Annotated in this window: 254 protein-coding genes, 1 tRNA gene and 1 pseudogene (2 of these 256 running past the window's edge); 155 read left to right on the top strand and 101 right to left on the bottom strand. The window is 45.9% G+C overall.

Annotated elements, in window-relative coordinates; all coding sequences use genetic code 11:
• The 5 genes from N186_RS01860 to N186_RS01840 all read left to right on the top strand — a co-directional run.
• On the top strand, nt 1-1,226 hold the 3' portion of the coding sequence (locus N186_RS01860) for a ribosome biogenesis/translation initiation ATPase RLI (protein ID WP_020962077.1). It extends 586 nt beyond the left edge of the window; the window shows 1,226 of its 1,812 coding nt (coding positions 587-1,812); the start codon falls outside the window, past its left edge; its stop codon occupies nt 1,224-1,226.
• A gap of 91 nt (nt 1,227-1,317) precedes the next feature.
• A complete protein-coding gene (albA, locus tag N186_RS01855) occupies nt 1,318-1,593 on the top strand; it encodes a DNA-binding protein Alba (protein WP_052885617.1) in 276 nt (91 codons plus the stop codon).
• Between the two features lie 59 nt (nt 1,594-1,652).
• Entirely contained in the window at nt 1,653-3,464 is a 1,812-nt protein-coding gene (locus N186_RS01850) for a glycoside hydrolase family 57 protein (RefSeq protein WP_020962075.1), read from the top strand.
• Nucleotides 3,465-3,504: 40 nt separating this feature from the next.
• Nucleotides 3,505-4,074, top strand: a complete 570-nt coding sequence (locus tag N186_RS01845; protein WP_020962074.1) for a stage II sporulation protein M — start codon at nt 3,505-3,507, stop codon at nt 4,072-4,074.
• A 61-nt stretch (nt 4,075-4,135) separates the two neighbouring features.
• Nucleotides 4,136-5,497 carry a glycerate kinase type-2 family protein gene (locus N186_RS01840; protein ID WP_020962073.1) on the top strand — a complete coding sequence of 454 codons (1,362 nt, stop codon included), beginning with the start codon at nt 4,136-4,138 and terminating at the stop codon, nt 5,495-5,497.
• Nucleotides 5,498-5,549: 52 nt separating this feature from the next.
• Here N186_RS01840 and N186_RS01835 read toward each other — a convergent pair whose 3' ends face one another.
• The 3 genes from N186_RS01835 to N186_RS01825 all read right to left on the bottom strand — a co-directional run bounded on the left by N186_RS01835 (nt 5,550) and on the right by N186_RS01825 (nt 8,437).
• Nucleotides 5,550-5,993, bottom strand: coding sequence for a single stranded DNA-binding domain-containing protein (locus tag N186_RS01835; RefSeq protein WP_020962072.1), 444 nt, complete (start codon nt 5,991-5,993; stop codon nt 5,550-5,552).
• A 98-nt stretch (nt 5,994-6,091) separates the two neighbouring features.
• On the bottom strand, nt 6,092-7,120 hold the full coding sequence (locus N186_RS01830) for a glycosyltransferase family 2 protein (RefSeq protein WP_020962071.1): 1,029 nt from the start codon (nt 7,118-7,120) through the stop codon (nt 6,092-6,094).
• Between the two features lie 6 nt (nt 7,121-7,126).
• Complete coding sequence (locus tag N186_RS01825) at nt 7,127-8,437, bottom strand: protoporphyrinogen/coproporphyrinogen oxidase (RefSeq protein ID WP_020962070.1); 1,311 nt, start codon at nt 8,435-8,437, stop codon at nt 7,127-7,129.
• A 69-nt stretch (nt 8,438-8,506) separates the two neighbouring features.
• On the opposite strand from N186_RS01825, the gene N186_RS01820 reads away from it, so the two are divergent.
• A complete protein-coding gene (locus N186_RS01820) occupies nt 8,507-9,592 on the top strand; it encodes a lysylphosphatidylglycerol synthase transmembrane domain-containing protein (RefSeq protein ID WP_020962069.1) in 1,086 nt (361 codons plus the stop codon).
• A 6-nt stretch (nt 9,593-9,598) separates the two neighbouring features.
• Here the strand turns inward: N186_RS01820 and N186_RS01815 are convergent, their stop codons facing one another.
• Entirely contained in the window at nt 9,599-9,949 is a 351-nt protein-coding gene (locus N186_RS01815; RefSeq protein ID WP_020962068.1) for an SWIM zinc finger family protein, read from the bottom strand.
• Nucleotides 9,950-9,987: 38 nt separating this feature from the next.
• Between N186_RS01815 and N186_RS01810 the strand changes: the two genes are divergently transcribed.
• From N186_RS01810 to fbp, 6 genes are all read left to right on the top strand, one after another.
• A complete protein-coding gene (locus tag N186_RS01810; RefSeq protein WP_187147040.1) occupies nt 9,988-10,503 on the top strand; it encodes a metallophosphoesterase in 516 nt (171 codons plus the stop codon).
• Nucleotides 10,504-10,527: 24 nt separating this feature from the next.
• Nucleotides 10,528-11,388: an inositol monophosphatase family protein gene (locus tag N186_RS01805; protein WP_020962066.1), complete on the top strand. Its 861-nt coding sequence runs from the start codon at nt 10,528-10,530 to the stop codon at nt 11,386-11,388.
• Nucleotide 11,389: 1 nt separating this feature from the next.
• Nucleotides 11,390-12,130 carry a TatD family hydrolase gene (locus N186_RS01800; protein WP_020962065.1) on the top strand — a complete coding sequence of 247 codons (741 nt, stop codon included), beginning with the start codon at nt 11,390-11,392 and terminating at the stop codon, nt 12,128-12,130.
• Nucleotides 12,131-12,330: 200 nt separating this feature from the next.
• Nucleotides 12,331-13,101 carry a PAC2 family protein gene (locus N186_RS01795; protein WP_020962064.1) on the top strand — a complete coding sequence of 257 codons (771 nt, stop codon included), beginning with the start codon at nt 12,331-12,333 and terminating at the stop codon, nt 13,099-13,101.
• A gap of 73 nt (nt 13,102-13,174) precedes the next feature.
• Nucleotides 13,175-15,847 carry a cation-translocating P-type ATPase gene (locus tag N186_RS01790; protein WP_020962063.1) on the top strand — a complete coding sequence of 891 codons (2,673 nt, stop codon included), beginning with the start codon at nt 13,175-13,177 and terminating at the stop codon, nt 15,845-15,847.
• 148 nt (nt 15,848-15,995) lie between these two features.
• Nucleotides 15,996-17,102: a fructose-1,6-bisphosphate aldolase/phosphatase gene (gene fbp / locus N186_RS01785; protein ID WP_020962062.1), complete on the top strand. Its 1,107-nt coding sequence runs from the start codon at nt 15,996-15,998 to the stop codon at nt 17,100-17,102.
• Nucleotides 17,103-17,125: 23 nt separating this feature from the next.
• Here the strand turns inward: fbp and N186_RS01780 are convergent, their stop codons facing one another.
• Entirely contained in the window at nt 17,126-18,403 is a 1,278-nt protein-coding gene (locus N186_RS01780) for a Clp1/GlmU family protein (protein ID WP_148681969.1), read from the bottom strand.
• Nucleotides 18,404-18,448: 45 nt separating this feature from the next.
• On the opposite strand from N186_RS01780, the gene N186_RS01775 reads away from it, so the two are divergent.
• Nucleotides 18,449-19,018 (top strand): ADP-ribose-binding protein, encoded by a 570-nt coding sequence (locus N186_RS01775; protein ID WP_020962060.1) that lies wholly within the window; start codon nt 18,449-18,451, stop codon nt 19,016-19,018.
• Here N186_RS01775 and N186_RS01770 read toward each other — a convergent pair.
• Complete coding sequence (locus N186_RS01770; RefSeq protein WP_187147039.1) at nt 18,997-19,422, bottom strand: phosphate-starvation-inducible PsiE family protein; 426 nt, start codon at nt 19,420-19,422, stop codon at nt 18,997-18,999. The two genes, N186_RS01775 and N186_RS01770, sit on opposite strands and share 22 nt — an antisense overlap.
• Before the next feature lie 74 nt (nt 19,423-19,496).
• On the opposite strand from N186_RS01770, the gene mobA reads away from it, so the two are divergent.
• The gene (gene mobA, locus N186_RS01765) at nt 19,497-20,135 is read left to right on the top strand and encodes a molybdenum cofactor guanylyltransferase (RefSeq protein ID WP_020962058.1); all 639 of its coding nucleotides are present in this window, start codon (nt 19,497-19,499) and stop codon (nt 20,133-20,135) included.
• A 6-nt stretch (nt 20,136-20,141) separates the two neighbouring features.
• Here mobA and N186_RS01760 read toward each other — a convergent pair whose 3' ends face one another.
• Nucleotides 20,142-21,161, bottom strand: coding sequence for a M42 family metallopeptidase (locus N186_RS01760; RefSeq protein WP_020962057.1), 1,020 nt, complete (start codon nt 21,159-21,161; stop codon nt 20,142-20,144).
• A gap of 116 nt (nt 21,162-21,277) precedes the next feature.
• Here N186_RS01760 and N186_RS01755 point away from each other — a divergent pair, with 116 nt between their 5' ends.
• From N186_RS01755 to N186_RS01730, 6 genes are all read left to right on the top strand, one after another.
• The gene (locus N186_RS01755; protein ID WP_020962056.1) at nt 21,278-23,128 is read left to right on the top strand and encodes an aldehyde ferredoxin oxidoreductase family protein; all 1,851 of its coding nucleotides are present in this window, start codon (nt 21,278-21,280) and stop codon (nt 23,126-23,128) included.
• A 79-nt stretch (nt 23,129-23,207) separates the two neighbouring features.
• Nucleotides 23,208-23,480, top strand: coding sequence for a MoaD family protein (locus tag N186_RS01750; RefSeq protein WP_020962055.1), 273 nt, complete (start codon nt 23,208-23,210; stop codon nt 23,478-23,480).
• Between the two features lie 41 nt (nt 23,481-23,521).
• Complete coding sequence (locus N186_RS01745) at nt 23,522-23,818, top strand: winged helix-turn-helix domain-containing protein (RefSeq protein WP_020962054.1); 297 nt, start codon at nt 23,522-23,524, stop codon at nt 23,816-23,818.
• Between the two features lie 127 nt (nt 23,819-23,945).
• Entirely contained in the window at nt 23,946-24,872 is a 927-nt protein-coding gene (gene arcC, locus N186_RS01740; RefSeq protein ID WP_020962053.1) for a carbamate kinase, read from the top strand.
• Nucleotides 24,873-24,934: 62 nt separating this feature from the next.
• Complete coding sequence (locus N186_RS01735; RefSeq protein WP_020962052.1) at nt 24,935-25,918, top strand: transglutaminase-like domain-containing protein; 984 nt, start codon at nt 24,935-24,937, stop codon at nt 25,916-25,918.
• Between the two features lies 1 nt (nt 25,919).
• Nucleotides 25,920-26,978 carry a hypothetical protein gene (locus N186_RS01730; protein ID WP_020962051.1) on the top strand — a complete coding sequence of 353 codons (1,059 nt, stop codon included), beginning with the start codon at nt 25,920-25,922 and terminating at the stop codon, nt 26,976-26,978.
• Here N186_RS01730 and N186_RS01725 read toward each other — a convergent pair whose 3' ends face one another.
• On the bottom strand, nt 26,979-28,319 hold the full coding sequence (locus N186_RS01725; RefSeq protein ID WP_020962050.1) for a TldD/PmbA family protein: 1,341 nt from the start codon (nt 28,317-28,319) through the stop codon (nt 26,979-26,981).
• A complete protein-coding gene (locus N186_RS01720; protein ID WP_020962049.1) occupies nt 28,316-29,761 on the bottom strand; it encodes a TldD/PmbA family protein in 1,446 nt (481 codons plus the stop codon). The genes N186_RS01725 and N186_RS01720 overlap by 4 nt, the downstream gene beginning before the upstream one ends.
• Nucleotides 29,762-29,896: 135 nt before the next feature.
• On the opposite strand from N186_RS01720, the gene N186_RS01715 reads away from it, so the two are divergent.
• The gene (locus tag N186_RS01715; protein ID WP_020962048.1) at nt 29,897-30,538 is read left to right on the top strand and encodes an adenylate kinase; all 642 of its coding nucleotides are present in this window, start codon (nt 29,897-29,899) and stop codon (nt 30,536-30,538) included.
• Here the strand turns inward: N186_RS01715 and N186_RS01710 are convergent.
• From N186_RS01710 to N186_RS01675, 8 genes are all read right to left on the bottom strand, one after another.
• Nucleotides 30,535-31,017 carry a hypothetical protein gene (locus tag N186_RS01710; protein WP_148681967.1) on the bottom strand — a complete coding sequence of 161 codons (483 nt, stop codon included), beginning with the start codon at nt 31,015-31,017 and terminating at the stop codon, nt 30,535-30,537. The two genes, N186_RS01715 and N186_RS01710, sit on opposite strands and share 4 nt — an antisense overlap.
• Nucleotides 31,004-32,266, bottom strand: coding sequence for a DUF58 domain-containing protein (locus N186_RS01705; protein ID WP_020962046.1), 1,263 nt, complete (start codon nt 32,264-32,266; stop codon nt 31,004-31,006). The genes N186_RS01710 and N186_RS01705 overlap by 14 nt, the downstream gene beginning before the upstream one ends.
• Nucleotides 32,263-33,222 carry an AAA family ATPase gene (locus N186_RS01700; RefSeq protein WP_020962045.1) on the bottom strand — a complete coding sequence of 320 codons (960 nt, stop codon included), beginning with the start codon at nt 33,220-33,222 and terminating at the stop codon, nt 32,263-32,265. The genes N186_RS01705 and N186_RS01700 overlap by 4 nt, the downstream gene beginning before the upstream one ends.
• A 16-nt stretch (nt 33,223-33,238) precedes the next feature.
• Nucleotides 33,239-33,526, bottom strand: coding sequence for a hypothetical protein (locus N186_RS01695; protein ID WP_020962044.1), 288 nt, complete (start codon nt 33,524-33,526; stop codon nt 33,239-33,241).
• Nucleotides 33,526-34,428 (bottom strand): DUF4129 domain-containing protein, encoded by a 903-nt coding sequence (locus N186_RS01690; RefSeq protein WP_020962043.1) that lies wholly within the window; start codon nt 34,426-34,428, stop codon nt 33,526-33,528. The genes N186_RS01695 and N186_RS01690 overlap by 1 nt, the downstream gene beginning before the upstream one ends.
• 82 nt (nt 34,429-34,510) lie before the next feature.
• Nucleotides 34,511-35,401 carry an ArsA family ATPase gene (locus tag N186_RS01685; protein ID WP_020962042.1) on the bottom strand — a complete coding sequence of 297 codons (891 nt, stop codon included), beginning with the start codon at nt 35,399-35,401 and terminating at the stop codon, nt 34,511-34,513.
• Nucleotides 35,391-35,861 carry a methylated-DNA--[protein]-cysteine S-methyltransferase gene (locus N186_RS01680; protein WP_020962041.1) on the bottom strand — a complete coding sequence of 157 codons (471 nt, stop codon included), beginning with the start codon at nt 35,859-35,861 and terminating at the stop codon, nt 35,391-35,393. Before N186_RS01680 ends, N186_RS01685 begins: the two co-directional genes overlap by 11 nt.
• On the bottom strand, nt 35,861-36,079 hold the full coding sequence (locus tag N186_RS01675; protein ID WP_020962040.1) for a hypothetical protein: 219 nt from the start codon (nt 36,077-36,079) through the stop codon (nt 35,861-35,863). The genes N186_RS01680 and N186_RS01675 overlap by 1 nt, the downstream gene beginning before the upstream one ends.
• 63 nt (nt 36,080-36,142) lie before the next feature.
• Here N186_RS01675 and N186_RS01670 point away from each other — a divergent pair, with 63 nt between their 5' ends.
• From N186_RS01670 to N186_RS01600, 16 genes are all read left to right on the top strand, one after another.
• Nucleotides 36,143-37,294: a glycosyltransferase family 2 protein gene (locus N186_RS01670; protein WP_020962039.1), complete on the top strand. Its 1,152-nt coding sequence runs from the start codon at nt 36,143-36,145 to the stop codon at nt 37,292-37,294.
• 93 nt (nt 37,295-37,387) lie between these two features.
• Nucleotides 37,388-37,954, top strand: a complete 567-nt coding sequence (locus N186_RS01665) for a 5-oxoprolinase subunit C family protein (RefSeq protein ID WP_020962038.1) — start codon at nt 37,388-37,390, stop codon at nt 37,952-37,954.
• A 19-nt stretch (nt 37,955-37,973) separates the two neighbouring features.
• Nucleotides 37,974-39,515, top strand: a complete 1,542-nt coding sequence (locus N186_RS01660; protein WP_020962037.1) for an acyl-CoA carboxylase subunit beta — start codon at nt 37,974-37,976, stop codon at nt 39,513-39,515.
• An 8-nt stretch (nt 39,516-39,523) separates the two neighbouring features.
• Nucleotides 39,524-39,691: a hypothetical protein gene (locus N186_RS09650; RefSeq protein ID WP_187147038.1), complete on the top strand. Its 168-nt coding sequence runs from the start codon at nt 39,524-39,526 to the stop codon at nt 39,689-39,691.
• Between the two features lie 56 nt (nt 39,692-39,747).
• The gene (locus N186_RS01655) at nt 39,748-40,059 is read left to right on the top strand and encodes an acyl-CoA carboxylase biotin carboxyl carrier protein subunit (RefSeq protein ID WP_020962035.1); all 312 of its coding nucleotides are present in this window, start codon (nt 39,748-39,750) and stop codon (nt 40,057-40,059) included.
• Nucleotides 40,060-40,099: 40 nt separating this feature from the next.
• Nucleotides 40,100-40,744: an MBL fold metallo-hydrolase gene (locus tag N186_RS01650; RefSeq protein ID WP_020962034.1), complete on the top strand. Its 645-nt coding sequence runs from the start codon at nt 40,100-40,102 to the stop codon at nt 40,742-40,744.
• A 21-nt stretch (nt 40,745-40,765) separates the two neighbouring features.
• Nucleotides 40,766-41,827 carry a phosphoadenosine phosphosulfate reductase family protein gene (locus N186_RS01645; RefSeq protein WP_020962033.1) on the top strand — a complete coding sequence of 354 codons (1,062 nt, stop codon included), beginning with the start codon at nt 40,766-40,768 and terminating at the stop codon, nt 41,825-41,827.
• Nucleotides 41,820-42,434 (top strand): restriction endonuclease, encoded by a 615-nt coding sequence (locus N186_RS01640; protein WP_020962032.1) that lies wholly within the window; start codon nt 41,820-41,822, stop codon nt 42,432-42,434. The genes N186_RS01645 and N186_RS01640 overlap by 8 nt, the downstream gene beginning before the upstream one ends.
• A gap of 38 nt (nt 42,435-42,472) precedes the next feature.
• Nucleotides 42,473-43,903 carry a delta-60 repeat domain-containing protein gene (locus N186_RS01635; protein ID WP_020962031.1) on the top strand — a complete coding sequence of 477 codons (1,431 nt, stop codon included), beginning with the start codon at nt 42,473-42,475 and terminating at the stop codon, nt 43,901-43,903.
• A gap of 133 nt (nt 43,904-44,036) precedes the next feature.
• A complete protein-coding gene (locus tag N186_RS01630; RefSeq protein ID WP_020962030.1) occupies nt 44,037-44,456 on the top strand; it encodes an Lrp/AsnC family transcriptional regulator in 420 nt (139 codons plus the stop codon).
• 172 nt (nt 44,457-44,628) lie between these two features.
• Nucleotides 44,629-47,322, top strand: a complete 2,694-nt coding sequence (locus N186_RS01625; RefSeq protein ID WP_020962029.1) for an ABC transporter substrate-binding protein — start codon at nt 44,629-44,631, stop codon at nt 47,320-47,322.
• A 112-nt stretch (nt 47,323-47,434) separates the two neighbouring features.
• Nucleotides 47,435-48,499, top strand: coding sequence for an ABC transporter permease (locus N186_RS01620; protein WP_020962028.1), 1,065 nt, complete (start codon nt 47,435-47,437; stop codon nt 48,497-48,499).
• Nucleotides 48,500-48,511: 12 nt separating this feature from the next.
• Complete coding sequence (locus N186_RS01615; protein ID WP_240366746.1) at nt 48,512-49,939, top strand: ABC transporter permease; 1,428 nt, start codon at nt 48,512-48,514, stop codon at nt 49,937-49,939.
• An 11-nt stretch (nt 49,940-49,950) separates the two neighbouring features.
• On the top strand, nt 49,951-50,919 hold the full coding sequence (locus N186_RS01610; RefSeq protein WP_052885615.1) for an ABC transporter ATP-binding protein: 969 nt from the start codon (nt 49,951-49,953) through the stop codon (nt 50,917-50,919).
• A 5-nt stretch (nt 50,920-50,924) separates the two neighbouring features.
• On the top strand, nt 50,925-51,917 hold the full coding sequence (locus N186_RS01605) for an oligopeptide/dipeptide ABC transporter ATP-binding protein (RefSeq protein WP_020962025.1): 993 nt from the start codon (nt 50,925-50,927) through the stop codon (nt 51,915-51,917).
• 25 nt (nt 51,918-51,942) lie between these two features.
• The gene (locus N186_RS01600; protein ID WP_020962024.1) at nt 51,943-52,497 is read left to right on the top strand and encodes a hypothetical protein; all 555 of its coding nucleotides are present in this window, start codon (nt 51,943-51,945) and stop codon (nt 52,495-52,497) included.
• A 10-nt stretch (nt 52,498-52,507) separates the two neighbouring features.
• On the opposite strand, the gene N186_RS01595 is transcribed toward N186_RS01600, so the two are convergent.
• Nucleotides 52,508-53,851, bottom strand: a complete 1,344-nt coding sequence (locus N186_RS01595) for an FAD-dependent oxidoreductase (protein ID WP_020962023.1) — start codon at nt 53,849-53,851, stop codon at nt 52,508-52,510.
• A gap of 13 nt (nt 53,852-53,864) precedes the next feature.
• A complete protein-coding gene (surE, locus tag N186_RS01590) occupies nt 53,865-54,644 on the bottom strand; it encodes a 5'/3'-nucleotidase SurE (RefSeq protein WP_148681963.1) in 780 nt (259 codons plus the stop codon).
• Nucleotides 54,645-54,729: 85 nt separating this feature from the next.
• On the opposite strand from surE, the gene N186_RS01585 reads away from it, so the two are divergent.
• The 3 genes from N186_RS01585 (at nt 54,730) to N186_RS01575 (ending at nt 56,609) form a co-directional block, all read left to right on the top strand.
• Nucleotides 54,730-55,383: an endonuclease III domain-containing protein gene (locus N186_RS01585; protein ID WP_020962021.1), complete on the top strand. Its 654-nt coding sequence runs from the start codon at nt 54,730-54,732 to the stop codon at nt 55,381-55,383.
• A 76-nt stretch (nt 55,384-55,459) separates the two neighbouring features.
• Nucleotides 55,460-55,975 carry a dCTP deaminase gene (dcd, locus tag N186_RS01580; protein WP_020962020.1) on the top strand — a complete coding sequence of 172 codons (516 nt, stop codon included), beginning with the start codon at nt 55,460-55,462 and terminating at the stop codon, nt 55,973-55,975.
• A 43-nt stretch (nt 55,976-56,018) separates the two neighbouring features.
• Nucleotides 56,019-56,609, top strand: coding sequence for a DUF429 domain-containing protein (locus N186_RS01575; RefSeq protein WP_020962019.1), 591 nt, complete (start codon nt 56,019-56,021; stop codon nt 56,607-56,609).
• Here N186_RS01575 and N186_RS01570 read toward each other — a convergent pair.
• Nucleotides 56,606-57,763, bottom strand: a complete 1,158-nt coding sequence (locus tag N186_RS01570) for a DUF72 domain-containing protein (protein ID WP_020962018.1) — start codon at nt 57,761-57,763, stop codon at nt 56,606-56,608. The genes N186_RS01575 and N186_RS01570 overlap by 4 nt on opposite strands.
• A 110-nt stretch (nt 57,764-57,873) precedes the next feature.
• Between N186_RS01570 and N186_RS01565 the strand changes: the two genes are divergently transcribed.
• The 4 genes from N186_RS01565 (at nt 57,874) to N186_RS01550 (ending at nt 61,935) form a co-directional block, all read left to right on the top strand.
• Nucleotides 57,874-59,448: a GTPBP1 family GTP-binding protein gene (locus tag N186_RS01565; protein WP_020962017.1), complete on the top strand. Its 1,575-nt coding sequence runs from the start codon at nt 57,874-57,876 to the stop codon at nt 59,446-59,448.
• Between the two features lie 69 nt (nt 59,449-59,517).
• Complete coding sequence (gene ppa / locus N186_RS01560) at nt 59,518-60,048, top strand: inorganic diphosphatase (RefSeq protein WP_020962016.1); 531 nt, start codon at nt 59,518-59,520, stop codon at nt 60,046-60,048.
• A gap of 74 nt (nt 60,049-60,122) precedes the next feature.
• On the top strand, nt 60,123-61,661 hold the full coding sequence (locus N186_RS01555; protein ID WP_020962015.1) for a glycoside hydrolase family 57 protein: 1,539 nt from the start codon (nt 60,123-60,125) through the stop codon (nt 61,659-61,661).
• Nucleotides 61,654-61,935, top strand: coding sequence for a hypothetical protein (locus N186_RS01550; RefSeq protein WP_020962014.1), 282 nt, complete (start codon nt 61,654-61,656; stop codon nt 61,933-61,935). Before N186_RS01555 ends, N186_RS01550 begins: the two co-directional genes overlap by 8 nt.
• On the opposite strand, the gene N186_RS01545 is transcribed toward N186_RS01550, so the two are convergent.
• Both N186_RS01545 and N186_RS01540 read right to left on the bottom strand, forming a co-directional pair.
• The gene (locus N186_RS01545; protein ID WP_020962013.1) at nt 61,918-63,141 is read right to left on the bottom strand and encodes an urease accessory protein UreH domain-containing protein; all 1,224 of its coding nucleotides are present in this window, start codon (nt 63,139-63,141) and stop codon (nt 61,918-61,920) included. The genes N186_RS01550 and N186_RS01545 overlap by 18 nt on opposite strands.
• A gap of 40 nt (nt 63,142-63,181) precedes the next feature.
• Complete coding sequence (locus tag N186_RS01540; protein ID WP_020962012.1) at nt 63,182-64,912, bottom strand: carboxypeptidase regulatory-like domain-containing protein; 1,731 nt, start codon at nt 64,910-64,912, stop codon at nt 63,182-63,184.
• A 50-nt stretch (nt 64,913-64,962) separates the two neighbouring features.
• On the opposite strand from N186_RS01540, the gene N186_RS01535 reads away from it, so the two are divergent.
• Nucleotides 64,963-65,673 (top strand): DUF72 domain-containing protein, encoded by a 711-nt coding sequence (locus N186_RS01535; RefSeq protein ID WP_020962011.1) that lies wholly within the window; start codon nt 64,963-64,965, stop codon nt 65,671-65,673.
• Here N186_RS01535 and ileS read toward each other — a convergent pair.
• On the bottom strand, nt 65,670-68,855 hold the full coding sequence (gene ileS, locus N186_RS01530) for an isoleucine--tRNA ligase (RefSeq protein ID WP_020962010.1): 3,186 nt from the start codon (nt 68,853-68,855) through the stop codon (nt 65,670-65,672). The genes N186_RS01535 and ileS overlap by 4 nt on opposite strands.
• Nucleotides 68,856-69,076: 221 nt before the next feature.
• Here ileS and N186_RS01525 point away from each other — a divergent pair, with 221 nt between their 5' ends.
• Entirely contained in the window at nt 69,077-69,316 is a 240-nt protein-coding gene (locus tag N186_RS01525; RefSeq protein WP_020962009.1) for a ferredoxin, read from the top strand.
• A 24-nt stretch (nt 69,317-69,340) separates the two neighbouring features.
• On the opposite strand, the gene N186_RS01520 is transcribed toward N186_RS01525, so the two are convergent.
• Nucleotides 69,341-70,294: a M1 family metallopeptidase gene (locus N186_RS01520; RefSeq protein WP_148681960.1), complete on the bottom strand. Its 954-nt coding sequence runs from the start codon at nt 70,292-70,294 to the stop codon at nt 69,341-69,343.
• A complete protein-coding gene (locus tag N186_RS01515) occupies nt 70,182-70,835 on the bottom strand; it encodes a hypothetical protein (protein ID WP_020962007.1) in 654 nt (217 codons plus the stop codon). The genes N186_RS01520 and N186_RS01515 overlap by 113 nt, the downstream gene beginning before the upstream one ends.
• A gap of 69 nt (nt 70,836-70,904) precedes the next feature.
• Here N186_RS01515 and N186_RS01510 point away from each other — a divergent pair, with 69 nt between their 5' ends.
• From N186_RS01510 to N186_RS01500, 3 genes are read left to right on the top strand one after another with little or no spacing between them, the layout of a single operon-like run.
• The gene (locus N186_RS01510) at nt 70,905-71,597 is read left to right on the top strand and encodes a metallophosphoesterase family protein (protein ID WP_187147037.1); all 693 of its coding nucleotides are present in this window, start codon (nt 70,905-70,907) and stop codon (nt 71,595-71,597) included.
• Complete coding sequence (locus N186_RS01505; protein ID WP_148681959.1) at nt 71,594-72,325, top strand: purine-nucleoside phosphorylase; 732 nt, start codon at nt 71,594-71,596, stop codon at nt 72,323-72,325. The genes N186_RS01510 and N186_RS01505 overlap by 4 nt, the downstream gene beginning before the upstream one ends.
• Nucleotides 72,322-72,915 (top strand): tRNA(Phe) 7-((3-amino-3-carboxypropyl)-4-demethylwyosine(37)-N(4))-methyltransferase, encoded by a 594-nt coding sequence (locus N186_RS01500; RefSeq protein WP_148681958.1) that lies wholly within the window; start codon nt 72,322-72,324, stop codon nt 72,913-72,915. The genes N186_RS01505 and N186_RS01500 overlap by 4 nt, the downstream gene beginning before the upstream one ends.
• Nucleotides 72,916-72,918: 3 nt before the next feature.
• Here the strand turns inward: N186_RS01500 and N186_RS01495 are convergent, their stop codons facing one another.
• The 3 genes from N186_RS01495 to N186_RS01485 are packed head-to-tail and all read right to left on the bottom strand — an operon-like array spanning nt 72,919 to nt 74,877.
• Nucleotides 72,919-73,308, bottom strand: a complete 390-nt coding sequence (locus N186_RS01495) for a CopG family ribbon-helix-helix protein (RefSeq protein WP_020962003.1) — start codon at nt 73,306-73,308, stop codon at nt 72,919-72,921.
• Nucleotides 73,305-74,129: a metal ABC transporter permease gene (locus N186_RS01490; protein ID WP_020962002.1), complete on the bottom strand. Its 825-nt coding sequence runs from the start codon at nt 74,127-74,129 to the stop codon at nt 73,305-73,307. The genes N186_RS01495 and N186_RS01490 overlap by 4 nt, the downstream gene beginning before the upstream one ends.
• Nucleotides 74,116-74,877, bottom strand: coding sequence for a metal ABC transporter ATP-binding protein (locus N186_RS01485; RefSeq protein WP_020962001.1), 762 nt, complete (start codon nt 74,875-74,877; stop codon nt 74,116-74,118). The genes N186_RS01490 and N186_RS01485 overlap by 14 nt, the downstream gene beginning before the upstream one ends.
• A gap of 100 nt (nt 74,878-74,977) precedes the next feature.
• On the opposite strand from N186_RS01485, the gene N186_RS01480 reads away from it, so the two are divergent.
• Together N186_RS01480 and speE are read left to right on the top strand one after the other, a co-directional pair.
• Nucleotides 74,978-75,895 carry a metal ABC transporter substrate-binding protein gene (locus tag N186_RS01480; RefSeq protein ID WP_020962000.1) on the top strand — a complete coding sequence of 306 codons (918 nt, stop codon included), beginning with the start codon at nt 74,978-74,980 and terminating at the stop codon, nt 75,893-75,895.
• Between the two features lie 141 nt (nt 75,896-76,036).
• A complete protein-coding gene (gene speE / locus N186_RS01475; RefSeq protein ID WP_020961999.1) occupies nt 76,037-76,951 on the top strand; it encodes a polyamine aminopropyltransferase in 915 nt (304 codons plus the stop codon).
• On the opposite strand, the gene N186_RS01470 is transcribed toward speE, so the two are convergent.
• Nucleotides 76,952-78,463, bottom strand: a complete 1,512-nt coding sequence (locus N186_RS01470) for an acetyl-CoA carboxylase biotin carboxylase subunit (protein ID WP_020961998.1) — start codon at nt 78,461-78,463, stop codon at nt 76,952-76,954.
• A gap of 38 nt (nt 78,464-78,501) precedes the next feature.
• The gene (locus N186_RS01465; RefSeq protein WP_020961997.1) at nt 78,502-79,296 is read right to left on the bottom strand and encodes a TatD family hydrolase; all 795 of its coding nucleotides are present in this window, start codon (nt 79,294-79,296) and stop codon (nt 78,502-78,504) included.
• Nucleotides 79,297-79,357: 61 nt separating this feature from the next.
• Here N186_RS01465 and N186_RS01460 point away from each other — a divergent pair, with 61 nt between their 5' ends.
• The 4 genes from N186_RS01460 (at nt 79,358) to N186_RS01445 (ending at nt 82,511) form a co-directional block, all read left to right on the top strand.
• A complete protein-coding gene (locus N186_RS01460; RefSeq protein ID WP_020961996.1) occupies nt 79,358-80,236 on the top strand; it encodes a polyprenyl synthetase family protein in 879 nt (292 codons plus the stop codon).
• On the top strand, nt 80,233-80,889 hold the full coding sequence (locus tag N186_RS01455) for a class I SAM-dependent methyltransferase (protein ID WP_148681956.1): 657 nt from the start codon (nt 80,233-80,235) through the stop codon (nt 80,887-80,889). The genes N186_RS01460 and N186_RS01455 overlap by 4 nt, the downstream gene beginning before the upstream one ends.
• Nucleotides 80,890-80,950: 61 nt before the next feature.
• Nucleotides 80,951-81,316, top strand: a complete 366-nt coding sequence (locus N186_RS01450; RefSeq protein WP_020961994.1) for a PadR family transcriptional regulator — start codon at nt 80,951-80,953, stop codon at nt 81,314-81,316.
• A 28-nt stretch (nt 81,317-81,344) separates the two neighbouring features.
• Nucleotides 81,345-82,511 (top strand): NAD(P)/FAD-dependent oxidoreductase, encoded by a 1,167-nt coding sequence (locus tag N186_RS01445; protein ID WP_052885496.1) that lies wholly within the window; start codon nt 81,345-81,347, stop codon nt 82,509-82,511.
• Here N186_RS01445 and N186_RS01440 read toward each other — a convergent pair.
• The gene (locus N186_RS01440; RefSeq protein ID WP_020961992.1) at nt 82,465-83,229 is read right to left on the bottom strand and encodes a nucleotidyltransferase family protein; all 765 of its coding nucleotides are present in this window, start codon (nt 83,227-83,229) and stop codon (nt 82,465-82,467) included. The two genes, N186_RS01445 and N186_RS01440, sit on opposite strands and share 47 nt — an antisense overlap.
• Before the next feature lie 141 nt (nt 83,230-83,370).
• On the opposite strand from N186_RS01440, the gene eno reads away from it, so the two are divergent.
• The 7 genes from eno (at nt 83,371) to xerA (ending at nt 89,841) form a co-directional block, all read left to right on the top strand.
• Complete coding sequence (eno, locus tag N186_RS01435) at nt 83,371-84,663, top strand: phosphopyruvate hydratase (protein WP_052885614.1); 1,293 nt, start codon at nt 83,371-83,373, stop codon at nt 84,661-84,663.
• 61 nt (nt 84,664-84,724) lie between these two features.
• Complete coding sequence (locus N186_RS01430) at nt 84,725-85,525, top strand: HD domain-containing protein (protein WP_020961990.1); 801 nt, start codon at nt 84,725-84,727, stop codon at nt 85,523-85,525.
• 89 nt (nt 85,526-85,614) lie between these two features.
• Nucleotides 85,615-86,856 carry a DegT/DnrJ/EryC1/StrS family aminotransferase gene (locus N186_RS01425; protein ID WP_240366745.1) on the top strand — a complete coding sequence of 414 codons (1,242 nt, stop codon included), beginning with the start codon at nt 85,615-85,617 and terminating at the stop codon, nt 86,854-86,856.
• Between the two features lie 5 nt (nt 86,857-86,861).
• Nucleotides 86,862-87,554 carry an acetate--CoA ligase family protein gene (locus N186_RS01420; protein WP_148681955.1) on the top strand — a complete coding sequence of 231 codons (693 nt, stop codon included), beginning with the start codon at nt 86,862-86,864 and terminating at the stop codon, nt 87,552-87,554.
• A 271-nt stretch (nt 87,555-87,825) separates the two neighbouring features.
• Nucleotides 87,826-88,485, top strand: a complete 660-nt coding sequence (locus tag N186_RS01415) for a hypothetical protein (protein WP_020961987.1) — start codon at nt 87,826-87,828, stop codon at nt 88,483-88,485.
• Complete coding sequence (locus N186_RS01410; protein WP_020961986.1) at nt 88,482-88,952, top strand: bifunctional nuclease family protein; 471 nt, start codon at nt 88,482-88,484, stop codon at nt 88,950-88,952. The genes N186_RS01415 and N186_RS01410 overlap by 4 nt, the downstream gene beginning before the upstream one ends.
• A 1-nt stretch (nt 88,953) precedes the next feature.
• Nucleotides 88,954-89,841, top strand: coding sequence for a site-specific tyrosine recombinase/integron integrase (gene xerA, locus N186_RS01405; RefSeq protein ID WP_020961985.1), 888 nt, complete (start codon nt 88,954-88,956; stop codon nt 89,839-89,841).
• A gap of 36 nt (nt 89,842-89,877) precedes the next feature.
• Here the strand turns inward: xerA and N186_RS01400 are convergent, their stop codons facing one another.
• On the bottom strand, nt 89,878-90,453 hold the full coding sequence (locus N186_RS01400) for a cysteine hydrolase family protein (protein WP_020961984.1): 576 nt from the start codon (nt 90,451-90,453) through the stop codon (nt 89,878-89,880).
• A gap of 38 nt (nt 90,454-90,491) precedes the next feature.
• Nucleotides 90,492-90,800: a winged helix DNA-binding protein gene (locus tag N186_RS01395; RefSeq protein ID WP_187147036.1), complete on the bottom strand. Its 309-nt coding sequence runs from the start codon at nt 90,798-90,800 to the stop codon at nt 90,492-90,494.
• 69 nt (nt 90,801-90,869) lie between these two features.
• Here N186_RS01395 and metG point away from each other — a divergent pair, with 69 nt between their 5' ends.
• Nucleotides 90,870-91,196: a methionine--tRNA ligase subunit beta gene (metG, locus tag N186_RS01390; RefSeq protein ID WP_020961982.1), complete on the top strand. Its 327-nt coding sequence runs from the start codon at nt 90,870-90,872 to the stop codon at nt 91,194-91,196.
• Nucleotides 91,197-91,229: 33 nt separating this feature from the next.
• Here metG and N186_RS01385 read toward each other — a convergent pair whose 3' ends face one another.
• Nucleotides 91,230-91,478, bottom strand: coding sequence for a ribbon-helix-helix domain-containing protein (locus N186_RS01385; RefSeq protein ID WP_052887056.1), 249 nt, complete (start codon nt 91,476-91,478; stop codon nt 91,230-91,232).
• 127 nt (nt 91,479-91,605) lie between these two features.
• Here N186_RS01385 and N186_RS01380 point away from each other — a divergent pair, with 127 nt between their 5' ends.
• Entirely contained in the window at nt 91,606-92,343 is a 738-nt protein-coding gene (locus N186_RS01380) for a 5-formyltetrahydrofolate cyclo-ligase (protein ID WP_020961980.1), read from the top strand.
• Between the two features lie 8 nt (nt 92,344-92,351).
• Here N186_RS01380 and N186_RS01375 read toward each other — a convergent pair whose 3' ends face one another.
• On the bottom strand, nt 92,352-92,918 hold the full coding sequence (locus N186_RS01375; protein ID WP_052885494.1) for an archaemetzincin family Zn-dependent metalloprotease: 567 nt from the start codon (nt 92,916-92,918) through the stop codon (nt 92,352-92,354).
• A gap of 88 nt (nt 92,919-93,006) precedes the next feature.
• Here N186_RS01375 and N186_RS01370 point away from each other — a divergent pair, with 88 nt between their 5' ends.
• Both N186_RS01370 and N186_RS01365 read left to right on the top strand, forming a co-directional pair.
• A complete protein-coding gene (locus N186_RS01370) occupies nt 93,007-93,411 on the top strand; it encodes a hypothetical protein (RefSeq protein WP_020961978.1) in 405 nt (134 codons plus the stop codon).
• Between the two features lie 55 nt (nt 93,412-93,466).
• Entirely contained in the window at nt 93,467-94,147 is a 681-nt protein-coding gene (locus tag N186_RS01365) for a DUF120 domain-containing protein (protein WP_020961977.1), read from the top strand.
• Here N186_RS01365 and N186_RS09900 read toward each other — a convergent pair.
• The 4 genes from N186_RS09900 to N186_RS01345 form a co-directional block, all read right to left on the bottom strand.
• Nucleotides 94,134-94,457, bottom strand: a complete 324-nt coding sequence (locus tag N186_RS09900; RefSeq protein WP_020961976.1) for a YkgJ family cysteine cluster protein — start codon at nt 94,455-94,457, stop codon at nt 94,134-94,136. The two genes, N186_RS01365 and N186_RS09900, sit on opposite strands and share 14 nt — an antisense overlap.
• Nucleotides 94,458-94,533: 76 nt before the next feature.
• Nucleotides 94,534-94,944 carry a hypothetical protein gene (locus N186_RS01355; protein ID WP_020961975.1) on the bottom strand — a complete coding sequence of 137 codons (411 nt, stop codon included), beginning with the start codon at nt 94,942-94,944 and terminating at the stop codon, nt 94,534-94,536.
• 37 nt (nt 94,945-94,981) lie between these two features.
• On the bottom strand, nt 94,982-95,218 hold the full coding sequence (locus N186_RS01350) for a MoaD/ThiS family protein (RefSeq protein ID WP_020961974.1): 237 nt from the start codon (nt 95,216-95,218) through the stop codon (nt 94,982-94,984).
• Nucleotides 95,219-95,223: 5 nt separating this feature from the next.
• The gene (locus tag N186_RS01345) at nt 95,224-97,068 is read right to left on the bottom strand and encodes an aldehyde ferredoxin oxidoreductase family protein (protein ID WP_020961973.1); all 1,845 of its coding nucleotides are present in this window, start codon (nt 97,066-97,068) and stop codon (nt 95,224-95,226) included.
• A 103-nt stretch (nt 97,069-97,171) separates the two neighbouring features.
• Between N186_RS01345 and N186_RS01340 the strand changes: the two genes are divergently transcribed.
• The 3 genes from N186_RS01340 to N186_RS01330 are packed head-to-tail and all read left to right on the top strand — an operon-like array spanning nt 97,172 to nt 100,616.
• Nucleotides 97,172-98,707, top strand: coding sequence for an AMP phosphorylase (locus tag N186_RS01340; RefSeq protein ID WP_020961972.1), 1,536 nt, complete (start codon nt 97,172-97,174; stop codon nt 98,705-98,707).
• A gap of 45 nt (nt 98,708-98,752) precedes the next feature.
• Nucleotides 98,753-99,166 (top strand): DUF2153 domain-containing protein, encoded by a 414-nt coding sequence (locus tag N186_RS01335; RefSeq protein WP_240366744.1) that lies wholly within the window; start codon nt 98,753-98,755, stop codon nt 99,164-99,166.
• Between the two features lie 16 nt (nt 99,167-99,182).
• Entirely contained in the window at nt 99,183-100,616 is a 1,434-nt protein-coding gene (locus N186_RS01330; RefSeq protein WP_148681953.1) for a UbiD family decarboxylase, read from the top strand.
• On the opposite strand, the gene N186_RS01325 is transcribed toward N186_RS01330, so the two are convergent.
• Nucleotides 100,600-100,911: a transcriptional regulator gene (locus N186_RS01325; RefSeq protein ID WP_020961969.1), complete on the bottom strand. Its 312-nt coding sequence runs from the start codon at nt 100,909-100,911 to the stop codon at nt 100,600-100,602. The two genes, N186_RS01330 and N186_RS01325, sit on opposite strands and share 17 nt — an antisense overlap.
• Before the next feature lie 255 nt (nt 100,912-101,166).
• Between N186_RS01325 and N186_RS09645 the strand changes: the two genes are divergently transcribed.
• Nucleotides 101,167-101,328, top strand: a complete 162-nt coding sequence (locus tag N186_RS09645) for a DUF5679 domain-containing protein (RefSeq protein WP_020961967.1) — start codon at nt 101,167-101,169, stop codon at nt 101,326-101,328.
• 122 nt (nt 101,329-101,450) lie between these two features.
• Nucleotides 101,451-101,957 (top strand): hypothetical protein, encoded by a 507-nt coding sequence (locus N186_RS01320; protein WP_020961966.1) that lies wholly within the window; start codon nt 101,451-101,453, stop codon nt 101,955-101,957.
• A 71-nt stretch (nt 101,958-102,028) separates the two neighbouring features.
• On the opposite strand, the gene N186_RS01315 is transcribed toward N186_RS01320, so the two are convergent.
• Genes N186_RS01315 through glmS form a run of 3 tightly spaced genes read right to left on the bottom strand, consistent with a single transcriptional unit; the run spans nt 102,029 to nt 106,169 of the window.
• On the bottom strand, nt 102,029-103,153 hold the full coding sequence (locus N186_RS01315) for a glycosyltransferase family 2 protein (RefSeq protein ID WP_148681951.1): 1,125 nt from the start codon (nt 103,151-103,153) through the stop codon (nt 102,029-102,031).
• Nucleotides 103,154-103,162: 9 nt separating this feature from the next.
• The gene (locus N186_RS01310) at nt 103,163-104,350 is read right to left on the bottom strand and encodes a nucleotidyltransferase family protein (protein WP_187147035.1); all 1,188 of its coding nucleotides are present in this window, start codon (nt 104,348-104,350) and stop codon (nt 103,163-103,165) included.
• A 1-nt stretch (nt 104,351) separates the two neighbouring features.
• The gene (gene glmS / locus N186_RS01305; RefSeq protein WP_020961963.1) at nt 104,352-106,169 is read right to left on the bottom strand and encodes a glutamine--fructose-6-phosphate transaminase (isomerizing); all 1,818 of its coding nucleotides are present in this window, start codon (nt 106,167-106,169) and stop codon (nt 104,352-104,354) included.
• Between the two features lie 163 nt (nt 106,170-106,332).
• On the opposite strand from glmS, the gene N186_RS09855 reads away from it, so the two are divergent.
• Nucleotides 106,333-106,467, top strand: coding sequence for a hypothetical protein (locus N186_RS09855; RefSeq protein ID WP_020961962.1), 135 nt, complete (start codon nt 106,333-106,335; stop codon nt 106,465-106,467).
• 36 nt (nt 106,468-106,503) lie between these two features.
• Nucleotides 106,504-106,863, top strand: a complete 360-nt coding sequence (locus tag N186_RS01300) for a hypothetical protein (protein ID WP_148681949.1) — start codon at nt 106,504-106,506, stop codon at nt 106,861-106,863.
• Here N186_RS01300 and N186_RS01295 read toward each other — a convergent pair.
• Nucleotides 106,806-107,288, bottom strand: coding sequence for a hypothetical protein (locus tag N186_RS01295; RefSeq protein WP_020961960.1), 483 nt, complete (start codon nt 107,286-107,288; stop codon nt 106,806-106,808). The two genes, N186_RS01300 and N186_RS01295, sit on opposite strands and share 58 nt — an antisense overlap.
• A gap of 145 nt (nt 107,289-107,433) precedes the next feature.
• Between N186_RS01295 and N186_RS01290 the strand changes: the two genes are divergently transcribed.
• From N186_RS01290 to N186_RS01270, 5 genes are all read left to right on the top strand, one after another.
• On the top strand, nt 107,434-108,627 hold the full coding sequence (locus N186_RS01290) for a pyridoxal phosphate-dependent aminotransferase (RefSeq protein ID WP_020961959.1): 1,194 nt from the start codon (nt 107,434-107,436) through the stop codon (nt 108,625-108,627).
• 121 nt (nt 108,628-108,748) lie between these two features.
• Nucleotides 108,749-109,222 (top strand): Rab family GTPase, encoded by a 474-nt coding sequence (locus N186_RS01285; RefSeq protein WP_187147034.1) that lies wholly within the window; start codon nt 108,749-108,751, stop codon nt 109,220-109,222.
• A gap of 62 nt (nt 109,223-109,284) precedes the next feature.
• A complete protein-coding gene (locus N186_RS01280) occupies nt 109,285-110,025 on the top strand; it encodes a hypothetical protein (RefSeq protein ID WP_020961957.1) in 741 nt (246 codons plus the stop codon).
• On the top strand, nt 110,025-110,858 hold the full coding sequence (locus N186_RS01275) for a hypothetical protein (protein WP_020961956.1): 834 nt from the start codon (nt 110,025-110,027) through the stop codon (nt 110,856-110,858). The genes N186_RS01280 and N186_RS01275 overlap by 1 nt, the downstream gene beginning before the upstream one ends.
• A 9-nt stretch (nt 110,859-110,867) precedes the next feature.
• A complete protein-coding gene (locus N186_RS01270; RefSeq protein WP_020961955.1) occupies nt 110,868-111,935 on the top strand; it encodes a hypothetical protein in 1,068 nt (355 codons plus the stop codon).
• Between the two features lies 1 nt (nt 111,936).
• Here the strand turns inward: N186_RS01270 and N186_RS01265 are convergent, their stop codons facing one another.
• Complete coding sequence (locus N186_RS01265; RefSeq protein ID WP_020961954.1) at nt 111,937-112,788, bottom strand: NAD(P)-dependent oxidoreductase; 852 nt, start codon at nt 112,786-112,788, stop codon at nt 111,937-111,939.
• A gap of 65 nt (nt 112,789-112,853) precedes the next feature.
• On the opposite strand from N186_RS01265, the gene N186_RS01260 reads away from it, so the two are divergent.
• The 3 genes from N186_RS01260 to N186_RS01250 all read left to right on the top strand — a co-directional run bounded on the left by N186_RS01260 (nt 112,854) and on the right by N186_RS01250 (nt 116,034).
• Complete coding sequence (locus N186_RS01260; RefSeq protein ID WP_020961953.1) at nt 112,854-113,117, top strand: hypothetical protein; 264 nt, start codon at nt 112,854-112,856, stop codon at nt 113,115-113,117.
• Between the two features lie 112 nt (nt 113,118-113,229).
• The gene (locus N186_RS01255) at nt 113,230-114,300 is read left to right on the top strand and encodes a TIGR04084 family radical SAM/SPASM domain-containing protein (protein WP_052885493.1); all 1,071 of its coding nucleotides are present in this window, start codon (nt 113,230-113,232) and stop codon (nt 114,298-114,300) included.
• 78 nt (nt 114,301-114,378) lie between these two features.
• A complete protein-coding gene (locus N186_RS01250; RefSeq protein ID WP_020961951.1) occupies nt 114,379-116,034 on the top strand; it encodes a TIGR04190 family B12-binding domain/radical SAM domain protein in 1,656 nt (551 codons plus the stop codon).
• Here the strand turns inward: N186_RS01250 and N186_RS01245 are convergent.
• Both N186_RS01245 and N186_RS01240 read right to left on the bottom strand, forming a co-directional pair.
• Nucleotides 116,024-117,094, bottom strand: coding sequence for a TrmB family transcriptional regulator sugar-binding domain-containing protein (locus tag N186_RS01245; RefSeq protein ID WP_020961950.1), 1,071 nt, complete (start codon nt 117,092-117,094; stop codon nt 116,024-116,026). The two genes, N186_RS01250 and N186_RS01245, sit on opposite strands and share 11 nt — an antisense overlap.
• Before the next feature lie 82 nt (nt 117,095-117,176).
• Nucleotides 117,177-118,130, bottom strand: a complete 954-nt coding sequence (locus N186_RS01240; RefSeq protein ID WP_240366761.1) for a thiamine-phosphate synthase family protein — start codon at nt 118,128-118,130, stop codon at nt 117,177-117,179.
• Nucleotides 118,131-118,320: 190 nt separating this feature from the next.
• Between N186_RS01240 and N186_RS01235 the strand changes: the two genes are divergently transcribed.
• The 3 genes from N186_RS01235 to N186_RS01225 are packed head-to-tail and all read left to right on the top strand — an operon-like array spanning nt 118,321 to nt 121,195.
• Complete coding sequence (locus N186_RS01235; protein ID WP_148681948.1) at nt 118,321-118,905, top strand: ECF transporter S component; 585 nt, start codon at nt 118,321-118,323, stop codon at nt 118,903-118,905.
• A complete protein-coding gene (locus N186_RS01230) occupies nt 118,902-120,491 on the top strand; it encodes an ABC transporter ATP-binding protein (protein WP_148681947.1) in 1,590 nt (529 codons plus the stop codon). Before N186_RS01235 ends, N186_RS01230 begins: the two co-directional genes overlap by 4 nt.
• Nucleotides 120,488-121,195: an energy-coupling factor transporter transmembrane component T family protein gene (locus N186_RS01225; protein WP_020961946.1), complete on the top strand. Its 708-nt coding sequence runs from the start codon at nt 120,488-120,490 to the stop codon at nt 121,193-121,195. Before N186_RS01230 ends, N186_RS01225 begins: the two co-directional genes overlap by 4 nt.
• On the opposite strand, the gene N186_RS01220 is transcribed toward N186_RS01225, so the two are convergent.
• The 9 genes from N186_RS01220 to N186_RS01180 all read right to left on the bottom strand — a co-directional run bounded on the left by N186_RS01220 (nt 121,192) and on the right by N186_RS01180 (nt 128,004).
• Nucleotides 121,192-121,956 (bottom strand): PH domain-containing protein, encoded by a 765-nt coding sequence (locus tag N186_RS01220; RefSeq protein ID WP_020961945.1) that lies wholly within the window; start codon nt 121,954-121,956, stop codon nt 121,192-121,194. The genes N186_RS01225 and N186_RS01220 overlap by 4 nt on opposite strands.
• A 36-nt stretch (nt 121,957-121,992) precedes the next feature.
• Nucleotides 121,993-122,514 (bottom strand): ECF transporter S component, encoded by a 522-nt coding sequence (locus tag N186_RS01215; protein WP_020961944.1) that lies wholly within the window; start codon nt 122,512-122,514, stop codon nt 121,993-121,995.
• A gap of 26 nt (nt 122,515-122,540) precedes the next feature.
• The gene (locus N186_RS01210; protein ID WP_020961943.1) at nt 122,541-122,969 is read right to left on the bottom strand and encodes a hypothetical protein; all 429 of its coding nucleotides are present in this window, start codon (nt 122,967-122,969) and stop codon (nt 122,541-122,543) included.
• A gap of 10 nt (nt 122,970-122,979) precedes the next feature.
• On the bottom strand, nt 122,980-123,687 hold the full coding sequence (locus N186_RS01205) for a purine-nucleoside phosphorylase (RefSeq protein WP_020961942.1): 708 nt from the start codon (nt 123,685-123,687) through the stop codon (nt 122,980-122,982).
• Between the two features lie 31 nt (nt 123,688-123,718).
• Nucleotides 123,719-124,501: an FkbM family methyltransferase gene (locus N186_RS01200; protein ID WP_020961941.1), complete on the bottom strand. Its 783-nt coding sequence runs from the start codon at nt 124,499-124,501 to the stop codon at nt 123,719-123,721.
• The gene (locus N186_RS01195; RefSeq protein ID WP_020961940.1) at nt 124,501-125,220 is read right to left on the bottom strand and encodes a purine-nucleoside phosphorylase; all 720 of its coding nucleotides are present in this window, start codon (nt 125,218-125,220) and stop codon (nt 124,501-124,503) included. The genes N186_RS01200 and N186_RS01195 overlap by 1 nt, the downstream gene beginning before the upstream one ends.
• 21 nt (nt 125,221-125,241) lie before the next feature.
• A complete protein-coding gene (locus N186_RS01190) occupies nt 125,242-126,588 on the bottom strand; it encodes an amidohydrolase family protein (protein ID WP_020961939.1) in 1,347 nt (448 codons plus the stop codon).
• A 101-nt stretch (nt 126,589-126,689) separates the two neighbouring features.
• Nucleotides 126,690-127,220, bottom strand: a complete 531-nt coding sequence (locus tag N186_RS01185; protein ID WP_020961938.1) for a hypothetical protein — start codon at nt 127,218-127,220, stop codon at nt 126,690-126,692.
• Between the two features lie 352 nt (nt 127,221-127,572).
• Nucleotides 127,573-128,004 carry a hypothetical protein gene (locus N186_RS01180; protein ID WP_020961937.1) on the bottom strand — a complete coding sequence of 144 codons (432 nt, stop codon included), beginning with the start codon at nt 128,002-128,004 and terminating at the stop codon, nt 127,573-127,575.
• A gap of 832 nt (nt 128,005-128,836) precedes the next feature.
• On the opposite strand from N186_RS01180, the gene N186_RS01175 reads away from it, so the two are divergent.
• Entirely contained in the window at nt 128,837-129,580 is a 744-nt protein-coding gene (locus N186_RS01175; protein ID WP_020961936.1) for a hypothetical protein, read from the top strand.
• Here N186_RS01175 and N186_RS01170 read toward each other — a convergent pair.
• Together N186_RS01170 and N186_RS01165 are read right to left on the bottom strand one after the other, a co-directional pair.
• Nucleotides 129,577-130,485, bottom strand: coding sequence for a type II restriction endonuclease (locus tag N186_RS01170; RefSeq protein WP_020961935.1), 909 nt, complete (start codon nt 130,483-130,485; stop codon nt 129,577-129,579). The two genes, N186_RS01175 and N186_RS01170, sit on opposite strands and share 4 nt — an antisense overlap.
• Nucleotides 130,482-131,474, bottom strand: coding sequence for a DNA methyltransferase (locus tag N186_RS01165; protein ID WP_020961934.1), 993 nt, complete (start codon nt 131,472-131,474; stop codon nt 130,482-130,484). Before N186_RS01165 ends, N186_RS01170 begins: the two co-directional genes overlap by 4 nt.
• A gap of 517 nt (nt 131,475-131,991) precedes the next feature.
• Between N186_RS01165 and N186_RS01155 the strand changes: the two genes are divergently transcribed.
• From N186_RS01155 to N186_RS01135, 5 genes are all read left to right on the top strand, one after another.
• A complete protein-coding gene (locus tag N186_RS01155) occupies nt 131,992-132,534 on the top strand; it encodes a hypothetical protein (RefSeq protein ID WP_148684665.1) in 543 nt (180 codons plus the stop codon).
• Nucleotides 132,535-132,634: 100 nt separating this feature from the next.
• Complete coding sequence (locus tag N186_RS01150; RefSeq protein ID WP_020961931.1) at nt 132,635-133,219, top strand: protoglobin domain-containing protein; 585 nt, start codon at nt 132,635-132,637, stop codon at nt 133,217-133,219.
• Nucleotides 133,220-133,426: 207 nt separating this feature from the next.
• On the top strand, nt 133,427-133,981 hold the full coding sequence (locus tag N186_RS01145; RefSeq protein WP_020961930.1) for a protoglobin domain-containing protein: 555 nt from the start codon (nt 133,427-133,429) through the stop codon (nt 133,979-133,981).
• Between the two features lie 12 nt (nt 133,982-133,993).
• Entirely contained in the window at nt 133,994-134,356 is a 363-nt protein-coding gene (locus N186_RS01140) for a roadblock/LC7 domain-containing protein (protein WP_020961929.1), read from the top strand.
• 189 nt (nt 134,357-134,545) lie between these two features.
• Nucleotides 134,546-134,908, top strand: coding sequence for a hypothetical protein (locus tag N186_RS01135; RefSeq protein WP_020961928.1), 363 nt, complete (start codon nt 134,546-134,548; stop codon nt 134,906-134,908).
• A gap of 51 nt (nt 134,909-134,959) precedes the next feature.
• Here the strand turns inward: N186_RS01135 and N186_RS01130 are convergent.
• Nucleotides 134,960-135,036: transfer RNA gene (locus tag N186_RS01130), tRNA-Gln, on the bottom strand.
• Nucleotides 135,037-135,220: 184 nt separating this feature from the next.
• Nucleotides 135,221-135,361, bottom strand: a complete 141-nt coding sequence (locus N186_RS09640; RefSeq protein WP_020961927.1) for a hypothetical protein — start codon at nt 135,359-135,361, stop codon at nt 135,221-135,223.
• Nucleotides 135,362-135,613: 252 nt separating this feature from the next.
• On the opposite strand from N186_RS09640, the gene N186_RS01125 reads away from it, so the two are divergent.
• The 4 genes from N186_RS01125 to N186_RS01100 all read left to right on the top strand — a co-directional run bounded on the left by N186_RS01125 (nt 135,614) and on the right by N186_RS01100 (nt 139,339).
• Complete coding sequence (locus N186_RS01125; protein WP_020961926.1) at nt 135,614-136,087, top strand: archaellin/type IV pilin N-terminal domain-containing protein; 474 nt, start codon at nt 135,614-135,616, stop codon at nt 136,085-136,087.
• Between the two features lie 1,056 nt (nt 136,088-137,143).
• A complete protein-coding gene (locus N186_RS01110; protein ID WP_020961923.1) occupies nt 137,144-137,557 on the top strand; it encodes a hypothetical protein in 414 nt (137 codons plus the stop codon).
• Nucleotides 137,558-137,632: 75 nt separating this feature from the next.
• Nucleotides 137,633-137,947, top strand: a complete 315-nt coding sequence (locus N186_RS01105; RefSeq protein ID WP_020961922.1) for a hypothetical protein — start codon at nt 137,633-137,635, stop codon at nt 137,945-137,947.
• Between the two features lie 39 nt (nt 137,948-137,986).
• Complete coding sequence (locus tag N186_RS01100; protein ID WP_020961921.1) at nt 137,987-139,339, top strand: APC family permease; 1,353 nt, start codon at nt 137,987-137,989, stop codon at nt 139,337-139,339.
• A gap of 170 nt (nt 139,340-139,509) precedes the next feature.
• On the opposite strand, the gene N186_RS01095 is transcribed toward N186_RS01100, so the two are convergent.
• On the bottom strand, nt 139,510-139,743 hold the full coding sequence (locus tag N186_RS01095; RefSeq protein WP_020961920.1) for a hypothetical protein: 234 nt from the start codon (nt 139,741-139,743) through the stop codon (nt 139,510-139,512).
• A 167-nt stretch (nt 139,744-139,910) separates the two neighbouring features.
• The gene (locus N186_RS01090) at nt 139,911-140,135 is read right to left on the bottom strand and encodes an antitoxin VapB family protein (RefSeq protein ID WP_020961919.1); all 225 of its coding nucleotides are present in this window, start codon (nt 140,133-140,135) and stop codon (nt 139,911-139,913) included.
• 297 nt (nt 140,136-140,432) lie between these two features.
• Between N186_RS01090 and N186_RS01085 the strand changes: the two genes are divergently transcribed.
• Both N186_RS01085 and N186_RS01080 read left to right on the top strand, forming a co-directional pair.
• Nucleotides 140,433-140,768 carry a hypothetical protein gene (locus tag N186_RS01085; protein WP_148681941.1) on the top strand — a complete coding sequence of 112 codons (336 nt, stop codon included), beginning with the start codon at nt 140,433-140,435 and terminating at the stop codon, nt 140,766-140,768.
• A 4-nt stretch (nt 140,769-140,772) separates the two neighbouring features.
• On the top strand, nt 140,773-141,306 hold the full coding sequence (locus N186_RS01080; RefSeq protein WP_020961917.1) for an SLOG cluster 4 domain-containing protein: 534 nt from the start codon (nt 140,773-140,775) through the stop codon (nt 141,304-141,306).
• Between the two features lie 22 nt (nt 141,307-141,328).
• On the opposite strand, the gene N186_RS01075 is transcribed toward N186_RS01080, so the two are convergent.
• The 5 genes and pseudogenes from N186_RS01075 to hepT all read right to left on the bottom strand — a co-directional run bounded on the left by N186_RS01075 (nt 141,329) and on the right by hepT (nt 143,567).
• Nucleotides 141,329-141,793, bottom strand: a complete 465-nt coding sequence (locus N186_RS01075; RefSeq protein ID WP_020961916.1) for a PaREP1 family protein — start codon at nt 141,791-141,793, stop codon at nt 141,329-141,331.
• A 34-nt stretch (nt 141,794-141,827) separates the two neighbouring features.
• Complete coding sequence (locus tag N186_RS01070; protein ID WP_020961915.1) at nt 141,828-142,178, bottom strand: hypothetical protein; 351 nt, start codon at nt 142,176-142,178, stop codon at nt 141,828-141,830.
• A pseudogene (locus tag N186_RS09890) lies at nt 142,163-142,540 on the bottom strand (ATP-binding protein). The gene N186_RS01070 and the pseudogene N186_RS09890 overlap by 16 nt, the downstream one beginning before the upstream one ends.
• Before the next feature lie 189 nt (nt 142,541-142,729).
• Nucleotides 142,730-143,146, bottom strand: coding sequence for a nucleotidyltransferase family protein (locus tag N186_RS01065; protein WP_020961914.1), 417 nt, complete (start codon nt 143,144-143,146; stop codon nt 142,730-142,732).
• Nucleotides 143,127-143,567, bottom strand: coding sequence for a type VII toxin-antitoxin system HepT family RNase toxin (hepT, locus tag N186_RS01060; protein WP_020961913.1), 441 nt, complete (start codon nt 143,565-143,567; stop codon nt 143,127-143,129). Before hepT ends, N186_RS01065 begins: the two co-directional genes overlap by 20 nt.
• A gap of 309 nt (nt 143,568-143,876) precedes the next feature.
• Here hepT and N186_RS01055 point away from each other — a divergent pair, with 309 nt between their 5' ends.
• Entirely contained in the window at nt 143,877-144,698 is an 822-nt protein-coding gene (locus tag N186_RS01055; RefSeq protein ID WP_020961912.1) for a damage-control phosphatase ARMT1 family protein, read from the top strand.
• 77 nt (nt 144,699-144,775) lie between these two features.
• Nucleotides 144,776-145,606 carry a formate dehydrogenase accessory protein FdhE gene (locus N186_RS01050; protein ID WP_020961911.1) on the top strand — a complete coding sequence of 277 codons (831 nt, stop codon included), beginning with the start codon at nt 144,776-144,778 and terminating at the stop codon, nt 145,604-145,606.
• Between the two features lie 8 nt (nt 145,607-145,614).
• On the opposite strand, the gene N186_RS01045 is transcribed toward N186_RS01050, so the two are convergent.
• Nucleotides 145,615-146,943 (bottom strand): TldD/PmbA family protein, encoded by a 1,329-nt coding sequence (locus tag N186_RS01045; RefSeq protein ID WP_020961910.1) that lies wholly within the window; start codon nt 146,941-146,943, stop codon nt 145,615-145,617.
• Entirely contained in the window at nt 146,940-148,331 is a 1,392-nt protein-coding gene (locus N186_RS01040; protein WP_020961909.1) for a TldD/PmbA family protein, read from the bottom strand. Before N186_RS01040 ends, N186_RS01045 begins: the two co-directional genes overlap by 4 nt.
• An 80-nt stretch (nt 148,332-148,411) precedes the next feature.
• Here N186_RS01040 and N186_RS01035 point away from each other — a divergent pair, with 80 nt between their 5' ends.
• A complete protein-coding gene (locus N186_RS01035) occupies nt 148,412-149,422 on the top strand; it encodes a phosphatase domain-containing putative toxin (RefSeq protein WP_020961908.1) in 1,011 nt (336 codons plus the stop codon).
• Between the two features lie 40 nt (nt 149,423-149,462).
• A complete protein-coding gene (gene amrS, locus N186_RS01030; protein ID WP_052885608.1) occupies nt 149,463-150,551 on the top strand; it encodes an AmmeMemoRadiSam system radical SAM enzyme in 1,089 nt (362 codons plus the stop codon).
• Here the strand turns inward: amrS and N186_RS01025 are convergent.
• Nucleotides 150,548-151,555: an NAD(P)/FAD-dependent oxidoreductase gene (locus tag N186_RS01025; protein ID WP_020961906.1), complete on the bottom strand. Its 1,008-nt coding sequence runs from the start codon at nt 151,553-151,555 to the stop codon at nt 150,548-150,550. The genes amrS and N186_RS01025 overlap by 4 nt on opposite strands.
• Nucleotides 151,556-151,627: 72 nt before the next feature.
• Between N186_RS01025 and N186_RS01020 the strand changes: the two genes are divergently transcribed.
• Complete coding sequence (locus N186_RS01020; protein WP_020961905.1) at nt 151,628-152,065, top strand: hypothetical protein; 438 nt, start codon at nt 151,628-151,630, stop codon at nt 152,063-152,065.
• Here the strand turns inward: N186_RS01020 and cyaB are convergent.
• From cyaB to N186_RS01005, 3 genes are read right to left on the bottom strand one after another with little or no spacing between them, the layout of a single operon-like run.
• On the bottom strand, nt 152,055-152,582 hold the full coding sequence (cyaB, locus tag N186_RS01015; protein ID WP_020961904.1) for a class IV adenylate cyclase: 528 nt from the start codon (nt 152,580-152,582) through the stop codon (nt 152,055-152,057). The two genes, N186_RS01020 and cyaB, sit on opposite strands and share 11 nt — an antisense overlap.
• On the bottom strand, nt 152,582-153,010 hold the full coding sequence (locus N186_RS01010; protein WP_020961903.1) for a hypothetical protein: 429 nt from the start codon (nt 153,008-153,010) through the stop codon (nt 152,582-152,584). Before N186_RS01010 ends, cyaB begins: the two co-directional genes overlap by 1 nt.
• On the bottom strand, nt 153,001-153,279 hold the full coding sequence (locus N186_RS01005) for a hypothetical protein (RefSeq protein WP_020961902.1): 279 nt from the start codon (nt 153,277-153,279) through the stop codon (nt 153,001-153,003). Before N186_RS01005 ends, N186_RS01010 begins: the two co-directional genes overlap by 10 nt.
• 125 nt (nt 153,280-153,404) lie before the next feature.
• Between N186_RS01005 and N186_RS01000 the strand changes: the two genes are divergently transcribed.
• Entirely contained in the window at nt 153,405-154,487 is a 1,083-nt protein-coding gene (locus N186_RS01000; RefSeq protein WP_148681939.1) for a hypothetical protein, read from the top strand.
• 40 nt (nt 154,488-154,527) lie between these two features.
• On the top strand, nt 154,528-154,965 hold the full coding sequence (locus tag N186_RS00995) for a hypothetical protein (RefSeq protein ID WP_020961900.1): 438 nt from the start codon (nt 154,528-154,530) through the stop codon (nt 154,963-154,965).
• Here the strand turns inward: N186_RS00995 and N186_RS00990 are convergent.
• The 3 genes from N186_RS00990 to N186_RS00980 all read right to left on the bottom strand — a co-directional run bounded on the left by N186_RS00990 (nt 154,962) and on the right by N186_RS00980 (nt 156,525).
• A complete protein-coding gene (locus N186_RS00990) occupies nt 154,962-155,438 on the bottom strand; it encodes a ferritin family protein (RefSeq protein ID WP_020961899.1) in 477 nt (158 codons plus the stop codon). The genes N186_RS00995 and N186_RS00990 overlap by 4 nt on opposite strands.
• An 84-nt stretch (nt 155,439-155,522) precedes the next feature.
• Nucleotides 155,523-155,915 carry a putative metallopeptidase gene (locus tag N186_RS00985; RefSeq protein WP_020961898.1) on the bottom strand — a complete coding sequence of 131 codons (393 nt, stop codon included), beginning with the start codon at nt 155,913-155,915 and terminating at the stop codon, nt 155,523-155,525.
• A gap of 271 nt (nt 155,916-156,186) precedes the next feature.
• Entirely contained in the window at nt 156,187-156,525 is a 339-nt protein-coding gene (locus tag N186_RS00980; protein ID WP_020961897.1) for a hypothetical protein, read from the bottom strand.
• A 110-nt stretch (nt 156,526-156,635) separates the two neighbouring features.
• Between N186_RS00980 and N186_RS00975 the strand changes: the two genes are divergently transcribed.
• Both N186_RS00975 and N186_RS00970 read left to right on the top strand, forming a co-directional pair.
• On the top strand, nt 156,636-156,890 hold the full coding sequence (locus tag N186_RS00975; protein WP_020961896.1) for a hypothetical protein: 255 nt from the start codon (nt 156,636-156,638) through the stop codon (nt 156,888-156,890).
• Nucleotides 156,878-157,297, top strand: a complete 420-nt coding sequence (locus N186_RS00970) for a PIN domain-containing protein (protein ID WP_020961895.1) — start codon at nt 156,878-156,880, stop codon at nt 157,295-157,297. Before N186_RS00975 ends, N186_RS00970 begins: the two co-directional genes overlap by 13 nt.
• On the opposite strand, the gene N186_RS00965 is transcribed toward N186_RS00970, so the two are convergent.
• Nucleotides 157,294-158,493, bottom strand: a complete 1,200-nt coding sequence (locus N186_RS00965; RefSeq protein WP_020961894.1) for an aminotransferase class I/II-fold pyridoxal phosphate-dependent enzyme — start codon at nt 158,491-158,493, stop codon at nt 157,294-157,296. The two genes, N186_RS00970 and N186_RS00965, sit on opposite strands and share 4 nt — an antisense overlap.
• Before the next feature lie 119 nt (nt 158,494-158,612).
• On the opposite strand from N186_RS00965, the gene N186_RS00960 reads away from it, so the two are divergent.
• From N186_RS00960 to N186_RS00940, 5 genes are read left to right on the top strand one after another with little or no spacing between them, the layout of a single operon-like run.
• Nucleotides 158,613-159,920 (top strand): DsbA family protein, encoded by a 1,308-nt coding sequence (locus N186_RS00960; protein ID WP_020961893.1) that lies wholly within the window; start codon nt 158,613-158,615, stop codon nt 159,918-159,920.
• 2 nt (nt 159,921-159,922) lie between these two features.
• Complete coding sequence (locus N186_RS00955; RefSeq protein ID WP_052885491.1) at nt 159,923-160,186, top strand: hypothetical protein; 264 nt, start codon at nt 159,923-159,925, stop codon at nt 160,184-160,186.
• Nucleotides 160,183-160,725, top strand: a complete 543-nt coding sequence (locus N186_RS00950; RefSeq protein WP_020961891.1) for an ECF transporter S component — start codon at nt 160,183-160,185, stop codon at nt 160,723-160,725. Before N186_RS00955 ends, N186_RS00950 begins: the two co-directional genes overlap by 4 nt.
• Nucleotides 160,726-160,739: 14 nt before the next feature.
• Complete coding sequence (locus tag N186_RS00945) at nt 160,740-161,228, top strand: DUF4430 domain-containing protein (protein ID WP_020961890.1); 489 nt, start codon at nt 160,740-160,742, stop codon at nt 161,226-161,228.
• Nucleotides 161,229-161,259: 31 nt separating this feature from the next.
• Nucleotides 161,260-161,820 carry a DUF4443 domain-containing protein gene (locus N186_RS00940; RefSeq protein WP_052885490.1) on the top strand — a complete coding sequence of 187 codons (561 nt, stop codon included), beginning with the start codon at nt 161,260-161,262 and terminating at the stop codon, nt 161,818-161,820.
• On the opposite strand, the gene N186_RS00935 is transcribed toward N186_RS00940, so the two are convergent.
• Together N186_RS00935 and N186_RS00930 are read right to left on the bottom strand one after the other, a co-directional pair.
• Nucleotides 161,765-162,478 carry an HAD family hydrolase gene (locus N186_RS00935; RefSeq protein ID WP_020961888.1) on the bottom strand — a complete coding sequence of 238 codons (714 nt, stop codon included), beginning with the start codon at nt 162,476-162,478 and terminating at the stop codon, nt 161,765-161,767. The genes N186_RS00940 and N186_RS00935 overlap by 56 nt on opposite strands.
• A complete protein-coding gene (locus tag N186_RS00930; RefSeq protein ID WP_020961887.1) occupies nt 162,479-162,712 on the bottom strand; it encodes a hypothetical protein in 234 nt (77 codons plus the stop codon). It abuts the gene before it with no gap.
• A gap of 149 nt (nt 162,713-162,861) precedes the next feature.
• Here N186_RS00930 and N186_RS00925 point away from each other — a divergent pair, with 149 nt between their 5' ends.
• From N186_RS00925 to N186_RS00905, 5 genes are read left to right on the top strand one after another with little or no spacing between them, the layout of a single operon-like run.
• Complete coding sequence (locus N186_RS00925) at nt 162,862-163,545, top strand: hypothetical protein (RefSeq protein WP_020961886.1); 684 nt, start codon at nt 162,862-162,864, stop codon at nt 163,543-163,545.
• 43 nt (nt 163,546-163,588) lie between these two features.
• Nucleotides 163,589-164,065 carry an Lrp/AsnC family transcriptional regulator gene (locus N186_RS00920; protein ID WP_020961885.1) on the top strand — a complete coding sequence of 159 codons (477 nt, stop codon included), beginning with the start codon at nt 163,589-163,591 and terminating at the stop codon, nt 164,063-164,065.
• Entirely contained in the window at nt 164,065-164,481 is a 417-nt protein-coding gene (locus N186_RS00915) for a nucleoside 2-deoxyribosyltransferase (protein ID WP_020961884.1), read from the top strand. Before N186_RS00920 ends, N186_RS00915 begins: the two co-directional genes overlap by 1 nt.
• A gap of 10 nt (nt 164,482-164,491) precedes the next feature.
• Nucleotides 164,492-165,262: a hypothetical protein gene (locus tag N186_RS00910; protein ID WP_020961883.1), complete on the top strand. Its 771-nt coding sequence runs from the start codon at nt 164,492-164,494 to the stop codon at nt 165,260-165,262.
• Nucleotides 165,263-165,291: 29 nt separating this feature from the next.
• The gene (locus tag N186_RS00905) at nt 165,292-165,645 is read left to right on the top strand and encodes a hypothetical protein (protein ID WP_020961882.1); all 354 of its coding nucleotides are present in this window, start codon (nt 165,292-165,294) and stop codon (nt 165,643-165,645) included.
• A 118-nt stretch (nt 165,646-165,763) separates the two neighbouring features.
• Here the strand turns inward: N186_RS00905 and N186_RS00900 are convergent, their stop codons facing one another.
• Together N186_RS00900 and N186_RS00895 are read right to left on the bottom strand one after the other, a co-directional pair.
• A complete protein-coding gene (locus N186_RS00900; protein ID WP_020961881.1) occupies nt 165,764-166,501 on the bottom strand; it encodes an ABC transporter ATP-binding protein in 738 nt (245 codons plus the stop codon).
• A gap of 2 nt (nt 166,502-166,503) precedes the next feature.
• Complete coding sequence (locus tag N186_RS00895) at nt 166,504-168,003, bottom strand: ABC transporter permease subunit (RefSeq protein WP_020961880.1); 1,500 nt, start codon at nt 168,001-168,003, stop codon at nt 166,504-166,506.
• Between the two features lie 94 nt (nt 168,004-168,097).
• Here N186_RS00895 and N186_RS00890 point away from each other — a divergent pair, with 94 nt between their 5' ends.
• A complete protein-coding gene (locus N186_RS00890) occupies nt 168,098-168,580 on the top strand; it encodes an AAA-associated domain-containing protein (RefSeq protein WP_020961879.1) in 483 nt (160 codons plus the stop codon).
• Nucleotides 168,581-168,634: 54 nt separating this feature from the next.
• Here the strand turns inward: N186_RS00890 and N186_RS00885 are convergent, their stop codons facing one another.
• Nucleotides 168,635-169,168 carry a hypothetical protein gene (locus N186_RS00885; protein WP_020961878.1) on the bottom strand — a complete coding sequence of 178 codons (534 nt, stop codon included), beginning with the start codon at nt 169,166-169,168 and terminating at the stop codon, nt 168,635-168,637.
• A 32-nt stretch (nt 169,169-169,200) separates the two neighbouring features.
• Nucleotides 169,201-169,866: an adenylate kinase family protein gene (locus N186_RS00880; protein WP_020961877.1), complete on the bottom strand. Its 666-nt coding sequence runs from the start codon at nt 169,864-169,866 to the stop codon at nt 169,201-169,203.
• A gap of 142 nt (nt 169,867-170,008) precedes the next feature.
• On the opposite strand from N186_RS00880, the gene N186_RS00875 reads away from it, so the two are divergent.
• The 5 genes from N186_RS00875 to N186_RS00855 all read left to right on the top strand — a co-directional run bounded on the left by N186_RS00875 (nt 170,009) and on the right by N186_RS00855 (nt 174,808).
• Complete coding sequence (locus tag N186_RS00875) at nt 170,009-171,424, top strand: transglutaminase-like domain-containing protein (RefSeq protein ID WP_148681936.1); 1,416 nt, start codon at nt 170,009-170,011, stop codon at nt 171,422-171,424.
• Between the two features lie 83 nt (nt 171,425-171,507).
• Complete coding sequence (locus N186_RS00870) at nt 171,508-172,362, top strand: QueT transporter family protein (RefSeq protein WP_020961875.1); 855 nt, start codon at nt 171,508-171,510, stop codon at nt 172,360-172,362.
• A 57-nt stretch (nt 172,363-172,419) separates the two neighbouring features.
• Entirely contained in the window at nt 172,420-173,187 is a 768-nt protein-coding gene (locus tag N186_RS00865) for an energy-coupling factor transporter transmembrane component T family protein (protein WP_020961874.1), read from the top strand.
• Nucleotides 173,172-174,011: an energy-coupling factor ABC transporter ATP-binding protein gene (locus N186_RS00860; protein WP_020961873.1), complete on the top strand. Its 840-nt coding sequence runs from the start codon at nt 173,172-173,174 to the stop codon at nt 174,009-174,011. The genes N186_RS00865 and N186_RS00860 overlap by 16 nt, the downstream gene beginning before the upstream one ends.
• Nucleotides 174,008-174,808: an energy-coupling factor ABC transporter ATP-binding protein gene (locus N186_RS00855; protein ID WP_020961872.1), complete on the top strand. Its 801-nt coding sequence runs from the start codon at nt 174,008-174,010 to the stop codon at nt 174,806-174,808. Before N186_RS00860 ends, N186_RS00855 begins: the two co-directional genes overlap by 4 nt.
• Nucleotides 174,809-174,819: 11 nt before the next feature.
• Here the strand turns inward: N186_RS00855 and N186_RS00850 are convergent, their stop codons facing one another.
• Nucleotides 174,820-176,103 carry an MFS transporter gene (locus N186_RS00850; RefSeq protein WP_020961871.1) on the bottom strand — a complete coding sequence of 428 codons (1,284 nt, stop codon included), beginning with the start codon at nt 176,101-176,103 and terminating at the stop codon, nt 174,820-174,822.
• Nucleotides 176,103-177,005: an alpha/beta hydrolase gene (locus tag N186_RS00845; protein WP_020961870.1), complete on the bottom strand. Its 903-nt coding sequence runs from the start codon at nt 177,003-177,005 to the stop codon at nt 176,103-176,105. Before N186_RS00845 ends, N186_RS00850 begins: the two co-directional genes overlap by 1 nt.
• Before the next feature lie 204 nt (nt 177,006-177,209).
• Between N186_RS00845 and N186_RS00835 the strand changes: the two genes are divergently transcribed.
• Both N186_RS00835 and N186_RS00830 read left to right on the top strand, forming a co-directional pair.
• Nucleotides 177,210-177,446 (top strand): AbrB/MazE/SpoVT family DNA-binding domain-containing protein, encoded by a 237-nt coding sequence (locus N186_RS00835; RefSeq protein WP_020961868.1) that lies wholly within the window; start codon nt 177,210-177,212, stop codon nt 177,444-177,446.
• Nucleotides 177,427-177,876 (top strand): type II toxin-antitoxin system VapC family toxin, encoded by a 450-nt coding sequence (locus N186_RS00830; RefSeq protein WP_020961867.1) that lies wholly within the window; start codon nt 177,427-177,429, stop codon nt 177,874-177,876. The genes N186_RS00835 and N186_RS00830 overlap by 20 nt, the downstream gene beginning before the upstream one ends.
• Nucleotides 177,877-177,980: 104 nt before the next feature.
• On the opposite strand, the gene N186_RS09630 is transcribed toward N186_RS00830, so the two are convergent.
• Complete coding sequence (locus N186_RS09630) at nt 177,981-178,139, bottom strand: hypothetical protein (protein WP_020961866.1); 159 nt, start codon at nt 178,137-178,139, stop codon at nt 177,981-177,983.
• A gap of 133 nt (nt 178,140-178,272) precedes the next feature.
• On the opposite strand from N186_RS09630, the gene N186_RS00825 reads away from it, so the two are divergent.
• From N186_RS00825 to N186_RS00815, 3 genes are all read left to right on the top strand, one after another.
• Nucleotides 178,273-178,854 carry a winged helix-turn-helix transcriptional regulator gene (locus N186_RS00825; RefSeq protein WP_020961865.1) on the top strand — a complete coding sequence of 194 codons (582 nt, stop codon included), beginning with the start codon at nt 178,273-178,275 and terminating at the stop codon, nt 178,852-178,854.
• Between the two features lie 111 nt (nt 178,855-178,965).
• Complete coding sequence (locus N186_RS00820; protein ID WP_020961864.1) at nt 178,966-179,517, top strand: rubrerythrin family protein; 552 nt, start codon at nt 178,966-178,968, stop codon at nt 179,515-179,517.
• Between the two features lie 39 nt (nt 179,518-179,556).
• Nucleotides 179,557-180,654 carry a M42 family metallopeptidase gene (locus N186_RS00815; protein ID WP_020961863.1) on the top strand — a complete coding sequence of 366 codons (1,098 nt, stop codon included), beginning with the start codon at nt 179,557-179,559 and terminating at the stop codon, nt 180,652-180,654.
• 12 nt (nt 180,655-180,666) lie between these two features.
• Here the strand turns inward: N186_RS00815 and N186_RS00810 are convergent, their stop codons facing one another.
• Nucleotides 180,667-181,518, bottom strand: a complete 852-nt coding sequence (locus N186_RS00810; RefSeq protein ID WP_020961862.1) for a phosphatase PAP2 family protein — start codon at nt 181,516-181,518, stop codon at nt 180,667-180,669.
• A gap of 143 nt (nt 181,519-181,661) precedes the next feature.
• Between N186_RS00810 and N186_RS00805 the strand changes: the two genes are divergently transcribed.
• Entirely contained in the window at nt 181,662-181,946 is a 285-nt protein-coding gene (locus N186_RS00805) for a hypothetical protein (protein ID WP_020961861.1), read from the top strand.
• Nucleotides 181,943-182,278, top strand: coding sequence for a type II toxin-antitoxin system VapC family toxin (locus N186_RS00800; protein WP_240366742.1), 336 nt, complete (start codon nt 181,943-181,945; stop codon nt 182,276-182,278). Before N186_RS00805 ends, N186_RS00800 begins: the two co-directional genes overlap by 4 nt.
• Before the next feature lie 20 nt (nt 182,279-182,298).
• Here N186_RS00800 and proC read toward each other — a convergent pair whose 3' ends face one another.
• From proC to N186_RS00785, 3 genes are all read right to left on the bottom strand, one after another.
• On the bottom strand, nt 182,299-183,138 hold the full coding sequence (proC, locus tag N186_RS00795; protein ID WP_020961859.1) for a pyrroline-5-carboxylate reductase: 840 nt from the start codon (nt 183,136-183,138) through the stop codon (nt 182,299-182,301).
• 76 nt (nt 183,139-183,214) lie between these two features.
• A complete protein-coding gene (locus tag N186_RS00790; RefSeq protein ID WP_020961858.1) occupies nt 183,215-183,694 on the bottom strand; it encodes a hypothetical protein in 480 nt (159 codons plus the stop codon).
• 53 nt (nt 183,695-183,747) lie between these two features.
• Nucleotides 183,748-184,827: a dipeptide epimerase gene (locus N186_RS00785; RefSeq protein WP_020961857.1), complete on the bottom strand. Its 1,080-nt coding sequence runs from the start codon at nt 184,825-184,827 to the stop codon at nt 183,748-183,750.
• A gap of 154 nt (nt 184,828-184,981) precedes the next feature.
• Here N186_RS00785 and N186_RS00780 point away from each other — a divergent pair, with 154 nt between their 5' ends.
• Nucleotides 184,982-185,968, top strand: a complete 987-nt coding sequence (locus tag N186_RS00780; RefSeq protein WP_020961856.1) for a hypothetical protein — start codon at nt 184,982-184,984, stop codon at nt 185,966-185,968.
• A gap of 23 nt (nt 185,969-185,991) precedes the next feature.
• Here the strand turns inward: N186_RS00780 and N186_RS00775 are convergent, their stop codons facing one another.
• Complete coding sequence (locus tag N186_RS00775; RefSeq protein WP_020961855.1) at nt 185,992-186,480, bottom strand: ferritin; 489 nt, start codon at nt 186,478-186,480, stop codon at nt 185,992-185,994.
• Between the two features lie 193 nt (nt 186,481-186,673).
• On the opposite strand from N186_RS00775, the gene N186_RS00770 reads away from it, so the two are divergent.
• The 4 genes from N186_RS00770 (at nt 186,674) to N186_RS00755 (ending at nt 189,253) form a co-directional block, all read left to right on the top strand.
• Nucleotides 186,674-187,417 carry a cyclophilin-like fold protein gene (locus N186_RS00770; RefSeq protein ID WP_020961854.1) on the top strand — a complete coding sequence of 248 codons (744 nt, stop codon included), beginning with the start codon at nt 186,674-186,676 and terminating at the stop codon, nt 187,415-187,417.
• Nucleotides 187,418-187,419: 2 nt separating this feature from the next.
• Nucleotides 187,420-187,833, top strand: a complete 414-nt coding sequence (locus tag N186_RS00765; protein WP_020961853.1) for a hypothetical protein — start codon at nt 187,420-187,422, stop codon at nt 187,831-187,833.
• A 118-nt stretch (nt 187,834-187,951) separates the two neighbouring features.
• Nucleotides 187,952-188,938, top strand: coding sequence for an asparagine synthetase A (locus tag N186_RS00760; RefSeq protein WP_020961852.1), 987 nt, complete (start codon nt 187,952-187,954; stop codon nt 188,936-188,938).
• A gap of 30 nt (nt 188,939-188,968) precedes the next feature.
• Nucleotides 188,969-189,253: a hypothetical protein gene (locus N186_RS00755; RefSeq protein ID WP_020961851.1), complete on the top strand. Its 285-nt coding sequence runs from the start codon at nt 188,969-188,971 to the stop codon at nt 189,251-189,253.
• A 1-nt stretch (nt 189,254) separates the two neighbouring features.
• Here N186_RS00755 and N186_RS00750 read toward each other — a convergent pair whose 3' ends face one another.
• From N186_RS00750 to N186_RS00740, 3 genes are read right to left on the bottom strand one after another with little or no spacing between them, the layout of a single operon-like run.
• The gene (locus tag N186_RS00750; protein WP_020961850.1) at nt 189,255-190,106 is read right to left on the bottom strand and encodes a DMT family transporter; all 852 of its coding nucleotides are present in this window, start codon (nt 190,104-190,106) and stop codon (nt 189,255-189,257) included.
• A 33-nt stretch (nt 190,107-190,139) separates the two neighbouring features.
• A complete protein-coding gene (locus tag N186_RS00745) occupies nt 190,140-191,429 on the bottom strand; it encodes an MFS transporter (protein ID WP_020961849.1) in 1,290 nt (429 codons plus the stop codon).
• A gap of 39 nt (nt 191,430-191,468) precedes the next feature.
• Nucleotides 191,469-191,846: a class II SORL domain-containing protein gene (locus N186_RS00740; RefSeq protein WP_020961848.1), complete on the bottom strand. Its 378-nt coding sequence runs from the start codon at nt 191,844-191,846 to the stop codon at nt 191,469-191,471.
• Nucleotides 191,847-191,966: 120 nt separating this feature from the next.
• On the opposite strand from N186_RS00740, the gene N186_RS00735 reads away from it, so the two are divergent.
• From N186_RS00735 to N186_RS00720, 4 genes are read left to right on the top strand one after another with little or no spacing between them, the layout of a single operon-like run.
• Complete coding sequence (locus N186_RS00735; RefSeq protein WP_020961847.1) at nt 191,967-192,848, top strand: UTP--glucose-1-phosphate uridylyltransferase; 882 nt, start codon at nt 191,967-191,969, stop codon at nt 192,846-192,848.
• Nucleotides 192,849-192,895: 47 nt separating this feature from the next.
• Nucleotides 192,896-194,227, top strand: a complete 1,332-nt coding sequence (locus tag N186_RS00730; RefSeq protein ID WP_020961846.1) for a hypothetical protein — start codon at nt 192,896-192,898, stop codon at nt 194,225-194,227.
• A gap of 1 nt (nt 194,228) precedes the next feature.
• A complete protein-coding gene (locus N186_RS00725; protein WP_052885489.1) occupies nt 194,229-194,891 on the top strand; it encodes a hypothetical protein in 663 nt (220 codons plus the stop codon).
• 26 nt (nt 194,892-194,917) lie between these two features.
• Entirely contained in the window at nt 194,918-196,330 is a 1,413-nt protein-coding gene (locus N186_RS00720) for a glycosyltransferase family 2 protein (RefSeq protein WP_020961844.1), read from the top strand.
• 16 nt (nt 196,331-196,346) lie between these two features.
• On the opposite strand, the gene sppA is transcribed toward N186_RS00720, so the two are convergent.
• A complete protein-coding gene (gene sppA, locus N186_RS00715; protein WP_020961843.1) occupies nt 196,347-197,267 on the bottom strand; it encodes a signal peptide peptidase SppA in 921 nt (306 codons plus the stop codon).
• 57 nt (nt 197,268-197,324) lie between these two features.
• Between sppA and N186_RS00710 the strand changes: the two genes are divergently transcribed.
• Together N186_RS00710 and N186_RS00705 are read left to right on the top strand one after the other, a co-directional pair.
• Nucleotides 197,325-198,734 carry a dihydrolipoyl dehydrogenase gene (locus N186_RS00710; RefSeq protein ID WP_020961842.1) on the top strand — a complete coding sequence of 470 codons (1,410 nt, stop codon included), beginning with the start codon at nt 197,325-197,327 and terminating at the stop codon, nt 198,732-198,734.
• Nucleotides 198,735-198,798: 64 nt separating this feature from the next.
• Nucleotides 198,799-199,998, top strand: a complete 1,200-nt coding sequence (locus tag N186_RS00705) for an MFS transporter (RefSeq protein WP_020961841.1) — start codon at nt 198,799-198,801, stop codon at nt 199,996-199,998.
• A gap of 17 nt (nt 199,999-200,015) precedes the next feature.
• Here the strand turns inward: N186_RS00705 and N186_RS00700 are convergent, their stop codons facing one another.
• Nucleotides 200,016-200,633, bottom strand: a complete 618-nt coding sequence (locus N186_RS00700) for a DUF981 family protein (protein WP_020961840.1) — start codon at nt 200,631-200,633, stop codon at nt 200,016-200,018.
• A 233-nt stretch (nt 200,634-200,866) separates the two neighbouring features.
• On the opposite strand from N186_RS00700, the gene N186_RS00695 reads away from it, so the two are divergent.
• From N186_RS00695 to N186_RS00670, 5 genes are all read left to right on the top strand, one after another.
• Nucleotides 200,867-201,118, top strand: coding sequence for a hypothetical protein (locus N186_RS00695; RefSeq protein ID WP_020961839.1), 252 nt, complete (start codon nt 200,867-200,869; stop codon nt 201,116-201,118).
• Nucleotides 201,119-201,323: 205 nt separating this feature from the next.
• Nucleotides 201,324-201,764 (top strand): ParB N-terminal domain-containing protein, encoded by a 441-nt coding sequence (locus N186_RS09895; RefSeq protein ID WP_020961838.1) that lies wholly within the window; start codon nt 201,324-201,326, stop codon nt 201,762-201,764.
• Between the two features lie 184 nt (nt 201,765-201,948).
• On the top strand, nt 201,949-203,100 hold the full coding sequence (locus N186_RS00680) for a PLP-dependent cysteine synthase family protein (RefSeq protein WP_020961836.1): 1,152 nt from the start codon (nt 201,949-201,951) through the stop codon (nt 203,098-203,100).
• A 43-nt stretch (nt 203,101-203,143) separates the two neighbouring features.
• Nucleotides 203,144-205,690 carry a heavy metal translocating P-type ATPase gene (locus N186_RS00675; RefSeq protein WP_020961835.1) on the top strand — a complete coding sequence of 849 codons (2,547 nt, stop codon included), beginning with the start codon at nt 203,144-203,146 and terminating at the stop codon, nt 205,688-205,690.
• Between the two features lie 67 nt (nt 205,691-205,757).
• Nucleotides 205,758-206,288 (top strand): HD domain-containing protein, encoded by a 531-nt coding sequence (locus tag N186_RS00670; protein WP_148681932.1) that lies wholly within the window; start codon nt 205,758-205,760, stop codon nt 206,286-206,288.
• Nucleotides 206,289-206,301: 13 nt separating this feature from the next.
• Here the strand turns inward: N186_RS00670 and N186_RS00665 are convergent, their stop codons facing one another.
• Nucleotides 206,302-207,060 (bottom strand): HesA/MoeB/ThiF family protein, encoded by a 759-nt coding sequence (locus N186_RS00665; protein ID WP_020961833.1) that lies wholly within the window; start codon nt 207,058-207,060, stop codon nt 206,302-206,304.
• 26 nt (nt 207,061-207,086) lie between these two features.
• Complete coding sequence (locus tag N186_RS00660) at nt 207,087-207,881, bottom strand: SDR family oxidoreductase (RefSeq protein ID WP_020961832.1); 795 nt, start codon at nt 207,879-207,881, stop codon at nt 207,087-207,089.
• A 101-nt stretch (nt 207,882-207,982) separates the two neighbouring features.
• Between N186_RS00660 and mobB the strand changes: the two genes are divergently transcribed.
• From mobB to sfsA, 3 genes are read left to right on the top strand one after another with little or no spacing between them, the layout of a single operon-like run.
• Entirely contained in the window at nt 207,983-208,723 is a 741-nt protein-coding gene (gene mobB / locus N186_RS00655) for a molybdopterin-guanine dinucleotide biosynthesis protein B (RefSeq protein ID WP_020961831.1), read from the top strand.
• Between the two features lie 5 nt (nt 208,724-208,728).
• Entirely contained in the window at nt 208,729-209,691 is a 963-nt protein-coding gene (locus tag N186_RS00650) for a uroporphyrinogen decarboxylase/cobalamine-independent methonine synthase family protein (protein WP_020961830.1), read from the top strand.
• Nucleotides 209,688-210,392 carry a DNA/RNA nuclease SfsA gene (gene sfsA / locus N186_RS00645; protein WP_020961829.1) on the top strand — a complete coding sequence of 235 codons (705 nt, stop codon included), beginning with the start codon at nt 209,688-209,690 and terminating at the stop codon, nt 210,390-210,392. The genes N186_RS00650 and sfsA overlap by 4 nt, the downstream gene beginning before the upstream one ends.
• Here the strand turns inward: sfsA and N186_RS00640 are convergent.
• The gene (locus tag N186_RS00640) at nt 210,379-212,145 is read right to left on the bottom strand and encodes an aldehyde ferredoxin oxidoreductase family protein (protein ID WP_020961828.1); all 1,767 of its coding nucleotides are present in this window, start codon (nt 212,143-212,145) and stop codon (nt 210,379-210,381) included. The genes sfsA and N186_RS00640 overlap by 14 nt on opposite strands.
• 6 nt (nt 212,146-212,151) lie before the next feature.
• Entirely contained in the window at nt 212,152-212,547 is a 396-nt protein-coding gene (locus N186_RS09415) for a 4Fe-4S dicluster domain-containing protein (protein ID WP_148681931.1), read from the bottom strand.
• 102 nt (nt 212,548-212,649) lie between these two features.
• Here N186_RS09415 and N186_RS00635 point away from each other — a divergent pair, with 102 nt between their 5' ends.
• From N186_RS00635 to N186_RS00625, 3 genes are all read left to right on the top strand, one after another.
• Nucleotides 212,650-213,894, top strand: coding sequence for an MFS transporter (locus N186_RS00635; RefSeq protein ID WP_020961827.1), 1,245 nt, complete (start codon nt 212,650-212,652; stop codon nt 213,892-213,894).
• Nucleotides 213,895-213,955: 61 nt separating this feature from the next.
• Nucleotides 213,956-215,083: a CBS domain-containing protein gene (locus tag N186_RS00630; protein ID WP_020961826.1), complete on the top strand. Its 1,128-nt coding sequence runs from the start codon at nt 213,956-213,958 to the stop codon at nt 215,081-215,083.
• A gap of 189 nt (nt 215,084-215,272) precedes the next feature.
• Nucleotides 215,273-215,905 (top strand): phosphoribosyltransferase, encoded by a 633-nt coding sequence (locus N186_RS00625; RefSeq protein WP_020961825.1) that lies wholly within the window; start codon nt 215,273-215,275, stop codon nt 215,903-215,905.
• Here N186_RS00625 and N186_RS00620 read toward each other — a convergent pair.
• Nucleotides 215,902-217,017, bottom strand: coding sequence for an L-threonylcarbamoyladenylate synthase (locus N186_RS00620; protein WP_052885487.1), 1,116 nt, complete (start codon nt 217,015-217,017; stop codon nt 215,902-215,904). The two genes, N186_RS00625 and N186_RS00620, sit on opposite strands and share 4 nt — an antisense overlap.
• A gap of 79 nt (nt 217,018-217,096) precedes the next feature.
• Here N186_RS00620 and N186_RS00615 point away from each other — a divergent pair, with 79 nt between their 5' ends.
• The 5 genes from N186_RS00615 to N186_RS00595 form a co-directional block, all read left to right on the top strand.
• Entirely contained in the window at nt 217,097-218,947 is a 1,851-nt protein-coding gene (locus tag N186_RS00615) for an ATP-dependent DNA helicase (protein WP_020961823.1), read from the top strand.
• Nucleotides 218,948-219,027: 80 nt separating this feature from the next.
• Nucleotides 219,028-219,657, top strand: coding sequence for a hypothetical protein (locus N186_RS00610; RefSeq protein WP_020961822.1), 630 nt, complete (start codon nt 219,028-219,030; stop codon nt 219,655-219,657).
• A gap of 184 nt (nt 219,658-219,841) precedes the next feature.
• Nucleotides 219,842-221,989: a metallophosphoesterase family protein gene (locus N186_RS00605; protein WP_148681930.1), complete on the top strand. Its 2,148-nt coding sequence runs from the start codon at nt 219,842-219,844 to the stop codon at nt 221,987-221,989.
• Between the two features lie 51 nt (nt 221,990-222,040).
• Nucleotides 222,041-223,237 (top strand): hypothetical protein, encoded by a 1,197-nt coding sequence (locus N186_RS00600; protein WP_020961820.1) that lies wholly within the window; start codon nt 222,041-222,043, stop codon nt 223,235-223,237.
• Nucleotides 223,238-223,330: 93 nt separating this feature from the next.
• Nucleotides 223,331-223,565, top strand: partial view of an ABC transporter substrate-binding protein gene (locus N186_RS00595; RefSeq protein ID WP_020961819.1) — the beginning only. It continues 1,328 nt past the right edge of the window; 235 of the gene's 1,563 nt are visible here — the first part of the coding sequence; the start codon lies at nt 223,331-223,333; its stop codon lies beyond the right edge, outside the window.

Here is a 223,565-nt window from a genome sequence, read left to right as displayed (position 1 = left end):
AGAGGCTTGGACTGCTACACCTATGGGACAGGCCCGTAAAGGCCCTCAGCGGGGGAGAAATGCAGAAGGTAGCCATAGCCGCCACCATTGTCAAGGACGCTCAGGTCTACCTGATAGACGAGCCCGCAAGCTACCTCGACGTCAGGGAGAGGCTTAGAGTGTCAGGCGTGATTAGGGAGCTCGCCAGGCCTGGGACATACCTAATAGTCGTAGAGCACGACCTCGCAGTCCTAGACTATATTTCTGACCTTGTAGCGATTATCTACGGCGAGCCAGGCGTCTACGGCATAGTTGGCACCGTTAAGGGAGTCAGGGCCGGCATAAACACTTATATCGATGGATACCTCCGGGAAGAAAACATAAGGTTCAGAGACTACAGGCTAGAGTTCTACGAGAAGCCCCCCGAGGCCTCATACCTGCCAGAGACAGTCCTCCTTAGATGGAGCCAGCTATCAAAGACGCTGGGAGACTTCAAGCTAGAAGTGGAAGAGGGAGAAATACACAGGGGCGAGGTGGTAGGAATCCTTGGGCCGAACGGCATAGGCAAAACCACCTTCGTGAGGATGCTTGCAGGAGAGCTCGAGCCAGACAACGGGTGGATACAGAGAATAGGGACTCTCACCCTCAGCTACAAGCCACAGTTCCTGGGCGAAGTCAAGGCATATGGGACAGTTAGGGAGTTCCTCAGGGAGCATGGCGTAGACACTTCGTCGTCGCTCGTACAGTCTGAGCTCATAAAGCCGCTACGGGTACACTCACTCTTTGACAGCTACGTTGAGGAGCTGAGCGGAGGCGAGCTTCAGAGGGTAATGATTGTCGCCGCTCTAGGCAAAGAGGCAGACCTCTACCTGCTCGACGAGCCCATGGCCTACCTAGACGTGGAGCAGAGATACGCCGTCGCCCGGGTGGTCAAGAGGCTCACAGCCGAGAAGGGGGTAGCAACCTTCGTCGTTGAGCACGACGTTGTGGCAATAGACTTCCTAGCAAACACAATAATGGTCTTCGAGGGCGAGCCGGGGAGGCACGGCACCGCGACCAGGCCCATGAACATGCGTGACGGGATGAACCTCTTCCTCAGAAACGTCGGCATAACCTTTAGGAGGGACCCGGACACGAAGAGGCCGAGGATAAACAAGCCAGGCTCGTGGCTCGACAGATACCAAAAAGAAGTGCTCAAAGAGTACTACTACGTCGTCATGGAGGAAAAAGAGTCCAGCCAAGAATAGTACTTTGTCAAAGCACTACTATGCGAAAGATTTATTAAAAGATGCCTCATAACAATACCGCACTAAACCAAACAACAAAAAGGTGGAAAACATGGCAGAAGCTGGAACAGTATTCGTAGGGAACAAACCTGTAAGCAGCTACGTCTTAGCAGCAGTAACACAGTTCACAAGCGGAAGCAAAAGAGTCGTCCTAAAGGCAAGAGGCAGAGCCATCAGCAGAGCCGTTGACACCGCCGAACTCATTAGGAGGTTCCTCGGCGGAAAAGTCAACTATGGCAGCATAAAGATCGGAAGCGAGAAGGTAGGCGAGCCAGGCAAGGAAAGGACAGTCTCAACAATCGAAATCGAACTCGTCAAGACAGAATAAGCGACACGGCACAAAGCAATTAACCTAACCGTTTCTTTCTCTTTTTCTGGGAGTTTTAAATGACAAAAATACAGCCCGGCAGTCTCAGCGCTGTCTATATAAAAGGCTCAAAACACAAATTCAGCTTTACAGTGGAAAACGACAAAGACCAGCCCGCCAAGGGGACGCCCTTCTTCCACATAAAGACACACACAAAGCAACAAGTCTACGTCGTCTACGACCCCATCACCCTGGCGCCCCACGAAAAAAGGACATTCGAGTTCGAGGTAAAACTCGACCTACCGGTGGGGGAGGCCACCGCGTCTTTCTGCTTCGAGGAAGAGACAACTAACTGTGTTGAGAAGCCAATCTACATCGCTAGCGAGGGCCCACCAATCTACGTTTCGTTTGTATGGCACCACCACCAGGCGCCACAGTTTTATCCAGACGGCAAGCTCAAAGACGAATGGGCCTTCATACATGTAGCTAAGGGGGACTTCTACTCCTACGAGGGCGGCCCATACAAGGTCCACATGCTTCTCCACAAGAAACAGCCTGGATTCATAGACGTAGACCACTTCTCCCCATCACTGCTTGAACAGTGGCAACTATTCCTCGAGGGCAAGCTGGATTCAAAGGCCGCCTCCAGGGAGGATATCAAGGCACTTCTCGACTCCATAAGGGAGGGTGTCTCCCAGGGAAAAATCGAGCCCCTAGGCAGCGTATATGCCCACACTGTGCAGGGCCTCTTGTTCAGGAAGGCTAAACAGTACGGCCTAGAGGACTTCCTGAGGAAGCTATTGTCCTGGGAGATAACAGTCGGACTCGGCATAGTTGAGGAGGTTCTCGGCACTCGGCCCCGTGGCATGTGGACACCCGAAATGTTCTGGCACATGGAGCTTGTCGGCCTCTACAGCTCGCTAGGCATAGACTACACTGTTCTCTGTGAGCAACACTTCATAAAGTCGGGCGGAGACAAGGAGGACATCTACCAGCCATACCTTGTCCGGGACTCCTACACTGGAAGCCAGATAGTAGTGTTCTTCAGGGACCTGGCGCTAAGCAACTGGGTAAGCTTCCACGTAGACTTTAGGGACCCCGAGGACGCCGACAACGCTGCTAGGCGCTTCGTAATCGAGCTCGCGAAGAGACGCGAACAGCACCCAGGCGGCATAGTAGTCATCGCGCTCGACGGCGAAAACTGGATGATAATGCCGAACTACAGGAAATATGCACCATCCTTCCTAGAGAGAATCGTTGAATACATGGACCAGAGCAACATCCTCGTCCCCACGACCCTGTCAGGCTACCTAGCGAAAAACCCCCCGAAAAGGACACTGAACTATCTTCCCACTGGCTCCTGGATAGAGCTAACAGACAGGCAGTGGACTGGGGGCGTGAAGGACGAGCTATGGAAAGAAGCAATGGAAACGATGCTCTTGGCCGAGGCGGCCTACCAGCTACTCGGAAAAGACTCAGAAAAAATGCTGAAAGACCCGTCTTCACCGCTATACAGCCTCTTCAAGGCCCTCGCAATAGGCCTCGACAGCGACTTTTACTGGTACGGAGACGACAAGCGGGAACAAGAATTCATAAAGGCCTGGCTCGCGGAGGCTAGAAAAATAGCAAAAAGCATCCTGGAAACAGTCGAGGTAAAGATCTCTGAGCGGACAAACAGCCACGTCTTCCTAGAGCTGACAAACAGGAACCAGGCAACAGCTACTCTCAGCGTAGCAGTACAGGCAGAGGGATACTCAAGCCAGATCCACGTCTCTGTTGCCCCAAACGCTTCGTCCAGGATACCTGTCTACGTCTCCAGCGACTCTGCCACCATCAGGGTTTCAGCTGGCAAAGTCACGATTACAGAGCTTAAACTCGCAAAAACAAAATAGATATTTGTGTCCCCTGTCTAAATAGAAACAGGTAGCGTATATGAGGTACTGGAAGGCATTCTCCATCATGGCCCTCGGCTTCCTGCTCGGGCTCATAGCAGGACTACTTATACCCCCATCCCTCACCCAGTTAATACTTGACTATATGCGGGACGTTTTAAGGCGTAGCGGGCTCAATATTTCCTTGTCCCCCTTGCTACTAATGATGCTGATCTTTACCAACAATCTACGCGTGTCCCTCCTAATCATTGTCTCTGGAATCCTCATAGCGGGGCCCCTCATCATACTATTCATCAATGGGGCAGTCGTCTCAGCGGCATATCTATATGCTTCCAGCAAAACATCCCCAATAACCGCCTTCCTCGCTATTTTCCCGCATGGCGTCGTAGAGATACCGGCAATAATAAACATCGCGGCCGCCTCGACAATTTTCTGGCTAAACCTCTGGAGAAAAATAATGAATAAAGCAGACATCGACATCAGCGGCGAGGTTATAACCCTATTGAAGCAACTCGCCTTGACGGCCGCGCTCCTATTTGTAGCAGCCATAATAGAAGCCTTCGTCACGCCAGTAATCGCAAATATACCCATCTACAATGGTCTTCCCTAGCCCGCGCAGTTTGGCAGGCCTCAGATTTAGTTTTTAAACATGTTTTCTGTCTATAATGCATATGAGTGAAGCGTCTGAGCACGCCCGGATGATAGCTGTCACACTGATTCTCGAGGGGATTTCTGCGGCTGACCCAGTAAAGGCGGTAAAGAATTTCCTCAAACTGGACGGCGACACCCTCGTTCTCGGGGACTGGACAAGGATACCTCTCAAGGGCAAGGTAATCGTCGTTGGAAGTGGGAAAGCGTCTGGCGGCATGGCCCTGGCGGTAGAAGAGATGCTGGGAAACAGGATTACTGGGGGAGTAGTCTCTATACCAGAGGAGCTCGTAGAAAAGTATTCTGGCTCGCTTTCAAGGGTAAAAGTAGTTGGCGCTACGCATCCAAGGGCATCCCAGAAAAGTGTCGAAGCTGGCCAAAGGATAGTTGAAAGCGTTAGGGGCTTAAGCGGCGAGGACGTAGTTATCGCGCTTTTCTCGGGGGGAGGAAGCGCCCTAGCAGAGTTGCCAGTAGAGGGTGTAGGCATAGACGAGATAGGGGAACTCAGCATCAAGCTAATGAAGGCAGGAGCAAACATAGTCGAGCTCAACACGGTCAGGAAACACCTTTCAAGGCTTAAGGGCGGCTGGCTCGCCAAGCACGCCTACCCAGCCACACTTGTAGCCCTCATGATAAGCGACGTCGTCGGCGACAGGATGGACATAATTGCCTCTGGCCCAACAGTCCCAGACCCCACGACCTACCACGACGCGGTCAACATAGTGAAAAAGTACGGCCTATGGGAAGAGGTCCCCCAATCAATCAAGAAGATCCTGGAAGACGGCATAGCAGGCAAAATTCCAGAAACACCCAAGCCGGGAGACCCAGTATTCGAAAAAGTACATAACAGGATAATCGCAAGCAACATAATTTCACTCAACGCGATGGCCAGCAAGGCACGGGAAATGGGCTACAACACAGTCATCCTCACCTCGATGCTCGAGGGAGAAGCCAGAGAAGCCGGAAAAATACTTGCAGCCATAGCAAAAGAAGTCCTCAAAACCGGGAACCCAGTCCCCCCACCAGCAGTCATACTCGCCGGGGGAGAAACCACCGTAACCGTCAGAGGCCGGGGCACAGGCGGGAGAAACCAAGAGCTAGCCCTCTCAGCCGCGATAGCCCTGAAGGGAGAACAAAGGATAGCAATAGCCTCGGCCGGCAGCGATGGCCGGGACGGGCCCACAGACGTCGCGGGAGCAGTAGTAGACGGCTATACCTATGAAAAAGCACAAAAACTCGGCCTCTCGCCAGAAGCATACCTAGAAAACAATGACAGCTACAGCTTCTTCCAGAAAGCCGGAGGACACATAAAGACAGGCTATACTGGTACAAATGTAAACGACCTAGTAGTAATCGTTGTCGAAAAGGAAAACCCATGGGAATAGAAATATCCAAGGTAAAAATAAAGCTAAAATGTTGAGTCTTTTTCTTTACTCTTTAATAGTATCTACGGGATCTTTGGTAAGAGCCGCGTCCTCTCCTTCTCGAGGAAAAATCTTCTTCGAACTCTTTCTCTGAAATGTTGTTTTCCTGGTTTACTTCTTCGATTTTGTTTTCTGCGGCCTTTATGGATCCAAATCTTCCGAGGCCGAGCCTGAGCTTTCCCTGGTAGAGTGAAACGTAGCCGTTGACAAGTGAGACTGTGTCTCCAACTACGCTTTTGAACTGGTCTATCTGGTCGTCCCAGGCGGTGAGGACTGCTACGCCTGTCTCGTCTCCTACGAGGACGTCTGCTACTCTGTGAGAGGTGCCGTCCCTCCTAGAGGTTATTTCTTTTTCTTCTCCAACGTCTAGTACTTTAAAGGTTACAGAGAATTTGCGTGTGTTTGGAGTTATATCTGCTATTTTTACTTCTTTTGTCTCTATATTCGAGTTATACATTTTCTTTTCGCTCGTGGGTTCACCACGTCAAGCACTTAGCGTAGACCGGTGCTTATAAATGTGTTGTTGCAAGGGAATTTTTCCCACAAAGCCTCAGACTACTTTTTTGTTTTGAGTGCGCGTATAAGGAGGGCCCTACTCATCGTTATTGCCCCGAAGAGGTTTCGCTGCATGAAACCCTTTTGCAAGAAAGCCCTGTCTGGGACCCTTCTCAGCATGTAAACTCTTCTTCTCTTAGCAATGTTTCTCGGGAGGCTCGTCAGTACTCTCCAGGCCGCGAGCATGTAGGCTGCGGACTCTTTCCTTCCAGACAACGCGAGCACAACTGACGACAAGTACCCCAGGTAGAGTGTTACAAGGAATGTTGGCAACATGTTTTCTGGCTCCATGTTTTTTACCACGTTTTGTATCCTGTTCCGGTAGCCGAAGTACAGCTTGTCAAACCGTAGCCTGCTCGAGATCTTGTCTTCGTGGTGGACGACCGCCCGCGGCTCTAGGACAGTATTGTAGCCGGCGAGCCTCACACGCCAAGTATAGTCGGTGTCGTCGTCATATATGAAGTAGCTACTGTCGAAGCCCCCAAGCCTAAAGTATAGTTCGCGTGGGGTTAGCAGGGCCGCTGAGGAAGCCACGAAGAGGGCTATTGGCTGTCTAAAGATCTGCTCGTCGAAGCCGTATGTGGAGACCCACGTCGCCGTCAAGTCTATCGCGAGGCCCGCGTGGTCCATTCTGCCCTGGTTGCTCTGGGACACGACTTTTGCCTGTACACAGCCAACGTTGGGCAGTTCTTCGGCTGTCTTTACCAAGTGTTTCAGCCAGTCTTTTTCTACTTCGACGTCGTTGTCGAGGAAGACTAGGTACTTGCTCTGGGGCGAGCTAGCCATCGCGCCAATGTTGTGTGAGCCAGCAGCCCCTATGTCCCTGTCGAAATGTATAATTTTGACCCTGTCTGTGGGCCCTATTTCTTCCCGTATCTTTTCCTCAATGTTCTCTGTTAGAGAGTCGACGACTATAACCTCGTAGTCCGGGTAGTCGGTCTGGAGCACGCTCCTTAGACACTTCACCAGAGAAGCAGTGCCCTTAAAGTTGACTATTATTATGCTTACTTTTGGATAGTTCTCTGGCACACTTACTCACCTCAGGGCGCGTGCAGCCTCGAAGGAGCTGAAGACCACGTCGTCCATGTTTAGGTAGCTCCACAGCCCAAACCTGCCGATGGTCATTATACCCGCGTCTCGTAGCTCCCGCCTTGCACGTTTAACGTTCTTAGAATAGTTCCTGTCGTAGACAACGTAGCCATACTTCCAGAACCACGCCTTGGCAACCTCTACCCTGTCCCCCCTTATCAAGCCCACAGCCTCTAGGCCCTCGATTGTTTTCTGCACCGATTTTTCGGGGTCGAGCCTCTCGCTGGGTGGAACAGTTATTTCTGCAATAATGTTTGCGCCGTTACGGGGCGCCATGAATGGGCTATAGTTGCTTAGGAACGCTATCCTGTGAAAAATTGTCTCCTCGTCTGGGAAATATACCCAGTGGTAGCGTGGAAGCCTCGTGTCCCGGAGGCCTATGCCGACGACTATGAGGGAATTGTAGTCGAGGTGTGGGAAGCCCCTTAGCCCAGCTATCCTCGCCACCTCGGGGAGAGGCAGGCTTGAAACCACCCTGTCGTATTGCAGGGTCTCGCCGTTGCTCAGCACTATACTCTTGGCTCTAGGGTCTATGGCATCTACTCTTTGCCCGAGCCTTAACTCGACATTACCGTTTTTTCTCAGCCTTGACTCAAACGCATTGACGAGTTCCTGTATTCCCCCCACGCGTGGATAGACAAAGTTGAGCTGGTGAAGGTAGCCCTCCGTGTTTATGCCTACGGCTGTCTTCAAGAGGTCGTCGAGCGGGGGGTTCGGAACACGGTTGCCGACCCATTCAAGCGAGATTTGTTTTAGGTCGCGTTTCCATAGTTTGCGGTTGTAGGGTATAAGATAGCTGTCGGCAATCGTCTCCCCAAAGGTTGCGTATATCCACTCCTCAAAGTTCGAGACATTTTCCGCTTCGCCACATCTATGCTTGATATACTTGTTTAGCAAGTCTCGCAGAGCCCTATAGCGGAAATCAGGGGAAAGCATGTATAGCCCGTTCTCGAAAGGATACTTTACATACTTCCCCTCAAAGTATACCCGGGCGTCCCTTCTATGCCTCACAACGTTGTTACCAAGCAACCCCAAAAAGAACCTCATCCTCCGCTGGTCACGCGAAAAAAGTATATGTGAGCCCCCAGCGTCGAAAACATATCCATCGATGTTTTCGCTCCTAAGAAGGCCCCCCAGCCTTTCCTCCTTTTCTACCAGTGTAACGCTAAAGCCGCGTCTCGACGCCTCGTAGGCAAAAGCGGTTCCCGCCAGTCCACCTCCGAGTACAGCTATCTTCACGTCAAATGCTATCTTCATGGTTAGTAATATTTTTTTAGACCCACACGGTAACCTAAGTAAGGTAAATATTCCCGAAGTGACCCTGCTATGCCCATAGCAAAGAAGAGGCTTGTACTCGTCCTGGAGCTCCTAATCGTTCTAGTCATCTTTGCATATACACTGTACAATTTCAACGTCGAAAACTTCCTAGAAGCCCTCTCAAACATCGAGCCACTAGACCTGTTGCCCATCTTTGTCTTTGAGGCGACCTACTACCTTGCACACGCCGCGGCCTTCTGGTTGCTCTGCAAGAAAAGCTTCAATCTTTCCTTCTGGGACGCGCTAGGTGGCTCGATGCTTGCATGGCTCGTAGACATATTGTTGCCCGGGGCCTTCATAGAGGGTGACGTCGCGAGGGCTATATTTCTAAGGACAAAGGGGGACTGGCCGAGAGCAGTCAGCTATACGGTCTTCTATAGGTTCCTCATAAACATAACAATGGTTATCTTCATTGTCTTCACGTCTCTCTTGGCCATAAACCTCCTTAAATTCTATGAGCAATACTTTCTCCTATACATGGGCATCGTGGTAGCGACCCTCCTTGCGTCTGCACTGCTATACCTCTTTCTCTGGAAGCCTCAAATAATAAAGAAGGCTGTTTTAGGCATAGCTGTAAGGCTGAAGGCAAAGTCTCTAGACAAATTTGAGAAAGACCTAGACACCTTTCTAGCATACGTGGCGCAGTCTTCTCGAGACTTTAATCCTAGGAACATCTACCTATGGGGCGCAATAATATTCCTCCTGGTACAGTGGGTAGCGGGCATCATGACTCCCTACTTTTCTCTCAAGGCCATCGGTGTAGAGGTTAACCCATTTCTCATAGGTCCAGGATACACGATACTCACAATATATTCGCTTGCGTCCATAGGCATCCCATTCATGGTTGGAAGCATAGACGCGGCACTCATAACCCTCTATATTCTACTTGGCGTCCCCAAGGAAAAGGCCCTAGTGGCAACACTATTAGGCAGGAGCATAACGATAATCTTCTCGATCTCCTTTATCTACCCAATAGGAATACACTTCGCGAGGAAAGTCTTCAGCTCTACGAGCTTCTCCTCGATAAAGGAAACAATCGACAAAGCAATAAAAGAATATGGTTTTTCCTATGGCTCCCAGCGCCAAGACAAATAAGGAAAACTATTTCCTGTAGAGTTGCCTCAGTTCTCTGCTTATTCTCTCCCTTATCCTTTCGTCTAGAAACGCGTCTGCGTCCTTCAGCTCGCTAAGCGTAACAACTGCTATGACATGAGAGCATACACCCTTTTCCTGGAACCCTTTACATGTACAAATGAACTTGCCGTTCTCGTATCTAACCAGGTGCTTGCTGTTTTTCCCGATAACGTAGTAGAGATAGGGGCTAATCTTGACAACTCTGCCCTCGCTTAGTAGCCAAGCCGCCTTGTTTATCATCTTGGTAGTTACACTGCTAGCTTGGCCGCCACCCCCGCTCTCAACATGATGAACCTGATTAGTGTTATTGCTGGTCATTACGGAAAGATTAAAACACTTCAAGTATTAATATCTTGGTGTCGAACGTGAAGAGAATAGCAGTTGTGTCGGATTCCCACGACAATCTAGAGGCGATAAGCCTCTTCATCGAGCATGTAAAAAAGGAAAACATTGAAGCCATAATACATGCGGGAGACATCGTATCCCCATTTGCCCTACGAATGTTTAAGGGCCTGAAGCTCTACGCAGTTTTCGGGAACAATGACGGCGAGAAACTGCTTCTAAAAAAGGCGGCAGACGAGCTAGGAATAACACTTGAGGAGCAGCCCCTCTTCGTAACGATTGAGCCTTACAGCATAGCCGTGATCCACGGCGTCGGTAGCCTAGAAAAAACACAGAAATTTGCGAAGGCCCTGGCCAAGAGCGGGGACTTTAGGCTCGTAGTGTATGGCCACACCCATCAGATAGACGTCCAACAAGTAGGCGAAGCCCTTGTCTTGAACCCGGGCACCCTGTCCGGATACCTGGCAGGAAAACGAACATACGCAATAGTAAACCTGGACACGCTCCAGGCAGACATAGTTGAACTCTAGCCGCTACAGGAGAGATGAAGCTTCATGGACGATGCAGAGATACTCGAGACAATTAGGACAGCCGCAAGAAGGGCGGCAGCCGAGGCCCTCAAAGTACTAGAAGAGGGAACTGGGGCCAAAGAACAGGGCAGGGGGAGCGGCGGAGATATCTCACTTCTCGGAGACCTAGTAGCCGAACAGACGGCGATTAGCTACCTCCAGGAAAAAATTGGAAGCTTTAGGGTAGTTTCAGAGGAAATTGGGGAAAAAACCTTTGGGGACGGAGGAAGCTACACTTTTATTATAGACCCACTTGACGGGAGCAGAAATTACAAGCGCGGAGCCCCCTTATTTGCCGTTTCCATAGCTGTTGCAAGGGGAGAGACCCTCGAAAACGTTTTTGGCGGCGTTGTATATGCCCCTCTCCTAAGCCTGGAATTCTATGCCCTGAGGGATAGAGGAGCCTACCTAAACGGCAAAAAGATTGAAGCAAAAACCAGTAGTGACGGCCTCGAAAGCAAAGTAATAGCTGTCAGTTCTCCCCCCAAGGCAAGCTTTCTCCCATCAATCTTCGTGTCGAGGCTTGCGACACACGGGGTAGCCCTAAGGATGCTAGGCTCAGCCAGCCTAGAGCTCGCGATGCTCGCCTCTGGAAGCATAGACGCATACATAGATGCATGGGGAACAATGAGAATCGTAGACATGGCGGCCGCCCAACTCATAGCACGGGAGGCTGGAGCATATACACTCATAGGGGGCAAAGACGGGAACCCACCCCTTCTATCTCTCAAAGAGAGAGTCTACATACTTGTTGCCGCAAGTAGAGACCTAGCCGAGAGTATTGCGTCCCTCTATAGGGAAAGCTTCGGCTATGACATCCAAGACGTTTTCAAGGTGATGAAATAAAGTGAGGATAATAGATGCACATGTACACCTCTCAGACTTCAAAAAAGAGGAAATAGAAGACTTCATCCACGAAGGATACATCCTAGTAGCAGTGGCAGAGGACTACGAATCTTCTCTTAGAACACTCGAACTAAGAGACCTCTTCCCAGAAAACATTAAGGCGTGCGTAGGTATTCATCCATGGAAGATAAAAGAACAAGCGAATCTTGAGGGCGAAGCAGAAAAAGTCTTGGACCTAGTTAGGGACGCCGACTGCATAGGAGAAGTCGGGCTCGACAAGAAATTCGTGCCAGAAAACACGCTACAGGACCAGCTACGAATCTTCAACCAATTCGTCGACGCGGCCACAAAGTCCGGCAAGCCTCTCAACATTCACTCCGCGGGGGCGTGGGGAGAAGTCCTAGACGTTCTACGCGAGAAAAAAGCAGAGAGAGTCGTGTTACACTGGTGGACGGGGCCAATCAATCTCCTAAAAGAAATCATCCAGTCAGGCTACTACGTAACAATCAATGCCTCGATCAAGATCCAGGAAAAATCCAGAAAGATAGCAGAACAACTGCCGCTAAACCTCATTTTGACAGAGAGTGACGGGCCATACAACTATAGGGGCCTCTACCTAAACCCCAAACTCGTGCCGGAAACACTGCAAATACTCTCGCAAATAAAGAATGTGCCAGTCCAAGACATAAAGAACAAGGTATGGCAAAACTTCTTAAACCTATTTAACGCTAATAAAGCCTAGATGATGAGTACTCTCGGCGACGAGCCCCCGCCGTGAAGACAACTTACCCGTCTGACTTTTTCAGCCGGTTTGGTACACATCACTAGTCAGCTTCGCAAGCGGTCATCACTGTCTCAAATTACACACATGTGTTTAAAAACAGTTTCCCCGATAGTCGCAGTCTTTTTATTTTAGACATCTATAAAACCACTCAGGTACAAATGAAGATCCAAAAACTAGACGGGTACACGCTTATAACATACAAGGACATCAAGCTCAGAGACGGCGTCCTAGTCCAGGGACTGCCCGGCATAGGGCTCGTCGGCAAAATAGCCGTTGACTACATCGTCTCAAGACTCGACCTAGAAAAAGTAGCCGAACTCATAGGGCCCGGGATCCTCTTGCCGGCCGGCAACGTCGGCGTCTTCGTGACAAACCAGGGAGAACTCCAGCTACCCTCCTACAAGTTCTACTACTACAGCGGCACAGAGCGGGACTTCCTCTTCTTGACAAGCGAGGTACAGCCCACCGTATGGGCCCAGTATGAGGTAGCAGAAAAAGTCCTCGATCTCTTCGTATCCCTCGGTGGAAGGGAAGTAGTCGGCCTATGCGGGACAGCAATAGAAGAAGCAGAGACAGGCGTATACTACGCGTTGGCCACCCAAAGACTAGGAGAAAAACTTGAATCCATCGGCGCAAAGAGGAGCAGTGGAGGAACAATCACAGGCGCATGCGGCCTCCTACCAGCACTAGCCTCCCTAAGGGGACTAGACGCCTTCGTCCTCATGGGTAGCACACAGACCTCCGAGCCAAACTTCGCCGCCGCCAAAGAGGTAATAATCGCCTTCTCCAAGCTCTACGGCATATCAATAAGCCTAGAAGAAATAGAAAAGGTCATCAACCAGATAAGGGAAAAAGAGGAAGAGGCCAAAAAAATACTAGAAGAGGCCAAACCCAAAGAAGGCGAACAGCTACCAAGCTGGTACGTCTAGCCTAGACTATTGTTACTTCTCTAAAATAAGTTAACTTTAAACCGTGCCTTTTCAACAGTGCTATGTGCAGACCATGAGCCATAAACAGCCTCCCTGGCACGCCCTCGACATAGACGAAGTCTTCCAGACGCTAGAGAGCTCCCCAGGGGGTTTAACAAGCGTAGAGGCAGGGGAACGTCTCAGAACATATGGATACAATGTTGTCGTGGAGGAAAAGAGGACTCACCCCTTGATAATCTTCTTGAACCAGTTTAAAAATCCCCTTGTGTTACTCTTGATCTTCGCTTCTATCCTCTCATTCTCTATAGGCGAAGCCTTCGACTCAATCATAATAATAGTCTTAGTGATCCTGAGCGCTATCATCGGTTTCTACCAAGAATACCGTGCTGAACGCGCGCTAGAAGCCATAAAGAAGATGGCATCCCCAAGAGCACTCGTTCTACGCGACGGAAAACCAGTAATGATTGACGCAAGCGAAGTTGTCCCCGGAGACGTCCTCATCCTACAGAGCGGGGACAAAGTAGCGGCAGATGCAAGGATATTTGAGACCGTGAGCCTCAGGATGGACGAGTCTCCCCTCACAGGAGAATCAACCCCTGTCGAAAAATCCACAGAGAAGCTTCCAGAGGACACAGAAGTCGCGGACAGGGTAAACATGGCCTTCGCCGGCACAGTAGTGGTCTACGGCAAGGGGAAAGCCGTCGTAGTAGCCACGGGCAAAAACACCGTGCTAGGGAAAATCGCGTCGGCAATCGAGTCCGCCGAGGAGAAAACCACGCCACTTGAAAAGGAGCTCTCTGGTCTAAGCAGGTGGCTCCTAGTCCTAATGATCGGCGTAGCTTTCGTCGTCTCTCTGACAGGCTTCTTCATAAGGGGATACTCTGTACTAGACATAATCATCTGGACGATTAGCCTGGCCGTTGCCGCCGTCCCAGAGGCACTACCAGTCGTCGTGACGAGCTCATTGGCTATAGGCGTATATAAAATGGCAAAGAGAAACGCGATAGTCAGGCGTCTCCCAGCAGTAGAAACCCTGGGCTCAACCACCTATATCTGCTCTGACAAGACGGGGACAATGACAAAGGGCGAGATGACCGTCACAAAGATATGGATGAGGGACACAATAATAGATGTTACAGGCACGGGCTATGCCCCCAAGGGAGAATTCAGAATAAACACACAAGTCATCGACCCGAAACAATACGAAGGCCTAAGACTATTGCTACTTGCTGGGCTAAACAACAACGACTCAGAGCTCCAAGAGATCAATGGTGAATGGATTGGCCAGGGAGACGGAACAGAAATAGCGCTAAAGACGCTTGCATACAAAGCCGGAGTAAAGGAGGTTATGCCAAGGCTAAGCGAGGTCCCATTCTCGTCCGAGAGAAAAAGAATGTCTACTCTCCACATCCTTAACGGGAAAAAGATTCTCTTTGTGAAGGGGGCCCCAGACATAATAGTCGCTCTTTCTACACAAATAGCTACTATAAATGGAGAAGTACAACCACTAACAGAGGAAACCAAGAGGGAAATACTCAAAGCAAACGATGAACTAGCCTCCCAGGGGCTGAGAAACCTGGCCTTAGCATACAGGTATTTGGAGGGCGACGAAGAGGAAATAGGGGAAGACGCCGAGAAGAACCTGGTCTTCCTAGGCATAGTATCAATGATAGACCCCCCCAGGCCAGAAGTCAAGGAGGCCCTGGAAACCTGCAAGCAGGCAGGAATAAACGTTGCCATGATCACTGGGGACCACCTACTAACAGCGGTAGCTGTAGCACGGCAACTAGGCATGATGAATAAAGAAGACATAGCGATTACCGGCAGAGACCTAGAAAAAATGAGCGACGAGGAGCTCTACAGCAAGGTGGAAAAAATAAGGGTCTACGCACGCGTATCGCCAGAACACAAGCTCCGCATAGTAAACGCCCTAAAGAAGAGGGGGCACATCGTCGCAATGACAGGCGACGGAGTCAACGATGCTCCAGCCCTGAAAGCCGCAGACATAGGTATAGCAATGGGCAAAACAGGGACAGAAGTAGCCAAAGAAGCTTCAGACCTCATCCTAGCAGACGACAACTTTGCCACAATAGTTGAAGCAATAAAGCTCGGCAGAGAAATATTCGAGAACATCAAGAAGTTCATAGTCTACCTCCTCTCGGCAAACTTCGCAGAGCTACTCCTACCACTCTCTACCGCAGTTCTCGGGCTACCCCTCCCGTTCACAGCCACACAGATCCTCTGGGTAAACCTCGTAACCGACGGTCCTCCTGCACTCGCCCTGAGCCTGGAAAAGGGAGAAAAAGACCTAATCTTCAGGCCCCCGAGAAAGCCAGGAGAGCCACTATTTTCCAAGAAAGAGATAATAGTCTACTTTGTAGTGGTGCCCGTCCTCTTAACTCTCCTACTAACAGGAAGCTTCCACATATTGCTGGCCAGGGGCGAGCCAGAAATCGAGGCCAGAACAACCGTGTTCACCTCGCTTATAATCACAGAGCTTGTCATGGCCTATGCACTACGCTCGTTGCATAAGCCATCCCTAAAACTAAACCCGCTAGACAACAAATGGCTAGCACTGATACTCATCTTATCTCTACTCCTACAGCTTGCAGTCCTATCAATACCTCAACTTGCAAACCTACTCGGCATATCCCCGATTACGGCCTACGATCTGGCACATGCAGCGATAGTGGCTGTGACCATGTTCATATCGGTAGAGATAGCTAAGAAGTTCCTCAACCACTAGCACTGTGTTTCAGCTCTTTTAGCCAACTATTTTATTTTGTAAAGAAAGATTTTAAAAAAGTATTAATAAATTTTATCAGCAAAACATAATTAAGCTTGTTAACATATTAATTTATAAGTTGATATTAATAATGAGACATGAATAATACATGAGAATAACAACCAGCTTAATAAAGGCCGATATTGGCGGAGTAGCTGGGCACGTTGTTGTTCATCCAAAGCTCGAGGAGCTAGCTAGGAAAAAGCTTCAGGAGGCTAAAGAAACAGGACTCATAATAGACTTCTATGTATATCACGCAGGGGACGACCTTCAGCTCTTCATGACACATACACGTGGCGAGAACAACCCAGAGATACATAAATTGGCGTGGGACATATTTGTCGAGGCAACCGAAAAGATAAGCAAGCCATTAAAACTGTACGGAGCCGGCCAAGACCTGCTCAAGGAGGCGTTCTCGGGAAACGTGAGGGGTATGGGTCCAGGAGTCGCAGAGATGGAGTTCGAGGAGAGGAAAAGCGAGCCTGTTCTCGTGTTCTCCGCAGACAAGACAGAGCCAGGCGCTTGGAACTTTATCCTCTACAAGGTCTACGCTGACCCATTTAATACCGCGGGTCTCGTGATTGACCCCTCGATGCATGCGGGCTTCATCTTTGAGGTATACGACGTGTACGAGCACAAAGGTGTAAAGATCTCGACGCCGGAAGAGACCTACGACCTATTGGCGCTCATAGGTACTACTGGCCGCTACATTGTGAAGCGTGTTTACAGGAAGAGTGACGGCGAGATAGCTGCCGTCTCCTCAGCTACACGTCTAAACCTTATTGCTGGCCGCTACGTGGGCAAGGACGACCCGGTCCTGATTGTGAGAGCCCAGCACGGCTTCCCAGCAACGGGAGAAGTGCTAGAAGCCTTTGCCTTTCCACACCTGGTCGCGGGGTGGATGCGTGGCTCACACACGGGGCCGCTGATGCCTGTCCCCCTTAAAGACGCCAAGTGTACACGCTTTGACGGGCCTCCAAGGGTTGTCGGGCTCGGCTTCAGCTTGCATGACGGCCACTTAGAGGGCCCAGTAGACCTCTTTGACGACCCGGCGTTTGACGAGACGCGGAAACAGGCACAGATAATAGCTGACTATATGAGGCGGCATGGGCCTTTCATGCCCCACAGGCTTGGACCAGAAGAAATGGAATACACGACTCTGCCTGTTGTCCTGGAGAAGTTGAAGAACAGGTTTGTCCCGGTAGAGGCAGAATAAATCTTTGGAGGGGACGTGGCTCCCTAAAAAATACTGTTTTTTTCTATTATTGTTTCCTCCTCGAAGGTCAACGGGTTCACCTTGACTAGTCCAAACATTATTGTGTCGTTTTCTCCTATGTCGACATTGGACAGTACCTCAAAGCTACGGGAAGACAGATCTACCCCAGATATTATCCCTATGCCTTTGAGCATTTTGCCGTCGCCGCTTATTCCGACGAGGGTATGCATGAACTCTGCTCCCGTCATTATTCTTACCCGCCTGTGTCCATACATGGCTTTTAGGAAGGAGGAAATCTCTTCTGGGACGCTTTTTTCAGAGAATATGCTTACATGGTCGTCTGACATCTCTGCATAGTGGACTCTGCTACCTAGAATGTACTCAAGCCTTGTGAGCTCGTTTTTTCCCAGCTCGTTCCCTGTGAAGGTCAAGGTGTAGAGGATTTTTCTACCCACGAAGCTCACTTTTGTTGTCTTTGCATTGGCCAGATACTTCCTGTACTGGTATTTCCGGTACTCTTTCCTGTCTACGCGGTCCCTAGCCTTTACAAGCTGTGGGACGTCTATCCTGATGGTCTTCGTTACTTGGCCCAGTATCTTCTCCATCTGTATGCATTCGTTTGGTCTAGACACGATTAGGGCAACGTCTGGCTTTGCGACTAGGGCTTTGAAAAGCTTAAGCTCCCTGCCTTCGAGCTCTGTAACCCAGCCCGTCGTATCGATGATTATCCGGTCTGCCTTCAGCTCGTCCTCAGCCTTTTCGACTAGGAGCTTCACGCCTGCAACGTGCCTGTGTAGTAGGCCTGCTGGCGTTATGTTTCCCACGAAGAACCCATCTATGAAGTGTGCCTCAGAAAGCGTAAGCACTGGCTTCTCTATTATGCCGAGCCCAATAGTCGTGGGCGGGCCAATGCTTTTCTGACCTATATCCGCGTCGACTACTGCGACTTTTTCGCCTTTCTCGGCGAACTTGTTTGCGAGGAAAGTAGCCACGGAAGTTTTCCCTGAGTCTAGTCCGCCAACTATCATTATCTTCTTGGCGTCTTTTTCGAGAATACGGAAGACTTCCTCACGCGAAGGCGGGACAGTGTCCCCCTTAACAAAGGATACTCTGCCAGTATACAGGTCTATCTCTGAATCCTTCAATGCGTAGAGTGGAACAGCTCTTAGCGGCTCCACGGTGTATTCGCGGTCCGCCTCAAGTATTGATCCATAGGCTCTAAGCTCTCCGCCTAGAACCCTAAAAGAAGACTCGCCCTCAACTATGAGCGTGTAGCCCTCAGGAATAGTAATCTTCGGCATTGGTTCTCCAATAACCTTTTTATCTCCAGTGAAATATTTTTTGTCGTGGTTCAAACCCGTTTTAAGATAGGAAATGTTACTGTGAGGCTTATCCAAGGAGACATCACCGAGCAAGACGTAGATGTCATTGTCAATGCGGCTAACAGCTATCTCAAGCACGGGGGAGGAGTCGCGTTAGCCATAGTCCGCAAGGGTGGAGAAATAATACAGAAAGAGAGCGATGAATGGGTGAAAAGGAACGGCCCTGTCCCAGAAGGCGAAGTAGCCGTGACCACTGCTGGGAAACTCAAGGCCAAATACGTTGTCCACGCGGTTGGCCCTAAGTTTGGCGACCCCGAGGGCGACGTCAAGCTCAGAAATGCTATACGCAACTCTATCCTCAAGGCCGAGGAGCTGGGACAATCGAGCATAGCCCTTCCAGCAATATCTACTGGCATCTATGGATACCCCTACGAGCGATGTGCACAAATAATGGCCGACATAGTCAAGGAGCTTTCGCCAAGCCTAAATAACTTGAAAGAGATAAGAGTTGTCTTGTGGGGGCAAGAAGCATTCGAGACGTTTAGAAGGATTTTCCACGAGAAGCTGTCGGGCTATACCTCGTCCTGTGACTGAATCCCTACCTGCCTTCTTCCAATTAGCCAAGCTACAAAAAGGGCCCCGAAAACAACTACATAGATGAGAAGCCTTGTTTCAGACACATCGCGGAGCTCCATGGTTATAATTTCCCTCACGATGAAAATGAGGGCGGCTTCTATGACGATGATCACGGAGATGTGTTTTTCCTGTATACCCGTTATCAGGGTGCGCATAAGGTCAATTGACACGATCATTAAGAGTGCCTCGTCTAGAAAGGTGACGAAGTGTTGGCGCTGAAAGGTAGATGTAACAGCAAGGTCGACGGCTTCTCCTGCAAGCTTGAAGAGGGACAGTAGAACGCTGACACCAAGCAAGATTGCTATTGCGAGTTCCAGGATAGATATGAAGTAATGGGAAATCCGCGCTATGCTATGACTCATAAGCACTAGCTTGCTCTTAAAAATATATGTTTTTTCCATAACCAATCATTACAAAACAAAAGTGGTGCACAGGGTTGCTTGAGGTAGCGATACTTGCGGGCGGCGAGGGAAAAAGACTGGGAAACAGCTACAAGCCACTACTACGCATATGTGGAAAACCAATACTCATGAACATGATAGAAAAACTCGAAAAACTAGAGCCAAGCATAATAATTGTTGTCCATACAGAGGAACAAGAAAACATGCTTAAAGTGGAGCTCGAAGCCCTGAAGCAAAGGACAAACATTAGAATAATAAGAGACGCGATAAACAGCCAAGCATCCCTTATAGGCCTCTATACTGCACTTACCAGTTCAACGGGTGACGCGGTCATAGTTATTCCCAGCGACACGCCTTTCCTTGAAGCCTCCTCGCTCCTTAGGCTTAGAGCAAAACTCCAGGATTTCGACGCGGCGATACCTATCTGGCCTAGCGGCTATATAGAGCCACTCATAGCAATATACAGGGTCGCACCAGCACTAGAAGCAGTAAAAGAATCATTGTCCAAGAACATGCTACAAATATCCAGCACTCTGAAAAGGCTGAGAATAAACTATGTCCCAGTAGACCAGGTATTCTCGAGACCAGAAATAGAGACATTCAATATCAACACGTATGAGGACATGGAAAGGGCAGAAAAAATCTGCAGAGAAAAATATGCCATCAATGAGTGACCCACGTCACGGGAACGGGTCTTCTATCAATAGTTGCAAAAGCTTAGTCGTGTTTTCGATGTCCCTCTTGCTGGCTAGAGACGCTGGCGAGTGGATATACCTGACTGGTACGGAGACTGCAGAGACAGTCGCACCGTGAACCAGGAAGCTTCCGGCATCGGTCCCGCTGTATGGAGATATCTGTAGCTGGTACGGCAAAGAGTTCTGCTCCGCGAGCGTCCTGATATGACGGAAGAACTCTACACCAGCAACCATACTCCTATCCATAATTCTGATAGCTGGGCCAGCACCCAGCCTAGTAACGTATTTTTCGGGCGGCACGCCTGGCACGTCGTTTGCAAGAGTACCTTCAACAGCAACAGCATAGTTGGGCTCAAGTTCTTTTGCAAGGACAGATGCCCCCCTCAGCCCCAGCTCCTCCTGGACCGTGAAGGCTACAATGACGCTGCCCCTTCTAGGCTTGGCCCCCTCTTCCAGTGCCTTTAGCAACGCGTAGCATCCAACCCTGTCGTCTAGGGCCTTGCTTATTATGATGTCTCCGAGGTCTCTAAAGTTTCCCTGGAAACTTATAGGTGTCCCTACCTCGACGCCCCTTTCTTCTGCCTCCTTCCTCGTGGAAACACCTATATCAACATATAGGTCATCAATTGAGAGCTCCTTCGAGGGCCCCGTCCTTAGATGCGGAGGAGTACTCCCTATCACGCCCTCTACGGTGCCCCTCGCTGTTAACACTTCCACGACCTGTCCCGGAAGCCCCTCTGGAGTAACCCCGCCTAGAGGCGTGACCCTAAGGAAACCATTATCTGTAATAAAAGACGTCAAAAGTCCAACCTCGTCCATGTGTGCCGCAAGCAGAAGGCTTGGCCTTTCCTCGCCCAACACGACGTACACGTTTCCAATATTATCTGTAACAGGCTCATAGCCGAGCTCGGTGAGCCTCTCGGCGATGATTTCCCGAACGTTCTTCTCGAAGCCCGAAGGTGCAAGAGCATTGGCTAAACTTGAAAGCAGGCCTGTGTCTATCACGCGGGTTTTTACATTTGGACAATTTTAAAATTTTCTAGGTAAAATTTTTGATATTCATGTTTAAAAATAACGGAGAATATAAATATTTCTAAGAAAAAAATAATACTTGACCAAAAATGAAAGCCGGCTACGTAAACAGGATTTTAACGGTAAACCTTTCTGACAATACCATTAAAGAGGAACCAATTGACCCACAAGTAGCAGAAAAATACATTGGCGGCAAGGGCTACGCCCTATACGTATTCTATCACAGATATCTCAAGGAGTACATGGCTAAGGGCATCTCTCCAAAGGACATTGACCCGCTAGGACCAGAAAACGTTCTAGCCTTTACAACGGGACCAATAACGGGCATAGCCGGAGTCCCATCTCCAGGCAGACACCACGTGATGGCTCTCAAGTCTCCACTCACAGGCTCTATTGCTAGTGCAAACTCTGGAGGAGAATTCGGCGCATACATGAAGTTTGCAGGCTACGACATGATCTTTATCGAGGGCGCCGCAGAGAAACCAGTCTATCTAGAAATAGTCAATGGACACGTAGAGATAAAAGACGCTTCTGACCTCTGGGGCAGAAACGTTTTCGACACTACACGTATACTGAAGAGCAGGGTCAAAGGCGAAAACGTCAGCGTTGCATGTATCGGGCCCGCAGGCGAAAACCTCGTTCTCTTTGCGAACATCATGAACGACGAGCACAGGGCAGCTGGCAGGACAGGAGTAGGCGCAATAATGGGAAGCAAGAAGTTAAAAGCAATAGTCGTCTCAGGAAACCAAAAACCACAAATCGCTAATCCAGAAGGGTTCCGCGAACTCTCAAAGAACCTAATAGAGAGGATCAGGAAGAACCCAGTTACCGGAGGAGGACTGCCAAAATACGGTACAGCCGTACTAGTAAACATTATCAACCAGGCGGGGATGCTCCCCTACAAGAACTGGCAATTCGGCTACAACCCAGAAGCCGACAAGATAAGCGGAGAGACACTTGAAAAGACATACCTAATAAAGAGGAGGCCATGCTGGGGCTGCCAGATAGGGTGCGGGAGAGTCGTGAAGGTTCCATTTGGACCGTACCAGATAATGTACAGCGAGGGACCAGAATACGAGTCCATCTGGGCGCTAGGCAATGATACAGGAGTAATGGATCTAGCCGCAGTCATCAAGGCAAACCACCTCTGCGACGAGCTAGGTCTCGACACAATCACTATGGGTAGCACCATTGCAACTGCGATGGAGCTGTACGAGAAGGGTTACATACCAGAGGAAGACCTGCAAGGCATGGACATGAAGTTTGGAAACGCCGCGGCAGTTGTTGAAGCTGTTTGGCGCACGGCCTACAAGGCAGGCTTCGGCGCAAAACTCGCCCTGGGAAGCAAGAGGCTAGCAGAAATGTACGGTGCACCAGAATTATCAATGAGCGTAAAGGGCCTCGAAATGCCAGCCTACGACCCAAGAGGCTCGAAAGGCATAGGGCTAAACTATGCAACCGCTAACAGGGGAGGATGCCACGTAACAGGCTACACAATCTCTCCCGAGATACTTGGACTACCGCAGAAGATCGACCCATTGACACCTGAAGGAAAAGCCCAGTGGGTCAAAATCTTCCAGGACCTTACAAGCGTCGTCAACTCAGCTGTAAACTGTCTCTTCACAACCTTCGAGATAGGGGCCAAAGACTATGCAGACCTCTTCAACACCATTGCAGGCTTTAACTTCACTGACAGCGATGTGTTGAAGATAGGTGAAAGGATCTATAACCTAGAAAGATACATAATGTCCCTCTACGGCTTTAGCGCCAAAGACGACACCTTGCCTCCAAGACTAACAAAGGAGCCAATGCCCGAGGGACCCGTCAAAGGCCAAGTGGTAGAGCTCGACAAGATGCTCGCGGAGTACTACAAGCTGAGAGGCTGGGTCGACGGAGTTCCAACAAAGGAGAAGCTCAAAGAGCTAGGCATAGAGCTCTAAAAAATTATTTTTCTTTTTTTCTTTTAGTCCTTCGGGGTAAAACTTTTTATTCCTTTTTTTTAGATAGAAAGAGGGGAAAATGGTAAAGGTAAAATTTCTACTGTTTGCAACCCTGAGAGAAACATACAATACAAAAGAAATTGAGGTTGAATGCGACGGGACACTGAAGGATGCAGTTGTTAAGGCTTCTGAGAAGCTGGGAAAAGAATTCTACAATGAGATATTCGAGGACGGCTCCTACAGAAAAGACCGTATAATCCTTATCAATGGCCGGCACATACAGTTTGTAACAACACAGGAACTAAAGGATGGAGACACAATTGCGGTCTTCCCTCCAATAGCTGGTGGGTAGGCACGACACTAAAAGACTTCGGGATAGAAGTAAACTACAAAGTGTGGTTTACAAAAAACGGTAAACCAGTTCTGGGCAAAGGTGGCGTAGACCTTCTATTAGCAATAGATGAGGCGGGCTCGTTGCAAGCCGCAGCCCAAAAACTTGGATATTCATACAGCTTTGCATGGTCATACTTGAAAAAGCTCGAGGACAGCCTTGGAATTAGACTCGTAGAGCTCCATAGAGGTGGGGCCACAAAGGGCTGGGCTAGGCTAACAAAGGAAGGCAGAGAGCTTCTAGAACTATACAAGAAGATAGAGAACGAGATAGACAAGACTGTGAAAAGTTTTGAATAGTTTTCCTATATTATATAGTTCCCCATTTTTTGCCTGGTATTAATTATTGTATATCCTATTTTCCCAAATTATTTTTCTTCATAAATTTTCTGCTAAATATTTTTAAAAACTTCCCGCATATATTCATGTGAGCAAAGAACTAGTCGTAATTGCCCTAGGAGGTAACGCACTAATAAGGGCAGGACAGAGAGGCACTTTCGAGGAGCAGCTCTCCAACCTCTCTAAGATAGCTACCTACATTGTCCAGTTGGCCGAGAAGTATAGCCTTATAATAACACATGGAAATGGCCCCCAAGTTGGGAACTTGTACCTCCAGCAGGAGACAACAAAGGACGTGCCGCCCATGCCACTACATGCATGTGGAGCGATGACCCAGAGCCTCATAGGCTACATGATACAACAGGCCATTTCGACTGCTGATCCAAGCCTAGACGTGGCCGTTGTAACTACACGTGTAGAAGTTGACCCAAACGACCCAGCGTTTAGGTCTCCCTCCAAGCCTATAGGCCCATTTTATCCAGAAGACAGGCTCGAGGAACTGAAAAAGAAGGGATGGGATCTTGTACATGTACCAGGCAAAGGATGGAGAAGGGTTGTCCCCTCGCCGTTGCCGCGGAGAATACTCGAACTAAACGTTATAAGGAGGCTTATAGGAAACTCTGACATAGTAGTCGCCGTGGGGGGCGGCGGCATACCTGTTATAAAGCGTGGAGAGGGCTATGAGGGAGTAGACGCCGTTATAGACAAAGACTTAGCTTCCTCACTCCTCGCCTCCGAGCTTAACGCCTCCAGGTTCGTGATCCTAACTGACGTCGACGGGGTGTACCTCGACTATGGAAAGCCGACGCAGCGGGTGCTCCCGGAGCTTTGTGCAGGAGAAGCTCTCCAAATGGTTGGAAACGGCATGTTCCCTAGGGGGAGCATGGGGCCAAAAGTTGAAGCAGCAGCCCTCTACACACAGAAGACTGGGAAAGTGTCTGTGATCTCGCATCTAGACAAGATCCTCGACGCCGTAGATTTAAGGTTTGGAACTAGGATACTTCCATGTAAATAATTTGTCCAGGGAAGCAAAACACTTTTTAACACCTAAAATTCTCCATGAAATAGTGATACAAATTGAAGAAAGCATTATCCATTTTGCTTCTAATCCTATTGTCAAGCTTCATCACAGTCACGCATGAGGAAACTAGGGGCGTTATAATCACGGGACGTGTTACCTATACCATTACTGGAGGCTTCCTACTAAAAAACGACTATAATACGACTATTCGCGACTATGTCTACGTTTCCGTGCCTCAAAACACGTCCTACCAACAGAGCTTCGTTGTATCAATGAATCCCGCTCCTATCAGGTACGTGGTAGACGAGGATGGAAATACGTATGCGGTTGTATTCGTAGAGGCGGTTCCTGGCAGGAAATACTGGATAAATGTCACATACAGGGTTACAGTTTACAGCTATCAAGTAGACGAGTCTGCACATAAAGGCGCTTGGCCCCCCTTCGGCCTCGTCAAGAAATACACTACTACCTCTGGCTACTGGGACATATATAACCTAACCTTGATTGAGATAGCAAGAGAGGTTGCCTCAGCAAATACCCCCCTCGAGACAGTCACAAAACTGGCAAAATGGGTAGTCCAGAGAGTGAACTACCAAGTATATATGGGAAGGGCTGGTAGCGACCACGCATTAACGCGTACATGGATGGGCTACGCTATAACAGGAGACTGTGTGGAGGTTGCTGATGTCTACGTAACCCTAGCAAGGATTCTCGGGATACCCTCGAGGACAGCGTTCGGCATCATATTGGAAAAATACAACCAGGACATGTGGCTAAACTTCTCCACAATAGAAACTGAGGGGGAAAATCTTCTCCTCCACTGGGGAGGCCATATGTGGCCACAAGTATACGTCGACCCCTATGGATGGATAGACGTCGACATGCTTGACGGCCTCGTACCAAACGTCGGGATATACAGTGCGAGGCACATACTGTTTGGTGTCGAGGAAACCAAGTACTATGGGTCTTCTCTGTCTAGCACGGCGATACCAAGCTACCTTACACTCGAATATGTGGAGTACCACTTTAGAGGTGAATAATGTGAGGAAGCTCGGGGCAATACTGGCAACAGTCTTCATTTTGAGCCTGACGTTGCAGGCCATCAATATCCGGGCCCAGCCACGGTACTGGATAGGGCTCAACTTCCGTCTAACTTTTAACTCTGACGGAACCGTGACCGTAGACCAGAAGCTTCATCCATTCACGGTAGACGGGAAAAGCCTTCTCAACGATCCGGATGTGGCAAGAGACATGAATCAGTCTATTGCTCGGATGATAAGCTATTCGCTACTACTGTTTAGCGACAATCCAAAGCTTCTCAAGTACCAGGTATTAAAGTCGCTTGAGAAGAGGTATGGAGAGACGGTGCTATGTGACGTTACGGGCACGGGAAGAATGCAGGAGTTCCCAGGAGCCTATATTATCTCCGTAAAGATATGGCTAAACACGAGCAACTACGTGAGGCAACTCAATGGTTCACTTTTTGAAGTTAAGGTAAGGGACAGTTTTACGAGCACCGACCCGCGTAGCTGGCTGGACGTCCTGGAGGTCTATTTCAACGGGACAGTCTTGCAGGGCTATAGATGGGAGCCTCCCTACGCGCATGGTCCGCAGGAAACCCAGGGAAGGCTCGTGTGGGTAAACCATAACGAGCAAGAGGCGCCAGACTTCTATGTGTTTCAGCTAGTTATACCGGGTCTTGTAAAGGTGGGCGAGCCGCCGGAGGTTAAAGCAAAAATAGTTTCTGCAGAGGTTCTCGGCGACGGTCTGCATGTAGTGGTACAGAACGTTGGCACAACGAGTGGCTATGTTTACGTTAGGGCTCTTACGACCCCAGACCAGGCCAGGAAGGTATACCTCTATGTAAACGAGAAACAGGAACTGGTGTTTCCGGATGTGAGAAACGCCCCAGTGGAGGTTGAGCTCTACTCGGGGGACAGCATGCTTGACCGGGCAACCGCTACTAGGAGACAAGAAGTGTTTATTCCACCGGCTTGGCGTCCATACCTAATCATAATAATGGCCTTTGTAGCCGCCTTGCTAGTTTTTATCGTAATATTTTTTCTTCGTGAAGAAAAAGAGAGAAAAAGTAGTTTATAATTAGGCTGTGTGTTTAGAGGTGCCGACCTCCTTTACTAGGATGTATGGTGTCCTAGTGGGGGTCTCTACTTCCCACCAGTACATGTCATATGTTTCTTTTCCAAGTGCAACTATGTTTTGTAGTATTCTTGGGAAACTGTCCGCTATCCTAAGCTTTTTAGCGGCTCCAACTATTTCGCCGTTTTTGACTATGAGTATGGCGTCCCTGAGTATGGTGCTGAATGTTCCCTCTATGTAGTTCTGTAGCCTGGTGTACCAGTTGTTCGTGACTACGAGTCCCTCCTTCATCTCTGCGAGTAGCTCTTCGAAGCTGTGGTCTCCTGGATGTATATTTATGTTCCATACACGTGGGAATATCATGCCGGCGTTTCCGGTAGATTTGCCACCCATCTTGGACGCTGTCTTCGTGTTGTGGAGTATATTGCTCAATACGCCTTTCTCGATTATGGGTTTGCTGTAGGTTCTCAGGCCCTCGTCGTCAAACGAGGTGGAGCCTGGCAGTTCAGGGTTCCTTGGGTCGTCTAACAGCGTCAGTTTTTCTGTGGCCACTCTTTCGCCGGGCTTCTTGTTCATGAATATCGAGAAGCCCATCATTATGGAAGAAGCTGTAGCCATGTCGGCGATATAGTTAAAGAAGTTCCCGGCAACCATTGGTGAAAGCAGGATGTTTGTTTTGCCGGGTGGGTATTCTTCCTGCCTCCTAGACTCATATGCAAATCTGGAAGCGGTCTCGGCGACTTCTTCTATCTTCTTCATGTCTAGGCGCCTTGAGCCAAGGCTCCACTGTCCAGAACCATCTCCGGCAAAAGACCTTAGGTAGACCTTTAGGTATGTAGAGTCCTCTACGAGTTGTGCGTCTTTACTGTTTACTAGGCATTTTTGTTCATACGTGAGTTGTACCATGCCGGCGAAGGTGTCGATCTTGTACCTGTTGGCAGACTCGACAATGGCCTCTGAGACGGGCGACGGGTCTTCTATTGCCTTCAATAGCTTCTGGTCTACTAGTCCTGGTAGTGGTTCATGCTTTTCTGGGCTAGGCAACGGAGCGTAGAGCATCGAGGGCGGGATTTTTTCATGCATAGTCAACAGCGAGTCTATGGTCTTGTAGACCTGGTCGAGGTTGTGTATAGGGATGTCTGTTCCCAGTATCCTCTGGCCCTTGACAAGGTATACTCCAGCTACACGGTCTGTCCAGTTCTGGACAACGCTTGGCTCCCCGTTTGCAAACTTTACCATTACGCTTTCTCGGCTATACGTCATTACGGCTACTTCTTCGAAGCCAGCCTTCAATGCATGTTGCTTTATCTTTTCTCCAATCTCTATCAACATTTCCCTGCTCATCCTATCACCCTCAACTTAATGTTTCTTACACGAACATTTGGGCCACCAAACCAGACAGGTACACCCTGCATTGGCTCTCCTTTGCCGCATGTCCCCGCATAGAAGGCTAGGTTTTTGTCTGCGGCGTCCACGTTCGAGTAAAATGTCTTTGTTGTTAGTTCGAGCACGGGGTTCCTGACGAGCCCCTTTAGCTCTCCGTTCTCGATTAGGTATGCCTCCAGCCCACCGTACCGCTGGCTCCACCGCTCGTCGTCGATGTTCCACTCCATATAGCTCTTGATGTACACCCCGAACTTAATGTCCTCGATTAGTTCTTCAAACGTGTGGTCGCCGGGGGCAAAGTAGGTGTTAGCCATTCTAACAATCGGTTCTCCCTCGTGGCTCATAGCTCTTGCCGCCGCATTGCTGTGTGTATTGAAGATGGAGGCCGTCCACCTATTGTGCAGGAACTCGTTGATGATGCCGTTCTTGCAGAGGTACCTTGGCCTAGCTGGAACCCCCTCGTCGTCGTAGAGGTAGAAGCCGTTGCTCCCGGGAATAGTTGGGTCATCAATTACTGTTGCATATTCGCTTCCGATCCTTTCGCCCAGCATGTTAGGCTTTATGAAGCTTTTTCCAGCCTGTGCAGCTTCTCTGCCAAGTATCCTGTCTGCCTCGCTGGGGTGTCCACAGCTCTCGTGTACCATTAGCCCAACTATCTCGCTTCCAACAACGACGTCGACAGGCGTGTCTACTGGTGGCTTAGTTGCCTCTAGCAGTATTTTTTCAAATGTTTTAACGTCTTCTGGCAGATAGCCGTGTACATTCCACTGATTTATAAGTTCATATCCACCGGAGGCTGCATGCGAGAAGAATCTCTGTATCACGCCCTTGCTCGGCAAGGACACTACGACGTTGTATCCTAGGGAGAGCCTGGGTATCCTGCTCTTTATGTATGCCCCATCTGTGTTAACGATTATTTTTTCTTCGAGGCTTTCACCGTAAAAAGACGTCATGGTTGCGACTTTGGCCTGGCTGATAGCTGTGCTTACATTTTTCCAGAGTTCCTTGTGATAGTTGCTTTTCTCCTGGAAGTCGACGTCTTCAGGTTTAACCTTGGCAGTCGCCTCGTATGTGACTCTTCCAAGCCTTTCCTCGCTAAACACGATTGGCTTCTTCTGTAGCTTTGAATGAGACTTCGCCTTCTTGTATGCTTTTTCTACTGTTGCCAAGACGTCTTCCTGTGTAAGTGAGCTCGTAGAAGCAAAACCCAGCGAGCCATCAACAATTACTCTTACAGCTATTCCCTGGGAAAAAGACTTCTCTGCCCCTATAATCTCCCCGTTGCGGGCCGAGAGCCCACTCCTCGAAATAGAGTGGTAACGCGCCTCGACGTAGGTTGCGCCTAGCTTTTCGCCGTGAGAAACAGCTTTTACAACTAGGTCTTCAAAGTTCCAGGTCATTTTGTTCAAGAAAGTAAAATGCAAAAAACATATTTGTCTTTCCATGTTTTACACAAAGGAAAGCCTACAGCTGACATGTTATATCACACTTGTATATAGAAAAGTTAAAGAACATGGTCAACTCGCAAAACAGGTATGAAACTGGTCTTCATTGGTCCTCCCGGCGTGGGTAAAGGCACATATGCAAAAGCTGTCTCAGAAAAATTCGGGATACCCCATATTTCTACTGGCGACATCTTCAGAGAAGAAATAAAGAAAGGGTCTGAGCTCGGAAAAAGGGTAAAAGAATTTCTAGACAAGGGTCTACTCGTCCCAGACGACATAGTGATCGAGGTTGTAAAGCAACGCCTCTCTATGGACGACTGTAGGAAGGGCTTTATCCTTGACGGGTTCCCGAGAACACTTCAGCAAGCAGAAGCCCTTGAACAGTTTGCCAGTCCGGAGTGGGCTTTCCTTTTCCAGGCCAGGGACGAAACTATACTAGAAAGGCTGGGCGGGAGAAGGGTATGCCCAAAATGTGGCGCTATTTACCACATAAAGTACATGCCGCCAAAGGTTCCAGGGATATGCGACAAGTGTGGAACTCCACTCATCCAACGCAAAGACGATACCCCAGAAGTCATAATGGAGCGTCTAAAAATCTACAGGGAGCAATTTACACCAATAATCTTGTTCTATAAGGAGCGTGGAAGACTAGTCGAGATAGACGCCAACGAGCAAGCAGATAAAGTAGTCCCTGTAGTCATAGAGAGGCTCAGAAAACTATACAACGTCTAGTCCAGCCTCCTAAGGCTACGGACAGCGTAGATATAGATGAGGGCAATACCAACTGTAGCCACGACAATTGCCTGAATTGGAAGCCTTTTTGAAAGTTCTTGACTAATCGAGACCCAGAGGTAGAAGATAAGGATAATGACGGAGTAAAATGGCAAATAGTACCTTGCAAGATAGTAGACTCCCCGGACCTCACTGTACATGAGAATCTCAAAGAAGTCTCTAATAATCAGTATGGTGATTATTTGGGCAAAAAGAACCCCAGCCGGATAGTTTAATGCGCCTAGAAGCGCCAAAAATATACAGTAAGCGCTAGTAAACACGTTTAGCAGAAGAGGACTTTTATAAAAATAGGAAATTAAAGTCCCAGTAAATATTAGGATAAGTATAAGCTGAATCACCAGCGATGGAACAAGCACCACTGTCTCTAGGGCCACAATAGAGAAAATAGCTATAGCGGTGAAAAGTTCACGCATATGCACTTAACATCGCCTCAACCAATCTGAGCAACTGGAAGTCAATCTTCAGATCTCTACCTGAGCCAATTACTCCAATTATTCCTTTCTCCCAGACCTCGCTTAGTCTACTGACTACTTGTTTCTTCTCGCCCTTGCAGTATTTTTCAACGATCCTAAATGGATTAATAGCGATAGGTACAACTGTATAGCCCCTGGAAACCGCCTCTCTCAAAACACCGTTGCCGGAAGGCTCGGTGAAGGCCGAAACAACGAAGATCAGGGATCCACTCTTAGTTAGAAACGGGGAAGTAAGCTGAAAGACTTCAGAAAAGTCTACGAGCGGTTTAAACTCAAGGCACTTGACGTCAGCAAGTGAATGAAGAATCCTGAGCATGTGTCTCTTACCGAAGCCTGGCCTGACCCAGTCACGGTAGCTACCAGTCACGAGCAGGGATACCCTGTTCCCCCTCTTTGTCAAATAGTTTACAAGTGTGGCTGTCAGCTCCACCATCTTGTCTACAACTACGTTTGTCAATTCTTTGCCAAGCAATCTATTGCTTGGCACATCCAAGACAACTAGGCATTCCAGAGACTTCTCTACACGATATGTATTCACGAAAGGCTTTCTAGACTTTGCGACGGCCTTCCAGTTTATTCTTTTACCTGTCAGCTCATGCGCTTCTGCTACTTCCTGGAACTCGAAGCCCTCGCCCGGCGTATTTGAGGGTACCTCTCCAGCCATGTGGGTTGTCCGCGCATATGGCATTTTCAGATAGCTAACTCTATGCATACGGGGCAGGAAACCCACAGTCTCCGGTGGCACTTCTAAAACCTTTCTCCGAGTGACAAGAAACGGGTCCAACTGCCAGACCTCTAGGGGCCCCACTGGGAAATGGCCTCTCAGATCAGAAGACAAAGCGTAGACAAACGCGAACTCTTGGTGGGGCTTTAAAGCTATCAACACGTGGGGAAGCTTCTCGTCAACTTTTAAATTGATGGATAACTTTTCTTCGAGCTCGAGGAGGACGTCTCGTCCCGAAAGATTTTTCACAGCGATTTTTACCCTTATGGTGTCCCCTACAAATGTTGTGCTCGGAGTAATTTCACGACGAACTTGTAAAAGAGAAGGGTCTATGGGAGTCTGATAGATGGCTAGGAGAACGGGTAAGAATAACGGAATAGAAAGAAAAGACACAAACCATTTCTGGAGTATAATTGAAACGGTAAGGATTACAAGGCCTGTGAAAACAAGGAAAAACCCCTTGGGAGTCAAGCTTTTCCACCAAAGTCCCTTGGCACTTCAACCCTCTGCAGGACTCTATCGATAAGAATCTCGGGGGTCAGCCCTCTTACTAGCGACTCGGACTTCATGACTAGCCTGTGGGCCAGAACGCTGGGAGCTATCTCTTTAACGTCATCTGGCAAAACATAGTCGCGTCCCCTAATGAAGGCCAGTGCTCTACTTGCTTTTAGAAGGCTCTCGGTTCCCCTAGGGCTTACCCCTACCTCTACCTCTTTTAGTTCGCGGGTTGCCCGACAAATATTGACAATATATGTGAATATTGTGTCGTCCACGTATACATCCTCCACCTTCTTTACCAGCTCTAAAATGTCGTTTTTGCTTAGAACCTTTTCAACATCTGCCTGATCCTTCTTTCTCTCAACACGTTTCTTGAGGATCAAAACTTCCTCCTCATATGATGGGTACCCCATCCTTATTTTAAGGAGAAACCTATCAAGCTGTGCTTCTGGCAACGGGTACGTCCCCTCGTACTCAATGGGGTTAAGTGTAGCAATAACCATGAAAGGTGTCTCTAGCTGGAAGGTTACACCGTCGACCGTTACTTGTCTCTCTTGCATGGCTTCGAGAAGTGCGCTCTGTGTTTTTGGAGGAGCTCTATTGATCTCGTCGGCTAAAAGAAGATTGGTAAAGATTGGCCCCCGTCTAAACTTAAAAGTAGAACTATGCATATCGAAGATGTGGCTACCAGTGATATCTGCAGGCAGAAGGTCTGGAGTGAACTGTATTCTCCGAAACTCCAGGTCCAAAACCCTCGCGAAAGTAGATGCGAGAAGCGTCTTTGCTAGACCCGGATAGTCCTCGATTAGGACATGTCCGCCTGAGAGAAGAGCGACCAGCAATTTTTCGACCACGTTCCTCTTTCCGATGACAGCTTTTTCTATCTCGGTGAAGACTTTTTCCAATTTCTGTTTTTCGGGCGACGACATTTATTTCACTTTTCGTCTATTCTGTTTGAAAAACAAATTTAAGAAGTTTTGTCTCGTCTTCGACACTAATCTTTCCCTCTAAGATTTTGTCGATAAGCGAACTCTCTTTTTCTTCTACCTCGGGAATCATGCTGGGAGAATACTTGAGATATGGCGCTAGAAATTCGAAAAACACAAATGACAAAGCTAAAGCAGACATTAACCATAGGACAGTCCCCGGGAAATTGTCTATGAAAAAGCTAACGCCGCTAAGTCCTAGAAGAATTGCTATGTAAGCTGTCATTATTTTTTCTCGTTTTTTCATTAGATAGACACCCCTTCTGGGACATTTAACGTTGAATATATTCTACGGAGAGCGCTCAAGGCAAGAGCTCGATGCTGCTCACCTAGCGGGTAATTGCTGTACAGTGCCAATTCAAAGAGGCCTGTAAGCTCTTGAACTGCTTCTCGGGGGAGAGCCGGAATCAATGTAACAATTATAGACATGATTTCCCGGGCAGTCCATGATTTCTCAATCTTTACCCCGCGTCCCTCAACTGTCTTGCAAAAAGAATTATACAACCTTACGATTTCATGCCTGAGGTCACTTTCGGGCGCCTCAATTCTTCTAAGAGCTGTTTTTACCTCGCTTCTAACTTCCCTACTTAAACTGTCTTCTTCTTTTCCCTTTAACTCTCTTTGAAACTCTACATAACCAACAAACATGGCTAAGAGGACTACAAATCCAAACGAGACAATTGCTAAAATTAAAGGAATCTGGAAAGCAGAAACAGTCGAGCCCAGCTGTGTAGCTGAAGCATTATTCGAGACTACGAAAGGTCCACCTATAGAACTATTTTGGATGCTCATGTTACTTGTTGAACCAAGAAATTCAGTAGCTCTCCTACTCTTTTCTTGCTCTTCATATATCGCTAAGAGAATAGGAAGCATGGCAAGAAAGATCAATCGTTCCCACTTAGGCTTTCTAGTCTTAGATAGAGGCTCCTCATTCTTTTCTGACCTGAACAACTTGACTAGAATCTCAATGATTTCACGGCGATAAAAGACTATCACAAGGGCAAAAAAGACGAGAAAAAGGTCCGCCAGCCAGCTAAATACTACCACAACGTCGCTTCCCAACGGAGTGAATCCTGACTGGCTATAACTTGAAACCATAAGAACTAGGAGTATATAGAAAAATGCTATGAAAGCGGTTATTCGCTTCATCAACCCCTGGATAAAAACCTAGTCTGACCTTTTAAATTTTAGGCTTTCTCACAAGAAAAAAGCAAGAACCTTTGTAGCTTACCTAGAAAACGACTGACTCTATTTTCTCTAGGTCTTTTTCACTAATTAATTTCCTAAGAGCGTTAATTCCTCTTGGAGACGGATCAAACCTTGGGACTCTAAATATGTCTAGTTTTCCCTCAAAAGTTTCTTCAAATTTTTTGAGATATTCTTTCTCCTCCCCGGAGAAAGAAACCATGTTAATGAAGAGGAACCTTATGGGGACAAACTGGCTTAACTCTTGATATGCCCTTACCGCTACCTGAAAATCTATCGGGAATGGACGTGAAACAAGCGTAGCGAAATGAGAAGCATTTTTTAAAAAGCTTAGAACGTCCTGTGCCAGTAAACGCCAAGAATCGATAAGCTTTAGCGGCTCCTCGGAACCCGTCCTTATCTTGTCAAGCACGCCCTTAACCTTTAGGTAGAGCTTTACCGCCTCTCCGAGGTGCTCATAGAATTCCTTCTCGATTTTTAGCATCCTGAGTCCCCCTCCCGTAGCAACAGTGTCCCAAACAATGATGTCGCAGGTAAGGTTCCTAAAGAGCTCGTATATGTAATAAAGAGTGAACTCCTCTACTATCCCGGGGGCGCCAGCCACATAATCTATTATCTCGGGGCCCACTGGAAATATGCTGGAAGCAACCCTGTAAACCTCGTCTCCGAAACGCTTCTTCCACAAATCAATTATCTTGTCCTCGAAAAGCTGTTCCACGACAAGGTTATCCATTACCTTTACGGGCTCATATGTCAAGGGGAGCTCGAGAACGTCATGCAGAGAGGGCATAAAGTCAGACGACAAGAGATAAACACTGTAACCTCTCTCCGCTAAAGCGACGGCAAAAGCAGAAGAAATAGTTGTCTTGCCAACGCCCCCCTTCCCCCAGAAACTCAAAACCCTTTTAACGACCATTCCCATCACCACACATGCTTCTCTCTAAGTCGAGCAACATTTTCTTCACGTCTACACCCAACTTATAGCCTCCTAGACCCTTCACTGATACTACTCTGTGGCAAGGTATAATTATTAATATGTTGTTTTCAGAGAGGATTCTGCCCACAAGCCTGGGGGACCTAATCCCAGCGCTTACAGCGAGCTCTTTATATGTTATTGTTTTTCCGCAGGGTATGCGTGTAACTTCTTCCAGGACTCGGCGCCTCGAATATGGGCCCTGGACGACGGGCTTGAAAGAAAAAATTTGCCTCTTCCCGTCCAAATATTCGGTCAATTCTTTTTCGAGCAAACGTATAAATGAACCCTGGGGGTGCTTCCTGTATTCTGGGACATCCAGAGTATCCAAATAAAAAACCTTTCCTCCGTCGACTAGTCCACACAGCTTTCCAAGCTTCGTAGAGAAGCATCCATATTCCACTATTCCTCACTCCTCTCCTCAAAGTACACCTTCACAATATTGCCTACGACGCTAACACGGTACTTGGACGCCAACCTTTCTATGGAACTTGTCACAACGTCTCGGCTGAACCCTCTTTCCAAAAGCGTTGAAATAAAGACTCTTCCGACACCGTTAAGCTGGTCTCTCCTAGCCTCTTCTAGAATAACTTTTTCGCACTGTTCTACTAGTTCCTCCATCTATCTGATAGACACTAGAAAAGCTTATTTTATTTATCTAGTAGATGGTGTGGAGGCACATATATGTCGAGTACACTCTTGCAAGTTTACTCTTCACGTGAAGAAGCACAACAAAAGGTTTCCATAATTATACCGTCATATAGGGGCTCCGACAGGCTGTTGAAACTCGTTGAAAAAGTTGCTAGTCTCCCCTATCCCAGTAAAGAACTCATAGTCGTAGTGGACGAACCGACCCCCCTCGTAGCTGAAAAACTCAGAAAAATCCCTGGTGTGAAAGTGGTAATACGTGAAAAAAGGGCCGGAAAAGTCTCAGCGCTAAATACAGCTCTAAAAATGTCTACGGGAGACCTAGTCGTGTTCCTCGACGATGACGTCGCAATCGAGGACGAACTATTTCTCCACAAAATCGTTGAAAAAATGAGAGACTATGATATCGGCGACATCAAGAAAGTAATTGTAGCCTCGGGACTGCTATCAAAAATGGTTTACATAGAATACGTGTCCTACAACTTTGCAAGCATGCTAATGGGGAAACTCGCCAAGCGAACAATAGCCGTGAACGGTGCGGCCTTCGCTATGAAACGAAAAGCACTCGAAGAAATAGGCTACTTCCAGCCATCTGTCTCAGAAGACTTCGACATAGCTCTCAGGTCGTTCAAAAAGAAACACAGGTTCACATATATAGGTGAAACATATGTCCTGAACTATCCTCCAGAAAACATCTCAAAGTGGTTTAAGCAACGTAAAAGGTGGGCGATAGGCCTAGCAATATGGCTTCAAGAAAACTTCCTGGAAGCTTTGACTGCAACCCTGAAGATGCCGCATGTCATAATCCCAGCATTAATCTATGCTTTGCCATCCCTACTGACAACTCTCTTAGCATTCTCCCTTTACAACCACTCTATAGAAAAAACAGCCTATCTGGTAGCACTCACCCTCTCCACGTTCATCAACCAGTTCCTCCCATTCGCGTCAATCATAGCCATAAACATACATCTCTCATATCTCTTAACCGTTGGAGCTTTCTTTATTCCACTTGTTCTATTCTCTCTATGGCATTACATTGCGGCACGAGTAGTAAAATCAAAGACATATTTGTATCTTTACCCATTGTACCTATACATATACCAATTGTTCTGGCTGTCAATACTCCTCGCAGGCTTTCTCAGAGTATTGATCCTTAGAGACAGGAAAGTAGAAGACTGGGTCGTCTAGTCTTCGCTCAGAGCTTTCGACAATTGTTTAACAAAAATTGCACAACCGTTTTATACCACAAACAATTTACAACAAAAAACAGGTGCGCTCCAGATGACGATCGTCATACGTTCATCCCACAGGTCCTATATCTCACCTAATCCACTATCATCCGTAGACAAATACCTCCATGCATCAGCAAACCTCCTAGTATTTAACCCGCCGACGGCTCCAGTAATCGAGATACGTCAAGGATCAATAACCCTCGAACTACAGGAAAAGGTAGTCTTCGGCACCACAGGCAAAGCAGAGATTCTAGCCGATGACAAGCAAATGGAATCCTGGAGGACAGGCACAGCACAAAACACCCTAACAGTTAAAACCAGCGAGACAGCTTACCTAGCTATCAAGGGCCTAGTCATTCCAACCAGCTCACTACAGCCGCTGAATCCGGGAACTACACTTACAACAGTCAACCCGAACAGCGTTCCCGACAAGATTCTCGCCGCTCTAAAAGTTCCACAGGGTCTACGTGCACCCAATGGAGACTGGCTGGAGGCCGTTTCAAAGTTGCAGAGACATTTATCCCTTGTATCAGACGCGGTTCAACGTGGAGCCGAGCTAGTCAAGATAAGGGTTAGCGGAGGGGAATTTGAGGCGTGGGTTCTTGAACTCGAATAAATAGGTCGAGGTAGGTGCAATGTCGAGTTTTCCAGATATTCTAGATAAGAGAATGCAGACGCTAAGGCCTCCCGAAGACTTCTTAAAGAAAATCCACGAGCAGGGCCGCCTCTCAGCCCACGAAAGGCTAGAAAAGTTGCTGGACAAAGACTCCTTTATACCCCTTCACCGCTACATAACTCACAGGGCGACAGGCTTCGGAATGGAAACAAAGAAAGCCTATGGCGACGGCGTCCTGGCTGGTCTAGGGACAGTAAATGGACGTAAGATAGCTGTGTATGCACAGGACTTCAGCTTCATGGGTGGAAGCGTTGGAGAAATGCATGCATCAAAAATTGCCAGAACAATAGAGCTAGCACTCAAGCTCGGGGTCCCGCTCATAGGTCTCAATGATTCGGGTGGAGCAAGGATACAGGAAGGCGTCGACTCGCTTAAGGGCTATGGCGAGATCTTTTACAGAAACGTGTTAGCAAGCGGAGTAGTCCCCCAAATAGTAGCAATAATGGGACCAGCCGCAGGAGGCGCGGTATACTCTCCGGCCCTTGCAGACTTCATTATAATGACAAGGAAGAGCTACATGTTCATTACTGGGCCAAAAGTTGTCAAAGCATCTATAGGGGAGGAGGTCACATTTGAAGAGCTAGGAGGCGCGGAGGTACATGCAACAAAAAGCGGGGTAGCCCACTTCCTGGCAGAAAACGACGACCACGCAATAGAAATCATAAAGACGCTCCTAAGCTACCTGCCAAGCAACAACACAGAGGATCCTCCCTGCATCGATACAGGAGATGACCCGTTCAGGGAAGACCCACAGCTAGATAGCATTGTCCCAGAAGACCCGCTAAAACCGTATGACGTCAAAGAGGTAATCGACAAGATATTCGACAAAGGCTCATTCTTGGAGGTCCATGCGCTTTTTGCAACAAACGCCGTTGTAGGATTCGCGAGGCTCGGGGGGTGCCCTGTCTGTGTCGTGGCTAACCAGCCGGCGGTTGCCGCTGGAAGCCTAGACATAGATTCTGCAGACAAGATCTCTAGGTTCGTCATGTTTTGTGACGCATTCAATTTTCCAATAGTCACGCTGGTAGATGTCCCAGGCTTCCTGCCCGGAACATTCCAGGAGCATGGAGGCGTCATAAGGCACGGAGCTAAAATCATCTATGCATATTCCGAAGCTACGGTTCCCAAGATAACCGTCATTATGCGTAAGGCTTACGGTGGAGCCTACATAGCTATGTCAAGCAGGCATCTAGGTGCAGACTATGTATTAGCATGGCCCACTGCAGAAATAGCAGTCATGGGTCCCAAGGAAGCCATAGAGATCATATACAAAAAGGAACTTGAAAAAGCACAAAATCCAGAAGAGCTAGCAAAAGAGTTTGCAGAAAAGTACCGCAGAGAAATCACTACCCCATTCTTTGCAGCTTCAAGGGGATACGTCGACGACGTTATCCTGCCGCGGGAAACAAGAGGATACATATTCAAGGCGCTGGCTTTCCTGAGGGACAAAAGAGAGAAACATGCTAGGCCGCCACGTAAACATGGAATACCTCCAGTATAGTGATCAAGATGGAGCCAAACAGGAGGGCAATCATACTAGCGGCCGTCATAGCCTACCTAGAGACAAAGAAGAGAAGAACCAAACACACCCTACTCCAGCGGGAAGCTGCATTCAACGCTTGGAGAATAGGATATTACATTGACATATCTGAGCAGGACATTTTAGCTGCATACTAAGGTGGTCGCCTACGAGAAAAAAGTTCCTAGTAATATTTGAAGGAGAAGCATACGAGGTGGAAGTAGAAGTACCAGAAGGAGAGCCTTCCCTACAAACAGTCTTATCTGTCTTCCAGACAGGCGTAATAAAGAAAGTCGAAGCTCAGCCGACAGCCAAAGACACAATAATCGCCCCCATCACGGGAAAAATTAACCAGATAGTCGTTTCTCAGGGGCAAAAAGTCTCCAAGGGAGACGTAATTGCAAAAATCGAGGCAATGAAGACACTCATCGAAGTCAAATCCAACCTTGAGGGAACAGTTGCCGAGATATATGTTAAAGAAGGAGACGTCGTGAAACAGGGACAGCCCATACTAAAAATTGTTTGACACGCAAAGAATAAATTTCTGGCAAGTCTAAAATGTTAACATGGGTACAATAGAATACAAAGGAATAACCATCACACACTTTTTACACGCGTCCTTCAAAATAACAGGCCACAACACAACCATCTACATCGACCCTTTCCAGATATCCTCAGAGCCCCATGACGCCGACATAGTTATCTGCACACACGACCACTATGACCACTGCAGTCCCGATGACGTGAAAAAGGTGGCCAAAAAAGACACCGTCATCATCGCAAGCACAAACTGCATGGCGAAGGTGAAACAGCTTGGACTAGAATACAAGCTCCTCAACCCCGGAGACAAGATAGAGGTCAGGAACGTTGCAATCGAGGCGGTTCCAGCATATAACATTGGGAAAAGGTTCCATCCCAAAGAGTATAGGGGGATAGGCGTAGTGGTCAGGATAGGTGGAGTAGCAATATATCATGCCGGCGACACAGACCTCATCCCAGAAATGTCTAACCTGAGAGGAAAAGTCCAGGTAGCACTCTTACCAGTGAGTGGCACCTACGTAATGGACTGGAACGAGGCCGTTAAGGCCGCAGAAACAATCATGCCGGAAATAGCGATACCAATGCACTATGGAGCAATAGTCGGCAACAAGAACGATGCCGAAAACTTTGCGAAAAAGCTCGCAGGCAAGGTCCGTGTAGAAATAATCTAGAGCAAAAGTGAAGCCTCCGTGATGGAGAGATACCCCGTTTTCAATTCTGGCCAGCTTGTAGGCTATGTTAGGACCTTCTCGGACTTCGTCGAATACACACATGGAGACGTGGCAAAGATATTTCTTTGGTCTAACGACTCTGGCTCACTCTATACTGGAAATGGGCCATTCTATAATGCCGTATACGAGCCGCCCACAAACGAGAGTCTCGCGAAACGCTTCGACAACGTAGACGAAAGAATTAACTACATTCTTGCAAAGTACGGCAAGAACATCGAAGGAAAACACATAATGGCAGACCTCAGCGGCGGAAAAGACAGCACAGCTAACCTAATCCTTCTGACAAAGCTGAGAGAAAAAGTCAGCTTCAAGCTTACAGCTGTATACATCCACATGCCCCTACTAGAGCCCACCGAGAACTACAGCTTCGTGGAGAAGATAGCCTCAAAACTAGATGTCCCCCTCGAAACAACCACGCCGGACAAAAACAAGCTACTCTACTATATGGCTACCCAGGGGCTCCCGAAGAGGGGAGACAGATGGTGCACATACCTTAAAACACGGAGCCTTAGAGAAGTAAAAAAGAAGATAAAAGCAGAAATAGAAGCTAAGGCAGAGAGGGCGCTTGAGGCCGGCAAAAGATACGAGCGTCTGTCCAGCCTAGCAAATAAGGGCATCTACCTTAATGGGGGAGTAATAAACCTCGTACACGACCTGACAATAACCGAGATAGCAGAATTACTGAAAAAAGAAGGCCTCGTCCACCCCCACTACATCCAGGGCTTGCCGAGGGTTAGCTGTAGATTCTGTCCCTACAGGGGCCTATACGAGCTCAAGCTGTCCGAGAAACACGAAGTAGAAGACGAGGGAACCATAGACTCGATCCTAGCAAGGACATATAGAGAATACTATTCACAAGTGTCAACACTAGAAGAATTCCTTACCTATCATCTATGGCGCTTCACCCCATCAGTGGCAAAGCTGAGGCTACAAGAAGAAAAGGAAACTCTACACAGCGAAAAGCTCACACTGGACCAAGCTCGAGAAATGTTCTCAAGCCTATGGGTGGCCAGCCGTGGCTAGCAAAGGACTATGGGTGGAAATGCTTGCACAGCTCATACTAGAGCTAGAAGGCTACACAGTGGAAAAGACCAGACACACTCTTATTGTAGACGGGAGACCCATAGCGGAGATAGACCTCGTAGCAAAGAAGGAAGGAGAAACATACTACGTAGAAGTAAAGTCAGGAAAAATCTCCGTCACGGACATCCGGCAAGCATACACCAATGCGAAGCTAGCCGGAGGAAAACCACTCATAGTTGCCAGGGGATTCTCCGACGAAGCGGCCAGAATCACGGCTAGGGAACTAGGAATAGAGGTTCTACTCATCCCAGACTATTTCCACCTCATAGACACCGAGGAAATAATGCAAATAGTGGAAGAAACAGTATATCTCACACTAGAAAAACTATTTCCCACGCCAACTAGCCCCCTTAGTGAAGAAGAGCTAGCAACAGTCAGAGCACTGGCAAACTCGAACACATTCGAGGAAGCCGCAGACAAACTAGGTGTCTCCAAACAGGAGCTCGGACAAAGAATCAGCAAGCTCAAAGAAAAAGGAGCAATAACAAAGACATCCCCCTACCGTCTACTCAGACTACAGTCCAAGTTACTCCTCTTGTCCCAATAGCTTTATATACTTTATGCTCATTCACAACACGGGAGGAAATGGAGAAACATAAATTTCTCTTGCTGTTCTTGTTATTCGTATTAACCTTGCCACAGCAACCTTTGCTCCTCCAGCCAGCCGAGCAACAAGCACCAGAAATATTCTTCTCAAATATTGAAAACAACACAATACTCTTCGGAGGAACAGTCAAAACCTATGAAAACAGCTTCCCGTTTTTTGGAATAACCAGTGGCGAATGGAGAGCGGCATACCTTGGTCAAATGCCTGGATACATAGTGAACGCGGCTGAATGTTGCAAAAAATTCTTCTACGTTGGAACAATATATATCTATGAGTTTCCAGCTATTCTCCTTGTCGATGTTTCTCCGGGGGAAGAGCCAAGAATCATACTAATTTATGCGGACTTGCCTCTCTTCGGTGTTGACCTATTACCCCTTAACGACACGCTCTATATCTCTGGCTACATTTACCGCTACAGACCAGTCAGCGAATCAGACATCATAGTAATCAGGTACAACATTACAACAGAAAAAATCATTGACTCTATAGTCTTTGGAAGCGAAGCTTTCGACGACTATCCAAAAAGGATGCTTTTCGACGGGAAAACCATAGTTATAGCAGGAGACACCTATGCTTACAACGTCTCACAGAGCGACATACTCATAGCAAGACTTACACCTGACCTCAAGCTATTAGGCGACATGGCGGTTGGAGGCGCGGGGCGAGAAAACCTAGAAGACGCTTTATTGGCGAGAGATGGGTCTATAATTCTCGTTGGAACAACAGTCGGTGGAGACGGAACCCCAGATGCCTTTATCGCCAAGGTCTCAGATGTCGGGGGAATACAATACTTGGAAGCAGTTCCTGGCTACAGAAACATGTATGCCATCTCTGCGTCAACATTCAACGATTCATATATTGTAACTCTATACGGAGAGCTTGAGGAGGAAAAAATCTACACCCTTCTATTAAGCTATCCACAACAAGCCTACTGGAACACAATGCCACAAACAATTTACATTGTAAATTCTAGCCTTGGAACCCCTACACCACTCAAAACCCACTATAATGGATTTGCGATCCAGGCGGGCAACATACTTGTTACAATCACCGAAGAGAAGAAAGCATTATGCCTAGACAAAAACTGCTCAACAATAACAATACATTTTCTCGACTTCAAGAAATATGCACCAGCTTACTTCTCCACGTTGCACGGCTGGAGAGCAACATATTCAGTAACAAAGACAAGAGAAAAACCACAACTCTACATAGCTACACTAGTACAGCCACTCAAAAAAATAAACCTAGCCACTGCAGACTTCCACATCGAAACCCAGCAATATGAGAAAAAAATCGACATACTAAGAGAATTGGTAAAACTGATAGAAAGAAACATGCTTCTACTAGTCTTTGTCCCCGTAGTAGTTGTATTTTTCCTTTTATTCTACGAGATAAGAAGGAAAAAATAGACAAAACCTTAAAGAAACGAACACAAAGGATCTTCTAATCATCCTGGCGAAAACAAAGATACCTCGTTAAAAAATTTGAACATTTCTAAAAGTTTAATAGACACCAAAGTTTACTCTCCAAACAGGGACAAAAATGGACGAGAAAGACATCGTACTGGTAAACGAACTCATAGAAAACAGCAGAGCGCCGCTTACACATCTAGCCAAAAAGCTGGGCATGACAGACGTAGCAATAAAAAAGAGACTCAAGAAGCTCGAAAAAGAGGGAGTAATAAGGAAATATACAATAGAGGTAGACCCCACAAAGCTGGGCTTCAAACACGTAGCACTCATAGGCATAGACACGGAGCCAGAAAAAATACTAGACGTCTCGACACAGCTGGCATCAAAAGAATATGCCTATAAGGTTTACTTGACGACAGGAGACCACATGCTTATGCTCGAGGCATGGGCAAAAGACAACAAGCACCTGACTCAGATAATAGAAGACATAGGAAAAATACCAGGCGTAAAAAGGGTCTGCCCAGCAATAATCCTTGAAAAACTCAAGTAGAGAAACACCCTTTCTTATAAAAGTTTTTCAGAAATGTTTTTATATGATATAATTCGTATTTAAAGCTATATCTATGTCAAATTAGTAAGCAGAAATAATACCCAGAATCTTTTCCAGCAAAATCCAGAGCAAGCTTTATATAGACATAGATACAAAAAATAATCGACAAACCATGAAAAACAAACTTTCATTACTACTTGTAGCCATCTTCCTCGTAGCTCTCATTGCTCCACTCCTAAACGCACAGCCACAGCCCCTCCAGGGACCATGGGTAGACCAAGTAGCTTTCTCAAAGGAGTCGGATCCGGCAAAAGTTATAGACATGATCGACAAGGGAGACGCACAGGTCTACTTCAGCGACGTCCGTGTAGACGCGTCAATAGCCCAGAAGCTAAAAACAGACCCCAACATAAAATACAAGTATGCATTCGGTCTATACTTCGAGCTAACATTTAACCCTGTTGGACCAGAGTTCCCGAAGACAGGCAAACTCAACCCATTCAGCAACCCGAGAATAAGGGAAGCAATGAACTACATCATTGACAGAAACTACATTGTAAACGAGATAATGCTCGGCTTCGCAGTTCCCAAGTATTTGCCGCTAGTTTCACAGTTCCCAGAATATGCAAAACTCGCAGACACAGTAAAGCTCCTAGAAGCACAGTACAGCTACAACTTTGAGAAAGGCAAAGAGATAATATTCGAGGAAATGGCCAAAATGGGAGCAACCTATAAAGACGGCAAATGGTACTACAAGGGAGAACCAGTCGTAATCAAGTTCTTGATAAGGGTAGAAGATCAGAGGAGGCAAATAGGAGACTACGTGTCCGACCAGCTAGAGAAACTCGGCTTCACAGTTGAAAGGATGTACAAAACCTCTAGAGAGGCAAGCCCGATATGGATACGTGGAAACCCAGCCGATGGACAGTGGCACATCTACACAGGTGGATGGATAACCACTGCTGTGAGCAGGGACGACAGTAGCAACTTTGGATACTTCTATACACCGCTGGGACGCCCCGAGCCACTCTGGCAGGCCTACAAGCCTGACCCAGTATTCATGGATGTAGCTACAAGGCTCTGGAATGGACAATACAAAACAATCGAGGAAAGGCAAGAACTAATGGCAAAAGCAGTTACCTTGGCTTTAAAGGACTCCGTCAGGGTATGGCTCGTTGACCAAATAAGCCCATACATCTACAGCGCTAAAGTAGACTTAGCGGCCGACCTCTCTGGAGGATTCAGCAACCCAATAGCTCTAAGAACTCTCAGGTACGTCGATAAGGCTGGAGGCTCTGTAAATGCGCTAATGAGAGAAGTCCTAGTCGAGCCATGGAACCCAGTAGCCGGGTCAAACTGGGTCTACGACAACATACTGGTAACAGCTACCTTAGGGTATGCATTCCTAACAAGCCCCTACACAGGGCTGCCTCTGCCAGAGAGAGCTGTTAGCGCAGAGGTGTACGCGCTCAAGGGAACACCGACAACAAGCTCGAGTGACTGGTGCAAGCTCACCTTCGTGGACAAAGTAGAAGTCCCAGCAGACGCCTGGTACTCTTACGACGTAAAGGCAAACAAGGTCATCACAGCCGGAGAGGCAGGCGTAAAAGTTGCACAGTTCAAGATTGTCGTCAACTATGGCGACGTTATTGGGAAGATTAAGTACCACGATGGGACAACGATGAGTATGGCTGACTGGGTCATAGGGTGGCCGCTGACATTTGCAAGGGTAGATCCAAGTAGCCCGCTATACGACGAGGCGGCTGTACCAAGCTTCCAGGCCTGGAGACAGTACTTCATAGCACAGAGATTCGTCAGCACCTCTCCACTCGTAATCGAGTACTACGTAAACTACACCAGCCCCGACGTTGAGCTCGTAGTTTCAAACTTTGCTGGATGGGCTAACTTCCCGTGGCACGCATACGCTATTGGTATCAGGGCCGAGGAGAAAGGAAAGCTGGCATTCAGCGCTGACAAGGCAGACAAAATGGGTGTCGAGTGGATGAACTACATTGGAGGCCCAAGCCTAGAAGTGCTTTCAAAGATGCTTGACGAGAGCATAGCCGAGGGATACATTCCATTCAAAGACTTCCTCAGCAAGTACACCACAGTAGACGATGCAAAAGCAAGATACAACGCACTCAAAACATGGTACACCCAGCACAAACACTTCTGGGTAGGAGACGGACCATACTACCTAGACACAGCAGACTTCAACGCCCATGTAGCTGTGCTTAAGGCCAACAGGAACTACCCAGACAAGTCCGACAGGTGGGCCTGGCTAAGCTCTCCACCAATACCTGAACTTGCAATACAGCCGCCAGACAACGTTGTACCTGGGCTTGACGCAACTTTCACTATCAAGATCTCCTATAAGGGTCAGCCGTACCCCAACAGCCGCATGGACTTCGTGAAATTCCTAGTAATGGATCCAGCTGGAAACGTCCTCGCTAAAGGCGTAGCAACACCATCCGCAGAAGGCACCTGGCAGGCAAAGCTTAGCCCAGAAGACACAGGAAAGCTGACGCCTGGCTCCTACAAGATCATGGTGATAGCACTAAGCAAAGACGTAGCCACGCCAGCAATCAAGGAGACGCCCTTCACAGTCATTCCACAGATAGCATACTTCCAGACAATGGTAGCAGGAATCAGGAGCCAGCTAGAGTCGAGAATTGCTGGTGTAGAGTCAGGTGTAACCGAAGTTAGAGGCAAAGTCTCTGACCTTGCAAACAGTGTCTCGGCACTCCAGGGCACAGTCAACATGGTCCTCGCGGTCTCGGTCATCAGCTTGATCATAGCTCTCGTTGCTGTCTTCCTGGCAATGCGCAAGCCAAAAGAAACCAGTAAGGCCAGCACTGGACAATAAATCGAGTATTCACAACAAAAATTAACCTTTTTTTGTTTTTATTTTTTCTAGATCTAACTGCTTATTTATTTATGGAAAAATATTTAATTATCTGTTTAGACTCGTAATTGCTATGGTTTCAAAGAATTTGCTAAAGTACATAGCTATCCGTGCCATAGCTATCTATTTAACAGTAGTTGTAGCCATCTACCTTACCATTATTGTTGCAAACATGGGCGGCAAGATTGATGAATTCATTCTAGGCGACCTTTACACTCAAATAACTGAGACTGTGAATAGAAATCCACAGTATAGGTCGTTGCCAGGTCCCGAAAAGGACAAGCTCATTAGGCAAATGTTTGAAAACGAGGTAAAAAGGCTAGGATATGATAGACCATTTCTCGAGAGGAGCCTTATCTACCTCAAAAATGCCTTAACGCTGGATCTGGGTAGAGCCTTATTTATGGTGAGCGATAGCGGGTCTAGGTTTGTCCGCAATATAATTCTCGAGAGATTGCCAAATACTGTGCTCCTCTTTACAACTGTGACTGTGCTTAACTTTTTCATACATCTATTTCTGGGGCTCTACCTTTCCCGCCACTATAACAGTTTCTTTGATAGGCTAGTTGTTGCCTTATCTCCAACGTCTACTCTTCCCGGCTGGTTTTACGGAATATTCCTTATACTTATCTTCTACACCTGGCTCCATCTCTTGCCACCGGGCGGCCTAGTAGACGTCCCCCCGCCACCTGACCCTGTGTCCTACGCGCTAAGTGTTCTGAAACACATGATTCTCCCCATGGCTTCCTGGATCATTTCAGGCTTCTTCTTAGGCGTTTATGGTACGAGGACATTTTTCTTGATATTCTCTACAGAGGACTACGTTGAGGCCGCAAAGGCTAAAGGGTTGCCTCCCAGACTAATAGAAACACGGTATATTCTCAGGCCATCTCTGCCACCCATAATTACAAGCTTCGCGTTATCTTTGATAGGTTCATGGGGCGGAGCCACAATTACTGAGACTGTTTTCCAGTGGCCTGGACTTGGGCTTGTCACGTGGCAAGCGATACAGAGCTTTGATACCCCAGTGCTGGTGGGAATAACCGTTATCTATGCTTATCTCCTAGCTGCTACTGTCCTGATACTCGACATTGTGTATGCGTTTATTGATCCACGTATAAAGGCTGGTTTCGCATAGGTGGGTGGAGACATGTCGAAACGAATGGAGTCTGGGATAAAAGCGACCATAAAGGAACTGCTCACTTACAAGTCCGGCGTCCTAGGTATTGCTATTCTTGTTTTTCTGATAGGGCTCTCTATATATGCGATGGTAGCGTTACCATACGACCAGGCAATCAAGCTCTGGAGGGGGGCAGAAGGCATCTGGCTCAATAATCCGAGAAATGCACTGCCAGAATGGTGGGAAATATTTGTAGGTAAGAAACTTCCCAGAACAATAATTCTTGACTCTAAAACTGCTACCTTTGGCGTGTCAAAAGCGGTCACACCTGTAGCAGGTACAAACATGAAACTAGTAACCATCAATTATCTATTCGAATTTAACTATGACGATTTTCCATCCGAGATGAACATCTTTTTCTATGCGAAGTACCAAAAAGACCCACCATTAGTAAAAATCACGCTTAAAAAACCTGGCGGTGACACAATTGAATTTCCCAGGTTCGCACTTAAAGCTCCCAACGATACCCTATACTACTCCATTAGCAACGATGTTTTGAATACACTTCTAAGCCACTATGTTTCAAAATATGGGAAAATCAATATATCCGAGAAATTGTCGCCACTGGAGCTTACTTTTGGCAAGGATACAGCTGAAGGCCTCGAAAAGGGCACTCTAGATGTTGAGAAGGGGGTTTACAGGCTAACCATTGAGGCCACATGCTTTGGCGAGGATTCAGATCTCGATGCACGTGTCGTAGTGTATGGCAAGGTTTATGGGCCAGCTGGTACAGATCATCTGAGGCGTCCCCTAGAAATAGCACTATTGTGGGGCACTCCTATCGCGCTAGCTTTTGGACTCACCGCTTCGCTTGTAACCTCACTTCTGCAACTCATAATTGCCACTATTGGTGCATGGTACGGAGGCATAATTGACAGCGCCATTCAGAGGATCACTGAAATATACTTAATTTTACCATTCCTACAATTCCTTATACTCATAGCCGCCTTCTACAAGTTGGACATCTGGGTGATACTAGCAGCCGTTATCGTGCTTAGTATTTTCGGTCCCAACATTAAGAGCACAAGGGCACTTGTATTATCACTCAAGGAGTATCCATACATAGAGGCAGCAAAGACCTATGGAGCCTCTAACCTTCGCATAATCTTCCTCTATATTATTCCCAAGATACTGCCGCCAATAGTTCCAGGCCTAATCTCAGCAGTTCCAGGATACGTTTTCCTAGAAGCAGCGCTCTCTTTCCTCGGTCTAGGCGACCCGTTCCTACCCACATGGGGCAAGATTCTCAACGATGCGCAGAATGCAGGCGCGCTTTACCGTGGCTACTACTACTGGGTCCTGGAGCCATCAATACTACTCATGCTGACTGCATTCGCGTTTGCATTTCTCGGCTTTGCACTCGATAGGATAGTTAACCCAAGGTTAAGGGAAATGTAGAGGTGAAAAATGTGAGTACCGTGTTGACCGTTAAAAACCTAAGGCTTTACTTCACGACCAGGAAGGGCGTGGTCAAGGCGGTTGACAATGTAAGCTTCGACCTTAAGAAGGGAGAGACCCTTGCCATTGTAGGCGAGTCCGGCTGTGGCAAAAGTTCACTTGCCAAGGCACTTATACGCCTCCTGCCCAGAAACGTCCACACGTATAGCGGCGAGATATTGATTGATGGAAACGACGTGATGAAGCTTAGCGACGAGATGTTTCGCAGGCTCATCAGGTGGAGAAAAATCTCCATGGTTTTTCAGGGGGCACAGAACTCTCTCAATCCAGTCTTAAAGGTGGGCTTCCAAGTCGCAGAGCCACTTATGATCCACAACAATGTTTCGAGGGAAGACGCGTTGGCAGAAGCCAAAAAGTACCTGAGGCTTGTAGGTATACATGAATCTTTTGCCGACCGCTACCCGTTCGAGCTTAGCGGTGGAATGAAGCAGAGAGCAGTCATTGCTATGGCGCTTATAACCCACCCAGAAATAATTATCCTGGACGAGCCGACCTCCGCGCTGGACGTGATTACGCAGGCAAACATAATCAACCTCTTAAAGAAGATCAAGAACGAGCTTGGACTCAGCTACATCTTTATTACGCACGACATAGCAGTAACAAGCGAACTGGCCGACCGCGTTGCAGTAATGTATGCAGGCGAGATAGTCGAGATAAGCGACGCCGACGAGTTCTACTACAGGCCGAAGCACCCCTACGCCGAGAAGCTCATGGCAAGCGTGCCCACACTCAGAACAGACAAGAAGCTCGAATTTATACCAGGAGCCCCACCGAGCCTAATAAATCCGCCTCAGGGATGCAGATTTAATCCAAGGTGCCCATATGCCTTCGAGAAGTGCCTGAAAGAGAGTCCGCCCCCATACGAGATAAAAAGTGGAAATATTGTTAGGTGCTGGCTTTATCATGAGGGTAAGAGGTGAAAACCATGAGCGAAGACAGGATAGTATTGAAGGTTGAGAACCTCAGGAAATGGTTCACCATACGTAGAGGTTTGTTTGGCGCAACCGCCCAGGTAAAAGCCCTTGATGGAGTCACCTTTGAACTAGGCACTGGCGAAGCGGTCTCTGTCGTAGGAGAGTCTGGAAGCGGCAAGACTACGCTTGGAAAAACAGTTCTGAGATTGTATGAGCCTACGGATGGGAAACTAATTTTCAAGGGGAAAGACATAACGCATACACCAGAAAAGGATCTAATGTGGTTTAAGCGCGAAACGGGTCTGGTTCAGCAGGATCCATATGGAGCGATGCCATCCTTCATGAATATCTATAGGATACTGGAAGAGCCCCTAATAATACACAAAGTAGGCACCAAGGAAGAGAGGGCAGAAATGGTCTTTAAAGCCCTTGAGGAGGTTAGGCTTACCCCTGTAGAGGACTTTGCATTCAAGTATCCACATATGCTTAGCGGTGGCCAGCTCCAGAGGGTCGCAATAGCCCGTGCACTGATACTTAGGCCAAGCCTAGTAGTTGCAGACGAGCCTGTCTCGATGCTCGATGCCTCTGTTAGGGTGGAGATCTTAACTTTGATGCGGGAGATGCAGGAAAAGAGGAACATCAGCTTCATCTACATAACCCACGACCTCTCAACTACCAGATACTTCAGCGAGTGGATCTTTATAATGTATGCTGCACAATTAATTGAAAGAGCTCCCACGAAGACACTGTTGCAAAACCCACTGCATCCATACACCCGTGCACTCCTCTCGGCTATTCCCGACCCGGACCCAGAAAATAGGAAGAAATTTAGAGAAGTTCCTCCCGGCGAACCTCCAAGCCTAGTCAACCCGCCTCCTGGATGCAGGTTTGCTCCTAGATGCCCCTTTGCATCAAGCAAGTGCAGAACCGAGGAACCCCCAGAAGTAGAGGTTGAGCCCAAACACTTTGTAAAGTGCTGGCTATACGCAGGAGCAAAGGCTTAAATCCAGGATTTTTCTTATCCACGTGATGAAGTACAAGTTATTTATCTCTTTGGGATTCGTTTTTTTGGCTTTAGGTCTTTTTTCATCTCTCTATGTATCTTACCTTGCGTCGCCAAGTACGAGGACGACTTTACACATCTCCCTGCCAGACCACAATATAAATGGTTCTTTGCTCGGCCACAACATAGCTGAAAAAGTCTACTACAACATTTCTATTACCGGCGACAGACACGTCAATCTAAATATTTCCTTCTACAATGACAGAGATATCCTTATTGGAGGTCTATATCTTGAAGACGCCTCGAGAAACTCGAGCGGATGGATTATATTGCCTGAGAGCCCATACAGGGTTCAGGCTGAATCGACCTGTGCCACGTGTAGAAGCAGGCTTGATATTTCGCTTTATTACGCTAGATTTGACAGGAACGTGACAGATGTACTTACACTTTTTGGGATGTTTACTTCTATTCTGGGTATGTCTCTCTTAACTGGGGGTCTCTACGAGTATCTAGCAAAGAAAAAGCTCGAGCAGAAACAAAATACAAAAGAAAATACAACTGAACCTGGCTATACGTATTGAGGCCCGTTTGTTATTGACCCTTGATTTTTCCCATTAGCACTCTCGCTGCCACTATTAGTGGGTCCCATACAGGGGCAAAGGGTGGTGCATATCCTAGATCCGCGAAGAATGCATCCTCTACCTTTGCCCCCATGGCTAGTAGTGTCGCAAGGGTATTTATCCTTGCGAGGATGTCTTTGCCCACGATTTGTCCTCCTAACAAGCGGCCGGTCTTGGCGTCCGCGATTAGCTTTACTGTGACTTGTCCGGCTCCCGGGATATATGAGGCTTTAGTATTACTTGTGATAGTGGCTGAAACAGGCTCGAAGCCTTCCCTCCTTGCCCTTTCTTCTGTCAGTCCTGTTCTCCCCACCTCGAGACCAAAAACCCTCGTAACAGACGTTCCAACTGCGCCTGGAAACTCCGCGTCTATGCCAGACATTGTCGCACCGGCTACATAGCCCATCTTGTTCGCTACTGGCGCGAGCGGGAACCAGTCTGGCTTTCCTGTTACAAGGTTTATGGCTTCAGCGACGTCTCCAGCGGCAAATACATTTTCGACATTTGTACGCATAGCCTTGTCTACACTGAGAGCACCTGTGGCACCCTTCTTGACTCCAAGCATCTCGCCGAGGCTTGTTTCAGGAGCGATACCAGTAGCAATGAATACTGCTTCCACTTTGTATTCTCCATTTGTGGTTTCTAGACTTTCAACTCTTTCCTTTCCGTGGATAGCCTTTAGGCCCTCCCCTAGGTGAAGCTCAACCCCGTTACTTACGAGTTCCTTCTCGATTTGGACGGCTATATCTGGGTCCACAGCGGGCAAAACATGGGGCAAAAGCTCAAACAGTAGGACTTTTTTACCCAAGTTTTTCAGGTTTTCGGCGAGCTCCAGGCCGATGTATCCGCCACCCACGATTGCGACCGTGTTTACGTTTTGAAGGTATTTTCTTGCCGATTCGCCGTCTTCTAGAATTCTCAGAGTAAAAACTCCTGGCAAATTGATGCCGTCTACCTTGGGAATCTTTGGTCTTGCGCCCGTTGCTATTAAGAGCTTATTCCACTCATATGTTTTCTCTCCATCACTGTTTCTCGCCTTCAAGTATCCGGGGCCAAGCTCAGTAACAGTAGTCTTAATGTGTACTTCTATTCCTCTTTCCTCGGTGAAAACCCGCAACGGGTAATGAACTAGCTGGTCCAATTCCTTGACGATTCCTCCCAGGTAATAGGGTAATCCGCATGGGGCATAACTCACATAGTTGCTTCTCTCGAAAACAACTACCCTCAGCTTTGGGTTAATTCTCTTTATCCTTGAAGCAGCTGTCATCCCAGCGGGGCCTCCACCAATTATGGCTACGTCTACTTTTTCTGTCATACAGCTTCACCATTTAGAATCTCTTATTTAAAAATAAGTTTTGAAGCTTCTCAACTATATCCATGCCTCTTTTTCCGAATGAATCTATAAAGAGCGGCGTAACAGATATTGCTCCATTTTTAACTGCACATATATCGCTAATACTGTCTACACAGGGATAGCTATTGTCTAGACTCCAATGACCCATTCTACATGCATTATCTTTGCACATGTAAAGGTTTCTGGGGGGAGTTCTCTCGGGTATAGTTACCTTTACTTCTCCACTTCTCTCCAAGGGTATATTTATGTTCAGAGCATCACATGGAAAACTCCACTCTAGAAAATCAAGGATCCTTAACAGGACGCCGGCGGCATTTTCATATTCAGTAAAGCCGAGTTTTTCGTATTTTGAGCTATTCTCTGCTACAAGTGAGACAGCTACACCGGGCTTTCCAAACAAGGCCCCCTCTAATACTGCTCCAACTGTTCCCGAAGATAGTATATCCCATAGACCCAGATTGGGTCCAAGATTTATACCGCTAATGATTATGTCGGCCGGCACCCTCAGGACTGTTAGCGCTATTGTAACAGCACTGGCTGGCGTCCCATCAACAATCAACGCTTTATAGCCGTTGAGCTCCCCCAAAGAATAACGTACCTCAAAAGAAACTGATTTTGAAGAACCACTCTTCTGGGTCGAAGTAGTAGCAATGAATACGTCGTGTCCAGCATTTCTTAGAACTCCAGCTAGGGCCAATAAGCCTGGGCTTTCGGGGCCGTCGTCGTTAACCAGCACGATACGTTTATTGTCCACAGCCTAGAATGAAACGGGGGATATGAAAACTTGGCGCCAACATAGTCAATGTCTACATGATGAGCCCGAAGTTGGAGATAGACTGTTGGAAAAGCTTAAACAAGAACTAAGGATTGAGCAGGGAGACTTTATCGCTTACGAGCTGGCCCAGACAAAGGACTACTTCAGGACACTAATAGCTACAATAATTTCCCAAAACACCAACGAAAAAAACACATACAGAGCCTTCGGCGAGCTTGAACGCCGTATCGGCGTAGAGTGCGCCAAGCTTTCACAGACAGACGTGCAGAAAATAGCAGAAGCCATTAAACCTGCAGGGCTCTATGCGCAGAAATCCCAAGCCATAAAATCATTAGCATTGTTTCTCATGGAAAACTATGGTTGCCAGATAGAATTGCTCCTTAAACAGGGACCAGAAAAAGTAAAGGAGGAACTGGGAAAAATTCGCGGAATAGGCTCAAAAACAATAGACGTTCTCCTTGCAAACTATGGCTACCCCGTTTTACCAATAGACACCCACGTAAAGAGAACATCAATTAGAATAGGTCTAGCGCCACCAGGTAGCTACGAAAAAATGCAAGCACACCTACACAAAGTTTTCTCGCCAGAAAAACGTCTAGAGGCGCACCTCTACTTGATAAAGCTCGGGAGAACCTTTTGCCTGCCAAGAAATCCCAAGTGCAATGTTTGTCCTGTGTCAGCTCTATGTTGCTACTACAAAAACAAGCCTCAAAAGTGAGTACTGTTTCGTCACCCTTCGGTTTTAACGAAAACCTTGAAATTCGAGGTCTGTTTTAACCACGATGTGAAGAGCCATGCTTTCAGGAGCCGAGATAAAGAAGCTGATAAAAGAGGGCAAGCTCAAGATTGAACCCTACAGCGAGGAAATTGTCCGCGAAAACGGCGTCGATCTTCGTATAGGAGATGAAATAGCAATTCTTCTTAATAATCCAGAGCCAATAGACCCAGAAAAACTCAGGGAAATAGATCTCTCCCAGTACTATAAAATCTTCAAGGCAGACAACTTCGTGTTACAGCCCTATATGAAGGTTCTCGTCACCACGCTTGAATACATCAAGATGCCCGAAGACGTAGGTGCACTAATAGGTGTCAGGAGCACCTTCGCCCGGCTCGGAGTCTCTGTCCCTCCAACATTAATAGACGCAGGCTTCGAAGGCCAGGTGACAATTGAGATACATGGAGGAGCTTTCCCAATAATCCTGAGAAAAGGACAAAGATTCGCCCATGTAGCCTTCTATAAGCTTGTTGGGGAGCCAGTTCCATACAAGGGCAGATACCAGGGACAAAGGGGAGTAACTCTTCCAAAATAGCGCCAGCTAAACTTATTTTTGCATGCTGACCAATTCTCCATTTATGAAGACCTTTTTTGGAGTAGACTTGTCTGCGTCACTTAAAAAGAAGTCTGCATATGCTGTTCTCTACGAAGACCTTACGTGTGTAACTGGCTTTTTCAAGCATGACGACGAATTGGTGGAAAAAGTTGAAGAATATTCCCCAGAAGCTGTAGGTATAGATGCTCCTCTCTCGTTTCCACAGAAAGGATACTATAGGCTCTGTGAAAAGGCCTTGCGGAGGCTTGGTATAAGGGCTTTTTCACCCCTGTTTGAAGGTATGAGGTCACTAACGCTTAGGGCTATACAGCTTAGAAGCGAACTAGAAAAAAGAGGGTACGAAGTCATAGAGATATATCCCGGGGGCACACAGGACATGCTTGGTCTTCCAAGGAAAAATAAAAGCCGAGAGAAACTCTACCTGGGTTTGAGGCGTTTGGGCTTAAGGTTCCCAGAATCAAGAGATGGAGACCTCTTGGATGCAGTTACGGCAGCCCTCACGGTCTTTGCCTATAAGAAAGAAGAATACATTTTAGTTTCCTCTAGTGACGGATGTAGGCTTGTGTTAGCAAGCCCATCCCTGAAGGAAGCACTCTTGCAAATAAAAGGCTAATATTCGAAGCTCCAGTCATCAATATTGCCGGCGATGTCCTCAAGGATTTTGAGGGAAATATCGCGTGGCATTTTTAGAAAAAGCTTGACGAGGTGCTTGCAGAAGCGTTTCGACTCGGCGGACTTTTTCCAATCCTCACAGTCATGAAAAATTCTCCTGTTCTTAACGTCTATTTCAACCCTGTAGTTCTTTACTGTTGCTACAATACTTTCGCCCTTGATCTTAAAACTCACATTCTCATCACTTATTTCTTTGGAACGTTCAAACCTCTTCTCACCGGCGAGAAACACGAGAGCACCCTCAAGGTCTCCCTTTGCAACAATTTCTCTAAGGCTTTTTAAAACCTTCTGAGGCAGAGACTTAAAGTATTTATCCATTTCTTGAAGCTTTTCTCTTTGCCTCCTATTCGTAATCCCAAGTAATGTCATCATTTGCAAGGCGTTGTGGGGAGCAAATCCTCTGAAGTGGTTATTGAAGTATCCTAGAATAAGGTCTACGTTTTCTCTGCTGAGAAAGTCTTGGAGTCTCTTCGCCCACTCGCTGAGCTCTTCGATTGAATAGTGATAATAATACCAGGGGCTTTCTCCCCTGCCATGCCACCTAATGTAGAGAAAGTTTGAAGTTTTCAGAATCAGTGGAGGCAATAATGGTTCATCTACGACTGTATAGGCGATTCCCCGTTCTTCTAGTGTCTTGTAAATGTCTTTTTCAAGCCAAGAGGGGTCCCTGAACTCTACAGCATATCTGTAGCCCTTCGGTAATAAATCCAGGAAAGAATCGAACCAGGGTACTTTTTCCCTTGGTACTGGAGGCATCTGTATAAGTATGGCTCCGAGCTTTTTTGCCTCTTTAAGCGGCGCAATAGATTTGAAGAAAGCGTCGAACTCGTCGCCTATAAGCTTGGGGTTAAGCATGTGTTTATGCGTTACTCCTCTATACATTTTTAGAGAAAACAAGAACTCGCTTGGCGAGGACTCGGACAGCCCCTTATAGAACTTCTCGCTTAGGAGAGTATAGAAAGAAGAGTTTATTTCTACTGTGCTGAAGTACCTTGTATAATAAGTGAACATTCCTCTATCTGTCTCATAGAATATATCTAGCCAGTCATCGTAGTCCCAGCCAGATGTCCCTATTAGAATTCTTGGGTAAAGCAATTTGCATCTAGACTATACTATCGCTGGGAGACTATTTATATTTTTAAGCATATAAGACAAAAGCCTAATTAGATTCATTGTAGTTTCTATTTTCGAGATAGTGGCAAGCAATGTCCTCTAAACTTCCAAAAGAAAATGAGACGGGAGCCATCGAGTACAAGTCTAGGCTCTCGTGTAACAACCCAGAAAGAATAGAGAATCTAGCTTCACAGATGCGTTACAGGCTGTTTGAGGGCGGGGGCGAGGCAATATATCTTCTTGGGTTTGACGATGATGGGACACCAATTGGTTTGACGCCACAAGAGGAAGAAGAAACCCTCCAAATATTAGACGACGTTGCAGGAAAAATAGGGGCAAAAATAAGAGTCCTCGAGAAAGCCCCAGTCGGAAACAGGAGTCTAGTTAGAGTTCTCGTGCGGGTAGGCAGGGAGGAGTCTCCACCTGTTCAGACAACGATAGCTGTTATGGGGAACGTGGACGCGGGGAAAAGCACAACGATAGGTACCCTCTGCACGGGTGAACTTGATGATGGAAGAGGAAGAAGCATGAGAAAAATTGCAAGGTTCGAACATGAAATAGTCACGGGTAGAACTTCCTCCGTTGTTGTAAGACTGCTTGGATTCGACATGGACGGCCGGCCAATAAACTGGAACCTTCCAAACCCACTAGATGAAGCACAGATATATTTGTCTTCTAAGAAGGTTGTCTACTTTGTAGATGTTGGAGGGCACGAAAGGTATCTGAGAACTGCGCTTAGGGGAGTAATGGCGCGTCTACCAGACTACATAATGCTTGTTGTCGCCGCTAATTCTGGTTTACAGGTGATGGGGAGGGAACATCTAGGCGTAGGACTTGCCCTACGTATCCCAGTCTTCATCGTGTTGACAAAAATAGATTTGGTGGATAAAAAGGTTCTAGAAGCCACCCTCATTGATACGGTTGAAACTCTCAGGAGGGTAGACAGAAAGCCTGTCGTCGTAAAGACTTTAGGGGATGTGTACAGGCTAGTCGAATTAATGCCGAGTGGACGCGTCGTCCCAATATTTCTAATATCAAACACAACAGGCGAAGGACTAAGCATCTTAACAGAGTTTTTAAACCTTCTACCACCCAGGCTCAGGTGGAACGAGAACATCGACAAGCCACTTCTAGCATATGTTAGCGATGTATACGATGTGAAAGGCGTTGGACCCGTAGTGGCTGTAACAATTGAAAGGGGAGTAATCAAAGAAGACGACGAGGTGTACATCGGACCCCTTCAGGATTCTTCATGGAAAAAGATACGTGTAAAATCCATTCACATAAACAGGACTGTAGCGTCCAAAGCTAAGGCTGGCGAAGAAGCTACTCTAGCAATTTCTGGAATAAGCTATGAGGAGCTGGAGAAAGGGCTTGTAGTAACTCAGCAAGAGTTAAAGCCTGTATGGGAGTTCGAGGCACACATCGTCGTGCTAAAACACCCTACGACTATTAGAAGAGGATACCAGACAGTTTTACATGCCCACTCGATTAGGAGCCCAGTAATGTTTATTTATATGAGCCTTGAACCCATGAGGACAGGGGATTCGGGGATTGTTAGGCTAAGGTTTCTCTACCATCCCTGGTACCTGGAAACCGACACAAGGATAATACTGAGAGATTCTAGGACGAGAGCAATAGGACGGATAACAAGGCTAATTGACTAATTTACGCCTGTCATGATCTAACACAACATTTTTTAAAGTCTTCCAGAGATTGTATCCATTGGTGAGAAAATGCCTCTGAATATTCCCCCAGGGAAAAACCCTCCAGAAGACATTTATGTTGTCGTTGAGATCCCCCTTGGGAGCAACATAAAGTACGAGCTCGACAAGGAAAGCGGGATGATATTTGTCGACAGGGTTCTTTTCACGAGCATGGTCTTCCCCTTTAACTATGGCTTTGTCCCCAAGACGCTAGAAGAGGACGGCGACCCAGTAGACGTGGTTTTACTCAGCTACGACTCAGTGGCTCCCGGAAGTGTCGTCCGCGCTAGACCAATAGGTCTCCTCGAGATGGAAGACGAAAATGGACCCGACAGCAAAATCATAGCTGTGCCCCACGAAAAAATAGACAACAGGTTTGCAAAAATAAAGGACATCAACGATGTAGACGATGTAGTGAAAGAGCGTATTAAACACTTCTTTGAGCACTACAAGGAGCTAGAGAAGGGGAAATGGGTCAAAGTCAGGAACTGGAAAGGACGCGAAGCTGCCCTCGAAGCCATACAAAAAGCAATCGATAGGTACAATAAGTCCCAAAAGTAGGGCTTCCACGCAACATCTATAAATTTTTATTTTCTATTATAAAACTTGGTGGAAGATTGAAGCATATCGTATTTATGTTTGAAGTTCACCAGCCGTATAGGCTCCGCAGAAACATTAAATCTCTTCTCCTAAGCAACCTCATAAGAAAGGGAAGATTGACCCCAGAAGACCTAGAAAAAATATACTTTGATGAGGATCTAAACAGGTATGTTTTTGAGAGGGTTGCGAAGAGATGCTATTTGCCTGCAAACTATACAATAAAGCAGCAGATCGAGTACTTCAAGGACTCTGGGAAAAAATTCAAAGTAGCCTATAGCGTGTCTGGCGTCCTCTTGGAGCAGGCTTCTAGATGGTTCCCAGAGCTTGTTGAAAGCTTTAGACAGCTTGCCTCGACAGGGCTGGTTGAGTTCTTAGACCAAACATATTATCATAGTTTGGCTTTTCTAGTGGCAGAAGAAGAGTTTATATATCAGGTCAACGAGCACAGGAGGCTTATCAAGAAAGAGCTAAATTACGAGCCCAGAGCTATAGAAAACACAGAGTTCATTTACAACAACTATGTTGGTTGCCTCTTTGACAGGCTTGGATACAAAGTTGTATTAACGGAAGGCGTCGAAAGAATACTTGGCTGGAGGAGCCCCAATTACCTATACAAGGCAAAGAACTGCAATATACGTGTCCTAATGAGGAACTACAGGCTGTCGGACGACATAGGCTTCCGCTTTGGCTCTACATGGTGGAATGAGTATCCACTTACCGCTGAAAAATACTCGGCATGGCTAGCGGCGACACCTGGCGACGTCATACTAATAGCCATCGACTATGAAACCTTTGGAGAACACTTCCCCGCCGAGACAGGTATATTTGAGTTCCTAAGGTGGCTTCCAGGCGAAATACTAAAATGGGAAAACCTAACTATTTCAACGCCTACAGAGGTAGCGGAGCATCTACAGCCGAGAGACGAGATAGACGTTCCAGAACACATGACGATTTCATGGGCAGACCTCGAGAGAGACCTATCTGCATGGATCGGCAATTTTATGCAACAGGACGCTTTTAACAGGCTGAGAGATCTCTGGCTACAGATAAAGGCTCTACGCAACCCTGGCTATGAAAGGCTTTGGAGACTACTATCTATAAGCGACCACTTCTACTACATGTCAACTAAAGGCGGGGGGCCAGGCGACGTTCACTCCTATTTTAGTCCATATAAAAACCCGTATGAAGCCCACATGCTCTTCTCAGAGGCTATAGGAGACCTCGAGACAAGGACGCTCCTCGCATTGGAAAACGATAAAAAAGCACTTATGAGATACGCGTGGATGCGAAGCCTCCCAGACGAAAACAAGTTCTACTTCTATGCGGGTCCGGGAAAACCCCTAGGAAAACAGGCATGGAACATGTTTTCATTCATTGAGGCACTACGCGAAGTGCCCCCAGAAACCATAGTTCACCACCAGTCCCTGCAGGATTTCGCAAACTGGATTGAATATGTTGTAGGCGACGTAGAGCTTGCCAGAAAAATTAGAGAAATAAACGTAGCAAGCCCCGAGGAAATTAGAAAACAGCTTCTAAGCGTCCTCGAGAACAGGAGGGCCGAGCTCTTTGGCTGAACTGATAAAGCTTGGAAACTTTCTTGAATATCTAGGCGAACTATTCCCAGAGGCCAGGTCTACGCTTAGAATCCTTGCACTTTTCCTTAAAAACCCCGAAGAAACATTTACGCGCTACCGAGTCGAAAAAGAAGCACTGGTTAGCCACGCGCGTCCAATTTTACAGCGTTTTGTCTCGCTCGGTATCCTGGAAATTGTCGATGAGAATCCGATATCGTACAGGCTCAATAAAAACAGTTACGTATTGAGACAAATGCTAGACCTCTTGGTATAGTTTTAGAACAGTATATTTTGTGGATAGTTTTCTTCCAGCCAGAAATACGCCGAGGCTGCTCTCAATAGCAAAAACAGCACTTAGAACGTAAATATAGTCAGGGAGGAGCATCGCAACGTCTTTTAAAAACAGGTAGAGAACAAATAATAGTAGGAACCGTGTTTCTTTATCCCTCTTGGTGATTGGAAGCATGGTAAAAAAGAGTAAAGCATCTATGCCTGTTTTGAGGGGGATACCAATGGGAACCACCTCTAGGAACCGTGTCTTTACCGCTAACAGGCTGAAACTTGCCAATAGGAAAATTTTCCCGAGGGTTCCAATTATGTCCAAAAGAAACGATATTTTATCGGATGGAGGACCTCTAATAATGGCGTCCAAGTAGTCGAGGTTAATCAATGTAAAAGAGGCGAGCAAAAAGCCAGCACCCCCTAGTGTCAGCTCGGTTGCCTCAAGATAAAAACCTACCTTTAGCTGTGAATAAGCATAGTAAATAATTGCAGTAAAGAGGAAGATTTCTAGCACAGGAAGAAGGCTCCTAGACACTACTGGAAGAATTACGTCAAAGTTTTCAATAGTATAGATCGAGAAAACTCCAAAAATTATCAAAAGTCCTCCACTAATTGTTTCGCTATGTTTCAAAAAGAAGTTTCTTAACGATTTTCCTCTGTAGAATGTCTTCACTAGATCACCTAAAACACCGATAACTAGGAAAGGCGTGGCTGTACCCAAACCATAGAGCAACATAAGAAGCAAGGGCTCGAATAGACTTGTCAATGCATATAAAAGCACCTGTGAAAGCGCCGCCGTCATCAATGCAGCTGCACAGGGGGCTGCAGCTAGGCTGAAAAAGAAGCCAAAGAAAAGTGAGTCTAGGCGCCCAGATATCTTGCTTACAGGTGTAGCCGAGGGTAGCACTGTAAAAAATTCTCTTAACGGGGTCAGCAATGATATTCCTAGCGCTATTAGGACTATGCCCAGAGCAATATTTACAAATTGTTGATTTAGACTTGTCAAGAAAATCCTGATAATACCTCCTCCGACTACGAGTAGAACCCCGTACAAGATAAAGCTAAGAACAACTCCCACGCTAAAAAATATGCCTGTCTGCCACGTCTTTGCGTTTTTCCTAGTTGACAACGCAAGGAACACAGGGAATACGGGCAAGTAGCATGGCGTCAGAGCTGTCTGCAGCCCTAAGAAGAACATTAAGAAATATTGAGCTACGTTGCCCAAATATGGTCCCTTCTTATTTCCGCTGTCTCTTATTTGAATAATATACAACTGCTAGGCTTGTTACGAAAATGCCTACAGCCATAAGTGGATAGCTTAGTCCCTGTTCCGCCGTTACCTCTAGGACTATGATCCTGTTTGTCTTTATTTCTCCAGCAATAATTGTGAGGGGTATATTGTACATTCCCTCAGTTACATTTTGAGAAATGTATATTGACAAGTCAAAGCTGGCAGTTGAATTCGGCGGCAAAGAGAGGCGCGTCGGGTTAAAGCTTACACTAATATCCTTGCTTGGAGAGTCGACCTGCAAAACAACATCCTTGAGTGTTACAGTTCCCTTATTGGCCAGCACTAATTTAAATGTAGCTACAGATCCGGGCCTACCTGTAACTTTAAAGTTGGTAGTTAAGACTTCTAGCCTCCTTGTTCCAGAGACCACTATCGTTATTCCTTGAGTAGCAGTACTTGTTGTCCCATTCGCACTTAAGGTGAGAAGGTAGACGCCTGGAGGAAGAAGGGTGTCAAGCTCAATAACAAGCGATAGTGTCTTTTTCTCTCCAGGCATAAGGTATATAGAAGCCAGGTTTTCCCCCGAGGTAGAGATGTATACGCGTATCAGGGGCGAGTTAGCGGAGGCCTTTACAAGTGCGACGGTGGGCATGTTTCCATCGTTTTCTAGGATAAACTTTAGCGATAATGTTGACCCAGAGGTTGCATTCAGCGATGCGGCATTTACGTTTATCTTTAACAAGTCGTAGGAGCTTTCTACATCAACTTGTATGTTTTCGATTTGTTGGGCAAAGCTTGTTTTTGCAACAAGTTTTATGGTGTATGTGGAGAGCTGGGCGTTGGGTGAAACATATAGGATGAGCTGAAGCCTTCTTGGCATGGACGGCTTTGCAATGACTGTCTGGACGGCTAGACCGTTTTCGTCTACAAGTGTTGCTATTATGTTTGGAGGAGTTATGAGGTAGAGCGTGACAGGTATATCGTTACTTAGTGGGCTTGTGATATTTATCGGGATTGCGATCTGTGCTCCTGGAAAGCCCTTGATCACAGCGGTCGGTACGTTGAAGAACTTCCAGTTTTTCTGGGCTATCCTGAAAGTAAAGTCTATTCTTGAGGATAGATTCGCCCAGTAATAATAGAGAGACACCAGGGAAAGCTCCGTAGCATTCAAGGGGACATTGGCTACCAGTGTTAGCGTCTTGTTTTCTCCAGGATTCAGGTATACATTGTTCACAGCGAGACCCTTAGAGTCTACCAGAGCTATTTCCCAGTCTCTAGGAGCAACGAACGAGAAATTTACGAGTAGAGGGTCGAGGCAAGAATTATAGATCCTCAAATTTATCCTAACGTTGTCGCCCTGAGAGGCAGAGATGGATGTGGCTTCTGGCACTACGCTTACCCCCTTCTTTAAAACTATGAGTCCGAGACTCCCGCCTTTCTCGGGCGTAACCTCGAAGGAATAATACAAGGGAGAATATCCCTTCTTGTATATGACTAGAGTGTAGCTTCCCGGCTGTACAAACAAGGAGAAGCTTCCATCATTTTTAGTCGTAGCTGAAGTTACTATGTAGATTCCCCTGTAAACAGTGAGCTGGGCAGAGCCTATTGGTGAACCATTTTCGTCTACCACCTGCCCGTAAAAGAAAACACTTCCCTGGCTATACACAGTCCTGAGGCTGAGAAACAAGGTTAAAGCAAAGATTATGGCTACAAGCTTTTTTAGGCTGTCCCCAGACATATGAACCGCATACTATATTTGACTGTTCTAGTAATTATTAGTTACGGGCTATGTTGCTGTACGTTGGCACCTCTGGATGGAAATATGACTGGAACCCTAACGGCTTAGAGTGGTATTCTAGGGAGAGCGGTTTCAACGCTATAGAGCTTAACATGAGTTTCTACAGTTTCCCCCAAAAATCAGCAGTTGAAAGGTGGAGCGAAGAATCGGGAAGGCTAAGGTGGTCGATAAAGGTTCATAGGAGTATAACACATTTACGTAGGCTAAACGAGAAAGCCATCCCGACCTGGGAAAAGTTTGTCTCAGTTTTTGAGCCGCTAGAAGACAAAATTGATTTCTACTTGTTCCAATTGCCGCCAACATTCCAATTCAACAATGAGGCAAAACAACGTCTGTCGCGGTTTTCCTCTATGTCCCACAAGGTAGCTATAGAGCCTAGACATGAGTCCTGGTTCAACAAGGAGGTCTACGAATTTTTTGAAGAAAAAGGAATACACTTTGTAACTCCTGATTCTCCAATCTTCGAAGGACTACCACCAGACGGCGTTGTGAAAATCAATGGAATAGTGTATGTCAGGATGCATGGCAGGCTAACATGGTACAATTACGGCTATCTCGATGAAGAACTAGAAGAGGTAGCAGAGAAAATTATCCAGGTAGCTCCCGAAAAAGCCTACATATTCTTCAACAATAATCATGACATGCTGGGTGATGGGAGAAAACTCATAGAAATATTTGCAAGTAAAGGGGTCAAGATCTAGGAGGCCCGCGTAATACCGATAACGACTCTCAGGTCTCCGACTTCCCATTCTCTAACCAGTTCGCCCCTAACGTTTTCTGGAGAATCGACCAGCGAGAAGCTTTTGCTTCTAGACTCATTTTGGAGGTACTCTTGAAACTCGATAACGTATTTTTTGACCTCGCTGGGAACCCACATATAAGTTATAATGTTGGCATCCACTGGGAGGGACAACTCTTTACGCATGAACTGTATACGTCTAAGTAGATCTCTGGCAAGCCCCTCAGCGAGCTCGCGCTCACTGAATCTTAAATCCAGGACTATGTATCCAAAGTCATTTTTCTCGCCGAGGAACCCCTCGTTCCAGTTTTCCAGCACGTTTACCATTTCCTTGCGTATAGTCACCTTTTCGCCGTCTATTTCTAACTCAATATGGCCTTCCTTTAAAAGTTTCTCGGCAATAGAGGGATCACTTATAGATGCAAGTTTCTCGACTATCTGTTTGGCTTTACCCTTAAATACAGGACCTATTTCCTTGTATACCGGCTCCAAAACAACTCTTCTGTAACTTTGTACCTCTTCTAGCGGGAGAACCTTTATACTCTTAACATTAACCTGTGCCTCTACCACGTGTTCAAAGGTCTTTACGGCTTTCTCGACAAGGCTGTCAGATGTGAAGACATAGAGGGCCGGCAGAGGCTGTCTTATTTTTATGCCCTTCTTCATCCTCAGCGACAAGGCTCTCTCTACTATGTTCCTGACTTTTTCCATCTCTGTTTCTAGTTCTTCATTAATGAACTTGTCTAGCCCGCTAGGCCACTCGTACATGTGTATAGATATGGTTTTCCCTGGACTATAGAAAGAGGACTGATAAATTTTCTCAGTAGTGAAAGGCAGTATAGGTGAAGCCATTATAAGGAGGTTAAAGAGGACTGTATAGAGGGTCGCGTATGCAGAGTATTTTTCTGTAGCGCTCTCCTCGATCCATACCCTGGGCCTGACGAGCCTTACGTACCAGTGGCTAAGATCCTCGACAACAAAGTCTCTAAGGTCTCTGGCCGCTTTGTGGATATTGAGGCTCTCAAAGTTTTGAGTAAATGAGAGATAAAGCTTGCCCAGCCTGGAAAGTATCCATCGGTCTTCAGGCTTTAAGGAATTGAGGTACTTTTCGAGGCCGTGGGATTCTTCACTGTAATTGTCAAGGTTCATGTAGAGGGTTGCGAAGTAGTAAACATTCCAGAGAATGTTTAGATCGGAATATGTCTCCTGTAGTCCAGCCCAAGAGAACCTCAGGTCTTCCCATATAGTGTTCTTCAGTACAAACCATCTAAATACGTCTCTAGAGCCGTATTCATATTCCAGTATCTGCCGGGGCTCCACATAGTTTCCCAGCGACTTATGCATCTCTCTACCCTGCTCGTCCAGCGCGAATCCATGCATCAAGACTCTCTTGTAGGGACATTTGTCAATAGTTATCAGACCACTTCTAAGCGTCGAGAAGAACCATCCAGCTATCTGGTCGTGCCCCTCTATTATGAGGTCTACAGGCATTAATGAATCGAAAAGCTCGCGTCTCCGAGGGTAGCCCAGCGACGCATAAAAAGCGACTCCACTGTCGAGCCAAACATCAAGGACATCTGGTACCCTGTGCATCTCTCCTCCACACTTGGGACACTTCAATGTTATTCTGTCAACCCATGGCTTGTGGAGATCCTTCAGCTCCAGCTTTTGGCCGGCAAGCCCCTCCAGCTCTTTCCTAGAGCCAACTACAACCCTATGCCCGCACTTATCACATATCCATATAGGGGCAGGTGTCCCCCAATACCTCTGCCTAGAGATAATCCAGTCTCTGAGCCCCTGCAACCAGTTCTTAAACCTCGAATAACCAGCCCACTTTGGAACCCAGTCAACGTTGTATGCCTCCTCTAGGAACTTTTCTTTAAGCTGTGTTACCCTAATGTACCATTGCCGGGTAGCTCTGAGAACCAGCGGAGTCTTGCATCTCCAACAGACGGGATACCTGTGCTTGATTGTTCCATAATGGAACAAGTAACCCTTCTTCTTTAGATCCTCCACTATGAGGCTGTTGGCGTCTCGATGATAGATTCCAGCATACTTTCCTGCATCCTTCACCATTACGCCTTTATCATCAAGAATAGAGAAAACGGGAAATCCATGATCAACTCCAACCTTGTAGTCTTCTTCTCCATGGCCAGTCGCCATATGAACTAGCCCTGTACCCTCTTCAGAAGTCACATATTCGCTTGACAGAACTACCCTATGGTAGTCTCTCAGTAATTTCTGTATTGTTACTTCCTCCTCTAGGGGATGAATATATTTTAACCCCTCGAGGTCTTTTCCCTTGACGCTTTTCACAACTCTGTAGTTTTGAATCCCGGCTTCCTTCATCACTTCACTGACCCGTGTAGATAGCATGAGCAATTCTTCGCCGTTGACTTCTACCCAAACGTATTCCAGGTCCGGATGAGCCATTACTGCTACGTTTGCGGGCAGAGTCCAAGGCGTGGTAGTCCATATCAAGAGATACTTGTTTTTCTCGCCGGCAACTGGGAACTTTACGTAGATCGATGGATCTTCAAGCTCCTTGTATTCGGTCACCTCGTAGTCTGCTAGAGTGGTTTCACATCTTGGGCACCAATGAACAACCTTTAAACCATAGTCGAGTAACCCCTTTTCTTCTGCCTTCTTGACTAGCCACCACGCGCTCTCTATGTATTCATTGTTCATTGTAAGGTAGGGATTATCCCAGTCCATAGAAACTCCGAAATTCTTGAAGTGCAGGTTCATTTCTTCGAGGTTTCTCTTTGCAAAATTCTTACACTCCTCGATGAACCTTTCAACGCCGTAGTCTTCTATTTCCTTTTTTGTCTTAAATCCAAGTCTCTTTTCTATCTGAACCTCTATGGGCAGGCCGTGACAATCGTACCCGGGCTGGTCGTTAACCCGATAGCCTCTCGCCCTATAATATCTGACAATGGAGTCTTTAAGTATCTTGTTCCAGAGCGTTCCAACATGTGGAACATTACTCGATGGATACGGGGGACCGTCAAGGAAATAGAACTTTCTGGGCGAAGACATGTTTTTCTCTTTTATTTGCTTGTAGACTTTATTCTCGTCCCAGAATCTAAGTATCTCTTCTTCATACCTTTTAGGATCAAACTTCTGCTCTAAGCTTTTTATCATACAACTCCACCCCACAAAATGAATACAAAATGTTTTCGCCTAAAGAATGTCTAGTTGGGGATCCGCCCTTCCAGGGAATTACATAATTTGGCGGTGCAAATTCACCCCCATTCCTCAACTTAGGTACATTTTTATAAATCTTTTCTACAAGACTTTATCCCATAGGAGATATATGCAAAAATTTTATATTTCTTTAAAAAAGAATCTATCGGCGAACAAAAATGGCCAAATTAAAGGTAACAATTGATAGGGATCAATGCATAAGCGACATGGCCTGTGTTTCTCTTTGCCCAGAAGTCTTCGAAATGAACGAAAACGATGGAAAAAGTGCCATTGTTGCCAAATACCGTGTGGGCGGAAACCTCGGCGAGGGAGAAGTACCCGTAGAACTAGAAGACTGTGTCAAAAGCGCGGCAGAAGCCTGCCCAGTCTCAATTATAAAGGTAGAAAAAGTCGAATAAATATTTTCTCTTTTGTTTTCTTTTTTAAAGCATCTCAAAGATGCCCATTTTCAGTTTCTGGTTGATTTCAAAATTCCCGTAGTATACGACGAGAAATATTAAGAGGCTGAGCCCTAGGGCTACTATAAGAGACATGTAGCTACTCAGTGTGGGTGTATCCTTTGTTGTCACGGTGTTTCCAGCACTTGGCGTAGGTGACCAGTCTTGGATGTTGCTGAAACCTAGGCTTCTGAAAAATGGCGCTAGGTTTCTTCCTGCTGCTTGGCTTAGGACAATTACAATATCGCTACTCGTAGATACGGGGTGTTTTCTTAATTCTGAGAATACTCTCTGAGCGTAGGATAATCCTCCATGGCTGTCTGAGATATTGGCTATGATGTAAAAGCTTGCGAGATAGGCTTCCTGCTCACTTACGTCGTCTGAAGGCCACTTCTGGATGAATCCAAATTTTCCTCCTGTATAGTAGTATAACGCTTTAGAAGAATTGTACATGTCGTTCTTATATTCAGACACGTTTATTCCGATGGCTTCTGCTATCTTTATTGAGAGGTACTGTGCCATGCCCTCATGGAACCACCTTGTAGCATCGTTAGCTTCTACTCCAACTATCCCAAGGTAAACATGTACAAGCTCGTGTATAATTGTTGTCTCCATATACCCGGGCGCATACCTTGTCAATGCAAGATTCAGATATATTGGGCCCTTACCACCAGCATTCACGTCCTCGCCAAGTACGAAGCCCAGTGCATATATGCCGCCCATCTTTTTCTCTGGAAGATAAAATACAAGTGTGACGTTTCTCGGCGTGACTCCCGTCAAGTTGTTTAAGTACTGGATACTTTTTATAGCAGTTTTCAGCGTGTTTTCAGCAATGTTCCTGTAGAAGACTGGATACCTCACAGTTATAATTGTCTGCGGGGTCTTTTCCTGCAATATGTTTTCCTTGACGTTTTCCTTGAGGTCGAACTCTATTGTCACCCTGTTTCCTATGTCTTGAGGAATCCCGGCCGAAAGGGTATAAAACCCTATAATTTCCCGAAATTGATGTCGAAACTGGGCTTTCATATGTGATTTTCTTTGCCATGGGCAAACTAACGTAGACGCTTACTTTGTCGAGGTTGGTCCACAAGAGAGGAGACATAAACCAGCCACGCGTGCCGGCCATTAGAACGGCGCTTGGGAATGAATAGCATAATACGAGTCGTCCAGGGTTATCGTCGTTTATTGTAATTGTTGAGTTGTAGTAGAAATAGGCCGAGGAGGTTTCGTTCTGTATATTAAGCTTGCCAATACCTGTCTCGTTGCAGAGGTATACTGGCTGAAACTTTGGCAAAGTCATGAAAAATGTGGCTCTGCCCTTGTATTGTATTGCTATCTTTACAGTTGCATTGCCATCGCTTGAAACATCTATGTATGCAGACAGCTCTACCTTGTTTCCTGCTGGCTGAGCAGTGAGTAGCGGTTCGAGGAAAGCGAAGGCAAAGAGTGCAATAATGAATATGCTAATTTTTGCCTTCATGTCTCATCTAAGATTTTAAAAGACAGCCTCGCATAATAAATGTCACGCATTCCTATAGAGGCTGTTAATATGGAAGGTGACAACCATAGAAAGACAGGAGACCTAATTTCATGTAGAAGTGCCCTTATGACTTCTGATATGCATTGTAAAAAAGGCTCAAAGTGTCCCCAGCTAGAAGCCATAGCTAGGACTGCCTCTAAGCTAGGCACCGAATGCCTAGTTGTTGCCGGGGACCTTTTCGACGATTTCCACGAGGCGGCCGATGCTGAACTTTTTTTCAAAGAGTTTGGCAAAATTTGTAGCATCGAGAGTCTACCCGCGAAAACAATAATAGTTCTAAGTGGGAGCTCACACGACCCGATACTTGACAAATTAATTGTGAAGACCACTAGCGGAAAAACCTTGTTTGTAGCTAGACAAATAACTCCGCTCTATACCTCTAAAGGTAAAGTCGTAGTCATCCATGGCGATATAATTATCAGGAGTGGCGCACTCGCATTCATCATAAATTATCTTGCAAAGATTCTCGGTCAAAACCTATTCCTAGAGAGGAAGTTCCGAGAAAAAATTAGGCTTGAATCAGGGTGGCTTGTGGCTGGTCATACGCATATATATGGTGTGGATGACAAGGAAAAAATAGTAAATCTTGGCTCGTGGAAAAAACATTGGTTTAAAAATCTGCCTTACTGGCGTAGATCTAAACCTGTGGTCTTAGTCATTGGCGAAAAGGGTTTAAAGCTCCATGTGGTTGACTACTTATGAGTTTTAGGAATCCGCTTTCGAAACGAGTTTATCACTTGAAGGCCAGGCCTGAACAACTCTCTCCTAAAGTGCTTGTAGCTGGAGACCCCGACCGCATAGAGATCGCGTCCTCGCTACTAGAAGATCCCGTACTCGTAAGCAGGCATAGAGGTTTCCCAGTAATCACTGGAACATATAAGGGAGAAAAAATAACTCTAGCATGCCACGGTATAGGCGCCCCCTCGGCCGCCATCGTTTTTGAAGAGCTTGCAATGTTGGGTGCAAAGATTGTTATAAGGGCTGGCACGTGTGGCGGGTTGTCGCCTGAAGCCGAGTCTGGAAAAATAGCAGTGATAGAGGCTTCAGCATATGAGAATAGTGGCACTTTAAGGCAATATTTTGGAGAGGTCTCTATGCCTGCCTACGCCACGCCAGAGGTCACACTAAAGATAGTTGAGGTTTTGGGAGAAATGGGCCTCGAGTATCATAGGGGAGTTGCATTGTCGCATGATGCCTTTCACAAAGTCGAGGAAAACGCATCCAGATGGGGAAAGCTCGGCATAGATTTTTTGGAGATGGAGTCTGCGGCACTGTTTACGATTGGAAGGTATCGCGGCTTAAAGACGGGGGCAATGGCCCTAATCGTTGACAACATGATTAGTGGTAGCGAACTGACCGAAGGCAGAGAAGAACTAGAGCTAAAAATGATGAAAGCTGGGCTGGAGGCTCTAAGAAGGCTACAAATATGAAAACCAGACTGGATGATAAGTGGGAATATTATCGCTCCAAAGCACTGAAGCAATTTGAGATACATCTTCAGGAGGGACGCGTAGATCAAGACATAGTAGACTTCTTGAAAAAAGTCAACTCCACTAGCAACTGTTATACGACGTCCAGTTGTAGCGGGAGAATACAATTGTCAGCTGGTCAGTATCCAGGAGCAAAAGGAGAAATATTGGTGATAGCTAAATGGCACAGGACAATAAGCACAGAGGAGCTAAACTTTGTCCTCGCAAATTGTGACTATCCATCTCTCTGGCTCTCGGTTCATCCACCGATCTTCCACATTGTAGCAAAAAACCTGAAGGTTGCCTGGAAGCTGGTAGTTACCGCACGGAACACTGGATTTAAGCATAGCGGCATACAGGGTCTCGGCAAGAGAATAGTAGTGGAAATAATGTCCATGGAGAAGCTGGAAGTTCCGCTAAGATACCAGGGCGAGAACATAATCGACCTCGAGAAGCTTCCGACGCTCGTAGATATAGCTAACTTCATGCTTACAAGGGGCAAGGAGAGGCTTCACAGGCTAGAAAAGGAATTAATGGATGTCTGCAAATAATAGTTATGGTTTGTGGCTAGGAATATATCTACACATTACACAATAATTCTCGACCTCTTTTTCAAGCGAGAAAATTCTTTCAGAATCCCCTCGTACAAAGAGAACCTCCAAGCAATTATCGTCCATAGTGTGGAAATGGCTCCTGCCGAGAATTAACTCTCTGTATTTTTCTACTATGCTATTGACCTCCTCGCCTTTTTCATGGTGATAACCCATAATCATTACGCCCTCGCATTGATGCGGCTTCGCATAGTGAAACTTCTCAAGGATAAAGTACCTTGTAGCCATGTTCACAATGTGTGAACGGTCAGTTTTGAGGGCTCTGCAAAGATCTGTCAACTCCTCGAAGAGTTCTTTATCCATAGAGACTCCAAACCTTTCCTTTCTGCTCATTCTGACCCCCTTCTCATAAGCAGGATTGAGTAAATTCCTACCAGGAGGAGGCCATATACTGCTGATGGAGCTAGATTAAGCCAGATAGACAAAAGTAAAGAAAGTATTCCAGCAAAAGCGGAGACAAGGACACTGTATACTAGGAACATTTTTGCGTCCTTTGCGATACCAGCGGCAATGACCGCCGGCATTAGGAAAGCAACGTGTTCAATTACAAATCCAACTGTTTTAAGCATGGTGACTGATGCAACGGTTAGGGTTAAGATGACTAGGTAATCGTGAAGCTTGACGTTTATTCCTAGCACTTGGGCCACGTCCCTGTCCTGCCCAATAACTATCTCCTTCATGTAAATAGGTAGCACTATCAAGATTATTAGAATGCATACTGCTAGAGTGAGAAGTGTATCCTCCCAGGAGACAAGCAGAGGGTCGCCTAGGATATAGGACCATAGACTAGTCTGTGCAGGAAAATTTGTTAAGATATAATACATTGCCGCAACGCTTGCAGAGACAGAGAAACCGACAAAGACCGAAGTTGCACTATCTTCGCTTACACCCCGATGAATAATGGCAACAAGGAACAGAGACAGAACAATGCTTACAGGCACTGCCCACAAGACCGGATGGGTTCCAGTCAAAAAGCCAAGCATATAGCCGATTGTAACGGCTAAAAGCGAGGAATGAGGAAGCGTGGAAGCAAAAAAGTTGAGTTTCCTGGCATAGATAATTGGACTAAGAACGCTGAAAGATATGGCGCTACCAAGTATCACTATAAGCCAACGTGGGTCAAAGTACATCCAGACCACCTCAGCCCACGACATGGAGGCATCTCTCGATCATCAGGACACTTGAACCATAGGCCTTTCTCAATAAGTCTAAAGTGAATATTTGGTCGGGAGAGCCATAAGCCTTGACCCCCTTATTAAATATCACTATCATTTTGCTAGAGTTAATAGTCAATACCGGATCATGAGTGGTTAGGAGAATCAGTTTTTCTCTAGAAGTCTTCCTTAAAAAATCCACGATATATTCCCTGCCGCCTGGATCGATACCAGAAAAAGGCTCATCCAATAACAGTATGCTTGAACCAGTTGCAAGGGCCCTTGCAATCAGTATTCTCTGCAACTGGCCTCCGCTCATTTCGCTTAACTTCTTTTTATAATAGTTCTCAGCTCCTACAATTTCCACAAGTTCTCTAAGTTTCTCCTTGCAAGACTTACCTGAACACTGCCTCCTACTTCTGAGAACAAACTCGATTATCTCTGCACCTGTAACAGGCAAGTCTCTCCTCACTGCTGTCAACTGCGGAACCAATGCTGCGTGTCTTCCGGCTTTCACTGGGTTTCCTGTCACTTCTTCTCCATTGAGAAAGATTTTTCCCGTCTGTGGTTTAAGAAGTCCTAGTATGACTTTGAAAAATGTTGTTTTGCCTGAACCATTAGGTCCCAGTATTGTAACAAGCCCTGGGCCGTGGACTGCTAGATTTTCATTTTCGAGGATTTTGTCATCTTCGTCATAGTGAAAAGTCACATTTTCTACTACTAGCGATGGGCTGTGCACATTACTCATAGAGTACCACCTTAATTACTATGCACAATTATATTAATTTTGCGGAACACATGCGAGAAAAGAGGAAATATTTATATGGAGGTTTTCTAATTGTGCACATATGAGCAGAGACAATACTAAAAATGTGCACACATCTAAATCAATCTTGTTAGTAGTTATAGCAATAGTCATAGTCGCGGGCCTCCTAGCATATCTGTATATGAATAATCCAACGACAGCTCCTACTCATGGTTTAAAAATAGCTGTAACGTTTTACTCCTTGAAGCCAGATATAGATCTACTGACCTGCACAGGCGACGTGGTATTTTCAATTACGCCTTCTGGTGTCGACCCCCACGAATACCAGTTAACACCTGCAGATGTAGCTAAATTGAAGGAAGCAGACATTATCATTTCAACAGCTCATGCACCCTTTGAAACGAAAATAGCTGAACTTGTAAGGAATGGGGAGATAAAGGCCAAACTAGTGGAGATACCAAGCATAGATGGTATAAAAATTCTCAGGAATCCCGCCACGGGAAACCCAAACTATCATTGGCCAATCTATGACCCCGCAAACTACCTCATCTACATAAAGACTCTAAGCAACGTTTTCGCTAATCTTAGGCCAGAATGTAGGGACACTTACAAAACCAAGGAATCTATCTTGGAAAGCAACATTACGGCAATCATACAGAAGGCTCCTAGACTAAAAGTCAATGCCATCGGCGCGTCGCCAGTTGTCCAATACGCGGTAAACTGGATGGGGATCAACGTATCTTTTCTCCTAATAAAGGAGCATGATCTCCCTGCAACCCCCCAGGACATTGCACAAGCAAAGGACCTATTAGACAAAGGGAAGGCCTCTTTCATCGTGGCCACTGACGATGTCTTAGCTTCCAGCCTAGGTGAGAAGCTCAAGGAGCTTTCGTCTCAAACCAATATACCACTACTACTTGTACCTAGTCCAACAAGTCCTGAAAGTACTCTCCAGAAAATCAAGACGGTAGTCGACAGTATTTCACAGATAAGAGCATAGCCCTGGAAAACTAAATTTATCAGTTGAATGTTTTTATTAGTGGGGATGAAGACCGCTGGAACTGCTTAGCAGGTGCTGAAGGCATTGGGACATCTGACCCGCGAACGCATTGTTTAAAAACTCCACGTAGAATTGTTAGTTGTGGCAGAATCCCAGGGATACAGGGTCTTATGGTACACTGAGTGGCTTAGCTCACAAGAAGCACACATACACGCTATCAAAAGAATAATTTTTGACGGATACACAAAATATCAGCGTGTAACTTTGGCAGAGACAGGCTCCTTTGGTTTGACACTATTCCTAGATGGCTATGCACAGAGCTCAGAGTACGACGAATTTGTCTACCACGAGGCACTCGTACACCCAGCAATGCTTACTCATCCAAAACCCGAAAAAGTCTTGATAATTGGTGGCGGAGAAGGTGCAACACTACGGGAGGTCCTCAAGCACCCCACAGTTAAAAGAGCTGTAATGGTAGACATTGACGGGGAGCTCCTGGAAATAGTTAAAAAGTATATGGTAAAATGGCACCAGAACTGTTTCAATGACCCGAGGGCTGAAGTTGTAGTAGCAGACGGGAAAAAATACCTAGAAGAAACCTCCGAAACTTTCGATGTTATTATTTTAGACTTGACTGACCCCACTAAAGGAACGCCAGGCGTGCAACTATACACTAAGGAGTTCTATGAGGAGATATATGACAAGCTATCCAAGGACGGGGTCATGGTGACTCAGGCTACGTCTACAAGATACAACATAGATGCTTTTTCAGTAATCAATAACACTGTAGCCTCTGTCTTCCCAGTTGAGAGGCCATACAAGGCACACGTAGCAACATTTTACAGTGAGTGGGGGTTCGCCTTGGGTTCAAAATCAAGAGATCCCCTCGGCATACCTAGAAACGAGCTTAGCGAGAGACTCGGTAGGCTCGGGCTCAAATTCCTAGACGAAGAAATATTTTATCACTTGTTCCATTTTCCAAGGTACTTGAAAGAAAAGATGCAACAATACAAGCAGATATCTACTGTTGCTCAGCCATTCCAGATAGAGCTCTGACTAGGATTCATATCTTACTCTCGAGGCTACACGCCATAAATTCACTTTTTCTTTTTCGACCTTCGTTTTTGGCTCTTTCCTTTCTTCAACAGTTTCTGTCCTTGATTTTCCAGGAATCGGAGGTAGTGGATCCTCGTTCTGTAGGTTTTCGTAGAACTTTTGGTCCTCTAGGAGCCTTGTAGTATAAGATGCATCAAGGAATCTCTGGTCTTCTAGAACTCTAAGAACTAGGAACTTGTTATGTTTTATTCCAGAGATTTTAAGCTCGGAGAGCCCCCTTCTTAGTCTAGCTATAGCCTGTCCACGGGTCAGTCCAAACGATACAACCTTCATTAGGAGAGGATCATAGTAGGGTGGCACTTCGTAGCCCTCATAAATGCCATTATCCACGCGGATCCATGGACCGCTGGGCAAAGACAGGTGCTCTATTTTCCCAGGTGAAGGGACAAAGCCTGCAGAGGGGTCTTCTGCATATATACGTGCCTCTATTGCATGTCCCCTAACGACTATTTCCTCCTGCTTCAAGCTTAATGATTCTCCGCTTGCAACCCGTAACTGTAGCTCAACAATATCTAGACCTGTAATTAGCTCTGTCACGGGATGTTCAACCTGGATTCTAGAGTTTACTTCTAACAGGAAAAAGCCTCTGCTCTGAGTATCGAAGAGAAACTCAAAGGTGCCAGCGTTGGTGTATTTAGCTACTTTTGCCGCTTCCAGTGCTGTTTTTAGGATTTTTTCTTTTTCCTGTGGATCAAGCGAGGGCGATGGCGCCTCCTCTATGACTTTCTGGTACCTTCTCTGCACGCTACACTCTCTCTCATGCAAATGAAGAATGTGTCCATTCTTGTCGCCGATGATTTGAACCTCAATATGCTTAGACAAGGGAAAATACTTCTCGATATAGACTTCGTATTTTCCAAAGGAGGACTTTGCAAGCTCTACTGCTCGCTTCAGATACTCGTCTAATTTTTCTGGAGAGGTGGCAACAAACATCCCTATGCCGCCCCCACCCCCAGCTGGCTTGACAATTACCGGGAAGCCTATTTCTTCAGCTATGCTTACAGCGTCTCTATCATTGACGGGCTCAAGGGTTCCTGGAACAACTGGGATCCCCTTTCCTGAAAAGAGCCTCCGTGCGCCAAGCTTGTCGCCGACTAGTCTCATTGTCTCTGGGTCTGGGCCAATCCATACAAATCCTTCCTCGATTATCCTCTCCGCGAAAACAGGGTTTTGAGACAGGAATCCGTATCCTGGATGTATTGCGTCTACCCGCGCCCTCTTAGCGACTGAAATTATTTTCTCGACGTCTAGGTAGCTTTTAAGGGGCTCAGGCGGACCCAAGTAATAGCTTTCATCTGCAAGTTTCACGTGAAGCGCGTCCCTGTCTGCATCGCTGTATAAAGCAACCGTTTTTATACCGAGGTCTCGGCATGTACGGAAAACCCTAACAGCTATCTCTCCTCGGTTAGCTACGAGAACCTTTTTTATTTCTAAGGGCTCACCAAGAGACATAGAATCTTTTCTTATCTTTGGGGATAAAAACCTTAACGCTATAGGGGAAGTTTGTAAAATTTAACAGCGTTCGACGTTGTAATTTCGTCAACTTCGCTGAAACTCAAACCGCGGAGCCTCGATATTTCTTCGACAATCAACTTTATCTGGAGCGGGGTATTTACCTCGTTTGTCTCCGATAAGAAGGGGGAGTCGGTTTCTGTGAGCAAGTATTCGAGTGGAAAGTTTTTCGCTATTTTACGCATATTCTTATTGTTTGTAAGCTTGTAGTTGACACTAAAGAAGAACCCATTGTCAAGGGCCTTTTTTGCGGCCGTCATGTTTCCAGTATATGAATGCATAAGAACGCCACTCTTAAGAGAGTGGCTCAACAATACTTCGACAGCGTCTTCTTCAGCCTTCCTACTATGTATAACAACGGGCTTGCCTATCTCCTCTGCCAACTCCAGCATTCTGTGAAATACCTCAAGTGTTCTCTTGTAGGTATCCTCGTCCTTGATCCAGAACCTGTCAAGACCTATCTCGCCGACTCCGACTATTCTCTCCTTGTTTCTACGAATGAATTCAATATATTCTTCTATTTCCTCCTCTGTCATATCAGGGACTTGTGTAGGATGCAAACCAAGCGTCACAAATATGAAGCCGGGAAACCTCTCAGACAATCTTAGGGCAGCTAACGCCCCCTCGAAAACCTCTTTTCTCTCCCTCTTTTCCCCCTCAAATGGGAAGCCAACAGTTATAATTGCTTTTAACGTTTCTCTGCTTTTTTCAATTACTTCGTCTAACTTCTCGACGAGTCCAGGATAAGTTAAATGACAATGCGAATCAATCACAGACAGTTTGAAAAAAATAAAACTTATAATTTTGTCGAATCCATGTTTCTAGAGACCACGAATGTGGAAAGCCTCACTAACCGACGAGTACTTAGCACTTAGAGAAACCCTTGCAAAATACTCAGCTGAAATGATTAAAAGATATTTCCCAGAAGTATACGAAGAAGCAAGCTACGCCATCCAAGGAGGGAAACTAATTAGAGGAAGCCTCTCCTTACTAATTGCAAGAATATTATCGTCAGACATAGAAAAGGTTCTCCCAATCGCTTTTTCCATCGAGCTAATGCACGCGGCCAGCCTAATACATGACGACATAGCTGATGAGTCTGAGTCGCGGAGAGGCAGACAGAGCTTCTGGAAAAAGTATGGCTTGAAGGACGCTGTAACTTTCCCTCACATTATAATCCCAGTAGCAATAACCCTCGTGGCAGAGGCAGGAGTCGAAGCCGTCATCGAAAGCATGCTTCAATGGAGAAAAGCTGCACTGGGACAGCTCTGGGACACCAGAATACTCGAAGGAAAACAAGTCCAGGTAGCATACGAACAGCTAATCGAGTACAAGACTGCATCTGTCTTTGAAGCTTCATGTAGCCTTCCACTAATAGCACTAGGCAAAAGGGATCTAATTTCGGCAGGGAAAACTTACGGCAAGTCATTGGGGATGCTCTACCAAGTTCTTGATGACTATGCTGACATTGCCAACAATAATGTAGATAGTGGGAGCTCGCGTCTTCTTTTAATGCAGGTAAAAGAAAGAGAAGGAATCAAGAGATATGTCAAAGAACTTGTATCAAAATATTTTACAGAAATCCGTGACGCCTCTATTAAGTTACACCCTTCACTCATGGATTTCGCAGTTATGAGCATGGAAAAATTTGCGTCTGAGGCAGGCGAGAGTGTTCAGCATATCCTGCAAGAAGTAGAGGAAAAGATATTATGACACGTGGACTTAACCCTACTTTTTGGAGCGACGTAGTAACAACTCTTGAGAGATTATTTTCATCGAATGCCTATATACCTGCAAACCACGCCATGAGCTTTGGGCTCGACGAAAAGCTCAGAAACATAATCTATAGAAGTGTTAGCGGCAAGATTGTAGACATTGGGTGTGGAGACGGCACCTACTCTTTTCCATTTCTCACAAGAGCAGAAGAAGTAGTATGTGTGGATCCACTAGCCCACAAGTTTTCCTCGAAAAGTAGCGATCCACGTCTACACAGGATAAGCGGGGTTGCAGAGTATTTGCCCTTAAGAGAAAAATCTGTCGACTATGCCACCGCAATGTTTAGCTTTAGAGACTTTCTTGACAAAGCAAGGGGGCTAAGCGAGATGAAAAGGGTAGCCAGGAGGGGGGTATTACTGCTTGAAATATTTAATCCACCAGCTCTGTTCCGTCCTTTCCTATATGCATATGTTCAAGCCATAGCGCCTCTACTCGGCTACCTAGCTTCACGCGGATCAGGGAGAGGGTGGCGGCTCCTTATGCCAACCATACGGCTCATGCCTAGGCTGTCTTTCTTCCAAAAGTTAGGCGGAAAAACTCTCGCCACTGTAGGACTGGGGTCTCTAGGCGTAGTCTATCTGCCAGCCTAAAAGTACAAAATTAGCAAAAATTTTTATATATAATTTTTAAAAACAAAACCTAGGCTTCATTATGAGTGTAGAGCCTACCCAGGACAAAAAAATGCAAACAACCCGTGAAAAAATAAGGGTAAACACCATTGTAAAGCTGTACACATTGATACTTCTCGCCGAGGGCGACAAACACGGCTACGAGCTTATGCGGAGACTTGAACAAATGATAGGCGTTCCCGTCGGTCCATCACAGATCTATCCGTTCCTTAAAAGCCTTGAGAAAGCAGGCTTCCTAGTCTCAAAAGAAGCAGGATCACGAGACAAAAGAGTATACTCCTTAACCCCGCAGGGGCTAGAATTCCTGAAAGAGGTACTAGAAAACTCGTTAAACGTTATACAGACAGCCATAAAGATAATTGGAAGAGAAAAAGTCTGCCTGCCATAAAGCCTACTCCCCGAAGAGGGCACGGCAAATGTCTCATGAATCTTATAAGGCAGTTGTCATAGGCTTAGGCCCATCCGGAGCTGCCGCCCTTAAAAGGCTCAATGAGCTTGGGATAAGTGCAATCGGCATCGAAAGAAAGAAAACTCCAGAAGAACCAGCAGTATGCGGAGAATTCCTCCCCGAGCCCTCAGAAATAACTTTTATTTCCAAATACCCATCGGTTAAAAAAGCGTTTGAATATATAGGCTACACCGAGAAAACAAACATAATAAAAAGAATATTCCTAGAGTTTGAACGCTACAGAAAATACCACCTCAAAATTGGCGGCTTTACCATTAGCAGGAAAGAAATGGTAAACAAACTCATAGAGAACGCAAACGTTGTAACAGGAGACGACGTCGTAGCAATAAAACAACTTGAAAAAGGCTACCTAGTCAAGACTCGCAAGGGCAGAGAGATCCAGGCAGACTACATAGTTGCCGCTGATGGCTTCCCCTCGCTAACTAGGAGGCTTCTAGGCGACAATACAGCACTCGACCCCATAGACTATGCACTGGGAATAAACCTAAAAATGGAGGTTCCAAATTTTCCCCAAAGTGATATCTACATGTATTCTTCCAAGGATACCCCAGGAGGATATGCATGGATTATTCCAATAGGCAATGGTATGGCAAATGTCGGCATAGGAATAAGGGGCAACTATATAAAAGGAAACATCACTCCCGTGGTTTTCCTTGAGAAGTTTATAAAGGTTTTTAACAGTAGCTACCTCAGAGACGCAAAGCCCCTAGAACCCCCAAGAAGCAGATGGATCCCAGTTACCGGGTTCTATTCAACTCCAGTAATAGGCAGAACACTGTTTGTCGGAGACGCGTTGGGCGCCGTAAACCCCATCAACGGCGGCGGGATTTTCACGGCAATGGCTCTAGGCGTATTGGCAGCTGAAAGCATCTGGCTTGAAAATCTAGACGTTTACCGCGAAAGGGCATGGAATGAGATCGGAAAAATCCTGGCCATTGGGAGAAAATACAGAGCACTGGTAGACTTTCTGTATGATCACTGGGAGGTAGCCCCCGTGGCTACGAGATTTTTCCCTGAGGATTTGTTAACGAAGATAATAAAGGGAGAAGAAACCTTCATGGAAAAAATTATTTTTTCTGGAAAAGGAAGGAAAACCTCCTATCAACCTCGTTAGGGTCAAGTTTCTCGTATGCCTCGGTTGTTCCGAGATCAAACCAGAAGGCGTCCGTTATGTATCCTCCAATGCTCAGGCCCCTATTTAATAGGACTCTTATAAAGTCGCCCATAATGTCGACTTCTTTCTTTGTTTCTATAAGCTCTCTCAGATATTCAAAAGAGTTTCTCCTGAAAACGACAAGTCCAATTGTGACAGGCTTTCCAAGCGGGGGCTTCTCGACTAGATTTACTACTCTTTCTCCCTTGACTTCGGCTACTCCGACAGCAACCCTGTAATTAGTAGACAATGCGAGGGTTGCTGTGAATTGATTTTTTTCGTGGAAAGCCAAGAAATCCGCGATGTTTATGTCTGATAGTATGTCGCCATAATATACGAGTACGTTTTCTGCATTGTTGAAGTGTCCCTGTTCATAAGCATTGTAGAGGGCGCCGCCGTTCCCGCCATATGCGGGGTTGTCCCATACATATGAGATCTCTACGCCATATCTCTCCCCATTGTCAAAATAGTTCACAATTTGTTGACCCTTATAGCCCACAAGCAGGACAAGTTTCTTTAGTCCGTGATATGAAAGCAGTCTCACAATATATTCTAGAAGAGGCTTCTGTTGTGCTCCTACGGGAATCATTGCTTTTTGAAAATAATATGTTAAGGGTCTAAGCCTCTTTCCCTCTCCTCCGCAAAGAACAACTCCAACAGTTTTTTCTTTGGTGCTCATACATATAACATGGTTATTCTTATTTTTATTTTTTGCCCTGTTTTTCAAAATCCGGCTAACATCTAGATTAATAAGAGACAGTAATAGGCTTAATAAATAGACAAGTTAGGCCTTATCTTCTTGATAGCTATGTTGTACGACTTGGAAGACGAATTTTCGATTGCATCTATAAAAGCAAGGTGGGTCCTCGACTCTAGGGGAAACCCAACGGTCGAAACAGAGGTTCTGACAATTGCCCGGGGCTACGGCAAAGCCATAGTCCCCTCTGGAGCGTCGACTGGAACACATGAAGCCCTAGAACTTCGAGACGGAGGTAAAGCCTTCCACGGTAAAGGGGTCCTAAAAGCAGTAGAAAACGTCAACAAGATCATCGCGCCTGAACTGCTAGGCATGGATTCTAGGAGACAAGAAGACATTGACGGGAAAATGTTACAGATGGACGGCACTCCAAACAAGTCTAGGCTAGGAGCAAACGCAATCTTATCCGTGTCGCTGGCAGTGGCACATGCAGCGGCAGACACTTATTCGCTTCCACTCTTCCAGTATCTAGGCGGAATGAATGCATATACAATGCCTGTTCCACTAATGAACATTATTAACGGAGGAAAACACGCCGGCAATGAGCTGAAGATACAAGAGTTTCTCATAGCACCAGTCGGCGCAAAAACATTCAGTGAAGCTCTAAGAATAGGAAGCGAAGTCTACCACTCCCTCAAGGCTTACCTAAAAGACAAATATGGTCCACAAGCCATAAACATTGGAGACGAAGGTGGTTTTTCACCCCCGATGAAGAATACACGCGAAGCGCTAGATGCCCTCATAAATGCTATTAGGAATGCAGGATACGAGCCTGGAAAAGACGTAGCGCTTGCAATAGACGCAGCTGCCTCAGAGTTTTACGACGAAAAAAGAAGCCTTTACATAATTGATGGCCAGGAACTATCAAGGGAAAAAATGATTGAACTCTACGAAAAGCTTGTAGAAGAATATCCCATCGTATCCATAGAAGACCCATTACACGAAGAAGACTTTGAAGGCTTCTCCATCATAACAAGAACCCTCAAGACTCAAGTTATAGGAGACGACATCTTCGTAACAAATGTCGAGAGACTACGTAGAGGAATAGAAAACAAATCGGCCAACGCCTTGCTACTAAAGGTAAACCAGATTGGCACATTGACCGAAGCACTTGAAGCTGCTAGGCTTGCAATAAGCAACGGGTACTCTGTCGTCGTTAGCCATAGGAGCGGTGAAACAGAAGACACGACAATTTCCCACATCGCAGTCGCATTGAACACTGGACAGATCAAGACAGGTGCGCCAGCAAGAGGCGAGAGAACAGCCAAATACAATGAACTTCTCAGGATAGAGGAATATCTCGGCACAAGGGCCAAGTATCCTGGTCTAGGAGCCTTTAAACACTATAAACGCTAGACTCTTTTCGTAAACCTAAAACAAAGTTTTTTAGCTAGTACCAAGATGAAGTTGGAACGCTATGTGTAATGTGTCTGTTATTTCGAAGGAATTGATTGAGAAATGGAAACAATATGACCCTTTTGTAGGTGAGCTTGTAAACATAATTGAGAAAGACGAGGAAGTAAAAGCTCTCCTTGAAATGAGTAATATAAATGCCGTCGGTAGACTCGGCTACAATGATCATGGACCCGTCCACGCAAAAATCGTAGCTGGAACCTCACTAGAAATACTAGGCCTCCTCTTGAAGAAAAACGTCGAGCTAACAACCCTAAAGCAGGGAACAGCCAAAAATCTAGACGAAGTAAAATTTATACTCGTAATGGCAAGCTACCTGCACGACATAGGCAACTCGATACACAGGGAGTATCATGAAGCCATAGGTAGCTTGTTAGCAAAAGACATAGTTGACAGGATAATCCAAAGCATGTTTCCAAACATAGGCCCGCGGCGCTACTTCCTAAGGCAAGAAATTCTCTCCGCAATTTTTTCCACCGAAATGGAGACTAAGCCTCTAACCCTTGAGGCTAGCATCGTAAAGCTAGCAGACGGTCTAGACATGTCTGAGGGCAGAGCAAGGCTTCCATACAAAATGGGAAAGGTAGATATGCATTCCTTGTCAGCTCTCAATGTGAAACGTGTCCAGCTAACCTGCGACGAAACAGTACCAATCGTTGTAGAGGTGTTTCTGGGAGACATGGCTGGATTCTTCCAAGTAGAGAGGGTGCTTCTCCCCAAGCTTGAAAGCGGTAAACTGAAAGGAATGGTTAGAATAGATATCTTTGACTCCAAAAATAACAAAGTATTCAGCGTAGCTACGTAGATTTTTTGCAATTTAGGGCCAGACATAGCGCGCGCTTTTCTGTGCTTCGCTTCTAGGAAGAACCATAAAAAGAGTTAATTACGAGTGTCATGTTTTTTAGCGAGGTAAACATGGAGCTTCCAGCAATTGAAGGAGGCAAGCCGGTAAGGCCTTCTTTTAAAGAGTATTTTCCCAAATTAACTGATGAAGAAAAACAGCTAGTTCTTGACGTGCTGGATTCAGGGAGACTTGTATCCTCCATTGGAAAATATGTTAAACTTTTCGAGGAAGAGTTTGCTAGGTACCTAGGCGTAAGACATGCCGTTGCAACGATTAATGGGACTGCTTCGCTACATACTGCAGTGGCAAGCCTTAACATTGGTCCAGGAGACGAAGTTATTACGACCCCCTTCAGCTTCATAGCTACAGCCACATCAATCCTGCACAATAATGCTGTCCCAGTGTTTGCCGACATAGAAAAGGATAGCCTAAATCTAGACCCCGCGACAATAGAAGAGAAGATAACACCGAGGACAAAAGCCATACTCGTAGTCCACTTAGCTGGTTATCCCGCGGAGATGGATGAGATACTGAAGATAGCTCGGGAACACAACCTATATGTCATAGAGGACTGTGCCCAAGCCATTGGAAGCGAATATAGAGGCAGAAAAGTTGGAACCTTTGGAGACATAAACGCATTTAGCTTTTACCAGACAAAGAACATGACTACTGGAGAAGGTGGCATGGTAACTACAGACAAAGAAGAACTATATCGCTACGCCAAGATGTTTGTCGACCAAGGACAAGAATCTAAATACTATCACACTATTCTCGGCTGGAACTACCGCATGACCGAGCTCCAAGCAGCTTTAGGCCTCGGCCAGTTAAGGAGAATAGGCGAGTTGAACGCCGCTAGGGAGAAAATAGCACAAATATACATGGACGAGCTTTCAAGCTTAAACGGTGACCTGTTAAAGCTACCGGTCTTGAAACCCTATGTGAAGCATACATGGCACATTTTCCAAGTTCTATTAAATCTGGACAAGCTACGTGTAAACAGGGACAGAATCATAGAAGCTCTCAAGGCTGAAAATGTCTTGGTGCAGGTCGTATACCCAAGAGTAATCTATGAGAACCCACTTTTCCAAAGGCTAACAGGTTATGGCAAAGGCTGTCCATGGCTGTGTCCCTTCTACGGGAAACAAATCACTTACAAAAAGGGGTCTTCTCCAATAGCCGAACAGGTAGCCCGAAGTGTTATTACATTGCCAACGCTTCCAGGCATGACCGAAGAGGATGCCATTGACACAGCAAATGCTATAAAAAAGGTCTTGACATATTATAAACGGTGACAAAAATGAACCCTGAAGAAATTTTTAAAGCGGCGCTTGCAGAAAACAGAAAACATTTGTCTCTACTCGAAGCCTTCGAAGTCATTGAATCATATGGTCTCCCTTTAGCAAGATATATTTATATCAAAGAAGGAGATGAAATCAAAGACATAAGAGACTTGTCTTTCCCAGTAGTTCTGAAGGCAGACTCGCCCGACATTGTTCATAAGACAGAGCTGGGAGCCGTCAAAGCAAACATAAGAAGCTTGGATGAACTCAAAACTGCAATATCACAAATGAGACAAAAAATACTGGAAAAGAACCCAGCAGTCAAGATCAGGGGATACATAGTACAAGAACAGGTCTCAAACGCGCACGAGGTAATTATCGGAGGATTAAATGATGAGCAATTTGGTCCTGTTGTAGCATTCGGCCTAGGAGGAATATTTGTCGAAATACTAAAAGACGTGGTCTTTGACATTGCCCCCATAACCATAGCGCAAGCCCAAGAACTAATTCTAAAGATAAAGGGATATCAGATACTCGAAGGCTATCGGGGACTCCCAAAGGCTAACATAAAGCTATTGGCAGAAGTCCTAAGCAAAGCCTCCCAAATGTTTGCTGAAAACGCTAAATACATAAAAGAGATGGATCTAAATCCAACCTTTGTATCGTCTGAATGGGTAAAAATTGCAGATGCCAGATTCGCATTAAAATAAGCTACTTCGGATGATTTGTTATAGATTTTTCCTCTTCTTTGAATTGCCAGGAAAAAATTAAAATACGATAATTATGCTTCAAGATCGGTGATGAGACGACGGTCTCTTGAACATATGAAGAGTCTTCTCGCGACTGAAACCCTATCCAAGAACCTGACAACCCCATCCATGATTCTATATATAGGAAATAGGAAAGAGCCAGAAAAGGCAGGGTTAAACTTTAAATCAAGCATGTGACTTAAGTATACAGAGATATTCAAAGTGGGTCTAAATGTACTGGATCCCTGAAAATACAGAAAACGAGATCAAATCGATACTTAAGTCTTCCCTCTACAAGTATTTTACTGATTTGTCTGAACAAGAAGCGGAATACTTATTCAGCATTGCTTACTCCGACTTTATTAATTACGTAGCAGTTACAAGAGACTTTATCTTCGACGAGAACTATGAAGAAGAAACACTCGTAGCGATACAATATATCTATCAAAACCAGCCACTAGTTTTAAACGACATGCTTTCCGAGTGGCTCGAAGTGTGGTCCTTGAAATGGAAACAACGAGTAAAGCTAGCAGTAAAGGAGGACGAAAGCTCTAAGATAAACGAAGAAGTCGAGAAGAAGGTTCAAGGCGTGCTTCCCTCTATACCCGAATTGTATGAATGGTTTAAAAGATATGCCATAGGATCGCTAATCAGGCATGGAGAGGTTTGTTTCACTGGGCTACTCGCAGAAACAGTTGTAAAGGAGATTATCTTCAAAATACTCTCCTCCCAGGATCCGGCAGAAGCAATCCGGTTTTTGAAAGAGAACCCCGCCTTTGTTCTAAATGAGATAACGAAAAAAGTCAAGGAATTAAGTGCTTACAGGGGAAATCTCGTGATTGTTAGACTAAACCCATTGTTTTTTGAAAGCCAGAGGGGGGAGCCATTTTGAGTGAAAAACAAGAAATCAGATATCTCAAGGCTGAAATAGCAGGCATCTACCCCGTGAAGGTCGCAGAGACTGGTGGAGAGCAAACAGTTTTTCTTCTTCTATTGGAAACCCCCAAGTGGAAAGACAAAGCACTACCCATCGTGATAGGTGAGAGTGAGGGTTTTTCTATACAGAGCGCACTGTCAGGTCTCAAGTACGAGAGGCCACTCACACATGACCTAATAGTCTCTATTCTCGATGCACTAGGAGTCGAAGTCGAAAAAGTCTCTATCGACGCTCTCCTAGACAATTCAGTTTATACCGCAACACTTGTCTTGAAAAGAGAGATAAACGGCAAAACAGAAGAAATAAACATTGACACACGACCAAGCGACGGTATTGCAATAGCTGTAAGGACAGGCGCACCCATATTTGTCGCCGAGCATCTTGAGAAGTATGCAAGAAGCATGGAGGAGATAGGAATATAACATGCCAACAGAAAAAACAAATTCTTCTATCCTTGCTCGGGACAACAAGGAGCTAATCGAGCTCTACATTTCCCACCTAATAGCTAGGAATAGATCCGAGAGAACAATTAAAACATTTAAAAGCATCCTACAAGAATTTGTCGAGTTTCTAGGTGACAGGCACGTTAGCCAGGTCACTGTTTACGATATTGACTTTTTCCTGGCAACTCTAAGATCAAAGGGTTGGAAAAAAGACAGCATCTACACCGCGGCAGTTGCTGTAAAGAGGTTCCTAGAGTTTTTAGGCTTGAGTGATAACTTGGCTGGTTTCGAACTTCCTAGGAGGGAAAAAAGGTTGCCAAAATACCTAGAAGTAGAAGAAGTATTTAAGCTAGTCGATGTAGCGGAAAATCCGAGGGACCGATTAATCGTCTTGCTACTCTTCACAACAGGTCTTAGAATTAACGAGCTTGTCTCGCTGAGACTGACGGACATAGACATCGAAAAAAGGTCCATTAGGGTTAGAGGCAAAGGTGCAAAAGAAAGAATAGTCTATTTTCCCGAGTTTGTCCTCCCAATACTAAAGGAACACCTAGAAAGCATTAAAAACAGTGAGTGGCTTTTTCCCTCTGAGGCGTCCGACCATATACACTATACAACTGTGGAAAGAATCCTTAAACGTTTAAAGAAGAAGGCTGGCATAACTAAGCGTGTTACCCCACACGTACTGAGACATACCTTTGCAACTCTAAGCCTGGCCTCAGGTCTAGATATTAGGGAGATACAGGAGCTTCTAGGACATTCAAGTCTGAATACAACACAGATCTATACACACGTGTCAAGAGAGAGACTAAGAAAGGACTACGAAAGCATCTGGGAAAAAATACTCAAAGACACAAATAAGGAGTAAAAACCGAACCCTCTATACATGTACTGGAGGATCTACTCATACAGCTGAAGGCATTTCCTGTAGTTCGCTATTGAGCCTTGAAATCAAATCGCCCAGTTTTACAATCTGTGCACCTGCATAGTTCTTCATGTATTCAAGCCCCACTTTATGCCAATAGCTATCGAACGCGGCGACACATTCCTCTGGAACAATCACCGTGTATCCCCTATAGAAAGCCCCCATCACAGTCTGCAATACACAGACATGAGTATGTATACCTGTAACAATAAGATTTTTGACTCCTAGCTCTCTGAGCAACATGTCCAAGTCTGTAAACATGAAAGCATCATACCGCCTTTTAGCCACAATGTATTCGTTTTCCCGAGGGGCGAGCTCCGAAATAATCTTTGCCTCTGCTGAACCCCTCACGGCATGCGGCCCCCAAAGCCTAAACTCGTAGTCTATCTCGGGATAATGCTGATCAATAGTATAAATGACTGGTATGCCTTTTTCGCGTGCAAATGCAACAAGTTTCCTAATGGGTTCCACAATTTTTTCAGCGTTTTCAGCACGCAACCTGCCCCTAACAAACTCTTCTAACATGTCAACTACAAGAACTGCATATTCCGGCATCAATAGAAATTCTGAACTTTGGCTTATTTATGTCTTTTCTACTCTGGCCTTAACTCAACCTCTTTGGGAGTTAGCTCGTCTTTCAGGATCTTCAGTAGCCTAGCCACCCTATAACCCTTGTCCGTCAGCTTGAGTATTCTGTTTCCTGGACTTCCCTTCCTATCATCCTCTATCAGGCCCAAGTCAAGCAACCTTTTAACGTTGTTATAGATAGACGTCGTCGATAGACCTGTCTGCGGCCGTAAATCAGTTATCTTTTTCTCCCCATCCAGTAGACATAGGAGGATCAAATCGGCCTCTGTAAATATTATTCTCTTGTCCCTGTCAATGCCTTGACTACTACTCAAGACCAACACCTATACATATATACGAAAACCCCAGAAATAAAAATTAACCCCCAGCTCGCTTAAAACAATATGTCACAAATAACAATCAACGACTTTCAAAAACTAGACATCAGGGTTGGAAAAATACTATCCGCTGAACCAATCAAGCGTAGCGACAAGCTTTTACTCCTCAAGGTGGACCTTGGAACAGAGCAACGCCAAATCGTCGCAGGTATTGCACAGTACTATAAGCCAGAAGAACTTGTAGGGAAAGAAGTAGTAGTCCTAGCCAACCTCCAGCCGAGGACAATAATGGGCTTCATCTCGCAGGGAATGTTGCTGGCTGCAGTAGAAGACGACAAGCCAGTGCTACTTGTACCAGACAAGGAAGTAAAAGTAGGCTCAAAAGTATCATGAAAAGATCAAAATAGAAAAAGAAAACTTGTTTTTCTATCGTAGGCCTATCATCAAGCCACTACTAATTTTTTGGCTGTCGAGCTCACGGTAGTTCGTCAAAAGTTTCCTAATGGCTTCTCTTATTGCATCGCTCCTATTCTGGAAGTATCCTCTCTGGATCAACTCGTCCAAAGCGTCTATCAAGCCCACTGGAAGCTTCACGCTTACTATCTTTGTTATTGATGTATAGTCTCCTCTTTCCGTTATATAGAAGCTTTTAGACATTTCTGGTCTTTGCGTCATCAGTATCATTGTAGCTTACTACGTTAATAACCTGTTCAAATGAAGCCAGCATGATGTTTGTAGGACAAATTAAAATAACAAAACAAAAACGTTAATTTCTATCTCCATAAAAACATAGAGGATTAAAATGTCTAGCATGAACAGGGAAGCTTTCGAGAAAAAAGCAGCTCTCAGAAGAATGATATGGAGCAAGATGGAATCTATGGAAGTCGTGACTGCCCCTCGGCCCTGCTACGGCAAAATACCTGGATTCGTAGGTCTCCACAGCGCCACACAGAGAATAATAAAGACGGAGGCGTTTAGGACGGCAACCACGATATATACGACCCCAGACGTCTCAACAAGACTCCTCAGGGAAGAAGCACTCAGGCATGGCAAAAAACTAGTTATCTCTATCCCGGGGCTAAGAGGATATATTCTGCTAGATCCAGCAGTATTTAAGGCATCCGAAATTAGATATGTCTCTTCAATGAAGGGGGCTGTTAGGAGAGGAGAAAAAATACCGTTCCTCGAAAACATAAAGATAGACCTTGTCGTTTTAGGCAGTGTCGCTGTTAATAATGATGGAGCTCGTCTTGGCCGAGGAGACGGTTTGTATGACCTTGAATATGCTATTCTTCGAGAAACATACTCAATAACGGCGGCTACACCTATAGTTACTCTTGTCCACGACACCCAGATAATAAATGAGCCCATACCTATGCTTATTCACGATGTCCCAGTAGATATGATAGCCTCTCCATCAGGACTAATAAGGGTCAGCAGTGGCAAGTATAAGAAACCGCCTGGAATCTTCTGGGAAATGTTACCAATAGATTTTATAAAATCTACGGGTATACTTAGAAAACTTTTTGGAATCTCTTAAAGGAAGAATCAAGATTGAATTGCTCTGATGATCCCAGGATGGGAAAAGTTTAGCTTTGCAAGGCATTTTTTGCAAAAGAAAGTAGGCTTGGCATCTACATCGTAGACCGAATTGCTAAACCTCATTACGCAGTTTTCTCTGCAGTGTTCCAGGCCCAGACTGTGCCCGAATTCATGGAGAACTTCTTTTAAAATCCGCATTCTATACAGCTCCTCCGAGTATGCTTCTCCATAAAATGCAGGATTCAATCGTTCGGTAAAAACAATGCCTCCCCACTCGTTTTTGGCAACCCCGAAAACAAAGTTCAAACCCTCAACGTAGCCATCTGCCGCAATAATTACCAGGACACGCTGGGTTGGAGCAACTCCAATCTTTTCCATTAAGGCCTCTATTAGTAGTTCGGCATCTATCTGGTCCCGCTCCTCGTCTAGAAATTTAAGGACAAAGCCGGGGGTTACGTCTTTTGTATTTATTGTTATTGTGACATTGAGTACTTTCTCGATTCGGCTCTTCAGCCACAGCAATGTTTCTTCTTCAATGTTCACCCCGTATATCCTGACATGATAATCATCCACTCACACCACCGTACTACATCTGTATAAGAGAAGTCATTATCTAAAATTTCTATCCATATAAAAGAAATATGCTTACGTTCTCCTAAAAATGATGTCATTCGAAGGATTCAGCGACATACTTGACACAACAATTATACTAGCAGAGAAAAGCATCAACTTGTTGATAATTTGCTACATTATTTTCTCGCCATTTATTTTTCTGGGAAACACGACTCTAGCAATCCTTCCACCAGTCATAGCCTCCCTATTCTTTGGGGTATCTTCCCTGTATTATGTAGCAGAAATTGTGCTGGACGATTCAAGCAAAACTAATGGAAAAATTGCAGGCTTTATACCTTTATTCGCAAGTGTAAGTTTCCTTCTAAACCTCGTAATGAATTATGCTTGGGTCATAATTACAATTTACACGATTATATGCTTGACAATAATACTATTGCTAAAAACATACTCAGACAAACGAGAATTTCTCGTTCTAATGGCATATCCGAAATAGCGCTCTCTACCTATTGAACTAAAAAATTATTATAGATGGACGTCGAAAGCACCATATGTCTAACGAGTATGAAGTGCTCCCCCTTTTAATCGAGCTCGCAAAGCGGAGTTGTTTGTCAGGCCCAAAAAGGATAAGCAAGGTGGAGATACTTAAGAGTATGGGTACTACCCCTTGGAAACTGCGTAAACTGCTCGACATTGCTGAAGAGGAGGGCTACATTGAGAAAAAATATTTTGGCAGACGAGTATACTTTGCTATAACACAGAGGGGTCGCGACCTCCTCTCGAGAGTCTACGATGACCTGAGAAGAGTCCTTAACTATGCGAACGCAACGGTTCTTAGAGGACAAGTAGTGCCAGGTCTGGGGGAGGGAGCAATCTATATGAGCATACCCATGTATGTTGAAGCATTTAAGGAGATACTAGGATTTGAGCCATATCCAGGCACGCTTAATATTAGGCTTGTTGAGGAAGATATTCCTTTGAGGCAAACTCTTCGTGAAAAGAAAATTGGTTTCAGGATTAATCCATACAAAACAAATAGGGAAGAATATGGAGGAGTGACAGTCTACAAGGCTATAATCATGGGGAACGGAGTATCGATAAGTGGCGGAGCCCTGGATATTGATAAAACAAAGCACGGAGACGAAATACTCGAATTAATTGCCCCTGTACGCCTCCGTGACGAGCTTCACTTGAAAGATGGCGACACAGTTGAGGTTACTATCCTCGGCTGAATAGCTCCCTAAGTATCTCACCTCCTAATAACTTTGCTTTTCTCTTTTCATAACTAGGAATAAGTCTGCTGAGAGGACAGTAATCGTCAACCTCTACATGGCCATCCTCCGATAAGACCAAGGGATAGAGGCTACACCCTATAGGCCGCGCGGCATAAATTCTACATGTTCCATTCTTTTGGTCATAAAAGAAACATCTTCCATCAACATTTTTTAAGACGCGGAACCTGCCTTTCTTCACACTGAATTCTTCGGGATCTAGGCCAGTATATTGGGATATGCGTTTTAAATCACTTTCTAAAAGTATCATCTCTGTAGAATGGCAACATAAGCCACACTTGAAACAGTAAAGCCAAGGCCTGTGAATGATAGGAGTTTTTCTAGAGCTAGTCTCCATATAGTCTCAGCTGGAAAAAGCACTTGCCACTTGAAGTCTCCACTAACTTGTTATTGGAACTTCTAATCGGGTAGCTTTTCCACTCGCTCAAGAGATTTATGGCTTCCGAGTAAAAGAAGGGCAGTGGACATATTTCTTGCAAGGGACAAACGTTTTGTTTTGGGCTTATCGATATTTTAAGCGCGTCGTTTTCCTTCGAGTACTCGGCTGACACACCCAAATAATGGGTAGCTAGCCTTATGGCTTCATCTAGGCTCCTTTTTCCTTCCTTTGCCTTTTCTTCAAAGGCTTCCTGAGCTAAGACTCTACTGGCAATCGCTATTTGGCCAGCTGAGAGAGTTAGTTTCTGATATAGGATGCTGATGATTCTTGCCAAAAAATCCTCGGATACGCATGTCATAACTTTTTTAGCGGAGTAAAAAAGGTAAAGTTTTCGGTTACCCTCCACCAATGTGTGGAAAAACCTTTACAATGTCGCCTGGTCTAGCATAAGAATCCATCGTGGCTGGGTAGTCATTTACGACGACAACTACTTCAAAATTAAAATTTGGAGAAATTTTTCTTAGCAGGTCTCTTATTTTAACGGGCGAATCTACCTCAAAGATATGTTCGCGTCCCTTGAAAAAGTCGATTAAAAAGCCAAAAAATACTATTTTTACTTGCCCAGAGCCCATGTGACTCAGTTCGTTAATTCAATTATTTTTCCAAGGGTGCTCTCTACGTCGCCAAGCCCAAGCCTTCTCAGAGTCGAGGCTCTAGGAATACCTCTATGGTCCCAGCCCAGAAGCTCATAATAGTACCCTAAGAGTTCGTCGTATTTTTGTGGGTCTAGCCTTGCCCCCTTAAGTGGTCCACGCGTGTAAGGCCTTGTGAACCATTTGATTGGGGGATAATCCATTTTCCTATTCCATGTCCTGCCTTCTGCGTGGTATTCTCGTACCCAGTAGCTTCTTATAAGAGTCAGAGTCCTTTCGGCTACTACCATGTGATCGTCAAGCCTCCACCTTAGGCCTGTAGCAAAGTTAAACAGCTTTACATACCAGTCCAGCTCTAGGCCGAGCTCTACCCAGGGCAGTCTGCATGCCACTATGTTCTCGAAAAATCCGCCTCGTATCTTCTGCAACTCAAGAACCTTTTTGGCTTTTTCCGGAGAATAGGCAAACCTTCCATGAGAGACCTCCCACGATATAACCCATGCATCTTTATGATGTGCACCCACGCTACTAACGCCATATGAAAGCGCCATACCAGGAGCGGCGTGGCAGTCGTATGCACTGACGCTTAGACCCTTAACGTGAATAGCGCATTCCTCGCATCCATAAACGCTGGAGGCATGTACCAGTCCTTCTGCCAGGTCGTCACCAAGCTTTGTCCTCCTCAATGCTATGTCCTCAGCTAGTTCCAGAATTTTCGGAAAGTCTCCCCATTCCATCTTTTCATTTATAAATCCCTTCTGAGAAGCCTCGATCGCAAAGCCGATGGCTGAACCCAATCCAATCGTGTCTATACCCCACATATCGGCTAACCTGTTAAGCTGGGCTACCTTTTTCAGATCTCCAAGCCCAATATTGGAGCCAAGCATTGCAACGTTTTCATAGTCAAGCTCGGACTCTTCGCCGCTAGCGTCCAGTACAACGTTTCCACAAATAGAGTTACAGTTGGGGCAACCCCTCTGCGAGACTTTCATCTTTTCCATTGTGAAGCCATCTATACCGCTACTCTCGTCGAAGACTCCCTCACTAAAGTTGTAGGTGGGCAGGACGCTGTTCTCTTGGGACCATTGGATCGTAGCCATCGTTCCCTGTCTTATCCAGAAGGGATATGCCGGCTTGTTTTTGGCCTCAATATAGGCTTTGGCCGCTGTCTCCCTCAATGATTTGAGGTCGTCTACTGGCGGGTCTCTAGTGCCACGTACAACTATCGCCTTCAAGTTTTTGCTACCCATTACGGCTCCAATTCCCGGCCTGCCGCCGCTTCTACCCATCTGAGAGATTATAGTCGCCATCTTTACCTTTCGCTCTCCCGAAGGGCCAATGAGGAGAACGCCGGCATCCTTGCCATGTCTCTCCAGGAGCCTTTTCTCAGCAGTAAATGTATCTAGACCCCATAAGTCATCTGCATTGTTTATTTCTACTTTCTCGTTCTCGATATAGACATAGGAAGGCTTCTCGGATTTGCCAGAGAAAACTACTGCATCAAACCCAGCCTTCTTGAGCATTACAGCCGTCCTTGAGCCTAGATTACCATCGCCATAGCCATGTGTCAACGGGCTTTTCGCTGCAACGACAACTTTTCCAGTGCTGGGTCCAGGCAAGCCAGTAATGGGTCCTATAGCTACAATAAGGAGGTTCTCGGGTGAAAGTGGGTCGATCCCGGGGCGCGTATAGTCCCATAGGAGCCTGACAGCCAGCCCCCTCCCGCCAACGTAGCTTGATAGAAGGTTTTTGTCGATTTCTACCTGTTTCGCCTCTCTGCGGGAAAGGTCAATCCATAAAAGCTTCCCCCACCAACCTTTTGTTGTCATACATTACTAATTTGCAACTCTTGTATTTAAATTATTTTTAGAGGGAAAAGTTAATATATTACCTTGTGGATAATAAAATTCCCTTTCCTTGCGGTGGCTACCCATGAAGCTGAAAACTCGCTTGCTTCCATTTGAATCGGCGAATTTTACTGTTATACTTGACCATAATGTAGCAAAGAAGCTTGACGTCAAGCTAGGGGATCGCGTAATTGTCAGGTTTAACGGGCGTTCATTAACAGCGATCGTCAATACGGCAAAGGATTTCCCAATCGACTCCATAGGAATTTATACAAACCTGGCGAGGGTCTTAGGCATATCCGAAGGAGACGAAGTCGAGGTAGAGGCAACAAGCCCACCACTTTCCCTCCAGATAATAAGGAAAAAACTCCAAGGCCTAAAACTTGAGTCTGACGAAATCTATCTCCTGGTTAAAGATATTGTCGAGGGAAAACTAAGCGAGCTAGAACTAGCGGCATTCGTTACAGCAGTTCACTTCCAGGGAATGGTTCCCTCCGAGATCTATGACTTCACAATCTCCATGGTAAATACGGGGCAAACACTAAACCTTAAAAAGAAGCCAATACTTGACAAGCATAGTTTGGGAGGAGTGCCAGGAGACAAGACCAGTCTTTTAGTTGTTCCAATAATTGCCTCTCTAGGATACACCATACCAAAAACTTCCTCAAGGGCAATAACCTCGGCAGCTGGAACAGCAGACAGGATGGAGGTTTTAGCACCAGTGACCTTCTCGATAGAGGAAATCGAGGAAATAATACACAAAACTAACGGGTGCATCGTGTGGGGTGGTTCTCTGAATCTGGCGCCAGCAGACGACATCATAATAAGGGTTGAATACCCTTTGGGAATAGACCCCTTCTTTATACCATCCATCCTTGCAAAAAAGCTAGCCGTCGGGTCTACACACATTGTTTTAGACATCCCTACTGGGAGAGGAACAAAGGTAAAGACACTCGAGGAGGCACGAAGAATCTCACAAAGCTTCCACGAGATAGCGAAAATGCTAAACATGAATCTCCAGACAGTGGCCACATATGCAGAGGAACCCATTGGGCATGCGATAGGACCAGCCTTGGAGGCAAGAGAAGCACTTCAAGCATTAAAAACTCTTAACCCTCCAGATCTTGTAGACAAAGCTGCAAGCCTTGCAGGCACACTCTTGGAAATGGTTGGCGAAAAAGACGGCTACGAGATGGCGATAGAGGCTTTGAAGAGTGGAAAAGCTGAAAAGAAGCTTCGCGAAATCATCGAGGCACAAGGAGGGGATCCAAACATACAGCCAGAAGACATAACTCTCGGCGACAAGACATATACCTTGCATGCAAACGACTCGGGCTTCGTCTACTATATTGACAACTCTTTCCTTGCAACCCTTGGCAAAACAGCTGGAGCGCCGATAGACAAAGGGGCAGGAGTATATATTCACGTAAAACTCGGAGAGAAGGTCAAGAAAGGACAACCACTTATAACTATCTATTCATCGAGCAGTGCAAAGCTACAACTCGTCGAGAAGCTCATAGAAGAAAACACACCCATCCTCGTGGGTAGAACAGCTGGAAGAAGAATGCTATTAGAGAAAATACAATACCAGCCAACCAGACTAGTGCCCCTCGAAAGATAAACAAGCTTTTAAGACAGAAAATCTACAAAGAGCATGGTGAATTATTTGAGCGAATTCGTAAAACTCTTTGCAAACAACTTGACAAACTGGATAGAAGCGCAGAAAACGTTCCTCGACACTGTAACAAGCATGGAAAAAGACCTTGAAACTTCAGATAGACTGGAACTAATACTTGCCACGAGGACGGCCTTTAACCACATGATAAAGACAATCGAAGCTTTCGACAAATGGCTCCAGGACCCATTCATCGTGGGACATATGCCCCGAGAAATGTTGCTAGAAGTCCAAAAGAACGTCTGGGAAATCCTCAAGAAACTACTAGAGCTAGACATCAAACACACTGCTGCCTTCAGAGACATGTTGCTAAACCTCTCCGAGACGGGTAAAATAAACCCACTATTCTTTGTCCCAAGAGAGCAACAACAGAGAGTTGAAGAAAGATTCCGCGTAAGCTACTAATCTGCCGGTGAAACATTTGACTATAAGCGATTTATTAATGGCCTTCTTCCAGAGAGGAAAACTCCTCGAAATAAATAATGAAGTTTCGCCAGACTTCGAGATACCATGGCTATCCATTGAGCTTGCGAAGCATTTTGACCATGCTCTACTATACAGCAAAGTCTCAGGAAAAACACCCAGAGTTCTGACGAACGTATTTTACAAGAAAATCCATTTAGCTCTCAACGCCGGGTCCGAGGAACAAATAATAAATCGGGCATCGAGAGTGGTAAGCCTAATTGAACCTCTCTCCCCTATTCAGAAAGACAAACTTCATCTACTTGCATCCCTAGCGTGGATAGCAGACTACTATCCAGATGTAAAAGAGTTCCAAAGCTCCACGATTAGGGTTCTCCAAGGCTACGACCTAGACCTCACATTAATTCCGGCATTAAAGCACAGTTCTCAAGAGGAGTATCCTGTAATGACCAATCCACTTATAATCGCCACTTTGGATAGCATAGACGAGACGGAAATTACAGTTCAAAGGGTTCAAGTAGTAGACGAAAAAACAATGTTGCTACACGTACCCAGGAATTCCAGAATACAACACTTAATAGAGGAAGCATCAAGGCGAGGAAAACCCTTAAAGATTGCTGTTGTTCTTGGAGCACCAGCAAGTATATATCCTCCAGCATTTCTCTCCTGGCTGTCCTTTACAGAAAAACTACTGCTCGCTGGCGTGATTTCTGAAACCAAACTAGCAACGACCAAGCTAGAAGACAACATATACGTCCCCTTTTCGTTCCAAACAACTGTTATAGGCGAGATTGTCCCAGGAGACGAGCGCCCAGAAGGAAAAATGCTCTACGAAAATGGAGACATACTAGGTGGGACACCAATGCCAGTCATTCATGCTAAAAAGATCCTGATGGAAAGCAATCCAATAATATACTACTCAACAATTCATCCGACACAAAGCGACATAGCAGAGCTGTTTAGGCTCGTTGAGAAAATATTCCTACTTAACTACAAAAACCTGCTTCCAAATGTAATAGACCTAACATTTCTCGGCAACGACGCGTTTAGAACCGTGGTGGCAAAAGTTAACACATTCAAAAGGGAAAAACTAATTAATACAGGTATAAATCTTCTCTCTCTTTCAAAAACCCTAAACCCATATACAGACACGATTATTCTTGTTGGACCAAACACAAACATACACAATCACCTCCAGCTCCTCAAGACAATCATTGAAAACGTTGACCCAGACAAAGACGTCATAAAAATACCTCAGCAAGACTATGAAACCTTCCCGAGAAGAAGTGGAAGAGGAAGTCTAATAATCTTTGCGACAAGCCAAAAAGAAGGTGAAAAACCCGAAAGCGTAGACTCGTACCTTGAACCAACGTCCAGAAGCCTTAAAATCTTCGGCGAGATTCTTGACAAGCTTGCTAAACAGTCGACCTGACATAGCGACATATAAGGCAGAGAGCCTCCCCGCCCCTCAACTTTCCAGCCTCAACCTCTTTGATGATTTCTTTTATTTTCTCCGAGAAGCCAGGTATATTCTCAAATTTCCCCCTATACACTCCTCTTTGCTCGTTCAGATATCTACTTACACTTGACTGACTGATTCCAAGCAACTTTGCTATCTGAGCCTGCGACTTTTTTTCCTCACGATAAAGGTACTCGACCAGGAGACCTCTAACAGCTGGCAACCATTCTTTGCTAATTTCCTCGCATGGAGCCTTAAACCTAGACACCTTGCATCTAGGAATTACCTATGACACTGTCAAATAAAAACATTTCCATAGGTTGGTCTCTTCCGATTGAAGTTACCTATGGGAAAACTAAGAAAATTAAAAAAATCTCTTTTTAAAAATGGTCTCTTTTATTAATTGGAATAAAAAATCTCTTTTTAGAAACTACGGCAAAAAAGATTATCTTTTCACAAAAAGAGAAAAATTGAAGCGTAAGGAATATATACCTCTCATGTGAAAAAGTTATTGGCGACAAATATGCCAGAAAAAATAACAGCATACTGTGTTAAATGCCGCAAAACCGTTGAGATGAAGAACCCACAGCAAGTAACTCTCAAGAACGGAAGGCTCGCCTACAAGGGCACCTGCCCCAACTGTGGCACAACAGTCTACAGGTTCGTAGGCCGCGTAAAACAGTAAACAACTAGCACTAGGAGCACTAGAGCGAACCAAAACAAAATATTTTTTTCTTTTATTTCTTCTTTGAAGACAAAAATATATTTCCTATTATCACCAACTTAACCAAGCCTCAGGGTGTCAGAATGAGTAATGTTTCGGAGCTGGTTGAAAAGATTTCAGGTGCAGTTCCAGGTTTTACGGGCTATAAAGCCAACACGTTTTTCCAAGATGATAAGCTGGTACGTAAAAGATTGCTATCTTTGGTTGATGAAGCCCGTATAAGGGTGGAGAGAATATCGGCATTTGTCAAACAGAAAAACGTCTCTGTTGGACTGAGGCTTGATGATCTCCGTATCGAGCTCCTGAAGGTTGCCCAGCTATTGAAGAGGTACTCCTATACCTCGGACACAAATAAATTGCCAAGCGTAAACGAGGAACTGGTCCCAAAAATCCTCGAAGAAGATGCTCAGCTATTAACCTATACCTCTAGAATGTTCGAAAAAGTGATAATTCTAAGCCCTACACTGGAACCCAAAGAGCTTTTAGAAAAAGTCAACGAGGCAATAACTCTAGTCAATGATATTGAGTCTCTTCTACGCGAAAGGGAAAACTTGATTCTCAAGGCCCTAACAGCCACGCAAAAACAGTGATAAAGCTCAGCCTCTAGTGTATTCATCAACTATTTCAGGCGTCTCTTCCCTCATCACATCCAAAAAGTGAATTATATTTTCCACCCTGATATATCTTTCTTCTGGAAAATAAACACCCTTATGAAGGCCGCTATAAGCACTGAAAACCAAAGTGGAGAATAAACAAACAGATACAACAAAAAATTTACTAAGTGCACCTGGAAGCCCAGTTTTACTGAAATCGGCAACACTAATAACGAGTATAACACTAGGAGAACAAGAAATACGAAAATGAATGGTGGAAGGAGCGAAGTAAACATTTCGAAGATCGTCATTATTGGTATCACCGGGGCGATCAGACCTCCAAACAGGGAGAGAACAAAAGGGAGAGTTTTAACAAGTGGGGTATCGCTCGCAAAAAACATTGAAGCAAAAAAGATGCTTCCCGGAAACATAGCGAAAAGAGCGGCCAGGCTTTCTTCTACATTGTGCCTGTTTCCTGCATAGGCAAAATGAAACAAGTGCTCTCTGATCCACAGCCACGCCCCCACAGACCATCGCATCCGCTGATTTAGCCATTCCCTTATGCTGTGAGGAGAATAAACAATAACTTCGGTGTCAAATATGTATTTGAAAGGATAGCCTGTAAAGTAGCTTCTAAATCCTATGTCCATGTCTTCCAGTATACAGTTCTTGAATCCTCCAAGATCCTTGATGGCTTTCCTGGTGAGAGCCATTGCTGCACCGTTTAGGCCGGCGCATCTTTTTACATGCTTCTCGAAAATATAGCTGGCAACGCCGAAAGAGACGTAGTCGTAATATACTAGACGGCTAAGAAAACTGTCTATGTGTATCTTTTTCTTTATTTCTGCGATATCAAATTTTTCCATCCAGCGGTTTATCTTTTCAAGGAAAAACTCGTCTCTAATTTCCACGTCATTGTCTAAAAATACTAATACATCGCCCCTGGCCAATCCTATGGCTGTATTCAGGGCGCTAACTTTTCCCCTACGCACATGTGAAACGTCAAACCTAACGTTTCTACCCCTATATTCTTCAATTAGAGTGCTAATGATTTTGTCTGCAGGCTCATCTATCATTACAATTATTTCATAAGGGAAACTCGTCTTCTGACGGGAAAGCTGGCTTAGTAGGCTTGGCAACATTTTTGCCTCTCGATACACCGTTATTATTACACTGAGTTTCGGGTGTGACACAGCCAGCTCCTATATGTGCTCGATACCGCCATCTCTAAATATTTTTACACCTGGGCCAACAATGCTTCCAGCCTTTATCCTGCCTCTGGGAGCGAGGAACACGCCCAACTTCTGCTTTTCATAAAGAATACCCTGCAAAGGCAAAGGCCGTAAAACTCTTCTATCACTAGGAAGGTCACTGATAACAGTTGTTCTCGGCTCTGCTACACTCTGTGGCCCCAGAACACTGTCCGTGATTAACGAAAAACTTCCAGCAGTGGCCTTTTCCTGTAAAATGCTTCTCTTAACTTCTGTATGTGCTCCGACAACACTGCCCTCCTCTAAAGATGTGAATTCCCTGACAAATGCGCCCTTGCCTACGAGGGCCCCTCTTCCTATATAGGCTGGTCCCCTGATCACGGCATAATGATCTATAAAAGCATAATCTTCAACTTTTACGCACCCCTCAAGAACGGCGAGAGGCGAAACCTTTGCACGGGGACTAATAACAGTCTTACAGTCAGTTCCAAGGACTTCGTACAATGCACTTATTAGATCCCAAGGATAATCAACGGAGACCCACGAGCCGCTCCATAGGGCAATCTCTATCCCCATTCTCTCGATAAGGTAATTCATTGCCTCGTAGAAATTGTTTCCGTCATTTAATAGGTCAATGGTTTGTCTCGGCAAAATAAATACTCCGCCAAGAACAAAACTCGTGTCAATTGCTTCTCCATGTGCTTTCTCAGGAGAAATAACTTTCTTTAAGGATTTACCGGACACATATGCTACACCGTAGCTAGTTATTTCGGGTCTAGGGATAACGAGGGCTACAGGTCTCTGTGTCTCTTCATGTGTTTTTATCATGAGCTTGAATGCGTCAGCTGGAGCAATTACGTCTCCATAAGCTACGAGAAACCACTCTTCACTCGCCTCATCTATAACCTGTCTCAGAGCCTCTTCGAGACTACTCCCTTTCTGGATTACTAGGTCTACTTTATCCTGGAGTTTTCTAGCAGTGAGAGATTTCTGAACCTCTTCTTGTGGCATATCCCTATCTATGACAAGCAAGGATCTTCCACCAGAAACGTCTAGAAGACTCTTGAGGGAATAAAGGAATATAGGATTTCCCGCAACCTTTAAAAGGAACTTATGGTGTCCCTCGTTTAAAGGAAGCATCCGTCTCGGATTACCTGCTGCCAGAACAACGGGCAACATTTTATTCCACCGTAACTGTTTTTGCAAGATTTCTAGGCTTGTCCGGGTCATAACCTTTTTCCACGGCGGTGTAGTATGCAAGTAGCTGTAAAGGAACAACGCCTAAAATAGGAGTTAAAAACTCGTTGCTGGAGGGCAGGATCGCTGTCCTGTCAAAGAGCTCCCGTAGCTCCGAGTCCTTTGGAATTATTCCTATTGTATGTGCACCTCTAGCTTTCATCTCTTCAACGTTTCCATGAAGACGCTTTTCGAGCGATTTCTCAATTGAGACAAAAACTACTGGGAAATTCTTCTCGACAAGTGCTATAGGGCCGTGTTTGCTTTCCCCAGCTGGATACCCCTCGGCATGTATATAAGCTATTTCCTTCAGTTTCAAGGCCCCCTCAAGTGCTATAGGTACACCAAGTCCCCTGCTCAAGTAATAAGCACTGGCCTTCTTTGCCATGAAATTGGACAGCTCCTTGCTCCATCCACTATACAAATTAATTGTCTTTTCAACGAGTGAGGGCAACTCTTTAAGTGATGAATTGATTTCTTTTAATTCATTTTCACCTATTTTTCCTGTATGGTGCGAAATAAGAATGGAAAGCCAAGTCAAAGCAGTTAGCTGGACGGTAAATGTTTTTGTTGCTGCTACGCCTATTTCGGGTCCAGCCTTCATGTATATCTGACGGTCACTTTCCCTGGCAATCACACTGCCAATAACATTTGTTAGGGACACGACTTTTGCACCCTTCTGTTTGAAGGCCCTAAGAGCAGCCAGTGTATCAATAGTCTCACCACTCTGCGACACAGCTAGGAGAACATCATCTTCGCTAGCTACATGAGCGTAGACTTCGTATTCAGAAGAGATAAAAGGTATAACTTTCTGGGAGGAGAGCTTCATCGTGAGGAGCGCGAAGTAGAGTGATGCATGAAAACTTGTCCCAGCCGCTGTAACAAAAATGTTTTTTCCATTGACCAGCATCTCCGCGCCTTTTTCATAGTCTATGCCAAAGCCACGAATAGTCTCACCTATTACGAGTGGTTGTTCATGGATTTCTTTTAGCATAAAGTGAGGGAACCCCTCTTTCCTTGCCTGTTCAGCTGTCCATGGGACGACTAATATCCTGCTGGAAACATCTATCGGTTTGCCCTCTATTGTTTCCATGTAAACACTTCCACTATCAATGTAGCCAAGCTCGCCGTCATTAAGCACGATAACCTTGTTTGTAAAATCGAGAAAGGCCGGTATATCGGAAGCAACAAACATGACATCTTTGCCAAGACCTATAACGAGGGGCGAATGCTTTCTGGCAAAAAAGATCTTTCCAGGAGCCATGACCGAAACCACAGCTAAAGCATAGCTACCAGAAAGAGAACGAACTGTTCTTCGAAACACGTCGAAAAAGTCAGAATTATTTCTTGCATTTTCCTCAAGCAAGTGAGCTATAACTTCTGTATCAGTGGAACTCCTGAAAACATGACCTTTAGCGATGAGCATCTTTTTGAGCTCCATATAGTTTTCAATAATACCATTATGGACAACGGCAATTCTACCTTCACAATCCGTGTGGGGATGAGCGTTCTCATCAGTTGGAGGACCATGAGTAGCCCAACGTGTATGACCTATTCCTACATTTCCCTCCAGGCACCTTAAACACTTTGCCTCATCTACTGAGTCTATTTTGCCTGCGCCTTTACGAATAAGAATGCCATGCTTTCCAACAATAGCTACACCCACGCTGTCGTAGCCTCTATATTCCAATTTTTTTAGACAGTCGACTATCAGTGGTCCAACATTTCTATTTGAAGATGCTATCCCAACTATCCCGCACATGCAGGCAACAATAGTTTTCCCACATTAATTAAGATAATCTTCCAACTTTGTACATGCATATGGCACTCTAGTCGTAAAACAGTTGTATTCAGGACTTAGGACGCTATGAAAAGCATTGTAAGAACTATACATTGTCCAAGGCAAAACTAAGACAGGTGGAAAAGTGGAAGAACTAACCATGGAAGAATTTTTGAGGAAAATTGCTGGCAAAAAGATTAAAGTGCGAGAAGTAAAAGCGGCACCACCAGCAATAGTCATCGAGTCTCATGGAAGCCTCTACAAAGTAAAAGTAAAATAGGATCGAATTATTATACCTTAGAAGCCAATGGACGACGTGGGTCGTGACGTAGAGAACCTCATGAAAAAGCTCCTAAAACAAAACTCAAACTATTTTTCTAATGGTTCACTTAACAGTGAAGGTCGTAAAATCTTTGAAGAGATGGCCCGAATGCTTGTCTACGAGAAGCCTTATCTCAAAAAAAGAATCCGAGAAATAAGGAAAAAAGGAACATTCGAAGACGTACTGAAACTGGCAGAAGACATTCTCCCACAGGAGGAACTCATAAAAATAGCAAAGGGATGGTACACTGGACCCTATACAGAGTCCCCAGATATAGATGACTCCCTTCTCAACTCTTATCTTTTCTCTCCGGTTGACAGGTCTACTGGTAGAATGCCTTCGAGTTCAAAGTAGAATATTTTTGCATTCTTGAATGAGATGTATTTGACTCCTCCTTCTTCTTTAATCTCGTAGCTCAAAACTATCTTTGAAGGTGTCTCTGTCAACCCACTTTTCTCATATGTCTCAATTATTTTCGAAGCAGCTCTCCTCCACTCCTCCAAGCTCTTATCCTTATTTACTCCGCTTTGCTTGATCTCTTTAGTTAGTATAGCATAGAAGGCTTTCCGCAAGTTAAATACAGCGCTTCTTGAGCTCGGGCTTATAGGGGTCTGTATTGTATTTAGCTGTGTAGCGATCTCGATTGTTTCTAGGAATTGCCTTAAATTTCTCCCCAACTGCTCGATATATATTCTTATTTGCTCTGGAAACTTTTTCTCTTTGATGCCCGACTCAATAGATGCTAAAATTTCTTGTACGTTTTTGACAAGGGTCTCCATAATTTTCACCTATAAAATTTAATGCAAAAATATTTATAAAGTTTTATTTGATATACAACTAGTTAAAAAATCTTTAATTTTACCTTTGCGTTGATGCATACCCGCGAGGGAAAACAATTAATATACATTATCAAAGATATATCTCGTGACTCCACAGGCATTTCGGGTTAGTAGGGCTTCTTCTCAGTTTGGAGCAGAAGAAGCCTTTGTTTACCTTGCAAAAAGCCTCGAGTTAAAGAAGAAAGGCGTAGACGTAATTTCCTTCGGGATAGGACAGCCGGACTTTCAGCCCCCTCCCCACGTGTTGGCAGAAGCCAAGAAAGCGATGGATGAGGGATTCAACGGTTATGGACCAAGCCTTGGAATGCCAGAGCTAAGAGAAAAGATTGCCGACTTCGTCTCGCAGGAATATGGAACCGACGTAAAGCCTGAAGAAGTGGCAGTAACTGTTGGAGCTAAGTCTGCAATCTTTATAGGGATGATAACACTTCTAGAGCCCGGAGACGAGGTCATAATACCCGACCCCTCATATCCACTCTATGAGTCTGTCGCCAGATATATAGGGGCCAAACCTGTTTTTCTAAGGCTCCACAGAGACAATAATTACAAGATAACCTTCCCGGAAATAGAGAAGCTGGTTACAGACAAGACTAAAATGATTGTCCTAAACTACCCCGAGAACCCCGTAGGCACAACTATAGATAGAAGAGACATAGAGGAAATAGTAGACTTCGCTTCAAAGAAAGGAATAGTTATTCTCTCAGACGAGATATATGATCACTTTGTATATGAAAAGAAACACTTCTCGACTCTCCAAACAGCTAACTGGAGAGAAACAGTTTATTATGTAAACGGCTTCTCCAAGACCTTTGCAATGACAGGCTGGCGGCTAGGCTACGTAATCACCAACAAAGACCTAGTCTCAAAACTTTCCGTCGTCGCAAATAACATTTACTCGTGCCCAGTAACCTTTGAGCAAATTGCCGCGGCACGCGCCCTAGACTATGGGCTGGACTGGTTCAAAGAGATCCTAGAGGGCTACAAGAGAAGGAGAGACTTAATATACCAGGAACTATTATCGATTAAGGGTGTCAGGACAGTAAAGCCAGAGGGCGCATTCTATATTTTCCCAGACTTCACCCAAGTCATAAAAGAGAAGGGGCTGAAAAACGAAAGAGAACTGGTCGACAGGCTTCTATACGAGAAGGGGGTGGTAACTTTACCCGGCACAGCCTTCCCCAAAGATGGAGGCATAAATCATCTTAGATTCTCTTTCGCCGTGCCCGAAAACGCGATAAGAGAAGGCATAAAGAGAATAAAGGAATGGGTGGAGAGCTAGAATAAATACCATATTCCAAGGAATAAATTTTTATTCAAAAACTAACATTATTCCAAAGGATATCTAGAGAGTGATTACATTGACAATTCCAATTAAGATCTCCCTATGCGGTCCCGGAGGCGTGGGAAAAACAAGCCTTGCAAGATACTTTACTGGACAACAATTTAACCCACAAGAAAAATTAACAGTAGGGATACAGCATTTCTTCAAGAAGCTTGTTCTAGATGGTAAAGAAATCTCGGTAGCTATATGGGATCTAGGCGGAGAGCACAGGTTCCGTTTCTTGGCCCCCATGTTTCTGAAGGGAGCAAAAGGCATTATCTATGTGTTTGATCTTACACGCGAAGAAACTTTTCTTGAGATTGAAGAGTGGAGAAAAATAAGTGAAGGAGTTGTCGGAAACGTTCCAAGCATACTCGTTGGAAACAAGGCGGATTTAGAGGAGCTTAAGATCGTGCCGTATTCCTTGGCTAGAGAATATGCCCGCTCAAAAGGCATGCTAGAATATTTTGAGGTTTCAGTAGCGAAAGGAATAAATGTTAATGAGGCATTTATTTTTTTGTTAAAAAACATTATTGAAAGAGGGAGTTTATGAGCAAACAGGGGATGGTTCGGGTATTTAAAATAAGATGTCCTACTTGTAATACCGTCGAAACCGTGGAAGTAAATGATAAGATTTTGATTGATGCGCAGAGCAATCCTTTAGGGCTAGCCGGGGTAGCCTTTCCACATGATAATCATGTGCTGATTGTGTATGTCGACAGAAATGGAGAGGAAAGAGGAACAAGGGTGTTCTCCCTTTTACAGCCAGTTGCAAAGGGTTTTTACCAAGTTAAAGTCCCCGACGAGTGGCTAAGAGGCCTTAGAAACATTGCCGGTTTTACAGTTGAAAGCAAAAGAATAAATTACCGCATAAGTGGATACCTGAGACAACCATCAAGTAGCATCAAGGTTTACAAAGGAGAAACTACTCTCGAAGTCGACTTTGCAAGAGACATTAGCTACCAGCAAGCAAGATCATGGCTAGAGCTTTTAGCCGAGGCGCTCGATACATCCTTCTCATTCAACCAGGCAGACTACGTAAACGCGATAAGGCTCCTAGACGTACTCATAGAAGAGAAACCCTTCGAGTACATTAAGCAGGTCTTCTGGCTCATTACTAACGCTTCAAACATAACGGTAAAAGTACACGAAAGAGAAGCCATGCTGGCACGTAAATACAGGCCTATGATCCTCTTCGATAAACACAATGGAGGATTTATCAACAGGGTCATGGAAGTATCAAACACAAAAGTTTCTCAACTTCTCGGTCTGGAAAACCCCCAGATTATTTATTCATATATTGAAGCCCTTCTCTCACTTCAAAGAAGGAAAATAATAGACTTGGTGGTAGAGTAATGTCATATCCAGAGGTTTTCCACGACATCGCTGTAACACTGCTTCCTGAGGCTTTGGCAAACTTCAGAAAAACATCTGCACCCCAGTTGCTAGACCTAGCTAGCATCGAAAAGCTACTTCCATCTCTTGTAACATCGGCAACTACACGTCTAAACAATGCACAGCTAGGAATAGAGCATAAAGAGTTCCAAGAAATCTTCCAATATGGAATAACGGCCTATTCAGAAGTTTACCTTGAAGGAGACTGGAGACCATACCTCCTTTTTGCCGAACTTTTCAATAGAATGGCTATTGTGGAAAATCTCCAAGAATGGGCTCTAAACATCCTCTCCGTCCCGCAAAGCGCCGTCGCAGTCGAGGTTAACCCAGTTGCTCCAATAATGCTTGCAAAAATGAATTCACGTTTCAATACAAATAACCATGTATTAGCTGAAAGATGGATACTCCAAAACACAATATTCAAAGAAGCCATAGAAGAATACAACCGGAAATACAATTTAAATCTTAAAGCCTTTACCTTGGAAACATCTGAGCAATTTTCATCATTGGCAACAAATGTAGATATATTTGTTTCATCATCCCTGGAAGCCATGAGCCTCGGTTGGAGAACTGTCCTGGATTTAGCCGTAAAGCTGCTCAAAAGACGTGGAACCCTTATAGCGATGTTCCCAGACAACGCCAGAGAAGGCCTGAGAACCCTTCTAAAGATATGGAAGATACCAGAGTATCCACCCCTAGAAAAAATACTCAGAGACCTGCAAGACGCACGTTTCACACAAATACGATACCATGCCCAGGGACCCTTTACACTTATATATGCACAGAAAAGGTAAAAAGACTTAATGCTCGTAATATACATACCTGACCCAAAGAGGGCATCACCTGCCCCTATAGCAATAAGCGACGAGTCTGTATTCCACAAGATACTTCTAGACGAAAACCTCACACCAGTGAAATGCTACGACAAGAACGGTTTAAACAAACAGTGCCCCGAGAAACTCCTAGAGGCGAAAAAACAAGACGTATTTATAGTTGGGGGCATTGTGGCCGAAGACTATTCAGCTAGGCTAGAACTTCCCTACATAGATGAAAGAATAATAAGGCTACATCCCAACTTTATACCAGGAAACCTAGACTCCTTACTCGAAGCGGTAATGAACTCAACAAAGCCAGAGCTAGCTAAGCCATATGCCCAGGACACTTTTCTAGCAGTTATACCGGGACAACATGTATCAAAAAAAGCATTTGCTATTGCCTACGCTGGGACACTAACACAAACAGAACTGGATGTAAAAATGGAAGCTGTCCTCGATCCACAACTCAACAGTCGCGTAAAACTATTGAAAAAGTGGAACCTGATAGATCGGTATGAAGACTGGCTAGACATACCATGGCAATATGTCATTGCTCCTGGGAAAAACATGAGAAGATTACTCGAAATAATGATTGAGAGACCCGTGGCAAGAATGCCCAAAGAAATCCTCGCAAATAAATACAGGTCCCCCCATGATTTTCTAGACGATCTGGAAAGCTGGGTAGCTAAGGCTAGGCTTCCCTTTGAGAAAAAAAGAGAAGTCCGCAGGCTAGTCGTCTTCATAGACGAGAACCTCTTCAAGGTAAACGGCGGCTATCGAGCCGTAGTAGTAGCCAAGAATACCACTAGGAGGATAATTGCACGGTGGTACTTCAACCAGAAACTCGAACTACAGGGCTTTGACGGCTTTCCGCCGGAAGCTGTACGCGACACTGACCTCGAAGTCTCCGTAGGAAATGTCCCCAGAGAGGTTCAAGCGAGGATTCCAGCGCAGCTTGCTTCCTTTATTATAAGACAAGCTGTTCTCTCCCCAATAAAGATTGAGGACTACATTGGGCTTAAAATACACAGGTGGGTCGAAATTGCAGAAATCTAGCCTACTTGGAGCCTAAGAACTTGTAGATTCTCGTATAGTCCTTGTCGCCTAGCCTCCCCAATTTGGAGGCCTCCAAGAATATCTCTGCAAGCCTCGTTGTTACTGGCAGTGGTTGGCCCCTGTGATACCCCGATAGGACAGCATAAAAAAGATCCTTCGTAGCGAGCTTCATTTGAAAGCTAGTGGGGGTCGATTCGTCTAATAGCCTGTGTGCATATCTATCCACGATTACTTTAAGCCATAGTTTACTCGCAATTTCCAGAAACTCGTTCTCGCCGACGTCCCAGGATTTTACCAAGAGCAAAGCCTCGGCGAGAGACTCTAGAGCCATAAAATACATACTGTTTAGCGCCAGCTTTATTGCCGAGGCCTTTTCAGGACTGCCTACATATACATGTTCCTTGCAATACCTTCCAGTCAAGCCGCTGACCTGCTGAAACGCTTTTTCGCTTCCACCCACAATACAGAGGCAGTCTCCCTTTTCAACATTTGTGGGATTACCCATTACGGGTACGGCTAGGTACTCGGTTCCGACTGCAATAGCATTTTCGTAGGCTTCCCGTGTATGTATAGGCGAAACTGTGCTGTGGTTCACAATGATTTGGGGCTTCCCATGGCTGAAAACCTCTTTAAGGACGCTTCTAGAAGCCTCGTCGTCGGCAACCATGATAAAAATCACGTCCGAGTTTTCTGCAAGCTCCTTTATGCTTCCCGCGATCCTAGCTCCATAGTTGGCTAGTGGTTTAGCTTTCTCAATAGTCCTGTTCCAAACAGTTATTTCGTTGCCTGTTCCGGCGAGGTGGCGGGCCATTGGGAAACCCATTTGACCTGTGCCAATAAACCCGATCCTCATGTTGTCTCATAGTTATGGATGCTAAAATATAAATTAATCCATTTGTTTAACGATTGGAGAGAACCATGAGAGTAGAAGAGGCAGTTGACCTAGTAATGAAGACGCTACAATTCAGGGGATACGATGTAACAAAAACAGAGGAAGAAGGAGAAAAAACGCTGATAATCAAGCTGGGAACAAAGACGGCAAAGGTAAGGTTCCACGAGGAAAAAGGAGAAGTGATCGAGCTCCACCTTAGATACGAAAACGTGCCCGGCGTAACAATCCTCAAGTGCGAAAGACATGATGCCTACATGAGATGCATAGAGGATCTTTTAAGCCGCTTCTAGGAGAGAAAACACTGCAGCGAATTTTTCTAGAATAAAATTATTTGCTGAATGGTTATATCCTCTTACTGCTACGGGTCTAGGAACATAGAACATCAATGGTGAACCCCTAAATATGCTCTACATAGTGCACACGACTGGTCAATGCAACCTGAAATGCGCTTATTGTGGGGGAAGCTTCGACCCCAGAAAAGTGCCTTGGAAAATACAATACAACCCTGAGTATCTTAAAAGGTTTATTGAGAAAGACCCCGAGGCGGTCATTGCATTTTATGGTGGCGAGCCGCTTCTAAACCCTGAATTTATAATGTGGGCGATTGACAATGTCAAAGTGAAACATTTTGTCATTCAGACAAACGGGACGATTCCCAGGAGTCTTCCAAAAGATTACTGGCTCAAGTTCGATGCAATACTCTTGTCTATAGACGGCAGGCCAGAAGTTACGGACAAGTATCGCGGAAAAGGGGTCTACGAAAAAGTAATATCTACCGCAGAGTGGCTAAGGACAATAGGTTTCACAGGTGATTTAATAGCAAGGATGACTGTGACAGAGGATACAGATATTTATCTAGACGTCATGCATCTTTTATCATTGAAACTATTCACCCATGTACACTGGCAGCTAGACGTTGTATGGAGCGACAGATGGAAAAACTTCCAGCAATGGAGGGATGCGTCGTACCTTCCCGGGGTAAGGAAGCTGGTTGATGTTTGGGTTGAAGAGATGTCGAGGGGAACAGTACTTGGAATTGCCCCATTTAAGGCTATCATAACAAAAACATTCATTGATAATTATGCCGCTCCGCCCTGTGGGGCTGGAGTGAATTCTTTCTCGATTTTAACTGATGGGAGGATTCTTGCCTGCCCCATAGCTGTAGAGGAGAAATGGGCAGAGCTGGGAAATATTTCTCAAGGCAAACTTAGCCCCGAGTCTGCTCCAAAAATAGGTGAACCCTGTATCTCCTGTAGCTACTACAGGTATTGTGGTGGAAGGTGCTTGTACGCATACATGGAGAGGCTTTGGGGCGAAAACGGCTTCAAAGAAGTGTGCAAAGCAACTATAGGCCTCATAGATTCCCTTCTAGAGGCACTTCCAACCATAAAAAACTACTTAAAAGAGGGGAGAATTACTCTAAAAGACATTCTTTACCCTCCTTACAATAATACGGTCGAAGTCATTCCCTAAAGCCTGAACGAAATCTAGTTTTCTATTAAGGAAAAATTTTACAAAAAACTAATATTAACCTAAGGGCTCCATTTTTCTGTGAAGCACTTAGACTTGGCTCTCATACATGCACCAAGCGTATACGACTTCAGGAAACATACCTACGTAAATTATGGTCCCATAAGCGACGTTATACCATCTAAACCTATCTTCGACATGTATCCTGCGGGTTTCTTCTCGCTGGCTTCATACCTAGAAGAGAGAGGAATAAAGACCGGCATATACAACATCGCCGCTAAAATGGTGAACGATCCCAATGTAGATGTAGCAAGGCTGATCCGTCAAATAGACGCCAAAGTATACGGTATAGATCTCCACTGGCTGGTTCATTCCCACGGTGCCCTTGAAGTTGCAAAGCTAGTTAAAGAAATCACGGGGAATCCAGTTGTTCTTGGCGGCCTCTCATCCACCTACTATTGGCGCGAGATACTAGAAAACTATCCCTTTGTAGACGCCATTGTCCTTGGCGACACAACCGAGCCCATATTCTACCAGCTTCTTCAAAAGCTCGAGAAAGGTCTCCTAGAGGAATTGAAGGAGATACCTAATATAGCCTACAGGACAAAAGACGGGAAAATAAAATTCACAGGCTTAAAATACGTCCCAGCAGAACTCGACGAGCTTCGCCCCAAGTACGATATAGTCGTAAAAGTTATGGTCAGAAGCGGGGTTACCCTCTCGCTTCCATGGAGCACATTTCTAAAGCACCCCGTCACGGCTGTAATAACCTATAAGGGGTGTACCTACAACTGTCTAGCATGCGGGGGAAGCCACTTTACCTATAGCGTAATCTTTCAAAGGAAAAATCTAGGAATAAAGAAGCCTGAAACCCTTTTTGAGGAATACAAGGAAATAACCGAGAGGTTAAAGGCGCCAATATTTTTTGTCAACGACCTCCAGGTTCTAGGAAAAACCTACATAGAAAAGCTAACGAAGCTCCTAAGTAGCGAAAAACAAGACCTGGAAGTATTCTTCGAATTTTTCGTACCCCCACCGAGAGAGGTCTTGGAACTTATGAGGAAAGCCAGCGAAAGAGTTTACCTTCAGATCTCGCCTGAATCTCAGGACGAAGAAATAAGAAGACACTACGGTAGACCCTACACAAACCAAACACTCAAAACCTTCCTAAGAAACGCCAAGCAACTAGGCTTCGAAAGAATAGACCTTTACTTTATGATAGGCCTACCCGGCCAGACAGTTGAAAACGTAAGACCAATTGGAAGCTTTTTCGAGGAGCTCTGGCAAGAAGCCCCAAACACCGTTGATGCCTTCGTCGCCCCACTTGCACCCTTCGTTGATCCTGGAAGCATAGCTTTCCACAAATCGGCAAAATATGGATACAAGCTATACGCCTATACCCTGACAGACCACCGGAAACTGCTTCTTGCTAAAAACTGGCACGAAATGTTAAACTATGAAACCCAGTGGTTGACAAGACGAGAAATAGCAGAAGCAACATACAACGCTGTTGAAAGCCTAGCCAAGAGCAAGCACAAGGTTGGACTCATCGACGACGAATACTATGCCGCAGTTATTCAGAGCATAAGTCTGGCGCGACAAATGAAAAAAGCGGGGGTCTTTGACTCCAAGGAAACCCTAAAAGAAGAGGAGCTCTACCCAATGAAGAAAATTGTACTCTCCTACTTGACTCCGCGGCTAGCTTGGGAAATAATAAAGTACAAATTTACTGCTTAGATCCCTCATATATTTCGAAAAATTCTCCGGCAACCTCCTCTACAATAGCGTCCAGTCCACCAACTCTAACTATTCCAGAATCAGTCTCAACCTTGAAATGGGCAAATCCTGCCGGAACGTCAAGCACCGCATCTATTATGTTTCCATCTATTTCGACTCTTGCGCCAGTATCTATCTCGTAGCCCTTAACCTTCAGCCTCAATTTCCTGTTCTCGAGGAGAAGCTTCTTTGTCTCATAGAGGGCCATCCTGTGAAAAGTAAACCTCCAAGGCAACTCGTAGTCCTCATCAACTATCACCTTAGCGTTTACCCATCTATTCATAAAGTCATGCGAAAGGTAGTCTGTAAGCGTTCTTTCCTCGATAAGGTACCCATGCCTAGTTGGAAGAGTCGGGCGAGCCTTAAGAACGCCTCCCCGTTCAGAGTCGACAACAATTACCAGGTCTCCGGAAACAGCAACTCTGAGCTTCTTTAGAAACGGCATGTCTTCCAAGATAAACTTGGCTCCCCTCTCGCCAAGAGAATATGAAAGAACATACACGCGGACCCCACGGTTTATAGCATTCTCGATCTTCTCGCTGAGGAGATGTATGAACTTTATATCGCCCATTATCAAGGCATCCGTAGTAGCAGTGTCTAAAAGTTCTGCCATCCTGTTCTTAGCTACCTCCGGCTCCCGTATAATCCACACGCCGTACTTTTCCTCGGGGGATGGTCTCGAAATTGACTGCATATAGGCTAGAGCCTTCTTCGCCAAGACATCAAAATCTTTCAGAAAAATATTCAGCAACAATTGTGGATCAACAGCCCTATACTTCTTAGGCCTGCCGCCCAGCTCTTCGATATACCCCTTAGAAGACAGCCTAGTCAAGGCAACGTGAATCTGGGGCCTATGCTTAACCAAGTGGTCAGATATTTCAGGAGCACTCATTGGACCCTTCTCAAGCAACAAGAGGTATAATTCAGCCTCAAGACCAGTTAGACCCAGGAACTTCAAAAGTTGAACAGCCACATCCCTAGGGGAACCCGCATCCAACGTTCCAGGACCCCTTTCACCCATACTTCTTCATTCCTATATTCTGTTAAACAAGTATTAATATTTAATTGTCATAATTCTAAGAATAAAAGTAAATATAGATTAATCATAGATTCCCTAGACTTTTCCCATATTTAACTGAAACCGCATAGTAAAGGTCACCAAGAGACACAGCCAAATTCGCTACCTCTATCGCCCGGTTACCAAAAAGATAGACAACACTTTCAATATTCGTCCCACCAACATCGACCAGTGCCCGGCAGTCAGGACACTTCTCGAGCAAGTCGGCAGCCGCAGAGGCAGCTGGATTTGCTGAAGGATAATCCTCACTACTAAACTCCTTGAATGAAATACCCATACTTATGAGTGACTCGCGGATGACCTCATCATATCTGATATTCATTACAGCTCTAAATTTCCCGTTGATAGACAATAGGATTCCGCCCAGATGCCTGCTAGCGCCAAACTCTGGCCTCCTATACAAAACTTCATTCGTCTTTGAACGTGAAATCCTTCCCGGAACTGCGGCCACGTCATATATGCTCTTGGCGCCAGGAATAGCAACAGCAATATTGCTCATAACCTCCGGTATCAAGAAACCAAAATACTCGGACGAAGACAAAACTAATAGGGCTCTCTCTAGGTCGGCCATCACCAGACCACGGCTGACATCGAGTTCTGGGTAAACAACCTTGGTACAAATAAAGCACTCGCTCTTACGCCACCCATACCTTTCATGGGCCTTACACGCGTCTCCACTCGCAGCCACAAGCCACCAATACCTATTGGCCAGATATCCAGCCTCATTCAAGTTGCCATTATACAGCAGTTTCGCTATCCTCTTCGAGACAGCCTTCAGCTCCTGCTCAGCCAAATCCAGACCAGAAACCTTCTCACTGTGAAAATACTCCTTATTAAGAACCTTGCTGACAGCCGCCTGAGTAACACCAGTGAGACGAGCAATATCTGTCTGAGACATGCCAAGCCTTCGAAGCTCGAGAATCAGTAGTTTCCTGAGATAAGGAATAAACACATTAGATGCAACTGTCTCAGGAAACATCAAAATCCTTAATAAGAATTGCATTTAACTCAGTTATAAATCTTACGACGAGAAACTTTTAAAGGTAATCTATAACTCTGTTATGTTCTCATTTACCTCAAAACTCGGTTATAAAGAAATGAAATAACTTCTTCTTAAATGGTGGAAAGTGCAAACGTTAAGCATATAAATCAGTTTTAGAAAATAAAAAATGATGAACGAAAAACTAAGAATTGAAGAGCTGGTACTAACAGCGGCAACATCAGCAGTCATAGGAGCAATCTTTCTCGTCTGGTCCAACATCGTCTGGGACGCCACAAAGCTACTTCTAGGCTTATCACTCACGCCTATAATCTATGGCGTATGGTTCATCGGAGCAACAATCCCAGCATATATCATCCGCAAGCCCTACGTAGCAGTTCTAGGCGAGCTTCTCGCAGCTATACTTGAACTCTTTTACGGGTCACAATTTGCGTCCACAGTCCTCCTGTATGGCTTCATGCAGGGCCTAATGAGTGAAGCAGTCTTCTTCCTTACAAGATATAAGAAGTGGGACTGGCTTACAATGGCACTTGCAGGAGCAGCCCCAGCCCTCTGGGCTGCTCCTGCCGACACAATTCTCTACGGGATAACTAACCCCCTGACGCCCGAACAGAGAATCGTCTTTTGGTCCCTGTATTTTGTAAGCGGCGCGATATTCGCAGGGATACTTGTAAAGGCGATACTAGACTACGTGGCTAAAAAATCCTCGCTACTCGACGCCTTTGCGGTAGGCAAGTCGGTGAAAAAATATTGAGCCTAGTTGAAGCCCAAAATATAACTATTTTTTACCCCAATAACGAGAAACCCGTCGTAAAGAATATTTCTTTTAGCATCGACGGGGGAGAATGTCTTCTACTGATGGGTCCAACTGGAAGCGGGAAATCTACCTTGCTCTTAACTATAGCGGGCGCTATACCACATCATATACCTGGAAGGGTCGAAGGAATTCTAACTGTTGCTGGAAAAAATGCCCTAGAGGTCGGGATGCTCGGGCTTGTTGGAGACATTGGTCTCCTGTTCCAGGACCCAGAAATACAGATAGTAATGCCGATAGTATTCGATGAGGTGGCCTTTCCACTCGAAAACCTGAAGACCCCTAGAGAGAAAATAATCAAAAGAGCCCAGGAAGCACTAGACAAAACCTCACTTGGCAGTTTCAAGGATTACCCAACAGATATACTTTCAACGGGACAAAAACAGAAACTAGCCCTGGCAAGCATAATGGCAATGGATCCAAAAATCTACCTCCTCGACGAGCCGACAGCACACATAGACCCCAAAACGGCAAGGGAAATATACAGCGAGCTCTCACAGCTAAAAAGGAACGGCGCGGCTATAATACTAGTAGAACACAGGATAGAATATGTCCTCGATCTCGTTGACAAGATACTATACATAGACAATGGCCAAGGAATCATGGCACAAAACATGGAGGAACTCATAGAGAAAGTAGGCCTAGAAAAGCTCCTAGATTCGGGAGTCTGGATACCTGCAAGCTACCTCCCCAGCTTAAACACAGAACCCCAAAGCATCAACCCTACAGTAGAAGATGCAGACCCAACAGTCCAAGCAAAGTCCCTACAGGTACAATTAGGCGGAAAAATTATCCTGCACGACATAGACTTCACAGCAAAAAGAGGGGAAACAACTGTCATAATAGGTCCCAACGGAAGCGGTAAAACTACCCTCCTCAAAACAATAGCAGGCCTCATAAAGCCAAAAAATGGCCAGATAACAGTGCAAGGAAAAAAGCCCTCACCCACCAGTGTAGCCTACGTTACACAGATACCAGACCACCAGTTCACAGAGAGAACAGTCGAAGAAGAAATCAGAAGCGTTGTGTCAAATGGATCCAGGAGGACCAGTCTCGACCCCGAACAGGCACTGAAAAGATTTGGTCTAGAAAAGCTCAGAGACAAGGTTGTCTACGAGCTAAGCCAAGGAGAGAAAAGGCTCGTATCCTTACTAGAAATGATCCTCTTGGACAGGCCAGTATACCTCCTAGACGAGCCAACCTTTGGCCTAGACCTAAAATACAGCCTCCTCGTGTTAAAGAACATAGAACACCTGGCAAACTCTGGGAAAACAGTAATCCTAGTAACACACGACTCATGGCTAGTAACACTCCTACAGTCAAAAATTTATGGGCTGTCCCAGGGCAGAATAGTCTTCGCAGGAAGCCTAGAAGACCTACTCTTAAACAGGGACATATGGCAACGCATAAACTTTGACCCGCCAAGCTTCTTGAAGGAAGCCGAGGATCCAGCTCAGCTAAAAGAGACCCTGCAAGACTACCGTGAAACATTAAAGCAATTGGCGAGGGGTGACCGGCAGAAATGAAAAGCCTTCTCCAACAACTTAACCCGCTCGTCAAGCTCTCCCTATTCCTCATAGGAATCTTTCAAGTAGCCCTAACGGGCAACCCAACTATCGCGTTTTTCCACATAACAATGGCATGCATTTTTCTCGCATATGAGAAGCCAAGAATAACAAAGCCAATATTCCTAGGCATAATTTCTACACTCATAGGTTATACATGGGTAAACTTTGCCCTATACATCTACAACTATTCCCTCACGATTACCAAGGCCCTATCAATGTCCCTAGCCCTAACAGCCAGAATACTAGTCATAATCGAATACTCAATACTCTTCGTATCATCCACAACGCCAAAGTCGCTCGCCACCTCCCTAGCACTACAGCTCAAAGTACCATACATATACGCTTACATGTCCTTCATAACCCTACGCCTTGCACCACTGATACAGAGAGACCTGGAAAACATGATATCCTTCAGAAAAATCAAGGGATACTTCTCATGGAGAAAACCACACCGATACATAATATCCTACGTGTTCCCGCTCCTATTCCTAACAGTCAAAAGATCACTAGCGATTGCAATCTCGATGCAGGCAAGAGGCTTCGGTAAATACCCTGACAGAACATACCTGGAAGAAACCAAAATTTCGAGAAAAGACCTATACTTCTCTATCTTTTACATCATTTTCCTAGTATCTACCCATTACCTCTCGACATTATTCTAGCATCCATTAAGTATATAATCCCTCACCCTGTCAGGATTCTTTACGCCAAATATACAGTTCCAGGGCTTAGCTAACACCTCCCTAACAGCCCTCCCACCCCCAACTATAGCCCCTAGCCCCTTCCTAGAAGTTGCCCCACCGCCCAAACTATAGGTCTCGCCGAGGCCCAGCTGGCTAGGCGTAACAACGACCACGTGGCCAAAGCCAAAGAGCCTGCCAAGCAACGGCTTCACAACAATAACGTCGCTAATCGCGTCACCACTAACATACCTCTCGACCCTCCTCAAAAGACCCCCAGACATAGCAACACCCCTATGAGACACAGAGTATCTGTATGTCTTACGCTGGGCATCTACTAGGAGCATCCATGCAAAAGAAAAAAGAGCCAAAAACAAGACCCTCCCAGCAAGCCCCAGGCCAATACCTAAATTAACCCGGACAGCCTCCACAGCCAGATACGCGAATACCTCGAAAACAAGAACCCAAATATCCAAGGCAACAACCCAAACCAGCAATCCCAAGAGTAATGACAAGAAAACCCCTCCAGCATATATAAGGGCATCGAGAGTCGGCATGTCCGGCCAAATCTCACGTAAAACAAAAGAAGCCACTCCTGACACATCCCTAAGAAAGTCGCCCGCGAACCAGCGGAAAACGGCTACCAAGCCAAGCGAAGCAAGGGGAACCAGTGCCCTGGCATATTGTCCAAGATAAGAGATTCTAGTGGGACTCCCCTCCCAGCAAAAAGCCTCTCTACTCACATCAATATAGAGGAAAAAGAAAAATAATAAGTCTTGTTATCCCAGGATGACTTCCTGAACTCTCTTGATCACAGCTAATTTCTCAAGAGGCTTTAGCAACAGCGAGGCAAGAATTATTGATACAAGGGTCTGTCCAAACACGTCCCTGATAAGCGAGGCAACAGCAGGGGCAAGCCCTTTAACATACACATTTACAACGAAATACGTAAAACTCATCACTAGGCCTCCAATCACCATCATCATCAGTTGCACCTTGAAGCTTTTCCTAGCACCCATCCCCACGATAAACCCCTCCAGGCCGTGGGCGACAAGTGTCACATACCACCTAGGATAACCCACCAAAAAGTCGGCAATCACTGGACCCACTAGGCCAACTATAAGGCCAACTTTGGAGCCGAAAAGCAGGCCTGCAATAAAGATAATGGTGTCACCTACATTGGTGTATCCTCCCGTTGGCGAGGGCAAGGCGAGTCCAGGCAAATATGTCAGGACTGTTGTTAAAGCCGCGAAGACCGCGGAAACAGCTATAACTAAACTGCTCTTGCTCTCCTTACTCACGTTATCATAATTTTGAGGGGAAATTATTAAGTCTTATTCAGTAGTCTTTGAATCTTTGACAAGTACCTAGCTACTTTCACGGCTTCGGGGCTGACCTCTAGAGCTTCTCCCCCCTCGATCACGAAATGCCTGACGTTGATCTGTCTCCCGGTAACCTTCCTAGCCTCCTCGACAGCATGGTGAAGCTGGATACAGTGCGGAGAACCGTCAACAGTCAAAACAACTACCTCCTCCAGGTCGACCCTCGCAAAAATAGATGCAAGCTTCAAAGCCACAACATTGAGATGCTCCGCCTCGAGACACACGCCCAGAGCCACACGTCCCTCACTAAACCTTGACAATATGTCCGGGTACTCGTGGAATATACAGCTACCATAAACCAGTAGCCTCCGCTTCTCGCGGAGCTCTCTCCCAGCAACATTAAACTCAGTAAGGCGTCTATAAGTTAGAGACATCTCTATGACCTCATTTCAGCTCGGCAAGCACGTCCAAAATGATCCTAGCCCCGGCTAGAAGCCTATCCTCTAGTTCCCCCTCAGAGATCATCCTCTTTCCTGGGTACAATATGTTCCCGTTAACCAAGAGAACCGATGAGCTCCTAACACCCCTCAGGCGCGAAACAGCGAAAAGAGAAGCGCACTCCATCTCCACGCTCACAGCCCCAAACTCGCTCCACCTTTTTACAACCTCGGGAGTCTCGGCATAGAAAGCATCACTACTCACAACGGGCGCCGCCCACACACGGAGACCCCTACCCCTAAGAGACTCGCTCAGCCTCCACGTCAACTCGAGGTCAGGCGCAGGCGAGACACAGAGATCCCCAAAATACTGCTTGAATAGCCCCCCGGGATGATAAAAAGCGGAAACCGGCACTACGAAGTCTCCCGGCTCGACGTTTTCCCTTATGCCGCCAGTCGTCCCATAGCGAACCAGGAAACGGCCGCCCAGCTGGATAAGCTCCTCAAAGACAATTGTTGCCCCGGCACCGCCCATACCATGGGTAGCCACAGTAACCTCTCTTCCCCTCCAGAAACCGTTGTATGTGAGTAACCCACGGTTCTCGTTTACGAGCCTAGCGTCCTCTAGAATGCTGGAAATAAGCCTTGCCCTCCCCGGGTCCCCGACAACGATCACCCTATCGGAAACCCTTTCTGCACGTATATGGAAAGGCATACCCTATAACCCCACAACACACATATAGGTTTTACCTCCGCGTCCACCCATACACAAACACTTGGCCCGGAGCATCATAGTCATAAAACGTGGCGACACGGTACCCTTTCTCTAGCAATCCCACGATCCTGCTAGGAGAAGAGTAGGGAGGATGAACCTCTATAATCCACCTCTCCACCCTGTCTGGGGAAACAAGCTCCCTAGAAGAATAAAGAACACCCTCCTCTGCCCCCTCTATGTCCATCTTCACAAGTGCCACCCTATCAAGCTGAAACTTCTCAAAAACCTCCCGCAAAGAATAGACCCTAACCCCTACCTCGCCAATCTTCACAGAATAATCATCCACGTATCCAGGCACAAGCGAAGAATTCACACCATTATCAGCCACGAACAGCCTCGCGACGCCACTCCTGACACCAACCGCCCCACAGAGAACCCCACCCCCTCTCACCCCGTTAAGCCTATAGTTAGCCTCTAGATACCGGCAGGCAAAAGGATTAGCCTCCACACCATACACCCTAACATCCCTGTTTTCACAAGCCACCCTCACACTGAATAAGCCCACAAACGCCCCCAAATCAAGCACAGCCCCGCCTGGCTCCACACACGTCATGCAGGGAACCCGCTCATAGTCCCCCAGCAAATAGATGTGCTCGATATTAAGCAGGCTGGCCTCCAGCCACCTCCTAGGAACAATAAACCTGTACCTTCCAAAGGGAATCACGACGCTTTCTAGAGGTAGCTTTCCCCCAAGCTGGGAGAAAAACCGGGCCAGAAAAAAGGATATTTTATTGGTAGGCGAGACATTTGACATTAAACCTTCACGCTTACAACGGCATCAAGCACTGCCCGTGAAGCCTTGTCTACAGCCTCCCTGAGCTCCTCGGCGGTCGCCATCTTCTCGTATGCGTGGCCAATAACATCGCTCACCACGAAGCTTGCACCAGTCTTTATCCGCCTGTGCCTCCCCACGAGGAACAACGTTGCGGCCTCCATGTCTACAGCAATCATGCCCCTCGCAATCCACCTATTCAAGTACTCGAGCCCAGAATAGAAATTATCACTGCTGATCACGGGGCCCAAGTGGAACGTCAAGCCCAGCCTGCTCGCACTGTCGACCAGCGCCTTTAGAACCTCGTAGTCCGGGACAGCCGCCATGCACTCACCTGGGCTATAAGTGTTCATCGTGCCGCCCCCGCTATAGGAAGCCCCAGTAGCAATGACAAAGTCACCAACCCTCATCTCTGGCAGGAAACCCCCACAGGTCCCAAACCTCACAATGAGCTTGGCGCCGAGCATTATGAGCTCCTCGAATACAATCGCTGCAGAAGGCGCACCAATCATATGCGTAGCCACAGTGACGTCTACACCCTTATACTTCCCAGTGTATACGAGGAACCCCCTGTTCTCGTTTACGAGCCTGGCACCCTCGAGATACCCAGCAAGCTGTTTAACCCTAGCAGGGTCACCAGAAGCTATGACCCTCGGAGCAATGTCCTCCGGCTTTGCTAAAATATGTAGAGGCTTCGGCATCAAGAAAATCTCGGCAACCCCCTATATTACTTTATCCACGCCAATTATCCTCTCCAGCTCCGGGTCCTCGTCGAGGGCCCTACGCAAGAGAATCCTAGAAGCCGCCTCCGCCTGGTTAACAACTCGCTCCTCGTCCAGGAAGAGGTGCCTCTTCCCCCTCACCACAACCCTACCATTAACAATTACCGTATCAACGTCTCCACTACTAGCCGCATACACCAGGTTCGCATACGGGTTCAGGAAAGGTCTAAGCCTCACACTCGACAAGTCGACAAGCACCAGGTCGGCCAGCGCCCCCCTCCCAATGTAGCCCCCATCCAGCCCAACAAACCTCGCACTCTGCCTAGTAACCATCTCGAGCAAGTCGTAGGCCCTCCACACACTGCTCCTCTCAAACTTCACCCGCTGGCCATAAACGAGTAGCCTCATCTCCTCGAAAAAGTCCGAGTTATCGTTGTAGCACGGTGCATCCGTCCCAACAGCAACGTTACCCCCAAGCTGCCAATAGTCATAAGCATGGAAAGGCGTCCCAGACAACATGTACGTCGAAGGGCACTGGACAACCAGGCTACCACTATGAGCCAGCAAAGCCTTCTCGTTCTCGTCAACATAGTTGGCATGCGCAACAATAGTCCTCCTGCCGAGAAGCCCAAGCCTCTCAACATACCTCACAGGCGTATACCCGGTCTCCTCCCTCACAACCCTAAACTCCCTAAGAGTCTGCGCCAGGTGCATGTGCAGGAAAAGATTCCTCTCACGGGCCAGCTCGCCCAGATACCTCAAATTCTCCCGCGTAACAGTGTCGGGCGCATGTGGAGCCAAAACTGGAACAACAAGCTCGTGCCCAGACCACCTATCAACAAACTCCAATCCAGCCCTAAGCTCCCTCTCCCCAGTAAACGGGCCGTCACGATCCATATACGTGTGCCCAAGCAGCCCCCTAACCCCAACCTCGCTCAGGGCCCTGGCAACATGGTCCATAAAGAAATAGTGGTCAGCAACAAGCACAACACCACTCTTAACTGCCTCGAGGCCACCCAAAAGAGCAAACCTGTAAACCGTGTCCCCGTCCAGGCTACGCTCAAGAGGCCAAAAAACACGATAAATCACGTCCCCCACATCGCTAGCAAGCCCCCTAAACCCAGCCATCGCAACATGCGTATGCATATCATAGAAACCAGGCAAAACCAGCTTACCACGACCATCAACAACCTCGTCCGGGCTACCAAACCCGGACACAAGAGACCCATAATCACCCACAGCCACAATCCTATTATCCTGTATCAGTATCGACTGCCTCCTCAAAACAGTCCCAGCACTATCCATCGTCAAAACAGCCTCAGCATCACGGACAACAAGCAGGCCCATACACATCCACACACAAAACAAAACTTTAAAACTAACGCGCCACAAACAAGCCCACAAAACCCAAAAAACAAAGCCCAAAAACCATCAAACAGCCAAAAACCTCACCAAATATACATAAACCAAGTCTTCGCATGAGGACGAGCCAAAGCCATCAAAACCACATAGCCATCACCGCGAAACTCCACAGAAGTATAATTCCTGCCGTCAATGCTCACATCCTCGCCCTTCTCAAGATCCTCTTTGAAGAGCTTCTCAAGAAGCCCCTTCAACCGCTCAACCAGCTCCTCCCTAGAAGCAACAAAAAAGCTCTCGTACGGGTCCCAAGGCATACCGTACCGGTAAACAACATAGTACCCAATATCACGGTTGCTCCTCACAACCTCCTCCCCGCTAGTCCGCCTAGCCTCGACAACCCAAAGCCTAACAACGATAACCTCCCGGGGAAAACCACTAATCGAAACAGCAGTATACTTGTCAAGCAGAGAAACAGCAAAATCAAGCGCCTCCCCTAGGTTCCTTGTAATCTTGAAACGCTCAGACATTGTCTTTAAAGCCTCATCGCCCTCGATCATCTCGCTAATAAACTTATCAAGCCACTCCTCCGGAATAGTCTCCTTTTCCTCACCGCTCACAACTACAGCATAACAAAAACAACTATAAATTTTTTGCTTTCCCCAACAAGATAATCAAAAAACATAAACAAAACAAGAAAATGTTTTTAATTTATCCAAGCCCTAAAGCCCAAAAAGAAAAATACTTTAAGACTTAACCTTCCACTTCTTCCCTACATCTACCACTGTCGAGTTCCCAGAGTATACAACAATCTAGTCCGGCTCACCAGGCCCGTAGCTAAGTCTCACCCTTTCTCCCATAAATTCAACAACAAATAATGACCCCGAAATATTCAAAGCAAAACACGCCAACCCAGGCATGTCGAGCAGAATTAGCGCGCGCTATACCGGAAACACCTGGTATGAAGAAAAACTATTTTTCCCAAACCAAACGACTCAACATAACCGCTTTTTCGCGGTCATAAAAATGTACAAAGTTCAAGGAACGAACAAGAAAGTACAAAATGGCGACAACATATCTCCGCACTTCGTCCAGACTTCCAGAAATCTCAATAATAGTCCTTTCACCTTCATCCTTGTAATGATAAACAACTTGTCCCTCTTTACGAAAAAGATCCCAATCTAACTCTGCTACCCTGCCTATGTACTTAAAACGGACAATAAAATCATTCTCACCATACTCCTCACCCTCTATCCAGATCTTAAACAACCTTTCCGTATATTCATTCATTTCAACTAAGTTGACAATGAGTTGTCTAGGCTCCGTCGCTCTAGAAATCTCCCTAAGAATGGACATCATATTGACTATCTCAAAGGGGATCTGAGTCTCATCTACCTTCTCCACTTATTCCCTCAAAGCATTCATTAATGCCTCAGGATTCATCACAAAAATTATTACATAATTAGCTACATAAATGTTTAACTAATCCAAGACACATAGGCATTAAAATCAAAAAAAGGCTCAAAGATTATTATAACACTCTTCTTTTTAAAAATAACGTTTCCAAAAAACCTTACATGTTTAAATAAACGTATTGTTTAAAATAACGAAGCCTCCTTTTATCTTAAATGTTAGCCTTTTAAATAACAAAAGTAATTTTACAAATGGAGCGAACAAAACATAACCCTCAATGAATATCAAAACAAGGTGAGAAAGTCAGTAACGGAGAACCCGTAACACAAAACTCATACGACAGATATCATAAATCGTATACTGTAATCCGTAATACGAATTACAGAAGAATTATAACATAACACATAATTTAAAATAGCTAAATAAAGGAAGAAAATTTACCAACACATTGGAAAAGCTCCTGGACAAGGATAATTTTGCTCCAGTTCGTTGAGTTCTCCAACAAAGACCAAAAGTCGAAGCAAATTTCTAAACCATTCTCTTGGGTACCTTCTCAATTGCGAGATAAGTTATCTACACCATATTTATTATCTATGCTCCCGCTAGCGCTCCATTTCCCATACCCACACTCCGGTTCATCTATTCGCAGGGGCGGTTGCATGGTTTAACCCATCTATATTGGTTCCTTGTGTCTTTAAGTGGTGCTTCTAGACCTAGCCGTGTTGTGCATCAAACTATGTGACCTTCCTAATTGCTCCTTTGTTCAATGCACATTTTCCCCGCACGCGAAACAGATTTATTCCTCAACTTATCTGCCTTATGTATGCTTGAAGTATATGTTCACCCAAGGTGCTCTGAGTCATACCACGTGTACACAATCTTAAAGGCGGAGGGACTGCTGGGCCGGATAAATTTTCTAAATGTCGAGAAGGCCCCCTTCCATGCCCTAGAGAAGGGCGTATTCGGTGTGCCAGCTTTCTCCATAGACGGCAGGGTCGTGTTGCAGGGGTACTTTGAGGACGACGAGGTCAAGTCTCTCGTTGCAGAGGGCAGGATCTATGTTGAAAGCCTGGAGGAGGCCTACGCCCGGCTACTCAAGAGCATTTACCACTCTTTCACTGTGGCGTCTGCCGTGTACCTGGCTGGGGATCCGTCCATAATTTTGGGGTCTGAGGCTTACCTTATGTCTGCCAGTGGCGCGTATTTTGTTCCGGAAGGCGGAAGCTTCCCGAAATACGTTGCTGAGAGGCTTGGGCCAAGCGTCTTCCCGGAGCTGGAGAGGGACCTGCTGAGGAACATTGCGGGCAACTTTGCCCGGGACCTATACTGGCTGTTTGGAGAGGCTCCCTCGAGGACAATGGTCGAGGGGCTTGGCGAGGGATTCTTTTCTGCGTGGCTTTTTTCGCGGGCGAGCATTGGGAGGGTGTTTGTGCCGCAGTCCTTGGCGGGGCAGGGCGTGAGGGAGAGGGTGTCTAGGGCTTGGAGCTATGTCCTTGGCGTAGTGGACAAGGCTGGCCAGCGCGTGGTGGACGAGCAGCGGGGGATTCCGGCCGGTTGGCTTGGCTAGGGCTGTCGAGAATTGTTCTTGTCAGATAAAATGTGCTCGATTAGCTTGTCTATTTTTTCGCTGGCAATGTTGTAGTTCAATAGGAAGTCGATTTCCTTGGCGACTTGGTTGATTGTGTTTTCCATTGATTTCCATGCCCTGCCGTCGGTTATCCAGATGAAGTATATGTTCTTTTGTTGGATTTTCTTTTGTAGGTCTATGTATGAGTTTGCCGTTTCGATGGGTTTGCTTCCTGTTTCGCTGTAAAAACTGCATTCGATGATTACTTTGGGTTCTCCCTTATAGTATATGACAAAGTCAGCGTTCTTGCTCCTAGAAATTTTAACGCTCTTGTCGTTCTTTTTAATCCTAAGGTCTTTGATTCCTGCTAGTTTCCTATTTAGTAGCAACTCGACCAAGTTCTCGAATATCTTCCCGCTACGGTTTTTTCGCGCATTTGTGTCTAGTCCGACTTCTACTCCTAGTAGGTAGGCGTATAGGTCACTTATTTCCGCGAAAAGGTCTAAGATGCCTATGTTCCTGCAGAAGTGGACGAGCTCCTCGGCTTCTTTGGGGCTTAGCTTGCGTTCTTTAAAGTCAAATACTTTGTAGATGGCTTTTTCGCTTATCTCTAGGATGGGTATGCTGTTTTCTCGGACAGCGATAAGTAGGGGTATGACCTTGATTGTTTCGGGGTATCTTAGGAATATATCTTTGAGCTCGCTTTCTCTTTTCTCTTTTTCTATCTTTGTCAAGGCGTTTAGGAGGCAGATTTCCTTGACATAGCTCTTTACGTTGCTTCTGACCTTGTCCCAGTCCACGAAGTATTCGTATGTCCAGTTTGTCTCGAGGAGTGTGTCTAGGAAATGCTTTAGATACTCTTCCTCTGTATTGAAGCCTAGGAGCTGGTATCTTACCAGTTTCACCACCACTTCATGCTGTCTCTGTACTTTTCTATGTCCTCGCCTTCGGCTGGCTTTCTAAAAACGAATAAGTGCTCATGTGCTATTAGGTAGAAGTCTGTCCAGTGTTTTTTGTTTTCTGGCTTGTCTATCCAGTTTTCTTCGCTTGTCTTCGCTAGCCGGGCCCACTTCTTTTCGGTTGTCTTTGTGTTCCACTGTATCTTGATGATGTCTTCCCTCAGTATGAATCCAACCTCGAGAAACTGTTGCATGACTCTGAATGCTATGGGTACGTAGTGCCTGTGCCTCCTGGTGTCGCCTATGAGTATCGCGCAGTACCTGCCGGGCTTCAGGACTCTGAAGCTCTCCTTGGCTACTTCCCTTATTCCCTGCAGGTACTCCTCCAGGCTGTAGACTTGTGATAGGTCTCCCTCAATTCTCTTGGCTTTAGAGTACGAGATTATGTTTGCGTAGGGAGGATGAGTCGCTATAAGGTCTATGGATTCATCTTCGATGAGGTTCAGGTTCCGGGCGTCGCCATGATAGACCCTTATCTCTGGCTCCCTGTAGTCTGGGTCGAGGGGCCTATAGCTGAAGTTGAGACGGTCCATGGTGAGCATGACTGCCTCGTAGTTTATGTCTACGCCTATGGCGTTTCTCCCAAGGAGCTTGCTTTCGACTAGTGTTGTCCCGCTTCCACACATCTGGTCGAGGACTGTCTCCCCGGGCCTGCTGTATCTAAGTATGAGGTTTCTCGGTATCTGTGGGGCCCAGTTCCCCCTATAGTCGCCCCTGTGCGTTGCCCAGTCGCCCCTGTCCGGGAAGGACCACACGGTCGTGGTCTCGAGGGCGGAGTCGTCTGGCGCGTACTTCTCGATCCTGTGGGGTTTCCCAATGGGGATCTCCTCGTCCTCTATGCGTACGGTTCTATGTGTCTTGATGTATTCTAGGTACTCTTCCCTCGTTACCAGCCTCATCGGTATATATTTTTCCTGCCTGGCTCTAGCCTCCATGCCGATCCACTTTCTCCCAATATATTGTAACGTGGCTAAATAAATATGCTCACGTATTTTTGTCCATGGTTCCGCATGGAGGGCTGTGTGGCTATCCCCTGTGGTTGTAGAGACATTGGGCTGATCCATGTTTCGCTAGGCTTTTTGAAATGTTGTGTTGAAGATTTGCTTGTTAAATGGTTTTTGCGGCCGGGGTTTTGGCCGGGGGGATTGTTGTTTTTGCCGGGTGTTTTTTGCCGGGATTTTTCCCTGGGTTTTTGGCGCGACGCTTGGGACTGTTTTGTAGATGCAAAACTGCACAGGTCCCCTGCCACCCTTCGCCAGCCCCTCCCCGGCAAGGGCTCCACCCATACAGGAAGACGTCAGGATGGAAAAAAGGCCAAAGGCAAGGATATCCCCGGAGCCACTACCACGCAAAGCTAATGAGTACATACAATTCTTAAAGCTTTCTCTGGGAAGAAACCGGGGAAAAATTGAACTAAATTCCTTATAAGGCGTCCTCCTCGTTTGTTGCCCCGTGATGAAGATGGCGTGGGACGTTGAGAGGGCCTTAAAGGTAAATGCAAACGCGTACCACGTGTATATTGCATGTATGCTGGCAAGGCTAATGGAAACAGGTGTACTAGGTCTAAACGTGTTAAGGGAGGCCTCGGAGCATACTGGCCGCTGTATGGCTGAGTACGTCTCGGTCCACGGGCTGAGCTTTGAGAGCGCAGAGGAGGCATTACAGTTCCTCAACGACTTAATGGGCTTTACAGACGAGCTAGTGGTCGAGCAGAGAGGGGGTAGCGTGGAGGTGAGGCTTGACAGGGAGTCTTGCAGGATATGCCCGAGGGACACGGGTGGGCTGGAGTCGCCTTTGACTGCATGCCCATTAATAGGCTTCGTTAAGGGCTACCTAGAAGGGCTAGGTCTGCTCAAGCTAAAGGAGAGATACGACATGGAGAGAGGAGAAATGCCAGCAAAGCAGGAAGACGGCCAGTGCATATTTGCATATCCAATTGCTAAGAAAAAGGCAGAAACAAAGAAGAGACAGGAGTCGAGGCCCCAGGCGAAGTAGCCAGTTTCCTTAGGCTTTTGGTTATGTTGGCTACATAGATTTTTTATTCATAAAAACAACAAATATTTGGAAGGATATAGGTATCAAGGGTGGAATAACCATGCCTAACCATAGGGCTCCTTTAAGGGAGATTCTAGCAAATAACTGTAGCCAGATAGCAGAGTTTCTTGGGATGGGACAGGCCGAGGTAGAGCTCCTGCACAAGGCCTCGCATGGCGTCATCGAAAAGGGCGGAGAGATTGTCGGCGAGATACTTGGGGAGCTTTTCCGTGACCCCGAGGCGGCCAGGATCTTTCAGGAGGCTGGGCTCACTAGGGAAGCGTTGGAGGGCATGCTTAGGGGCTGGCTCGTTGCGGCTTTTCAGGGGGACTATGGTGAAAAAATGTGTCTAGAGGTGTCAAAGATAGGCTTGACGCTTGCCGCCCACGGCTTGCCTCCAGGCTTTGTCCTCGCGAAGCTTGCTACTGTGACGGAGGTTATTTCGAGGCATGTAGTAGCCGGCCATCTTTTCCCAGTCGTGTTGAAGGCTTTGAGGTGGAACCTGACTGTTGTTATGCTTGGCTACGAGGTTGTGAGACAGAGGATCTTCGAGAGGGCGACGGGGATAAACGAGGACGTGTATAATAGGCTGATAAGGATATATGCTAGGGAGCTCGCCCAGGAAATATCCCAAGAGCTAAGATAGTCATATTCTAGGGGCTCCTATTTTGATAAAGCCTTTATATCAATTCAATGATTTATGCAACTTTTATTCTGCAAAAATTTTATTGATATATTGTAGTTTTATCATGAGAAGGAAAAGTATAATTTTTAAAAATAAAAGAGAGAAATGCTCATCAAAAATTGAACTAAATTTTTTATAAACCAAGGGTCCGCTACCGGCTTGACCCATATGCAGGATCTAATTTCAAAGGGCTGTGCAGAGATCTCCCGATACGTGGGTCTAGGCGAGGAGGACAAGCAGAGGCTCCGCGAGGCGTCGCAGTTTGTGCTTCCACAGAAGGACAAAATCGTGGCAGAGATTATTGAGGGGTTGCAGAAGGATCCCGAAGGGGCAAACCTCTTGCAGAGTCTAGGGCTAGACAACGTGAAGGCGATGCTCGGGCAATGGATGACAGCCATCTTTTACGGCAACTATGACATGGATCACTGCATGGCTATCTCGAAGATGGGCTTCACCTTTGCGGGTGCCGGGATACCCTTGCCGACACTACTATCGAAGCTCGCGTTCGTCACGCATCAAGTTATAAGCCGTATCCCCAAGGACAGCCCATACCTTGCCCCCGTCCTCAAGTCTGTCCACTGGAGCCTGAGGATAATCGTCCTCGGCTACGACGTCATGAGGCAGAGGCTCTTCGACAAAGTCCTAGGGATAAACGAGGGAGTCTACAAGAGGCTACAGGCAGTCACACTAAAAGACATAATGAAAGAGCTAGGCGTAAAGTAAGGGGTGGTCGGGATGAGTGTTGAGGAGGTTAGGCGTGTTGTTGAAGGTGTGGCCAGGGTTGGTGGTGTTGAGGGGTTTGTTGTTTCGAGTAGTGATGGTTTGCCGTTGTTTAGTAGTCTTGCTGACAAGGAGCTGGAGGAGAAGGTCGCCGCTTTGACGGCTGTGTTGAGCGAGGTGGGCAACAGGGCTAGCACGGAGCTGGGAAAGGGCGAGGCGGAATGGATAACAGTCAACGCCCCAGACGGCTCGGGGATAATTTACACAAGGCTAGGCCAAATAGGATACCTAGCAGTCCTATTCAACAAAGATACACGTCTAGGAGTACTACTATACACACTAAGAGACATAAAGAAAAAACTAGAAACAACACACTAGAACCGGGCTATTTTTCTGTGTGATTTTTCTCGCTATTTGAATAACTTCATTAGAGTTATCTAAGGTTTTAGCCTGCCCAACGTATATAGAAGAGATTGCGTGTCTAGGATGCAGGCGTTAACGCCCTCGGGGCGTCTTTAGAGAGCCCCCTGGATAAAGCTTAAAACCATGGGAGGCAGTATATAGGCTATGGAAACCTTCGAGAACCTGATTATAATCGCTGTCGTAATCGCTGTTTCTATAGCTGCAGTCTTCTGGCTGAGCAACATCGCCACTATGCACACAGACATAGAGCTCCTAGACATAAAGCTACAGGCACAGCGCCAAGGCACAAAAGTCACAGTCACGGCATACATCAAAAACAGGGGAACAAAGCCCGCTACGATCATACTTGCAAAGATAAACGGCCAGCCTCTAGAATTCCAGGCAACCATAAATCCCGGAGAAACCTCCACTCACACCCTAGAAACAGAGACCAGCGCGCAGACACTACAAGTAACGTTTGTCACATCTACGGGAAAAGAGTACAGCTTGTTTGTAAACGTTCCATAGAGATGGTCGCGCCTTGTTCTTTAGGCTTCAAGAAAATCCAGAAACATAGGCTGGTAGCCCGGCGGGGATTCGAACCCCGGATCTGCGGGTCCAAAGCCCGCCATGCTTGGCCGCTACACCACCGGGCTCCGGTGCGACATGAATATTGTAAAGGGCCCAGATTTAAATCTTCCCCTGCGGGCCGACACGGTTCCCAGTCCGCACCCGCTCCCCTTTTGAAACTAGAATACAGGGTATCCTCATGTGTTTAGTGGTGCCATATTTACGCGTTTGATGAGTCCTGGGAGTTGCCGGTCTATTTGTTTTTTCTTTTTATTCTAGGCCTAGCTCCCTCTTTAGCCCCTCTGCTAGCCTCTTTGCCCAGTCTGACTCTTCGCTGTGTATAATGATTACCTTGTCTGACTCGTGTATTCTCAGCTTTTCCTTCTTGTCTAGCTCCTTAGAAGCGAGCATAACTAATTATTACCGCTGGTTAATAATAAGTTTGCGCATTATTTATCATGACAAATTGAAACATAACGGCAATAAACTAGTTACGTGAGAGGCATATTGTTCGAGAGTTTCCCAAAGTGGTGTTTGCCCAAACAAGGCACGTAGGAAAGCCTGCCGTATATATAAGCTGGCAAAAGCTATTCCCGGGAACTGTTTCCAAGCCAGGTAGCCAAAAGCTTTATAAGGAAAAAAAAGAAAAATACATGATAAACTATGCAGAAAAGAAGGGGTATAAGCCCCGTAATAGCGACCGTCATCATCGTTGCAGTCACAATCGCAGTGGCGATAGCGGTAGCCTTCTGGATGACAGGAATCGTTGGGCTCTTCACGGGCTTCGAGCAGCTCCAAATAACATCTATATACGATGACACTAACGGCATCTACGTCACTGTTCAGAACACTGGAACATCCACTGCAACAATAACAGACATATTCGTGAACGGGCTCCCCAGCACTCAGGTCGGATTACAGGTTGAATTACAAAATATTCAAGGCAACGTGCAGGGTGACTTAGCAACTGGTGGAATAACATTTCCAGCAGGTTCGTCAGCGACTCTACACATCACTTTGAATAATCCTCCCTTTACAGTTCGGCCAGGCGTTAGCCTTGAGATAAAGCTGCACACAGCTGGTGGTAAAGACTATCCCAAGCTAATAGTCCTACAGGCATATCGAACTGGCGGATAAGCAGAGGCATGTTAAAAATATTTTTTTATCTTCTTATATATTCTATTTAATTGTGAAACAGTGAAGGTTAAGCTTGTTAGGCTGTTAACTCGGTGTGTAGCAGATTTATCCGTTACATCTAGGTCTGGCAGTGTATAAGGAATATGGCTCTGTATCAGAGCGACAGCGCGAGCTTGTTGGGCGTTCAGCGGCTTTGGCTTCATTATTGCTATGCTGAGCGTGCTAGGTGCAGGGGGCTCCTCCGCTATTCCTAGTACATGGGTTGCTTTTAGCACGTGTTGTGCCGAGGGCTTTGATGATGTGCAATTCCGTCGCTGAGCGGTGAGGAGAGCGGCCGTAGCTGACCCTGACACAGTGAGTCGTGCGGCTAGCGCTCTTCACGGGTTTATGTATTCTTTCAGTTATAAAGAGGGCTCTGGGAGCGCCTATAACAGACTGTTTGCTGACGAGGCTCTCCTAGCCTCCCCACCATTTTCTTGATGTTTAAGGCGGCCCTGTGGTCGCGTCTTCCGAGCCTGGCATTGCCTTGCGGAAGCCTCGGGTGTGAATCATCACACTTTTCTCGGGTTGCTTGAAGAATAGGTGTGGAGCGGGGGTGCATCAACACGCGAAACACTTTTTGCTAACCTCATAAGCTCTAAGACATGCCGCTGGAAAAGCAAAAGGATGAGAGAAGGCAAGAGCTCTGCCCTGTCATCGTCAGAACCGAGCTCAGAGCACACCCTTTGTACTTTGGGGTGGATGCGTGTCTGCCCGAAGTGATGCATGCACTTGCTCAAAAAGCCAAGGAGCTTTTGAGACTGCGGCGTCCAGTAGGACCTGCTATCAGACTCCTTGAAAGCGAATGGGTGGAATAAATGTTCAGCGCGTTCGCTGAAAGTCGTATCGAGCTATTGCGAGAGAAGAAAGAACTCATAACTCCGAGACAAGGCGGGGCAACACGGTGCGTGTGCAGTCTCAGCTTTGAGATCTCTGATGTAGATAAGGAAGCATGCAATTAAGAAGAATTCCGTTGCATTAAGAAAGAGATGCCTAGCCCTTCTTTGAAGCTCATGCGTGGTAGCGCGCGTTGCAATCGCAGTGGCGATAGCGGTAGCCTTCTGGATGACAGGAATCGTTGGGCTCTTCACGGGCTTCGAGCAGCTCCAAATAACATCTATATACGATGACACTAACGGCATCTACGTCATTGTTCAGAACACTGGAACATCCACTGCAACAATAACAGACATATACGTAAATGTTTTTCCATCTAGTGCAACAGGGTTAAAGGTGAAAGTTAGTGGCACAGACGTCAACTTCCCAATACCTCTAAAACCTGGCAATCAGACACCACTAATTCTGTATTTCCAGAACGCCCCTTCTCAATTTACTGTTACTCCTGGTGTTAGTCTCGAGATAAAGCTTCACACTGCTAGCGGAAAAGACTATCCAAAACTCATAATCCTACAGGTCTACAAGAAGAGTTAAACTCTTGGATAAACGATTTTTTGCTTTGTTTTTCTGCGCTAAGTATATTTATTTGTTGCTTGTTTTTTTGGCTTGATGAGTGAGACGATAGAGTTTGAGCTAGTTAGGCCGGTTAACCCGACGGGTAGCAGCTTTATCCGCTATGTTTGGGGCGCGGTTGGCGCTAGGAACAGGGCCGTGTTGCAGGAGCATAGGCGTGTCCTTGCGAGGCTTGTTCAGCGTCTTGGCTTTGCTATCGAGGACAAGATTGGTAGCAACAAGCTGATTACTGGGAAGATTGCTGTCTATGTTGAGAACGGGAAGCCAGTGAGGATCGTTGCTAGGGATATCCAGATATGGCAGGCTTCTGGGGCGCTTGAGGGCGAGGTTTCGGCGGAGCTGAAGGAGTAAGGGTAAAGGTTTTTTAGTTTTTCTCTTTTTTCTATGTGTATGTCGGAGCTTAAGAGGGAGCTTGGGCTGGGCTACGCGACGCTGTTCGGTGTTGGGCTTATACTTGGCGCTGGCATCTATGTGTTGATTGGTAGGGCCGCTGGGATTGTTGGTGACGCTGTGTGGATGAGTGTCGCCTTCTCGGCTGTGATAGCTGTGGCTACAGCGTTTTCCTATGCGGAGCTCTCCTCGATTTTCACGACTGCGGCGAGCACGTATACGTATGTGGCTGAGGCTTTCCCGAAGAGCAGGCTTGTAGCCTTCATGGCGGCGTGGATGCTGTTTTTCGGGGGTGTTGCTGGGGCCGCGACTGCTGGTCTAGGTTTCTCGAGCTATTTTGCTAGGCTTTTTTGGCTGGGCGACTCGTGGATTGTGCCTGTGACGTTTGTGCTCCTCATTGCCTTGTCTTTTCTGAACTGGTGGGGTATAAAGGAGTCCGCGGCGCTGAGTGCCGTCTTCACTGTTATAGAGGCTGGGGGCCTGCTGTTTGTTTCCCTGCTTGGCCTGTTGTTCCCGCAGAGGAGTCCAGGCTACTTGTCTTTTAACCCCTCTGCTGACCCCGTGCTGGCTGTGCTGGTTGGGGCCGCGGTTTTCTATTTTGCGTATACTGGTTTCGAGTACCAGCCTACGCTTAGCGAGGAGACCCTTAACCCTGAGAGGGTTGTGCCTAAGTCCATCGTGCTTGCTGTGAGCGTTACGACTCTTATCTACCTTCTTGTAAGCGTGTCTGTCGTGAGGCTTATGGGCTGGGAGGAGCTAGGAGCGAGCAAGGCCCCTATGGCTGATGCGGCTTCTAGGGCTTGGCCGGGCTCGTTCCTGTTGCTTATGGTTATAGCCCTATTCGCCACGACTAACACTGTTCTCGGCTTTCTCGTGTCTTCTTCCCGCCTAGCGTATGGGCTCGCGGAGGAGGGGGTTGCGTGGGGCGGGCTCGCCAAAGTTGATAAGTGGAGGAGGACGCCCTACGTTGCTGTGGCTCTTTCGGGGGCGCTGGCTATACTGCTGATATTCCTCACGGACTATCTGCCGAGTGTAACTGGGTGGAGGCTGAGCTTCGGTGGGCAGGAGTACCAGGTGATAGACCTTGTCGGGAAGACTGCGAGCCTAGCGGTTCTCCTGGCCTTCCTGCTCGTGAACTCTTCCGTCGTTGCGTTGAGGAGGAGAAAAGACCTTAAGAGGCACTTTAGGGTTCCGCTGAATATTGGCGACTTTCCGCTTTTGCCCGTGCTTGCGAACGTGTTGATTGTTTTCTTTGTTGCCCTAAGCTTTGGGGACTGGATTGTATGGCTTAGCACTATAATTGTTGCCCTTCTGGGGCTAGTGATGTATAAGCCTAGAAGAAACGGAAGCTAGTTTTTTCTAGTTCTCTATTTCTACTTCTTCAAATATTGTTATGGGGACGCTTGGAACGACTACTGGTTTTGCATTTACCTCTATTGATATCTCTGCGCTGTCTTCGACTGTCTTTGGGGAGAGGACGCTAAGCCTTAGGGTCGTGCTTTGGCGTGGCGGCAGGGCTTTTTCTAGTATTTTTCCCGGCTTTGTGCTTCTGCCAGGTAGGCCGTCTTACCGTCCAGCTCTAGTTTGAGTATTGTATAGGTCAGGTACCCCTCTAGCTTTTTGAGTAACACTTCGTAACTTACAGTGGCGTCGCTATTGTTTTCTAGGAGTAGCTCGAGGGGTTGCCCGTCCTGTATCTGTACTTTGAGGGGGTCACTGTTCCCGAATGTTATTTCTAGCTTTATGTTGCCAGCCATGTGTCTCACCGAGAAAGAGAATGTCTTGCGGGTTTAAAAGAAATTTAGTTCAATTTTTCCCATGATGCGTCCCGTTGAAACCTTTGTCCAAATGCTTGAAGCATTCTTGTCTTGTTTCCGATTTTACTTCGACTTTTCCTATCTTTGCCTCTGAGAGGAAAGATGCTTCAAGTATCTTTTTCGATGTGTCTGGCCCGTAAACCTTCCTTTACGAATTTAATTGCTTCTTCATATTCTTCTGGCGGGCTTTTTGTTGACAAGGAGATTATCATTTCGGCACGTTTTTTCACGTTTTCTCTTATGAGTTCGTCGATTATTTCTGTGAAGGTTTTTTCTCCTTTGAGTGCTAAGAGCTTCTTGTATACTTCGTCGCTTACCGTTATTTTCTTCATGCACATGGGTAATACACGATGACTTTTCAAGTTTTTTATCGCCTCGTCTTTCTGAACATAGTAGATGTGTTTAGGTTTTGCCGCGATGAAGGTTTTTATATGGGATTTACCATGTAAAGGTGCTGATGATGGTTTCTGGTTCTGAGCGGTGAGGAGAGCTTGATTGGCTGAAGTACTTGTTCTCGGGTGATAGTCTTTATAAGAGGGTGAGGGATTTCTGGAGGAATGGAGGTTAATTGTGTGTCTAGCGTCCTTGGATAAGCTTCCACGCTGTGGGAAAAATACTAGGTGATAGGCATGGATGGGGTCGAGGAGAAGCTTCGCTCTGCATTAGCGAGGGTTAGGGGGTTTAGGGGCATTGTTGCAGTGGAGGATGGGAAGACCTGGATTGTGGGCGAGGTTGACAGGGAGAAGCTTCCCCTCATTCTCGACACGTTTTCTTTTTCTACCGAGCTTTTGAGGAAGGCTAGGAATATGGGTGTGAGGATACTTATAGCCGAGGGTAGTGGCTCGGGTATTGCCTATGCCAAGTACGGCTTTGGGAAGCAGGTTTTCGTCTTGTACAGGGACATGCCTCTCGGTGCTGTCTACTACGAGGTCAAGAGGCTCATGGAGGACCTAGCAAAGGGGTGAACAAGTGAAGGTCGTGGGGATAGCCGCACTGGGGACGGAAGCCCCTGCCGGCCTTGCGGATAAGGCTAGGAGGCTTGTAGGCCTGCTGGCTGAGAGGTGTGGAACAAGCCTCGTAGTTGCTGTTGGTGGCTACTGGGGCCTCATGAGGGTTGTTGTCGACGAGGCTTTGGGGAGGGGCTTGGGTGTCCTTATTTTCCCGCCACTAGAGCGGGAGGACGAGAGTTTCCCAGAGGGAGCCATAGTTGTAAGGACTGGCATGGGTTTTAGGGGTAGAAGTGTCGTGCTCGTTAGGACGGCGGACGTGTTGGTCGCTGTGGGCGGGGAGGCCGGCACGATTATGGAGATTGTTACCGCATATTTAGAAGGCAAGCCCGTATTTGTCTTGGGAGGGACGGGCCTCTCGTCAGACAAGATGAGGGTCTATGAGCCATACGTTGATTCGAGGAGGCTGGCGGAGCTGAGGTTCTACGAGAGTGTCGAGGAGCTAGCGGACAAAGTGTGCTCTCTAGTCTCCTTGAAACATAAAGGATCCTTCTAGATGTCTAGCTTAAGACAACTGTCTATTCCTCCCCAGATACTATTTTCTTTGCTTCCTCGACTATTTTCTCAATGTAAGGTAGCCTAATCTTAACTGCTTCTGAGTCGAATTTTGCCTCGTGGAACCCCCAGACGTGAAGCGCCCATGCAGTGTCCCAGGAGGCCATGAACCAGTCTCCCAGTTTCTGGCTAATTGCTTCGACAGCTTTTTCGAGGTCTGTTACTGTCCACCTGTTTCTCTGCCTTACTTGTGCGAGCACATCCGAGACGCCTAGGTAGAGGGCAAGTAGCTTTACAGACTCTACTGCGGCTTTGTAGAGTTTTTCAGAGGCTTGGACAGGATTCTTCTCTACGAAGCTTTTGCCTTCCTCGAGGAAGCTTAGCGCCAGGTCTAGGTGCTTCTTGATTTCGGGGTTCAGAGTAGGGTGGCCAACAGTTGGCGTCTCTTTCTTTTGAGGCACGTATTTACTCGTGCCCACTATGTTCACCTATAGCATGGATCTCTTTCTGCCTATAAAGATGCTACGTGGATGCTTTTAAGGCGAGCTTTACAGCTTTACGGTGGAGAAGTGTTTTCCACGCGACATGCTTTCCTATCCCGAGCTCTGTATCCTTCTCGGGTGGAGGGGTATCTATCCATAAGTCTGGGCTTCGAGGCGGAATGTCGTCCACGACAAGGTTTCGTTCTACTAGCTTGTCGAGTAGCGGGATTCGTTCCCTAGTAAAGAGCGTGTCAGGGTCCTCTACGGCCTCTGATAACCATTTCTTCTCATCCATGCTTAGAGAGTTTACAAAATACAGGAGCTTCCTCAAGCTGACAATTCTTTCTGCGGCCTTTTTGGGGGGACCACCCTGTTTCAGCGAGGTTCGCAATCATGTAGGGGTTTCCTCCCGTTATAAGCCATGCGTCTTCTGCCGTGAAACCAGGGGGTGGAGGATAGCCTCCCCTTTCCCAGTTTTTCCTGCTCGTATAGCTCCATAAAGCCCTCTCGAGACAAGTTCCATAGTGGCGCAATATATGCCCACCTGTGTCTACCTATCTCAGACCTCGTTAATCCCTCACTAGTAGTGGCTACAGCCACAATGCTCTCGTAGCTTCTGGGGTACTATATAAGGCTTAGAAGGCTCTTAACATAGACCGCTGATTTTTCGAGCCCTATCGATTGGAACGCCTCATCCATTAAGACGGCAACCTTCTTTTTACCAAGCCTGACCAGCTCCTTTACGAGGTCAATTACAATTGTTACAAGCTTGAGGCTCGTTACACCGGTAATGTCGGCCGCTGCATCGCTGAGCGCGCGCGCTCTTATTTAAATCCTTCAAGGAAACAAAGCGTTACATTTTATTTAGGTCTCTCTTTGAGGGCATCGTCTCATGCATTGCAAGATAAAAAGCTGACTGCTGGTTGAAACGTCTGCCTTGCATTAGACCCTCAGTGTGTCTGTTAACCTTTGTCTTTTCGTTGAGGTCTCGGCTTGCATAAGTTCGTCCTGGGTCTGCATGTAGAGGCACTCGTAGAGCCCAGGTTTTTCTAGCAGGACTATGCCTCTTAATAGGACGTTAAGCCGGAATCTTGGAGGGAGCTGGTCTAGAGGGGCAACATCAACTGGCAATCCCAGCTCTAGCTCGAGGTCTACTCCAAGCCTTAGCAGGTCTTGGAAGGTCATCTTTTTTGAATACACAGCTATATCGATGTCTCTGAACTCTTCTGCATATGTAAAGCTCCCAAAGACAATTGCTAGCTCGACGCCGTGTTTAGCTAGAATCTCTCTGAGTCTGTCTAGGACTTTTTTTCTCTCTTCTTCAGACATTGTATAGTATCTATATCTCTCCTCTGACAATTTCGAGAACCACCTCTAGAAAATTCTCTATAGAATTAAAGTCGCTCTTAATGTTCTCATAGATTTTCCTGTCGTCAACAGTCCAGTACCTGTGTACAAGCAGGTTTCTCATTCTCAGAAATCTCAAAATGTCTTCGGCAACTTCGCCAGGGATAATGTTATTGTCAGCAAGGAGTCTGACAGCATGCGACGGAGTTTCTGGTCTCTGACTTAACATGTTTCTGCAGAGGTGAAGAGCTATTGATGCTAAAGCCTCTGCAATTATAATTAAGTGATACCTTATAGCATATTTCTCAGCATCTGACAGAGAATCGAAAGGCTTCTGGGAAACTTTCTTTACAAATGATATAGAGTCCCTGGCTTCTGCTACTACGCTGAGAACGTACTCTTTATTTATCCGCGGCTCACCAGGACTCGTCATGCATGTATGAATGATTTATACCATTCATAAAAGTATCCCTCTGGAGCAATGCGTTATGCGTTTTATTCTTTCTATAGTCTCCGGCAACGCTACAAAGGTGCTTTGGCGTCCTAAGCCTTTTGGGCCTAGTCCAAGTTTCCCGGCATTTTGATGCTTGTTGAGTTTAACGGGTAGATGGTTACTGTTGCTGGGGGATGTAAAGGTTATTATAGTGGCTTAATATTTGGTTGGGGATCTGACATGAAGTTGTCACCTGAATGTGTACCGTGCATTTATAGGACTAGGACCAGCGAGATTTTGGCTTCGAGTTTGCCGGATGACGAAAAGCTCAGGCTTCTCAGGGACTTTACAAAATATTATGGCGACTTGATTGATGATTCCTCCACTGTTATTGTTGCATGGAAGGGGTTCATAAAAGTAAAGGAGCTACTAAGGGAAACTGACCCATACAGGGAATACAAGGAGAGGAGCCATAGGATAGCTCTTGAACTAGCTAGGAGCATTGAGGGGAAATTGGAGGAGCTGAGCGGCTACGAGAGGTTTAGGTACCTTGTTGGTCTAAGTGTTGCGGCCAACCTTCTCGACCCGGGCTCGCCAAATGGCCTGGATCCAGAGGTTTTCTGGGAGAAGGCTTCTCAAATTAGGTTTGGCCGCGATGAGACTGATAGGCTCTACTTGTTGTTGCTCCAGAGCTCTAAGGTAACCTATGTTCTCGACAATTGTGGGGAGGCTGTTTTTGACTCCATGGTTATACGTGACTTGAGGAGGATGGGCTTGAAGCTAAAGATCATAGTTAGGGGCGAGCCTTACCAGAACGATATTACATACCAGGAGGCATTGAGGCTGGGGCTCCAGGAGTACGGCGAGCTCGTGAGTACTGGGACAGATTTTCCCGGCATCGTTCCGGGCCATGTTTCCGAGGAGGCTGTCAAGGCCTTGGAATGGGCAGACATCGTTATATCCAAGGGGATGGCGAACTTCGAGTCCTTCATGTATGCCCAGCCAGCCGCAAACGTTTTTGTCCTGTTGATGGCTAAGTGTGGACCAATAGCCAGGGCTTCAAACGTGAATGTTGGTGAGGCGGCAGCTTTCTTCCTCAAAGGCCCTCCGGCCATGCAGAACGCGGTTTAGTTTTTCCCTTGTTTTTCCCTTGGACGCTACATTTTTTAATGATGGCCTGCTAAGGATATTTGTCCGAGATGGTTTAAATGGATAAAGTCTCTCTGAAGGACAAGTTAAAAGACATTAAGCCCGACATTCCTATAGACGAAGATTCTCTCCTTAAATATGTCGAACTTCTAGACGTCCAGTACAATACAAGCCTCCAGTTCAGCGACAAGTTCAAACAGTTGCCCCTTGAGGAGATCCAGAAAGGCTTCGCAGAGGGAAAGCCGGCCTACCTCTCTGTGCCCCTAAAGATAGAGGAAGAAGACCTTCTAGCCTCATACAAAGCAATAATTAGTTTCCTAAGGGAGAACATTCCCGAGACAGTAGAGCCAATAGACAAGATAGAGGCTTCCCGTGAAAGTGGCGAGATAAAGCTCTCAGAGCTCTCAGACGCACTATTTGCCGGAAACGAGGAACAAGTGCACGAAGCCGCGGAAAAAATCCAGGTCGACCCAGAGGTTCTAGAGGCAATCCTCGCCTGGTCAATCCAGCCAATATTTGAGGCTTTTTCTCGCGCATTAAGCGGCGAGACAGACTTCTCTTCTTGGAAAAGCGGGAGGTGCCCCGTATGTGGGGGGCCGTCTAGGCTGGAATTTATAGATGAGGAGGGACATTCCCACCTTAAGTGCCAGTTTTGCGGCGCAGAGTGGAGCTACCCAGAGGGAAAGTGTCCATACTGTGGAAACGAGGAGAGTGAATCTATTATAGAGATACCTGTGAAGGGCGAGGACAAGTTTAGGTTGATGGCCTGCTACAAGTGTGGCGGTTACTGGAAAATTGTAGACGAGAGAAAAGTCGGCACAAATATCCCCAGGTCTCTCTACGATATCTGGTCTTTTAGACTGGATCTCTTGGCGAGCGGACAAAAATAGATAATTTTTTATCCGGTCACTGTTATTTTTCCGGCAAGGGTCAAGGGAAGGTAGAAGCCTGTATAAGTGTTGATTATTTTCCTCGAGAATTCGAGTGTTTCTGCCGACTGGTATATGTTCCCGGCAACGCTGACTGGCTTGAGAGGCTTTAGTTCGCCATTTTTCACTAGGTAGGGGTTCGTCGCTACGACACTAAAGTTTCCTGTGACATAGTTTACTGTGTGGACGCTTAGCAGGGTGCCGTCGACAACCACTTGCACGTTTTCTATTAGCTCTTCCTCGGATAGCTCGCCTCCTTGTATAATCATGTTTGACCGGGATACGGCATAGGATCCCCTGGCTTTCGCGGCGTTTCCAGTGCTTTTGACGCCCATTCTCCTAGCTGTATATGTGTTGTGGAGGAAGCCCTTTACGACGCCGTCTTCTACGAGGACAGTTTTCCTGCGCGGGACGCCTTCAGCGTCGAATAGTGCTGTTTCTAGTCCTCCAGGCAGAGAGCCGTCGTCTACGAGGGTCAGCTTCCCGAAGACTTTTTGGCCGGTCTTGTCCCTTAGAGGGCTGAGCCCCTCTAGAACATTCATTGCGTTGAAGGCTGGGACAAGTAGGTACTCAAGTAGCTCTCCGAGCGGTAGAGGCTTAAAGGCCACATTGCCACTTATTGTCGATCCAAGTTTCTCGCCCATTGCCGAGTCGAGGGCCATCTTGCAGGCCCTGTCTATTAGGTTGTCGAAGTCTAGGACTAGGCTTCGGGACTCTAGAAACGCAAAGCCAGTCCCCTCGTTCCCCGAGTGTGTCGCTTTTGTCGATAGCGACATGGACATGTAGGTGCCTCTCTGCTCTGCTGAGAGGCCCCTAGTGTTCGCCACGTAGCTGTAGCCATAGGCAAGTGTTCCTCCTGAGGCAGTTACCTTAACGTCCCTATATCTCTTGGGAACCTCGCTTATCAGGGAGCGGACTTGGTCTAGAAGCCATCCTGCCTCGAGGCTTACTATGCCCTCGTCGAAGCCTACCCAGCTATGTGTAGGCTTCTCTGGATCCGGCAAACCGTTCCAGTGGGGGTCTTCTTCGGACACGCGTGCAAGCTGAACGGCTTTCTCGACCGTGCTTGCCAGGGCATCTCTTTCAAGAGTAGAGGCAGTAGCTATTGCTACCCTTTTGCCTTTTGCCACCCTGATCCACACGTCGATAGATGCCCTGGAGAGAGCCTTTGGATAGACTCCCTCGCTTTTTACAAGCCTAGAGGTCGAAACAGTGAGGCTTACTTCTGCTTCGTCCGCGCCGAGCTCTAATGCGCGTTTCAGTATCCACTCAGCAATAGATTGAAACTCTTCTCTCATTTTTCACCACCCACAAGAAGCCTGGATACTCTAAGCGTAGGACCACCATCGCCGACGTGCACCCATTGGCCCCATTTTCCACAGCCACCGAAGGGGCTCGTAGATATTTCAACGTTTTTGCCTACAGCGTCGATATATCTCAGCATTTCAAGTATGTTGCCTGCAAGGACAACGTCCCTAACTGGTTCCTTTATCTCCCCATTCTCTATTATGAATCCTATCCTAGCGTTAAATGTGAAGGTGCCGTCTTCCTCGACCTGTCCACCGGCCGGCTTGTCTAGTAGAAGCCCGTTCTTTGTGTCGGCAATTATCTCTTCTTCTTTCCAGTTGCCAGCCTCAAAGAAGGTATTCCTCATCCTAACAATAACGTCATGCTCAAAACTTTGGGCCCTCCCGTTTCCCGTAGGCTCCATACCAGTGAGTGCAGCGCTTTCCCTGCTATGCAGGTAGCCCTTAAGTATTCCCTTCTCGACCAGGACCGTTCTCCTAGTGGGTACCCCCTCGTCGTCTGCGAGAAACACGTAGCCTCCCCTCTCGTCGTAGCCAGAATCGACAATCGTAACTTGCTCGCTGGCCAATTTTTCGCCAAGTCTTCCTACCAGGGGGCTTGAACCAGCAAATATGCCGTCGCCCTCTGTTAGGTGTCCAAAGCTCTCGTGCGCAAAGACGCCCGTGAGCTCTGGACGAGTGATTACTGTCTGGAGGCCTGCAGGGGGCCGCGATGCCTTTAATGCTAGCCTTGCGTTCTCGTAGGCCTTCTCGGCTATGTTTTCAGGGGAGTTTTCGCCTGTAAAAGCCTCCAGTCCAAGCGACGCGCCGTAGGTTTCTGTGCTGTCTCCTACTTTGCCATTTTCCCTGATTACGGCGGTTGCAGATATTCCTGTCACGAGCCTCTCTGCTGACACGTGTAGCCCGTCGCTTGTGTAGACCTCTATAACGCCATAGTAGGAGCCGTACCTCGCTATAGAAGAGGACACCTTTCTCTCGCTTAGGTAGCTGTATATCCTCTTTACAAGCCCAATTTTTTCAGTTAATTCTGCTTGGGAGGGGTGGTTCTTCACGTTTTCAATCTTGAAGCTCTTCTTGTATGGCTCTACTGTCGCTAGTTTTTTGCCAGAGCCAGAGAGGGATCTAGCAATTTTTACGGCCTCTTCCAAGGCCTTGAGAAGACCGTCTCTGCTCAAGTCGTATGTCGAGGCGAATCCAAGTCCCCCCTCGTAGATCACTCTTATACTTGCACCCTTGGTCTTCTGGTTCCCGAGAGAAGTGATGCGTCCGTTTACATAGGAGATGAACTCTCTAGTCGTGTCCTCAAATCTTACCTCGGCAAAACTGGCTCCCAGGTGGCCCGCTTTTTCAAATAGAATCTGGGCTATGTCTTCATGCATCGTTTAACATGCAACATGCATATACAAATTTTTAGCGCCGTAATCAATAACAGTATAAACTTTGATGGTGGAGAAGGACTATGGCTCGGCTACGCGACCTGAATGGTGGTCTCTACTGGTCCTCGTGCCCGGACACGGAGACTCTAAGGCAACTAGCAAAGAGGGGGCTAGGCCTTGTTGTAGATTTAACTGAGAACGAGTGTAAATATGAGTTGCCCAGCACAGTAGAGAAAATCAGCTACCCCATACCTGACTTTTCGTTTAGGGCTTTCGAGGGCGTACTCTACAAGGCCGTGCTCCCAGCCTTGGAGGCCCTGCGCAGTGGGAAAGGAGTCTTGATCCACTGCTATGGCGGGATTGGGAGGAGTGGTAGCACGGTGGGTATGCTTCTGGCACTGAGAGACAATGCGTCGCCCAACACGATTCTGGGAAGGCTCAGGTCGCTTGGCTACGTTAACGAAACAATATCACAAGGTCTAGCTCTCAGGTGGTTCTTCCGCGCCATCAAAATAACTGATCTGCCATTCCTGAAGAGGTTACTTGAAGAAGTCGAAAAGACTGGCTATTGGGGCTACCTTGACCATGCCTCAACAGTTGCAGGTGTTGCTCTCGACGTACTAGATGCTCTTCAGGACAAGTACCGCTTCACCGCTCAAGACAGGCTAAACACCTATGTTGCGGGTCTCCTGCATGATATTGGACGTGTATGGGGACGAGAGGAAGACCACCACATTATTGGGGCCGAATACGTTAAGAAAACTGGTTTTCTAGGAGACAAAGTAGACTTGGACATTGTCTCAAAGACCATCTTGTATCACAGGAGGAAGACCAGAATTACAGAGGATCAAGAGCTTGCCTCAATGGGAGTCAAGGCTCTAGTCATTGCGGCTACGGTGCGTCTTGCAGACTCCTTTAAGAATGCCTACAAGGGTGAAGGGATATATGTGGGAACTGAGATGGCTAACGATAAACTCGTCGTGAAGATAAACGGCTACATGCACGAGGAAGTTGATTTCGATCGATTTTATGAGAAGGCAGAGGCACTAGAGGAGGTAACAAAGATGAGGGTTGAGGCAGTAGAAGAGTTCTAGCCAAAAGTTTAAAGATATGCATGGCTTTCTTGTAAATAGGATGAGCGAGTCTATCAAGGGAAAACCATATATCAAGGAGGCAAAGTTCTGGGCCACCATACCTGGAAAGCCAGGATACGTCCAGTGCAACCTTTGTAGCAGGAGATGCGTTATTGCACCTGGCAAGTTCGGCGTGTGCGGTGTCAGGAGAAACATTGAGGGAAAGCTCTACACGTATGTGTATGGATTGCTAACGGCGGCAAACCTCGACCCCATAGAGAAGAAGCCTCTCTCACATTTTAATCCGGGGAGCGCTGTCTTCTCGATATCGACCCCGGGCTGCAACTTTTACTGTCAGTTTTGCCAGAACTGGGAGATAAGCCAGAGCAGGCTCGAGAGTGGTCTTTATGGCGAATATTATCCTCCAGAGGAGGTTGTCAGGGAGGCTAAGCGGCTCCGGGCAGATGGCATCTCGTATACATACAACGAGCCGACAATCTTCTACGAGTACATGTATGACGTCAGCCGTCTGGCAAGGAAGGATGGCCTATTCAACACTATAGTGACAAATGGCTACATGACGCCTGAAGCTCTCGAGGAATTTTACCCATACCTAGACGCCGCAACTGTAGACTTCAAGGCCTCTGGGGATCCAGAGTTTTATAGGAAGTATATGGGGGTGCCAGACCCTGAACCCATAAAACAGACACTGGTAGAGCTTAAGAAGAAGGGTGTACACATCGAGATAACCGACCTAATAGTGCCAAACGTGGGCGACGACGAGGAAAAATTTAGGCAACTAGTCGCCTGGATCCTAGAGAACCTAGGAGACGAGGTTCCACTCCACATATTGAGGTTTTATCCACACTATAAAATGATAGACTATCCCCCAACAGATGTATCAACACTAGAGGACATGGCAAGCATCGCCAAGGAAGCAGGGCTCAAATACGTTTATATCGGCAATGTCTGGGGGCACCCCCTAGAAAACACCTATTGCCCCAAGTGTGGAACCAAGGTCATAGAGAGGAAGGGCTTCTTTATTACTAAGTGGAACCTTACCGAGGACAACAGGTGCCCTGTCTGCGGAACAAAAATAGACATAAAGGGAACATACAGAAAAAGATACTGGGACAACTTCTTCTATTAACGGAGCTTTATGCTTAGCCCTGCACCCTCTTTTCTCTTTCCTGGGATTTCTACATGTCTCCAATCGGCAACTTGTCCGACTTTTCTCCCCCTCTTTTCCATTACATATGCATATGCACTTAGCGCGGCGCACGCGCCCATCCCAGCGGCTATCACTGCCTGCTTGTGGGGCATCTCTGAGACGTCGCCCGCAGCAAAGATTCCGGGCTTGCTTGTCCTGCACATCTTGTCTACAACGATTTCTCCCCTCTCGTTTAGCTGCACTAGACCCTTTAGAAAGTCTGTCTTTGTAACATAGCCCATCTCGACGAATACCCCATCAACCTCTAGAGTTTTTAGCTCTCCGGTCTTCTTGTTCCTTACAACTAGTGCTCGGACTCTTTTATCGCCTTTAACCTCTACGGGCTCCGAGAAGGGAACTAGCTCGACGTTTCCCTTAGACATGGCCTCATTAAGTAGTTCCTCTTCCTCTAGGGGTTTTTCGCCTGGGAAAACCCAGTAGACTTTACTTGCATAGTCTCTTAGCCGGACAATGTTCTCGTAGTTATGTAGCCCCCAGCCTACAAGGACGACTTTTTTACCCCTGTAGAGCGGGGCATCACATATGACGCAATATGAGACTCCTCTTCCCTTTAGCTCTTTTTCCCCTGGTACACCCATCTCCTTGGGGCTCTTGCCGAAGGCGAGGACAACTGCCTCTGCCTGGAACTCATTGCCAGAAGCTGTTTTCACTGTGAAAAGGTTTTCCTGCTCGGCGATGCTAGTGACCTCGTCGAAGAGTATTTCTGCACCGTATGTCTTGGCTTGCTCCTCGACTTTTCTTATGAGCTCCAGCCCGCTTATGGACATAAAGCCTGGAAAGTTTTGTATCTCGTTTGTCAAAAGGAGCTGTCCGCCTAGATCTGCACTTATAACTAGCGTAGATAGTTTCTGGCGGGCCGCGTATAGGGCTGCTGTTAGCCCCGCTATACCTGCACCCACAATTATTACGTCATACTTCTTCATACTTGATCACATCATATAGCTGTGGGACCTCAATAAAAGGGTTTTTAATCTCGAGTTTCTTTCTGTTAACCTATGCCTGCAGAAGTAGTGTCGTCGAAAACAGTGGCTATCAGAGTTGTCTCAGCACTGGTCATACTCCTTGTGCTACTTTGGCTTTTCTCGACAAGCCTCTTTATACCTATAAGGATATACCGGGAGATATACATTGGAAACATTTTTGTGGCTGTTATTGCTTTTATCTTCGCATTGAAAGCAGAGGAACTTGCAAGCCCCCTCTCCAACGAGGTCTCTCTTAGATTTAGGCTGAACTCCCAGAAAATAGGTGGGTCGCTTAAATGGGGCTTGAGGCTTATCTCTCTAGCTGTCCTCTACGTAGGTCTCCACGGAGTCCTCTTCCAGATTTTAACCTGGTACTTCGAGCACAATGTCTCAAGCACAATATACAATTCAGTCTTCGTAGTCACGGGCTCTGTCATCGTTTACCAAGTAATAAAGGCAATCACTTCCTAAACTTTTCCAAGTATAGTTCGAGATACGTTTTTGGAACAGGTTCACCCAGCCCAAGTAGACTAGCTATCTCCCGTACTGCTTCAAGCCCGCCACCCTTATCCTCTATCTCCACAAAGTCACCGAGGCCCTCCACCTTATCGATTGACACCTCGACACCTTTAATCATGTAGAATTCCCTATGCTTCAGGAGCCTTGCAACTGTTTTGAAGCCGAGCATTTCTAGGATCTCCTGCATCTCCATAGAGTCTACAACCCTCGAGACTATTTCTACCCTGTCTTTAGCCCATCCCCCTCTCTTGGGACCCTTGTATGTCAGCTCTATGCTTTTACCACTTTTAGAGTTGTTCTCGCGTAGCCTAAGCGCCTCATCCGTCTCGGCAAAATTCTTGCAGGGATGCTGGTAATAGATGTCTACCTGGTCGACTGTATCTACATAGGTTGCTCCAAGCTCCAGCAACTTTTCTCGTATACGGCTTGGCTCGCTAATAGAAAACTTGACCTCTACTTCCCGGTGCATTATTCTCCTTGAGAACCAAGAACCACCACGTTCTTAAGACTTTCGGTAAGCATGTTCACCTTGTAGGACAGCCTCAACAGCTCTGCAGAGGCAGACAGCGCACTACACTTGTCTCCCTGGCTAATAGCGTTGCTTATCGCTTGTAGTGTGTGAGAAATGCCACTACGCATCTCTTCTGTCAAGCTCTCCGTCTTGTTTCGATACTCCATTGAGAGAGGCATAGTTGACACCTTGAGAAAAGAAGACAGAGAATCAGCGAGCGTGTACATAGTGTTGCTCAGTACAAAGAAGTAGTCCTCGCCTGTGAGCAGGGCTACAGATAGAAACACCATTCCTAAGTTTTGTATTTCTTGCGGGTCAACTAGCCCCGTTTTGGCGTTCTTTGATACCTCCTCTATCAGCTTGGAAAGATCACTTCTCAAATCCACCGAACCACCCTTTTTTTCTTTCTGGACGATTCGACAAGATATGCCTTGTAGAGCAGTTTTTTAGCATTTTCCAGGTCTTCCAATAGGATTTGTAGCTCCTTTTTCTCTTCATCAGTCATGTTGCAACTACGCATCTTTAATGATACCTCTGCTATGAGTATTTCAAGGGAGAGGTTCTTTATCTCTTCCAATGTGGCGTTGCGCAGTATAACCTCTGCTACCCTCCTAGAATAATATCCCTTCTCGCAAGTGGCCCTAGACCCCGACACCAAACCAACCCAATAAATAGAGACGTAGAATTTTCTAAATCTTTCTTTTTCAAATCTCGAGCAAGTTTCTGGATTCAACGTTAAACATATAATTTTCCGTGGTGTCTCTAGCTTAGGGATTATATTTGACAGAAGGAAACATTATGCCTCCAGAAGTTTTGAACTGCGGGATATCTCTAAAGCTAAGCCTAAACGAGTGGAAAGTCCTGTACTATGCTCCCACCTCTAATACTCTATCCAAGATTTCTGAACAGGCCAAACTACCATACAGCACAGTGATTGACATTATTAGGAGACTTCAGGAAAGCAAGATTTCCATGCATTTTGTCCCGAATCTAGGCCTGATGGGGCTAAAATATGTCTTTCTACTTTTCCCAGGACCACCTTTCCGTGAGTACCCACTCTACACATTGAGGATCTATAGGCTAATTGGTAAACAAATATTCCCAGGGATAACAGGCCTGTATACAGGCGTCCTCGGACTAGTACCAGAGTCCCAGGTCTCAAACTATGTTAAAAGCTTCGGCATGCAGCCAGAATTCCAAATTGTCGGGGAAGAGTATAAGCACTGGACCCCAAATGGCAAACTCACCCGCTATGACACAGCTCTAGGAGTAGTGGTACCAGACATCGAAAATATTGACGATGCGATTCTCACATCGATGAGCCCAATAATTAGGCAAGAAAGAAAATGGATAGACTGGATAGACCTACTCATAGTCTACTTCAAGATGAAGTATGCGTATACCAAGCTAAGCGAAGTCCACAGCTCCATTAGAAGAGTCTTCGGCATAGACCCTCCAAGCAGGCAGCTCATGAGCTACCACTACAGATCCCACGTCGCGCCACTATGGACCTACAATTCTGTCAGCTACGAGCTACCCAAGACTTCTGTCCCAGAAAAAATCTACATATTTAAGGGTCCCCACAGCAAAGTAATAACGAGAACCCTTGTTGAGGCTCCATTTTTCCTAGAAGGATTATACAGCGAGGATACAGGCCTCGTAGTGGGGCAACCCCCAAGCTATGTGGAACCAATATTCTACACGGTTTTATCCAAAGTAAATGTCGAAATGCCAATCGGCATCCTCCTCGTCGAAAAGTCGTGGAACTTTGAATGGCTCACACAGGACGCCGTTAAGTACTATAAAGAGAATAGTGAACATCCAGACCCATCGTTTCAAAGGATAAAATTTGAGGAGAAATAAATAATAACATTTATTAATAACAAAAGCTCAAAAAACATGTATGAGGCCCGTTGGAAGAATCGAGGATCTCGTGTCAGAAATTAGCTCGGAGCTGAACAAGAAAGGCGTTGACAACATAATTTCAGAAGACTCAAGGTCGATCATAACTTATATGAAGACAACTTCTGGCAGAATTCTTCCTTTAACTATTACTCTCGAAGAGGAATATTCCCTATTCATGTTACCTGTAGAGATTTCCTCGAAGCCAGGGATTCAAAGTTTGGAAGAGTTGGGAAAAGACTTACTACTTCAGGGAATCAAGGTCTATCTGTTGTCTTTCACAAGTGAGCTGTCTGGTCTTGTCTTTGAATATCCACCTATAACGAGTATAGAAGACTTACATAAATATCTCGAAAAAACAGTAGAGGTTCTAGAAAAATACTTTTCAAGTTTTCAAGAGATAATATACGGCCGCGAGGAGACTATACTCCAAACCTAGCCTCCTGGTGTTCCGTGGAAGGGTACCTCTTTCCACAAATAGTCCCAGACGTCTTTCTCGGTAAGCACTTCTTTCTTTACGATTAGGTCAAGTATGTTTAGTAGCAATTTATGGTGCTTGACCTCGTCGTCGAGAATATACTTGAAAAGATAAGTTATCCTCTTGTCGTCCACCTCACCGAATAATTTATTGAGTGTCGAGATCATCTCTTCCTCCATTTTAATGTGTGTCCTTACAATCTTTTCGAGCATTGCAAAGTCGTCTTCGCTTATTGCGGGACCCACTTCTCGAAGTATACGGAGTATTCCCTCATATATCTTTGCGTGTTTCCTTGAGTCATTTGCTATGCTTCCGAGAATACTCTTGATGACTTCGCTTTTGAGTTTTCCAACGCCTTTTTCTAGTTCCTCCGCATTTCTTTGCTCAAGCTTCACAGCCTCTTCGAGGGTCTTAATAAGGTCTGTTCTCTGCACATATCTAGTAATGCCTAAGGGGTAAATATATTTTCCCAATTTCAGCTACAACGCCCCTTAGGAGAGCAAAAAATCGTTGCCAGCCTAACAGCTACCGCTTTTCTTAGCATCTCGAAGCATAGCATACAGCTTGTCTATTGTCCGCTTAGAAGTGTACCGCCCGTGGGGTCTTAAGCCGCCTGAAAAAGTTTTAGGTATATGCATGAGCTCGTGTAGGAGAACCTTTATTTTTTCCTCCTCTGGAAGCCTGTCGAACTTCTCAGAAATAAGTTCAATGACGTAGCAGGGTTCCAATCCTAGAGAAACTTGGAAGACCTTGGGGAGACCATATATCCTGGCAATAGCATTTGAAGCTGACTTTCTGCTCTTAACAACATAGACCCTGCTAGGATCGATCCAGTCCAGTCTTAGACATACAACTATTTTCCTAACGAGCTTCTCGGTATCGGGATCTCTCTCGTATCTTAACTTGGCCATGACGTGTTCTGTGCAGGTATGTAACAAATATGTTTATAGCTGCTAGGCGCAAGCTGCTCTCACTGGATATACTCCTTTATTCTACGATATAGAATTTTGTGTAAAACTTTCTGTCAACAAAAACAAAATTTAGTAAGAATTAAAGAAGATTTTATCTTACAGAAAGAGTTGAATCGTAAATATGTGGAGCGAAATTTTCATTCTAATTGTTTAAAAATAGATGCTAAGCTAGCCTCTCGAGAGCAAAAGGATTCACAAGTGTTACAAGAATCTATTGTTGTAGCGTTTGAAGCAAAATTCCGAGAAACTTCCTAAAAGTATTTATTTTCTGAATCATTGCCTTGTAGACTAAACTTCCTTGCACGGGATAGGATACTAGTGCGCGTAGATAAATTTTGTTGTCTCTTTCTTCGACTTGGATTTCTGGATCTGGTATTTCTAGCTTTTGTGGAAGTGAGCCGGCAACCTCAGCGTACATGCCGAGGAGGAGTTCCTTGCCCGTGTAGACGATTTCCGCGGTCATGAATTCGTCTATAGCTAGAATGTCCCATCTGCTTCCCTGGGGGACTGCTTTTAGCGCCTGTGGTATCTCGCTGAAGTTTTCAAGCAATATGAAGGTGATGCCGTTTATTACTTGTTTTCTTGCCTCGATACCTTATCACCATTCTACTTAAGAGGAAACACGTAAACGATATATTTGTTTTTAACTAATGTTTATCTATGCCTGGGAAAAAGAGATATATTGTCCGTGTAGATGAAGAGGGCAACATCAAGTTGCCATTAGTGCTTCTTAAAGAGATGGGGATAGATCTCCCGGCCTATGTAAGTATTTTTCGGGAGGGGAGCTCTTTGACACTTAGGTTCAGGACTAAGAGATCTCCGTTGCGTCTTGGGAGGCAAATAAAGACCCAGGAGATGGAAAAACTAATCAAGGAGGCGTTAGATGAACTGGTGGTGGCAAGATGGGAGACGTAGCAAGACTGGTAGTGGACACAGATGTACTGCTTCACGACACCTTTGAGGACAGCGAGAAACATGCAGAAGCGGCCCAGTTGCTGGACGAGGCAGACAGGGTCTACATAGCTTCTATTACGATACACGAATACCTCTGGCTTCTACTCACGAAGTTCCGAATAGATGTCGAGAACGTTAGAGAAAAACTAGAGGAATATTTCAGCGATGCTCGCTTCATCTATATCAGCGAAAACAGCGAGGTCTTCATGGGGGCACTTGACATGATGAAAGAGGACGGTGCCGACCCCACCATGATCAACGACTACATTATACTTGTCCTCGCACAAAGAATGGGGGCCACCCTTGCAACTTACGACGACGAGTTGAAAGAAATAGCGAGAAAAAGAGGAATTCCTACAGCTCCTTAGCTAGAAATTTTTCGCATAAATCTTTCTATTCGCGTGAAGGCCTCCTCTAAGACATCTACTGGCGGCAGGAAAACTAGTCTCACATGGTTTGTGCCTAGGGGTCCGAAACCAGAGCCGTATACGACAAAGACCTTCTCGTCTAAAAGTAGCTGTCTAGCAAATTCTTCATCGTTCATTTTTAGGTCTACACGTGGAAACACATAGAAGGCTCCCTTGGGCTCCACGGGCAAGCTGAAGCCAGGTATTTCTCGGAGCCGTTTAGCCGAGTATCTTCTCCTTTCATCTAGCTTGCTTACAAGCTCCTTTAGGTGGCTGCCCGTCTTGTAGACTGCTCTCGCAACAGCGACTTGCAGGGGTGTTACTGCTGAGAGTCTTGTCATTAGGAATCCGAGGAATGCTGTCCTCATGTTTGATATTTCTTCTTCTGGCCCCTTAAGGTATATGTAGCCGAGTCTCCATCCAGTGGCTAGATATGTCTTGGAGAAGCCGTTCATACCTATAACTATGTTGTCGCTCTTTGCAAGGGAAGCAACGCTGTGGAACTCTGTGTTGAACACCATGGCGTCGTATATTTCGTCTGAGACTACGGGTAGCTTGTATTCGGCGGCCAAGTCTAGGATATCTTGGAGAACTTTCTTTGGATAAACTGCACCCGTTGGGTTGTGCGGGTTGTTTACAACTATAAACCTTGTTTTCTCGGTGATTTTCTTCCTCATATCGTCTATATCTGGTATCCAGCCTTCCTCCTCTATTGTCCTGTAGAAAACTTTCCTTGCGTCATAGAAGTCGGCAAAGTTTATGTATAGTGGGTAGCTCGGGTCAGGTATTAGCACTTCGTCGCCCTCGTTGACCAGCGCTGCGTATAAGGTGTTTATGCCCTCCGACACACCGTTTGTGACCAAGATGTTTTTCGGGTCAATATCCACCTTGTTCCATGTCTTTTCTTTGTAGGCTATTGCCTCCCTCAGCTCCTTCAAGCCCTCGGAAGAAGAATAATAGTGGTGGCCCTCCTGCAGTGCTCTACAAGCCTCCTCGATGAGTTCCCTAGGGGGCTGAAAGTCGTATTTGAGCGGGTCCCCAATATTAAGGTATATTACTTTTTCTCCTTTTTCCTCAAGGCTTCTAGCCAGGGCATTGTATTTCCTTATTGGGTAGTCTAGCCTCTCTATTCTCTCCGAAATTTTTATTTTACTCACGTCTAAATTTTTTCCAGGACATGTTTAAATATTTTTATTTGATGACTTACTTTCCAGGGATGTGTCTTCTTTATAGACAAGTTTATTTCTAAGCATACATAGTGGCATCGGCGAAATAAATGAATCGTAAACTAGTCTATGGCCTAACATTCGCCGTACTGATCTTTGGCATCATCCTAGGAGTGCTACTTGTCTACAAAAAACCACCAGCACTACCCGGCACACCGGGCACGCCGCCAGAGAACTGCCCTGCGACCGCACTAGTCTACGTATATCTGAATGACCAGCAAAAATCTGCCGCAGACACTGTGACCTCGAATCTGAAGCTGGCCCTTCAGCAATACGGCTTGAACATTCTAAATGTCCCAGTTTGTTCCATCCCCGCCACTAGCCTCTCTCAAAAACTGAGGGTTTATCCAGCCCTACTCTTCAAGGGTAACATTTCTGCATTATCACTGTTTGTAGTCGGAGAAATAGACGGCTACAAGGTTCTTAATCCAGGGGTCTCTGCCTACATGGCTTCACAAGCAGGTCTCGAGCCCGTCCTCACATATACAGCGGAACTATACATTGTTAAGGGAACTGCACCTTTCTCGGACATACGGGAAAACGAATCTAATATAAAATACATAGTTGGTCAATTATCTCTCTCAAACATAACAAGCATCCAGCAAGTCTCTGTAAACTCGCTGGGCATAAACTTAACGCGTCTACCAGCAATAGTCCTCAAATCAAACTATAACCTTTCTTCCGGGTACCAGTACGTAGTCTCCCTCGGCAAGAACTACTACACTTTTAGAGAGGACGTCGTCGGTCAGGTATTACAATACTTGGGTGTTCAGACATACGAAATACTTGCTCCTCCAAATCCAGACCTCCTCAGGAAAGGAGTAAAAATGGGCGACTCGGACAACCTGCTCTTCATCTTGGAGGACTATCACTGCCCCTACTGTGCAATGCTCATAAACTCTACTGGAAACATGTTATATAACTACGCAAAGACCGGAAAACTACAAGTAGTATTTGTGGATCTAATAATACATTCAGAAGTTGTCCCAATGCACGCGATAGCGAAGTGTGCATACAACCAATCCAAGGACGGCTACGCATATTTCAATGTATCACAAGAACTATACCACCTATACATCTCTGGAACCACAACCACCATGGCAGATGCAAACAAGACGGTTGCAAAGTATTTTGGGAAAAACATTCTAGATAAGTGCGCACCATTGCTGAATAGCTACCAGTCGGACATACAGGCGTTTTCCAGGAACCTTATGCAACAGGGCTTTACTGGTACACCCACACTTATCTTCTGGAGCAACAAGACACATAAAGGGCTAATCGTTGAGGGCTGTCTAGATATTAAGCTCTGTATCACGGAACAGCAGTTCTCACAGATATTTTCATGGCTTCAGGGCTAAATATGGAGAGGCTTGCCTTTTTATGGCTAATCCTTCTATTCATGATGTTTACCATAATTATGATGCTGACCTTATTCGCGATGGCTGAAAAATTCATCGGTAAGGAACCGACGGGCCTAGAGCTGGAGCTCCGTAGAAACGCCGAAACCGTTGTTTTGATAATATTCATGGTGTTGCTTGGCGCTGTACTTTTCTATTTGGCTCTGAGAATTTTACCCGCTGTGTCAAAGTTTTTATATTGGATATTTATCCAAAAATTCACGTGAATTCGAGGACAATAGCTGTAGTATCTGTATTCGTCTCCATGGCAACAGTCTTTAGGCTTCTCAAGAACGCGGTTACTTCAATGCAGTTTCTAAATATCCCACTGGCACTGGCTTTTGTTGCTTCCTATCTTTTTGGCAGTAAAATTGGTTTAATGGTCGGCTTCTTCGGGTATGTTTTTTCAGATCTTTTAATATATCCCGGCCTCTGGACGATCGTAAACTCCCTTGTAGCAGGGCTAGTCTCCTATATATTTGGCTTTTCATCTCGGCGTGTAATACAGGGTCTTGTTTTATTTTTGGAAGCTTTTCTCCTTTGTTTCTTCTTTGACTTATCCACATCTACACTTCTTTACATTTTGTTCGGCTTAGAAATAAGTAAGGCACTTGTATTCGCATTTATAGGGCTATTTTTACCCGTAATGGGTGGCTACCTTATAGGTATAGGTCCATTAACGGAGTTTTCTACTTCTATTCTTACTGTGCTACTTATAAGGGGTTTGGAAAAGAGAAACCTAAAGAAAGATATAAATATTGGATAAAAATCCAACTAATTGTGGCACAACAGGGACCAGTGAATGGGAAGAAAGAAAACAAAACTGTCGTTGTCCTACTAATAGCGTTACTAGTTTGGGCGCTGGCTTCAAGCAGTGTTGCTTCCTATCTATACTTGGAGAATCAAAGGCTTAAGTCTAGTCTTTCATCACTCGAAAGCAAAGCTGTTCTTGTAAACATAGCCATTGACTATGGCAATGGCACGGTTGTCTGGTTTAACTCGACACCCCTACCTTCCGGCTCGACTGCCCTATCTGCATTAACAGCAGTTGCAAGGGTAGAATACAAGCTTTCAACCATGGGGGCATACGTTACAGCCATAAACGGTGTCTCAGAGAATATTATTTCAAAAAGCGAGGGGTATTCGTGGCTCTGGTACAAGTACAGTCCCGAGAAGAAGTCATTGGAGATGGGACCTGTAGCGGCAGACAAATATACCCTTGCAAATGGAGACATAATTGTATGGAGGTATGAGCACTGGAAGTTCTAAACTTGATTTATCTATTCTCCTTTTTCTCTATTTGACAGATGGATTTGTCGGCAGGCAAACATTGGCAGAGGAATTTAAGCTTGGAGAGGGAAAAATAAAGACTCATCTCAAAGGCCTAAAGGAGAAAGGCTACATTACTCAGCTAAGGGCTGGATCCCAATTAACAGAGAAAGGCTCCATGTTTATAAATGGGATCCTAGAGGCCCTCGGCGTGGAACGTCTAGGCTTCATGGATGGCCGTGAGCTAGGGTCGCAGACTGTAGTTTATGTATTGCTTAGGAAGGAAAGTGTTCCAAGCAATGTTCTAAAGATAAGAGATCAGGCTGTAAAGGAAGGGGCAGACGGCGCCATTATCGGCATTTTCTCGGGTGATACCTTTAAGTTGCCCCCGGGAAACGAAGACCTCTGCATGTATGCTCCACTTTTCTGCACTGAGATCAAACCTAAGATTATCGGCGAACCACCACGTTTGACGTTACTGGCTGTTTTTGGAGATAAGAAAGGCAAAACGATAGAAGGTCTCGTAGCTATTCTTCTCAGCGAATATAGCCCGTGGAGAGCCACTCTTCTAGGACTCTTGGAACTTCTTTAACTGAGTAAACCCATGCATCTGCAATAGGGCTTTTAGCTGCCGCCTTTTTAAGTACCTGAATAGCCCGCAACCCAGCGTTTTTTGCGCCCTCTATGTCGGCCTTGGGGTCGTCTCCTACATGTATAGCCTCGGCGGGCGATACATTGGCTAAGAAGCATGACCATTCGAATATTTTCCTGTGTGGCTTCTTCCATATAACAGCTTGCGACGCGACGAGGACATCTACGTACCTTATCAGGCCTACTTCAGCTAGTCTATCTTTAACTATTTCGTAGCTTCCAACATTTGTTATTATTCCAAGTTTAAACCCCATTTCCTTGACCCTCGCTAATGTTTCGAGAGCATCGCTGTCGAGCTCAAAGCCCTCCACATAGCTTTTGAGGACTGCTTTGTAAGCCAGCTCTACGAGTTGTGGGGTTGGTGTTAAGCCGAGGTACCGTATCAAGAACATTGAACGAGTGAGATCCCATGTTTCAATCTCTTCTCCATGAATATTTGACTTGCTCCATGCATCTAATATTTCCTGGCTTGAAAATTTTCTTCCAGTGTTCTCTTCAAGAGTTTCAGATAGATTCTTAGACAAGAAATTGGCAAACCCTCTGTCAAATACTAGTGTGCTTCCCATGTCGAAAAACACTGCCGGGATGTCCTTCACCACTTATCTTGAGATCTGTTTTTTGCGCAAACCCCTATAGATATTGAAGACAGAAATTGCGAAGGAAAGCACATTGAGGATCAAGAAAACAGCATCGCCAATAATGTACGAATGTATAGCTAGGAACAGGCTTCCAAGCCCATAGAGGATGCTGAGACGCAGGCTAGGTACGCTGTCTATGCTTACAATCCAAGCTGACACGATCAAAACCATGCCTATTATTCCAAGTATAGACATGGCCTAAACCCATTTCTCTCTCTATGTGTGCTTAAAAATCTTCCGGGTGCTTTTAAAAATGGACAAGTTATGGCCTCTGAGAGCGGGATACAACTGCAGCATTATGCTTTAATACTGCATTTTCTTGTTTGTTGCGGGATTGGTGTATAATGGGTCAAAAATACAAGAAACCCGCAAGATTCGTGGCCTCAGGCAAAGTGAAGGCTTTTCTTTCCGAGAGCGGGGAAGTCCTCTACGTCGACATTAACGGCGAGCTCTATGAGGGTGTAGGCGACTTTGTACCTGTCCCTATTGCCGACTTGAGGAAGGTAAGGCTTAATCAGATACCCGAAGAAGTATTTATTGAGCCTGTTGCATACATAGATAAAAACATTGTCTACATGTTGCGTTTCGGCAACATATTAACATATGAAGTAAAGTTCGGCAGAAGCTCTGCCCTTGTAAACGTCGAGGAGTGGGCTGCCGACTGGAAGTCCTATATCGGACTAGAAGCTATGAAGGACGCGTTGTCTTCTACCCTTAGAGAGTTACTGTCAATGGGCTTTATCTCTTTCGTGGACGTGGAAGACGAAGATGACATGATGTATGTCTCTTTCGAGATACCGCTCCCAGAAACAATGACGATACGCAATGCGGTAAAAACTGTTAGGAAAATTTTGAGGGAAATAGAAAAAGAGGCGTCAATTAGGGCTAGCCTTCTAGCAATAAAGGAGGCTAGAAGGAACATAGAGAAAAGTTCCCGGAAAAGGGATGAAGGAAGCCTCGTTGAACGTGTTTCAAGGATTTTTTACAAAGAAGTTGAAGAAAAAAGAGAAGATTTTTCGAAAAAATAGAAAAGAGTAAAGTATATTTTTCAGGATTTTCTCTTCAAGCAGTATGCTTGATGAAAAAGACGTAGCCCTCCTAGAACTCCTACAAGAGAATGCAAGATTAACAGTGAAAGAGCTAAGCAGGAAAATAGGGTCTCCGATAACCACTACTCACGCTAGGCTTAAGCGTTTAGAGAAAGAGGGCTTCATAAAAGCCTACAGAGCGATCTTGGATCCGAAGAAGCTCGGCTTCAACACTCTAGCCTATATCTTCATATCTTTTTCACGCGAAAAAGGTTTGGATCAGAGAAAAGTTGCAAGCGAAATAGCAAAGATACCCGAAGTGCAGGAGGTTCACATCATAACAGGTGAATGGGACATATTGGCAAAGGTTAGGGTAAGCAACGTAGACGCACTCGGAGAGCTCGTAGTCAACAAGTTGCGGAACATTGAGGGTGTAGAGAAAACTTACACGTCTGTCGTGTTAGAAAACGTTAAAGAGTCCACAAAGCTACCTGTAAGGGCAAGCCAGGTCGAGAAATAATGGCTAAAATATATCTTGCTGCTCCTATGAGGGGGGATAGGAGCGCCTTAAACAATGTAAAGCAGATATGCAGGATGCTAGAGGAGCATGGACACGTAGTATTAACTAAGCATGTTGCTGAAGATGTTCTTGATATAGACAGAGGCATGACTCCCAGTGAAATATTCGAGAGAGACATAAAGCTACTTGAAGAAGCAGACTTTCTAGTGGCAGAAGTCTCCTATCCAAGCCTCGGAGTAGGATTTGAAATCGCATATTTCTTGCTAAAAGGGAAAGAAGTTATAGCACTAGCTCTCGAGGACAGAGTAAACAATGTGTCAGCAATGATTCGGGGCATAACGTGGCCTAACTTTCACTTTATACCATACACAGCGCCGGAAGACGCTGTCTTAAAAATAAGCAACCACATTAAGTAGGGAGACAGAAATGAAGATAGCTATTCTCGCGATGCCACAGGTTGAACACCCTGATGAGCTTCTTAGCTGGCTAAAAGGATACCTAGAAGCCATAGGCCTCACGGATATAACTGTTGAACAAAACTTCTCGATTGAGAGGCTAGAGGATGTCTTTCAGCAGGTCGATGCCATTATTCTTGCAGGGGTTGCTGGGAACCCCCAACTCGTCAGCAAGGTTGCAAAGGTTCTTGGCTTGGGGACAGAGGTAAACGCGGACGCCCTCGAACTAGTGAAAAGCTTCTATATGGACAAAGCTGAGTTGCCGAAAAACCTAGAGGACCTCGCAGTTATGCCAGAGTTCAGCTATGTAATTCCAAATGAGAGGGGACCGGTTCCATCCTTTGTGGCTTTTAGCCTGGAAAGCGAAAAATTCGTAGCGGCGACGCCGCCTAGGTTTGAGGAAACCATCGAGGCTTTCGAGAAGGGAATACAAGACTTTTTTAGGCAGTCAACGGGCAAAAAATTTTCAGTAACGTTCTCATTAGATCTAGAGTGCCAGATAACTGAAGCCAATGAAGTTATAAATGCAGTCAGGAGAGAAGTAAGGAATGTTTTCCCAAGGCTCGATGGAAGATTTTACACAGGCAAAGGCTTTCCTTTAACCTTTACAGTTTACTCTTCTACCCCTGAAGAGCTCTCGGAAACAATGGAGAAGATACAGAACATAGTTCTCCAAGTGTCTCGTGAAAAAGGGATCAAAATAATCGAGAAGCAAATGCAAGAGACAGAGGAAAACCTTTAAACAGTTCTTGAATATGTAAAACGGTATTTATGAAGGTTATAGAGGCAAATAGTAAAGAAAGGTGGCAAGTCGTCTTCAGGGAAGAAAACAAATGGCAGGTAGGCATTTACATACCAGAAAATACTTCTCTTGAAGAAGTAACCGTCCTCGAGAAACATAACAGGCCAGAGCTATTCTTTCTCGTAAAGGGAGAAATTGTTCTAGTCCTAAGCCAAGATGGTTCAAGAATTGAAGAGGTAAAAATGCTCCCAGGGAAAATATATGTTGTAGACGAGTGGCATAATGCCTATAGGCCGCACGGCCGTGAAGGAATTGCATTAGTTGTTGAAGCTCCAGACATAGAGACAGAATACATACAGCTTGGTTCAAAGTGTAGAGAATAGGTATCAGAAGCTTACCTTTCAATCATCGTTTTTCTCATTCAGCCATCGGGTCATCATACATAGCTAAAAACACATGTGTTGTTATAAAAATTTCTGGCAGTAAAGGAAAAACTACGGGCTATGCACTTATATACTCGTAGACTTTGTCCTCTATTTTCTGGAATTCTGGAGACCTTCTATCCCTAGGTCTTGGGATCTCAACGGGGATAATTGCTGCTACCTTGGCTGGTCTAGCTGTAAAAATCACAAGCCTGTCTGCCATGAAGATTGCCTCGTCAACATTGTGCGTGACCATAACTATTGTACGGACACTCGTGACACCCCACTGCCACATATCTAAAACCTCTGACCTCAGGGACTCCGCTGTCAAGGGATCCAGCTGGCTGAAAGGCTCATCCATTAGGAGAATGAGAGGCTCTATAGCCAGGGCCCTCGCGATATTAACCCTCTGCTTCATCCCGCCGCTAAGCTCGCGGGGATAGAAGTTCTCAAAAGACTGTAGGCCCACGAGTGATAGGTACTTCCTAGCCTTTTCCTCTGCCTCCTTCCACGACATTCCCCTAACCCTTAGCGGCAGGGCTACATTCTCTAGAACAGTCATCCATGGCAGTAGAGTTGGAGACTGAAAAACAAATCCTATTTGTGCGTCCTTGTGTGTGAAAACGATTTCGCCGCTGTCCGCCTTTTCTAGGCCGGCAATTATCCTTAACAAAGTTGTTTTTCCGCATCCGCTTGGCCCCAAGATTGCGACAAATTCTTCGCCGATGTCAAATGTAATCCCTTCTAGGACTGGGAGTGCCTTGCCCCCCTCCTTGAATGTCTTTACAACGTTCCTAATAGAGATTATGGGTTGCACTCTTATTCACCTGTATAGCCACTACTTATCCTTGAGAAAATTCTCGACCAGACCATTTTATTTATTATCACGATTACAAGCGATAAGAGAAGTGCGGTTAGAGCAACCTCTGTAGTCTTACCTTCGACTGTGTATCTATTAAGCAAGGCTCCAACTCCACCCATGTCGAAAGTTCGCCCCGACAAAACCACGTACTCTGCAACGACCGTTGCATTCCAAGCCCCGCCCCAGGCGCTCAACAGCCCGCTTGCCACTGCCGGAAAGATTGATGGAAGGAAAATTGTCCTTACAAAATACCATCCTTTTATCTTGTATACTTGTGCAAGTTCTTCGTGCTCCCTCCTAATGTTGGAAAGGCCAAAAATTATAATATTGAAGAAGAGATACCAAGCGGCTCCCTGTAATAGAACAATAAGCGAGACAAGGTATGGGCCTAGGCTTGATGCCAAGGCGATTTGAGCCAGTAGGGGCCACCAAATGATAGCTGGAATTGATGCCAGCAATTCTCCGCTCAGTGTAAATATGTATCCCATTTCTCTACTCTTGTAGGTGGCATAGCTTATCCCAAGGGATAAAAGGAAGGAAAAAATGAGAACTAAGAAGACATGAAACAAGCTTATCGGGAGCTCACGGGCAAAGTTCAACGCTACATCATAAATGTCCAAGCTTAAGAGCCCGGTAAAACCTTTTAAAAGATAGTAAAAAATGAAAACCGCGAAAAACAACCCAATTGCCTTTGAGAAGACTTTCGGAACTGTTACTTTCTTTTCTATAAATATGAAGACTTCTTTGATGAAGTTCCATAGCATAGAGACAATTAATGAGAGTTTTTCATAGACAATTTTGATGCTTAGTAATGGCAGATTCCAGAGGGAAACAATCGCAGGATTCCATAAGATAATGTAGGTTAATAGTATCGTTAGGATCAGCCCCCCTATACCCATATAGAAACTAGTAAAGTCCCCACTGTTGAAGCTTTCAAGGATAAAGGTTCCGATTCCTCTGAGTTTATATTCCTCTTCTCCTAGTGAGATAACCTCTGCAGATGTTAGGAAGAACCATCCGCCGGCCCAGGATACCAGGGTATTTGCGAGAAGAGCCGATTTCGAGGCAGGGGTATAAATATAGAAGAACTTGGATGCCGGCCCAAAGGAATAAACATGTGCCATGTCGAATATCGAGGGGTCTAGCGATTTTATGGATGCGTATACCCCGAAAATCATGTTCCACACGAGGCTGGTAATAATAAGGAAGACTGCTGAAGCCTCTAGACCAAAGGGTTTTGGAAGATTTCCTACAAAAAACACGAGAACGACTGGGAAAAACCCCAAGATAGGTATGGATTGGAGTATGTCTAGGATAGGTAAAGTTACAGCCTCTATTAACTTGTTTCTGGCCATAGCTGAACCTACGAGGAGAGCCAATAATACTGATATTATGTAGGCAACTAGCATCCTAGCAAGGCTATAGCCCAATGCAACCATCAGGTCGAGGATCCCCATTGTCTCAGCCAGCCATTATTCAACTTACAAAGACAAAACCGTAAAGAATAAAAATCTTAGCAAAGAATTATCTTAGGCAAGGTGAAGAATTAAGGTGTCAAGTGAGTCAAAGAAAAAAGTTGTCTTGCCTCGAGACGTTTCCCCCGACCACGTACTAGGACTAGTAGAAGTACTTAATAGTGCAGGAGGCCAGATTGACTCTATGTATGTTGGCGACGCGGTTTATGAAAACATAAAGATTCTCCCCAAGGCAATTGACGTTGCAGAGGCACTGGGTCTAGTAGAGTCTCATTCCGGAAACCTCCGCTTGACGGATCTTGGCAGAAAAGTTGCTAGGAGCGATCCAAAAAGCCTGAAACGCCTATTAAAAGGGGCAATCGCAAACGTTGAGCCACTTGGCGAGATCCTAGGGTTACTGAAACAGAGGAAGAAGATTAGTGTAGATGAATTCAGAGAAATAATTGAGAAGTATTATCCAGGAGGAGTCGAGGAAGCATCCAAGAATATATTGATCTGGGGTGCATTCCTCCACCTCTTCCAGATGGACGAGGACGACGAGGAAATACACTTAATTTAGTGCTGTCTAGATAAATTTCTGATGATGAGGTTTGCTAGGACCGAGTTGTGAGGGCTACGGCGGAGACTGATCCCGAGTCTCACTGCCGAAACTTAGAAGCGACAATTGTTTGTTGCTTTTCTTTGGGAGATTTGGGAAAGTATCTCGAACCGGTAGATACACCTTCTCGTAAAAATCTTTCTGGCTAAGCAGAGTCTTCTTATCAAACGACTTGACGTACTCTACAGCCAGCCTCCAGGCATCCTCAAAAGGCATAATTCTCTCAATCCTGTTTTTTACTTCTCTCTCAAATAGCTCTGGTGTCTGGTCTTGGTCGCCCATAGTGAACCAGCCGTTTTTGCCGAGGTAGGCTGCTTCGTCACCCACATATACTATAGTTTTGCCCTCCTCGTCTTTTTCCATGGAAACATCTCTTGCCAGCCTTTGACGGGAAGCGGCGACTGGGACTCCTCTCCTTTTGGCCCAAGCATAGAATATAGCTCTGTTTAATCCAAAAGAGTAGCTTTTTTCTAGGTCACCTGTCAAGACATAGTAGCGGGCCGCCTGGAGTAGAGCCATTACTTGAAATCTTCCAATTTGGCTTTCCATCTATGTTTGTATATACAAAAATGCTCAAAAATCTATTTTTCTACCAGTATTTCTGTTCTCGAGCTCGACAATTCCCTCAGCAAACTGTATGCGAGGATCTGAGAGTCGCCTTCTGCCCTAAAAGGAACAAGTTTCCCAAGCTTTTTGTAAAAATCTACCACCGGTGATACTGTTGCAAGATATTCCTCGTACCTTCTCTTGATGACTTCTGGCGAATCATCTGTTCTTCTAGTTAGCTTTGCACCACACTTGTCACATATGTTGTCCCTCTTGGGGGGTTTCCAGGAGACATGATAAGTTTCTCCACAGTTTGGGCAGTATAGTCTCCCGCATATCCTTTCTATGATTGTTTCTAGGCTTGCTTGGAGAAGGACAACTTTGTCAAGTGGAAAATGTTCTTCAAGAAATACTGCCTGGGGAAGTGTCCTAGGGTATCCATCCAAAATAAAGCCATTAGCACAGTCACTAGCGCACAGTCTTTTTGCAACTATATCGTTTACTATCTTGTCTGGGACGAGTAGTCCCCGTGAAACGTAGGACTCAACTTCTCTTCCCAGCTCAGTCTTCATGCTGATTTCTCTTCTCAATAGCTCACCAGTGGATAAGTGTGGAATACGAAGCTCTTTGCTTAGAATGCTTGAATATGTTCCTTTGCCCACGCCCGGGGGACCTAGAAGGGCTAACCTGATGCTCAACACCAAGTAATTAAATAGTATTAATTCATGTTAATAAACTTAGTGCCTCAAGAACGAAAACATTTTCATAGCTGAGGATTACACTGTGCCTTTCCCCGGAAACAAAATTTAATAGCTTTAATAGCAAGGCAAAGACTGAACAATTATGCCTAGTTATTCTCAGACGTATCCAAATATTTTGTTGCCCTTAAAGGAAAAACTGCCAACCGAAATAGGATCCCTTATTAGGGAAGGCAAGGCTGAAGAGGCAAAGAAGCTAATTCTTGCCTACTTGCAGGACTCGAGTCCCCCTCTGAGAGAGCGCCTCGAAATAGAGATTGAAAGGCTAAATAGGCTGGGCTATGAGTACCCCTTCTCGTCTGACGAGGCGTTCAGAGCTCTGAGGAAAGACATATGGGATTTAAGGGAAGAAGAATTCCATGAACTTTTAAAGAGGGGGTGCATTGACTTCATTATTCTCGAGGGGTCTCTGAGGATCCACAGGAGGTTCAAGGCAAACACGTATTGGCTTTGTGGCGACCTTAAGCAAAGAAAAAGAGCAAAAAATGATGAGCGAAGCGATGCAGGAGAGTTAGTATTGAAGTGGAGGGCAGAAAGAGTACTTAAGGCCGCTAAAGAGAAGGGAGGAGGTTTCGTGCTCCCGTTGAAATATCACGTTAAAGCGTCTATATCTCTCAGAAACCCTGCCCATCAATACGGCGAGGTCGTCAGGGTCTGGATTCCTTTGCCACGGGATGAGACAACAAATATTAGTGTAAGAATTCTAGACGCAAGCAAGAAGCCAAAGTATATTGCTCCACCGGATCATCCTCAGCGGACTGTATATTTCGAGCTTGAAGGAGAAGAAAGAGAGGTCTGGATCGAATATACTTTTGTCTCAAGGGGCTTCCACGTGGAGATAGACCCCAAAGAGGCATATATCGACACGGAGTCAGAGGTGTATAGGGAATATACCTCTGAGAGACCCCCACACATTGCCTTCACAGAGCCTTTGAGGAAGCTCGCCGAGGAAATTACACGGGGAGCGTCTACCCCCTACGAAAAGGTGAAGAGGATATGGGAATGGGTGACGGGGAATGTTAGATACACTTATGCCAAAGACTACCTTCTGTACGACAATATCCCAGAATATGTAGCTAGCGAGAAACGGGGAGACTGTGGGATGCAAGCGCTACTATTTATCACACTTTGCAGGCTAGCAGGCATACCGGCCAGATGGGAGTCCGGGTGGTACATGAATCCTCTTTCGCCAGGGATGCATGACTGGGCACAATTCTATCTTGAGCCATATGGCTGGCTCTATGCTGACCCAAGTTTTGGGAACAAGAGAAAGGGGGGAGAGTGGAGACATCAGTTCTATCTAGGCTCCATCGAAGGCTACAGGCTTGCCTCTAATATCGAGGTGTATACACAGTTCGACCCTCCTAAGAAACACCTCAGATCCGACCCCGTTGATAGTCAGAGAGGAGAGGTCGAAACAACAGGGAAAAACCTCTACTATAACGAGTGGGACTTCTCTCTTGAAATTTTAAGCGTGGAGGGACTCGAAAGTAAGTTTTAAAACATTTTTATGCCTGGTCTTTTTAAATTTTATTTCAGTTTTCAACAGAAAAGATTTATATTTTTCTCATATTTTTACATATTGTGAACACCACAAAAATCCTATATTACCTTTCAATAGCAATAGGGCTACTAATCGTCATAGCTATCTTCTATGGCTTCTGGCAGGCCCTCCAGACAAATCCAAAGGATCCATGGAGCATTTTCCCAATATCCCAGTTCTTCATGTCTGCACACAGCATTGTCTTCGCTATTGGCGCCATCGTTTGGATCCTTGGTACCATTGTCTTCTTGTTAGAAATTGCAGGCTACACTATTACGTCAAAAGGTCTTGCAAAGAACAGGATGGGGATTGGAGACTGGAGCGTTATTGACATAGCTCTCGTTGCACTTAGCGCGGCTGTATATGGAGGACTTCTGGCGGCTACGGCTCCCATAACAATTGTGCCGGGCTTTACCTGGCTAAGACCGGCAAACTCTCTGGCTCCACTATTCGGAATGTTTTTTGGGATTCCAGGAGCTGTAGGAGTCGCGATAGGCAATCTCCTTGCAGACATACTCTCGGGCTACTTCGGCGTCGGCTCAATAGGAGGCTTCATTGGAAACTTCCTGATAGCATATATACCCTACAAATTTGTCAGGGACCACAGTTTCTCTAATGCTTCATCCATTGGCGAGTTCTACATCTGGGGCGTCATTGTTCAGGCGTTTGTCAGTGCGCTCTACATCTGCTGGTGGCTAGACATAATGCAAAACGTCGTTGGTCTACCACTGTTCGTTATATGGGCTATCATTGCAACGTCGATCCTTATAAACAACATTACTGTAAACGCGGTTCTGTCACCAATTCTCGGTGTCATCTTGTTCCCAATCGTGAAGTCCCGCGGCTTGTACTGGAAAGACAGGGTACAGCCACAAGCTTCAACTTTGTCAAAATAAAACTTTAAAACTATAATTTGTTTTTCTATCTCCATAAAATGAGGTGTCCTCCACTTGTTGAGCGGGCTCTATATCGAGCGAAGGTCCTTCTTCCACTCCCTAGACCCACGTGCAAAACTCGTCTGGGCGTTACTAGTCCTTGCCGCCTCCATTGTTACGCAGTTTAATGGTCTTAAGAGCTTCCCAATATTTGTCTCCACTATAGTAGCTCTAATACTGTCTGGTATAGGGGCGGGACTAGCGGCGATACTGATCTTTAACTCGCTTATCTTCCTCTTGATAACTACACTGGTGTGGGCTGGGATGTACAGCAACCAAGGAAGATTAGTTCTAGACCTGTGGATAATCAAAGTGACAGACGTAGGGCTCCTAGTTGCCAGCGGGAAATTCTTCCTGATAATGAGTCCAGTCTTCGCCTTTATAACGTTCTTTGTGACAACAAAGCCTTACCATGTTTCATGGACACTCGAAAAAATCAGGGTCCCCCCTAAGCTTTCCACAGCCTTTGTCATAGCGGTAAGCCTTCTGCCGACAATGGTGAAGGCTACAAGGGACGTTATAGATGTGCAAAGACTCAGAGGTCTGGCACTCGATAAGGGAAGTATACCTGAGAGACTTAGAAAGTATATTCCAATAATTGTCCCAGTTATTTCGAGACTATTAAGCGATGTATGGGACTTGAGCATGGTTCTCGCCTCCAGGTATGTCGGCTATTCTAAGAAGAGGACCTACCTCTTAGAGCCAAAATGGGTCAAGAGGGATACTTTGTTTTTATTGTTCTCAATAATATTCTATGGGGTGATACTTTTATGGGGCCTTCTGTAATTGTTAGGAACCTAAGCGCCAAGTATATTGGCTCGGACACGTGGACTGTGAGGGCCGTAGACCTCCAAGTCAATAAGGGAGAGATGGTCGTAATTATGGGGCCGAGCGGCTGTGGGAAGACCACACTCTTCAGAATTCTTGCGGGACTAGTTCCATCGTTGATTCCTGGAACAGTTGAGGGCGAAGCGATAGTTGAGGGAGTAGACGTTGTGAGGGCTGGCTATAAACAGCTTGTAGGCGTGGTCGGGCTGGTCTACCAGAACCCCGAAATGCAGGTTATTACAAGGTCTGTCCTCGAAGAGCTTGCAATGGGTCCCGAGAACCTTGGTCTATCGCGGGAAGAGATCCAGAAACGTATAGACTGGGTTACCCATGTGTTGAACCTTTACGACTTGCTGGACAAGGATCCCCAGTCTCTCTCTGGAGGCGAGAAACAACTAATAGCCATAGCGAGTGTCTTAACCATAAAGCCAAAGGTTTTGCTACTGGACGAGCCAACATCAATGCTAGATCACAGAGGCACCCGACTCGTTTTGGAAGCCATCAACCAGTTAAAGAAAGAGGGCTTGACAATTCTAGTTGCCGAGCACAGAGTGGAATGGGCAGTCGAGGCGGCGGACAGGATTGCAGTTATGGGTAGGGGTACAATACTTCTTGAAGGGAAGCCGGAGGAAGTTTTCTCTAGGGTAGAGGATATCCAGAGGTACGGCGTTAGGTCTCCAGGCATAGCCGAGGTAGCGTACGAGTTGAGGAAAAAGGGTATCGATGTCCCTATACCAGTAAAGTTGGAGGATAGCTGGAAGTTGGGGGTGGGATCCAAATGATAGTTTTCGACAAGGTATCATTTAACTACGGGGACAAGGGATTCGAGATAAGAGACCTCAGCGTAGAGATTGGCCGTGGCGAATTTATAGGTGTAATTGGCCACAGCGGGGCTGGGAAGACAACATTTGCAAAACTAGCTGTAGGGCTACTTAAGCCTATATCAGGCAGAGTCCTCGTAGACGGGATGGACACGAAAACGACGCCCGTATCTGACCTCGCACGTAAAGTTGGATTTGTCCATCAGAACCCTGAACTCATGATATTCTCGTCTACAATCCTCGACGAAGTCGGATTCGCCCTGAGGAACCTAGGATACCCAGAAATCAGAATCAAAGACGCCGTGGGGAGAGTTCTGGAAAGCGTAGACTTAATCAAGCCACTGAACTTTCCGCCGCATGCTCTCAGCTTTGGAGAAAAACATAGGCTTGCAATAGCAAGCGTCCTTGTAATGGAGCCAGACATCTTAATCCTTGACGAGCCAACAACTGGGCTAGACTATGGGAGGTGCCTACAGTTATTCAGAGTTCTTGAAAACCTACACCGTAACGGAAAATCTGTCGTTGTCATCACGCATGACTTGGATCTCTTGGGAATGTTTGCTAAGAGGATAATTGTCTTTGAGAAGGGAAAAATTATAAGGGATGGACCTACAGAAGAGGTTTTGACCGACATATCTTTCCTCGAGGAGAAGGGCTTTATCCCAACGCAACTACAGAGACTGGCAAACATGCTTGGAGTAAAGAAACTGACCCCACAGGAAATAGCCGAACAGATAATAAAGAAAAAACTGATATAATTTTGTCCCTTCTAGAGCTTTTCTTTTGGATAGCTTCTATAGATGCCAATCCAGCAAAGAAGTGCTATTAGCCAGAGAGACACAATTAGGACGGCGGCACTTGTCATCGCTTGGATTTGTCCCATCGTGTTTGCGAAGGTCGAGAGAAGCAAAGTGTAGACAGTTGGTCCCAGTGTCCAGCCAAGATTGTTGAGGACGCTGTAAAAAGCAAAAATTGTTCCACGGTGCTCGGGAATTATCACATCGCTTAGAACCGAGTTTATGTTTGGATATGCGAAAGTAGTGAACATCATTCCTCCAACAGCCAGTAGCGCTGGGAGGAAGAGGGCAGAGATAGAAGTGTCCCCGTAGGGGTACGGGTAAATCAACATTAGTAGCATAGCTATGTATCCCACAGCGACACCGATTATTGAGATCTTTGCCCTCCCACTTGTGTCGCCCCTACTTACTAAGCGGTCGCTCAGAGTACCCCCTATGATGTGTCCCAATGCTATAGAGGCAGTTGCCGCAGCGATGATTAGGGAGGCTGTTCCAGTTGGGACCCCCCATTTTGTTGAAATGTAGTCGATAGACCATATGCTGAGCATTCCCCATGGGATCGTCCAAGGAATAATCATTAGCAGTATGAGTAGAACCGTCTTTTTCTTTAGACTTGGAAGGGCTTCGCGGAGGGAATACTTTTTGACTTCTTCAGCCTTCTTTTCCGAATAGCCTATGGTTATTCCTCTAGAAGAAATGAACAGGATAACGGCGAAAATGAAAGTTGCTAGTCCAGAGACCAAGTAGGCGGTGCGCCATTGTAGCAAAACTCCGGCAACAATTAATCCAAGTATCATTGCCAGCACGCTTGAGACATAGTATGCCGCATATCCCTTTCCCCTGCTCTGGCTAGGTAGCGCGTCTGAGATAAATGCATAAATTACTGGTCCCACTCCAACATAGCCTAGCCCGAATAGGACAAAATATAGGAGGAGCTCAGTGTAGCTTCTAGCTGTAGAGACGAGAAGCAGGCCAATCCCCATCGTTATTCCAAGGAGGAACAATATTTGGCGGCGGCCAATCTTGTCTGCTAGGATGCCCCACACGAACGAGAGTACGAGGCCTGTACCCTGGAGGATAGTCGCTATTAATCCAGCATTAAAGCGCCATTCGACCTCGGTTTTTCCAGGGATAAGTCCTTCTTCATGAAGTGTCTTCAATATTGGGTTTAACATGTAGTAGCCCATGAAGTAGAAAAGGACGAAGAGTGCGAGCGAGAATGTAACTATTCTTACTTTAGGCGCTTTCCCGGCCATTACAACCACCTGTTAAAGAAGCCTACAATTCTTTCTTCATATTCTCTCGGGTAGTCCTGTATCGCTGATACATGTTTCGAAGTGGTCTCCCAAAGCTCAACATTACTGTTTACCTTTTTGACTTCCTCATAGAACTTCCTAACCTCATCTATAGCTACGAGGTCGTCTTGTTGCCCACCTATTATGAGTAATGGCTTTGTAATGGACTTCGCATACTGGTACATTACTAGTTTCTCCGGCGACGCCCCCGTACGGCTAGCCGTTAGCCTCATTATGAGTGGGTAAGAAGCCAGAAGGATATACCTTAACGGCGCGCCGACCCTGTTTATCCATCTTTTACCCGAGGCCCTAATATCTATGTAGGGGCTATCAGCGACCCCAGCCTTCAACTCTTCATACCGGGAAAGGGACATAAGCGTTATTGCTCCACCCATCGAGTATCCAATTATCCCGAGACGGCTTGCGAGACCCCTCTCTTTAAGATAGTTTATTATTGCGCCTATATCGTCGACTTCACGGTAGCCAAGCGTTGTTTTTTCTCCATCGCTTTCCCCGTGGGCGCGCATGTCAAAGGCAACTACGTTAAAATCGTGTCTAGCAAGGATATTGATGACGGGCTTCATGTACCATTCATCCCACTTGCAGGAGGTATAACCGTGTATCACTATCACAGTCTTCTCGGAGCCTCTTGGAATTAGCCAGCCCCTAAGAGTCAAGCCGTCAGACGTCTTAACCTCTACTTTTTCATACTCGAAGCCCAAGTCTCTTGGGCTCCAGCTACCGGTTTTTCTCGGAGGCGTAGCCAGCTTTTTAGAAGCTGATGAGCTAATAATGTAGACCACTAGGAGTATTGCTGCTATGATGGTTATTAAGAGGTAAATAATTGCTGTTGTTGTTAACATGTCTGGTCATTTAAAAATTTGAAGCAAAACCTATATAACTTTTTCATAGAAGGCTTTCTCAACAAACTAGTGATAATGCAAAAATAAAGAAGACTAGCGGACAAGTTTTTTGCGAAGATATGGGAAATCTTTAACTGGTCAAACATAAGGTTGAAAGTTAAACTTTTATCTTTAGTTAAACTTTTCCTATATGGTGAACCAATCATGACTGTAGTGCTAAAAGTGAGGAAAAAGGGTGTAATAATTCTTCCAAAAAAGCTTCGCTTAACAAGCGGTATCGAAGAGGAAAGCGAAGTTATAGCTGAGGCTTCCCCAGGCATAATAATTCTGAAACCCCTTAAGCCAAAAGAAGTCGAGATCGACCCAGCAGTTGTAGACAAGCTTCTTGAAGAAGAGAGACACGTAGAGGAGAAGAAATACCATGAAATCTTACGTCCTTGATACAAGCGTAATAGTAGAAAAAATTATTAGGAATTCTCCATACAGAGAAAAAGTAGAACAACTGTTTAGTGCACAAAGATCAGGTACTGTGAAATTGTTTGCCGCCATCCCTACTTTAAGCGAGACTCTCTATATAGCTTCGAGGATTTATCAATTGGCAGGCGTTAAAAATGCAAACGAGGAAGCCCTCAACTATATCTCTTGGTTAAAGACAAAAATTACCCCTGTCAATATTGACGAGGAGACAGCTATCGTAGCAGGCGAATTGAAAAAACAACTTGGTCTAGCTTTAGCCGACTGCTTTGTAATCGCCGTTGCCCAAAAAATAGGTGGATTAGCATTATTCCTGAAAAGGGAAAGCGAAATGGTAGCGAAAGAACAACTTATCAGCAAACTCCCTGTAAAGTTTTTGTCAGAAGAGACTTTGTAACGAGTTTTTCTTTAGGGATAAGATCGATCCAACGGTAGAGATAAAATTCGTTTCTAATATGGAAACAAATTTTGACGATGGAGACTCATTTGCAATTTTCTGCTTTAAGCGATGTTTCGTATGAAGCGCGCGGGTTCCAGCTCCCGGTTTTTTGGAGGCGAAGCCAGTTTTCTAGAGGCAGATGAGCTAATGATGTAGATTGCTAGAAGCATCGCTACTATGATGGCTGCTAATATGTAGAAGATTCCTGTTATTGTTAACATACTTTGTCTTTTTTTTAAAAATCTAAGCAAAAGTTTTACACGTAAGGCTTTTGACAAGTAATTGGCAATCGCAGAAAAACACGTAGTGTGTTGCCATAGAAATATATAACTTTTCTGCAATAAATGTTGTGCTATGCTTGATAACTTGGATCTAAGGATTCTCGAGCTACTGGTTAAAAACCCCAGGATAACTGTCTCTGAGATAGCCCGCGAGCTCAACATCAGTAGACAGACAACCAGGCAGAGAATAGAAAAAATCAATAGAAGTGGGATAATCAAGGGCTTTTTCCCAGTTTTCAACACTGAAAAACTTGGAGGAATACTTGTTTTGATCATGTTCGCAAGTGAGACAAGAGTAACAGAGAAGCTTAGTCAAGCAATGGTGTGGGAACTATATCTCACAACGAACAGCAATCCCAATACCATTGTTTTGGGGAGAATATTCTCTCTAGAGGATCTAAAAAAGTTGGTTTCCTTAATGGAACAGATTGATCCAAAGGCCGAGATAAGAATCGTTTCTAGTATCGAAACAAACTTTGACGCTAAAGACGTTATTGTAGCTTCTGGTTTAAGCAACGTTACATGTGAAACCTGTGGAGAAAGAATTAGAGGAAAACCATACACCTACACCTATAGGAATACAACACATTATTTTTGTTGTCCAGTATGTCGAGACACTTTCATTAAAAAACTACGAAGTGAAAGAAATGACTAGTTCGTGAAGAGAGTTAAAAAACTAGGTACAAATTCTAGACGTTTTCGTTTATTTTTAGCACCAAACGTTATATTTTTATATGTCAAAGTTTGAATAAGAAAATGATAAACAATGAAATCAATGACTAAAGATGCACTTCTATCGGCCTTTGGAGGAGAATCCATGGCACATATGCGCTACCTAGTATTTGCTGTACAAGCAGAGAGAGAAGGTTTCCCCAACATTGCTAGGCTATTTAGGGCTATCGCTCATGCAGAGTATGTGCATGCCTCTAATCACTATAACATTTTGAGGGATTTCGACGAGGACGCTAAGGTCGTTTCAGGTGCACCCATAGGTCCAGGAACAACAGTTAAAAACCTTAACCTTGCTATCAGGGGAGAAGAGTTTGAGGTAGAGGAAATGTACCCAATATATATCAAAATTGCAGAGGAACAAGGAGAAAAGCAAGCTGTGAGAAGTTTCCGATGGGCCCTCGAAGCCGAAAAAATCCACGCGGAACTTTACAAGGAAGCCCTAAAATCCGCAGAAGAAGGGAAAGATTTCCAGATAAAAGGCAAAGTTTGGATTTGTCCCGTATGTGGCCATACCTACATAGGTGAAGAGCCTCCAGAAAAGTGTCCAGTATGCGGGGCGCCTAGAGAAAAATATGTAGGTTTTTAAACCTAAAATTTTTATATTTTTCTCGGTTTTGTTATTCTCGTGTCAAACTACAAAATAACAGAAAAAGAGCTTCAATTCTTAAAAGATGTAACAGAAATTGTTGCCCCATCCGGCTTTGAAGAACCAGTAATGGAATTAATAAAGCAACACTATTCGAGGTACGCCGACTCAGTAAAAAGGGACAACCTTGGCTCACTCATGCTTGTAAAGAAAGGTTCCTCGGACACCCCAAAAATACTAGTAGCCGGGCACGTCGACGAGGTCGGCTTCCTGGTTACAAGCATAACCCAGGAGGGTTTTCTCACATTTGTGCCTCTAGGAGGATGGTTCGAGCAAGTCCTTCTTGCACAGCGTGTAGTTATTAGAACCAAGAATGGGCCAGTATATGGCGTTATTACTAGCAAGCCCCCGCACTTGCTTACTCCGGAAGAGAGACAAAAAGTCGTCCAGATAAACCAGATGTACATTGATGTAGGCGCTACAAGCAAAGAGGAGGTTGAAAAACTAGGCATAAGGGTTGGCGACCCCGTCGCTCCCTGGTCCCCCTTCATGAAGACCGCCTTCCCAGACAGAATAATGGCTAAGGCCCTAGACGACAGGATAGGAGCATTTATTGCGCTAGAAGCACTCAGATACATCAGGGAAAACAATATAGAGCACAGAAACACGCTCTACGCGGCTGCAACCGTGCAAGAAGAGGTAGGTCTAAGAGGAGCCGAGACAGTTGGCTGGATAGCTGACCACGACGTAGCAATTGTAACAGAAGTAGACATTGCTGGAGATGTTCCTGGGATAAAGCCGAGCGAGGCCCAGGCAAAGGTAGGCAAGGGGCCCACAATAGTTGTATGGGATAGATCAATGATTCCAAACCCAAGATTCAAGGAGTTTGTCATCGAGGTGGCTGAAGAGGCAAAGATTCCATATCAGCTGTCGGCTGTCAGTGGTGGGACGGATGCCGGCAGGTTGCACCTCTACAAGGGGGGAAGGCCAAGCATAGTTATAGGGGTTCCGACTAGACACATACACAGCCATGTAAGCATTGTGAGTATTAGCGATGTTGAAAACGCTGTACGCCTCGTAGTCGAGCTTGTAAAGAGGCTTGACGCAGAGACAGTTAAAAAATTCACTAATATCTAAAATATCTAAAAATTAACCCGTAGTTTTTCTTCCACTCTTGCTTCTTAATAGTGGAAGGGATACCGTTATAGAGCCCGTAGCTAGGTAAAGAATAAACTGGGGAAGAGGGGCTTGGCTCTTTGCAACCTGTGTAAATCCAAAAGCAAGCACAAGGGCCACGAGGGCTAGAATTGTTTTCGTTAAGAAAGACTCTTTCCTTAAGTTAATTTTTTCTCTTATCAATGGGTAGACAGCCAATCCGACCAATAATCCACCAAGCCTCACAAAGTTAAGGTCTCCCTGCACAAAAGTCAGCACCGAAACGGCAACACCATACAACGCTAAGGCAAGGGACGCCAACCAGGGCTTTAAGGTGATTTTCCTGGTAGCGTAGTAGACGCTAAACGAGGAAAACAGTCCTAGAACAACTCCGCCTGCCACGTCTACTGGATAATGCACGTTGAGAATAATCCTCGACAAACACACGATTGCAACTGTGACGGCGCCTAACAGGTATACCTCTCTCCTTCTAGTCTCAAGTGACAGACTTGTCCAGAAAGTTGTTGAAGTAGTAGCGTGCCCGCTTGGAAAACCATAGCCCTCTGCAGGTGCAAGCCAAAGCTCGCTAGGTGGTCTAGGCAACTTAAAAAGGTTCTTCATAAATACGTCGAGCCAGGCACCAGTAGAGAGTGCTATAAGGACATTCACGCCCAGATGGGGGTCTACCAAATAAAAGAGCAGAATAGTTAACGCGATATAGGCAGGCTCGTCTCCGAGATTTGTGGCTATTCTCCAATAGTCTACCCATTTACCCAGGAGAAGTCCCAACAACGGGGATACGGCAAGCAACACTGCAATAATAATTAGGATATGCTTGGTTTTCACGCCAACATTTACTCGTACAAAAATTTTAATTTTATGTTATGAAGGCTTAGTCTTTCTCAGATTCTCTTCGCAGACTGTCTTTTTGCTGATATTGAAACTGTAACTTTATATTCACGTATTACACATAATACACAGAAATATGTATGGCAAATATAACCCTTAGCGTCCCAGACTGGCTTTACGAATTAATTAAAAAATACAAACACGTGAATTGGTCCGAAATAGCTAGGCGTGCCATTACTCTCGAAGCTCTCTCAATAAAGGCCGAAAAAGAAGGTTTAACCCGAGAAGAAGTACTGCTTTTAATGGAAATGTTGAACATAAAGACAACAGAGGAAAAAGCCGTACTCGAAGAAGACATTTTGCAGTCTTTATTGAGGCAAAGAGAAAAAAGGAGAATAGAGAAGCTGAGCAAGGTGGGATATTGATACTCGACACTTCTTCTGTGATTTCAAGGGTCAAAAAAGGATTAGAAATATGGGAAAACATAACCGTTGTATCTCTAATCGAGTACCCGCCAATACTTGACTACGAGAATTTTCATGGAGAGATTTACTTTCCAACAAGAGCTGAACAACTAAGGGCTGTTCATCTACAGAAAAGGCTTAGAGTGATAGGAAAACCTCTAGGAGCCTCAGATCTACTTATTGCGGCAGTTTGTCTAAACAGGAATGAAGAGCTAGTAACAATGGATGAAGATTTTCTTGTGATAAGGGAAGTAGAGCCCTCCTTCAAAATGATACTCGAGAAATTCGTCTAGATTTTTCCTCATTTAAAAATTCATCTTTGTCTTATTTTTTCGAGAATTTTCAAGTTTATCTCTTCGCCAATCTCGCGAGACCTCCTAGAAGCCTCCTCAACCATCTTCATCAATACAGCTTTTACGCCGCCGCTCTCCAGAACCATCAGGCCCTTTATTGTTGTCCCCGCAGGCGTAGTCACATCGTCTCTAAGCTGTCCCGGGTGCTGGTAGAGCCTGCTTCTGAGTAGGCGCGCAGTACCCTCTAAAACGTCTAGCACTGCTTCATAGCTGAGTTCCCGGGGCATGCCAGCGGCAACTGCCCCCATAGCCATCGCGTCAATGATCTCCGCTATAAAAGCTGGGCCACTACCAGCTAGACCAGTCCAGATATCGAGATATTCTTCTGGTACCCAGTAGACCTTTCCGAAGATCTTCAGGAACTCTTCCACTGTTCTGCTTGTATCATCATAGCCGTTCTCGGCCACAGCAGTAGATGAGAAACCTACATATGAATTGAGGTTTGGCATAGCCCTAAAGACACGGGCGCCTGGAATCGCAGCCCTAAGTGTGTCAAGCTTGACGCCGGCCATTAGGGAGACTACTATTTTTCCCTTCCAGCTTTCAGGCTCGACTTCTGATAAAAGTTGCGGGAAATGGAAAGGCTTAACAGCTATGACTACTATCCCGCTCTCTCTTACAGCCAGATTGTTATCCCTCAGTGCTAGAGCGCCTAGGCTCTCGGCGGCTTTCAGCGTTTCACTTCTCCTTCCAGTAGCGTAGACCCTATAGGATGTCTTCTGCAGAATCTGTTTCACAAATGCGAGCCCTATTTTTCCTGAACCGAGAACAGCAACGGTGCTATGGTGATTGTATGTCATGAGTCAGCCAAAAAGAAAGGATTTTTAAATTTTTCGAGACAAAAACGAAAAAATTTACATGTTGATGGTGACGTATTTATTTTTGTTCTGACGGCTCCTTGAATGATAATATGATATTGCAGTACTTCTCCTCATCCCTGTATAAACCATTCTGGGGATAGGCAAGCTCTATCCCGGTCGCACCCTCAAGAAAACCTTTAAAAAGTCCCGGGAACGGACAAAGAACCCCTGGCAATTCTAAGCCGCCCACACCTTTCGGGCAGTACCGGCAAAACCTAGATTTTATTCTAATCCTTACATTACTACCATCTATTACTACGTGGCTATCTTTTGAGATCTCTAGTTTAGCTAGAAGCCACTCAGCTGCAGACTTGGGATCCTTGGGAACCCCGTCACTATATGCTTCATAAATCTTTCTTCCAGTATTCTCGGCGACGCCTCTTAGTATGCCGAAATTTAAAACCCCATTTTCCCTGAAGCCTGCTAAGAAGCATGCAACCAGGACGTTATATGGCTTTAAATCCCTGATTTTTACCTCCTCAGATATTTCGCTCATACAGAAATAATTGTAAAAATATAATAATATACCTAACTTCTTATAATCCTGCATTAGACAATCTTGGCTGGTCTAAGATAACCCTCGTTTGGCAATGTGACACCTAGGCCGTAGCCCTGTGAAGGTCTCCTCACTGGTCCCTCCGGCTCCGAGCCGCCTCTAAACACGGGGTCTATGCTGAGTATGTCGCAGTCTAGGTCGTAATAGTATACGTTCCTATAGGCCTGTGCTAGATACGCAGTAGCAGTTATTCCTAGACGCGTCTCGGAAAAACATCCAACCATGTTTTTGACCCCTGCAGTCTCGCTTATAGCTATAATTCTTATCGCGGGCGTTATTCCCCTGCTCTTCATGAGCTTTATGTTTATTATGTCTGCTGCGTCTTCCTCCACGGCTCTTAGAGCCTCGCCCGGCGTGCGAACGCTCTCGTCGAGAGCTATGGGTATAGGGCTCTCTCTCCTGAGCATCTTTAGCTCATGGAGCATGTCGTGTCTCAATGGTTGCTCGACTAGTTCGACCTCGTAGTCAGCTATCCTGTTTATCACCCTAACTGCATCCTCATATCTCCAGCCCTCGTTCGCGTCGACCCTAATAGTTGGCCCTTCTCCAAGTGCATCTCTAACCTTCTTTACTCTCTCGATATCCTTCTCGGGGTTTTCTCCAAGCTTTAGCTTGAAAATTGTAAAATCTCTTTCTGCAAACTTCAATGCTCTCTGGGCCATTTCTTCCGGCTCCATGATGCCTATAGTAACATCGGTAACAAGGCTTTCGCGGTATCCGCCTAAAAGCTTCCAGAGTGGTCTCTTCTGGCTCTTGGAATACATGTCTAGCAAGGCAATGTTTAGCGCGGCTTTTATAGATGGGGTAGCGTCTAAGCCCTCTGTAAACTCATGAATGGCCTCTATGGATTCATAGCTTGCCTTTTTGATTGCTGGGATAATTTTCTTGAGAGAAGCTAATGCGTCTTCCATTGTTTCTCCAAGCACCCTTCGAGACTGGCAAGCCTCACCCCACCCTTCTAGGTCTCCGTCGCGAAGCCTTATAATGATGGAACGCTGTGTATAAGATGTTCCAGGAGCTATTCGGAGAGGCTCAACTAGCGGAACCTCAGAAATCCAGGCCTCTATCTCCACATTTCTATTAGAGGTTTAAGTCCCTATATATCTTTTCCTAGACCTTGTAAACATTCCTTGGCAGAGCTTAACCCCATATGACGGTTGTATTTTGTTTATAGGTGTCCCAAAGACACAAGAAACGGGTATACTTATCAATCAAAATTAAAAGACGATGAGTATCCAACAATACTTGTTTGATCTGGAGATCCTAGTAAAACGCGTTCCCAAAACAAAGACAGGCGAGCTGGCAAAAGCAATGTATATACGTTCTCTTACTTTTTTCGGTAACGATCCGAAAGATCACTTATCTAAGCTTAGGGATTTATACCTAAAGGCATACCTTCTAGCTGAGACACCGACGTACCTTCCAGAGCTCTGGAACCGCAACTTGGCAGAGCTAGAAACCCTGGTGCAGAGCCTAAACCCTTCAAGGAAAATCTTTGTATTTTCGAGGCTTGCCGAAACAGCCAACGCGCTTGGATATAATCATAGGGAATACGTCAACCAGGCATATGAGTGGCTTCCTAAGGCTAGCTGGAAAGGCCGCTCAAGGCTAGTTATTTCTCTCTCAACCCTTGGGCACATCGAAGAGGCTCTAGCTATCTCAAGACAACTTAAGCCGCACCTAAGAGCTACTACGCTTGCCGAGGCCTCTGCAATGAACCCTGGCGTCGAAATTCTTTTAAGAGAAGCCATTGAGGCAACAAAAAAAGTAGAGAATACCGTTAGGAGAATAGTGGCTATATCCAGGCTTCTAAAAAGCTACTACATGTTTGACAGGTACAGCTCCGAGTTGTTTGCAGAAAAAATATGCGAGAAGCTTTCCCCAGTCCTTACGGAAGTAGATGCATTCCTATCATTGCTTGTAGCTAGGAACCTAGCAGAAGCATCGATGCATACAGCATCAATGAAGCTCTACGTTTCAGCCAAGAATTATCTCCAACAAAACCTAACACTAAACAACGACATTGAAGAACTGCTCGTCCAGACAGCTTTAAGGGCAGAAGGCCTCGATAAGGCGCTAGAAATGGCCTATATGAGCCCTCGGAGCTGGTATCTAGTTCCCTCTCTTCTTAGCTACGCTATAACTTCAGGCTACTTCAATAAGACAACGCTTAGCATTGTTAAGCAACACCTAGAAAAGAAAAATCCACACTAAAAAATGAAAAACTGGGGAATTCTCTATTTTCTCTCAGCAAGAACCCTCTCAAGAGCAAATATAGCACTTGGATGCTCCTTAGTAAGTTTCAACATAGCCAGCAACTCATTGGCGTTTTTCTCTTCTTCTACTTGTTCATTTACAAACCACTGCAGGAAACTTTCTGCAGCCTTATCGCCACTTTCTCTAGCTAAGTCGACAAGTCTCCAAATACGCTTTGTGTTTTCAACCTCTGCCGCCAAGAAGTCTTCAACTGCCTCAAGGATACTTCCCCAGGAAGATTTCGGCCTCGGTATGTCTTGTATCTCTATTTTCCAACCTCTATCAATAATAAATTCGTAGAACTTCATTGCATGGCCTAATTCTTCTCTAGCCTGCACTTTAAAATAATTAGCGAATCCCTTAAGAGACAACCCGTCAAAATAGCTAGCCATGGCAAAATAAAGATAGGCATTTCTTAATTCTTGGTTCATTTGCTTGTTAAACTCTAAAGGTAAAGTTTGGTCATTCATATTATCGCCTAAATTAAGTGTTATCGGTCAATAATAAACCTGCTGGTTTAATAAATGCCCAGTTCCTATAGAATAAAGATTTAAAACTAGCTGGTTCTACAGACTAGTTGTTAGGCTTTTCATATCTACACTTTTGAATTGCTTGTTTTCTTCTTGCACAAAGTAAATAAGTACATACTTTTCTTACTATGATATGTATCTCAGGATAACGTTTAGCTCAAAAAACGGGGAATCAATGGAGATTCTTGGACATATTTCACAGGAAGATCTTGGTGATATACTGAGCAAACATCTCCCAGTAAGTTCTGTCGCTGAAAGATGGAAAGAAGAAATCTACTTCTCAACAGGCATCGAGCTAAGCGGACCAACCACTTCTCGAATAGTCGCCGGTAGCCTTGCATACTGGCCTCCGGGGAAAGCCCTCTGCCTATTTGCCGGCCCAAACCAGCCGTATGGACCTGTTATACCCCTGGGATGGTTCCTTGGTCCAAAACACTACGTTTTACAAATAGAAAATGGATCCGAGGTTAAGGTAGATGTGCCCCGAGACGAAGAATATCCACCCGACATGCAGAAGCTCGTTAAATTGATACGTGAGTCTGGCTACCTAGTTGCACCACGCAACTGGAGGGACGTTGTAAGCATAGTTGGGGCCTCGACGAAGAGGGACACAAGGATTGGCTTCGAAATATTTGTTGAAAAATTTGGCTACATAATTGAGAGCGACCCCATATTCAAGAGAGACTTCTCCGCCATAGACGAGGCTTTGCAACTTAGGATAAGGGCACACCTAATAAAGAGCCGTCTAGACATAAACGAAGAAGGCTTTGTTATACTATCTGAATATGCATCAAACGAAAACGACCTCATAGACAAGCTAAACAGACTCATAACAGATTACCAGAAAGTCCTAGACGTTTTGTCGCTGGTGAGCTAAAAATGAAAAAAGTAATATGGGCCATAGATATCCCAGCAACTCCACACATATATGACAAGCTGAAGGACTCCCTCGGAGAAAATGTTCAAGTTATAGGTGTTGGTCCCCTAGAAAAAGCAGAGGAAATACTGAAACTAGTAGAGGAACACCATGCAGAGGAAGTTGTAACAGCTATAGAGGATCCATGCGAAATGTACAAGCTACTCTCAGGAGGCATAGAGCCCATAGTAGCCATAATCGAAGAGATAGCAACCTGTAAAACAGAAAGCGAATGTAAAGAATACGAAGACAAGGGATATATTGTCATAAAGAGCGACGAGGGTCTGAGTGTTCTCGAAGTAAAGGAATTTGCAAGAGTCGTGGATATAATGTTTGAGCTTGCTGAACCAGGAGAGGTTCACGAACACGAGCACTAGAAGAGTCATTTTTCCTGTGAATTTTTTCCATTTATCTAAGGATTTTTGTCACAATTATTGCAATATTTTCAAAAAAATACCCGTAAGAGTTTTTATAAAGAGGGTTCAAAAATGAATTATGACCAAGGAACAAACCAAATTAATTCTCAAGCAACTCCACGAGTCTAAAATAAAGCAGCTCAACGAGCTTTCCCCAGAGGAAATAGAGAGAAAAAGGCTAACAACACGGATTACGACACATACCCTACGTTACCTATCAGAATATTTTGTCGAGAAGGGTTTTGAGTGGATAATGCCCGTAATTCTCTCTAAAGCTACAGACCCCCTCTGGCCCGATCCCGACTTCAGTATCGAAAAAAGGATAGAGATCGAGATATATGGAGAAACTGTGAGAACCACCCATAGCATGATTGTACACAAACAGGTACTAGTTTCTCTTCTAGCTCCCAGGATCTTTATCTTTTCCCCCAACATCAGAATTGAAAAAAGGGAGAGACTCAACACAGGCATACATGGCTACGAGTTCACACAGCTAGACTTCGAAATACGTGGAGCCAGCTCCGCCGACGTAAGGAAATTCGTTGAGGAACTACTCAGAGAGTATATTGCATTCCTAAGGGCTAGGTTCTCAAGTGAATTAAAAGAACTAGGAACATATGACCTTTTGAGTTTCAGCATCCCCTTCAAGGTTATGGATAGCCGTGAGGCTGAGGAGAAGTATGGTGAAAAGTGGCCAGACATCCTTCGAGAAGAACTAAAAGAACCCCTCTGGATAGTTAACATTCCAAGAGAATTCTACGACTATGAAGACGAGGCGACAGGCGTCTGGGACAACTATGACCTATATGTTCCAAGAGTGGGAGAAATTCTGTCTGGAGCTAGACGAGAATACAAATATGACAAGATAGTTTCAAAAATGAAGAGGGACGGTGTGCCGCTTGAAAACTACAAGGTACTTTTGAGCCTAGCAAAGGAGGGAAGGCTTCTCCCAAGCGCTGGCGCAGGTATTGGTGTCGAGAGGTTGCTCCTATGGGTTACCGGAATTGAACATATAGGCGAACTGCAGCTTTTCCCAAGGGTGCCGGGAATAGTTCTGGAACTCTAAATATTTTTATCTCTTTATCTTTTTGTAATTATGCGTCTCGCACGTATACAGGTTAAGGGTATAGGTTGCGGGAGCTGTGTAGCCCCCTCCAAGGCCCTTTTCCTTAGGATACCATCTGTGAAGTCTGTAAAGGTTTACGGGTCTGTCATAGAGATTGCCTACGATGAAAAATTGTCATCGATAAGTGACATAATTGCAGAGTCAAAGGTAACAGAGTATTACTTCGTGAAAGTGTTGTCTGATGAGGAAGAAGCGTCCAAAGAAGACCACGTCCTTAAAAGTGAGAAACTTAGTCTTCAATTGTCCAAGGAATAGTCTACTTTATGCTTACAATAAGAAGACCTACTGAAACGAGTAGAGCTCCCAGAAGAAGTTTTCCAGAGGTCTTTTCTTTTAAGAAAACATTTGACAGGACTACCGTCAGCGCCGGCGTAGAAGAAATAAATATGCTTGACCTAGAAGCGCCTATAAGCCCAATAGAGCTCATAAAGAGTAAGGGGCCTATCCCTATACCCATTATTCCTCCAAGAGCAAGATAAGAGAGTTTTACTTGTTCTCTGAGCTTTTCTCTGTTGTTTAGGATGAGCGGCGAAGTTAGCAGGATCAGCAAAGTCAACCTCGAGATATTTACCTCTATAGAGCTCCCCCAGTGCAGTGCCAGTCCCATAGTCGAGACGCCGAGCCCCCAGAACAGGCTTGCGGTTAGTCCTGCAAGTATCCCAACGAGGCTGTTGGACTTGTAGGAGTTGGAGCCTCTATATACAAAGAAAACACCAACAATGATGAATACTGCTGCAAGCATGTCTTTCATTGCTAAGTTTTCATTTAATAGAAAATGGGAGAAGACAGAGGTAGAAATAGAGAAAGTATAGGCTACTGGATACACTATGCTCACGGGGGCTCTTTGGAGACCATACAAGAATGCAGAGTCCCCGGCTACAAAAGAGGCAAGCATGGAGACTGCAACTATTAAATAGAATACTGGAGGCTTAGCTAGATTTACTGGGTAAAACAGGGCGACGACCAGCATGAACATAAGTGCAAATATTCCGCGGAAACCGCTCAAAACAAGCGGGTGGATGTCGCTGTTTTTTACTCCTGCCCTATAGAGCAACGCAGCCCCGCTGAACGATAATGCAGCCATGAGTGCAAGTATCTCTCCGTACACAAGACATGTAGAAAAACAAAAAGAAATATAGCTTTAACGATTCCTGGCAAGAAATGGATCAATGTTTGTTTTCTTTAAGAGCAAGAGAGCTATCAAGGCGAAGAACGCACCTATAGGTCCCCACAGGATCAGACCCATTGTGTAGCCGTTTACGTTTGGCAGACTCATTAGATAACCAGTGACCAAGTATGCAAGTGACTCGAAAATGTTTATCGGTATCCCCTCGAATCCAGTGAATAGCCCAGCCCTGTTTTCGCCAGTTCTTTCTTGATACCAGTGTGCGAGGTCAGCAAGTACAGCGTATGGGAACAACACGTAGGCCGAGACTGCTACAGCGCCAACAGCTACAATGAGGTATCCAAAAAGTATCTTTAAAGCAGTTTCATTAATAAAATGAGGGACAGGCGTCAAGAGAAGTGTGACTACTAAGACAGTTATGGCCAATGAAAGGGCATAACCTTTCCCGCGTGTTTTGCCCAACCTGCTCCATAATGGGAAAGCACCTGCAACGAATAATACAAGGATTAATCCAAAGGATGCAGAAGCTAGGGTTTTCTCGACTCCTATTACGTACTCTATATAAGCAACAATAGAGATTGAAAGCATTTGTACACTTGCAGACATTAGCCCTCTGACACCCATCCACTTCATATATTCAGGGTACCTAAAAACTGTAAGAAAGTCTCTTAAAGAGGGTCTTATAGTCTCAGTCTTCCTTTCGACAGGTAGTATAAAGACCTGAGGAGTAAACAATGCCACCAGGACGAGGGCATATAGACCCATAAGTGGCGTTAACAGCCCAGAAGCAACGAGCATCTTGGCGGAGAAGCTTGTTACAGTGCTGACAACTTGCCCAAAAATATTAGACAAGTTCTGTATCATTGATATATCGATTCTTTCGTGAGGCTCGGAAATCTCTGGAAGCCAAGCCTGATACGGAGTTAGAAGCCACGCATAGAAGATGTGGAAAAGGACACTTGTCCCCACACCCCACAAAAACAAGGAAGACTGGTCTATACTTGTTAGAAAATAAATTGGTGTGAAGTGTAAGAAGCCAGAGAGAGCAAGCATGGGGGCCCCTGTCAATATGAATGGCTTTCTCCTGCCAAGCCTCGTCCATATAGAGTCACTAATAAAGCCAATAATGTAGCTGGCGATCATTATAGTGATTTTTCCAGCGGCTCCCATAATTCCCGCTAGGGCGGGGTCTAGCTTGAAGACCTGCCAGTAGATATAGAAGCTCGCAAAGTCGTAGAGACCCATGAAAATTGTAGAGCCGAAGCGTGCGAACCCGTAGACAAATTTTTGTTTTTTAGTTAACACAAGATAAATGCAAAAAAAGTATTATTATTTTTTACTAGCTCACTTTACAGTTATTGCTTTCCTGCCTTCCCAGACACCGTGAAGGTTGCAGTATTCTAGGGCATAAATTACTCCGCTCTTCTTTAGGACAAGCTTGAGTGTAACTTCTGGCTCTACGAGCTCGGGCTCTAAATGTATCCTCGAAAGCATTATAGGGTTGAATGCTCTACCCTCCTCTTCAAAGTATACCTCTATCCACCTAATCGAGTGTTGTAGTGTGTTTGGATGTGGCCCAACCTTTATCTTAATGTAGAATGGTTCCCCAGCTTTGACCTCGTCGGGAGCCTCGATCTTTGGTGTGTGGGTTTCAACCTTTGAGACTGCTTCGCCTGCCGCAACTTCCGGAGAATATATCAGGTCTCCAAACTTTTTTGCCATGTTTGTCAAATCTCTTAGTTAAGGTATGGTATAAAAATTTAGCCCTTGCCAAAATATAGAAAATGGGGTAGCGTATCTACACGTTATACATATATATTTGGAGTCTAGGCAGAGGCATGTATGATTTCTAAAGGAGTATTGCTTGCCGCAGGTCTTGGGACAAGGCTTGTCCCCTACAGCAAAGAGATGCCGAAGGAGATGCTACCAATTTTCTATGGGTTCAACGGCAAAATGTATCTTAAACCAGTAATACAGGTCGCTTTTGAACAGCTATATGATGCAGGGATACGTGAATTCTGCTTTGTTGTTGGACGGGGTAAACGTGCAATAGAAGACCACTTTACTCCTGATTGGGACTTTGTCGAATACCTTGAAAGAAATGGTAAAGATGAATACGCAGAGCTGTTAAAAGATTTCTATGAAAAAATAGAGAAGTCATTTATCGTCTGGGTAAATCAGCCTATCCCTAGGGGAACTGGGCACGCAGTATACATGGCTAAGGGATTTGTGGGTGACGATTTTTTCCTAGCCGCGGCTGCTGACAACATATTTGTGGGAGAGAATGTTACGGAGAAAGTTATCTCTTTGCATGGCCAGACTAAAAAGCCAGTCATAACTGTGAGAAAAGTAAAAGACCCAAGCAGATACGGAGTAATCGTTGGGGATAAAGTTGCGGAATTCGTTTACCTTGTAAAAGGCATAGTTGAGAAGCCAAAGGAATTTGTCTCCAACTTGGCAAATGTCTCTTTGTATATTTTTCCACCCGAGATATTCAAAGCGATAGAAGAGACGAAGCCAAGTCCACGGGGAGAAATCGAGATAACAGATTCAATCCAGCTTTTGATCAAGAGTGGCGTAGAGTTTATAGCTTATGAGTCTGAGGCAGACTGGGTAGATGTTGGAAACTGGGAGTCTTTCCTCAGAGCAATTTTGGTTTCGCTGAAGCACCATATGGGTTCCGAAGCTTTGAAAAACATCTTGCAAGAGAACCTAGACCTCTAACTCCTAACCTAAAAACTTTTAATAAATATTCATGAACATGAGTTAACGTGTCGTCTTCGCCAGAAGAAAATATTGCTAAGGTACTCCTAGTTGTAGAAGCATTCCTAGGAGGATTCTACGTCTCAATAACTAGGGGTCTCTTTATCCCAATGATCTCGTATAGCGGGTACAGCCTAGGAAACATGGCACTCATACTCTTGCCCACAGGCCTAAGCGGGTCTATTCTATCATTGATATTGTACAGGTATTCCGACAGCCTTACAAGGAAATTCAAATTCCTGGCCTTCACTACACATGTGACTGAAAGAGTTGTATGGTTCCTCTTGCCTTTCCTCTTGGGCAACATAGAGCTGATATCCTTTACCTACATGCTTGGAAACCTTATCTCAGCAGTGGTAAGCATTTTCATTGGAGCACTAATCTACTCATATTTCTCATCTATACAAGACGTGATAAATGTCTCAGTCTGGAGATCAGCAGCTGGAGCAGTTGCTTCCTTGCTTGGATCCCTCTTTATGACCTTCGTTTCCTACGTCTATAATCCCCCTCAAAGCTACATTATATCCTACTTTGCGGCATTTGTTATTGGCCTGGGAAGCTCTCTCGCCTTCATACTTGTCCCAAAGTTTCCCTCTCAAATAGTAGAGAAACAGCAGGAGACGCCGGTCGAAGTAATTGTAAGAGGACACTCGGCTTTTCTGGTTCTCACATTCATGCTGGCCGGTAGCAACTTAGTGGGATTGTCGTGGACTCCTTTTCTAAAGAGCTTAGGCGCCCCTATCTATATAGCTCTCGCCCTGAGTGTAACGGGGAACATTGGAGGCACTCTTGGCTCATTCCTGTTTAGGGGCTACAAGTCATATATGGTTGGCCTAGTTGCAAATACTTTGCTGACGGGACTAATACCATTTATCAGCTACCCGTATGCCCATGTAGGGATATCGTTCTTTACATCTCTAACCTTTATGGCTGCAAACTTACTCGCAATGCAGATTTTCGCTGAGGTTAATGCACGCATGGGAAGAATAAAGGCATCCGCATTTCTTGTTGCCGGCAACTATACAGGATTGCTCATAGCCTCGATGGTTGCATACATATTTGTCAAGGATCCATTTACAGGGCTCATTTTGTCAGCTATCATCAAGTTCCTAGCTGTCATAATAGTCTTACTTGCTATACCTGAAACCGCTATAATTCCAGGAAGAAAGGCGTACGAGTTCAGCAGACTAATCTACTCTATTAGCCTCACAGGTTTCACATTCACGGTTCAAGCCTCTAAAGAATTCCTCAAAACATTCTTTGAAGCAGTAACCTTGATGACACTGGCTTTGCTCTTATATATAATTTATAAGCTAGCATTCCTAATAATCGGTGGTTGACATGTCGGACGCAGAGATCACTATGCTTCTCCGTCAGCTCCTTGAAGACATCTTGTCACTCTTTCCCAAGGCAGGTCTCGCCACGCTTGTAATTTTTGTAACGCTCCTCTTTGTAAAGCTTCTCAACAAGGCAATTAACTGGCTTGTCCGTACAAGCAGGCTGGAAGACTATGTAAAGAGAGCTGTCCCCGAAGGAACAAGAATACCGGTAAACTCCCTTATAATCTTCTTGGCAGACGCAGGCGTAATAGCCACTAGCACAGCAATTGTGGTTCGAATATTTGTCCCAGAATACACGCAGGCATATCGGGACCTAATAGCTTACATATACAGGGTCGGTAGCGTAGTGGTATTATCAATGCTTACCTTTGTAATTATCGACGCATTGGTCAAATCTATGAGGCTAGAAAGGAAAACTGAAAGATTCTTCACAATGCTAAGTCTTCTCCTCATAACCCTGCTCCTCATCGACCTTGCAGCACTCAGTAGCGAAATAAAGCTGGCACTAGCGATTGGAATAGCTATAGGCATCGGCCTCCTTATAGGCGTCTTTTCGCTGTGGGCATTCTTCGGCGAACAGATAGATCTCCTGCTGAGAACTCTCCGCTCCAAAGAAATAGCAGAGTCCAGAGACAGAGACCTGCCAGTATCCAGCGAGGACTAACCATTTATTATGTGGTGACATGGCCTATGGAAAGCTACACAGCGATACCACTTCTAAGCACAATAGCCATGCTCTTGGTAGTATTTCCAATACTTTTACTCCTCTTGTATGAGACCCTTATTTTAGCTATTGCAAACAGAAGAAGAAACAAAGCAAACAACAACATTCATAGGGCTTCTAGGGGCACATTAGAAGCTGTTGTACCAATCTATTCTGAGCCAATAGAACTAGTTGTCGAAAAAACAAGACGTAACTCAGCAGTCCTCCTGACAAGCCCCTGTTTCACACGCCTAACTATACTTTCAGACGACTCAAGCGACTACGTAAGAAATCTAGCTGAAGCCCTGGGATACGACCTCCCCATATCCATATTCCACAGGCCAGACCGTAGAGGCGGGAGAACTGGCGCACTAGATGACTATCTAAAAAATGTTACTGCCACTCATTTCTTGATACTAGACGTCGACGCTGAACCAACACTAGAAATTGCCACAAAAATTTGTACAGGGCTCCAAAACGGGGGAGCAAGTGTAATACCATGGGAAGGTTACTTTACAAGAGGGACGCGTCTAGCACACGCGGTAAAGTTTTTCACAGATTTTGGCTCGGATCTCCTCTACAGAATGAGGAGCCAGGCGGGCCTTTTTGTTTTTCCTCTAGGCTCTGGAACAATTTATGACAAAAACGTTGTCTTAGATGTGGGCGGCTGGGGAGACAACATAATTCAAGACGATATATGGATGGGGGTTAAGCTTGCCCTAAACGGCTATGATACACATCTGCTTGGAGAACTGTCTCTGAGGATTCTTGTCCCCTCGACGCTTGCTGCGTTCAAGACGCAACAAAAAAGATGGGCATATGGCACGAGTGACGTCTTGAGGAGATCCGCCTTAAAACTCATTAAAAGCCACAAGCTGTCTTTTTGGAGGAGGCTAGAAATGCTCGCCTATATGTCTCTGCCTCTTCTCACAATCCCCGTCTCTATTTCATTTCTCCTTTTACCCATAGCAGGGGCACTGGAACAACGTATAACTTTTGGCATGTTCTTGGAAGAAATCCTATACATGTCGTCGCCTTTCATTCTCATATTTCCTATATACTATTATCTCTATCAGAGACTCATGAAAAAATACAGCCTAAAACAAACCATAACAAACCTCGGAAGATTCACAGCCATACTAACAACGCTTACACCTACCCTTGCCTGGAACAGCCTGAAAGGGTTACTTGGCCTCCCTCTCAGTTACGAAGTGACACCGAAGGGAAAGAAAGAAACACAGGAAAAGAAGCCTAAAGATCCCTTCTACATGTTGCTATGGAGCACCCTAAGCCTCTTCATCTCAGTCCTAAACCAGAATACCATTATCGGGGCATTGTCCCTTGCATTTTTCACTGCATCTCTATGGACCCTAGCTAGAGCAGAAAAAATAGTCGCCTGAGCTATTCGAATCTTCTTTAAGGTAAAACGATTGCGACTGGTGGAGGCCACATCGCCAAGACAAGAATGCTTGGAATAGTAATTGAGCTCCTCCCTTGAGAAGCGCCAAACAGGATATCAAGGAGCGATGGTGTTCTCGGCTTAAGCTCTATTACTGGCGCATCTTCGGGCAAACCCGCTAAACTCTTTGTCCGGTTGACTGCTTCTTCATATGTACATACGTCATCTATTAGACCTGCCTCTTTGGCTTTTACTGGAGTAAACGGTTGACCCGTGAAGACTTCGTCAGAGACTTTTCCTCTATTCATTATCACTCTTTCCTTGAAGATTTCGAAATAATAGTTTACAAAGTCGTTCATTATCTTTATTTCTTGCTCTGTCATATTCCTGTAAGGGGACCCAATGTCCTTGAGTGTTCCAGACTTAAATGTGTAGACGGTTATACCTAGTTTTCCAAGAAGGTTTTCAACGTTGAGAACAGTCATGATTACGCCAACTGATCCTACTTCACTAGTTGGGCTAGCCAAGATAACTTTTGCGGGGAGTGCGGCCATGTATGCGCCGCTAGCCATGAGGCCCTTAGCATAGGCCACGACAAGTTTCTTTGAGGCCAGGCTCTTTACGGCCTGGTAAAGGTCGTCGGACGCGGTGAATGTTCCGCCTGGGGAGTCGAATACTATGATGACAGCCTTGGCTAGGGGGTCTTCCTCTGCTTGTTTTATGAGTCTAATGTACTCCTCTACTCCTGTCGTTGTTCCTAGAATCGAGGAAGAAGAGTAGTCTATTGTCCCCGTTATTGTTATCTGGGCAACATAAGGCTGTAGGCTAGTGAATGGTTGTCTCTGGGAAAACACTGCCAGAACAACTCCCAGAATTACTACTGTCAGGATTATTATTAGAGGAAGTTTCCTCCAAACCTTTTCCTTTAGGCCGGACATTAATATATCCATAGAAATGCAATAAATAAATATATTGACAAGAAAGCAGAAACATATATGACTAAACACTACGACGTCATCGTTTTTGGTACAGGCTCGGCCATGAACATTGTTTCTGAGCTAATAAATGAGGGTCAGAGCTACCGCTACGCAGTCATCGAAAACGACATGGTTGGCGGGATATGCCTAACCCGTGGATGCATACCCTCCAAGATGCTGATAGAGGTTGCCCGGAACATTAGGAGGATAAGGGAAGCAGACAAGTTCGGCATAAATGTGAGCTATTCTCCCCCAGACTTTGCTTGGACAATGGAAAGGGTCTGGAAAAGGATCTACAAGGAAAGTAAAGAGATAGAGCATTCCCTGAAGCATCATCCACTCATAGACCTATACCAGACAAATGGCACATTCGTGGGAGACTATACTGTAGATGTGGGGGGCAGAGAAATCGAGGGCGAAATAGTGTTGCTGTGTACAGGTTCTAAGCCAGCAGTTCCTAGAGTGCCAGGAATAGACGAGGTAAAATACTACACGAACGACAATTTCTTTCGGGAACTGAGAAAACTGCCACGGAAAACAGTCGTTATAGGCGGGGGATTCGTTGGGCTAGAGCTTGGCTTTTTCCTAGCTATGATGGGTAGCCAGGTAACAATACTCCAGAGGGGAGAGAGAATACTAAAAGAAGAGGAACCCGAAGTCTCGGAGTTGCTCCAGAGGGATCTATCCAGGTACATGGAAATAAAGACCCGCCACGAGGTGGTCGAGTTCAGGAAGAATGGAGACAGACAAATCGTGGTAGCCGAAAACAAGCTTACAGGCGAAAACGTCGAGCTCGAGGCAGACGCGATACTAGTTGCCTCGGGTAGAGCCTCGAACAGCGACATCACTAAGCCAGAGAAAACCGGTGTAAAGACAGACGAGAAGGGGTGGATAATAGTGGACGAATACCTAAAGACGTCTAAAGAAGGTATATGGGCTTTCGGTGACGCTACTGGCAAACAGATGTATAAGCACAAGGCCAACTACGAAAGCATAATTGTCTACAGGAATGCCTTCAAGGGCGAAGAGGTTAAAGCCAGATACGACGCGGTGCCACACGCAATCTTTACAGAGCCAGAAGTTGCAAGTGTTGGCTTGAGGGAAGAAGAGGCAATGAAGAAGTACGATATCCTTGTAGGGATAGCCGGCTACGAGGAGACGGCAAAGGGAGAGGCCATGATGGTTTCTGATTATTTCGTAAAGGTAATACTTGACAGGGAAACATTCAGAATCCTTGGAGCCCACATAATAGGCCCAGAAGCATCCATCCTGATACAGGAAATAGTAAACCTAATGTATACCCCCGATGGAAGTGCTGAGCCAATCTACAACGGCATGCATATACACCCAGCCCTCTCAGAGGTAGTGGAGAGGGCGTTCTTCCACCTGCATGAACCAGGAGAATGGAAAAAGCATCATCACCATTAGTACAAAGTCAACTTTTTACTAATTAAAAATGAAAATTTTTTAATTAGGCAAACCCTAGAACCGTGTGGACAAAAAGCTTGCCATGTCACTGGTAGCCCTATACACAGCCTATTTCCTAGTCTATATACACAGGACAGTCACAGGCGTTATCCAAGGAGAACTCTCCAATATAGCTACTAGTAATGGAATCGAGCCCTCCCTATTCATCTCAATGGTCGCCTCCGCTTACTTCTACGCCTACGCCGCACTGCAACTGCCCTCTGGAGTCTTCTCAGACGCACTTGGGGCAAAAAGATACGTAGCAATAAGCATGTTTACCCTAGGATTAGGCTCACTCATATCTTCCATACCAAATCCATGGCTAATAGTGGCAGGACGTGTGCTTGTAGGCATCGGGGCATCGGCAGTCTGGATCTCGATACAGAGAGTGATAGGCGTATATGCAGATAAAAGCCTCGGAGCTACACTCACCGGCATAGGTCTGGCAGTTGGTAACTTTGGGGCCCTCTTCGCGACCCTTCCAATAAGAATACTCATAAACATATACGGCCTCTCGGGCACACTTCTCTTTCTTTCAATAGTTGCCTTCCTCGTTGGAATAATCTCGTTTGTATCAATAAATGACCACGGAGTCTCAAGCCACAGCATAAAAGATGGCTTTAAACAGACGCTTCAGCAGCTACGCGTAGTAGTCAGGTCCCCGCACTCTCTAGCGCTTGGAATGGCGTATCTCGGCTCATATTCCGCTATATTATCATTCCAGTCACTATGGGCACCAATATACATAAAGAAGTACTATCCACAATCTCTACAAGATACGCCAAGCCTGCTTTTCATGCTTGCACTAGCATTCCTAATAGGAGTATCCTTGATGGGATTCATAAGTGACAGGGTTCTCAAGAGAAGGAAGCCCATCCTGCAGGCTTGCTGTCTACTGCATGCAATATTCTGGCTTGTCCTCGCTTTTCTCCCAATACTTGTGAATGTTTCCTATAACCTTCTACTCTTATTATTCTTTGTCCTCGGGCTCGTAGCCTCTACACACATGGTAATATCGCCCATGGCACGTGAAGCATACAACCACGAATACTCGGGGACAACGTTTTCATTTGTAAACATGATAGGCTTTCTAGGAGTAGCAATCTACCAGTCCATCGCAACATTTCACCCTGATCCACTCACTGTCATAGCAGTGTTTAGCGTTCTTTCAATAATAGCTCTTGCTTTAAGCAGAAATATAAAAGAAACACTAAAAACAGAATAAAAAGAAAAAATACTTTTTTAGCCTCCGACTTTAACTGCGCCGTACCAAGGAGACCACTTGCCCCATCCAGGAATGTGGCCGAATGTAGCATTTGCGCCAATGTATAAAGCTAGAAGACCAGCTATCACGAGGAATAATACAGCTATGTATGCAATCGTTTTGTTCTTCTTGTAGAATAGAATCGGGGACAAGAGAACAGAGAGGCCTGTAAGGAAGTACATTAGGAAAGTAAACTCTGGGGTCTTTGTTAATCTGTAGTTGAGGATAGCCAAGCCGTGGACAACTGGCAAGATGCCTAGGAAGGCGAACGGGACAGAAGTGTAGGAGAAATCTATCTTGAGAAGCAGGGACAAACCGAGGACAAGGCTGGCTAATCCAAAAATAGCCCATGGATCCATCAGTACAATGTTATAGGGTCCAGGGAAAGGCCACGTAATTGTTGCCCAAACACCTGTGGCGAGTGCATAAATGCCTACACATGTAAAGAAGACGCCGAAGCCTCTATTTGCCTGCTCGAGCTCTTTTAGGGGCTTTACAAAGTTGAAGTAAATGTATGCCGCGGCGGCGAAAAGTGTTGCTGCTAGTAGCATTAACCATGTATCTAATGGGTCTACTACTAAGACTTGTTCCGGCATAGCGTTATATGAATATATTTAGAAACTTATATAACTTACTCTATTCAAATCGTAAAGAAGGCAAAATTTTTCTTATACAATTTGTTTACGTAAATGAAAAATAAGAAGCACATACTAGAAGCTTATGTGAGACTTTTCTCTTAGGTTTTTCCTAGCACGAGCTATAGAAGATTACGTATTAACGCCTCTCGTCAATGATACGGTAATGTTCCACAGTCGCTATGCGTTAGTTGATGATTCAACCTGTTGCTCTACCTCTCCGAAGCCTTGAGGTTAGCTGGGTTAAGGATGAAAAGGCTCTCGACGAGAACTCAAGAAGAATGGTTAATGAGACTCAGCCTTGTGGCCCTGTTAAGGGTAAGAGGGTTGACCCACATGTCTTCCAGGAGGAGTTTTCAGACCACTATACAAACAAAGACTATGACGAAAACAGTATACTGGTGTCAGATGTACTTCAAAGTCTAGAACTCCCAGACCCAGATTAAGCGCACGCATCTCAAGGACTGAATACATAGTATGCGGTTGGTTCTACGACGTATGCATGTACGACGCATTGCGCTTTGGGGTGTTGCCTCTTCAGAGTAAAAACTTTTCATAATTTTTTAGATTTCCGCGACATTATGTATTTGTTTTAATATGAAAAACGAAAAACATATATTCCTTATATGACGATGTCATATAGAACTAAACATGAGGGGTTATTGGTTACAAAGCAAAAATAACATTGAACTGTGTGCCATCAGTGAGCTCCGTCCTCACGAGGAGTGCGAACAAGACAGACTTATGACATTGCTAGCTTCAATAGTGAAGGATGGAGTTTTAAAGAAGCCGATAGCTGTAGATAAAGGTACTAGAGTCATACTAGATGGGCACCACAGATTTGAGGCATTAAAATGTCTGGGTTGCAGGTATATACCATGTATCATGTTCAACTACAAGTCGCCTCTTATTTTAGTAAAGTCTTTTGGAGATGGCAAGAATATCCCGAAGGAACAGGTATTAAAAGCTGGGCTATCTGGGAAACTTTTTCCTCCTAAGACAACCAAGCACCTCGTGTTTACGTGGAAAGGCCTTGTACATATCTCGCGATTTGAACCTGATATAAATATCGAACTAGAATTGTTAAGATAAGGGAGACATTGAAGATGAAGCCTCTTCTTTTTGTCAATATGAAACAAAACGGGATAAATCCCAAGACCACAAATCTAATGAACGTCTACATTGGAGGAAAAATTTTTATGAGGAATTTCTTTCTTGAGCATTTTTGGAAAAGGGTTCTCTTCCAAATTATTGTTAAAAATCTGGTGGTATTCGAATGTATATAATTGGGAAAGATGAGAGACTAGAAAAAGTATTGGGAATAGTTGCGGAAATTTTGAAGAAGGGAAAGATATCCTGCAACGAATATTTAGGGGAAAAAGACCTGATGCAGGAAGCTCTCAGTTTTCTAGGAATAAGGGAACCTTCATGTAAGGAAGGGACTGAGACGTATCATCTCGATCATCTGGGTTTCTTTGACGACATTTCTCCTTCACGGCTTAGAGTATTTAGTAGCACCGAAGAGCTTCTATACAAGAACTGGCCAACCCCTCTCGTTCTTCTTCGTTCACTGTCCAACCATAATTTAAGGGTGTGGGCAAAGTTGGAGTTTTTTAACCCCTTCAGTATGAGTGTAAAGGACAGAATTGGCTGGTCAATGATCACAGACTATCTGGCGAAGTATAATAATCCTACCGTTTTGTATGAAGCCACCAGTACAAATACGGGCATGGCTTTAACTGCTCTCGCAAATATAAAGGGTCTCAAGGTTAAATTATTCTTGCCATACACGATTCAAAAAGCCTCAGACATAATTCTGCGTATAATGGGTGCTGAGGTTCAAAGGGTTCAAAAAAGTCTCACCGTGGAATTCGTTGGAGACGTTGACGAGCTTGCAAAAAGGGAGGGAGGCATCCATTTGAATCAATTCGAGAATAACTCGAATTTAAAGGTTCATTTGAGATATACTGCTAAAGAGCTTGACTTGCAGGTGCGGGAAGCCTCCCTTAAGCTTAGGGGAATAATAGGTGGTGTAGGTACCTCGGGTCACCTTTCGGCACTAAGTCTTTATTTCAAAAGCAAATATGGCGACAACGTAAAGGTTTATGGCGCCCAGCCGGCACCCGGGAATGTTATTCCCGGCATAAGAAGAGTAGAAACCGGGATGAAGTGGCTTCACTATGTAAAGATAGACAAAGTCCAAGATGTTACATCTAGTGAAGCTATTGAACAGGCTATAAGGATAGCTAGAAGTGAGGGCTTATTTGTGGGTCTTAGCAGTGGAGCAGTAATGGCTACTTTTGAAAAGCTGAAAAAGAATGGGGCGCTCCAAGAAGGTGACTATGTGCTGATATTCCCAGATCACGGGTTTAAATACATTGAACAGTTTGCTACATATCTCGAAGAGACAAAAAGACAAGATGGTTAGAAAAAATTTATACCATGACACCGTCATTCTCATGTGAGAAATCATGGTAAAGCAAATAGATCCAGTCTGTGGAATGGAAGTAGAATCTGAGAAAACTCCTTACAAATCTGTCTACAAGGGAAAAATATACTATTTCTGTAGCCCACACTGCAAAAAAGCATTCGAAAAGAACCCTGAATATTATTTACAGCATGGTCCAGTTGTGAACAAACTGACAAAAACAAGGGAAAAGATTAGAGTTATAGGTGTAGACTGTCCGACTTGTGTTTTAGCGATACAAAAATCCCTGCACAAGATTGGGGCCACCATAGACATAGATGTTACAACTGGTGATGCCGTTGTCATCTATGACCAGGACAAGATATCTCTTGTTGACATAAACAAGGCTATTCGGGAAGCTGGATACGACTTAGAAAAGGGAACGCTTGTCTTCAGTGTTGAACTCGAACCTGAAGAAGCACACAACTTTGAGAAAAAAGTATCAAGGCTTAAGGGAGTATTTTCTTGCCACTATTCGCCAGCCTCTAATCTCGCAAAGATAACCTATAATCCTCTAACTACCAACCCAGCAGAAATCAAAGAATTGGTCAGGGTCCTTGGATACCAAGTTGGAGAAGTAGAAGAGAGTCAACTCGAAGATAAACGGGAAAAGCCACTCTGGATACCTCTGGCCTCATTTGGATTGGGCCTCACAGTGGTTACTTGGCACTCGCTAGAAGCCTTTCACCTTGTTTTTCCGCTTCCGCCAATCATCTACTTTGCCGTTGCGACGGCAGTGATATTCCTAAACTATGATTTACTCGTAAGGGGCCTGTTAGCGCTTATACGCTTATCCCCAAGCATGGACAGCCTTGTAACTCTGTCTTCTCTTGTTGCATATATAACAGGGATTATACAGTTGCTTCTTAGTCATGAAGGCATGGGAATGTTTGAAATACCTGCTGGGGTTTTGGGCTTTGTCTCGCTGGGTACATATATCGAGAATAGGGTCAGGAAAAGGGCATTCAACTACCTGTATGCTCTGGCTTCTGCCCAAAAAGGTAAGGTGAGAGTGATACGCGACGGGAAACTCGTAGAGGTAGAATCTGACCAGGTAAAGCCAGGAGAAATAGTAGAGGTAAAAGCCGGAGAACGCATCCTTGTTGACGGTGTTGTTGTAGAAGGATGGGGATATGTTGATGAATCTACATTTACTGGCGAGCCGGCTCCTGTTTTGAAGAGCGCAGAGAAAAGAGATATTGTCCTGTCGGGGACAATTCTTGTCTCTGGCTACTTGAGAGTTAGAGCGACTAGGGTGGGAAAAGAGACGAGTCTGGCCTACATAATAGAAGCAGTCAAGGAAGCACAGTTTAGGAAGCCGCAGTTCCAGAGGATTGCCGACCGTGTTGTGGGCTATCTTACATGGGCGATAATAGCGGTTAGCATTGGGACGTTTTTGTACTGGGCGACGTTGGGAGGAGCTAGCTACAGCGAAGCCGCCTTATTCGCTGCGGCAGTGCTTGCGGTTACTTGTCCGTGTCCCCTAGGTATAGCAGTGCCCCTGGTAGTAGCGATCGCTATAATAAATGCAACTAGGATTGGTATAGTTGTTAGGAGCGGAGACGTCTTCGAAAGGATTCTGCAGGTAGACACTGTTGTTTTTGACAAGACAGGCACCCTGACCATGGGGAAGCCGAGAGTCCAAGAAGTAATTTTTCTTGACAGTGCAGGTGAAGAGGTCTTAAGGTACCTTTGTTCAGCAGAAAATAGAAGTGAGCATCCCTTGGCCTCTGCTGTTATCGAGTATTGTTCAGAGAAGAAGGTTGTTTCGCTAGAGCCGGAACACTACGAACATTTTCCTGGACTGGGAATTTTTGCCAAAATAAACGGTGCAGAAGTGATTGTTGGCTCGAAGAGACTTCTTGAAATGTTTAACCTTGAAGTCCCGGGTCAGGTAAACGAGAGAGCAGAAAAAGAGATTTCGCAGGGGTCTACCATCTTCTATGTTGCTCTAAATGGAAAGGTTTCTGCTCTTGTTTTGGTTCGAGACGAGATAAGGGAAGACGCATTAAGGGTGGTTTCTTTTCTGAAGAAAAAAGGTTTGACAACCATCCTTGCAACAGGAGACAGCAAGGTTGTAGCCGAAAATCTTTCCAGGGAGCTTTCCCTAGACCAGGTATATGCAGAGATGAGGCCAGAAGACAAGGGTGAACTTGTTGAAAAACTCCAAGCATCAGGCAAAAAAGTATTATTTGTCGGTGACGGTATCAATGATGCTGTCGCTTTGAGCAGGGCCTTCGTTGGCATAGCCATGGGTGGGGGTGCAGACATATCTAAGGAAGCCGGAGACGCCGTTCTCGCAGGAGGCAACCTGGAGCCCCTCATAGCTCTCTTCAAGTTGAGCGAGTTGGTGAGGAAAAAAGCACTAGAGAACCTATTGTGGGCCTTCGCCTACAATTTAACCCTTGTACCAATAGCTGCTGGGATTCTCTGGAAACCCCTAGGAGTCATGTTAAGGCCAGAGCTGGCTGCTGGGGCCATGATGGCCAGCGATATAACTGTCGTAGTGAATGCTGTCTCCATGCTGAGATGGCAGAACAAAAGAGGATAAAAAGTCCCAGCAATCTCTTAAGCAAATATTTAAGTGAATAAAAATTTGAAAACCCTTGAGCATTGAGATGTCTAGGAAAAGCCTTACAGATGTAGCATTTAGCCTTATTAACCTGGCAAGGACGGGTTGGATGCTCAGAGGCATACCCGGCTCATTGGCGGAGACCGTTGCAGAGCACTCTTTTATGTCTGCACTCATATGCATGGAGCTATCGGAAGATGTAAAAGACCTGGATGTAGAGAAAATGGCTATCTATGCTTTGCTACACGACCTTGGAGAGGCATTCATCGGAGACGTCGTAAAGAACTTTAGCTCAAGTGTTGGGGAAACCAAGGAACGCATCGAACTAGAGTCCGTAGAGAAAGGAATAGAAAATGAGCTCGCAAAGAAGCTCTACGGGGAATATTCTCAGCAACAAAGCAGGGAGGCTAAAATGGCTAAGCTATGCAATTACATTGCCACATATATAATGGGCTTAAGGTACAGGGAGATGGGATTCAGAGTGGATGATATAATTGAAAACACTAAAAAAGAAATAGAGGATTTTTCACGGGAACTAGGAGTATGGGAGGCTGTAAAGCGAAGATACAGCCTGTAGCTTCTCAAGCTTTTCAAGGCCTACGCCCACATACAGGGCAGTCTGGCCGGCGCTCGACCTTTACTATGTCGAAAGAATTTCTGTAGCCATCGTAGAACAATAGTTTACCCACTAAGGTTTCACCGTGCCCAGTTATCAGTTTTAGTACTTCAAGAGCCTCGAGCGCACCGATCACTCCCGGGACGGGTCCTACAATTGGAAAAGTTGACTCTTCGGGCGGATTCTTTGGAAAAATGCATCTTAGGCATGGGCCCTCATATGGCTTTACTACTGTGAGCTGTCCATATAGTTCCCTTACTCCTGCATGAACAAGTGGTTTTCTAAGTTTCACGCATGCCTCATTCAGGAGAAAACGAGTGGCCCAGTTATCGAGGCAGTCTACAACAATGTCCACTTCTCTCGCAATCTCTATTGCATCATCTAGACTCTCTATTTTCTTCCGAACAACCTTAATAGTGACATTGGGGTTTAGTTTCTCTAGTTTTTCCTTTGCCGACTCGACTTTGGGTCTTCCAATGTCACTTGTCCAGTGCAGAATTTGCCTGTTAAGGTTACTCGTCTCGATTATTTCCGAGTCTACAATTAGAAGGCTACCAACGCCGGCCGCTGCTAGATAATAGGAGACAGGTGAGCCTAGTCCTCCCGCTCCCACAACAGCTACTTTTGCCCTCTTAATTTTCTCCTGGGCCTCTATTCCCCAGACTCTTATTTGTCGGTCGTACCTTTCTAGTTCCTCTTTGGTCAGCAGTCCTTTATTTTCTTTGCTAGTCAAGCATAATCACCGAGGCCGTGGCGACGCTAGAAAACAGAGTTTAAGCGGCCCCCGTCTACAGGTATCATTGCTCCGTTAATGTAGGAGGCGTAGTCGCTTGCAAGGAAAGCTACAAGATATCCTATGTCTTCTGGTTTTCCGAGGCGCCCAGCCGGAATGTCTCTTGCTAGGCTATTATATGCCTCTTCTAGAGATATGTTGTTGCGTCTTGCAATGTCTCTGGCAAGCTCTTCTATTCTCGAGGTCTTTATTGTCCCCGGCATAATCCCGTTAACAGTTATGCCGTATCTTCCAAGTTCTTTTGCAAGCGTCCTCACGAGTCCTGCAAGACTTATACGTAGCACGTTGCTTAGGGCAAGGTTGCTCATTGGCTCCTTTATGGCTGAACTCGTGAGATAGATTATTCTTCCCCACCTCTTCTCGACCATGTGGGGAGTCACTACTCTCGTCAGAAATATCGCTGGATAGACGAGTAGCCTGTAGCCCTGGTCCCAGTCCTCCATTTCGAGCTCCTGGAAGCTTCCAGGCTTTGGTCCCCCAGTCGAATAGAAGAAAATATCCGGGTAGCCTGTTTCTCGGATATCTTTTTCGAGTTTTTCTAGGTCTTCTTTCTTTGTCAAGTCGGCAACAAGATATGTAACGTCGACGTTGGCCTCTTCTTTTATCGATTTACTGGCCTGGACTAGTTCTTCCCTGTTTCTTGCAACCAAAATAACATCGCTACCGGCCAGTGCGAGCACCCGTGCGACACCGAAGCCTATACCTCTCGAAGAAGCAGTTGTCAGGGAGAGTTTACCTTTGAGGTTAATTTCCAAAGGCACAAATATGATGTTAGGATCCTGCCTAAATATTTTCCCCGATAGTCTTTGCTTTCACGGATAAGGCAATATATTTATCCAACGCTATTCGAAAATGATAGGATATGAGGGCCATAGCCATTATAGGCTATAAGGATTCTGGGAAAACGGTTCTTGCAGAACGAATGATACCCATCCTCAAGGCAAAAAACATGAAGGTTGCAGTTGTGAAGCATGTGCACGAGGAAATTTCTCTTCCTGAAAAAGACTCTGGCAGGCTTTTCAGGGCTGGAGCCGACCTTGTCTTGACTGTCTCCAAAGGCGTAATAGAGGAATATAGGAGGTACGATGCAAAGCTATGGGAAATAATTTCAAGTTTGAAGAGCTATGACTTCGCCATTTTTGAAGGATTCAAGTCCGAGTTTCCAGGCGTTAGGATTGCCGTTGCAAAAGACGCCGAGGAGGCTAAACAGCTCGTTTCACCCCTAACCATTGCCATCGTTTCCACGAGGGAAAAAATAGATGGAGAAAACTTCAAGATTCCTGTATTCGACTTGGATCGTGACCTAGAGAAAATAGTAGACTACGTGCTTAAAAAGGCCTTTGAGCCGCTACCAGCCCTTAACTGTGGCTTCTGCAAGTATGGAAACTGCATGAGCATGGCTGAAGCGATTCTTCGAGGCGAGGCAACACATAGAGACTGCACAGTTTTATCCTCTAAGGTAAAGCTAAGGGTTGACGGAAGAAGCATCGAGCTAAACCCCTTTGTGCAGGACGTTTTCAGGAACGTTGTCTATGCTTTGGTCTCCACCCTTAAGGGTGCGCCTACGAATCCATCAAGCGTAGAGCTAAAGGTTGAGAGGTAGATAGCATGATCCCCACGACCCTGGTGGGGAGCTTTCCCCTCGATTACAACCGTGAAAACATTAAGCGGGCACTTATAGACCAATACGAAGTTGGGATAACGTTCCCAGTGTTGCCTCAGCTACGGGACTTCGTCTACATGTATGTTGAGCCACTAGTGAACAAGGGAGTCCTTTCCTATGAGCATCTGGGCTATGAGGTTCGGGGAGACATTTTGTCCGTGGAGCCCGAGCCCCCAGAGGACATAGTTTATGCTGTCGACATTGCTGAAGACCTCGGCATCAAGTACAGGCTAGCATTTACGGGGCCATTTACGATTGCCTCTCGGCTAACCCCTAAAGGAGGAAAACTAGGCGACATAAAATCCTCGCTCCTGGCATACGAGGATCTCTTCAGTGAACTTTTCGACTACCTGGTGGAAATGGCTCGTGAAGTCTCAAAAGTATCACGTCCCCATGTTGTATGTGTAGACGAGCCAGTTCTCTCAGTGATTGTGGGGGCAAAGAGTATAATGTTTGGCATGGAACCCAATAAAATAACCCAAGTACTCGACCGCGTGCTAGGCCAGTTTAAGAGCCCCCTTAGAGGAGTCCATGTTTGTAGTAGGCTCCCGCCCCTATTGAAGAATATTCTTCTTCCTTTGAGAAATGCGAATTTCTTAGACCACGAGCACAGCGACATACCAGAGAACAGGAAGTACTATAGTAGAGAAGAGTTAAACAGAGCCGGTAAAGCTCTCGGCTACGGTATTATCTCGTCTCGAAACACACGTGTAGAAGAGGAGCAGGACGTCATGGCTTTAGCTAAAGAAGCCCTGAATACCTATGGGGCACACCTTGCCTTCCTGAAGCCGGACTGTGGATTTGGCGGGATGAGGGGGTTTTTAAAGGGTAGGGAATACGAGGAAATAGTGCTGAGGAAGCTTAAGGTATTAGTCAATGTAGCAAAGGGGCTAGGAGAACAGGAATGACTAGGCTCCTAGATATACCAGTCCAAGTAGAATGTTTGATAAGGCAACGTATCAATAGGTTCGTCGTAGAGGTAGAGGTAGAAGGAAAAACCCGGAGAGCCCACATAAACAACACTGGGCGCCTGAGAGAGTTTCTCGTTAGTGGCAGGAAGGCTTTCTGCATACCAAAAGATACGCCGAAGACCCAGTACCAATTATTCGCTGTTGAGGAAGGCGGGCTAGCCGCGCTTATTGACACTGCCCTGCAGATGAGGGCTTTCGAGCAACTTATATCTCTAGGGATAAAGCCGTGGGACAACATTAGGATTTCACGTAGGTCCCCTCGCCTATACAGTTCAGTGTTTGACTACGAATTTGAGCGTCGTGGAGAGGACATACTTGTAGAGGTTAAGAGTGCAGTGCTGAGGGAAAACTCTTATGCGATGTACCCTGACTGTCCAACCGAGCGTGGAAGGAGGCAAATCAAGGAGCTTATCAGACACGTTGAGTCAGGCAGAAAGGGGCTCATAGTTTTCATTGCGGCTCTTCCAAATGTGGAAGCCTTCAAGCCCTACGTGGAGGGGGACAGTGAAGTGGCAAGGTTGCTCAGAATAGCGAAAGAAACAGGTGTAGAGATCAGGGCTATTTCAATGCACTATGAGCCTATACAGCGAAATATTGTTCTGGATAACCCTGACCTTCCAGTCTTTATTCCTCCGTGACGACTTGCTGAATAAGCTTTACATATTCTTCTTTTACTTTCTCCATGTATGACTCGCTGAGTTGGCCGTGAGGAGTTGGCGTCTCGAATATTCTCTTTGGAAATGTTACATCCTCTGGTTTGTAGCCTTCCCTGAGCTTGAGGCGGTACTTTTCCCGATAAATCTTTTTGCCAAGCTTGTACAAGTCGTCTACACTCATCTCGACGCCCAGGGGCCTAAGAGCCTTCGAAACTATTTCTGGCCTGTATACTTTTCTTGCAAAGAGGCATATAACCAAGCTTGTTAAGACTTGTCTCCAGCTCTCTTCCTCGTAGAGTCTTCTAACAAGCTCGCTGGGCTCCAGCGTTCTGCCAATCGTCTCCTGGTCCAAGTCATAGCCTGCATTGTCAAGGTGGCTGTGGCGTGCACCAAAGGCGTAGTTTGCATACGCTGCTGGACCGGTATGGTACCCGGCCATCTCGTTGCCGCCGAAGGTCAGGGCGAAGTCTCTTCCGCCCCATTTCCTCGTAGCATAATCGAGTCCTTTCGCGAGGTCTCTGTAGAGCTCTGTAGGCTGTTCAACAAGGTATTGAACAGCCTTCTTGTAAGAGTCGTAGTCTCCAAATGACAGCTTCAGCCCGCCGAGGTCGTTTTCGCTAATGAGCCCCCTGCTGTATGCCTCTGTAGCCCACGCTAGGACTACGCCGGTCGTCATTGCGTCGAGGCCCAGGGAATCCACCAGGTCGATAAGCTCAAGCATGCTTTTTGCTTCCTTTGCTCCAAGCATTGCTCCAAGGGCATATATGGGCTCATAGTCGTAGCCAACAAACGTCGTCTTGTAGAAGTAAGACTCTTCCTCATAAGGCTCCCTTAGAACAGCCAAGTGGATGCATGCTACAGGGCAGTGGGCACAGGACACTCTCCTTCCCAAATAGTTCGCGGCAATGTATTCGCCAGAGATCTTTTCAGCGGTTTCTAGGCTTGAGCACTGGAGGTTTAAGGAGGGCAACGCCTTCAACGCGTTCAAGACGTTTACGTTTACAGGTGTCCCTATCTCGTGGTACTTCTTCATAAGTGGGCTGTCGACAATAAGCTTGTAGATTTCGTCATAGACCTCTCGGTAAAGCTTCCTGTCACTGACCTGTATAGACTTCTTCCCGCTAACCACGAGCGCCTTAAGCTTTTTGCTTCCAAAGACAGCGCCTAGACCAAGCCTGCCAAAATGCCTGTAAGTCTCAGTAATCACATTTGCATACGTGACAAGCTTCTCGCCCGCCCTACCTATACGCATGATCGTCCTTATTCCAGAGCCAGGCTCAACCTCTCGAAGTACTCGTCCAACAGTATGACTACTCGTCATACCCCACAGTGCTCTGGCCTCCCGGAAGAACACCTTGTCTTCCTGGATAGAGACCCATACAGGAAGGTCGCTTGCACCCTTGATCACTATTGCGCCGTACCCGGCAAGCCTGATCGCTATGGCGCTTCTGCCTCCCGCGTGGCTCTCGCCAAGGTTTCCCGTATGTGGAGACTTAAACATTGCAACAGTCTTTGAAGCCGTAGGATAAACAGCGTTGAAAGGACCAACAGCAAAGACGATTACGTTATCTGGTCCAAGGGGGTCTGCGCCCCTGGGCAGTTCTTCTTCCAAAAGCTTTGTAGCTACGCCGGTGCCGCCAAGGTACTCTTCGAATAAGTCGTGCCTGTCTTCAACCCAGTACTTTTTACGGGATAAATCAATATAGAGGACATTTCTTGGAAGACCATCCACCATTCATCCTCACCTCACAAGTTGTAAAACACCGTAAGGACAATACTCAGCACAGTAACCACAGTGTACACATATAATCGGCTTATTGTTTTCTAAGTCCCACTGTACAGCCCCTATCGGACAAGCTCTCGCACAGTTACCACAGCCGATACATTTCTCGGCCTTGAGCAACACGCCTCCCCCAGGCCTCTTGACAAGTGCATCTGTTGGGCATACAGCCGCACAGGGAGGATCCTCGCATGCCCTACAAACAACAACCTTGTATCCCCTCTCGACTCCCCCAATGCTTGACACATGTATTGCGGATTTTGCCAACCCACCTTCTCCAAATCTACGGGAACATGCAAACATACAAGACATGCATCCAACACACTTGTTGACATCTGTTATAACTAGCCTTGCCATTTTGACCCACTTCCGATATAGACAAATTATTCTCAGCTTATTTAAATATGGGTTAATTAGAGGAGATAAAAATTTTTAAATTTCTTCCTTACGATTATTCCCGTGGAGAAAAAGCTACTCGTTATCCTGATGTCTGGATGGGCTATAGGAGCCCTAAACGCTGGACTTGCCTCCGGCACATTGACAGCTATCAGGACAGAGCTCAATCTTTCACCCGAACAGGCCGGGCTCATTTTGAGCTCGTGGCTTGTCGGAATGCTGATAGGCGCATTTGTCTTTGGCTTTCTCAGCGACAAAATTGGGAGGAAAAAAGCCATCGTCTTGTCATTATTGACCATGGGGATCTTTACCCCCCTGACATCATTTGTGAGAGACTGGATTACACTTTCGATACTGAGGCTCTTAGCTGGTACTGGAAACACTGGCTACATGGTTACTGCAAGCGTGCTCCTCGCAGAGTACTCGAGAAAAGAAACCAGGGGAAGAAACATAACCCTACTAGAAAGCTCTTGGGCCATAGGGTGGCTCCTAGCAATAATTCTATCAAGAATAATTCTACCGATCAGTGGCTGGCGGGCCGTGTTCTTGTCCTCGACGATAACATGGCCAGTTCTCCTGGTAGTTCTCCTCTATGTCCCAGAGTCTGCGAGGTTCCTTCTACTAAAGGGAAAAACAGAAGAAGCAAGAAGCCTAACCCAAAGATTCTCTATAGAATTACCAAGTACAAGCCAGCAAGAGAAAGCCTCTCTAAAGGAACTCTTTACAGGTAAATACTTTGCAAGGACGCTCATGCTCTGGATACACTGGTTCATGCTCGCCTTCTCATATTGGGGCATTTTTACATGGCTACCCGACCTCCTTGCAAGGAGAGGGTTAAGCATCGTCAAGAGCCTCGAATATGCAATTATCATAACGCTTGCACAAGTCCCCGGATACTTCTCAGCCGCCTACCTAGTCGAAAAAGTAGGAAGAAAGCGTACCCTCGCAACCTACATGCTGGTTTCTGGTCTCTCAAGTTTCGGCCTATGGATGGCTACCAGTGACCAGGCCGTCCTATTATGGGGAATCGTACTCTCAGCATTCAACTTGGGGGCGTGGGGAGTAACATACGCCTACACCCCTGAACTATACCCCACCAAGCTGAGAGGCACGGGAAGCGGGTGGGCCAACTCTGTCGGCAGGATAGGAGGCATCCTTGGACCATACTTCGTAGGCTTCATGCTTTCACAGTTCAAGGAGCCATTCACGTCTTTCCTGGCATTTGCCGTTGCGCAGCTCGTATCGAGCCTGACTGTGTCTGTGCTTGGAATAGAGACTAAGGGTAAAACATTAGAGGAAGTCTCCTAAAATGCTTTGATCTCCTCTAAACGATTCATTTTTATATCTTTCTAGGATTATTATACATGTTATGGCATCTAGTAGACCCCCGTTAAGCGGGGCAGTTGTCAGAATCGATCCCTTAAAGCTGGATGATATTGTTTCTCTTGTTGCCGAGAAAATGTGGAGATTTGAGCTTCCAGTTGTCCCAGTTGTAGATTCAGAAGGCAAATATGCTGGAATAGTTTCTATTTTCTCGATTCTCAAATCTAAGTACCAAGGAAACACAAAAATTAGGAGCGTCCTCGAGAAGGTTCCCATTGTCGACTCTTCCTATTCCCTCACAGATATCGCCAGGATGTTTGTTAAAACGGGCCAGCCGGGCCTCCCCTACGCTGAGGAAGGGAAAATAGTTGGAGTAATTTCGGCTAGGAGACTATTAGAAACGATGGGGCTCGTCTCTAGGGTTGCAGCCAGGTATATAGCTTTCCCGCTGGAACCCCTTAAACCAGACGACCCCATAGAGAAAGCGAGAAAGTTGCTGGCAGAGAATGGGCTGAGGTTTGCGCCTGTCGCAGAGAATGGGAAGCCAGTGGGAGTGGTAAGGATCTACGACCTAGTCAACTTTATCTATAATACGCCCCTACGCAGAGAAAGGCTCGGCGAAATAAAGGGAGAAATATCATACTTCCTAGAACAGCCAGTATCCAAAATCATGGCCACAAACTTTAGAGCTGTAAATATTGATGGGCAACCCACCACTATGGACATAGCCGAGGGCTCGGTAGTGCTGAACGCCAACGGGACTGTCTATGGTATTATCTCTCCCTACTTGCTTCTGAGGAGACTTTTACCAGCAGTTGAGGAAGCCAACATTCCCCTTAGAATAGAGGGCGTAGAAGACCTAGACTTTATAGCTAGAAACCTTGTTTTCAGGAAGGCTCTAGAGGTTGCCCGGGAAATTGCGCAACGGGGACGCCTACTCGAAATGTCTGTGGTGATAAAGTCCCGTGAGAAGGCTGGAGAGAGAAAAAGGTATGACGCATACGTTTCTATAAAGCTTGACAAGGATACATTTAGTACATCTTCTTCTGGATGGGATCCTGTAGCAGTGACATTTGAAGCCGTGGACTCTGCTTACAAGGTCTTCTCGAAGACCAAGGAGAAAAAGAGGGATAGAAGAATATCGCTTGCAAGGCTGAGAAAGGCCTTTAGCTAGCATTCTCGGCAAAATTTTTATTTCTAATCTCTGTTTTCTTCCCGATGATGAGGTCTCGGGGAGATGCTCGTAGAAAGGATGCCGAGCAACCCCGTCTCTGAAGTTATATGACCATAAATTGTCCCTTTTGGATCTGTTTTTAGCAACAAAACAAAATATATCTAGGTCTTTCAAAGCGTTATTATAGGTATGGTTTTTCGAGACAGGGTCGACGCAGGAAAGAAGCTCGCCGAGAAGCTCCTAGAAGAAGGCATAACGGACAGCAACTTTAGGGTTCTAGGTATACCTAGGGGAGGAGTCATCGTTGCTAAAGAGGTCTCCGCGAGGATCAACGCTCCCCTCGACGTGATAGTGTCCAGGAAGCTGAGGGCGCCCGGAAACCCGGAGCTCGCGATCGGCGCTATAGCCGAGCTAGAGGCTGTCTACATAAACAGGGAGATAGTCATGCATCTAGGGATAGACCAGGAATACATCGAGAAAGAAGTAGAGTACCAGAAAAGAATAATCGAGAGCTACATCGAAAAGTTTAGGGGAGGACCCCTAGACCTCAGATCACAGATAGCCATAATTGTTGATGATGGAATCGCTACTGGTGCAACAGTCATCGCGGCATGCATCTCGGCCAAAAAAGCCGGCGCAGAAAAGGTTTACGTGGCTGTCCCCGTGATTTCTAGAGATGTACTACCCATTGTGTCAAAGTATGCTGACAAGGTAGTCTCCGTTCATGTCCCAACATTCTTGTTTGCTGTTGGAGAATTCTACAGAGATTTCTCAGAGGTAACCGACAAAGACGTCGTGTCGGCGCTTGGCAAGTCCTCCTAGACAAGGATCCTTTGACTCGATGCCTTCCTAAGCCTATTCATAATCGTGAGCCCAAGACCCCTCTCTTCGACTGGTTCAGCCAAAATTATATCTACATTCTTTGAATCAAACGTCCTTAATGAGGGATAAAGCCTCTTTGCTATCTGGAAAAAGTCTCTTCTGGAGCCTAGGCTAATAACCTCAGCCGGAAGGTCTAGATACCTGTCCCGCGTCTCGTCAGTACACAGGATGCCAACCTTTTTACCTAACCCTAGATGATACGTGGCCAGCTCCCTTATCTTCGCCACGACCTTCTCAATATTGATTGTGTCCCTGCTTTCTACCAGTATCAATGTAGCCCTTGGGGAGTAGTGTCGGTACTTTGTTCCAGGAGCTACTGCCTTCTCTGCCTCTCCTAGTCCCCTCGCAAATGAAGGAATAAAAATTTTGACACCCAGTACCTTCTCTATCTCCTCTACAGGCATAGAGCCGGGCCTTAGGAGGACGGGGGGCCTACTTGTCAAGTCAATGACTGTGCTTTCAACCCCGTAGAGCGTCTCGCCTGCGTCCAGAATCCCGTCGATAGCGTCCCCCAAGTCCTCTATAACGTGCTGGGCAGTTGTAGGGGAGGGTCTACCAGAGAGATTCGCGCTGGGAGCGGCAATTGGGGCACCAGCGGCCTCAATAAGTTTTAGGGCGACATTGTGGGCAGGCATCCTGATAGCGACTTTCCCAAGGCCGCCAGTCACCTCTCTTGGGACCCTAGCAGATTTGGGCAATACAATGGTTAACGGACCAGGCCAGAATCTTTTAGCCAGCTCGTGTACCTCCAGGGGTATGTCCACCGCCAGCTCGGAGACCTGCGAGAAGCTTGAGACGTGCAGAATAAGTGGGTTGTCCATGGGCCTCTTTTTTGCTTGGAATACTTTCTTTACGGCTTCTACCAAGTTGTATATCGCTCCTAACCCGTAAACAGTCTCCGTTGGAAACGCGACTACTCCACCAGACTTCAATATAGAGGCGGCTTCCTCGATGGCTCTTGGATCTGGATCAGATGGGTCAACCTTCCAAATCTTTGCCGGCACCCCTGAACCCTCCTTTTTCACTATTGACAAAATGCAATAAAAATCCATTTGTGACGCGTTCCTTAAATGCTATGCAGGAACCCACTATCTTTTTAAGTAGAGTCTCGAAAACCAACAAAGGATAAGTTTGAGCCTCTCGAAATACAAGTTTCCCTACAAGCCGAGGCCCCGCCAACTAGAGGTAGCCTCAGAGATACAGGAAACACTCAAGACAGCCAACGTTATCCTCGAGGCCCCAACAGGCTTCGGCAAAACACCTGTAGTAATCTATTCGCTTTTGCCCTTCCTAGACAGGGGAGGAAGAATAGTGTGGGCCGTTAGAACGGGAAATGAGACGGACAGGCCAATCGAGGAGTTCAGGGTCTTCCGCGAAAAGTCAAATGCAAGATTCATAGCTATGAGCTTCCGCGGGAAAAAGGACATGTGCCTCCTAGCGAAGGAGTTCGGCGAGACACTTGACTACAGCGAGGTCTCCTACATATGTAGCCGCGAGAGGAAGAGGTGCCCATACTACAATAGGCTAGAGGAAGGCGTAGACTACAGCATCCTGCTGAGCAGGGGCGTGCTAACCTACAGTGAAGTCTATGAATGGGCCCGAAAGAAAAAGGTATGCCCATACTTTCTACAGAGAGAGTTGCTTAAAGTGGCAGACGTAGTATCGCTCAGCTATAACTACGTGGTAGACGAGAACCTCTCCTGGACGATAAAGGGAGCCTTCCCGCTTAGCCAGTCCATACTCGTAGTGGACGAGGCGCACAACCTGACACAGCTAAACCTCGGCGGAGACACAGTGACAGAGGGCACAATTGAGAGGGCGAAAAGAGAGGCAGAAGAACTAGAAGCCAGAGACATGGCCGAATTCATAGACAAGATACAGGAAAACGTGGAAAAAGAGTTCTCGAGCCTAGGCGAAGAAGAGTCCCAAGTATTCAGCCCGCTTAAACTCATAGATGGACGCGAGGAAATGATAGAGAAAATGAAGATTCTAGGCGAGGAGGTAAGGGACATGAGGTTTAGAGAAGGTAAAAGGCCGCACAGTAGCCTGTACCACTTGGCAAACTTCCTAGAAGAGGCAACCAGCTACGAGGGAGAAAGAGGAGTAGCCCTGATAGCCGAAAAAATCGATGGCAAAATACACCTCAACATATGGGACATGAGATCCTCTGAGATACTCTCAAACGTCTGGAAGAAGTTTAGAAGGGTAATATTTATGTCTGGCACCCTCAGCCCCATAGAGGCGTTCGCCGAGACAATAGGAGTAAAAAACTACAAGCCCATAAGCGTCCCCAGCCCATACGACGAGACAAATGCATCCGTATACATTGTAAAAGACCTCACAACAAGAGGCGAAGAGCTCTCACAGGAAATGGCCAGAAAATATGTAGAAGCTATCGGAAAGGTCCTCGAGAGGGTAAAGGGAAACACGGCCGTCTTCACTGCCAGCTACAGGATACAGCTGAAGCTCCTAGAAGCAGGTCTAAGGGAGACAAGCCAACAAAAGGGCTACCAAGTCTTCGTCGAGAAAAGGGATATGAGTGGCCAAGAAGCCGGAGAAGTACTCCAAGAGTTCAAGGAGCTTGCAGACGAAGGAAAAGGGCTACTAGTAGCACCAATGGGTGGAAGATTCGCCGAAGGCATAGACCTCCCCGGAAAAGAGCTTGTATGCGTCTTCCTCGCAGGAATACCCTTCGAAAAACCAACAGTAAAGACCAACCTCTACATCTCCTACTACGAGGAGCTATACGGAGAAGGAAAAGGAAGACTCTACGCATACATATACCCCGCCCTCCGCAAAGCCTCACAAGCAATAGGGAGAGCCCTCAGAAGCCCAAGAGACCAAGCAGTAATAATCCTGGGCGACCACCGCTACAACAATTACCTGCCACTCCTGCCAGACTACGTCCGCGAGCTAAGACAAGAAATAAGCCACACAAAGCTGGACCACATACAGCCACCCTGGGAAAAAATCAGGCTATAAAACTTCAAGATAATTTAGAGAAACCTCTCTATTCTTCAAAAACAACATTTAAAATACACCTGTCTTTGACTTTAAGAGATATGTTTGAGGAGGATCTAAACAGGATAATAGAAGCAAGGTTGAACATGACTCTTGCAGACATTGCTTATACTGCTCTTAGGAAGGTCGCGCTCCTGGGGCTGCCCATCAAGCCCCAGAAAACGAGTAACAGGACTGTGGTGGTGTTCTACGAGAAGAAGAGGGCAGTTTTCCGGGTCACTGTGGCCAGGGGCCTCGGGTCGAGCCACGTAGTGTGTCTCAAGACATATGTCTCGGACTGTGGAAAAGTTGCAACGATTAGTGGAGATGGCCAATTGACCCTTGAAATAGATGGTATACCTGGCTACCTGTCTTCCCCGGGCGAGCTGTATAACGGGTTTGTTGCAGATGTTTGGACGGCCCGGGTGAAGGCTATCCAGCGGGGAGAAGTCGTATCGTTTTCTCGAGAAAAGCTTCCTGCTTATCTCCTAAGCAAAGTGGGCGAAAAGGTAGGCCCGCTTCTCGATAGGCTAGAAGTTTACTTTATGCCTGCTACAAGCGACTATGCGCTTGGGAGGAATGGCGTGTACCCAGTATGGACGGACATGAATGGATTGGTGATTTCTGTCTCTGAAATTGGGCTGGAAGAGCTTAGAGAGCTGTTTGAAAAAGAAGAGCTGGGGCATCGCTAGGGGGTCTCGGCGCTCTATGAAGCTTTTTCGTTGAGGAGCAGAATCCAAGTCTTTGAGGGCAAAATTTTGTAGAAGCTCTTAGCTCGTCTTGATGACTTGTTGCAGGTCTTGAGAAAAGTTTCCTATTATCGTATGGAAAGAAAACAATTTAAAGACACGAGGGGATTCTATAGTTGTGAAGAAAATGTCAAACAAAATAGAGAAAAATTCTCGATACCTCGCCATATTCTCCCTGATAATAGTACTGGCAGTCGCTTTTGCGCCAGCATTTTCACAGCCAAACCTACCGGGCATACTTTCCTTTGCACAGCAAAACCCCGCTACTAACATTGGCCTGGGGAAACCCGCAATTGTTCAGCCCGGCGGCACTGTCCAGGTTAAACTCCAGCAGAACGTCCAGGTCGGCACAGTTTCCTCGGCATACATGTATACAGTGGTCTACGACTCTGGCTTGAAGATTAGAAATTATACGGTGACGGTCACTAGTAGTGGGAACACCCTGACGTTATCTATACCTCCAAGCGTGGAGCCCGGCCTATACGACCTCGTCATCAAGGGCCCTACAACCATTAGGCTGCCTAGAAGCGTCTGGGTCTACAAGACTTTGCCATCCAAGCTGAAGATTGCCCACTTCAGCGACCAGCACTATGGTGCAGGCCAGCCAGACGTTATAACAGGCGACATGAACAGGCTCGCAGGATACCTAGTGGCCAGCCTGCTCGGCCCCGACCTCATAATCGACACGGGCGACATTGCCGACACAGCCTCTGCAGACCAGTATGCACAGGCAGTCTCGTTTGAGTATGCGTTCCTCTATAGCTATCCAATCCTCGCAGTCCCCGGAAACCACGATCATCCCCCCGACAGCTTCACAAAGTACTACGGCGACACCACGTGGTATAGGGTCATAGGCGGCAAGCTCCTCATTATTGGACTCTTTTCCCCTGAGCAAGGATATCCCCCAATGGAACAGCTACAGTGGGCAAGCCAAGTGCTCGAGGCCAACAAGGATGTTCCCATCAAGATCATACTTGTGCATCACCCAGTGTTCTACTATCAGGGAGAACTCAAGACGAGGTACGATGACCAGAACGTAATCGCTCCCTACGACCCACAGAAGAACCCCAACTCGCCCGTCTCTTCGTACTGGGGCGCCAACATGGATGCAGTGAGATACTTCCTGAAAATGATAGAGGACTACAAGGTCAACTATGTGTTCTCTGGCCATGTCCACAGGGACCTCTTCACGAAGTATACGAGTACGAGGACGGGCTTCACTACCTATTTCATCACGATCACAACCCTGGGGATGGGCTCCGCCATATACGACGGCTTAGACTTCTACACGCTGGACCTTACCACTGGGAATATAGACTTCCCATTCAAGCCTTCCACATTTATAGGCTTTAACAATGACTCTACTAAGCTCGCCCAGAACACTATACCCGTAGGAATCTATCCTCCCAGAAACAACCTGGGAGTCTCTAATCAAGTCTTTACCCCGACCTATTATCTCCAGTCGGGAGAAGCCTATGTCTTCAGCGTTGAAAACGACCTCTCTTACCTGGACCTCGAAAACACCGTTGTATGGTGCCTCCCCTGGATAGGCGACTTCAACATAAAGGTTCTAAACGCTCTTAACGGTGCAAGCATACAAGTCTTGGACAAAATGTACCTGGACGGCAAGCTCTACCTAGCCCTACACGTTAAACTGCCCTACAAGGGCCGGCTCGAATTCGCATTGTACAGGGCCCCCGACAACCAGCCACCAACAATAAAGGTAAAAATGCTTAACCCAGCACAGCCAGCCAGCGGGGCAACAGTTAACGTCTTTGTGGAGGTAGCCGACCCCGGGTGGGGCGTAAAGAACTTCACGGCAAGCTATGTTCTTGCCGGAAAAGAATACAAACTCGCACCGGAACTTTACTCGCCTAATACGCTCATCTCCCCAGTAACCTCCTTCGTATACAAACTTACGATTCCGCCTATCGAGAACGTCGACAGCATAACCATAAAGATGGTAGCCTTCGACAACGCCGGCAACCAGGCCACAAGCGAATATAAACTAGCCTACCAGACTCCTACGCCCTCAACCCAGCAGCCGCAGCAACCTAGTCAGCCTTCTCAGCCCTCGCAGCCTAGTCAGCCGTCTCAGCCCGGCCAGTCCCAGCCAAACCAGACAGCCCCAACACAGCCAACAACCCAGCCATCACAGGCACCGCCAGCCCAGCCGCCAACTCTTCCTATCCTGCCGATCGCAGGAGGCATACTCATCGTAGCCGTAGCGATGCTGGTTCTACTAGCACTCAGAGAAAGGAAGAAGAATCCATAAAACGACCGCTTAATTTATATAGTTTTTTCTCATTCTAATTACTCGATAAACATGAACACCAAAAAAATTCTAATTGTAAGCGTGGTCCTCGTAGCCGTACTAGTTTTCGCGGTAAACAGCCATGCCCAGCCAATAACAGTAGCCGTCGACCTAGGACACGGAGAGAGCAACAAGTATCTAAGCTATATCATGGGAAACATTACAGGCGTACAATGGAGAATAATAACTACGACAATTACACCCGATGTTCTAAAAGGAGTAGACATTCTACTCCTAGGACAGCCTACAGTCGCCTTCTCGCCGGACGAAATACAGGCAATAAAGGACTGGCTCTTCTCTGGAAACAAGGTTCTCTATGTGGCGGGCGACTCTGACTACGGCCCCGGACAGAAGACAATTGTACAGATAAACGACCTGCTTGCAGGCATTGGGACAAAGTTGCGCCTGGAGCATGGATCAGTCTACAGCGATAACCCCAACGTGACCGCTAAGGCCTACTACAGGATGTTGTCCTTTGTGGAGCCCGACAATGTTCCGGGGCTATTCACAGACATAATCAAGCAGGGGGTAACTAAGCCAATCCTCATGCACGGGCCAGGATGCATTATCTGGCAGGATGCCCAAGGCAAGTACCACGACCCCGTAAAGGAAACCTTCCCAGGGCTCATAAGGATCGTATGGGCCCACAAGGCATACATCGGCGACAACACCCCACCAATACCATACGTCTATGACCCGATGACCTATGGTAAAGGGACAGGAGACCACGACTTCGTAATGTATGCTGCCGAGTACTTCAGCGACAAGAACAGCCTGGTAGTAGTCGCAGGCGAGAGCCTCTACGGCGACTACGAGCCAGCATGGGCGTCAAGCTACTACGGCGTCTCACTTGACGGCCCACTATTCGTACAGAACCTCATCAAATGGTGGGTCAAACTAATAACGACGGGACCAATCGAGAGAAAGTTGGGCGACCTCTCGCAGTCTGTCTCAACTCTGTCCGGCAACCTAAACCAGCTAAGTTCCCAGGTGTCATCTCAAGGATCAGCGATTCAAAAGATGCAGGGAGACATCCAATCCATAAAGAACGATGTAGATTCTCTAAAGGCAACTGTTAACTCTCTAGCCGGAACCGTAAACGAGCTCATGATCCTCGTTATCGTCGAAGCTGTCCTCATAGTCGTTGTTCTGGCATTAATGTTCCTCAGGAAACCTAAGGCTTCTTCTGCAACGGAGGTCAAAAAATAAACATTAAAAATATTGTTTTTTCTGTCTTTTTCTCTTTTGTGATCCAGAACAATACAAATATAGAACCACTGCCATTATTTCACGGCGATAAAAATGAACAAGAAAACAACTGTTCTAGCTCTAGCTGTACTTGCAATACTAATTGTTTCAGCCATCTTTATTACACTATACAAGCCCCCACAACCTAGTCAGCCTTCTCAGCCCTCGCAGCCTAGTCAGCCGTCTCAACCCGGCCAGTCCCAGCCAAACCAGACAGCCCCAACACAGCCAACAACTAATCAGACACAGCAACAGCCACCACCCTCTCAAGGCATAACACTCTACGTTA

The organism is Thermofilum adornatum, from assembly GCF_000446015.1.
Classification (GTDB): Archaea; Thermoproteota; Thermoprotei; order Thermofilales; family Thermofilaceae; genus Thermofilum; species Thermofilum adornatum.
This window is presented reverse-complemented; position numbering and strand designations above follow the sequence as displayed.

What these genes read in the sequence shown, in the direction of transcription:
- albA (WP_052885617.1), top strand. Translation starts at nt 1,318, where the DNA reads ATGGCAGAAGCTGGAACAGTATTCGTAGGGAACAAACCTGTAAGCAGC.
- N186_RS01850 (WP_020962075.1), top strand. Translation starts at nt 1,653, where the DNA reads ATGACAAAAATACAGCCCGGCAGTCTCAGCGCTGTCTATATAAAAGGC.
- N186_RS01845 (WP_020962074.1), top strand. Translation starts at nt 3,505, where the DNA reads ATGAGGTACTGGAAGGCATTCTCCATCATGGCCCTCGGCTTCCTGCTC.
- N186_RS01840 (WP_020962073.1), top strand. Translation starts at nt 4,136, where the DNA reads ATGAGTGAAGCGTCTGAGCACGCCCGGATGATAGCTGTCACACTGATT.
- N186_RS01835 (WP_020962072.1), bottom strand. Translation starts at nt 5,993, where the DNA reads ATGTATAACTCGAATATAGAGACAAAAGAAGTAAAAATAGCAGATATA.
- N186_RS01825 (WP_020962070.1), bottom strand. Translation starts at nt 8,437, where the DNA reads ATGAAGATAGCATTTGACGTGAAGATAGCTGTACTCGGAGGTGGACTG.
- N186_RS01820 (WP_020962069.1), top strand. Translation starts at nt 8,507, where the DNA reads ATGCCCATAGCAAAGAAGAGGCTTGTACTCGTCCTGGAGCTCCTAATC.
- N186_RS01815 (WP_020962068.1), bottom strand. Translation starts at nt 9,949, where the DNA reads ATGACCAGCAATAACACTAATCAGGTTCATCATGTTGAGAGCGGGGGT.
- N186_RS01805 (WP_020962066.1), top strand. Translation starts at nt 10,528, where the DNA reads ATGGACGATGCAGAGATACTCGAGACAATTAGGACAGCCGCAAGAAGG.
- N186_RS01795 (WP_020962064.1), top strand. Translation starts at nt 12,331, where the DNA reads ATGAAGATCCAAAAACTAGACGGGTACACGCTTATAACATACAAGGAC.
- N186_RS01790 (WP_020962063.1), top strand. Translation starts at nt 13,175, where the DNA reads ATGAGCCATAAACAGCCTCCCTGGCACGCCCTCGACATAGACGAAGTC.
- fbp (WP_020962062.1), top strand. Translation starts at nt 15,996, where the DNA reads ATGAGAATAACAACCAGCTTAATAAAGGCCGATATTGGCGGAGTAGCT.
- N186_RS01780 (WP_148681969.1), bottom strand. Translation starts at nt 18,403, where the DNA reads ATGCCGAAGATTACTATTCCTGAGGGCTACACGCTCATAGTTGAGGGC.
- N186_RS01770 (WP_187147039.1), bottom strand. Translation starts at nt 19,422, where the DNA reads ATGAGTCATAGCATAGCGCGGATTTCCCATTACTTCATATCTATCCTG.
- N186_RS01755 (WP_020962056.1), top strand. Translation starts at nt 21,278, where the DNA reads ATGAAAGCCGGCTACGTAAACAGGATTTTAACGGTAAACCTTTCTGAC.
- N186_RS01750 (WP_020962055.1), top strand. Translation starts at nt 23,208, where the DNA reads ATGGTAAAGGTAAAATTTCTACTGTTTGCAACCCTGAGAGAAACATAC.
- N186_RS01725 (WP_020962050.1), bottom strand. Translation starts at nt 28,319, where the DNA reads ATGAGCAGGGAAATGTTGATAGAGATTGGAGAAAAGATAAAGCAACAT.
- N186_RS01720 (WP_020962049.1), bottom strand. Translation starts at nt 29,761, where the DNA reads ATGACCTGGAACTTTGAAGACCTAGTTGTAAAAGCTGTTTCTCACGGC.
- N186_RS01715 (WP_020962048.1), top strand. Translation starts at nt 29,897, where the DNA reads ATGAAACTGGTCTTCATTGGTCCTCCCGGCGTGGGTAAAGGCACATAT.
- N186_RS01700 (WP_020962045.1), bottom strand. Translation starts at nt 33,222, where the DNA reads ATGTCGTCGCCCGAAAAACAGAAATTGGAAAAAGTCTTCACCGAGATA.
- N186_RS01695 (WP_020962044.1), bottom strand. Translation starts at nt 33,526, where the DNA reads ATGAAAAAACGAGAAAAAATAATGACAGCTTACATAGCAATTCTTCTA.
- N186_RS01690 (WP_020962043.1), bottom strand. Translation starts at nt 34,428, where the DNA reads ATGAAGCGAATAACCGCTTTCATAGCATTTTTCTATATACTCCTAGTT.
- N186_RS01685 (WP_020962042.1), bottom strand. Translation starts at nt 35,401, where the DNA reads ATGGTCGTTAAAAGGGTTTTGAGTTTCTGGGGGAAGGGGGGCGTTGGC.
- N186_RS01675 (WP_020962040.1), bottom strand. Translation starts at nt 36,079, where the DNA reads ATGGAGGAACTAGTAGAACAGTGCGAAAAAGTTATTCTAGAAGAGGCT.
- N186_RS01670 (WP_020962039.1), top strand. Translation starts at nt 36,143, where the DNA reads ATGTCGAGTACACTCTTGCAAGTTTACTCTTCACGTGAAGAAGCACAA.
- N186_RS01665 (WP_020962038.1), top strand. Translation starts at nt 37,388, where the DNA reads ATGACGATCGTCATACGTTCATCCCACAGGTCCTATATCTCACCTAAT.
- N186_RS01660 (WP_020962037.1), top strand. Translation starts at nt 37,974, where the DNA reads ATGTCGAGTTTTCCAGATATTCTAGATAAGAGAATGCAGACGCTAAGG.
- N186_RS09650 (WP_187147038.1), top strand. Translation starts at nt 39,524, where the DNA reads ATGGAGCCAAACAGGAGGGCAATCATACTAGCGGCCGTCATAGCCTAC.
- N186_RS01650 (WP_020962034.1), top strand. Translation starts at nt 40,100, where the DNA reads ATGGGTACAATAGAATACAAAGGAATAACCATCACACACTTTTTACAC.
- N186_RS01645 (WP_020962033.1), top strand. Translation starts at nt 40,766, where the DNA reads ATGGAGAGATACCCCGTTTTCAATTCTGGCCAGCTTGTAGGCTATGTT.
- N186_RS01635 (WP_020962031.1), top strand. Translation starts at nt 42,473, where the DNA reads ATGGAGAAACATAAATTTCTCTTGCTGTTCTTGTTATTCGTATTAACC.
- N186_RS01630 (WP_020962030.1), top strand. Translation starts at nt 44,037, where the DNA reads ATGGACGAGAAAGACATCGTACTGGTAAACGAACTCATAGAAAACAGC.
- N186_RS01625 (WP_020962029.1), top strand. Translation starts at nt 44,629, where the DNA reads ATGAAAAACAAACTTTCATTACTACTTGTAGCCATCTTCCTCGTAGCT.
- N186_RS01620 (WP_020962028.1), top strand. Translation starts at nt 47,435, where the DNA reads ATGGTTTCAAAGAATTTGCTAAAGTACATAGCTATCCGTGCCATAGCT.
- N186_RS01615 (WP_240366746.1), top strand. Translation starts at nt 48,512, where the DNA reads ATGTCGAAACGAATGGAGTCTGGGATAAAAGCGACCATAAAGGAACTG.
- N186_RS01605 (WP_020962025.1), top strand. Translation starts at nt 50,925, where the DNA reads ATGAGCGAAGACAGGATAGTATTGAAGGTTGAGAACCTCAGGAAATGG.
- N186_RS01600 (WP_020962024.1), top strand. Translation starts at nt 51,943, where the DNA reads ATGAAGTACAAGTTATTTATCTCTTTGGGATTCGTTTTTTTGGCTTTA.
- N186_RS01595 (WP_020962023.1), bottom strand. Translation starts at nt 53,851, where the DNA reads ATGACAGAAAAAGTAGACGTAGCCATAATTGGTGGAGGCCCCGCTGGG.
- dcd (WP_020962020.1), top strand. Translation starts at nt 55,460, where the DNA reads ATGCTTTCAGGAGCCGAGATAAAGAAGCTGATAAAAGAGGGCAAGCTC.
- N186_RS01575 (WP_020962019.1), top strand. Translation starts at nt 56,019, where the DNA reads ATGAAGACCTTTTTTGGAGTAGACTTGTCTGCGTCACTTAAAAAGAAG.
- N186_RS01565 (WP_020962017.1), top strand. Translation starts at nt 57,874, where the DNA reads ATGTCCTCTAAACTTCCAAAAGAAAATGAGACGGGAGCCATCGAGTAC.
- ppa (WP_020962016.1), top strand. Translation starts at nt 59,518, where the DNA reads ATGCCTCTGAATATTCCCCCAGGGAAAAACCCTCCAGAAGACATTTAT.
- N186_RS01555 (WP_020962015.1), top strand. Translation starts at nt 60,123, where the DNA reads ATGTTTGAAGTTCACCAGCCGTATAGGCTCCGCAGAAACATTAAATCT.
- N186_RS01545 (WP_020962013.1), bottom strand. Translation starts at nt 63,141, where the DNA reads ATGTTCTTCTTAGGGCTGCAGACAGCTCTGACGCCATGCTACTTGCCC.
- N186_RS01540 (WP_020962012.1), bottom strand. Translation starts at nt 64,912, where the DNA reads ATGTCTGGGGACAGCCTAAAAAAGCTTGTAGCCATAATCTTTGCTTTA.
- N186_RS01535 (WP_020962011.1), top strand. Translation starts at nt 64,963, where the DNA reads ATGTTGCTGTACGTTGGCACCTCTGGATGGAAATATGACTGGAACCCT.
- ileS (WP_020962010.1), bottom strand. Translation starts at nt 68,855, where the DNA reads ATGATAAAAAGCTTAGAGCAGAAGTTTGATCCTAAAAGGTATGAAGAA.
- N186_RS01525 (WP_020962009.1), top strand. Translation starts at nt 69,077, where the DNA reads ATGGCCAAATTAAAGGTAACAATTGATAGGGATCAATGCATAAGCGAC.
- N186_RS01515 (WP_020962007.1), bottom strand. Translation starts at nt 70,835, where the DNA reads ATGAAGGCAAAAATTAGCATATTCATTATTGCACTCTTTGCCTTCGCT.
- N186_RS01510 (WP_187147037.1), top strand. Translation starts at nt 70,905, where the DNA reads ATGGAAGGTGACAACCATAGAAAGACAGGAGACCTAATTTCATGTAGA.
- N186_RS01505 (WP_148681959.1), top strand. Translation starts at nt 71,594, where the DNA reads ATGAGTTTTAGGAATCCGCTTTCGAAACGAGTTTATCACTTGAAGGCC.
- N186_RS01500 (WP_148681958.1), top strand. Translation starts at nt 72,322, where the DNA reads ATGAAAACCAGACTGGATGATAAGTGGGAATATTATCGCTCCAAAGCA.
- N186_RS01495 (WP_020962003.1), bottom strand. Translation starts at nt 73,308, where the DNA reads ATGAGCAGAAAGGAAAGGTTTGGAGTCTCTATGGATAAAGAACTCTTC.
- N186_RS01490 (WP_020962002.1), bottom strand. Translation starts at nt 74,129, where the DNA reads ATGTCGTGGGCTGAGGTGGTCTGGATGTACTTTGACCCACGTTGGCTT.
- N186_RS01485 (WP_020962001.1), bottom strand. Translation starts at nt 74,877, where the DNA reads ATGAGTAATGTGCACAGCCCATCGCTAGTAGTAGAAAATGTGACTTTT.
- N186_RS01480 (WP_020962000.1), top strand. Translation starts at nt 74,978, where the DNA reads ATGAGCAGAGACAATACTAAAAATGTGCACACATCTAAATCAATCTTG.
- N186_RS01470 (WP_020961998.1), bottom strand. Translation starts at nt 78,463, where the DNA reads ATGTCTCTTGGTGAGCCCTTAGAAATAAAAAAGGTTCTCGTAGCTAAC.
- N186_RS01460 (WP_020961996.1), top strand. Translation starts at nt 79,358, where the DNA reads ATGTGGAAAGCCTCACTAACCGACGAGTACTTAGCACTTAGAGAAACC.
- N186_RS01455 (WP_148681956.1), top strand. Translation starts at nt 80,233, where the DNA reads ATGACACGTGGACTTAACCCTACTTTTTGGAGCGACGTAGTAACAACT.
- N186_RS01450 (WP_020961994.1), top strand. Translation starts at nt 80,951, where the DNA reads ATGAGTGTAGAGCCTACCCAGGACAAAAAAATGCAAACAACCCGTGAA.
- N186_RS01445 (WP_052885496.1), top strand. Translation starts at nt 81,345, where the DNA reads ATGTCTCATGAATCTTATAAGGCAGTTGTCATAGGCTTAGGCCCATCC.
- N186_RS01440 (WP_020961992.1), bottom strand. Translation starts at nt 83,229, where the DNA reads ATGAGCACCAAAGAAAAAACTGTTGGAGTTGTTCTTTGCGGAGGAGAG.
- N186_RS01430 (WP_020961990.1), top strand. Translation starts at nt 84,725, where the DNA reads ATGTGTAATGTGTCTGTTATTTCGAAGGAATTGATTGAGAAATGGAAA.
- N186_RS01425 (WP_240366745.1), top strand. Translation starts at nt 85,615, where the DNA reads ATGTTTTTTAGCGAGGTAAACATGGAGCTTCCAGCAATTGAAGGAGGC.
- N186_RS01420 (WP_148681955.1), top strand. Translation starts at nt 86,862, where the DNA reads ATGAACCCTGAAGAAATTTTTAAAGCGGCGCTTGCAGAAAACAGAAAA.
- N186_RS01415 (WP_020961987.1), top strand. Translation starts at nt 87,826, where the DNA reads ATGTACTGGATCCCTGAAAATACAGAAAACGAGATCAAATCGATACTT.
- xerA (WP_020961985.1), top strand. Translation starts at nt 88,954, where the DNA reads ATGCCAACAGAAAAAACAAATTCTTCTATCCTTGCTCGGGACAACAAG.
- N186_RS01400 (WP_020961984.1), bottom strand. Translation starts at nt 90,453, where the DNA reads ATGCCGGAATATGCAGTTCTTGTAGTTGACATGTTAGAAGAGTTTGTT.
- metG (WP_020961982.1), top strand. Translation starts at nt 90,870, where the DNA reads ATGTCACAAATAACAATCAACGACTTTCAAAAACTAGACATCAGGGTT.
- N186_RS01385 (WP_052887056.1), bottom strand. Translation starts at nt 91,478, where the DNA reads ATGACGCAAAGACCAGAAATGTCTAAAAGCTTCTATATAACGGAAAGA.
- N186_RS01380 (WP_020961980.1), top strand. Translation starts at nt 91,606, where the DNA reads ATGTCTAGCATGAACAGGGAAGCTTTCGAGAAAAAAGCAGCTCTCAGA.
- N186_RS01370 (WP_020961978.1), top strand. Translation starts at nt 93,007, where the DNA reads ATGATGTCATTCGAAGGATTCAGCGACATACTTGACACAACAATTATA.
- N186_RS01365 (WP_020961977.1), top strand. Translation starts at nt 93,467, where the DNA reads ATGTCTAACGAGTATGAAGTGCTCCCCCTTTTAATCGAGCTCGCAAAG.
- N186_RS09900 (WP_020961976.1), bottom strand. Translation starts at nt 94,457, where the DNA reads ATGATACTTTTAGAAAGTGATTTAAAACGCATATCCCAATATACTGGC.
- N186_RS01355 (WP_020961975.1), bottom strand. Translation starts at nt 94,944, where the DNA reads ATGACATGCGTATCCGAGGATTTTTTGGCAAGAATCATCAGCATCCTA.
- N186_RS01350 (WP_020961974.1), bottom strand. Translation starts at nt 95,218, where the DNA reads ATGGGCTCTGGGCAAGTAAAAATAGTATTTTTTGGCTTTTTAATCGAC.
- N186_RS01345 (WP_020961973.1), bottom strand. Translation starts at nt 97,068, where the DNA reads ATGACAACAAAAGGTTGGTGGGGGAAGCTTTTATGGATTGACCTTTCC.
- N186_RS01340 (WP_020961972.1), top strand. Translation starts at nt 97,172, where the DNA reads ATGAAGCTGAAAACTCGCTTGCTTCCATTTGAATCGGCGAATTTTACT.
- N186_RS09645 (WP_020961967.1), top strand. Translation starts at nt 101,167, where the DNA reads ATGCCAGAAAAAATAACAGCATACTGTGTTAAATGCCGCAAAACCGTT.
- N186_RS01320 (WP_020961966.1), top strand. Translation starts at nt 101,451, where the DNA reads ATGAGTAATGTTTCGGAGCTGGTTGAAAAGATTTCAGGTGCAGTTCCA.
- N186_RS01310 (WP_187147035.1), bottom strand. Translation starts at nt 104,350, where the DNA reads ATGTTGCCCGTTGTTCTGGCAGCAGGTAATCCGAGACGGATGCTTCCT.
- glmS (WP_020961963.1), bottom strand. Translation starts at nt 106,169, where the DNA reads ATGTGCGGGATAGTTGGGATAGCATCTTCAAATAGAAATGTTGGACCA.
- N186_RS01295 (WP_020961960.1), bottom strand. Translation starts at nt 107,288, where the DNA reads ATGGAGACCCTTGTCAAAAACGTACAAGAAATTTTAGCATCTATTGAG.
- N186_RS01275 (WP_020961956.1), top strand. Translation starts at nt 110,025, where the DNA reads ATGTCATATCCAGAGGTTTTCCACGACATCGCTGTAACACTGCTTCCT.
- N186_RS01270 (WP_020961955.1), top strand. Translation starts at nt 110,868, where the DNA reads ATGCTCGTAATATACATACCTGACCCAAAGAGGGCATCACCTGCCCCT.
- N186_RS01265 (WP_020961954.1), bottom strand. Translation starts at nt 112,788, where the DNA reads ATGAGGATCGGGTTTATTGGCACAGGTCAAATGGGTTTCCCAATGGCC.
- N186_RS01260 (WP_020961953.1), top strand. Translation starts at nt 112,854, where the DNA reads ATGAGAGTAGAAGAGGCAGTTGACCTAGTAATGAAGACGCTACAATTC.
- N186_RS01255 (WP_052885493.1), top strand. Translation starts at nt 113,230, where the DNA reads ATGCTCTACATAGTGCACACGACTGGTCAATGCAACCTGAAATGCGCT.
- N186_RS01245 (WP_020961950.1), bottom strand. Translation starts at nt 117,094, where the DNA reads ATGGGTGAAAGGGGTCCTGGAACGTTGGATGCGGGTTCCCCTAGGGAT.
- N186_RS01240 (WP_240366761.1), bottom strand. Translation starts at nt 118,130, where the DNA reads ATGTTTCCTGAGACAGTTGCATCTAATGTGTTTATTCCTTATCTCAGG.
- N186_RS01235 (WP_148681948.1), top strand. Translation starts at nt 118,321, where the DNA reads ATGATGAACGAAAAACTAAGAATTGAAGAGCTGGTACTAACAGCGGCA.
- N186_RS01225 (WP_020961946.1), top strand. Translation starts at nt 120,488, where the DNA reads ATGAAAAGCCTTCTCCAACAACTTAACCCGCTCGTCAAGCTCTCCCTA.
- N186_RS01210 (WP_020961943.1), bottom strand. Translation starts at nt 122,969, where the DNA reads ATGTCTCTAACTTATAGACGCCTTACTGAGTTTAATGTTGCTGGGAGA.
- N186_RS01205 (WP_020961942.1), bottom strand. Translation starts at nt 123,687, where the DNA reads ATGCCTTTCCATATACGTGCAGAAAGGGTTTCCGATAGGGTGATCGTT.
- N186_RS01200 (WP_020961941.1), bottom strand. Translation starts at nt 124,501, where the DNA reads ATGTCAAATGTCTCGCCTACCAATAAAATATCCTTTTTTCTGGCCCGG.
- N186_RS01195 (WP_020961940.1), bottom strand. Translation starts at nt 125,220, where the DNA reads ATGCCGAAGCCTCTACATATTTTAGCAAAGCCGGAGGACATTGCTCCG.
- N186_RS01190 (WP_020961939.1), bottom strand. Translation starts at nt 126,588, where the DNA reads ATGGGCCTGCTTGTTGTCCGTGATGCTGAGGCTGTTTTGACGATGGAT.
- N186_RS01175 (WP_020961936.1), top strand. Translation starts at nt 128,837, where the DNA reads ATGCTTGAAGTATATGTTCACCCAAGGTGCTCTGAGTCATACCACGTG.
- N186_RS01165 (WP_020961934.1), bottom strand. Translation starts at nt 131,474, where the DNA reads ATGGAGGCTAGAGCCAGGCAGGAAAAATATATACCGATGAGGCTGGTA.
- N186_RS01150 (WP_020961931.1), top strand. Translation starts at nt 132,635, where the DNA reads ATGCCTAACCATAGGGCTCCTTTAAGGGAGATTCTAGCAAATAACTGT.
- N186_RS01145 (WP_020961930.1), top strand. Translation starts at nt 133,427, where the DNA reads ATGCAGGATCTAATTTCAAAGGGCTGTGCAGAGATCTCCCGATACGTG.
- N186_RS01140 (WP_020961929.1), top strand. Translation starts at nt 133,994, where the DNA reads ATGAGTGTTGAGGAGGTTAGGCGTGTTGTTGAAGGTGTGGCCAGGGTT.
- N186_RS01135 (WP_020961928.1), top strand. Translation starts at nt 134,546, where the DNA reads ATGGAAACCTTCGAGAACCTGATTATAATCGCTGTCGTAATCGCTGTT.
- N186_RS09640 (WP_020961927.1), bottom strand. Translation starts at nt 135,361, where the DNA reads ATGCTCGCTTCTAAGGAGCTAGACAAGAAGGAAAAGCTGAGAATACAC.
- N186_RS01125 (WP_020961926.1), top strand. Translation starts at nt 135,614, where the DNA reads ATGCAGAAAAGAAGGGGTATAAGCCCCGTAATAGCGACCGTCATCATC.
- N186_RS01105 (WP_020961922.1), top strand. Translation starts at nt 137,633, where the DNA reads ATGAGTGAGACGATAGAGTTTGAGCTAGTTAGGCCGGTTAACCCGACG.
- N186_RS01100 (WP_020961921.1), top strand. Translation starts at nt 137,987, where the DNA reads ATGTCGGAGCTTAAGAGGGAGCTTGGGCTGGGCTACGCGACGCTGTTC.
- N186_RS01095 (WP_020961920.1), bottom strand. Translation starts at nt 139,743, where the DNA reads ATGGCTGGCAACATAAAGCTAGAAATAACATTCGGGAACAGTGACCCC.
- N186_RS01090 (WP_020961919.1), bottom strand. Translation starts at nt 140,135, where the DNA reads ATGAAGAAAATAACGGTAAGCGACGAAGTATACAAGAAGCTCTTAGCA.
- N186_RS01085 (WP_148681941.1), top strand. Translation starts at nt 140,433, where the DNA reads ATGGATGGGGTCGAGGAGAAGCTTCGCTCTGCATTAGCGAGGGTTAGG.
- hepT (WP_020961913.1), bottom strand. Translation starts at nt 143,567, where the DNA reads ATGACGAGTCCTGGTGAGCCGCGGATAAATAAAGAGTACGTTCTCAGC.
- N186_RS01050 (WP_020961911.1), top strand. Translation starts at nt 144,776, where the DNA reads ATGGATAAAGTCTCTCTGAAGGACAAGTTAAAAGACATTAAGCCCGAC.
- N186_RS01045 (WP_020961910.1), bottom strand. Translation starts at nt 146,943, where the DNA reads ATGAGAGAAGAGTTTCAATCTATTGCTGAGTGGATACTGAAACGCGCA.
- N186_RS01040 (WP_020961909.1), bottom strand. Translation starts at nt 148,331, where the DNA reads ATGCATGAAGACATAGCCCAGATTCTATTTGAAAAAGCGGGCCACCTG.
- N186_RS01035 (WP_020961908.1), top strand. Translation starts at nt 148,412, where the DNA reads ATGGCTCGGCTACGCGACCTGAATGGTGGTCTCTACTGGTCCTCGTGC.
- amrS (WP_052885608.1), top strand. Translation starts at nt 149,463, where the DNA reads ATGAGCGAGTCTATCAAGGGAAAACCATATATCAAGGAGGCAAAGTTC.
- N186_RS01025 (WP_020961906.1), bottom strand. Translation starts at nt 151,555, where the DNA reads ATGAAGAAGTATGACGTAATAATTGTGGGTGCAGGTATAGCGGGGCTA.
- N186_RS01020 (WP_020961905.1), top strand. Translation starts at nt 151,628, where the DNA reads ATGCCTGCAGAAGTAGTGTCGTCGAAAACAGTGGCTATCAGAGTTGTC.
- cyaB (WP_020961904.1), bottom strand. Translation starts at nt 152,582, where the DNA reads ATGCACCGGGAAGTAGAGGTCAAGTTTTCTATTAGCGAGCCAAGCCGT.
- N186_RS00995 (WP_020961900.1), top strand. Translation starts at nt 154,528, where the DNA reads ATGAGGCCCGTTGGAAGAATCGAGGATCTCGTGTCAGAAATTAGCTCG.
- N186_RS00985 (WP_020961898.1), bottom strand. Translation starts at nt 155,915, where the DNA reads ATGGCCAAGTTAAGATACGAGAGAGATCCCGATACCGAGAAGCTCGTT.
- N186_RS00975 (WP_020961896.1), top strand. Translation starts at nt 156,636, where the DNA reads ATGCCTGGGAAAAAGAGATATATTGTCCGTGTAGATGAAGAGGGCAAC.
- N186_RS00970 (WP_020961895.1), top strand. Translation starts at nt 156,878, where the DNA reads ATGGGAGACGTAGCAAGACTGGTAGTGGACACAGATGTACTGCTTCAC.
- N186_RS00960 (WP_020961893.1), top strand. Translation starts at nt 158,613, where the DNA reads ATGAATCGTAAACTAGTCTATGGCCTAACATTCGCCGTACTGATCTTT.
- N186_RS00955 (WP_052885491.1), top strand. Translation starts at nt 159,923, where the DNA reads ATGGAGAGGCTTGCCTTTTTATGGCTAATCCTTCTATTCATGATGTTT.
- N186_RS00930 (WP_020961887.1), bottom strand. Translation starts at nt 162,712, where the DNA reads ATGTCTATACTTGGAATAATAGGCATGGTTTTGATCGTGTCAGCTTGG.
- N186_RS00925 (WP_020961886.1), top strand. Translation starts at nt 162,862, where the DNA reads ATGGGTCAAAAATACAAGAAACCCGCAAGATTCGTGGCCTCAGGCAAA.
- N186_RS00920 (WP_020961885.1), top strand. Translation starts at nt 163,589, where the DNA reads ATGCTTGATGAAAAAGACGTAGCCCTCCTAGAACTCCTACAAGAGAAT.
- N186_RS00915 (WP_020961884.1), top strand. Translation starts at nt 164,065, where the DNA reads ATGGCTAAAATATATCTTGCTGCTCCTATGAGGGGGGATAGGAGCGCC.
- N186_RS00910 (WP_020961883.1), top strand. Translation starts at nt 164,492, where the DNA reads ATGAAGATAGCTATTCTCGCGATGCCACAGGTTGAACACCCTGATGAG.
- N186_RS00905 (WP_020961882.1), top strand. Translation starts at nt 165,292, where the DNA reads ATGAAGGTTATAGAGGCAAATAGTAAAGAAAGGTGGCAAGTCGTCTTC.
- N186_RS00895 (WP_020961880.1), bottom strand. Translation starts at nt 168,003, where the DNA reads ATGGGGATCCTCGACCTGATGGTTGCATTGGGCTATAGCCTTGCTAGG.
- N186_RS00885 (WP_020961878.1), bottom strand. Translation starts at nt 169,168, where the DNA reads ATGGAAAGCCAAATTGGAAGATTTCAAGTAATGGCTCTACTCCAGGCG.
- N186_RS00875 (WP_148681936.1), top strand. Translation starts at nt 170,009, where the DNA reads ATGCCTAGTTATTCTCAGACGTATCCAAATATTTTGTTGCCCTTAAAG.
- N186_RS00860 (WP_020961873.1), top strand. Translation starts at nt 173,172, where the DNA reads ATGGGGCCTTCTGTAATTGTTAGGAACCTAAGCGCCAAGTATATTGGC.
- N186_RS00855 (WP_020961872.1), top strand. Translation starts at nt 174,008, where the DNA reads ATGATAGTTTTCGACAAGGTATCATTTAACTACGGGGACAAGGGATTC.
- N186_RS00850 (WP_020961871.1), bottom strand. Translation starts at nt 176,103, where the DNA reads ATGGCCGGGAAAGCGCCTAAAGTAAGAATAGTTACATTCTCGCTCGCA.
- N186_RS00845 (WP_020961870.1), bottom strand. Translation starts at nt 177,005, where the DNA reads ATGTTAACAACAACAGCAATTATTTACCTCTTAATAACCATCATAGCA.
- N186_RS00835 (WP_020961868.1), top strand. Translation starts at nt 177,210, where the DNA reads ATGACTGTAGTGCTAAAAGTGAGGAAAAAGGGTGTAATAATTCTTCCA.
- N186_RS00830 (WP_020961867.1), top strand. Translation starts at nt 177,427, where the DNA reads ATGAAATCTTACGTCCTTGATACAAGCGTAATAGTAGAAAAAATTATT.
- N186_RS09630 (WP_020961866.1), bottom strand. Translation starts at nt 178,139, where the DNA reads ATGTTAACAATAACAGGAATCTTCTACATATTAGCAGCCATCATAGTA.
- N186_RS00825 (WP_020961865.1), top strand. Translation starts at nt 178,273, where the DNA reads ATGCTTGATAACTTGGATCTAAGGATTCTCGAGCTACTGGTTAAAAAC.
- N186_RS00820 (WP_020961864.1), top strand. Translation starts at nt 178,966, where the DNA reads ATGAAATCAATGACTAAAGATGCACTTCTATCGGCCTTTGGAGGAGAA.
- N186_RS00805 (WP_020961861.1), top strand. Translation starts at nt 181,662, where the DNA reads ATGGCAAATATAACCCTTAGCGTCCCAGACTGGCTTTACGAATTAATT.
- proC (WP_020961859.1), bottom strand. Translation starts at nt 183,138, where the DNA reads ATGACATACAATCACCATAGCACCGTTGCTGTTCTCGGTTCAGGAAAA.
- N186_RS00790 (WP_020961858.1), bottom strand. Translation starts at nt 183,694, where the DNA reads ATGAGCGAAATATCTGAGGAGGTAAAAATCAGGGATTTAAAGCCATAT.
- N186_RS00780 (WP_020961856.1), top strand. Translation starts at nt 184,982, where the DNA reads ATGAGTATCCAACAATACTTGTTTGATCTGGAGATCCTAGTAAAACGC.
- N186_RS00775 (WP_020961855.1), bottom strand. Translation starts at nt 186,480, where the DNA reads ATGAATGACCAAACTTTACCTTTAGAGTTTAACAAGCAAATGAACCAA.
- N186_RS00770 (WP_020961854.1), top strand. Translation starts at nt 186,674, where the DNA reads ATGTATCTCAGGATAACGTTTAGCTCAAAAAACGGGGAATCAATGGAG.
- N186_RS00765 (WP_020961853.1), top strand. Translation starts at nt 187,420, where the DNA reads ATGAAAAAAGTAATATGGGCCATAGATATCCCAGCAACTCCACACATA.
- N186_RS00760 (WP_020961852.1), top strand. Translation starts at nt 187,952, where the DNA reads ATGACCAAGGAACAAACCAAATTAATTCTCAAGCAACTCCACGAGTCT.
- N186_RS00755 (WP_020961851.1), top strand. Translation starts at nt 188,969, where the DNA reads ATGCGTCTCGCACGTATACAGGTTAAGGGTATAGGTTGCGGGAGCTGT.
- N186_RS00740 (WP_020961848.1), bottom strand. Translation starts at nt 191,846, where the DNA reads ATGGCAAAAAAGTTTGGAGACCTGATATATTCTCCGGAAGTTGCGGCA.
- N186_RS00735 (WP_020961847.1), top strand. Translation starts at nt 191,967, where the DNA reads ATGATTTCTAAAGGAGTATTGCTTGCCGCAGGTCTTGGGACAAGGCTT.
- N186_RS00725 (WP_052885489.1), top strand. Translation starts at nt 194,229, where the DNA reads ATGTCGGACGCAGAGATCACTATGCTTCTCCGTCAGCTCCTTGAAGAC.
- N186_RS00720 (WP_020961844.1), top strand. Translation starts at nt 194,918, where the DNA reads ATGGAAAGCTACACAGCGATACCACTTCTAAGCACAATAGCCATGCTC.
- sppA (WP_020961843.1), bottom strand. Translation starts at nt 197,267, where the DNA reads ATGTCCGGCCTAAAGGAAAAGGTTTGGAGGAAACTTCCTCTAATAATA.
- N186_RS00710 (WP_020961842.1), top strand. Translation starts at nt 197,325, where the DNA reads ATGACTAAACACTACGACGTCATCGTTTTTGGTACAGGCTCGGCCATG.
- N186_RS00700 (WP_020961840.1), bottom strand. Translation starts at nt 200,633, where the DNA reads ATGCCGGAACAAGTCTTAGTAGTAGACCCATTAGATACATGGTTAATG.
- N186_RS00695 (WP_020961839.1), top strand. Translation starts at nt 200,867, where the DNA reads ATGATTCAACCTGTTGCTCTACCTCTCCGAAGCCTTGAGGTTAGCTGG.
- N186_RS09895 (WP_020961838.1), top strand. Translation starts at nt 201,324, where the DNA reads ATGAGGGGTTATTGGTTACAAAGCAAAAATAACATTGAACTGTGTGCC.
- N186_RS00680 (WP_020961836.1), top strand. Translation starts at nt 201,949, where the DNA reads ATGTATATAATTGGGAAAGATGAGAGACTAGAAAAAGTATTGGGAATA.
- N186_RS00675 (WP_020961835.1), top strand. Translation starts at nt 203,144, where the DNA reads ATGGTAAAGCAAATAGATCCAGTCTGTGGAATGGAAGTAGAATCTGAG.
- N186_RS00670 (WP_148681932.1), top strand. Translation starts at nt 205,758, where the DNA reads ATGTCTAGGAAAAGCCTTACAGATGTAGCATTTAGCCTTATTAACCTG.
- mobB (WP_020961831.1), top strand. Translation starts at nt 207,983, where the DNA reads ATGAGGGCCATAGCCATTATAGGCTATAAGGATTCTGGGAAAACGGTT.
- N186_RS00650 (WP_020961830.1), top strand. Translation starts at nt 208,729, where the DNA reads ATGATCCCCACGACCCTGGTGGGGAGCTTTCCCCTCGATTACAACCGT.
- sfsA (WP_020961829.1), top strand. Translation starts at nt 209,688, where the DNA reads ATGACTAGGCTCCTAGATATACCAGTCCAAGTAGAATGTTTGATAAGG.
- N186_RS00640 (WP_020961828.1), bottom strand. Translation starts at nt 212,145, where the DNA reads ATGGTGGATGGTCTTCCAAGAAATGTCCTCTATATTGATTTATCCCGT.
- N186_RS09415 (WP_148681931.1), bottom strand. Translation starts at nt 212,547, where the DNA reads ATGGCAAGGCTAGTTATAACAGATGTCAACAAGTGTGTTGGATGCATG.
- N186_RS00630 (WP_020961826.1), top strand. Translation starts at nt 213,956, where the DNA reads ATGGCATCTAGTAGACCCCCGTTAAGCGGGGCAGTTGTCAGAATCGAT.
- N186_RS00625 (WP_020961825.1), top strand. Translation starts at nt 215,273, where the DNA reads ATGGTTTTTCGAGACAGGGTCGACGCAGGAAAGAAGCTCGCCGAGAAG.
- N186_RS00620 (WP_052885487.1), bottom strand. Translation starts at nt 217,017, where the DNA reads ATGGATTTTTATTGCATTTTGTCAATAGTGAAAAAGGAGGGTTCAGGG.
- N186_RS00610 (WP_020961822.1), top strand. Translation starts at nt 219,028, where the DNA reads ATGTTTGAGGAGGATCTAAACAGGATAATAGAAGCAAGGTTGAACATG.
- N186_RS00605 (WP_148681930.1), top strand. Translation starts at nt 219,842, where the DNA reads ATGTCAAACAAAATAGAGAAAAATTCTCGATACCTCGCCATATTCTCC.
- N186_RS00600 (WP_020961820.1), top strand. Translation starts at nt 222,041, where the DNA reads ATGAACACCAAAAAAATTCTAATTGTAAGCGTGGTCCTCGTAGCCGTA.